Annotated in this window: 228 protein-coding genes, 1 tRNA gene and 4 pseudogenes (1 of these 233 cut by a window edge); 134 read left to right on the top strand and 99 right to left on the bottom strand. The window is 63.0% G+C overall.

Annotation, left to right across the window (positions count from 1 at the left end; all coding sequences use genetic code 11):
- The first annotated feature begins 322 nt into the window (after positions 1 to 322).
- The 3 genes from NKJ77_RS10610 (at position 323) to NKJ77_RS10600 (ending at position 3,252) form a co-directional block, all read left to right on the top strand.
- Positions 323 to 2,068, top strand: coding sequence for a sensor histidine kinase (locus tag NKJ77_RS10610; RefSeq protein ID WP_352535176.1), 1,746 nt, complete (start codon positions 323 to 325; stop codon positions 2,066 to 2,068).
- Complete coding sequence (locus NKJ77_RS10605; protein WP_352535145.1) at positions 2,043 to 2,831, top strand: peptidoglycan-binding domain-containing protein; 789 nt, start codon at positions 2,043 to 2,045, stop codon at positions 2,829 to 2,831. The genes NKJ77_RS10610 and NKJ77_RS10605 overlap by 26 nt, the downstream gene beginning before the upstream one ends.
- A gap of 73 nt (positions 2,832 to 2,904) precedes the next feature.
- Entirely contained in the window at positions 2,905 to 3,252 is a 348-nt protein-coding gene (locus NKJ77_RS10600; protein ID WP_352535143.1) for a DUF1491 family protein, read from the top strand.
- On the opposite strand, the gene NKJ77_RS10595 is transcribed toward NKJ77_RS10600, so the two are convergent.
- The 4 genes from NKJ77_RS10595 to NKJ77_RS10580 form a co-directional block, all read right to left on the bottom strand.
- Positions 3,239 to 4,249, bottom strand: coding sequence for a DUF2336 domain-containing protein (locus NKJ77_RS10595; RefSeq protein WP_023715679.1), 1,011 nt, complete (start codon positions 4,247 to 4,249; stop codon positions 3,239 to 3,241). The genes NKJ77_RS10600 and NKJ77_RS10595 overlap by 14 nt on opposite strands.
- A gap of 396 nt (positions 4,250 to 4,645) precedes the next feature.
- Positions 4,646 to 5,194, bottom strand: coding sequence for a DUF1254 domain-containing protein (locus NKJ77_RS10590; protein ID WP_023684541.1), 549 nt, complete (start codon positions 5,192 to 5,194; stop codon positions 4,646 to 4,648).
- Entirely contained in the window at positions 5,187 to 5,771 is a 585-nt protein-coding gene (locus NKJ77_RS10585) for a DUF1214 domain-containing protein (RefSeq protein ID WP_023670163.1), read from the bottom strand. Before NKJ77_RS10585 ends, NKJ77_RS10590 begins: the two co-directional genes overlap by 8 nt.
- 73 nt (positions 5,772 to 5,844) lie before the next feature.
- Positions 5,845 to 8,004 (bottom strand): transglycosylase domain-containing protein, encoded by a 2,160-nt coding sequence (locus NKJ77_RS10580; RefSeq protein WP_023687235.1) that lies wholly within the window; start codon positions 8,002 to 8,004, stop codon positions 5,845 to 5,847.
- Between the two features lie 127 nt (positions 8,005 to 8,131).
- Here NKJ77_RS10580 and NKJ77_RS10575 point away from each other — a divergent pair, with 127 nt between their 5' ends.
- Positions 8,132 to 8,437, top strand: coding sequence for a glycine cleavage T C-terminal barrel domain-containing protein (locus NKJ77_RS10575; RefSeq protein WP_023727644.1), 306 nt, complete (start codon positions 8,132 to 8,134; stop codon positions 8,435 to 8,437).
- Entirely contained in the window at positions 8,419 to 9,972 is a 1,554-nt protein-coding gene (locus NKJ77_RS10570) for a trimethylamine methyltransferase family protein (RefSeq protein WP_352535141.1), read from the top strand. Before NKJ77_RS10575 ends, NKJ77_RS10570 begins: the two co-directional genes overlap by 19 nt.
- A gap of 13 nt (positions 9,973 to 9,985) precedes the next feature.
- On the opposite strand, the gene NKJ77_RS10565 is transcribed toward NKJ77_RS10570, so the two are convergent.
- From NKJ77_RS10565 to NKJ77_RS10555, 3 genes are all read right to left on the bottom strand, one after another.
- Positions 9,986 to 10,150: a hypothetical protein gene (locus NKJ77_RS10565; RefSeq protein WP_352535139.1), complete on the bottom strand. Its 165-nt coding sequence runs from the start codon at positions 10,148 to 10,150 to the stop codon at positions 9,986 to 9,988.
- Positions 10,151 to 10,286: 136 nt separating this feature from the next.
- Positions 10,287 to 11,915, bottom strand: coding sequence for a chaperonin GroEL (groL, locus tag NKJ77_RS10560; RefSeq protein ID WP_023687238.1), 1,629 nt, complete (start codon positions 11,913 to 11,915; stop codon positions 10,287 to 10,289).
- Between the two features lie 64 nt (positions 11,916 to 11,979).
- Positions 11,980 to 12,342, bottom strand: a complete 363-nt coding sequence (locus NKJ77_RS10555; protein ID WP_352535137.1) for a co-chaperone GroES — start codon at positions 12,340 to 12,342, stop codon at positions 11,980 to 11,982.
- 247 nt (positions 12,343 to 12,589) lie between these two features.
- Here NKJ77_RS10555 and NKJ77_RS10550 point away from each other — a divergent pair, with 247 nt between their 5' ends.
- The gene (locus tag NKJ77_RS10550) at positions 12,590 to 12,853 is read left to right on the top strand and encodes a hypothetical protein (protein ID WP_023670169.1); all 264 of its coding nucleotides are present in this window, start codon (positions 12,590 to 12,592) and stop codon (positions 12,851 to 12,853) included.
- Positions 12,850 to 13,116 carry a DUF1488 family protein gene (locus NKJ77_RS10545; RefSeq protein WP_023670170.1) on the top strand — a complete coding sequence of 89 codons (267 nt, stop codon included), beginning with the start codon at positions 12,850 to 12,852 and terminating at the stop codon, positions 13,114 to 13,116. The genes NKJ77_RS10550 and NKJ77_RS10545 overlap by 4 nt, the downstream gene beginning before the upstream one ends.
- Before the next feature lie 43 nt (positions 13,117 to 13,159).
- Here NKJ77_RS10545 and NKJ77_RS10540 read toward each other — a convergent pair whose 3' ends face one another.
- Positions 13,160 to 13,327 carry a hypothetical protein gene (locus NKJ77_RS10540; protein WP_245261983.1) on the bottom strand — a complete coding sequence of 56 codons (168 nt, stop codon included), beginning with the start codon at positions 13,325 to 13,327 and terminating at the stop codon, positions 13,160 to 13,162.
- Positions 13,328 to 13,358: 31 nt separating this feature from the next.
- Positions 13,359 to 13,568, bottom strand: a complete 210-nt coding sequence (locus NKJ77_RS10535; protein ID WP_023702192.1) for a hypothetical protein — start codon at positions 13,566 to 13,568, stop codon at positions 13,359 to 13,361.
- 217 nt (positions 13,569 to 13,785) lie between these two features.
- Between NKJ77_RS10535 and NKJ77_RS10530 the strand changes: the two genes are divergently transcribed.
- A complete protein-coding gene (locus tag NKJ77_RS10530; protein ID WP_023670173.1) occupies positions 13,786 to 14,193 on the top strand; it encodes a DUF3168 domain-containing protein in 408 nt (135 codons plus the stop codon).
- A 69-nt stretch (positions 14,194 to 14,262) separates the two neighbouring features.
- Here NKJ77_RS10530 and NKJ77_RS10525 read toward each other — a convergent pair.
- Positions 14,263 to 14,537: pseudogene (locus tag NKJ77_RS10525) on the bottom strand (ester cyclase); the annotation flags it as partial.
- 328 nt (positions 14,538 to 14,865) lie between these two features.
- On the opposite strand from NKJ77_RS10525, the gene NKJ77_RS10520 reads away from it, so the two are divergent.
- The 8 genes from NKJ77_RS10520 (at position 14,866) to NKJ77_RS10485 (ending at position 22,032) form a co-directional block, all read left to right on the top strand.
- Positions 14,866 to 15,126: a hypothetical protein gene (locus NKJ77_RS10520; protein ID WP_352535135.1), complete on the top strand. Its 261-nt coding sequence runs from the start codon at positions 14,866 to 14,868 to the stop codon at positions 15,124 to 15,126.
- A gap of 81 nt (positions 15,127 to 15,207) precedes the next feature.
- The gene (locus NKJ77_RS10515) at positions 15,208 to 15,873 is read left to right on the top strand and encodes a response regulator transcription factor (protein WP_352535133.1); all 666 of its coding nucleotides are present in this window, start codon (positions 15,208 to 15,210) and stop codon (positions 15,871 to 15,873) included.
- Positions 15,857 to 17,275: an ATP-binding protein gene (locus tag NKJ77_RS10510; RefSeq protein ID WP_352535131.1), complete on the top strand. Its 1,419-nt coding sequence runs from the start codon at positions 15,857 to 15,859 to the stop codon at positions 17,273 to 17,275. The genes NKJ77_RS10515 and NKJ77_RS10510 overlap by 17 nt, the downstream gene beginning before the upstream one ends.
- A 174-nt stretch (positions 17,276 to 17,449) precedes the next feature.
- The gene (locus NKJ77_RS10505; protein WP_023687241.1) at positions 17,450 to 17,893 is read left to right on the top strand and encodes an RT0821/Lpp0805 family surface protein; all 444 of its coding nucleotides are present in this window, start codon (positions 17,450 to 17,452) and stop codon (positions 17,891 to 17,893) included.
- An 85-nt stretch (positions 17,894 to 17,978) separates the two neighbouring features.
- Positions 17,979 to 19,133 carry a c-type cytochrome biogenesis protein CcmI gene (gene ccmI / locus NKJ77_RS10500; RefSeq protein WP_352535129.1) on the top strand — a complete coding sequence of 385 codons (1,155 nt, stop codon included), beginning with the start codon at positions 17,979 to 17,981 and terminating at the stop codon, positions 19,131 to 19,133.
- A gap of 3 nt (positions 19,134 to 19,136) precedes the next feature.
- Positions 19,137 to 19,580, top strand: a complete 444-nt coding sequence (gene ccmE / locus NKJ77_RS10495; RefSeq protein ID WP_023670179.1) for a cytochrome c maturation protein CcmE — start codon at positions 19,137 to 19,139, stop codon at positions 19,578 to 19,580.
- Positions 19,580 to 21,571, top strand: a complete 1,992-nt coding sequence (locus NKJ77_RS10490) for a heme lyase CcmF/NrfE family subunit (RefSeq protein ID WP_023752742.1) — start codon at positions 19,580 to 19,582, stop codon at positions 21,569 to 21,571. Before ccmE ends, NKJ77_RS10490 begins: the two co-directional genes overlap by 1 nt.
- Complete coding sequence (locus tag NKJ77_RS10485; protein WP_023832445.1) at positions 21,568 to 22,032, top strand: cytochrome c-type biogenesis protein; 465 nt, start codon at positions 21,568 to 21,570, stop codon at positions 22,030 to 22,032. Before NKJ77_RS10490 ends, NKJ77_RS10485 begins: the two co-directional genes overlap by 4 nt.
- On the opposite strand, the pseudogene NKJ77_RS10480 reads toward NKJ77_RS10485, so the two are convergent.
- Together NKJ77_RS10480 and NKJ77_RS10475 are read right to left on the bottom strand one after the other, a co-directional pair.
- Positions 22,029 to 22,330: pseudogene (locus tag NKJ77_RS10480) on the bottom strand (type II toxin-antitoxin system RelE/ParE family toxin). The gene NKJ77_RS10485 and the pseudogene NKJ77_RS10480 overlap by 4 nt on opposite strands.
- A complete protein-coding gene (locus tag NKJ77_RS10475; RefSeq protein WP_023684527.1) occupies positions 22,327 to 22,596 on the bottom strand; it encodes a CopG family ribbon-helix-helix protein in 270 nt (89 codons plus the stop codon). Before NKJ77_RS10475 ends, NKJ77_RS10480 begins: the two are co-directional and overlap by 4 nt.
- A 191-nt stretch (positions 22,597 to 22,787) precedes the next feature.
- Between NKJ77_RS10475 and NKJ77_RS10470 the strand changes: the two genes are divergently transcribed.
- The 5 genes from NKJ77_RS10470 (at position 22,788) to NKJ77_RS10450 (ending at position 30,357) form a co-directional block, all read left to right on the top strand.
- Positions 22,788 to 24,341 (top strand): Do family serine endopeptidase, encoded by a 1,554-nt coding sequence (locus NKJ77_RS10470; RefSeq protein ID WP_023752740.1) that lies wholly within the window; start codon positions 22,788 to 22,790, stop codon positions 24,339 to 24,341.
- Between the two features lie 254 nt (positions 24,342 to 24,595).
- A complete protein-coding gene (locus tag NKJ77_RS10465; protein ID WP_023670185.1) occupies positions 24,596 to 25,270 on the top strand; it encodes a response regulator transcription factor in 675 nt (224 codons plus the stop codon).
- Positions 25,271 to 25,377: 107 nt separating this feature from the next.
- Positions 25,378 to 26,853 carry a sensor histidine kinase gene (locus NKJ77_RS10460; protein ID WP_023832446.1) on the top strand — a complete coding sequence of 492 codons (1,476 nt, stop codon included), beginning with the start codon at positions 25,378 to 25,380 and terminating at the stop codon, positions 26,851 to 26,853.
- A complete protein-coding gene (locus tag NKJ77_RS10455; RefSeq protein ID WP_031195752.1) occupies positions 26,853 to 29,819 on the top strand; it encodes a bifunctional [glutamine synthetase] adenylyltransferase/[glutamine synthetase]-adenylyl-L-tyrosine phosphorylase in 2,967 nt (988 codons plus the stop codon). The genes NKJ77_RS10460 and NKJ77_RS10455 overlap by 1 nt, the downstream gene beginning before the upstream one ends.
- Before the next feature lie 64 nt (positions 29,820 to 29,883).
- A complete protein-coding gene (locus NKJ77_RS10450; RefSeq protein ID WP_023702181.1) occupies positions 29,884 to 30,357 on the top strand; it encodes an EF-hand domain-containing protein in 474 nt (157 codons plus the stop codon).
- A gap of 104 nt (positions 30,358 to 30,461) precedes the next feature.
- Here NKJ77_RS10450 and NKJ77_RS10445 read toward each other — a convergent pair whose 3' ends face one another.
- Positions 30,462 to 32,783, bottom strand: coding sequence for a PAS domain-containing sensor histidine kinase (locus NKJ77_RS10445; RefSeq protein WP_023702180.1), 2,322 nt, complete (start codon positions 32,781 to 32,783; stop codon positions 30,462 to 30,464).
- Between the two features lie 310 nt (positions 32,784 to 33,093).
- Positions 33,094 to 35,733 carry an aminopeptidase N gene (gene pepN / locus NKJ77_RS10440; protein WP_023832448.1) on the bottom strand — a complete coding sequence of 880 codons (2,640 nt, stop codon included), beginning with the start codon at positions 35,731 to 35,733 and terminating at the stop codon, positions 33,094 to 33,096.
- 421 nt (positions 35,734 to 36,154) lie between these two features.
- Here pepN and NKJ77_RS10435 point away from each other — a divergent pair, with 421 nt between their 5' ends.
- Complete coding sequence (locus NKJ77_RS10435) at positions 36,155 to 37,057, top strand: DMT family transporter (protein ID WP_245266205.1); 903 nt, start codon at positions 36,155 to 36,157, stop codon at positions 37,055 to 37,057.
- Positions 37,058 to 37,076: 19 nt separating this feature from the next.
- Here NKJ77_RS10435 and NKJ77_RS10430 read toward each other — a convergent pair whose 3' ends face one another.
- The 3 genes from NKJ77_RS10430 to NKJ77_RS10420 all read right to left on the bottom strand — a co-directional run bounded on the left by NKJ77_RS10430 (position 37,077) and on the right by NKJ77_RS10420 (position 39,689).
- Positions 37,077 to 37,889: a helix-turn-helix domain-containing protein gene (locus NKJ77_RS10430; RefSeq protein ID WP_352535125.1), complete on the bottom strand. Its 813-nt coding sequence runs from the start codon at positions 37,887 to 37,889 to the stop codon at positions 37,077 to 37,079.
- A gap of 224 nt (positions 37,890 to 38,113) precedes the next feature.
- Positions 38,114 to 38,992 (bottom strand): uracil-DNA glycosylase, encoded by an 879-nt coding sequence (locus NKJ77_RS10425; RefSeq protein ID WP_352535123.1) that lies wholly within the window; start codon positions 38,990 to 38,992, stop codon positions 38,114 to 38,116.
- Between the two features lie 142 nt (positions 38,993 to 39,134).
- Positions 39,135 to 39,689, bottom strand: a complete 555-nt coding sequence (locus tag NKJ77_RS10420; RefSeq protein ID WP_023698594.1) for a hypothetical protein — start codon at positions 39,687 to 39,689, stop codon at positions 39,135 to 39,137.
- A gap of 302 nt (positions 39,690 to 39,991) precedes the next feature.
- On the opposite strand from NKJ77_RS10420, the gene NKJ77_RS10415 reads away from it, so the two are divergent.
- Together NKJ77_RS10415 and NKJ77_RS10410 are read left to right on the top strand one after the other, a co-directional pair.
- Positions 39,992 to 41,671: an electron transfer flavoprotein-ubiquinone oxidoreductase gene (locus NKJ77_RS10415; RefSeq protein ID WP_352535121.1), complete on the top strand. Its 1,680-nt coding sequence runs from the start codon at positions 39,992 to 39,994 to the stop codon at positions 41,669 to 41,671.
- On the top strand, positions 41,668 to 42,414 hold the full coding sequence (locus NKJ77_RS10410; RefSeq protein ID WP_348528043.1) for a DUF922 domain-containing protein: 747 nt from the start codon (positions 41,668 to 41,670) through the stop codon (positions 42,412 to 42,414). Before NKJ77_RS10415 ends, NKJ77_RS10410 begins: the two co-directional genes overlap by 4 nt.
- A 25-nt stretch (positions 42,415 to 42,439) precedes the next feature.
- Here the strand turns inward: NKJ77_RS10410 and NKJ77_RS10405 are convergent, their stop codons facing one another.
- The 3 genes from NKJ77_RS10405 to NKJ77_RS10395 form a co-directional block, all read right to left on the bottom strand.
- Positions 42,440 to 43,453 (bottom strand): endonuclease/exonuclease/phosphatase family protein, encoded by a 1,014-nt coding sequence (locus NKJ77_RS10405; protein ID WP_156932609.1) that lies wholly within the window; start codon positions 43,451 to 43,453, stop codon positions 42,440 to 42,442.
- Between the two features lie 140 nt (positions 43,454 to 43,593).
- Positions 43,594 to 45,054, bottom strand: coding sequence for an AMP nucleosidase (locus NKJ77_RS10400; protein ID WP_023731828.1), 1,461 nt, complete (start codon positions 45,052 to 45,054; stop codon positions 43,594 to 43,596).
- Positions 45,055 to 45,331: 277 nt separating this feature from the next.
- Positions 45,332 to 45,526: a hypothetical protein gene (locus tag NKJ77_RS10395; protein WP_023670200.1), complete on the bottom strand. Its 195-nt coding sequence runs from the start codon at positions 45,524 to 45,526 to the stop codon at positions 45,332 to 45,334.
- A 51-nt stretch (positions 45,527 to 45,577) separates the two neighbouring features.
- On the opposite strand from NKJ77_RS10395, the gene NKJ77_RS10390 reads away from it, so the two are divergent.
- Positions 45,578 to 45,808 carry a hypothetical protein gene (locus NKJ77_RS10390; RefSeq protein ID WP_156935551.1) on the top strand — a complete coding sequence of 77 codons (231 nt, stop codon included), beginning with the start codon at positions 45,578 to 45,580 and terminating at the stop codon, positions 45,806 to 45,808.
- Between the two features lie 136 nt (positions 45,809 to 45,944).
- Here NKJ77_RS10390 and NKJ77_RS10385 read toward each other — a convergent pair whose 3' ends face one another.
- Entirely contained in the window at positions 45,945 to 46,286 is a 342-nt protein-coding gene (locus NKJ77_RS10385; RefSeq protein WP_023687258.1) for a DUF2147 domain-containing protein, read from the bottom strand.
- Between the two features lie 436 nt (positions 46,287 to 46,722).
- Between NKJ77_RS10385 and NKJ77_RS10380 the strand changes: the two genes are divergently transcribed.
- Together NKJ77_RS10380 and NKJ77_RS10375 are read left to right on the top strand one after the other, a co-directional pair.
- Complete coding sequence (locus NKJ77_RS10380) at positions 46,723 to 46,989, top strand: SEL1-like repeat protein (protein WP_006199745.1); 267 nt, start codon at positions 46,723 to 46,725, stop codon at positions 46,987 to 46,989.
- A gap of 386 nt (positions 46,990 to 47,375) precedes the next feature.
- Positions 47,376 to 48,497, top strand: coding sequence for an ABC transporter substrate-binding protein (locus NKJ77_RS10375; RefSeq protein ID WP_023832455.1), 1,122 nt, complete (start codon positions 47,376 to 47,378; stop codon positions 48,495 to 48,497).
- A gap of 61 nt (positions 48,498 to 48,558) precedes the next feature.
- Here NKJ77_RS10375 and NKJ77_RS10370 read toward each other — a convergent pair whose 3' ends face one another.
- From NKJ77_RS10370 to NKJ77_RS10325, 10 genes are all read right to left on the bottom strand, one after another.
- Positions 48,559 to 50,520: an acetyl/propionyl/methylcrotonyl-CoA carboxylase subunit alpha gene (locus NKJ77_RS10370; RefSeq protein ID WP_352535118.1), complete on the bottom strand. Its 1,962-nt coding sequence runs from the start codon at positions 50,518 to 50,520 to the stop codon at positions 48,559 to 48,561.
- 49 nt (positions 50,521 to 50,569) lie between these two features.
- Complete coding sequence (locus tag NKJ77_RS10365; RefSeq protein ID WP_023684512.1) at positions 50,570 to 50,947, bottom strand: hypothetical protein; 378 nt, start codon at positions 50,945 to 50,947, stop codon at positions 50,570 to 50,572.
- A gap of 45 nt (positions 50,948 to 50,992) precedes the next feature.
- Positions 50,993 to 51,367 carry a hypothetical protein gene (locus NKJ77_RS10360; protein ID WP_023832457.1) on the bottom strand — a complete coding sequence of 125 codons (375 nt, stop codon included), beginning with the start codon at positions 51,365 to 51,367 and terminating at the stop codon, positions 50,993 to 50,995.
- 120 nt (positions 51,368 to 51,487) lie between these two features.
- Positions 51,488 to 52,018, bottom strand: a complete 531-nt coding sequence (locus NKJ77_RS10355) for an O-acetyl-ADP-ribose deacetylase (protein ID WP_023832458.1) — start codon at positions 52,016 to 52,018, stop codon at positions 51,488 to 51,490.
- Positions 52,019 to 52,020: 2 nt separating this feature from the next.
- Entirely contained in the window at positions 52,021 to 53,628 is a 1,608-nt protein-coding gene (locus NKJ77_RS10350; protein WP_023832459.1) for a carboxyl transferase domain-containing protein, read from the bottom strand.
- A gap of 8 nt (positions 53,629 to 53,636) precedes the next feature.
- Positions 53,637 to 54,461 (bottom strand): DUF1444 family protein, encoded by an 825-nt coding sequence (locus NKJ77_RS10345; protein WP_196815099.1) that lies wholly within the window; start codon positions 54,459 to 54,461, stop codon positions 53,637 to 53,639.
- Between the two features lie 107 nt (positions 54,462 to 54,568).
- Positions 54,569 to 55,732, bottom strand: a complete 1,164-nt coding sequence (locus NKJ77_RS10340) for an isovaleryl-CoA dehydrogenase (protein ID WP_023687268.1) — start codon at positions 55,730 to 55,732, stop codon at positions 54,569 to 54,571.
- Positions 55,701 to 56,345, bottom strand: a complete 645-nt coding sequence (locus NKJ77_RS10335) for a TetR/AcrR family transcriptional regulator (protein ID WP_023692832.1) — start codon at positions 56,343 to 56,345, stop codon at positions 55,701 to 55,703. The genes NKJ77_RS10340 and NKJ77_RS10335 overlap by 32 nt, the downstream gene beginning before the upstream one ends.
- Positions 56,346 to 56,414: 69 nt before the next feature.
- Positions 56,415 to 56,699 carry an acylphosphatase gene (locus tag NKJ77_RS10330; protein ID WP_023832461.1) on the bottom strand — a complete coding sequence of 95 codons (285 nt, stop codon included), beginning with the start codon at positions 56,697 to 56,699 and terminating at the stop codon, positions 56,415 to 56,417.
- A 156-nt stretch (positions 56,700 to 56,855) separates the two neighbouring features.
- Positions 56,856 to 57,968, bottom strand: a complete 1,113-nt coding sequence (locus tag NKJ77_RS10325) for a pyridoxal phosphate-dependent aminotransferase (RefSeq protein ID WP_023832462.1) — start codon at positions 57,966 to 57,968, stop codon at positions 56,856 to 56,858.
- On the opposite strand from NKJ77_RS10325, the gene NKJ77_RS10320 reads away from it, so the two are divergent.
- Entirely contained in the window at positions 57,967 to 58,149 is a 183-nt protein-coding gene (locus tag NKJ77_RS10320) for a hypothetical protein (protein WP_023832463.1), read from the top strand. The genes NKJ77_RS10325 and NKJ77_RS10320 overlap by 2 nt on opposite strands.
- Positions 58,150 to 58,225: 76 nt before the next feature.
- Here NKJ77_RS10320 and NKJ77_RS10315 read toward each other — a convergent pair whose 3' ends face one another.
- The 3 genes from NKJ77_RS10315 to NKJ77_RS10305 form a co-directional block, all read right to left on the bottom strand.
- Complete coding sequence (locus NKJ77_RS10315) at positions 58,226 to 59,398, bottom strand: porin (protein ID WP_352535113.1); 1,173 nt, start codon at positions 59,396 to 59,398, stop codon at positions 58,226 to 58,228.
- Positions 59,399 to 59,519: 121 nt separating this feature from the next.
- On the bottom strand, positions 59,520 to 59,762 hold the full coding sequence (locus NKJ77_RS10310) for a GIY-YIG nuclease family protein (RefSeq protein ID WP_023699414.1): 243 nt from the start codon (positions 59,760 to 59,762) through the stop codon (positions 59,520 to 59,522).
- Positions 59,763 to 60,195: 433 nt separating this feature from the next.
- Positions 60,196 to 60,286 (bottom strand) — tRNA-Ser (locus tag NKJ77_RS10305).
- 463 nt (positions 60,287 to 60,749) lie between these two features.
- On the opposite strand from NKJ77_RS10305, the gene NKJ77_RS10300 reads away from it, so the two are divergent.
- Both NKJ77_RS10300 and NKJ77_RS10295 read left to right on the top strand, forming a co-directional pair.
- On the top strand, positions 60,750 to 61,943 hold the full coding sequence (locus tag NKJ77_RS10300) for a porin (RefSeq protein WP_352499559.1): 1,194 nt from the start codon (positions 60,750 to 60,752) through the stop codon (positions 61,941 to 61,943).
- Positions 61,944 to 62,232: 289 nt separating this feature from the next.
- Positions 62,233 to 63,261, top strand: coding sequence for a tyrosine-type recombinase/integrase (locus NKJ77_RS10295; RefSeq protein ID WP_352535111.1), 1,029 nt, complete (start codon positions 62,233 to 62,235; stop codon positions 63,259 to 63,261).
- A 209-nt stretch (positions 63,262 to 63,470) separates the two neighbouring features.
- Here the strand turns inward: NKJ77_RS10295 and NKJ77_RS10290 are convergent, their stop codons facing one another.
- Positions 63,471 to 64,373 carry an alpha/beta fold hydrolase gene (locus NKJ77_RS10290; RefSeq protein ID WP_352535109.1) on the bottom strand — a complete coding sequence of 301 codons (903 nt, stop codon included), beginning with the start codon at positions 64,371 to 64,373 and terminating at the stop codon, positions 63,471 to 63,473.
- Positions 64,374 to 64,649: 276 nt separating this feature from the next.
- Positions 64,650 to 66,683, bottom strand: a complete 2,034-nt coding sequence (locus NKJ77_RS10285) for a lytic transglycosylase domain-containing protein (protein WP_352535107.1) — start codon at positions 66,681 to 66,683, stop codon at positions 64,650 to 64,652.
- Positions 66,684 to 66,960: 277 nt separating this feature from the next.
- Between NKJ77_RS10285 and dapA the strand changes: the two genes are divergently transcribed.
- The 3 genes from dapA (at position 66,961) to NKJ77_RS10270 (ending at position 69,127) form a co-directional block, all read left to right on the top strand.
- The gene (gene dapA / locus NKJ77_RS10280) at positions 66,961 to 67,842 is read left to right on the top strand and encodes a 4-hydroxy-tetrahydrodipicolinate synthase (protein WP_352535174.1); all 882 of its coding nucleotides are present in this window, start codon (positions 66,961 to 66,963) and stop codon (positions 67,840 to 67,842) included.
- 25 nt (positions 67,843 to 67,867) lie between these two features.
- Complete coding sequence (gene smpB, locus NKJ77_RS10275) at positions 67,868 to 68,347, top strand: SsrA-binding protein SmpB (protein WP_023687280.1); 480 nt, start codon at positions 67,868 to 67,870, stop codon at positions 68,345 to 68,347.
- A 72-nt stretch (positions 68,348 to 68,419) separates the two neighbouring features.
- Positions 68,420 to 69,127, top strand: coding sequence for a glycoside hydrolase family 25 protein (locus NKJ77_RS10270; RefSeq protein WP_352535105.1), 708 nt, complete (start codon positions 68,420 to 68,422; stop codon positions 69,125 to 69,127).
- A gap of 266 nt (positions 69,128 to 69,393) precedes the next feature.
- Here the strand turns inward: NKJ77_RS10270 and NKJ77_RS10265 are convergent, their stop codons facing one another.
- Positions 69,394 to 70,059 carry a uracil-DNA glycosylase gene (locus tag NKJ77_RS10265; RefSeq protein ID WP_352535103.1) on the bottom strand — a complete coding sequence of 222 codons (666 nt, stop codon included), beginning with the start codon at positions 70,057 to 70,059 and terminating at the stop codon, positions 69,394 to 69,396.
- Positions 70,056 to 70,637: a LabA-like NYN domain-containing protein gene (locus NKJ77_RS10260; RefSeq protein ID WP_023670234.1), complete on the bottom strand. Its 582-nt coding sequence runs from the start codon at positions 70,635 to 70,637 to the stop codon at positions 70,056 to 70,058. The genes NKJ77_RS10265 and NKJ77_RS10260 overlap by 4 nt, the downstream gene beginning before the upstream one ends.
- A 330-nt stretch (positions 70,638 to 70,967) precedes the next feature.
- Between NKJ77_RS10260 and rpoZ the strand changes: the two genes are divergently transcribed.
- From rpoZ to NKJ77_RS10200, 12 genes are all read left to right on the top strand, one after another.
- The gene (gene rpoZ, locus NKJ77_RS10255) at positions 70,968 to 71,369 is read left to right on the top strand and encodes a DNA-directed RNA polymerase subunit omega (RefSeq protein WP_023670235.1); all 402 of its coding nucleotides are present in this window, start codon (positions 70,968 to 70,970) and stop codon (positions 71,367 to 71,369) included.
- Between the two features lie 127 nt (positions 71,370 to 71,496).
- Positions 71,497 to 73,728, top strand: coding sequence for a RelA/SpoT family protein (locus NKJ77_RS10250; RefSeq protein WP_352535101.1), 2,232 nt, complete (start codon positions 71,497 to 71,499; stop codon positions 73,726 to 73,728).
- Between the two features lie 110 nt (positions 73,729 to 73,838).
- Positions 73,839 to 74,417: an orotate phosphoribosyltransferase gene (gene pyrE, locus NKJ77_RS10245; RefSeq protein WP_023670237.1), complete on the top strand. Its 579-nt coding sequence runs from the start codon at positions 73,839 to 73,841 to the stop codon at positions 74,415 to 74,417.
- Between the two features lie 11 nt (positions 74,418 to 74,428).
- Positions 74,429 to 74,809: a VOC family protein gene (locus NKJ77_RS10240; protein ID WP_023670238.1), complete on the top strand. Its 381-nt coding sequence runs from the start codon at positions 74,429 to 74,431 to the stop codon at positions 74,807 to 74,809.
- A gap of 289 nt (positions 74,810 to 75,098) precedes the next feature.
- Positions 75,099 to 75,683: a DUF2062 domain-containing protein gene (locus NKJ77_RS10235; protein ID WP_023670239.1), complete on the top strand. Its 585-nt coding sequence runs from the start codon at positions 75,099 to 75,101 to the stop codon at positions 75,681 to 75,683.
- Entirely contained in the window at positions 75,680 to 76,093 is a 414-nt protein-coding gene (acpS, locus tag NKJ77_RS10230; protein WP_023670240.1) for a holo-ACP synthase, read from the top strand. Before NKJ77_RS10235 ends, acpS begins: the two co-directional genes overlap by 4 nt.
- 90 nt (positions 76,094 to 76,183) lie before the next feature.
- Positions 76,184 to 76,933, top strand: a complete 750-nt coding sequence (lepB, locus tag NKJ77_RS10225; protein ID WP_023670241.1) for a signal peptidase I — start codon at positions 76,184 to 76,186, stop codon at positions 76,931 to 76,933.
- Positions 76,933 to 77,649 carry a ribonuclease III gene (gene rnc, locus NKJ77_RS10220; protein ID WP_023670242.1) on the top strand — a complete coding sequence of 239 codons (717 nt, stop codon included), beginning with the start codon at positions 76,933 to 76,935 and terminating at the stop codon, positions 77,647 to 77,649. The genes lepB and rnc overlap by 1 nt, the downstream gene beginning before the upstream one ends.
- On the top strand, positions 77,646 to 78,572 hold the full coding sequence (era, locus tag NKJ77_RS10215; RefSeq protein ID WP_023747463.1) for a GTPase Era: 927 nt from the start codon (positions 77,646 to 77,648) through the stop codon (positions 78,570 to 78,572). The genes rnc and era overlap by 4 nt, the downstream gene beginning before the upstream one ends.
- Before the next feature lie 44 nt (positions 78,573 to 78,616).
- Positions 78,617 to 79,510, top strand: a complete 894-nt coding sequence (locus tag NKJ77_RS10210) for an aminoglycoside phosphotransferase family protein (protein WP_023735514.1) — start codon at positions 78,617 to 78,619, stop codon at positions 79,508 to 79,510.
- Positions 79,511 to 79,612: 102 nt separating this feature from the next.
- A complete protein-coding gene (recO, locus tag NKJ77_RS10205; protein WP_352535099.1) occupies positions 79,613 to 80,389 on the top strand; it encodes a DNA repair protein RecO in 777 nt (258 codons plus the stop codon).
- 524 nt (positions 80,390 to 80,913) lie between these two features.
- Positions 80,914 to 81,870: a TIR domain-containing protein gene (locus NKJ77_RS10200; protein ID WP_081731663.1), complete on the top strand. Its 957-nt coding sequence runs from the start codon at positions 80,914 to 80,916 to the stop codon at positions 81,868 to 81,870.
- On the opposite strand, the gene NKJ77_RS10195 is transcribed toward NKJ77_RS10200, so the two are convergent.
- Entirely contained in the window at positions 81,841 to 82,323 is a 483-nt protein-coding gene (locus NKJ77_RS10195) for an NUDIX hydrolase (RefSeq protein WP_023827500.1), read from the bottom strand. The genes NKJ77_RS10200 and NKJ77_RS10195 overlap by 30 nt on opposite strands.
- 247 nt (positions 82,324 to 82,570) lie before the next feature.
- On the opposite strand from NKJ77_RS10195, the gene NKJ77_RS10190 reads away from it, so the two are divergent.
- The 8 genes from NKJ77_RS10190 (at position 82,571) to NKJ77_RS10155 (ending at position 90,581) form a co-directional block, all read left to right on the top strand.
- Positions 82,571 to 85,369, top strand: coding sequence for a DUF2339 domain-containing protein (locus NKJ77_RS10190; RefSeq protein WP_352535096.1), 2,799 nt, complete (start codon positions 82,571 to 82,573; stop codon positions 85,367 to 85,369).
- A gap of 47 nt (positions 85,370 to 85,416) precedes the next feature.
- Complete coding sequence (locus NKJ77_RS10185; RefSeq protein WP_352535094.1) at positions 85,417 to 85,659, top strand: type II toxin-antitoxin system VapB family antitoxin; 243 nt, start codon at positions 85,417 to 85,419, stop codon at positions 85,657 to 85,659.
- Entirely contained in the window at positions 85,659 to 86,075 is a 417-nt protein-coding gene (locus tag NKJ77_RS10180; protein WP_352535092.1) for a type II toxin-antitoxin system VapC family toxin, read from the top strand. Before NKJ77_RS10185 ends, NKJ77_RS10180 begins: the two co-directional genes overlap by 1 nt.
- 162 nt (positions 86,076 to 86,237) lie before the next feature.
- On the top strand, positions 86,238 to 86,756 hold the full coding sequence (locus tag NKJ77_RS10175; protein ID WP_023670250.1) for an RNA polymerase sigma factor: 519 nt from the start codon (positions 86,238 to 86,240) through the stop codon (positions 86,754 to 86,756).
- Positions 86,753 to 87,544: an anti-sigma factor family protein gene (locus NKJ77_RS10170; protein WP_352535090.1), complete on the top strand. Its 792-nt coding sequence runs from the start codon at positions 86,753 to 86,755 to the stop codon at positions 87,542 to 87,544. The genes NKJ77_RS10175 and NKJ77_RS10170 overlap by 4 nt, the downstream gene beginning before the upstream one ends.
- A gap of 159 nt (positions 87,545 to 87,703) precedes the next feature.
- Entirely contained in the window at positions 87,704 to 88,801 is a 1,098-nt protein-coding gene (locus NKJ77_RS10165; RefSeq protein ID WP_023692865.1) for a peptidase C39 family protein, read from the top strand.
- 5 nt (positions 88,802 to 88,806) lie between these two features.
- The gene (locus NKJ77_RS10160) at positions 88,807 to 90,270 is read left to right on the top strand and encodes a RimK family ATP-grasp domain-containing protein (protein WP_023692866.1); all 1,464 of its coding nucleotides are present in this window, start codon (positions 88,807 to 88,809) and stop codon (positions 90,268 to 90,270) included.
- Positions 90,271 to 90,308: 38 nt separating this feature from the next.
- Positions 90,309 to 90,581: a DUF3303 domain-containing protein gene (locus NKJ77_RS10155; protein ID WP_023670254.1), complete on the top strand. Its 273-nt coding sequence runs from the start codon at positions 90,309 to 90,311 to the stop codon at positions 90,579 to 90,581.
- Between the two features lie 13 nt (positions 90,582 to 90,594).
- Here NKJ77_RS10155 and NKJ77_RS10150 read toward each other — a convergent pair whose 3' ends face one another.
- Positions 90,595 to 91,494, bottom strand: coding sequence for a LysR substrate-binding domain-containing protein (locus NKJ77_RS10150; protein ID WP_352535088.1), 900 nt, complete (start codon positions 91,492 to 91,494; stop codon positions 90,595 to 90,597).
- 329 nt (positions 91,495 to 91,823) lie between these two features.
- Here NKJ77_RS10150 and NKJ77_RS10145 point away from each other — a divergent pair, with 329 nt between their 5' ends.
- Positions 91,824 to 92,498 carry a fatty acid desaturase gene (locus NKJ77_RS10145; RefSeq protein ID WP_352535086.1) on the top strand — a complete coding sequence of 225 codons (675 nt, stop codon included), beginning with the start codon at positions 91,824 to 91,826 and terminating at the stop codon, positions 92,496 to 92,498.
- A gap of 12 nt (positions 92,499 to 92,510) precedes the next feature.
- Here NKJ77_RS10145 and NKJ77_RS10140 read toward each other — a convergent pair whose 3' ends face one another.
- The gene (locus NKJ77_RS10140; protein WP_023735508.1) at positions 92,511 to 93,677 is read right to left on the bottom strand and encodes an amidohydrolase; all 1,167 of its coding nucleotides are present in this window, start codon (positions 93,675 to 93,677) and stop codon (positions 92,511 to 92,513) included.
- Positions 93,678 to 93,768: 91 nt separating this feature from the next.
- Here NKJ77_RS10140 and NKJ77_RS10135 point away from each other — a divergent pair, with 91 nt between their 5' ends.
- On the top strand, positions 93,769 to 94,617 hold the full coding sequence (locus tag NKJ77_RS10135; RefSeq protein WP_031194164.1) for an AraC family transcriptional regulator: 849 nt from the start codon (positions 93,769 to 93,771) through the stop codon (positions 94,615 to 94,617).
- On the opposite strand, the gene NKJ77_RS10130 is transcribed toward NKJ77_RS10135, so the two are convergent.
- The 3 genes from NKJ77_RS10130 to ygfZ form a co-directional block, all read right to left on the bottom strand.
- Entirely contained in the window at positions 94,586 to 96,718 is a 2,133-nt protein-coding gene (locus NKJ77_RS10130) for a putative bifunctional diguanylate cyclase/phosphodiesterase (RefSeq protein WP_352535084.1), read from the bottom strand. The genes NKJ77_RS10135 and NKJ77_RS10130 overlap by 32 nt on opposite strands.
- Positions 96,719 to 96,785: 67 nt before the next feature.
- Entirely contained in the window at positions 96,786 to 97,424 is a 639-nt protein-coding gene (locus NKJ77_RS10125) for an HD domain-containing protein (RefSeq protein WP_352535082.1), read from the bottom strand.
- On the bottom strand, positions 97,424 to 98,284 hold the full coding sequence (gene ygfZ / locus NKJ77_RS10120; RefSeq protein WP_023832482.1) for a CAF17-like 4Fe-4S cluster assembly/insertion protein YgfZ: 861 nt from the start codon (positions 98,282 to 98,284) through the stop codon (positions 97,424 to 97,426). The genes NKJ77_RS10125 and ygfZ overlap by 1 nt, the downstream gene beginning before the upstream one ends.
- Positions 98,285 to 98,366: 82 nt before the next feature.
- On the opposite strand from ygfZ, the gene NKJ77_RS10115 reads away from it, so the two are divergent.
- The 3 genes from NKJ77_RS10115 to NKJ77_RS10105 all read left to right on the top strand — a co-directional run bounded on the left by NKJ77_RS10115 (position 98,367) and on the right by NKJ77_RS10105 (position 100,771).
- A complete protein-coding gene (locus NKJ77_RS10115) occupies positions 98,367 to 99,698 on the top strand; it encodes a dihydroorotase (protein WP_023832483.1) in 1,332 nt (443 codons plus the stop codon).
- 54 nt (positions 99,699 to 99,752) lie between these two features.
- Complete coding sequence (locus NKJ77_RS10110) at positions 99,753 to 99,980, top strand: hypothetical protein (RefSeq protein ID WP_027049982.1); 228 nt, start codon at positions 99,753 to 99,755, stop codon at positions 99,978 to 99,980.
- 62 nt (positions 99,981 to 100,042) lie between these two features.
- Positions 100,043 to 100,771 carry a nucleotidyl transferase AbiEii/AbiGii toxin family protein gene (locus NKJ77_RS10105; protein WP_023684480.1) on the top strand — a complete coding sequence of 243 codons (729 nt, stop codon included), beginning with the start codon at positions 100,043 to 100,045 and terminating at the stop codon, positions 100,769 to 100,771.
- Positions 100,772 to 100,792: 21 nt separating this feature from the next.
- On the opposite strand, the gene NKJ77_RS10100 is transcribed toward NKJ77_RS10105, so the two are convergent.
- The 4 genes from NKJ77_RS10100 to NKJ77_RS10085 all read right to left on the bottom strand — a co-directional run bounded on the left by NKJ77_RS10100 (position 100,793) and on the right by NKJ77_RS10085 (position 103,138).
- Complete coding sequence (locus tag NKJ77_RS10100) at positions 100,793 to 101,596, bottom strand: hypothetical protein (RefSeq protein ID WP_023832484.1); 804 nt, start codon at positions 101,594 to 101,596, stop codon at positions 100,793 to 100,795.
- Between the two features lie 106 nt (positions 101,597 to 101,702).
- On the bottom strand, positions 101,703 to 101,960 hold the full coding sequence (locus NKJ77_RS10095) for a hypothetical protein (RefSeq protein WP_023673564.1): 258 nt from the start codon (positions 101,958 to 101,960) through the stop codon (positions 101,703 to 101,705).
- Positions 101,961 to 102,285: 325 nt separating this feature from the next.
- The gene (locus NKJ77_RS10090) at positions 102,286 to 102,663 is read right to left on the bottom strand and encodes a TIGR02301 family protein (RefSeq protein WP_023705383.1); all 378 of its coding nucleotides are present in this window, start codon (positions 102,661 to 102,663) and stop codon (positions 102,286 to 102,288) included.
- A gap of 67 nt (positions 102,664 to 102,730) precedes the next feature.
- The gene (locus NKJ77_RS10085; RefSeq protein ID WP_023698665.1) at positions 102,731 to 103,138 is read right to left on the bottom strand and encodes an NUDIX hydrolase; all 408 of its coding nucleotides are present in this window, start codon (positions 103,136 to 103,138) and stop codon (positions 102,731 to 102,733) included.
- 126 nt (positions 103,139 to 103,264) lie between these two features.
- On the opposite strand from NKJ77_RS10085, the gene NKJ77_RS10080 reads away from it, so the two are divergent.
- Positions 103,265 to 104,023, top strand: a complete 759-nt coding sequence (locus NKJ77_RS10080) for an SOS response-associated peptidase (protein ID WP_023832485.1) — start codon at positions 103,265 to 103,267, stop codon at positions 104,021 to 104,023.
- Positions 104,024 to 104,161: 138 nt separating this feature from the next.
- Here the strand turns inward: NKJ77_RS10080 and NKJ77_RS10075 are convergent, their stop codons facing one another.
- Positions 104,162 to 104,317 (bottom strand): hypothetical protein, encoded by a 156-nt coding sequence (locus tag NKJ77_RS10075; RefSeq protein WP_023673568.1) that lies wholly within the window; start codon positions 104,315 to 104,317, stop codon positions 104,162 to 104,164.
- Between the two features lie 390 nt (positions 104,318 to 104,707).
- Between NKJ77_RS10075 and cysS the strand changes: the two genes are divergently transcribed.
- From cysS to NKJ77_RS10030, 9 genes are all read left to right on the top strand, one after another.
- Positions 104,708 to 106,141, top strand: coding sequence for a cysteine--tRNA ligase (cysS, locus tag NKJ77_RS10070; RefSeq protein ID WP_023692877.1), 1,434 nt, complete (start codon positions 104,708 to 104,710; stop codon positions 106,139 to 106,141).
- 283 nt (positions 106,142 to 106,424) lie between these two features.
- Positions 106,425 to 106,829, top strand: coding sequence for an endonuclease domain-containing protein (locus NKJ77_RS10065; RefSeq protein ID WP_023832487.1), 405 nt, complete (start codon positions 106,425 to 106,427; stop codon positions 106,827 to 106,829).
- On the top strand, positions 106,826 to 107,212 hold the full coding sequence (locus NKJ77_RS10060; RefSeq protein ID WP_023692879.1) for a VOC family protein: 387 nt from the start codon (positions 106,826 to 106,828) through the stop codon (positions 107,210 to 107,212). Before NKJ77_RS10065 ends, NKJ77_RS10060 begins: the two co-directional genes overlap by 4 nt.
- Before the next feature lie 22 nt (positions 107,213 to 107,234).
- Positions 107,235 to 107,726: a GFA family protein gene (locus tag NKJ77_RS10055; RefSeq protein ID WP_023727579.1), complete on the top strand. Its 492-nt coding sequence runs from the start codon at positions 107,235 to 107,237 to the stop codon at positions 107,724 to 107,726.
- Positions 107,723 to 108,199: a GFA family protein gene (locus NKJ77_RS10050; protein ID WP_023684470.1), complete on the top strand. Its 477-nt coding sequence runs from the start codon at positions 107,723 to 107,725 to the stop codon at positions 108,197 to 108,199. Before NKJ77_RS10055 ends, NKJ77_RS10050 begins: the two co-directional genes overlap by 4 nt.
- Positions 108,200 to 108,207: 8 nt before the next feature.
- On the top strand, positions 108,208 to 109,164 hold the full coding sequence (gene pip / locus NKJ77_RS10045; RefSeq protein WP_023754764.1) for a prolyl aminopeptidase: 957 nt from the start codon (positions 108,208 to 108,210) through the stop codon (positions 109,162 to 109,164).
- Positions 109,165 to 109,351: 187 nt separating this feature from the next.
- The gene (cimA, locus tag NKJ77_RS10040) at positions 109,352 to 110,968 is read left to right on the top strand and encodes a citramalate synthase (RefSeq protein ID WP_023684468.1); all 1,617 of its coding nucleotides are present in this window, start codon (positions 109,352 to 109,354) and stop codon (positions 110,966 to 110,968) included.
- A gap of 140 nt (positions 110,969 to 111,108) precedes the next feature.
- The gene (gene rarD / locus NKJ77_RS10035; RefSeq protein ID WP_023673577.1) at positions 111,109 to 112,038 is read left to right on the top strand and encodes an EamA family transporter RarD; all 930 of its coding nucleotides are present in this window, start codon (positions 111,109 to 111,111) and stop codon (positions 112,036 to 112,038) included.
- 11 nt (positions 112,039 to 112,049) lie between these two features.
- The gene (locus NKJ77_RS10030) at positions 112,050 to 112,736 is read left to right on the top strand and encodes a glutathione S-transferase family protein (protein ID WP_023832489.1); all 687 of its coding nucleotides are present in this window, start codon (positions 112,050 to 112,052) and stop codon (positions 112,734 to 112,736) included.
- 31 nt (positions 112,737 to 112,767) lie between these two features.
- Here the strand turns inward: NKJ77_RS10030 and NKJ77_RS10025 are convergent, their stop codons facing one another.
- Positions 112,768 to 113,379: an LOG family protein gene (locus NKJ77_RS10025; protein WP_023673582.1), complete on the bottom strand. Its 612-nt coding sequence runs from the start codon at positions 113,377 to 113,379 to the stop codon at positions 112,768 to 112,770.
- Positions 113,380 to 113,504: 125 nt separating this feature from the next.
- Here NKJ77_RS10025 and NKJ77_RS10020 point away from each other — a divergent pair, with 125 nt between their 5' ends.
- The 4 genes from NKJ77_RS10020 (at position 113,505) to NKJ77_RS10005 (ending at position 118,272) form a co-directional block, all read left to right on the top strand.
- Positions 113,505 to 115,181 (top strand): LysM peptidoglycan-binding domain-containing protein, encoded by a 1,677-nt coding sequence (locus NKJ77_RS10020; protein WP_352535077.1) that lies wholly within the window; start codon positions 113,505 to 113,507, stop codon positions 115,179 to 115,181.
- Between the two features lie 230 nt (positions 115,182 to 115,411).
- A complete protein-coding gene (locus NKJ77_RS10015) occupies positions 115,412 to 115,747 on the top strand; it encodes an ArsR/SmtB family transcription factor (RefSeq protein WP_286460755.1) in 336 nt (111 codons plus the stop codon).
- A 24-nt stretch (positions 115,748 to 115,771) separates the two neighbouring features.
- Entirely contained in the window at positions 115,772 to 117,652 is a 1,881-nt protein-coding gene (locus NKJ77_RS10010; RefSeq protein WP_352535075.1) for an ABCB family ABC transporter ATP-binding protein/permease, read from the top strand.
- A 284-nt stretch (positions 117,653 to 117,936) separates the two neighbouring features.
- Positions 117,937 to 118,272 carry an antibiotic biosynthesis monooxygenase family protein gene (locus tag NKJ77_RS10005; RefSeq protein ID WP_023711966.1) on the top strand — a complete coding sequence of 112 codons (336 nt, stop codon included), beginning with the start codon at positions 117,937 to 117,939 and terminating at the stop codon, positions 118,270 to 118,272.
- Here NKJ77_RS10005 and NKJ77_RS10000 read toward each other — a convergent pair.
- Positions 118,251 to 119,141 (bottom strand): SMP-30/gluconolactonase/LRE family protein, encoded by an 891-nt coding sequence (locus NKJ77_RS10000; RefSeq protein WP_031195200.1) that lies wholly within the window; start codon positions 119,139 to 119,141, stop codon positions 118,251 to 118,253. The two genes, NKJ77_RS10005 and NKJ77_RS10000, sit on opposite strands and share 22 nt — an antisense overlap.
- Before the next feature lie 227 nt (positions 119,142 to 119,368).
- Here NKJ77_RS10000 and NKJ77_RS09995 point away from each other — a divergent pair, with 227 nt between their 5' ends.
- Positions 119,369 to 120,616: a DMP19 family protein gene (locus tag NKJ77_RS09995; protein ID WP_023831153.1), complete on the top strand. Its 1,248-nt coding sequence runs from the start codon at positions 119,369 to 119,371 to the stop codon at positions 120,614 to 120,616.
- Between the two features lie 11 nt (positions 120,617 to 120,627).
- On the opposite strand, the gene NKJ77_RS09990 is transcribed toward NKJ77_RS09995, so the two are convergent.
- Positions 120,628 to 121,305, bottom strand: a complete 678-nt coding sequence (locus tag NKJ77_RS09990; RefSeq protein WP_352535072.1) for a lysozyme inhibitor LprI family protein — start codon at positions 121,303 to 121,305, stop codon at positions 120,628 to 120,630.
- Between the two features lie 165 nt (positions 121,306 to 121,470).
- Here NKJ77_RS09990 and NKJ77_RS09985 point away from each other — a divergent pair, with 165 nt between their 5' ends.
- On the top strand, positions 121,471 to 122,268 hold the full coding sequence (locus NKJ77_RS09985) for a phosphatidylserine decarboxylase (RefSeq protein ID WP_348625633.1): 798 nt from the start codon (positions 121,471 to 121,473) through the stop codon (positions 122,266 to 122,268).
- Positions 122,269 to 122,271: 3 nt separating this feature from the next.
- Complete coding sequence (gene pssA / locus NKJ77_RS09980; protein WP_023831150.1) at positions 122,272 to 123,087, top strand: CDP-diacylglycerol--serine O-phosphatidyltransferase; 816 nt, start codon at positions 122,272 to 122,274, stop codon at positions 123,085 to 123,087.
- A 160-nt stretch (positions 123,088 to 123,247) separates the two neighbouring features.
- Here pssA and NKJ77_RS09975 read toward each other — a convergent pair whose 3' ends face one another.
- Both NKJ77_RS09975 and NKJ77_RS09970 read right to left on the bottom strand, forming a co-directional pair.
- Entirely contained in the window at positions 123,248 to 125,470 is a 2,223-nt protein-coding gene (locus NKJ77_RS09975) for an AMP-binding protein (RefSeq protein WP_023831149.1), read from the bottom strand.
- Between the two features lie 167 nt (positions 125,471 to 125,637).
- Positions 125,638 to 126,045: a tautomerase family protein gene (locus tag NKJ77_RS09970; protein ID WP_023831148.1), complete on the bottom strand. Its 408-nt coding sequence runs from the start codon at positions 126,043 to 126,045 to the stop codon at positions 125,638 to 125,640.
- Positions 126,046 to 126,157: 112 nt separating this feature from the next.
- On the opposite strand from NKJ77_RS09970, the gene NKJ77_RS09965 reads away from it, so the two are divergent.
- Positions 126,158 to 127,021: a LysR substrate-binding domain-containing protein gene (locus NKJ77_RS09965; protein WP_023831147.1), complete on the top strand. Its 864-nt coding sequence runs from the start codon at positions 126,158 to 126,160 to the stop codon at positions 127,019 to 127,021.
- Between the two features lie 134 nt (positions 127,022 to 127,155).
- Here the strand turns inward: NKJ77_RS09965 and NKJ77_RS09960 are convergent, their stop codons facing one another.
- From NKJ77_RS09960 to NKJ77_RS09950, 3 genes are all read right to left on the bottom strand, one after another.
- Complete coding sequence (locus NKJ77_RS09960) at positions 127,156 to 128,064, bottom strand: DMT family transporter (RefSeq protein ID WP_023689124.1); 909 nt, start codon at positions 128,062 to 128,064, stop codon at positions 127,156 to 127,158.
- Positions 128,065 to 128,115: 51 nt separating this feature from the next.
- The gene (locus tag NKJ77_RS09955) at positions 128,116 to 129,003 is read right to left on the bottom strand and encodes a DMT family transporter (RefSeq protein WP_023831146.1); all 888 of its coding nucleotides are present in this window, start codon (positions 129,001 to 129,003) and stop codon (positions 128,116 to 128,118) included.
- A gap of 149 nt (positions 129,004 to 129,152) precedes the next feature.
- Complete coding sequence (locus NKJ77_RS09950) at positions 129,153 to 130,658, bottom strand: S10 family peptidase (protein WP_023831145.1); 1,506 nt, start codon at positions 130,656 to 130,658, stop codon at positions 129,153 to 129,155.
- A 289-nt stretch (positions 130,659 to 130,947) separates the two neighbouring features.
- Here NKJ77_RS09950 and NKJ77_RS09945 point away from each other — a divergent pair, with 289 nt between their 5' ends.
- A complete protein-coding gene (locus NKJ77_RS09945; protein WP_352535068.1) occupies positions 130,948 to 131,454 on the top strand; it encodes an OsmC family protein in 507 nt (168 codons plus the stop codon).
- A 153-nt stretch (positions 131,455 to 131,607) separates the two neighbouring features.
- Here NKJ77_RS09945 and NKJ77_RS09940 read toward each other — a convergent pair whose 3' ends face one another.
- The 13 genes from NKJ77_RS09940 to NKJ77_RS09880 form a co-directional block, all read right to left on the bottom strand.
- Positions 131,608 to 131,829, bottom strand: a complete 222-nt coding sequence (locus tag NKJ77_RS09940) for a hypothetical protein (protein ID WP_023689120.1) — start codon at positions 131,827 to 131,829, stop codon at positions 131,608 to 131,610.
- Between the two features lie 135 nt (positions 131,830 to 131,964).
- Positions 131,965 to 132,594, bottom strand: coding sequence for a hypothetical protein (locus tag NKJ77_RS09935; RefSeq protein ID WP_023693974.1), 630 nt, complete (start codon positions 132,592 to 132,594; stop codon positions 131,965 to 131,967).
- Between the two features lie 77 nt (positions 132,595 to 132,671).
- The gene (locus NKJ77_RS09930) at positions 132,672 to 133,427 is read right to left on the bottom strand and encodes an SDR family NAD(P)-dependent oxidoreductase (protein ID WP_023693973.1); all 756 of its coding nucleotides are present in this window, start codon (positions 133,425 to 133,427) and stop codon (positions 132,672 to 132,674) included.
- A 30-nt stretch (positions 133,428 to 133,457) separates the two neighbouring features.
- Entirely contained in the window at positions 133,458 to 134,939 is a 1,482-nt protein-coding gene (gene purF / locus NKJ77_RS09925) for an amidophosphoribosyltransferase (RefSeq protein ID WP_023711952.1), read from the bottom strand.
- A gap of 131 nt (positions 134,940 to 135,070) precedes the next feature.
- Positions 135,071 to 135,736 (bottom strand): CvpA family protein, encoded by a 666-nt coding sequence (locus tag NKJ77_RS09920; RefSeq protein WP_023711951.1) that lies wholly within the window; start codon positions 135,734 to 135,736, stop codon positions 135,071 to 135,073.
- 48 nt (positions 135,737 to 135,784) lie between these two features.
- Positions 135,785 to 137,188 carry a DNA repair protein RadA gene (gene radA / locus NKJ77_RS09915; RefSeq protein ID WP_023831143.1) on the bottom strand — a complete coding sequence of 468 codons (1,404 nt, stop codon included), beginning with the start codon at positions 137,186 to 137,188 and terminating at the stop codon, positions 135,785 to 135,787.
- A gap of 234 nt (positions 137,189 to 137,422) precedes the next feature.
- Positions 137,423 to 138,916: a replicative DNA helicase gene (locus tag NKJ77_RS09910; protein ID WP_023672717.1), complete on the bottom strand. Its 1,494-nt coding sequence runs from the start codon at positions 138,914 to 138,916 to the stop codon at positions 137,423 to 137,425.
- 225 nt (positions 138,917 to 139,141) lie between these two features.
- Entirely contained in the window at positions 139,142 to 140,116 is a 975-nt protein-coding gene (locus tag NKJ77_RS09905) for a small ribosomal subunit Rsm22 family protein (RefSeq protein WP_023831142.1), read from the bottom strand.
- Positions 140,117 to 140,273: 157 nt separating this feature from the next.
- Entirely contained in the window at positions 140,274 to 141,623 is a 1,350-nt protein-coding gene (locus NKJ77_RS09900) for a cyclopropane fatty acid synthase (RefSeq protein WP_023672720.1), read from the bottom strand.
- A 186-nt stretch (positions 141,624 to 141,809) separates the two neighbouring features.
- Complete coding sequence (gene rplI, locus NKJ77_RS09895; RefSeq protein ID WP_023672721.1) at positions 141,810 to 142,397, bottom strand: 50S ribosomal protein L9; 588 nt, start codon at positions 142,395 to 142,397, stop codon at positions 141,810 to 141,812.
- 265 nt (positions 142,398 to 142,662) lie between these two features.
- Positions 142,663 to 142,911, bottom strand: coding sequence for a 30S ribosomal protein S18 (gene rpsR, locus NKJ77_RS09890; protein ID WP_006203718.1), 249 nt, complete (start codon positions 142,909 to 142,911; stop codon positions 142,663 to 142,665).
- Positions 142,911 to 143,411, bottom strand: a complete 501-nt coding sequence (rpsF, locus tag NKJ77_RS09885) for a 30S ribosomal protein S6 (RefSeq protein WP_023672722.1) — start codon at positions 143,409 to 143,411, stop codon at positions 142,911 to 142,913. The genes rpsR and rpsF overlap by 1 nt, the downstream gene beginning before the upstream one ends.
- Positions 143,412 to 143,721: 310 nt before the next feature.
- Positions 143,722 to 145,680, bottom strand: coding sequence for an LTA synthase family protein (locus tag NKJ77_RS09880; protein ID WP_502902096.1), 1,959 nt, complete (start codon positions 145,678 to 145,680; stop codon positions 143,722 to 143,724).
- 247 nt (positions 145,681 to 145,927) lie between these two features.
- Here NKJ77_RS09880 and fabD point away from each other — a divergent pair, with 247 nt between their 5' ends.
- From fabD to gmk, 7 genes are all read left to right on the top strand, one after another.
- On the top strand, positions 145,928 to 146,875 hold the full coding sequence (gene fabD, locus NKJ77_RS09875; protein ID WP_023805665.1) for an ACP S-malonyltransferase: 948 nt from the start codon (positions 145,928 to 145,930) through the stop codon (positions 146,873 to 146,875).
- Between the two features lie 60 nt (positions 146,876 to 146,935).
- Positions 146,936 to 147,673 carry a 3-oxoacyl-[acyl-carrier-protein] reductase gene (gene fabG / locus NKJ77_RS09870; protein WP_352497165.1) on the top strand — a complete coding sequence of 246 codons (738 nt, stop codon included), beginning with the start codon at positions 146,936 to 146,938 and terminating at the stop codon, positions 147,671 to 147,673.
- Between the two features lie 221 nt (positions 147,674 to 147,894).
- Complete coding sequence (locus tag NKJ77_RS09865) at positions 147,895 to 148,131, top strand: acyl carrier protein (protein WP_006203723.1); 237 nt, start codon at positions 147,895 to 147,897, stop codon at positions 148,129 to 148,131.
- Between the two features lie 34 nt (positions 148,132 to 148,165).
- Positions 148,166 to 149,428, top strand: coding sequence for a beta-ketoacyl-ACP synthase II (gene fabF / locus NKJ77_RS09860; protein ID WP_023685687.1), 1,263 nt, complete (start codon positions 148,166 to 148,168; stop codon positions 149,426 to 149,428).
- A gap of 201 nt (positions 149,429 to 149,629) precedes the next feature.
- Positions 149,630 to 150,865 (top strand): endolytic transglycosylase MltG, encoded by a 1,236-nt coding sequence (gene mltG / locus NKJ77_RS09855; protein ID WP_352535061.1) that lies wholly within the window; start codon positions 149,630 to 149,632, stop codon positions 150,863 to 150,865.
- Between the two features lie 262 nt (positions 150,866 to 151,127).
- A complete protein-coding gene (locus tag NKJ77_RS09850) occupies positions 151,128 to 152,018 on the top strand; it encodes a YicC/YloC family endoribonuclease (RefSeq protein ID WP_352535059.1) in 891 nt (296 codons plus the stop codon).
- A gap of 6 nt (positions 152,019 to 152,024) precedes the next feature.
- Positions 152,025 to 152,699, top strand: a complete 675-nt coding sequence (gene gmk / locus NKJ77_RS09845; RefSeq protein ID WP_023672729.1) for a guanylate kinase — start codon at positions 152,025 to 152,027, stop codon at positions 152,697 to 152,699.
- Between the two features lie 33 nt (positions 152,700 to 152,732).
- Here the strand turns inward: gmk and NKJ77_RS09840 are convergent.
- The 8 genes and pseudogenes from NKJ77_RS09840 to lptF all read right to left on the bottom strand — a co-directional run bounded on the left by NKJ77_RS09840 (position 152,733) and on the right by lptF (position 161,049).
- A pseudogene (locus NKJ77_RS09840) lies at positions 152,733 to 153,025 on the bottom strand (type II toxin-antitoxin system RelE/ParE family toxin).
- Positions 153,022 to 153,327 carry a type II toxin-antitoxin system RelB/DinJ family antitoxin gene (locus NKJ77_RS09835; protein ID WP_023672731.1) on the bottom strand — a complete coding sequence of 102 codons (306 nt, stop codon included), beginning with the start codon at positions 153,325 to 153,327 and terminating at the stop codon, positions 153,022 to 153,024. The pseudogene NKJ77_RS09840 and the gene NKJ77_RS09835 overlap by 4 nt, the downstream one beginning before the upstream one ends.
- A gap of 68 nt (positions 153,328 to 153,395) precedes the next feature.
- A complete protein-coding gene (gene rsmA, locus NKJ77_RS09830; protein ID WP_023814939.1) occupies positions 153,396 to 154,232 on the bottom strand; it encodes a 16S rRNA (adenine(1518)-N(6)/adenine(1519)-N(6))-dimethyltransferase RsmA in 837 nt (278 codons plus the stop codon).
- A 38-nt stretch (positions 154,233 to 154,270) separates the two neighbouring features.
- Positions 154,271 to 155,299, bottom strand: coding sequence for a 4-hydroxythreonine-4-phosphate dehydrogenase PdxA (gene pdxA / locus NKJ77_RS09825; RefSeq protein ID WP_031195193.1), 1,029 nt, complete (start codon positions 155,297 to 155,299; stop codon positions 154,271 to 154,273).
- Positions 155,300 to 155,311: 12 nt separating this feature from the next.
- Entirely contained in the window at positions 155,312 to 156,241 is a 930-nt protein-coding gene (locus NKJ77_RS09820; RefSeq protein ID WP_023738609.1) for a peptidylprolyl isomerase, read from the bottom strand.
- Between the two features lie 91 nt (positions 156,242 to 156,332).
- Positions 156,333 to 158,765: an LPS-assembly protein LptD gene (locus NKJ77_RS09815; RefSeq protein ID WP_023711931.1), complete on the bottom strand. Its 2,433-nt coding sequence runs from the start codon at positions 158,763 to 158,765 to the stop codon at positions 156,333 to 156,335.
- A complete protein-coding gene (gene lptG, locus NKJ77_RS09810) occupies positions 158,765 to 159,847 on the bottom strand; it encodes an LPS export ABC transporter permease LptG (RefSeq protein ID WP_023695591.1) in 1,083 nt (360 codons plus the stop codon). The genes NKJ77_RS09815 and lptG overlap by 1 nt, the downstream gene beginning before the upstream one ends.
- Positions 159,848 to 159,849: 2 nt before the next feature.
- On the bottom strand, positions 159,850 to 161,049 hold the full coding sequence (gene lptF, locus NKJ77_RS09805; protein WP_023733864.1) for an LPS export ABC transporter permease LptF: 1,200 nt from the start codon (positions 161,047 to 161,049) through the stop codon (positions 159,850 to 159,852).
- A 32-nt stretch (positions 161,050 to 161,081) separates the two neighbouring features.
- Between lptF and NKJ77_RS09800 the strand changes: the two genes are divergently transcribed.
- The 3 genes from NKJ77_RS09800 to NKJ77_RS09790 are packed head-to-tail and all read left to right on the top strand — an operon-like array spanning position 161,082 to position 163,373.
- On the top strand, positions 161,082 to 161,375 hold the full coding sequence (locus tag NKJ77_RS09800) for a hypothetical protein (RefSeq protein WP_155923279.1): 294 nt from the start codon (positions 161,082 to 161,084) through the stop codon (positions 161,373 to 161,375).
- Between the two features lie 49 nt (positions 161,376 to 161,424).
- On the top strand, positions 161,425 to 162,915 hold the full coding sequence (locus NKJ77_RS09795) for a leucyl aminopeptidase (RefSeq protein WP_023831137.1): 1,491 nt from the start codon (positions 161,425 to 161,427) through the stop codon (positions 162,913 to 162,915).
- Positions 162,916 to 162,923: 8 nt separating this feature from the next.
- The gene (locus NKJ77_RS09790) at positions 162,924 to 163,373 is read left to right on the top strand and encodes a DNA polymerase III subunit chi (protein WP_023831136.1); all 450 of its coding nucleotides are present in this window, start codon (positions 162,924 to 162,926) and stop codon (positions 163,371 to 163,373) included.
- Positions 163,374 to 163,379: 6 nt separating this feature from the next.
- On the opposite strand, the gene NKJ77_RS09785 is transcribed toward NKJ77_RS09790, so the two are convergent.
- On the bottom strand, positions 163,380 to 163,976 hold the full coding sequence (locus NKJ77_RS09785; protein ID WP_023685696.1) for a T6SS immunity protein Tdi1 domain-containing protein: 597 nt from the start codon (positions 163,974 to 163,976) through the stop codon (positions 163,380 to 163,382).
- A gap of 201 nt (positions 163,977 to 164,177) precedes the next feature.
- Between NKJ77_RS09785 and NKJ77_RS09780 the strand changes: the two genes are divergently transcribed.
- Genes NKJ77_RS09780 through NKJ77_RS09745 form a run of 8 tightly spaced genes read left to right on the top strand, consistent with a single transcriptional unit; the run spans position 164,178 to position 170,957 of the window.
- A complete protein-coding gene (locus NKJ77_RS09780; protein WP_245262699.1) occupies positions 164,178 to 165,116 on the top strand; it encodes a 3-oxoacyl-[acyl-carrier-protein] synthase III C-terminal domain-containing protein in 939 nt (312 codons plus the stop codon).
- Positions 165,113 to 166,117, top strand: a complete 1,005-nt coding sequence (locus tag NKJ77_RS09775) for an NAD-dependent epimerase/dehydratase family protein (protein WP_031195192.1) — start codon at positions 165,113 to 165,115, stop codon at positions 166,115 to 166,117. Before NKJ77_RS09780 ends, NKJ77_RS09775 begins: the two co-directional genes overlap by 4 nt.
- Positions 166,114 to 166,938 (top strand): MBL fold metallo-hydrolase, encoded by an 825-nt coding sequence (locus NKJ77_RS09770; RefSeq protein ID WP_023715074.1) that lies wholly within the window; start codon positions 166,114 to 166,116, stop codon positions 166,936 to 166,938. The genes NKJ77_RS09775 and NKJ77_RS09770 overlap by 4 nt, the downstream gene beginning before the upstream one ends.
- A complete protein-coding gene (locus NKJ77_RS09765; RefSeq protein ID WP_023715075.1) occupies positions 166,935 to 168,191 on the top strand; it encodes a F390 synthetase-related protein in 1,257 nt (418 codons plus the stop codon). Before NKJ77_RS09770 ends, NKJ77_RS09765 begins: the two co-directional genes overlap by 4 nt.
- Complete coding sequence (locus NKJ77_RS09760; protein WP_352535054.1) at positions 168,188 to 169,321, top strand: GNAT family N-acetyltransferase; 1,134 nt, start codon at positions 168,188 to 168,190, stop codon at positions 169,319 to 169,321. Before NKJ77_RS09765 ends, NKJ77_RS09760 begins: the two co-directional genes overlap by 4 nt.
- Positions 169,318 to 170,322: a Rieske 2Fe-2S domain-containing protein gene (locus NKJ77_RS09755; RefSeq protein WP_023715077.1), complete on the top strand. Its 1,005-nt coding sequence runs from the start codon at positions 169,318 to 169,320 to the stop codon at positions 170,320 to 170,322. The genes NKJ77_RS09760 and NKJ77_RS09755 overlap by 4 nt, the downstream gene beginning before the upstream one ends.
- 52 nt (positions 170,323 to 170,374) lie before the next feature.
- A complete protein-coding gene (locus NKJ77_RS09750) occupies positions 170,375 to 170,662 on the top strand; it encodes a type II toxin-antitoxin system RelE/ParE family toxin (RefSeq protein ID WP_023672746.1) in 288 nt (95 codons plus the stop codon).
- A gap of 1 nt (position 170,663) precedes the next feature.
- Positions 170,664 to 170,957 carry an addiction module antidote protein gene (locus tag NKJ77_RS09745; protein WP_023672747.1) on the top strand — a complete coding sequence of 98 codons (294 nt, stop codon included), beginning with the start codon at positions 170,664 to 170,666 and terminating at the stop codon, positions 170,955 to 170,957.
- A gap of 58 nt (positions 170,958 to 171,015) precedes the next feature.
- Here the strand turns inward: NKJ77_RS09745 and NKJ77_RS09740 are convergent, their stop codons facing one another.
- Positions 171,016 to 172,173 (bottom strand): ATP-grasp domain-containing protein, encoded by a 1,158-nt coding sequence (locus NKJ77_RS09740; protein ID WP_031195188.1) that lies wholly within the window; start codon positions 172,171 to 172,173, stop codon positions 171,016 to 171,018.
- Between the two features lie 182 nt (positions 172,174 to 172,355).
- On the opposite strand from NKJ77_RS09740, the gene NKJ77_RS09735 reads away from it, so the two are divergent.
- The 6 genes from NKJ77_RS09735 to NKJ77_RS09710 all read left to right on the top strand — a co-directional run bounded on the left by NKJ77_RS09735 (position 172,356) and on the right by NKJ77_RS09710 (position 175,628).
- Complete coding sequence (locus NKJ77_RS09735) at positions 172,356 to 172,970, top strand: hypothetical protein (RefSeq protein WP_023831133.1); 615 nt, start codon at positions 172,356 to 172,358, stop codon at positions 172,968 to 172,970.
- A gap of 7 nt (positions 172,971 to 172,977) precedes the next feature.
- Entirely contained in the window at positions 172,978 to 173,826 is an 849-nt protein-coding gene (locus tag NKJ77_RS09730; RefSeq protein WP_023831132.1) for a 23S rRNA (adenine(2030)-N(6))-methyltransferase RlmJ, read from the top strand.
- A gap of 239 nt (positions 173,827 to 174,065) precedes the next feature.
- Entirely contained in the window at positions 174,066 to 174,233 is a 168-nt protein-coding gene (locus NKJ77_RS09725) for a hypothetical protein (protein WP_023831131.1), read from the top strand.
- Positions 174,154 to 174,486: a MarR family transcriptional regulator gene (locus NKJ77_RS09720; protein ID WP_245266107.1), complete on the top strand. Its 333-nt coding sequence runs from the start codon at positions 174,154 to 174,156 to the stop codon at positions 174,484 to 174,486. The genes NKJ77_RS09725 and NKJ77_RS09720 overlap by 80 nt, the downstream gene beginning before the upstream one ends.
- Positions 174,487 to 174,556: 70 nt before the next feature.
- On the top strand, positions 174,557 to 174,979 hold the full coding sequence (locus NKJ77_RS09715) for a VOC family protein (protein WP_023689094.1): 423 nt from the start codon (positions 174,557 to 174,559) through the stop codon (positions 174,977 to 174,979).
- A gap of 202 nt (positions 174,980 to 175,181) precedes the next feature.
- On the top strand, positions 175,182 to 175,628 hold the full coding sequence (locus NKJ77_RS09710; protein WP_023673457.1) for a hypothetical protein: 447 nt from the start codon (positions 175,182 to 175,184) through the stop codon (positions 175,626 to 175,628).
- 97 nt (positions 175,629 to 175,725) lie between these two features.
- On the opposite strand, the gene NKJ77_RS09705 is transcribed toward NKJ77_RS09710, so the two are convergent.
- Positions 175,726 to 176,349: a TetR/AcrR family transcriptional regulator gene (locus tag NKJ77_RS09705; protein ID WP_031195184.1), complete on the bottom strand. Its 624-nt coding sequence runs from the start codon at positions 176,347 to 176,349 to the stop codon at positions 175,726 to 175,728.
- Between the two features lie 62 nt (positions 176,350 to 176,411).
- Between NKJ77_RS09705 and NKJ77_RS09700 the strand changes: the two genes are divergently transcribed.
- The 4 genes from NKJ77_RS09700 to NKJ77_RS09685 all read left to right on the top strand — a co-directional run bounded on the left by NKJ77_RS09700 (position 176,412) and on the right by NKJ77_RS09685 (position 178,846).
- Positions 176,412 to 176,762 (top strand): DinB family protein, encoded by a 351-nt coding sequence (locus NKJ77_RS09700; protein ID WP_348625632.1) that lies wholly within the window; start codon positions 176,412 to 176,414, stop codon positions 176,760 to 176,762.
- Positions 176,759 to 176,938 (top strand): DinB family protein, encoded by a 180-nt coding sequence (locus NKJ77_RS09695; RefSeq protein ID WP_348625631.1) that lies wholly within the window; start codon positions 176,759 to 176,761, stop codon positions 176,936 to 176,938. Before NKJ77_RS09700 ends, NKJ77_RS09695 begins: the two co-directional genes overlap by 4 nt.
- A 581-nt stretch (positions 176,939 to 177,519) precedes the next feature.
- Entirely contained in the window at positions 177,520 to 177,909 is a 390-nt protein-coding gene (locus tag NKJ77_RS09690; RefSeq protein ID WP_023673454.1) for a hypothetical protein, read from the top strand.
- A 340-nt stretch (positions 177,910 to 178,249) separates the two neighbouring features.
- A complete protein-coding gene (locus tag NKJ77_RS09685) occupies positions 178,250 to 178,846 on the top strand; it encodes a glutathione S-transferase family protein (protein WP_023689091.1) in 597 nt (198 codons plus the stop codon).
- A gap of 63 nt (positions 178,847 to 178,909) precedes the next feature.
- Here NKJ77_RS09685 and NKJ77_RS09680 read toward each other — a convergent pair whose 3' ends face one another.
- On the bottom strand, positions 178,910 to 179,560 hold the full coding sequence (locus NKJ77_RS09680) for an outer membrane protein (RefSeq protein ID WP_023684724.1): 651 nt from the start codon (positions 179,558 to 179,560) through the stop codon (positions 178,910 to 178,912).
- A gap of 410 nt (positions 179,561 to 179,970) precedes the next feature.
- Between NKJ77_RS09680 and NKJ77_RS09675 the strand changes: the two genes are divergently transcribed.
- The 6 genes from NKJ77_RS09675 (at position 179,971) to NKJ77_RS09650 (ending at position 185,148) form a co-directional block, all read left to right on the top strand.
- Positions 179,971 to 180,735 (top strand): SDR family oxidoreductase, encoded by a 765-nt coding sequence (locus tag NKJ77_RS09675; RefSeq protein ID WP_023701905.1) that lies wholly within the window; start codon positions 179,971 to 179,973, stop codon positions 180,733 to 180,735.
- Complete coding sequence (gene uvrC / locus NKJ77_RS09670; RefSeq protein WP_023831128.1) at positions 180,732 to 182,807, top strand: excinuclease ABC subunit UvrC; 2,076 nt, start codon at positions 180,732 to 180,734, stop codon at positions 182,805 to 182,807. The genes NKJ77_RS09675 and uvrC overlap by 4 nt, the downstream gene beginning before the upstream one ends.
- A 170-nt stretch (positions 182,808 to 182,977) precedes the next feature.
- Positions 182,978 to 183,574, top strand: a complete 597-nt coding sequence (gene pgsA / locus NKJ77_RS09665; RefSeq protein ID WP_023831127.1) for a CDP-diacylglycerol--glycerol-3-phosphate 3-phosphatidyltransferase — start codon at positions 182,978 to 182,980, stop codon at positions 183,572 to 183,574.
- A 1-nt stretch (position 183,575) separates the two neighbouring features.
- Positions 183,576 to 183,833: a molybdopterin converting factor subunit 1 gene (moaD, locus tag NKJ77_RS09660; protein WP_023831126.1), complete on the top strand. Its 258-nt coding sequence runs from the start codon at positions 183,576 to 183,578 to the stop codon at positions 183,831 to 183,833.
- Between the two features lie 4 nt (positions 183,834 to 183,837).
- Positions 183,838 to 184,311, top strand: a complete 474-nt coding sequence (locus tag NKJ77_RS09655; protein WP_023733882.1) for a molybdenum cofactor biosynthesis protein MoaE — start codon at positions 183,838 to 183,840, stop codon at positions 184,309 to 184,311.
- Positions 184,312 to 184,380: 69 nt separating this feature from the next.
- Positions 184,381 to 185,148, top strand: a complete 768-nt coding sequence (locus tag NKJ77_RS09650) for a YbaY family lipoprotein (protein WP_352535049.1) — start codon at positions 184,381 to 184,383, stop codon at positions 185,146 to 185,148.
- Between the two features lie 2 nt (positions 185,149 to 185,150).
- Here the strand turns inward: NKJ77_RS09650 and NKJ77_RS09645 are convergent, their stop codons facing one another.
- Positions 185,151 to 185,630, bottom strand: coding sequence for a cupin domain-containing protein (locus tag NKJ77_RS09645; protein WP_023733884.1), 480 nt, complete (start codon positions 185,628 to 185,630; stop codon positions 185,151 to 185,153).
- Between the two features lie 64 nt (positions 185,631 to 185,694).
- On the opposite strand from NKJ77_RS09645, the gene NKJ77_RS09640 reads away from it, so the two are divergent.
- Complete coding sequence (locus NKJ77_RS09640) at positions 185,695 to 186,150, top strand: MarR family winged helix-turn-helix transcriptional regulator (RefSeq protein ID WP_023673444.1); 456 nt, start codon at positions 185,695 to 185,697, stop codon at positions 186,148 to 186,150.
- An 86-nt stretch (positions 186,151 to 186,236) separates the two neighbouring features.
- On the opposite strand, the gene ndk is transcribed toward NKJ77_RS09640, so the two are convergent.
- A complete protein-coding gene (gene ndk / locus NKJ77_RS09635) occupies positions 186,237 to 186,659 on the bottom strand; it encodes a nucleoside-diphosphate kinase (RefSeq protein ID WP_023705335.1) in 423 nt (140 codons plus the stop codon).
- Between the two features lie 238 nt (positions 186,660 to 186,897).
- Here ndk and NKJ77_RS09630 point away from each other — a divergent pair, with 238 nt between their 5' ends.
- Positions 186,898 to 187,122 carry a hypothetical protein gene (locus tag NKJ77_RS09630; protein WP_023754715.1) on the top strand — a complete coding sequence of 75 codons (225 nt, stop codon included), beginning with the start codon at positions 186,898 to 186,900 and terminating at the stop codon, positions 187,120 to 187,122.
- 12 nt (positions 187,123 to 187,134) lie between these two features.
- On the opposite strand, the gene bluB is transcribed toward NKJ77_RS09630, so the two are convergent.
- A complete protein-coding gene (bluB, locus tag NKJ77_RS09625; RefSeq protein WP_023754714.1) occupies positions 187,135 to 187,770 on the bottom strand; it encodes a 5,6-dimethylbenzimidazole synthase in 636 nt (211 codons plus the stop codon).
- A 283-nt stretch (positions 187,771 to 188,053) separates the two neighbouring features.
- Here bluB and NKJ77_RS09620 point away from each other — a divergent pair, with 283 nt between their 5' ends.
- The 3 genes from NKJ77_RS09620 (at position 188,054) to NKJ77_RS09610 (ending at position 190,842) form a co-directional block, all read left to right on the top strand.
- Positions 188,054 to 188,566, top strand: a complete 513-nt coding sequence (locus tag NKJ77_RS09620) for a DinB family protein (RefSeq protein ID WP_023673440.1) — start codon at positions 188,054 to 188,056, stop codon at positions 188,564 to 188,566.
- Between the two features lie 446 nt (positions 188,567 to 189,012).
- Complete coding sequence (locus tag NKJ77_RS09615; RefSeq protein ID WP_023689083.1) at positions 189,013 to 189,663, top strand: hypothetical protein; 651 nt, start codon at positions 189,013 to 189,015, stop codon at positions 189,661 to 189,663.
- Positions 189,664 to 190,056: 393 nt separating this feature from the next.
- The gene (locus NKJ77_RS09610; protein WP_352462880.1) at positions 190,057 to 190,842 is read left to right on the top strand and encodes a GGDEF domain-containing protein; all 786 of its coding nucleotides are present in this window, start codon (positions 190,057 to 190,059) and stop codon (positions 190,840 to 190,842) included.
- Positions 190,843 to 191,000: 158 nt separating this feature from the next.
- Here the strand turns inward: NKJ77_RS09610 and NKJ77_RS09605 are convergent, their stop codons facing one another.
- The 4 genes from NKJ77_RS09605 to NKJ77_RS09590 form a co-directional block, all read right to left on the bottom strand.
- Positions 191,001 to 191,921: a class I SAM-dependent methyltransferase gene (locus tag NKJ77_RS09605; protein WP_352535046.1), complete on the bottom strand. Its 921-nt coding sequence runs from the start codon at positions 191,919 to 191,921 to the stop codon at positions 191,001 to 191,003.
- Positions 191,922 to 191,924: 3 nt separating this feature from the next.
- On the bottom strand, positions 191,925 to 193,076 hold the full coding sequence (locus tag NKJ77_RS09600) for an acyltransferase family protein (protein ID WP_352535044.1): 1,152 nt from the start codon (positions 193,074 to 193,076) through the stop codon (positions 191,925 to 191,927).
- Between the two features lie 64 nt (positions 193,077 to 193,140).
- On the bottom strand, positions 193,141 to 194,214 hold the full coding sequence (locus NKJ77_RS09595; protein ID WP_352535042.1) for a glycosyltransferase family 2 protein: 1,074 nt from the start codon (positions 194,212 to 194,214) through the stop codon (positions 193,141 to 193,143).
- Positions 194,211 to 196,421 carry a methyltransferase domain-containing protein gene (locus tag NKJ77_RS09590; RefSeq protein WP_352535040.1) on the bottom strand — a complete coding sequence of 737 codons (2,211 nt, stop codon included), beginning with the start codon at positions 196,419 to 196,421 and terminating at the stop codon, positions 194,211 to 194,213. The genes NKJ77_RS09595 and NKJ77_RS09590 overlap by 4 nt, the downstream gene beginning before the upstream one ends.
- Before the next feature lie 204 nt (positions 196,422 to 196,625).
- On the opposite strand from NKJ77_RS09590, the gene NKJ77_RS09585 reads away from it, so the two are divergent.
- On the top strand, positions 196,626 to 196,925 hold the full coding sequence (locus NKJ77_RS09585; protein ID WP_352535038.1) for a hypothetical protein: 300 nt from the start codon (positions 196,626 to 196,628) through the stop codon (positions 196,923 to 196,925).
- A 329-nt stretch (positions 196,926 to 197,254) separates the two neighbouring features.
- On the opposite strand, the gene NKJ77_RS09580 is transcribed toward NKJ77_RS09585, so the two are convergent.
- The 3 genes from NKJ77_RS09580 to NKJ77_RS09570 form a co-directional block, all read right to left on the bottom strand.
- A complete protein-coding gene (locus NKJ77_RS09580) occupies positions 197,255 to 197,557 on the bottom strand; it encodes a DUF982 domain-containing protein (protein ID WP_352535036.1) in 303 nt (100 codons plus the stop codon).
- A gap of 158 nt (positions 197,558 to 197,715) precedes the next feature.
- Positions 197,716 to 199,797, bottom strand: a complete 2,082-nt coding sequence (locus tag NKJ77_RS09575) for an ATP-dependent helicase (protein WP_352535034.1) — start codon at positions 199,795 to 199,797, stop codon at positions 197,716 to 197,718.
- 50 nt (positions 199,798 to 199,847) lie between these two features.
- Entirely contained in the window at positions 199,848 to 200,015 is a 168-nt protein-coding gene (locus NKJ77_RS09570; RefSeq protein ID WP_023670264.1) for a hypothetical protein, read from the bottom strand.
- 136 nt (positions 200,016 to 200,151) lie between these two features.
- Between NKJ77_RS09570 and NKJ77_RS09565 the strand changes: the two genes are divergently transcribed.
- Positions 200,152 to 200,304 (top strand): hypothetical protein, encoded by a 153-nt coding sequence (locus NKJ77_RS09565; protein ID WP_023693936.1) that lies wholly within the window; start codon positions 200,152 to 200,154, stop codon positions 200,302 to 200,304.
- 241 nt (positions 200,305 to 200,545) lie between these two features.
- On the opposite strand, the gene NKJ77_RS09560 is transcribed toward NKJ77_RS09565, so the two are convergent.
- On the bottom strand, positions 200,546 to 201,514 hold the full coding sequence (locus NKJ77_RS09560) for a LysR substrate-binding domain-containing protein (RefSeq protein WP_023735479.1): 969 nt from the start codon (positions 201,512 to 201,514) through the stop codon (positions 200,546 to 200,548).
- Positions 201,515 to 201,625: 111 nt separating this feature from the next.
- Here NKJ77_RS09560 and NKJ77_RS09555 point away from each other — a divergent pair, with 111 nt between their 5' ends.
- The 5 genes from NKJ77_RS09555 to NKJ77_RS09535 all read left to right on the top strand — a co-directional run bounded on the left by NKJ77_RS09555 (position 201,626) and on the right by NKJ77_RS09535 (position 208,560).
- Entirely contained in the window at positions 201,626 to 202,459 is an 834-nt protein-coding gene (locus NKJ77_RS09555; RefSeq protein WP_023689075.1) for a hypothetical protein, read from the top strand.
- Between the two features lie 25 nt (positions 202,460 to 202,484).
- Positions 202,485 to 203,441, top strand: a complete 957-nt coding sequence (locus NKJ77_RS09550) for a DMT family transporter (protein WP_245265458.1) — start codon at positions 202,485 to 202,487, stop codon at positions 203,439 to 203,441.
- Between the two features lie 392 nt (positions 203,442 to 203,833).
- A complete protein-coding gene (locus tag NKJ77_RS09545) occupies positions 203,834 to 204,280 on the top strand; it encodes a Ros/MucR family transcriptional regulator (protein WP_023670270.1) in 447 nt (148 codons plus the stop codon).
- 135 nt (positions 204,281 to 204,415) lie between these two features.
- A complete protein-coding gene (locus NKJ77_RS09540; RefSeq protein WP_352535031.1) occupies positions 204,416 to 206,293 on the top strand; it encodes an ABC-F family ATP-binding cassette domain-containing protein in 1,878 nt (625 codons plus the stop codon).
- Positions 206,294 to 206,451: 158 nt separating this feature from the next.
- Positions 206,452 to 208,560 (top strand): molybdopterin-containing oxidoreductase family protein, encoded by a 2,109-nt coding sequence (locus NKJ77_RS09535; RefSeq protein ID WP_023695559.1) that lies wholly within the window; start codon positions 206,452 to 206,454, stop codon positions 208,558 to 208,560.
- A 58-nt stretch (positions 208,561 to 208,618) separates the two neighbouring features.
- Here the strand turns inward: NKJ77_RS09535 and NKJ77_RS09530 are convergent, their stop codons facing one another.
- The gene (locus NKJ77_RS09530; protein WP_023684753.1) at positions 208,619 to 209,095 is read right to left on the bottom strand and encodes an Lrp/AsnC family transcriptional regulator; all 477 of its coding nucleotides are present in this window, start codon (positions 209,093 to 209,095) and stop codon (positions 208,619 to 208,621) included.
- A gap of 103 nt (positions 209,096 to 209,198) precedes the next feature.
- Here NKJ77_RS09530 and NKJ77_RS09525 point away from each other — a divergent pair, with 103 nt between their 5' ends.
- From NKJ77_RS09525 to NKJ77_RS09500, 6 genes are all read left to right on the top strand, one after another.
- Positions 209,199 to 210,401: a diaminopropionate ammonia-lyase gene (locus tag NKJ77_RS09525; protein ID WP_352535029.1), complete on the top strand. Its 1,203-nt coding sequence runs from the start codon at positions 209,199 to 209,201 to the stop codon at positions 210,399 to 210,401.
- Positions 210,402 to 210,403: 2 nt separating this feature from the next.
- Complete coding sequence (locus NKJ77_RS09520; RefSeq protein ID WP_352535027.1) at positions 210,404 to 211,630, top strand: Zn-dependent hydrolase; 1,227 nt, start codon at positions 210,404 to 210,406, stop codon at positions 211,628 to 211,630.
- Positions 211,631 to 211,642: 12 nt separating this feature from the next.
- Positions 211,643 to 212,815, top strand: coding sequence for an amidohydrolase (locus tag NKJ77_RS09515; RefSeq protein WP_352535025.1), 1,173 nt, complete (start codon positions 211,643 to 211,645; stop codon positions 212,813 to 212,815).
- Between the two features lie 96 nt (positions 212,816 to 212,911).
- Positions 212,912 to 213,715, top strand: a complete 804-nt coding sequence (gene speB / locus NKJ77_RS09510) for an agmatinase (RefSeq protein WP_352535023.1) — start codon at positions 212,912 to 212,914, stop codon at positions 213,713 to 213,715.
- A gap of 63 nt (positions 213,716 to 213,778) precedes the next feature.
- Positions 213,779 to 214,552 (top strand): 4-hydroxy-tetrahydrodipicolinate reductase, encoded by a 774-nt coding sequence (gene dapB, locus NKJ77_RS09505; protein WP_352535021.1) that lies wholly within the window; start codon positions 213,779 to 213,781, stop codon positions 214,550 to 214,552.
- 236 nt (positions 214,553 to 214,788) lie between these two features.
- Positions 214,789 to 215,022: a DUF680 domain-containing protein gene (locus NKJ77_RS09500; protein ID WP_023684758.1), complete on the top strand. Its 234-nt coding sequence runs from the start codon at positions 214,789 to 214,791 to the stop codon at positions 215,020 to 215,022.
- A gap of 192 nt (positions 215,023 to 215,214) precedes the next feature.
- Here NKJ77_RS09500 and NKJ77_RS09495 read toward each other — a convergent pair whose 3' ends face one another.
- The 3 genes from NKJ77_RS09495 to purM are packed head-to-tail and all read right to left on the bottom strand — an operon-like array spanning position 215,215 to position 217,530.
- Positions 215,215 to 215,739, bottom strand: a complete 525-nt coding sequence (locus NKJ77_RS09495; protein ID WP_023693925.1) for a SixA phosphatase family protein — start codon at positions 215,737 to 215,739, stop codon at positions 215,215 to 215,217.
- Positions 215,740 to 215,746: 7 nt separating this feature from the next.
- The gene (gene purN / locus NKJ77_RS09490; protein WP_023689060.1) at positions 215,747 to 216,454 is read right to left on the bottom strand and encodes a phosphoribosylglycinamide formyltransferase; all 708 of its coding nucleotides are present in this window, start codon (positions 216,452 to 216,454) and stop codon (positions 215,747 to 215,749) included.
- Positions 216,451 to 217,530 (bottom strand): phosphoribosylformylglycinamidine cyclo-ligase, encoded by a 1,080-nt coding sequence (gene purM / locus NKJ77_RS09485; RefSeq protein WP_023693923.1) that lies wholly within the window; start codon positions 217,528 to 217,530, stop codon positions 216,451 to 216,453. The genes purN and purM overlap by 4 nt, the downstream gene beginning before the upstream one ends.
- A gap of 187 nt (positions 217,531 to 217,717) precedes the next feature.
- On the opposite strand from purM, the pseudogene NKJ77_RS09480 reads away from it, so the two are divergent.
- From NKJ77_RS09480 to NKJ77_RS09460, 5 genes and pseudogenes are all read left to right on the top strand, one after another.
- Positions 217,718 to 218,274, top strand: a pseudogene (locus NKJ77_RS09480) (CDP-alcohol phosphatidyltransferase family protein).
- The gene (locus NKJ77_RS09475) at positions 218,246 to 219,439 is read left to right on the top strand and encodes an AI-2E family transporter (protein ID WP_023711891.1); all 1,194 of its coding nucleotides are present in this window, start codon (positions 218,246 to 218,248) and stop codon (positions 219,437 to 219,439) included. Before NKJ77_RS09480 ends, NKJ77_RS09475 begins: the two are co-directional and overlap by 29 nt.
- A gap of 2 nt (positions 219,440 to 219,441) precedes the next feature.
- A complete protein-coding gene (gene hdaA, locus NKJ77_RS09470; protein ID WP_023819148.1) occupies positions 219,442 to 220,146 on the top strand; it encodes a DnaA regulatory inactivator HdaA in 705 nt (234 codons plus the stop codon).
- Positions 220,147 to 220,466: 320 nt separating this feature from the next.
- Positions 220,467 to 220,724: a type II toxin-antitoxin system Phd/YefM family antitoxin gene (locus tag NKJ77_RS09465; RefSeq protein WP_023711889.1), complete on the top strand. Its 258-nt coding sequence runs from the start codon at positions 220,467 to 220,469 to the stop codon at positions 220,722 to 220,724.
- Positions 220,721 to 221,104 carry a type II toxin-antitoxin system VapC family toxin gene (locus NKJ77_RS09460; RefSeq protein ID WP_352535019.1) on the top strand — a complete coding sequence of 128 codons (384 nt, stop codon included), beginning with the start codon at positions 220,721 to 220,723 and terminating at the stop codon, positions 221,102 to 221,104. The genes NKJ77_RS09465 and NKJ77_RS09460 overlap by 4 nt, the downstream gene beginning before the upstream one ends.
- An 8-nt stretch (positions 221,105 to 221,112) precedes the next feature.
- Here NKJ77_RS09460 and NKJ77_RS09455 read toward each other — a convergent pair whose 3' ends face one another.
- Together NKJ77_RS09455 and NKJ77_RS09450 are read right to left on the bottom strand one after the other, a co-directional pair.
- Complete coding sequence (locus tag NKJ77_RS09455) at positions 221,113 to 221,373, bottom strand: hypothetical protein (RefSeq protein ID WP_023701878.1); 261 nt, start codon at positions 221,371 to 221,373, stop codon at positions 221,113 to 221,115.
- A gap of 391 nt (positions 221,374 to 221,764) precedes the next feature.
- A protein-coding gene (locus NKJ77_RS09450; RefSeq protein WP_023689055.1) for a hypothetical protein crosses the window boundary here: on the bottom strand, positions 221,765 to 221,815 show its final stretch. The gene runs 261 nt beyond the window's last position; 51 of the gene's 312 nt are visible here — the last part of the coding sequence; the start codon falls outside the window, past its right edge — the gene reads right to left on this strand; the stop codon is at positions 221,765 to 221,767.

Below are 221,815 nucleotides of genomic sequence, written 5' to 3'. Positions count from 1 at the left end.
GATTGTTGCGCATGGATATCTTCAGAAGAGCAGGCATGCCGGCTCAGGGTTTCGCAGCCACGGGCACGCCCTTTGCACATAACGCTCCGTTTACTATGGCTACAAATGGCGGTGCATTCCGGTGCCGGCGCTCCAATTTTTGCCGCAGCGCGCTCGTTGTTCCGGTCAGCCTTATTCATTCCTTAAACGCTGGATGCGAGTTTCAAACAAGCAAAAGCGACCTGCAACGCAGGGGCAGTCACGACCGGGTGCGAGTGCGTTGAGTTTGACAACTGCCAGATATATTGAACTGCCTGGCGCGCTGGCGGCCGGTTGCGAACGCATGGTCCATCCGGCCATCATCGGCCAGGGCGATCGCCTGCGCCAGCGCCGGTTCATCGGCATCATGCTTGCCGCTCCGTTCTTCGCCGCCGGTGCGGCGGTGACACTGGTCACCTCGGGCATGGGCGCCGCCGTCACCGTCGCAACCATTTTCGCCGCCTTCGGTCTTTGCTGGTTCGCCGCCTTGCTGGTGGCGGCGTCGGGCAAGATGACGCTGGCAGCCCAGGTTGCCCTTGCCGCCGGCGGTCTTGCGCTTGCCGGCGCCGTCGCGGCAGCAGGCGGCCTGGCGTCGCCGGTTGCGCTGCTGGCCCTGGCACTGCCATTCGAGGCCTGGTGGATCGGCGGTTCAAAGCGCGCGGCACTTTGGGGCGGCCTCTCGGCCTTGGCCGCAATGCTGCTGCAGCCCTTTGTCGCCTCTGTCGTCCCGCTCGGCGGGGCGCAAGTCGCGGCGTGGCACTGGCTGCTGCCGCTCGCCTGGGGCCTGACGCTGGTTCCCCGGCTCGCAGCCCTAGGCGATGCCGCACGCGCGCAGCCCGCGCTGCTTCCAAACGACCGCCTTGAAGACATGATCGACGCCGTTGTCCTGCATGTCGCCCGGCATGGCGAGGTCCTGGATGCCTCGGCCAAGGCGCGCACCATCCTGAAGCTGCCGCCGGAACTGCTTTTCGGCGCCGGGCTGTTCGACCGCATCCACCTGTCCGATCGCGTCGCTTATCTCAGCGCGCTTGCCGACATGCGCGATGGCGCCCTGGCGCGCCGGCTCGATCTTCGGGTAAGGCTGCCGCAGGACGGCAGCGCCTCGACGGCCGACAATTACCGGCCATTTCAGCTCGAACTGATGCGTGCCGAAGAGCAGCAGGAGACCTTCACTCTGCTGCTGCGCGAGAACGACGAGACTGCCGAATTGCGCGACGAGCTTGCTGCCGCCAATGAGGCCGCAGCGTCGGCCGAGGTGGCGAAGGGCCGCTTCCTGGCGGTCGTCAGCCACGAGCTTCGGACGCCGCTCAACGCCATCATCGGTTTTTCCGACATGCTGCTGCATGAGATGTTCGGCGGCTTCAAGGACCCGCGCCAGAAGGAGTATGTCGGGCTGGTGAAAGAGTCGGGTCAGCATCTGCTTGCCGTCGTCACCTCAATCCTTGATGTCTCGAGGATCGAGGCCGGCGCCTACGCGACCGAGCCCGAACCGTTCCGCTTCATCGAAGCGGTCGAGATGTGCCAGTCGATGATGCAGCTGCAGGCCAATGCCAAGAACATCGATCTCCAGGCGCAGATTGCGCCAGACGCCGGCGAGATCAATGCCGACCGCCGTGCCGTGCAGCAGATCCTGATCAACCTCGTCTCCAATGCGGTCAAGTTCACGCCCGATGGTGGCGATGTCGTCGTCGGCGCCAAGCGGATCGGCTCGCGGCTGCATTTCTGGGTCAGGGACACCGGCATCGGCATCGCCGAGGAAGATTTTGTCAATCTCGGCAAGCCGTTCATGCAAATCCAGAACGACTATACGCGCCGCTTCGAGGGCACCGGGCTCGGCCTGTCGCTGGTCAAGGGCCTGGTGGCGCTGCACGACGGCACGATGTCGATCGAAAGCATGCCGGGCGAGGGGACGACGGTCACGATCAGCCTGCCGGTGAACGGGCCGAAGAGGAGCGCGACCGACAGGAACGGCGTGCTGCCGATGCCCGCGACCAGGACGAAAGGCGACGCGAAAGGGGACAGGAATGGCTCGCTCCGCAAAACAGCCTAAGGCGGTCAAGCGCCGCAGCGGCGCGTTCGAGGCCGGCGCGATTGCGCTCGGCGGCGCGATCTCGCGCAATCCGGTCCTGGTCGGCGGGTCGACCGCCTTCCTGGTGACGCTGTTCTACGTTTCCGCCAACGCGCTGTGGTACCAGCCGTTTCCGCATGCCGGCGCCTTCTTCGCCACCCGCAGCATCGAGGGTTTTCCGCACCCCGGCGCGGACGAACCCGAAACCACCATCAACATCCTGCGGCCTGGCCCGGCACCGGTCAAAAGCGATCCGATCGTCGAGCAGGTCCAGGGCATCCTGAAGGATCTCGATTTCTACACGGGAACGGTCGACGGCATTTCCGGGCCGAATACCCAAAAGGCGATCCAGGCCTACCAGCAGAAGGTTGGCCTGCCGGCCTCCGGTGAGATCGACGCTGTGCTGCTCGACCAGCTCGGCGCCAAGCAGACCACGGCTGGCATCCCGCATCCTGTGCCGAGGCCCGTGAATATGGCCGCCGCTCGAGTTGCCGCGCCCGAGGCCGCGCCTGCGCCCATCCCGGTTTCCGCGCCGGTATCCGCCCAGGCGCCCGATGCCCGCATCGTCAAGATCCAGGCCGGCCTGAAGGCATTCGGCAATGACGACATGCAACTCGACGGCGTCGTCGGCGCCCGCACCAAGGCGGCGATCAAGGAATTCCAGTCGCTGTTCGGCCTGCCGGAAACGGGCGAGCCCGACGAGGTCGTCTACGTCAAGATGCGCGAGATCGGCCTGACCAATTGAGTGGTCAAGACGACCGCTCGCGGATAGCCGAAAATCCGGCTAAGACGCCGCGCATGTCCTCCGGAGCCTCGTCATGCGCGTAACCACCGAGTTTTGGGTGTCGGCCCTGCTGCGCCGTGTCTTCGGCGCAGGCGGCTTTGCGGCCGTCGTCAAGCGTGGCGCGACCGAGGCCGGCGCTGTCTTCGTGCTCTCGCGCGGCAGGCTGGGCGAGGTCTCCCTGTTCGGCCCGGCGCCGCAGACGAGCTACGATTCGGACAAACCGGATGATCGCTTTTTCACGCTGCTCGGCGCCGGCGACGATGCCGCCGTGCTTGACGCCAGGCTTGAGCGGGAGAAAAAATTCGATCCCGACATCTGGGTGGTCGAGATCGAGGCCGGAACGGTTTCTGTCGAGGAGCTTCTCTCCGTCAAGACGCCTTGAGGCTGGCCCCTAAGCTGGCTTTGTCGCCGCCCGGCGCTTGGTCGCCATTCGCGGCGACAGGGGTGTTGCCGCGCACCGCTCGCGACAATGTTTCGGCCTTCCAGCCGCGCACCTTGTCGAGCGCCGCCTCGTGGTGCAGCAGCCGGTAGCGGTCGAGGAAGATGCGGATCGCCTGCGGGTGCGGAAACTCCCGGGGGTAAACCGCGACCACGATCAGGAATGCCCTGTCCTCACTGAGGTCGAGCGCCCGCAGCGCGGCGAGCAGCGAGACATAGCTCGAATGCTCGGTCAGCGACCGCGCCGTCGAGAAGTCGATATCGAGCGCGTCGGCAAGCGCGGTCTGGAAGAAGGCGGCGTTGCCGGTCAGCGCCGTCTCGCGCAGCTTGCTGTAAGTTGCTGAGCCGGCGAAGGGATTGACCGATGTCGCCTCGCCCTCGGCGAGCATCATCGAGCGCAGGCGGCGCCTGGCGGTTTCGGCGGCGCTGCCGGGCAGTTTTGGTGCGCTGGGAGCGGCGGCAGCGGCTTCGGCGTCGGCGCCCGCCACGTCGGCGATCGGCTCGGGCTGCCGCACGCGCACCAGGGTCGGCTTTTCCAGCGCCTTGATCAACTGCGCGATGGTCGGGTTCAAATCCTTGCGGCGGGCAATGGCGCGCGCATGCGGCAGGCCGTGGCGGCCGATCAACGCGATCAGGTCGATGTCGCCCAGCGCCCGCGAACGGACGAGCAAGGGGGCGCAGACATCGACCGGCTCCTCGCAAAGCCGCCGCACCAGGGCGGCCGGCGCATATTCGCATTCGGACAGGGCGGCGGCGACATAGCGGCGCGATTCGACCGGCACGCTGTCGAACAGCGGCAGCGTCAGATCCTCGAGCTGGGCGATCTCGCGGCGCGACGGGCGGGTCAGCGAGCAGAACGCCGACACGGCGGCGCGAAACAGCCTTTCGGCTTTTCCCGATTCCGTCCGTATGGCGATTTGCCTGAAATCCGAAGCTGACACGGAAGATACGCCCGACACTCGACACAACCCGGGCCATGCTCAACCGCAACTGTGTCGGTTTCGCGCAAGGCCTGGAACAAACATCAAATTAGCCGCGATCCGTTAGCGCTCCGTTAACCCTCTGCCGGCCTTAATCACATTTGGAGGCGTTGCGTTGTGCTCCGGGGCAACCGAGAGGAATACGCGAACCATGGGCATGGTACTGTCTTTCGTGCCGCGATCGGCACCAGTCAATCGAGCAGTTCAGGACACCGGTACGCCGGCGGCGGTGATCATTTTTCCCGGCGTCCGCTACGAGCATCCGCCATTGGCAGGCCAAGCGCGGCCGGCGGACAAGCCGGGCACACCACGGACGCCTGTTCCGCACCACTGAGTTTGCTGGTCGTCGGGCTGAGGTCAGTAGTCCTGCAGTTCGCAGGAGCTCTGGTCCAGGAACTGCGACACTATCGGCTTCCAGCTGTCGTCAGGCACGAAGGCGCGGATGACGAAGATGCCTTCCTCGATCGGCGCCTCGACGAAGATCGCCCCTTGCAGGTCTTCGGGAAGCTCCCTGCGCACGTCGATCATCTGTGCCGGCGTCAGCACCACGGTGTCCAGCTTGCTGCCGGTCGCCGTGCGGTCGTTGAAGGAATAGAAATTGTGGCCGTTGCGGTCATAGACCGACACCGACCAGAACGGCACGCTGCCCGGCGCCTTGATCCGCACCATGCCTTCGGCAAGGTCGAAGCGGCAGGCGGCGGCGTAAAACAGCGGATCTACCGACTTCACCACCGGCGCGCCGCCCGCCTCGGCATCCAGCCTGGTCATCTTGTAGAGGTCGGACGCCATCGCCAGCCGTGACCAGGCATCGCGCTCGGTAAATTCCGGCACCAGCAAAAGCACCACGATGTGGACGATGCCGGCGCCGAGCAGGCCGAGCAGGATGGCGTGCAGCAACCTACGCATTGCAGCCAGCCTTGACGATCCGGGGCAGCGACACGTCGGAAAGGCCGGTGCTTGAGGCAATCGGCGTGTCGTAGAAGGTGAGCACGAAATACATCCGGCCAAAACCTTCGGTCAGAAGCCAATTGCCGGGGGCCGGACGGTTGCCGACGGCAATGATCACCGAATTGTCGGGCTGACGCAGCACCTGGTAGGATTGCAGCGCCGCCAGCCTTGGCTTGCCGGTGTCGACCACGCCGAGCGATTGATCCGCGGCATAGAGCGTCCAGAACCGGGCGGTGGGGAAACTGCCCTCGATCCTGTAGTCGCATTGCCGCTGAAGCTCATCGCCGGCCGCATCGCGTTCGGCGATGAAGGACAAGCCCTCGGCCTTGCCGAGCGCCAGCACGCCCTCGCGCGCCACGCGCGCCTTCGAATAGGGGTCGGCATCTTGCGTGCCGATCTCGGGGAAGGCGGTCCATTGGCCGATGCTGATCGCGCCGACGCCGCTCTGCGCCTGCAGCGCATACCAGACGCTGCCGCCGCCGAGGCCGATGGCTATGGCAAGCGAAAGCAGCGTGAAAAAGGCGGTCTTGAGCATGAAGAACCGGGACGAGAGAATTATCGTTCGGGGATATAGCGGGGCAGGCCACAGAGCAAGCAGCGCTGTGGAATCAAAGCGCCGACAGGGTCTCCGGTGTCTGCGGCGAGCCGAGCACGGGCGCTGTCTGGAACACCTTGGTCATCTCGCGCAGCGTCTGTGTCGTGCGGCTGGACAACACCGCCGGGCGCTCGGCCGCGGCATCGGCGGCTGCCTGATCGGCGTTTTTCTTCTCCGCTTCCTCGGCTTTGGCCGCGATCTCTTCGTCGACGAAGGGCTTGTCGAGGCCGGGGATCGGCTTCAGGTCGATATTCTGGTGCGCGTAGACCATCAGCCGCTGCCACACCATCGCCGGCAGCGTGCCGCCGGTCATGTTGCGGGTCGGCGTGAAGTCGTCATTGCCGAGCCAGACGGCAGCCGTGTAATTGCCGGTGAAGCCGACGAACCAGGCGTCGCGATAGGATTGCGTCGTCCCTGTCTTGCCGGCGACGACGATGTTGGGCAGCTGCGCGCGCCGCGCGGTGCCGATCGCCGGCACCGCAGCCAGCATGGTGTTCATGTATTTCAGAGCCTGTTCCGACAAAACGCGATGCGGCGCCGGCGCATCCTTGGCAAAGTCGTAGACGACATCGCCGGTGCGGGTGACGAGCTGGGTGATGCCGTGCCGCGAGCCGGCGAAGCCGTTCTGCGCGAACACGCTGTAGCCCGTCGCCTGGTCCATGACCGTCATGCCCGATGTGCCGAGCACCATGGTCTTGTGCGACTCCAGCGGCGATTCCACGCCGAATGATTCGGCCATCGCCTTGATCGGGCCGATGCCGAGATAGTCCTTGGCCAGCCGTACCGGCACGGTGTTGATCGATTTGGCGATCGCCGTGATCAGCGTCACGTTGCCGGCCGAGCCACCATTGTAATTGTGCGGTGACCAGCCGCCCCAGCTGATCGGCCCGCCTGAGACGACGGAGTCCGGGGTGAACCCGTGCTCCATGGCGGTGGCGTAGACGTAAGGTTTGAACGAGGAGCCGGTCTGGCGCAGCGCCTTGGTGGCGCGGTTGAACTGGCTTGCGCCATAGTCGCGGCCGCCGACAATGGCGCGCACCGCGCCATTGGTCTCGATCACCACAACGGCGCCCTCGGTGACGTTGTACTCCTTGCCGAACTGGCGCAGGTGAAATTCGACGGATTCTTCCGCCGCTTTCTGGATGTTGGCATCGAAAGTGGTGTGTGCGACCAGCGAATGCTGGCCGGGCTTGGCGATTTTCTTGACCTCATCGAAGGCCCAGTCGAGGTAATAATCCGGGCTCTTCTGCTCGCCGCGGTCGACGATCTCGGCTGGATGCAGCCTTGCCTGCAGCACCTGGCCTTCGGTCATGAAACCGGAATCGACGAGGTTCGACAGCACCACATTGGCGCGAGCGCGGGCAGCGGGCAGGTTGATGTGCGGGGCGTATTTGGTCGGCGCCTTGAACAGGCCGGCCAGCATCGCCGCCTCGGCGAGGTTCAGGTCCTTGACGCTCTTGCCGAAATAGAAATCCGCAGCCGCCTCGATGCCGAACGTGCCGCCGCCCATATAGGCGCGGTCGAGATAAAGCTGCAGGATCTCCTTCTTCGACAGATTGGCCTCCAGCCACAGCGACAGGAAGGCTTCCTTGATCTTGCGCTGGAAGGTACGCTCATTCGACAGGAACAGGTTCTTGGCCAGCTGCTGGGTGATGCTGGAGCCGCCCTGGACGACGGAATTAGCCCGCACATTCTCGAAGATGGCGCGCGACAGGCCGAGCACGTCGATGCCGTAGTGCTCGAAGAAGCGCCGGTCCTCGGTCGCCAGCACTGCTTTGATGACATGGTCCGGCATCTCGTCGACAGGCACGGAATCGCGCTGGATGATGCCGCGCTGGCCAATCTCGTTGCCGTAGCGGTCGAGGAAGGTGACGGCGAAATCGCCCTGACTGCGCCAGTCGCCAGTGGTGATCTGGAAGGCCGGCATCGCGAGTGCGAGCAGCACGACGACGCCGCCGGCGCCCATCGTAAAACCTTCGCTCAGCACCTCGATGATGCCGCGTCGCCAGCCGGTGACTCGGAAGCGCCGCGAAAAAATGGTCGCCGATTCCCAGAACTGGCCGGCCTTGAAGCCGATTTCGTAGAGCGAGGAATCGATCCACGCGTCCACCGCCAGCAGTGCGGCGGCGATCGGACCTCTTCGTCTTGGACGTCGTTCTAAAGGACTGGCCATTCCCGAAACTCACCCAACCCACCTGAGAACCGCAAGCGGGCAATTTCAGGGCGGGCATACCCGGCGAAGACTATTCTTCCATTTCAGCCCGGCTCACAAGGGCAGCCAGGCCACACCGCACGGTTTGTTGAGCGCCGCCCGGATCGTGACGCTGGAGGTCGACGCCGTCGATGCCGACGCCAGTGGCTTCGAGCCAGTCTGGCACAAGGGCCGGCGCGTCGGCTTCGTCGCCTCAGCCGGCTATGGCTACACAATAGGCAAAAGCGTCGCGCTGACGTTGCTGGGCGACGAATTCGCCGGGGAGGGGACCGCGCTTTGGGTGCACATTGTCGGCGTCGAGCGGCCGGCGCGAATTATTCCGGCCTCGCCATACGACCCCGAGGGCAGGCGATGCGGCAATGAGGAGTTTTGGCCATGGTCGATGACATTATAAGGGAGACCAGGCGCGAGCGCCGGCGCGGGCACACCGGTGAGGCCGGCAGCGGGTCAAGCCGCCACCCGAACTATCGCTCGCTCAAGAACCCGTTCCTGCCGCAGCCGGTGTTTTCGGACGACCGGGTCGCGGCCATCCACGACACGGCGTTGCGCGTGCTGGAAGAGCTCGGCATCAAGGTGCTGCTGCCGGAGGCACGGGCGATCTACGCCAAAGCCGGTGCGCTGGTCGACGAGGACAGCCGGATGGTGCGCATCGGCCGCGATATTGTCACCGCCGCACTGGCCTCGGCGCCGAAATCCATCCGGGCGCTGGCGGGCAACCGTAGCCGCGATCTCATGCTGGAGCTCGGCTCGATGACGTTCCTCGCCGGAGCCGGGGCGCCCAACGTCACCGATCTCGAACGCGGACGGCGTCCGGGCACGCTCGCCGCTTTCGAAGAACTGACCAAGCTTGTTCAGAATTTCGATGTGCTGCATATGCTCGGCCCCTGGATCGAGCCGCAGGATGTCGACAACCATTTGCGCCACTATGCCGTCAACCGTGCGCAGCTGACCCTGTCGGACAAGTTTCCCTTCGTCTTCGCCCGTGGCACGCCGCAGGTCGAGGACGGGTTCGAGATGATCCGGTTGGCGCGCGGCCTCTCGCAGGACGAGTTCCTTGCCGGCGTCCATTGCTATACCGTCATCAACACCAATTCGCCGCGCCAGCTCGATATCCCGATGGCGCAGGGCATCATCGACTTCGCCAAGGCCGGCCAGGTGTCCATCATCACGCCCTTCTGCCTGGCCGGCGCCATGGCGCCGATCACCGTCGCCGGCGCATTGACGCTGCAGCATGCCGAGGCGCTGGCTGGTCTCGCGCTGGCGCAGCTGGTGCGGCCGGGCGCACCGGTGGTTTACGGATCCTTCTCCTCCAATGTCGACATGAAGTCCGGCGCACCGGCCTTCGGCACGCCCGAGCACGTCAAGGCGACGCTGGGCGCCGGCCAGCTGGCGCGCTTCACCGGCCTGCCTTGGCGGTCCGGCGGCGGCAGTGCGGCCAACATTTCCGATGTGCAGGCGGCGCACGAGACGCAGTTCGCGCTGTGGGGCTCGGTGCTTGCCGGCGCCACCGTCTGCATCCATGCCGCGGGGTGGCTGGAGGGTGGCCTCAGCGTCTCCTACGAGAAGCTGATCACCGATATCGAGGCATTGCAGACGGTTGCCGAACTCTGTGCTACGACCCCCGGCGACAAGGATTCGATCGGCTTCGAGGCGATGGCCGAAGTCCAGCCGGGCGGGCATTTCTTCTCCGCCGGCCACACCATGACGCGCTACCGCACCGCCTTCTACGAGCCGCTGGTCGCCGACTGGTCGAATTTCGGCAGCTGGACGCAGTCCGGTTCGAAGTCGGCCACCGAGCGCGCCACCGGCATCTGGAAGCGGACGCTGGCCGAGTTCCAGCCGCCGGCGTCGGCCGTTGCCACATCCGATGTGCTCGACGAGTTCATTGCCCGCCGCACCGAAGAGGGCGGAGCGTTGCCGGTGTCCTGAGGGTTGGCAGCCGTCACATCGGCCGCTTGTCGCCGGTCTTCGACGGCTCGCGGCGAATCGGCCCGGCATCGGCCTGCCTGTGCTTGTCGGCGGCAATCCGGCGGATGCGATCGAAGCGGCTCTCCTCCGCCGGCTTGGTCGCGGATACAGCGTTTGACTTCGGGGCGAATGTGATCATCTGTCGATCTCCCTGTCGTTGATGACTGGTCTTGACTGACTGACGGAAATTCCTGGCTCGCCGGGGAAATGTCCCCGGCAGCCTGTTCTGATTTATGCCCGCCCAGATTCCCAGGCGGGCAATTTTCGGGCGATGGTCAGTAGCCGCCCATGCCGCCACCGCCGCCCGCAGGCGCCGCATCCTTGGCCGGAACGTCGGTGATCATCGCTTCGGCGGTGATTAGAAGGGCGGCGATCGAGCCGGCGTCCTGCAACGCGGTGCGCACCACTTTCGCCGGGTCGACGATGCCGGCCTTGATCATGTCGACATAGACCTCGTTCTGGGCATCAAAGCCCTGATTCTGGTCCTTGCTGTCGGACAGCTTGCCGACGACGATCGAGCCTTCGACGCCGGAATTCTCGGCGATCTGGCGGATCGGCGCTTCAAGCGCCCTGAGCACGATCGAAATGCCGGCGGTCACATCGTCATTGGCGCCGGTCAGGCCGGCCAGAGCCGATCTTGCGCGCAGAAGCGCCACGCCACCGCCGGGCACGATGCCTTCTTCCACCGCCGCGCGCGTCGCATTCAGCGCGTCGTCGATGCGGTCCTTCTTTTCCTTCACTTCAGACTCGGTGACGCCGCCGACGCGGATCACGGCGACGCCGCCGGCGAGCTTGGCCAGCCGCTCCTGCAGCTTCTCCTTGTCATAGTCGGACGTGGTTTCCTCGATCTGGCCCTTGATCTGCGCGATGCGCGCCTGGATGGTCGCCTTGGTGCCGGCGCCGTCGATGATCGTGGTGGTGTCCTTCTCGATCAGTACGCGCTTGGCGCGGCCAAGCATCTCGATGGTGACGTTTTCGAGCTTGATGCCGAGATCCTCGGAAATCATCTGGCCCGATGTCAGCACGGCGATGTCTTCCAGCATCGCCTTGCGGCGATCGCCGAAGCCCGGCGCCTTGACGGCCGCGACCTTGAGGCCGCCGCGCAGCTTATTGACGACCAGCGTCGCCAGTGCTTCGCCTTCGACGTCTTCCGAGATGATCAGCAACGGCCTGCCGCTCTGCACCACCGCCTCGAGGATCGGCAGCATCGCCTGCAGATTGCCGAGCTTCTTCTCGTGGATGAGCACGTAAGGCTCTTCCAGCTCGACGCGCATCTTGTCGGCATTGGTGACGAAATAGGGGCTGAGATAGCCGCGGTCGAACTGCATGCCTTCGACGACGTCGAGTTCGGTGTCGGCGGTCTTGGCCTCCTCGACGGTGATGACGCCGTCATTGCCGACCTTGTCCATCGCCTTGGCGATCATGGCGCCGACGCTGGCATCGCCATTGGCGGCGATGGTGCCGACCTGCGCGATCTCGGCCGACGACTTGACCTTCTTGGCCTTCGCCTTGATGTCCTTGACCACGGCGGCGACAGCCTGGTCGATGCCACGCTTGAGGTCCATCGGGTTCATGCCGGCGGCAACCAGCTTGGCGCCTTCGCGCAGGATCGATGCGGCCAGCACCGTGGCGGTGGTGGTGCCGTCACCGGCGAGGTCGTTGGTCTTCGAAGCCACTTCGCGCACCATCTGCGCGCCCATGTTCTCGAACTTGTCGGCAAGCTCGATTTCCTTGGCCACCGTCACACCGTCCTTGGTGATGCGCGGCGCGCCATAGGCCTTGTCGATGATGACGTTGCGGCCCTTGGGGCCGAGCGTGACCTTCACCGCATTGGTGAGGATCTCGACGCCGCGCAGCATGCGGTCGCGCGCGTCGGTGGCGAATTTGATTTCCTTGGCAGACATTTTTTTCAATCCCGTTGGTGTGGTGAAGCAAGCGGCTCGCCGGAGCCTGGCAAAGCCAGGCCGGTCAGGCGGCCTTCTTGGCTTTGACGCTTTTCTCGGTGACGACCGTCCCGCTCTTTCCGATATTGGCCGTCTCGCTCTTGTCGATGACGCCCATAATGTCGGCTTCCTTCATGATCAGCAGGTCCTCGCCGTCGATCTTGACCTCGGTGCCCGACCATTTGCCGAACAGGATGAAGTCGCCGGCCTTGACTTCGAGCGGAACAAGCGCGCCGTTTTCGTCGCGTGCGCCCGGCCCAACGGCGATGACTTCGCCTTCCTGCGGCTTTTCCTTGGCATTGTCGGGAATGATGATGCCACCCTTGGATTTGACATCGCCTTCGGCGCGCCGGATGACGACGCGGTCGTGGAGTGGCCGAAACTTCATGAGAACTTCTTTCTGGGGCCGGCATAGGCGACCGCGCCGTTCTTATAGGCGTGTTGGCACTCGATAGATAGGAGTGCCAAAAATTATTCGTGGTCAAAATTAAATATTAAAAAGTATTATGATGTCTGCCGGGTTCGAAACGTCGCGAGGCGCCTAGATATTTCGAAAAATTGAATTTCGAGGCCAAAGCGACTATTTATATCGTAAGTTCGATTTCACAATTTCAGGCACGAAGGAGATTTAGGCGATGGCCGAAGGCAATCAGAGCATCATGGAAAAAGCTGAAGCCCGCTTCATGGACAAGCAGAAGAAGACGGCCGAGCGCAACAAGGCAACCTCCGACTACATGTCCGAAGCGAGGGCCAGGGAGATCAAGACAGCAAGGCTCAGGGAATTGCGCCTGGCCAAGGAAGAGGCCGACCGCGTCGCGGAAGCCTTGAACCCGACACCGAAGAAGAAGCGGGCGACAGTCAAGAAAGCCGCCGCCGCGCCGAAGGGGGGCACGTCATGAGCCTGACATTCCCCAATCCAAGTCGCTTCTATGACGAGGCCGGCAAGCGCATCCGCTTTGTCGGCCACGACGGCATGTTCCAGATTTCCTTCTCTGTCGCAGCCGATGCCCTCTCGAAGGCACCATCAGGGACGGCGACCGCGGAAGCCACCTATCTGGCGGCTTTCGACACCGCGTCCAGCTCCATCCATGACATTGCCAGCAAGGCCTACGCCCGCACCCGCAAGAGCATATATGTGCTCACAGCCGCGGATTTCGGTTAGCGCGCGTTCGTCTTGCAATCAGAGCGGCTGAGATCAGCGTGCGTCAGGACTTGCGGTCGGCTTTTGCCCGCCGCTTGACGTCCCGGCTGTTCAGGCGGTCGGCCATCGCTTCCGCATCGCGCAAATTCATGGCCACCATTACCTGTTGCTTAAGCTCGACAGGCTGGCCGGTGAAGATGTCGAAGATAGTCCAGCTCTCGGGCTCGTCCATGCGCAACGCGTAGCGGTTTGTCATATCGGCATCAGGCCTTTGACATGAAAAATGCCGCCGCCAGGATCAGGATTGTCCAGGCCACCACCGACAGCTTTAAGGCCAGGCCGCCATGCATTGAAAGTATCTCGCGCATGCGCAGGGCCACGGTGCTCTTCGACAGGGCGGGTGCTGCCGCAATCGCGACCGGGGGCTTGACGCCGAGCTTTCCAAAAGCCGGCAGCAGCGGTGGCGTTCGCATGAAATGACCTCGAATTGCCGGAGAAAACAGGGCTCCTCATAACACCCTTCTTGAAACTCCCCGCATGCCAAATAGAACCCGGTCCGTGAAAGGGCCATGCCGCCCGATTCGCCGCCTTCCATCAGGCGGATCGTCATCTGGCGAAATCCGTGCAACGCGGTTAGGTTGCGCGCGAAACTGAGGTTGTTCAAAGCGTGACAGGCGAACGGAGACGACGATGACGGCGCCCGGCGATTTGCTGCAAGCCTTGTTCATGAGATTGAAGAGCGATGCCTCGCTGACGGCGCTGCTCGGCGGCGCCGGGTTGCGCGAGCAGGCGGCCGACAGTGCCGCCTTCCCTTATGTGACCTATGGCAGGACCAGCGCATTCGATCTGGACACCGGCGCCGACAATGATGATGACCAGCTCATCACGCTGCATGTCTGGTCGAAGGCGCAAGGCGAGGCCGAGACGCGTCTGATCATGGACAGCATCCGGGCGCGCCTTGACGGCGCCGCTTTCGCCACCGGCTCGCGCGACCAGACCCGCCTGTCCCTGGAGTTCGCCGAGGCCCGCTACGACGAGGACCTGGCGCTCTACCACGGGGTGCTGCGGATACGCGCTCTCACCGAGCAAAGTGATTGAAGCAACCTAGATTTGCGCCTGGATCTCGGCCTTGTCGATGACTGACCACACCTCGCGGATGCGACCCTCTCCGAATTCGTAGAAAACATTCTCAGCGAACGACACGCGCTGCCGTTCACCGGCAGGCCGAACAGCACGCCCTTGGGATGACAGTCGAAATGCAGGCGCGCCGCCACGCGCGGCGGCTGGCAGACCAGCAGTTCGATGTTGAAGCGGAGGTCGGGTATCGCCTCGAAATCGCCTTCGAGCATACGGCGATAACCCGACAGGCCGAGCATTTCGCCATTGTGCTGCACCTCGTCGCCGACAAAGTCTCCAAGTTTCGCCCAGTCCTGGTCATTCAGGCAAGCGATATAGCCCCGGTAAAGGTCGGCAAGGTCTTTATCCGTTATGGCGCACTCCGATGATTTGGCGTTTCCCGCGCTATTTAGGGCGGCCCTTCAGAATGGTCTCGCCTTGACCTGTTCCCAATCTGGCTGCGAATTGAGAGCCTGCGCGCAAAAACCATAGCCGCGCAGCCGGTTTTCCGGTTATGAATCCATTGCCCGGTCTGAGGGACTGGGCGGTAGGATCGCATTCATTCGTTGCGCGCGCAGGGGGTTTTGCGGGGATGGATTTTCACCCGTTCACCGTTCACTTCACGTTCAGCACAGTTGCGTTACAACGCCGACCATGAAAACGCTTCGCTCTCATGTCAGAACCGCGATACTGGCGCTCACAGCGGCCTGCCTGTTGGCGTCGCAAGCGACGCCGGCAGCCGCGGCGGATTGCTACGCGATCGGCCAGCAGGTTGCCGAGCAGAATGGCGGCACGCTGGCCAAGGCTTCGCAGACGACGCGTGGCGGCCAGGAGGTCTGCGTCATCGTCGTGCTTGTGCCGGGCAAGGACGGCCAGCGCCCGCGCCGCTCCGAGATCGTCGTCCCGGCGAACTGATCCAATCTTCCCCCTTGCAGGGTCGTTTCCCAGACCACCGGAATCGGCCTATAGCTGACCCATCAACAGGCCTGACCGATCATGCGCGTACTCATCGTCGAAGATGACAAGGATCTCAACCGGCAACTGGCCGACGCGCTGGTCGATGCCGGCTATGTCGTCGACCGCTCCTATGACGGCGAGGAGGGGCATTTCCTCGGCGACACCGAGCCCTACGATGCCGTCGTGCTCGACATAGGCCTGCCGCAGATGGACGGCATCAGCGTCGTCGAGCGCTGGCGCCGCAACGGCCGCAAGATGCCGGTGCTGATCCTGACAGCGCGCGACCGCTGGAGCGACAAGGTGTCGGGCATCGATGCCGGCGCCGACGACTATGTCACCAAGCCGTTCCACATCGAGGAGGTGCTGGCCAGGGTGAGGGCGCTGATCCGCCGCGCCGCCGGCCATGCCTCGTCCGAGCTCACTTGCGGGCCGCTGCGCCTCGACACCAAGGCCTCCAAGGCCGATGTCAACGGCGTGCCGCTGAAGCTGACCTCGCATGAGTTCCGCCTGCTGGCGTATCTGATGCACCATATGGGCGAGGTGGTGTCGCGCACCGAGCTGGTCGAGCATCTCTACGACCAGGATTTCGACCGCGATTCCAACACCATCGAGGTCTTTGTCGGCCGGCTGCGCAAGAAGATGGGCATCGACATGATCGAAACCGTGCGCGGCATGGGCTATCGCATGCGTGAGCCGGAGGCGTAAGGCGGAACCGCTCCCCATACCAGCAAGGAAGCCTTTTTCGGCGCGGCTCTGGCCGCGCTCCCTGGCCTTCCGCGTCATCGGCTTTTCCACGATCTGGGCGATCCTCACCCTCATCGTTATCTTCACCCTGATTACCACGCTCTACCGCCAGGCCAGCGAACGCGGCTTCGACAGCCTGCTGTCGGCGCATCTGTTCAATTTGATCGGCTCCGTCGGCGTTTCCGAAACCGGCCAGCTCACCGGCGCTCCCGACCTTGGCGACCTGCGCTTCTCGGAGCCGAATTCGGGCTGGTACTGGTCGGTGGAGCCGGCTTCCGAAGGCGTGCACGGCAACCTTCATTCGTCCTCGATGACCACGACGATCCCGTCGCCGACCGTTGCCGAGGTGCCTTTCAATTCCAGTTTCCAGCGCAGCTATTCCACCGACGGCATCGGTGACGAGGAACTGCAAGTGTTCGAAAGCGAATTCGTCCTCGATGCCAAGAACCGCGCCGCGCGCTTCCGCGTGATGGGCAACAAGACCGAGCTCGAGCACGAGATCGCCACCTTCCAGGGCCGCCTGTTGACCTATCTCAGCCTGTTCGGCGTCGGCATGATCGCCATCAATGCGATCGCCATCCTGCTCGGCCTGCAGCCCTTGCGCCGGGTTCGCAACGCGCTTGCCCAGGTGCGCGAAGGCACGGCGCAACGGCTCGACGGCCAGTTTCCCGCCGAGATCGAGCCGCTCGCCAACGAGACCAATGCGCTGATTGAAAACAACAAGCGCATCGTCGAGCGTTCACGCACGCAGGTCGGCAACCTCGCCCATTCGCTGAAGACGCCGCTCGCAGTTTTGATCAACGAGGGCCGGGCGCTCGGCGGCGCCAAGGGCCAGCTCATCGCCGACCAGGCCGCCTCGATGCAGAAGCAGGTCGACCATTATCTGCAGCGGGCTCGGGTCGCCGCGCAGCGCGACAGCGTCGTCTACCGCACGCCGGTGACCCCGCTGGTGCAGCGCATGGTGCGCGTGCTGCAAAAACTCAAGCCTGATGTCAGCCTGTCGCTTACGCTGCCGGCGGCCGACATCGTCTTTGCTGGCGAGCGCGAGGATTTGGAGGAACTGCTCGGCAACCTCCTCGACAATGCGATGAAATGGGCAAGGAGCACTGTTGCCGTATCCGTCACGCCGGCCGCAGCCGGCCTGTTCGAGCTATCGATCGAGGATGACGGTCCGGGCATCCCCGAGGACAAGGCCCGCGATGTCTTGAAACGCGGCCGGCGCCTCGACGAGACAAAGCCGGGAACCGGGCTCGGACTTGCCATCGTTGCCGACCTCGTCAACGAGTATGGCGGGGCGCTGGCGCTGGAACGCTCCACGATGGGCGGGCTGAAGGCGGTTGTGCGCTTGCGGAGCTTGCAATGATGTACTGCCCAGGGCCAATCGACACGGCCGAATGCCTGTGTTATGGCGGCCCCTCGATTGCACAAAAGCCGTTAAAAACGGCCAAATTTCCGACAAATGTCAATAGTATGACGTCCTGACGCCCCCGATGACGCGACCCCCAGCGCATCCCGTTCAAGAAAACCGGTTGTTGGCATGAAGATTCGCGTTGCGCTCGTTTCCGCACTGCTCGCTCTTTCCGGCTGCGGAACGCTGGGCAAGGGCAGTGGCCCGGATATTTCCATCACCAATCCGCCCGCGTCGCCTCCTTCAGGGGCCAAAGTCGCGACGACGATCATCTCGGCCATGGCCGGCGGGCTCGTCGGCGGATCGATCGGCAGCGGCCTGAACAGCACCGAGAAGCGCAAGGCGCTCGAGGCGGAATACAAGGCGCTCGAATATACGGCGAGCGGCCAGAAGGTGACGTGGAAGAGCGACAGTTCGGCTCATTCCGGCGAAGTCGTCGCGGCCCAGCCCTACCGCGTCGGCTCGCAGGATTGCCGCCAGTACACCCATACGGTGTTTACCGGCACGGCCGGCCAGACCGCGCGGGGCACCGCATGCCGCAACGCCGACGGCAGCTGGACGCCGCTGACCTGAACATTGGGCCGGGGTCGGAATCCCGTCAAAGCGTCGCAGCACCCTCATGTTGTGAGAGCAGGGCTCTCGCTCTATTGGAAGAACCATGCTGTTCTGGGTCATAGCCGCACTCCTCACGCTGGGCGCAAGCCTGGCGGTGCTGCTGCCGCTGACCAGCGGCGGCAAGGGCGCTCCGACCAGCAGCGACCATGATCTCGAAGTCTATCGCGACCAATTGGCCGAGCTTGAGCGTGACGCCGCGCGCGGCCTGATTCAGCCGGCCGAAGCCGAGGAGGCGCGCACTGAGATCGCCCGCCGCATCCTTCGCCTGGGAGATGTTGGTCAAGCCAATGTCGGTCAAGCCGATGCACCTGGCGCGCGGCAGCCGTCGAGGGCGGCCAGGTTGATGGCAACATCAGCGGTGCTGGTGGTCCCGCTGCTCAGCTGGGGCCTGTACAGCCAGCTCGGCTCGCCGGATCTGCCGTCGCAGCCGCTTGCCGAACGGCTGGCCAAGAATCCGGCCGATAGTTCGGTCGACGAGTTGGTGGCGCGCGCCGAGGCCCATCTTGCCGCCAACCCTGGCGATGGACGCGGCTGGGACGTGCTCGCCCCGATCTATCTGCGCCTGCAGCGCTTTCCCGATGCCGTGACCGCCTATCGCAATGCCATCCGCCTCGATGGCGACACGGCTGCCCGCGAGGCCGGTCTCGGCGAAGCGATCGCCAATGCGGCCGGCGGCATCGTTTCGGCCGATGCGCAATACGCTTTCGAACAGGCGCTAAAACTCGACCCGGGAAACGCGAAAGCCTCGTTCTATTTGGCGATGGCGCTGGCCCAGGAAGGCCGCATACCCGAGGCAACCACGGCTTGGCAGAAAATGCTCGATTCCCTGCCGCAGGATTCGCCATGGCGCGGAGCTGTCCAACAGGCACTGGCCGAGGCCGCCAACCGCAGCGTCGCGTCAGGAGAGCCCGCCAAAGGCCCCGACGCCGCAGCCGTCGATGCCGCCTCGTCGATGGCGCCGCAGGACAGGCAGGCCATGATCGAAACCATGGTCGGCGGCCTCGACGAAAAATTGCGGCAAAATCCGCGCGACACGGAAGGATGGATGCGGCTCATTCGTTCCTATGTTGTGCTGGGCAAGGCCGACCAGGCGCGCGACGCGCTGCATCGCGGTATTGCCGTGTTTGGCGCCGACAGTGAGGAAGCGAAGAAATTCACCGCCTTTGCCGCCTCGCTCGGCCTGACGGCGACGGAGTAGGACATGACGCGCAAGCAGAAGCGATTGTCGGTGATTGTGGGAGGTCTTGCCTTCCTCGGCGCCGCCACCGGGCTGACCTTCTATGCGTTGGGCCAGAAGGCCTCCTATTTCTATATGCCCGCCGATCTGACCACCGCCAGCTTGCAGCCGGGACAGCGCATCAGGCTCGGCGGCCTCGTCGAAAAGGGCACGGTCGTGCGCGGGCAGGGCGCGACGGTTGCGTTCTCGGTCACCGACACGCACAAATCGGTCAAGGTCAGCTATACCGGCATCCTGCCCGATCTGTTCCGCGAGGAGCAGGGCGTCATCACCGAAGGCAGCTTTGGCGCCGACGGCGTTTTCGTCGCCGACAGCGTGCTGGCCAAGCATGACGAGCGCTACATGCCCAAGGAAGTCGCTGACGGGCTGAAGGCCAAGGGCGTGTGGCAAGAGAGCAAGAGCCAGTAATGGTTGAGACCGGACACTTCGCGCTCGTCCTCGCCTTTGTGCTGTCGCTGGTGCAGACGCTGGTGCCGCTGATCGGCGCCCGTACCGGCAACCAGAGGCTGATGGCTGTCGGCGGTCCCGTCACGGTCACAGGCTTCGCGCTCACGGCGCTGTCGTTCGCAGCACTCGCCGGCGCCTATGCAAGTTCCGATTTCTCGGTGGCGAGCGTGTGGGAAAACTCGCATTCGCTGCAGCCGCTGATCTACAAGATCACCGGAACCTGGGGCAATCACGAAGGCTCGATGCTGCTCTGGGTGCTGATCCTGACCTTCTTCGGTGCGCTGGTCGCTGTCTTCGGCTCCAACCTTCCGGCGACGCTGCGCGCCAATGTGCTGGCCGTGCAGGGGGCTATCGGCGCCACCTTCTTCCTGTTCATCCTGACGACATCCAATCCGTTCACCCGGCTCAATCCGGCACCGATCGAGGGCCGCGATCTCAACCCGGTCCTGCAGGATCTCGGCCTCGCCATCCATCCGCCGCTGCTCTATCTCGGCTATGTCGGGTTTTCTATCTGCTTTTCCTTCTCGGTCGCCGCCCTCATCGAAGGCCGCATCGATGCCTCCTGGGCGCGCTGGGTGCGGCCGTGGACGCTGGTCGCCTGGATGTTCCTCACCGGCGGCATCGCGATGGGCTCCTACTGGGCCTATTACGAGCTCGGCTGGGGCGGCTTCTGGTTCTGGGATCCGGTCGAAAACGCCTCCTTTATGCCGTGGCTGGCCGGCACGGCTCTTCTGCATTCGGCGATCGTCATGGAGAAGCGTTCGGCGCTCAAGATCTGGACGCTGCTGCTTGCCATCCTCACCTTCTCGCTGTCGCTGCTCGGCACCTTCCTGGTGCGCTCCGGCGTGCTGACCTCGGTGCATGCTTTCGCCACCGATCCGACCCGCGGCATCTTCATCCTGTGCATTTTGACGCTGTTCATCGGCGGCTCGCTGGCCCTGTTTGCGCTGCGCGCCTCGCGGCTGACGGCCGGCGGCCTGTTCCACCCGATCTCGCGCGAAGGCGCACTCGTCCTCAACAATCTGTTCCTGACCACAGCCACGGCCACCGTGCTGGTCGGCACACTTTATCCGCTCGCGGTCGAGGCGCTTTCGGCCGGCAAGATCTCGGTCGGCGCCCCCTTCTTCAACCTGACATTCGGCCCACTGATGGTGCCGCTGCTGGTCGTGGTTCCTTTCGGACCATTGCTCGCCTGGAAGCGCGGTGACCTCTATGCCGTCGCCCAGCGCCTGATGGCGGCTTTCGGCGCCGCTCTCCTGGCGATGCTGGTCACCGGGCTGTTCATCGACGGCGCGTCGGTGTTCGCCGCCCTTGGTGTCGGCCTCGCCTGCTGGCTGGTCTGCGGCGCGCTCACCGACCTCGCCGTCAAGTCCGGCTTTGGCAATGTGTCGCCCGCCATCATGCTGCGCCGTTTCGCCGGCCTGCCGCGTTCGGTGTTCGGCACTGCACTTGCCCATCTCGGCCTCGGGCTGACGACGCTCGGCATTGTCGGCACGCTGTGCTTCGGCACCGAAAGGATACTGTCGATGCATGCCGGCGAGAGCGTCGAACTCTCCGGCCACACGCTGCGTTTCGACGGCCTCTTCCCGGCGCAGGGTCCGAACTACAGCGAGCAGCGCGGCCGCTTTTCCCTGATCGGCGCCGATGGCGGCGTTTCAGCCGAAATCACCTCGGCAAAGCGCTTCTTTCCGGTGCGGCAGACGACGACGACCGAATCCGGCATCGAGACGATCGGCTTCAGCCAGCTCTATCTGTCGCTGGGCGATGAAGGCACCGATGGATCCGTCGTGGTGCGCCTGTGGTGGAAGCCGCTGGTGACGCTGATCTGGGGCGGAGCTCTGGTGATGATGGCGGGAGCCGCAATGTCGCTGCTCGACCGTCGCCTGCGGGTTGGCGCACCCTCGCGCCGCCGCAAGCAGGCAGCCTCCATGCCGTCGGCAGGCGCGCCGTGAGCACCAGGTTCTCGTTGGCCTCGCTCACCCTGCTTCTGGCGCTGCTGTTTGCCGGCGCGGCGCAAGCGGTGAAACCGGACGAGGTTCTCACCGATCCGGCGCTCGAGGCGAGGGCGCGGCTACTGTCGGAAGGCCTGCGCTGCATGGTCTGCCAGAACCAGTCCATCGACGAATCCGATGCAGACCTCGCCCGCGACCTGCGCATCCTGGTGCGCCAGCGCCTGGTTGCCGGCGATACCGACCAGCAGGTGATGGACTATATCGTGTCGCGCTACGGCGAGTTCGTGCTGTTGAAGCCGCGCTTCAGCCCGCGCAACGCCTTGCTTTGGGGCACGCCGGTGCTTCTGCTTCTAGTCGGCGGCATTTTCATTGTGCTGACCACACGCTCCTGCCGCTCGTTGGCAACCAAGGCGCTGAGCGCCGAGGAACAGGCGGCGCTGGACAAGATGCTGAGCGACTAGCTCGGCCATTCCTCCAAAGGCCAGTCCCGCGACGTGTGGATGGCGCGCAGGATAACAATGCTCTGACGGCCGGCGATCAGGCGCAATTCATAGGCAATGATGTAGGGCAGGCGGCCGATGGGCTTCTCATAAGTGCCTGTTACCCGGCCAGGTCGGCCCGTCGCCATATCACCAAGGCCCCGGCCCGGATACGGTCCGCGAGGCGTCGGGCGGCGGCAGGATTGTCCTGAGCGATAAAGGCAACTTGCTGCGTGAGATCGTCCAGCGCTTCTCGCGACCAGGTGACGAACAGCTTCACGCCTTGCCTGCGCGCCTGGCTTTCGCTGCTTCGATCACCGCGTCGAGCTCCGCCATGGCGTCGTCGTGGGGCACGACACGGCCAGCCTCTGCGTCGGCCATGCCACGTTTTATGCCTTCGATGATATCCAGCTCGCGATCGACATAGGCTGAGACCGCCTCGGCGGCGAGGAACGATTTACTACGCCTGGTATCGGTAGCGATCTGCTCCAGCTTCAGCTTGGTCTCGGACGAGACTCGAATGGTCATGGTGGTGCTTGCTGTCATTGTGAAAGCCTTGTGCTGAGTTGTGTACGCCATAGGGCAGCAGGCGAGCGCAACCAAGCGATTTGTGCGACCGCCCAACATTACAAAACTTTCATGCACCGGAAATGGCGCCGTAATGTGCGCCTCTCTATTTCTCTTGTCCGAGGATGCTCTGCCTGAGCCGCATCCAGTGAAAAGAGGATACGAGACCCATGACTATCGCCCCCAACCCATATTCCCGCACCCGCAAGCGCCTGTTGGCCGCCGCCGCTTCGCTGGCCATTGCCGGCGGCATCGGTTTCGGCGCCGTTGCCACTGGTACAGCTCCCGTTCTGGCCGACGCCGTGCGGGTCGAAGCGCCCCAGGTGCCGGGCTTTGCCGATGTCGTCGAGCGCGTTTCGCCGGCCGTGGTCAGCGTCAAGGTCAAGGCCAAGATCGAGCCTGCCGCCGATGACGGCTCCGACCAGTCCGACGATCCGGACGGCATGAACAACCTGCCCGACAATCCGCAGCTGCGCCAGTTCTTCAAGCAATTCCGCGGCTTTGGTGATCAGAACGGCCATGACGGCGGCAATCGTCGCTTCAGCCACCGCGACCATAACAACGACCAGCCGCGTCCGGTGGCGCAGGGTTCTGGCTTCTTCATCTCCGATGACGGCTATCTCGTCACCAACAACCATGTCGTCGAGGAAGGCTCCGCCTTCACAGTGGTGATGAATGACGGCAAGGAGCTTGACGCCAAGCTGATCGGCACCGATCCGCGCACCGATCTGGCGGTGCTCAAGGTCGATGGCGTCGGCAAGTTCACCTATGTCGATTTCGCCGACGATTCCAAGGTTCGCGTCGGCGACTGGGTGGTGGCCGTCGGCAATCCGTTCGGCCTCGGCGGCACCGTCACCGCCGGCATCGTCTCGGCCCGTGGCCGTGATATCGGCGCCGGTCCCTATGATGACTTCATCCAGATCGACGCTTCGGTCAACCGCGGCAATTCGGGCGGACCGACCTTCAACCTTAACGGCCAGGTCGTCGGCATCAACACCGCGATCTTCTCGCCGTCGGGCGGAAGCGTCGGCATCGCCTTCGACATTCCGGCCTCGACCGCCAAGCAGGTGGTGCAGGATCTGATGAAGAGCGGCTCGGTGCAGCGTGGCTGGCTCGGCGTCGAAATCCAGCCGGTTACATCGGACATCGCCGAATCGCTGGGCCTGAAGTCGCAGAACGGGGCTCTGGTTTCGGGCGCCCAGGACGGTGGCCCCGGCAAGAAGGCCGGCATCACCGCCGGTGACGTGATCACCCAGGTCGAAGGCAAGGACGTCGCATCGCCGAAGGAACTGGCTCGTCTGATCGGCGCCTACCCACCCGGCAAGTCGGTCGACGTCACGGTGTGGCGCGACGGCAAGAGCCAGACCATCAAGGTCGATCTCGGCACGCTGCCGTCCACCGACAAGCAGGCCTCGGCCGACCCGCAGCAGCCCGCGGCACCGGCAAAGCCCGCCGCGCTGGCCGATCTCGGCCTCACCGTCACCAAGTCGGAAAACGGCAAGGGCCTGGTGGTGACCGATGTCGATCCAGACAGCGATGCCGCCGACCGCGGCATCCAGCCCGGCGATGTCATCACCTCGGTCAATTCGACGGAGGTGAACGGCACCGAAGACGTCGCCAAGGCGATGGCCGATGCGGTCAAGTCCGGCCGCAAGGCGGTGCTGATGCAGATCACCCGCGACGATTCAAACCGCTTCGTCGCGCTGCCAGTCGCCAAAGGCTGACATCACACAGTTTCCAGTGCGGCGGTTTCAACACCCCCGAGCCGCCGCACGGGAAGCAAGGGGCCGAACGCGTTAGTCAGTCATTGTGTTCTGCCCCGGGCGGCAGCGGGCCCCCATCGCCCGCTGCCGCTCTAACATCGAAGCATGTCGCCCAAAAGTGCACGGCGGTTTTGGCAAAACGACATGCTTGAACGAAAGCTTTTGCGCTCATGGCGGCCCCTCAATCTTCCGGCGAAATCGCGTATAACGGCTCTATGAAGATTCTCGTCATAGAAGACGATCGCGAGGCGGCCGACTATATGCAGAAGGCCTTTGCCGAGGCTGGGCACACCGCCCATGTCGCCGGCGACGGCGAAACCGGCTTTGCGCTGGCCGATGCCGGCGACTATGACGTGATGGTCGTCGACCGCATGATGCCACGCCGCGACGGGCTCTCCGTCATTGCCGGCCTGCGCTCGCGCGGCAACACCACGCCGGTGCTGATCCTGTCGGCGCTGGGCGAAGTCGATGACCGCGTCACCGGTCTGCGCGCCGGCGGGGACGACTATCTGACCAAGCCCTATGCCTTTTCCGAATTGCTCGCCCGCGTCGAGGTGCTGAACCGCCGCGCCAGCGCCAGGGAAGCCGAAACCGTCTACCGGGTCGGCGATCTCGAGCTTGACCGGCTGTCCCATTCGGTCAAGCGCGCGGCGCGCGAGATCACGCTGCAGCCGCGCGAATTCCGCCTGCTCGAATATCTGATGCGCCATGCCGGCCAGGTGGTGACGCGCACCATGCTGCTCGAAAATGTCTGGGACTATCATTTCGATCCGCAGACCAACGTGATCGACGTTCACGTCTCGCGCCTGCGTGGCAAGATCGAGAAGGGTTTCGACAAGCCGATCCTGCATACGGTTCGCGGCGCCGGCTATATGCTGAAGAGCGGCTAGAGCATGATCCCAAAAAGTAGGTACCGGTTTTTGGAGAAGATCATGCTCCAACAAAGGGGTAGGTCATGATGAGATTTCAGCCAAATCTCATCATGAGCTAGAACTCGATGGCCCTTTCCCTGCCGGCCATCATGAGGACGACGGCGGCGCGGCTTTCAGCGCTTTATTTCCTGCTTTTCGCGCTATGTGCCGTGTTGCTGGTCTTCTACATGACGTCGTTGTCGGCCCGCATGCTGACCGGCCAGACCCAGCAGACCATCAATGACGAGGTGCTCGGCCTCGCCCGTGCCTATCAGAGCGGCGGCCTGCCGCGGCTGGTGCGCGTCGTCGAGCAGCGCTCGCGCCAGCCCGGCGCCAACCTCTATCTCATTGCCGACGTCAACGGCCAGATCCTCACCGGCAACGTGCAGAGCCTGGCACCGGGGGTGCTCGAGAGCGATGGCTGGACGACCGAACCCTTCTCCTATCGCCGTTTCGGCGAAGGTGAGCTCGAACGGCAGCGCAACCAGGCTGCCGACCCGAACGGCGCGCAGCCCGGCGAGACCGAAATTCAGTCCGAGGGCGAGAAGGGCCACAACGCCATCGCACTGGTGCTGCGGCTGCCCAACCAGATGATCATGCTGGTAGGCCGCGATCTCGGCGAGCCCGAGCGCTTCCGCGCCGTCGTCCGCCGCGCCCTGATGCTGGCGCTGGGCATGATGGGCCTGGGCGGGCTGCTGATCTGGTTCTTTGTCGGCCGCGCCGCGCTGAAGCGCATCGACAGCGTCTCGGAGGCAAGCCGCCGCATCATGGGCGGCGATCTCACGGGACGGCTGCCGGTGACCGGCGCCGGCGATGAGTTCGACCGCCTGTCGGAAAACCTCAACACCATGCTGGCCAGGATCGCGACGCTGAACGAAGGGCTGAAGCAGGTCTCCGATAACATCGCCCATGATTTGAAGACGCCGCTGACCAGACTGCGCAACCGCGCCGAGGCGACACTTTCGGGCAAGCACAAGACCACCGACTACCGGCAGGCGCTGGAAGGCACCATCGCCGAATCCGACCAGCTGATAAAAACCTTCAACGCCATCCTGATGATCTCCAGGCTGGAGGCCGGCTATTCCTCGGAGAGCACCAGCAAGGTCGATCTCGCCGCCGCGGTGCATGACGTTGTCGAGCTTTATGAGCCGGTGGCGGAGGAGGCTGGCGTGGTGCTCGAAACTGCCGCGGACGGGAATTTTTCCGTCAATGGCAACCGCGAGCTGATCGGCCAGGCGCTGTCGAACATCGTCGACAACGCCATCAAATACTCGACCGATGCGACGGAAAAGCCTGCCGTGCGCGTAGCCCTGCAGCGCGTCGGTCACGAAATCCGCCTCTCCGTTTCCGACAATGGCCATGGCATCCCCGACGATGCCGACCGCGCCAGGGCGACCGAGCGCTTCGTGCGGCTGGAAAAGAGCCGCTCGCAGCCGGGATCCGGTCTTGGCCTCAGCCTCGCCAAGGCGATCATGACTTTTCACAATGGCCGGCTTGAACTTCTGCCTGCCAATCCCGGATTGTCCGTTATCATGAGCTTCCCGGGGCGGGAGGACCATTGATGGCGGTGCGGATGGCGCAGAAACGGATCGAGACCGAATGGCGCCTGCAACTGGCGGCGCAACTCGCGCCGCTGGATGAGGCCCGCGCCCTGCGTGAACTGTCGGAGATCGCTGGCGATGCCAAGGACGAGAACCTGCCGCGGCTGGCGAAATTCCTAGGAGGCAAGGGCGCGGCCCAGGAGTTTCTCGCTGCCGTCTTCGATCTCTCGCCTTTCCTCCGCGATGTCGCGCGCCGCCGGCCGCAAATCCTCGACGCGCTGTTCGATGGCAGTGTCGAGGCTCGGCTGCTCGCCATCGCCGAAGCGATCGGCAAGGCCGCCTTTTCCGAGACCGTTTCCGAATCCAGCCTGATGATGGAACTCAGGCAGTGGAAGGGTGAAGCTCACTTCCTGATCGCACTTGCAGACCTCTCCGGCGAGGCCGATACCGCGCTGACGGTAAGGCGCCTCAGCAATCTCGCCGATGCCTGCACCTGCGCGGCGGTCGACTTCCTGCTGCGCGAGGCGCACAGCCAAGGCAAGCTCAAATTGCCCGATCCCGAAAATCCGTCACGGCAATCCGGCTGGATCGTGCTCGGCATGGGCAAGCTTGGCGCGCATGAACTGAATTTCTCCTCCGACATCGACCTCGTCGTCTTCTTCGATCCGGATGCGCCGGCGATCGTCGATCCGCTCGAGGCCACAGAGCTGTTTGCGCGCCTGACCCGCAGGCTGGTCCGCATCCTGCAGGACCGCACCGGGCACGGCTATGTCTTCCGCACCGATTTGAGGCTTCGTCCCGATCCAGGCTCGACGCCGCTGGCGATCCCGGTCGAGGCAGCACTTCGCTACTATGAGGCGCGCGGCCAGAACTGGGAGCGCGCCGCCATGATCAAGGCGCGTCCCGTGGCCGGCGATCTCGATGCCGGGGATGCGTTCCTGCGGGAATTGCAGCCCTATGTCTGGCGCAAATACATGGACTATGCGGCGATCGCCGACGTTCATTCGATCAAGCGCCAGATCCATGCCCACAAGGGTCATGGCGAGATCGCGGTCAAAGGACACAACGTCAAGCTCGGCCGCGGCGGGATTCGCGAAATCGAATTCTTCGTCCAGACCCAGCAACTGATCGCCGGCGGCCGTTTTCCGGAGCTGCGCGGCCGCGAGACGGTGCCGATGCTGGGTGCGCTGGCGGCGCGCAACTGGATCACCGCCGATGCACGCGACGCGCTCACGCAGCAATATTGGTTTCTGCGCCGCGTCGAACACGCCATCCAGATGGTCGCCGACGAGCAGACGCATATTCTGCCCGACGATGATGAAGGGCTGGAACGCATCGCCCATATGCTGGGCTTTGCCGATGCCGCCAGATTTGCCGAAACCTTTCGCGCGGCTTTGCATGAGGTCGAGCGCCATTACGCCGCGCTGTTCGAGACCGCGCCTGAATTGTCGGCCGGCGTCGGCAATCTGGTCTTCACCGGCGATGTCGACGATCCCGACACGCTGCAGACCTTGCACGGCCTTGGCTTCCAGCGGCCAAGCGACATCTGCCGCGTGATTCGAGGCTGGCATTTCGGCCGCTACCGCGTCACCCAGTCTGCGGAAGCGCGCGAGCGGCTGACCGAACTGACGCCGGCGCTGCTCAAAGCCTTCGGCCAGACGCGCCGGGCCGACGAGGCGCTGGTTCGCTTCGACGAATTCCTCGCCGGCCTGCCCGCCGGCATCCAGCTGTTTTCGCTGCTGCAGTCGAATCCCGCTCTGCTGAAGCTTATGGCGACGATCATGGGCGCCGCGCCTCGGCTGGCGGCAATCATCACAAGGCGCCCGCATGTCTTCGACGGTCTGCTCGACCCGGCGCTGCTCACCGAACTGCCCAACCGCGCCTATCTCTCAGCGCGGTTGGCCGCTTTCATCGATGGCGACAGGCCCTACGAGGATGTGCTTGACCGGCTGCGCATCTTTGCCTCCGAGCAGAAATTCCTGATCGGTGTCAGGCTGCTCGCCGGCTCGATCGACCCGGCGCGCGCCGGCCGCGCCTTTTCCGATCTCGCCGACCTCACCATCGACGCCGCATTGCAGGCGGTGACCACCGAATTCGCGCTGCGCCACGGCGGTATCGCCGGCGGCACGGTTTCGCTGCTCGGCATGGGTAAGCTCGGCAGCCGCGAATTGACGGCGGGTTCGGACGTCGACCTTATCCTGCTTTACGATCACGACCCGGATGCCGACGAGTCCGACGGCGACAAGCCGCTCGCACCGTCGCACTACTACACCAGGATGACGCAGCGGCTGATCGCGGCTGTCTCGGCGCCGACCGCCGAGGGCGTTCTCTACGAACTCGATTTGCGCTTGCGGCCATCCGGCAACAAGGGGCCGGTGGCGACCCATATCGACGCCTTCAAGAAATACCAGCGCCAGGAGGCCTGGACCTGGGAGCACATGGCTTTGGCAAGGGCTCGCGCCATCGGCGGTGACGCTGCCCTTTGCGCCGAGGTCGAGGCCGAGGTGGCGGCACTTCTGGCCTTGCCGCGCGACGCCGCCAAGGTGAGGGCGGAGGCATCCGAGATGCGCGCGCTGATCGAGAAGGAAAAATCGCCGCGCGATCTCTGGGACATCAAGCTCATCTCCGGCGGCCTCATCGACCTCGAATTCATCGCGCAGGTGGCGGTTATAACCGGGCAGGTCGAAGCCGGCCGCAGGGTGACCGCGACCGGCGAAATCCTGGCGCATCTGTCGCCGGATTTCGCCGAGGCTGACGTCAGGCAGCAGCTTTGCGAAGCCTACCAACTCTATCTGGCGCTGACCCAGATGACGCGGCTTTGCCTCACCGGTGCATTCGAACGCGATGACGTTCCGCCGGGATTGTCGGATCTGCTTCTGGCGGTGACTGACCTGCCGGATTTCGGTGTGCTGGAAGCACATCTCAAGGAAACGTCGCAAAAGGTCAGAAAGGATTTCAACCTTTTGCTTCGTACGAAACGGTCGTGAGGGCGTGAAGCGTTGGCGGCTGTTTCGGATCGCATCGGGGGTGACGATGCAACAGGAGATACCCATGAGAAAGACAACCGGACTTGCCCTTGCCTTTGTCGCGCTTGCCGGCGCCGTTGGCACCACCGCCTATGCCGAGAACAATGCCAGCGCCAGAATGCGCGAGGGCGCGATGATGCGCCTCGACAAGGCGATGAAGGATTCCAACGGCACCATCAGCTTCGACCAGTTTTCCGACGCCATGAACGCGCGGCTGAAGAAGCTGGTCGCCGATAATGGCGGCAAGCTGACAGTCGCCCAGCTCGCTGACGCGCTGGAGAAGGCGCGGTTCGAGGAAATGGCCAAGCGCATAGTTGCCCGCTACGACAGCAAGGGCGACGGCACGCTGACCACGGACGACATCACCGGGCGCGAGAAGAAGGTGTTCGCCATGCTCGACCGCAACAATGACGGCAAGATCGAGCGCAACGAACTGCCAAAGAAAGGCCGCATGGGCCGCCACCACCAATGGGACGGCGGCGACGACAGCATGGAGTGAAATGGCGATATGTCTCCGGCGGCGAAAGCCGCCGGAGCCCTTACATGACCGGGGCTACTCAGTCCTTGAACGCGGCGGAGAGCACCGCTCGCATTGGCGGGCCGTCAGGCCGCCGCCTTCACCGCCAGCGCCGGCTTCTTCACCGGAATGCGCACCGACACGATCGTGCCGACGCCTTCGGTCGAGCGGATTTTCAGCGCGCCGCCCTGCAGCTCGGCCAGCGAGCGCGAGATGGCAAGGCCGAGGCCGGAGCCGGCGTGGTTCTTCGAAAACTGGTTCTGCACCTGTTCGAAGGGGCGGCCAAGCTTGCTCAGTGCCTCCTTCGGAATGCCGCAGCCATTGTCCTCGATGGTCAGCACCAGCGCGCCTGACGTGTTGCGGGCGCGCACCGAGATATGGCCGCCCTGACCGGTGAACTTCACCGCATTCGACAGCAGATTGATGGCGATCTGCTTGATCGCCCGGCGGTCGGCGAACAGCGTCATCGTATCGGCGATGCGGGTTTCGACCGTGATCGATTTCTCCGCCGCCTGCAGCGAGATCACCCGCACCGTCTCGCGGATCAGCGGGCAGAGATCGATTTCCTCGCGGTCCACCGAGAATTGGCCGGCTTCGATCTTCGACATATCGAGTATGTCGTTGATGACGCCGAGCAGATATTTGCCGCTGCCGTTGATGTCGTTGGCATATTCCTCGTAGCGCGGCGAACCGAGCGGCCCGAACAGGCCTTGTTCCATCAGTTCGGAGAACCCGATGATGGCGTTGAGCGGCGTGCGCAGCTCGTGCGACATGTTGGCTAGGAATTCGGATTTGGCCCGATTGGCGGCCTCGGCGCGCTCGGTTTCCTTCATATATTCGCGGTTGAGCTCGACCAGTTCCTTGGCGCGCTCTTCCTCGGCCCGGCGGGCGAGGCTGAGGTCGTGGATGGTCGCCATCAGCCGGCGCTCGCTGTCGACCAGCTTTTCCTGGTGCAGCTTGATCTGGGTGATGTCGGAGCCGACGGAGACCGTGCCGCCGTCCCGGGTCCTCAGTTCGTTGACCTGCAGCCAGCGGCCGTCGGAGAGCTGCCGCTCGAAGGTTGCGCCCCCTTGCGGCCCGTTGGTGTTGGCCAGCCGCCGTTCAGAGGCGAAGGCCAGCATGCGCTCTTCAAGCACGGCGCGCGCAGCGCCCGGCATGACGTCGCGGTCCGACAGGCCGTTGTCCTTCTGGTATTTGGAATTGCACATGATCAGGCGCTGGGCGGCATCCCACAGCACGAAGGATTCGTTGATGTTTTCGATCGCGGTCCGCAGGCGCAGGTCGGCCGCCTCCGAGCGCAGCGCCAGATGCCGCTGCTCGGTGACGTCGACGGCAATGCCGATCAGCTGGATCTCAGGCGCTTCCGGGTCGATCACCTGGGCCCTGGCGCGCATCCACACCCACTGGCCGTCGGCGTGACGCATCCGGAACACCTGGTCGATATGGTCGATCTCGCGCTCGACGATTTTGTTGGCCAGCTCGAACAGGTCGCCGTCCTCGGGGTGGATGATGTCGTCGACCTCGCCGAACGACAGCATCGAGTTGCAGGGCTCGTAGCCCAGCATGTCGTACATCGAGCGCGACCAGTACATCTTGCCGCGCACCATGTCCCAGTCCCACAGGCCGCAGCGACCGCGAACCAGCGCCATGTCGATGCGCTGATGGGCTTCGAGATAGATGCGGTCGGCTGTCTGGGCGCGCGATGCCTGGCCGAAATAGGCGTAGAGGATGATGATCAGCACGCCGGCTGTCAGCACAAACAGCGTGACGTTGAGCGAGACGGTCTTGCGCCAGTTGTCGAACGCCGCTTCCTGCGGCACCAGCACGGCGGCGGCGTACTTGCGGTCCCGGGTCAGGCTCACCGCCGCGTACCAGTCCTGGCCGCCGATGCTGACATCCATGACCCCGGCGCGGTCGCCGAACATGAACAGCGGCTGGCCGTCCAGCACCAGGCTGTCCAGCGATCGCCCTTGCCAGCCGGTCGACAGCGGCGACACGGCAATGATCTTGAAGGCGCTGTCGGTGATCACAAGCACATGGCTTCTGCCCATGGCGCCCTGGCGGCTCGTGCTTTCCAGAAGATCAATTGCACCGCTGGATGCCGCGGTCGGGTCGGCCGAGATTGCGTTCGCCATCTGGCCGGCGGCGAGACCTAGCACCGCCTTGCCGTCGCGCTCGGCCTCGTCGCGCTCGTTCATCAGCGACAGCACGCGCAGTGCGGCGATGACGATCAGGAAGATGATGATGAGAGCCGGTATCGAACGGCGCAGAAGGGGTTCGGCAGCCAGGAGCCGCCGGTAGGCTGGTTCAGCGATGAGCCGCGTATTGCCGGCGAGGCCGTCGCCTCGCGCCTTGCGCCGCTCAAAAGCCGTCCCTTCGGGCGCGCCCCACGCGTCCGCCTTGGCCATAAATGGCACTCCCCGAATTTCCGTACGCTTGACGATTCGGCAACACCGCACATCCGAATCGTCTGTAAAGAATCAAAGGTGATTCGCCTTGTCCAGAGGCGCGGCCGAAAAACATTAAAAATTGATTGAAATAACGCTGAAATCCCTCCCCTTGAGGGGAGGGTGGCCCGAAGGGCCGGGTGGGGTCCTCGGCGAAGCGCTCGACTCTCTCAATCACGGTCGAAGTTGGTCGAGGTCGCGCACTGCCGCAACGACCCCACCCGTCCATCCGCCTTCGGCGGCTGTCCACCGTCCCCTCAAGGGGGAGGGATCAGGCCAGCGTTCGCTCCACAATGTCCCGCAAATCCGCCGACAGGTTCTCGGCACCGGCGATGGCCAGCAGCGCTTCCCTGGCCTTGGCTTGCCTGCCCGGCTCCAGCGAGCGCCACGAGCGCAGCGCTGTCGCCAGCCTGGCCGCCACTTGCGGATTGCGTTTTTCAACCTCGAGTACGGTCTGGGTAAAAAACCGGTAGCCTTCGCCATCGGCGCGGTGGAAGCCGGTCTGGTTGGCGCTGGCGAATGTGCCGACCAGCGAGCGCACCCGGTTCGGATTGGCCATCGAGAAAGCTGCGTGACCAGTCAGCTCGCGTACCGTGTCGACTGTCCGGGGTCCCGGCACGCTGGCCTGGATCTGGAACCATTTGTCCATGACCAGCGGATCGGCGCCATAACGGGCCTCGAAATCGGCCAGCGCCTTGATCGCCTCCGGCGAACCGTCATGGCGGTGCGCAAGGACGGTCAGCGCTGCGGCGCGGTCGGTCATGTTCGTCGCGACCTCGAAATGCCGGGCGGCGAGCGCAGCCCCTTTCGGCAGCAGCGAGAGGTAGTCGAGCAGGATGTTGCGCAGCGCGCGGCGTCCCGCACTTGCCGCGTCGGGGCTGAACGGCCCGTCGTCGGCGAGGCGGCCGTATAGGTCGGTGAACGTTTGCTGATTGGCGCGCGCAATTGCCAGCGCCAGCGCCTCGCGGGCGGCGAAGATGGCGTCGGGGTCGATATTCCTGCCGATGTCGCGAGCAATGTCGGCCTCGCCCGGAAGCGAAAGCGCCAGTGCCCGGTAAGCGGGTTCCAGCGTCTCGTCGCCGGCGATCTTGCCGGCAAGTCCGGTCAGCCTGGCGGTGAAGGCCGGTTTTGCGCCGCCGAGGATCTGGCGGAAGGCCGCTATCAGCGCATCGGTCAAAAGCGTGTTGAACGCCTGCCAGCGCGCAAAGGCATCGCTGTCATGGCCGGCGAGGAAGAACTGGTCGTCGGCCTTCTGCTCGACCGAAAGCGTGATCGGCGCCGAAAAGCCGCGATTGAGCGACACCGCCGGCCGCTCGGCAACGCCTGAGAAGCGCACCATGTGACGGCGCTTGCGAATATGGATGACACCGTCCTCGACGGTGGCTCCCTCGACGCCATCATAGGCGACCGGCTCACCGCCCGCGCCGACCAGCCCGAAGGCGAGCGGAATGTGCATCAGGCGCTTGCGGCTCTCCGACGGTGTCGGCGGCACCGACTGCTCGATCTCGAGCGTAAACTCGCGCGTCGCCGGATTGTGCGTCGAACTGACGGTCAGGTTCGGCGTGCCCGCCTGGTGATACCAGAGCGCGAACTGAGACAGGTCGCGCCCGGAGACGTCCTCGAACACCTTCAGGAAGTCCTCGATCGTCGCGGCCTCGCCATCATGGCGCTCGAAATAGAGGTCCATGCCGGCGCGGAAAGCCTCGGCCCCGAGAATCGTGCGGATCATGCGCACGACTTCCGAGCCTTTTTCGTAGACCGTCGCCGTGTAGAAATTGTTTATCTCGCGGTAGCGGCGCGGCCGCACCGGATGCGCCAGCGGTCCCTGGTCCTCGGGGAACTGGTGCGCCCTCAGCGTGCGCACTTCGGCGATGCGCTTGACCGCGCGCGAGCGCTGGTCGGCTGAGAATTCATGGTCGCGAAAAACCGTCAGCCCTTCCTTAAGGCAGAGCTGGAACCAGTCGCGGCAGGTGATCCTGTTGCCGGTCCAGTTGTGGAAATACTCATGCGCGATGATCGCCTCGATATTGGCGAAATCGGCATCGGTGGCGGTTTCCCGGTCGGCCAGCACATACTTGTCGTTGAAGATATTGAGGCCCTTGTTCTCCATGGCCCCCATGTTGAAGTCGGAAACGGCGACGATGTTGAAGACGTCGAGGTCGTATTCGCGGCCGAACGCTTTCTCGTCCCATTGCATCGAGCGCTTGAGCGCGTCCATGGCGTAGCCGGCGAGCCCCTCCTTGCCTGGCTCGACATAGATGCCGAGTTCGACCTTGCGGCCGGACATGGTGACGAAACTGTCGGCGACCTGGCCAAGATTGCCGGCCACGAGCGCAAACAGATAGGACGGCTTGGGGAAGGGGTCGTCCCAGACTGCAAAGTGCCAGCCGTCGGCAAGCGCGCCGCTTTCGACCGGATTGCCGTTGGAAAGCAACAGCGGCGCTTCGTCCAGCCTCGCCTCGATACGCACGGTATAGACCGACAGGATGTCGGGGCGGTCGAGGAAATAGGTGATGCGGCGAAAGCCCTCGGCCTCGCATTGCGTGCAATAGACATTGCTGGAGCGGTAGAGGCCCATCAGCGCCTCATTGCTGGCCGGCGCGATCTCGGTCTCGAGCAGCAGCTGGAAACGGGCCGGCGGCCTCAAAATGGTCAGCTGGTCCGGCGTGGCGAGATACTCGGCCGGGGCAAGCTCGCGACCGTCGATGGCAATGCGCTTGAGCACCAGCCCGTCGCCGTCCAGCACCAGCGACGTCGAGGCGGCGGCGCCATCGCGGCGTTCGATCGTCAGCACTGCGGTGACACGCGTTGCGTCTGGCGAAAGGCGGAAGGTGAGGCCGGTTTGCGGGATGGAAAAGTCGTTGGGGCGGTAGTCTTCGAGCTTGAAGACCTGGCCGGTATCGGTTCGCATTCCCTTGGGTTTCCCTGTCGCTATCGGAGCCGCTGACGTGTCCTGGCCCATTAAATCTAAAGTTGCGCGCTCTTTACACGAAACGGTCACTCGACAAAACTGCGCCAATGCCTATTTCGGGGCGTTCCCCTTCCGCCATCATCGTGAGGCCTTGATGACCGTCGTCACATCGAAGTTCGGCATGGGCGCCCTGTGTACCGCGTTGTTCGACGCGCATCTCAGCGGAGATCCGGGAAGCAACAGAACAGTGAAAGCCGGGCCTGGAGACGAAGCGGGTGGGAAACTGTCCGATCATCCCGGCGCGCATCGGCCCAAAAATCGATGTCGATTTTTGGAAAGCACGATGCGCAGATTTAAAGTGTCAGAGCGTCCTTTGCGCGTCGAAGACGAGGCGCGGCGCTCTAATGTTCTCACCGGGATCATGCTCAAGGTCATGTCGATGGCAGTCTTTGTCGGCATGCAAACCTGCATCAAGGCCGCCGGCACTTTGCCGGCCGGCCAGATCGTCTTCTTCCGCTCCTTCTTCGCCATCTTCCCGATCATCGTCTTCCTGGCCTTCAAGAGAAAACTCGGTACGGCGTTCGCCACCAAACGCCCGCTGAACCACATTGCGCGCGGTGTCGTCGGCGTTTGCGCCATGGGGCTCGGCTTCTTCGCGCTGACCCGGCTGCCGCTGCCGGAAGCGATCACGCTGAACTATGCCCAGCCTTTGCTGGTGGTGGTGTTCTCTTCGCTGTTCCTCGGCGAAGCTATCCGCGTCTATCGCTGGAGCGCGGTTGCGGTCGGTCTGGTCGGCGTGCTGATCATCTCGTGGCCGGAGCTGACGCTGCTCACGTCGGGCGCCGCGCTCGGCGACCAGGAGGTGCTGGGCGTCATCGCTGCTCTTGTTTCTGCGGCAATCTCCGCCAATGCCATCCTGCTCGTGCGCAATCTTGTCCAGACTGAACGAACAGCGACCATCGTGTTGTGGTTCTCGGCGACGGCGAGTGTCATGGCGCTGCTTACGCTGCCCTTCGGCTGGCAGGCGCTGACACCGCCGCAGGCCGGTCTGCTGGTCGCAGCGGGGTTCTGTGGCGGGCTGGCGCAGATTTTGATGACGGCGGCGTACCGCCATGCCGAAGCTTCGGTGGTGGCGCCGTTCGAATACACCTCGATGATCCTCGGCGTCGTCGTCGGCTATTTCGCCTTTGGCGATATCGCCACCATCAACACGCTCGTCGGCGGTGTGATCGTCGTTGCCGCCGGCATCTTCATCATCTGGCGCGAGCGCCAACTCGGCCTGGAACGCACCCGAACGCGGAAGGCAGCGCCACCACAGGGGTGAGGAGGTCCGCGGGGTTGGCTCAGTTAGCTTCCGCACGTTCCTTCGCCAGCCGCACCAGCACCGCTCGCGTCTGCTCGTCGGCCGGGAAGAAAGACTCGATCGCCAGTTCCGACAGCGTCACGTCAAGCGGCGTGCCGAAGACGGTGATGGTGCTGATGAAGGACAGCACCTGGTCGCCATGCGCCAGCCGCAGCGGATGGACGATGCCGTTGGGCTCGACCGGCACCGGCCGCGCGCCCTTGAGCCCGGAGGGATAGGTTCGCAATTCGCGCTCCAGCTCGACCAGGACGGGATCGCCGGCGGCATCGTTCTGGTATTTAAGCCGCTCCAGCAGATGCGCTCGCCACTCCGCCAGATTAACGATACGCGGCGCAATGCCGTTCGGGTGCAGGCTGAGGCGCAGCACATTGACCGGCGGCTGGAGCAGCGACGGCTCGGCAACATCGGCCAGAAACGGGCCGATGGCGGCATTGGCGGAACTCAGGTTCCAGTGCCGGTCGACGGCGAGCGCGGGGAACGGTTCATGCCCCTTGAGCACGGTCTCGACCGCGGCAAGCGCCGGCGCCAGCGTCTTGTCTGTGAGTGGCCGCTCGCTGAAGCTCGGCGCAAAGCCGGCAGCCAGCAACAGCTGATTACGCTGCCGCAGCGGAATCTCAAGCTGCTCGGCCAGATGCAGCACCATCTCGCGCGAGGGCGCGGCGCGGCCGCTTTCGACGAAGGAGAGATGACGCTGGGAAATCTCAGCCTCCATTGCGAGATCAAGCTGGCTCATGCGCCGGCGCGTGCGCCATTCGCGGATCAGGCTGCCGGCGGAGGTTTGGACTGTTGTCATCGGGGATGAGTAGGCCGGGGAGAGGCGTATTTCAATTACCTGGGAGGTCATTGGCGCGGTTCTCCCTTCTCCCCCTGTGGGAGAAGGTGGCCGAGCGAAGCTCGGTCGGATGAGGGGTGTTCCAGGGAACGCCAACATCTCACTCCGCTGGAACACCCCTCATCCGTCTCGGCGCTGCGCGCCGATCCACCTTCCCCCACAAGGGTGGAAGGAAGAGGCGCGCTTCACCCCAGCTCCCGCAACTTCGCCTTCACCTCGAGAAAATCCCGCCACGCCAGTTTCTTGTGCGCCGGCGTCCGCAAGAGATAGGCCGGGTGCAGCGTCGGCATGGCCGGAATGGCGGTGCCCGACGCCGTCTTGTGCACCTGCCAATTGCCGCGCAGGCGCAGGATGCCCTCGGTCGTCTTGAGCAGGGTTTTGGCCGAAGGGCCGCCGAGATTGACCAGCACCTTCGGATTGACCAGCTCGATCTGCCGCTCGATGAAGGGGCGGCAGATTTCGGTCTCGTGCGGCGTCGGCGTGCGGTTGCCGGGCGGCCGCCAGGGAATGACGTTGGCGATATAGACCGAAGTCCGGTCAAGCCCGATCGCCGCCAGCATGCGGTCGAGCAGCCGGCCCGAGCGGCCGACGAAGGGCAGGCCCTCAATATCCTCGTCGCGGCCGGGCGCCTCGCCGACCAACATCACCGAACCTTCCGGATTGCCGTCGGCAAAGACCAGGTTCTTGGCGGTGAATTTGAGGTTGCAGCCATCGAACGACGCCATGTGCTGGCGCAGTTCGTCGAGCGTCGAGGCACTTGCCGCCATTTGCCGGGCCAGGGCCGCCTGTGCCTCGTCGGGCACCGTCGCCATGGCCGGAACGGAACGCGCCGGCGCGTCCGGCACCCGGCTTGCGTCCAGCCCGGGGCTGGCGGCGGCTTGTTCCGGAAACTTGTTTTCGCGAGGCGGCGCGGCAGGCGCCGTTGTGCGCTCGGGGCGCTTCGGTGCTGCCCCGGCAAACCGGTTCACCGGCGCGTCCTCCAACGCTTCGTCGACGCCGGCAGAGGCGTAGAAGGCGAGCAACTCGGCCAGGTCGGATCGGTTGTTGGGGGAGGCGGCAGTCATGCCGGGCACATTCGTCCGCCGAGAGACGATTTGCAAGGTTGGGCGGTTAGTAATCTCCCCCCTCGAGGAGGGAGATTACGCGCTCGTCGGCTTTCGCCAATCACGAAGGGCATTTCGTGGCGATTTTCACGGCGTCTGCCGCTTACCCCGTCGGTATCCGCGGATCCTGCACCAGATAGAACGTCCAGCGCGGCGTGTAGTCGGTGATCAGAAACTCGAAGCGTCCCCTCTTCAGCGGGTCGATCTGTCCACTCTTGAACAAGAGCCGGTCATAGGGTTCGAAATCGCGGTCGAAATCGGCGTACGCGCTCGACAGGATGTTGTCGGGCGTCTTGTTGCGCTGGTCGAAGGACAGGCCGTCGCCGAACACGCTCGGCTGGTTGAGTATCTCCTGCAGCTCGAACTGGAATTCGACCCAGGCCTGGCCGCTGTTGTTGAGAACCTCGATACGCATGTACAGGATGCCGTTGGCGAATTCGCCGTTGGTGCTGAACGGCTGGATCGGTTTGGTGGTGCGGATGGTGAGCGTCACCGGCGTTGACGAATTCAGCTCCTCGGAGATGACCAACGGATCTTCCTTGGTGCCGGTGCCCGAGGCGCCGGTGATGTGGAAACCGCCAAGCTCGTCGGAAAAGGAATAGGCGCCGGTCGCCCACACCTTCACCGGCTCGGCCTGAGCGCGAACCGGCGTAAGCATTGAAAGGGCGAGAAGGATCGCTCGGCAGGTCCGGCCGGGCGGAAGGGGGAAGCGCGTCAATGAATAGCCGGACGGCGTGCGCATGGAAATAAGTATGGCCGATAAGAGAGCCGTCGAACAATTAAAATATGGGACGCTGAGCGCGGCCGCGCGCAAAACGCTTGCGGCAGAGTTGTCATCCGCGACTTTTTGTCGAAATCGGCATTGTCACGTCAGCGCCGGTTTCCTGTCGCGGATTGATGCGCTATGCAGCGCAGGAGCCAGCAAAATGCCGGAAACGGTTGGCCAGAGCGGAGGGGTTGATGAGCGAGATCGAACGCGAGAGCATGGAATTCGACGTGGTCATCGTCGGGGCCGGCCCGGCGGGCCTTGCCGCAGCGATCCGTCTCAAGCAGGTCAATCCCGAGCTTTCCGTCGTGGTGTTGGAAAAGGGCGGCGAGGTTGGTGCCCACGTTCTGTCAGGCGCCGTCGTCGATCCCATAGGCGTCGACCGCCTGTTGCCGGGCTGGCGCGAGGAAGATGGCCACCCCTTCAAGACGCCGGTTACGGCCGACGATTTCCTGGTGCTCGGCCCCGCCGGCTCGTTCCGTCTGCCCAATATACTGATGCCGCCGCTGATGAACAATCACGGCAACTACATCGTCTCGCTCGGCAATGTCTGCCGCTGGCTGGCAACCAAGGCTGAAGCGCTAGGCGTCGAAATCTATCCGGGCTTTGCTGCCGCCAGCCTCGTCTACAACGATGCCGGCGCGGTCACGGGCGTCGTCACCGGCGACATGGGCGTCGAAAAAGACGGCACACATGGCCCGGGCTTTGCGCCGGGCATGGCGCTGATGGGCAAATACGTGCTGATCGGCGAGGGCGCGCGCGGTTCGCTGTCCAAGCAGCTGATCGCAAAATACAAACTGTCCGACGGCCGTGAGCCCGGCAAGTACGGCATCGGCCTCAAGGAGCTGTGGCAGGTCAAGCCCGAGAACCACCGGCCGGGCCTGGTGCAGCACTCCTTCGGCTGGCCGCTCGACCTGAAGACAGGCGGCGGCTCCTTCCTCTACCACCTCGAGGACAACCAGGTCGCGGTCGGCTTCGTCCTGCATCTCAACTACAAGAACCCCTGGCTGTCGCCCTTCGAGGAATTCCAACGGTTCAAGACGCATCCGGCGATATCGCGCACCTTCGAGGGCGCCAAGCGCATCGGCTATGGCGCGCGCGCCATTACCGAAGGCGGCTGGCAGTCGGTGCCGAAACTCTCCTTCCCCGGCGGCGTGCTGATGGGGTGTGCGGCGGGCTTCGTCAACGTGCCGCGCATTAAGGGTTCGCACAATGCGGTGCTGTCCGGCATGCTGGCGGCCGAGCATGTCGCGCAAGCGATCGGCGCCGGCCGTGCCAATGACGAGCTGTCTTCTTATGAGGACGCCTGGCGCGCGACCGATATCGGCAAGGATTTGAAGAAGGTCCGCAACGTCAAGCCGCTCTGGTCGCGCTTCGGCACCATTATCGGCGTCGGCCTCGGCGGTCTCGACATGTGGCTGAACACGCTGTTCGGCTTCTCGCCCTTCGGCACGCTGAAACATGGCAAGGCCGATTATGCCACGCTTGAGCCTGCGGCCAAGCACAAGAAGATCGCCTATCCCAAAGCGGACGGCGTGCTGACCTTCGACCGCCTGTCCTCGGTGTTCCTGTCCAACACCAATCACGAGGAAAACGAGCCGGTGCATCTCATCGTCGGCGACATGGAGTTGCAGAAGCGTTCCGAGCATGATGTCTTTGCCGGGCCTTCGACCCGCTATTGCCCGGCCGGTGTTTACGAATGGGTCGACAAGGACGGCAACGCCGCCGCCGATCCGTCTGACAAGGATGTGCGTTTCGTCATCAACGCGCAGAACTGCGTGCACTGCAAGACCTGCGACATCAAGGATCCCAACCAGAACATCAACTGGGTGCCGCCACAAGGCGGCGAAGGCCCGGTCTATCAGGGCATGTGAGCCTCACCGACCGGGGCCGTCTCAACCAGCAAAAATGGCGGCGATGGCCGGGTTTACCAAGGCATGTAAGGCGCTCGGCGCCAAAGATTGTTGAAACCGTCGTCTGCTTGTGGTCTCATTGCCGCGTCCATGGGGAAAATGGCATGCGCGTGTTGGTCTTGTTTTGCGTCGCCGTCGTAAGCGCGGCCTGCGGCGTCGTCGGGACGGCGTCGGCGGGGGTGAAAACCGTCGTCAAGACGCGAACCTATGACATCACCGGCACGACAGGTGCCGGTCTGGTTATCGCCATGAACCGCAGGGGCCCCAAGCACGGTTTCATGACCCACGCCATCGCGCAGACAAGCTACACCGCCGACTGGAGCCTGGACGTGGGTCAGGTCAACGGCGTCTGCCGCCTGCGCCAGGCCAATGGAACGCTCAACATCGCCTACACCTACCCGCGCGTCGCCTCGGCCATCACGCCGGCGCTGCGCAAACGCTGGAACCGGTTTTTCACAGGCGTTCTCGCTCATGAAGGAACCCATGGCCGTATCGCCGGGCAGATGATGCAGGCTGCCGAGCGGTCGGTTCGCGGCCTGAAATTTGCCAACGATCCGCAATGCAACAAAACGCGCGTCGAAGCCACGCGGCGCTTGCAAGCCACTTCCAAGCTCTATGAGGCAAAACAGATCGCGTTCGACGCGCGCGAGCACAGTGAAGGCGGCCATGTCGAGCGCATCATCGAGGCCTTGGTAGGCTTGTGAAACCGTAAGCCCCGTGGCGTACGATCTAGCCGCCCATGCTGGGCTGGATCAGCGACACAGTCGCGGTAGAATCCTCGTCGACCGGCTTGGTCTCGTCGCGCATCAATGAAAATTCCACCATCACCGGCAGATGATCGGAGCCGGTCTCTTCCATCTGCGTCGACGACAGGATGGTCACCCCGCCCTTCGAAAACACCTGGTCGATCGGCAGGCCCGCATAGCGCCGCAGGAAATCGGGCAGGGTCCGGTGGATCCAGGTCGGTCCGGCCGACGGCATCACGGTCAGTCCGCCGAGCGAGGCAACGCGCCGTACCGCGGCGCTCCACGGCACGGCGTTGCAGTCGCCGGCCATGATCGCCGTCTCGCCGAGCGAGGTGAGCGTCTCGGTCAACTCGCCGATCTGCCAGTATTGTTCCTTCGGCCACGGCCAGCTCAAATGGATCGCCGCGACATCGACCGGAGTGCCGCCGAAATCGATGGTGGCGGCCGCCATCGCGCCGCGCGGTTCGCAATGCGGCTCGGTGCCGGCCGCAAAAGGTCGCCGGGACAAAAGCGCCACGCCCCACACGCCGTCGGGATGGGCGCACAGGATGCGATAGGGATAGGCGTTCTGGATATAGCCGAGTTCGGTCGCCCACATGGCCGATACTTCGTCGAGCGTGATCACGTCTGGGTTGGTCCTGGCGATCAGCGAAAGAACCTTCTTGGGTGTCGGATTGTTGAAACGCAGGTTCATCTGCAGCAGCCGGTAGACCGGTTCGTTGCCGGGCGCGGCGTCATTGGCGGCCTGCACCGGCCACAGGCGCGGCAAGGCGCTCAACGTGCTGGCGAAGGCGGCCACGGCCAGCAGCAGGCCCACGCCCGCCTGCAGGCGAAACGAGGTGGCGAGCAGCGGCAGCGCAATCAGCCCCATCAGCACGGCAAAATGGATGCGGAAATGGGCGAAGGAATCGAAGGCCGGATGCAGTGCGCCAAAGAACCCGGCTACAAGCGCGGCCGAGAGGCCGAGCATTGCCAGGAACGCCATTGAAGCCATCATCTTTCGCACGCGTGCCATCAGACCGGGTTTTGCCCATAGACCGGGTAATACATTGCCGAGGTATCAGGCCTTTATCGGCTGAAATGCGGCCCAATCAAGATGACGAAACGCCTCGCGGCAAACATTTACGGCAAGCCGGTCTACTGAAAGGCCGTCTCCGAAAAGCTTCTCAGCTTGCGCGAATGCAACCGTTCCATCGGCATTTCCGCCAGCTTCTCCATCGCCTTGATGCCGATGGTCAGATGCTGCGCCACTTGCCGCTTGTAGAATTCGGTCGCCATGCCGGGCAGCTTCAACTCGCCATGCAGCGGCTTGTCGGAGACGCAAAGCAGCGTGCCGTAGGGCACGCGGAAGCGGAAGCCATTGGCGGCGATCGTGGCCGATTCCATATCGAGCGCGATGGCGCGCGACTGCGACAGCCGCTGCACCGGTCCGCGCTGGTCGCGCAGTTCCCAGTTGCGGTTGTCGATGGTGGCGACGGTGCCGGTGCGCATGATGCGCTTGAGATCATAGCCGGAAAGTCCGGTGACTTCGGCGACCGCCTCCTGCAGCGCCACCTGGATCTCGGCCAGCGGCGGTATCGGCACCCACACCGGCAGGTCATCGTCCAGCACATGGTCTTCCCGGACATAGGCATGCGCCAGCACATAGTCGCCCAGCGCCTGAGTGTTGCGCAGGCCGGCGCAATGGCCGAGCATCAGCCATGCATGTGGCCGCAGCACCGCGACATGGTCGGTGATCGTCTTGGCGTTGGACGGGCCGACGCCGATGTTGACCATGGTGATGCCGCCATGGTTCGGCTTCTTCAGATGATAGGCTGGCATCTGAGGCAGGCGCGGCGCCGCCACGCCTTCGCTGGGCGCGTTTTGCCCTGCCTTGGTGATGACATTGCCCGGTTCGACGAATTCGGTATAGCCGTGGCCGCCTTCAGCCATCTGGGCCCGCGCTCGGGCGACGAACTCGTCGATGTAGAACTGGTAGTTGGTGAACAGCACGAAGTTCTGGAAATGCTGCGGGCTGGTCGCCGTGTAGTGCGTCATGCGGTGCAGCGAATAGTCGATGCGCTGCGCCGTGAACGGCGCCAGCGGCCTTGGTTCGCCGAACGCGACCTCGAAGGTACCGTTGGCGATCTGGTCGTCGGTGCCGTCGAGATCCGGCACGTCGAACAGGTCGCGGATCGGCCGTTTGATGCGGTCGGCGGCGGCGCCATCGACATGGGTTCCTTCAAGGAACGCGAAATGCAGCGGGATCGGCGTGGTCGATTCCGAAACCGTTACCGGCACGCCGTGATTGCGCATGATCAGGCGAAGCTGCTCTACGAGATAGCGTTCGAACAGCACCGGCTGGGTGATGGTGGTCGAGAAATGCCCGGGGGTCGGCATGTGGCCGTAGGCCTGGCGCGAGTCGATCTGGGTGAACGAATTGGTGGTGACGCCGATCTCCGGGTAGAAGGCGCGGTAGCGCTTGCTTTCGTCGCCGCCGGCGGCAAGCGTGGCAAAGGAGTCGCGCAGAAACTTGGTGTTGCGGTCGTAGAGCACCTGCAAGGCGGCCACGGCCTTTTTGGCGTCGTCGAAGCTCTGCTTGCCGAAAGGCTCCGGCATGACGACCGATTCGATAGCTTGTGGGTAGATTCGCTTTTCCATGGCTCAATATAGAGACTTGAGGCCGCACTTGGGAGGGGAGGGTGGCCGCCAAGTGGTCGATTTATTCGTCCACGCCCAAGGTGTGCTGAGATTCAGGTAAGGCTGAGCCGGAGTCGAGGACGGGCGCGAAGCGACCAAACTGGTTGGCTTCGAGAACCGGAGCGGAGCGTACTCGAAGCATGTGAGCACCAAGGCCGCCACTTGCAGGCCGGCATCACCTTAATACCGGCACACCTTACCCGCGCTGCAGACTGACCAGCAAGACAAAGCCGACGCCATGCTTCTTCGTCGCCGGCGCGTCGATCGTCGTGTCGGCATTGGCCCGCATCATTGGCATGGCCAGGACCGGCGCCGACAGCACGACCAGGACGAGCGCCGCCCGCGGCAGGAGCCGAAGGGTCTGGAGGGCGTTGATGGCGATGCGGTTCATGGCTTTTGCTTTTCTGTTTGGATCTATGTCTTTGTCGTCTCAGGGGCGAAAATGGTTCATGCAATCGAATTGGCAGGAACTGGCTGCATCCCAGGAACGGGCCGGGCGGCCGGCTTCGGCCACGAGGATGGCGAAGAGCATCCCGAACAGGCTCATCAACAGGCAGACGATGGTGAAGCGGCGAGCGAGCATTTGCGTAGTGTCTCCTTGAACACGCCATCAAAATGCCCTGATGCGACTGAACCGGCGCTGATGCCGACGTTCATCTGCGGTTCAAAGTGATTGACGAGGTCTTAGAGAGAGCGTCGGTTCGGGTTTGCGCCGCCGCAAACGGCACGGTCGTCGCTATGGCGCGGACCGTCCTGCAAAAGAAAACGGGGCCTGTGAAGGCCCCGTTGGTCAACTCAAAGCAGCAAGATCAGAGCTTGTGCCAGGTCTGGCTCTTGCAGATCAGCCCGCCGAGCACGCAGCCGCTCATTTTGAGCGAGGTGCCCGACAGTGTTGCCTTGCCCGAATAGGTCTTGTCGTTTGCCGGATCGGTGATGTTGCCGGCATATTTGTTGGCCCCGGCCGCCTTGAGCGAACCGATGGTCTTCCCGGCATATTTGCCGGTCTTCAGGGTGATGGAGAATGAACCGCTGCCGCCGATAACTGCTGTGTCGCCGGCTTGTGTCTTCCAATTGCCTTCGATCGGATCGGCCCAAGCCGCACCAGCCATCATCACGGCGGCCGCCAGGGCCAAGCTCACTTTGCGAAACATATCTGTCCTCCCTGGTTTAGATGGGGCAGCCGCCTCTCTGCCCCTTACGCAAACGTAAGCTAATCCAGCTCCCGGCAAAACAAAAGCGTGCCGCGACGGAAGGTTTCGCAATTTTCATGCGGGGTCGGGAGAGTGCAGCCCGTGGAAATAAACGATCGAGGCGTTGGCTTTGGTTCGCGTGGTTAGCAGAGTGTTGATCGGCGCCTTGCAAATTTTCGTCAAATCGGTCGAGAAACGGCGGGATTGCTGACTTTGTATCCTTAACGAATTTCCGCGTTTACCTCTTGTTTTAGCTTTGTTTTCTCCAAATTAAGCACGCCATTTAACGACGGATTCAAGGCTCGGCCTCATTCTCGGAAGCATCGAAAGAGCGGCTCCCCAGGGAACACCGGGGGACAGAAGAGGCCCGCTCTCGGGAGCCAGACAGGGGACTAAAATGGCACGTTTTGAAATGCTTGAAGCCGGCTTCGGCGCCATGGGGGCAACTGCCCAGGCCGACATTCTTTTCGAACTGGGCATGATGTATGCGACCGGCCGCGATTGCGAGACCGATGTCGTTGCCGCCCACAAATGGTTCAACATCGCCGCCATCAAGGGCTCGGTCCGCGCCGCGGAACTGCGCTCGGAACTGTCGGCCGCAATGTCCAAGGTCGAGATCGCCAAGGCGCTGCGCGAAGCCCGCGAATGGATGACGATGCACTGAGATCGCGAGCAGATTATCGCAGGCAGATTATCGAAAACAGGGAAGCCCCGGGATCAAGACCGCAAAGACGGTCGGAACCGGTGAAACGACAAGGCCGCGACAAGACGGCCGACCATGAAAGAACAAGAACGCGGCAGGCCGGCACGGTCCAGTCGTGCACAATGGGGACGGCGGGCAGGTTTTCGTGGCGCGGGGGCGCATGGGGACTGCTACGAGCAAAAAGCCACGACCGGCCGGAACAGGCTGGCGTGGCTTTTTGCGTTGATGAGGCCCAATCGAGCGGCGCCGATGCGCCTAGACAGGCCCAATGAAGGATGAAATTGTCCCGCCTTCGGAAAGAAGCGCGGCCAGAGCGGCTGCGCGAGTGTGGGAGGAGTTCTATCACCATGAAAAAAACGGGTATTTTGAGCGCGGCCGTATTTGGCCTGATGATGAGCGCGCCGGTTGCCTTTGCCGATGACATCACCATTTCGGTGGTCGGCCCGATGACCGGACAGCTCGCCACGATCGGCGATCAGTTCAAGCAGGGCGCAACGGCAGCCGCCGATGCGATCAACGCCGCCGGCGGTGTCAACGGCTCCATGATCAAGCTCGACATCGAGGACGACCAGTGCGATCCCAAGCAGGCGGTTTCTGTGGCCAACCGGATCGTTGCCAACAGCGTCAAGTTTATTGACGGCCATGCCTGTTCAGGTTCGAGCATCCCGGCTTCCGCCGTCTACGCCGAGGCCGGCGCGCTGATGATGAGCCCGGCCTCTTCAAATCCCGAGCTGACCGATGCCGCCGCCAAGGCCGGCTGGCCGACGATCATGCGTCTCTATACGCGTGACGACGCGCAGGGCGCCTTCATTGGCCCCTGGATCGCCAAGAAATATGCCGGCAAGAATGTCGTTATCCTGCATGACAAGAGCGCCTACGGTCAGGGCGTTGCCGATGCCGTGAAGGCGACGATGAATGCCGGTGGCCTCAAGGAGATCGACTATGAAGGCATCAATGCCGGCGAGAAGGATTATTCGGCTCTCGTCACCAAGCTGAAGGACCTCAAGGCCGACGTTGTCTATTTCGGCGGCTATCACCCGGAAGCCGGGCTTATCCTGCGTCAGTCGGCCGAGCAGAGCGTCAAGTTCCAGCTGATCATGCCGGACTCGATCGCCTCGCCGGAATTCTGGCAGGTCGCCGGCCCCGCCGGTGAAGGCACCCTGTTCGTCTTCCCGTCGGACCCGCAGGCCAAGCCGGAAGCCAAGGAGGCCATCGCCAAGATCAAGGCGGGCGGCTTCGTGCCGGAAGGCTTTACGCTGTTCTCCTACGCCGTCGTTCAGGCGTTTGCAGAGGGCGTCAAGCGCGCCGGAACGGACGATCCGGTCAAGGTAGCCGAAGCGCTGAAGAACGGCACGCCTTTCAGCACCGTGGTCGGCGACGTGACCTTTGATGAGAAGGGCGATCTGAAGAACGCCAGCTACGACATCAACCAGTGGCATGACGGCAAATACGCGCCAATCCCGCAGTAATCGTCCGCGTACTCAAGGAAATGGCCGGGCTTGTCCCGGCCATTTTTCGTTCAAGCCTCGGCTATGCAGCCTCGTCAACGAAGCGCACCAGCACCGTTCCGTCGGTGACCTGCGCGCCCTCGGTGGCGATTTCCGCGATCACGCCGTCATGGCTGGCCGCGATCGTGTGCTCCATCTTCATCGCTTCCAGTATCAACAGCGGCTGGCCCTTGATCACCCTTTCGCCCTTTGCCGCGCGCACCAGCTTGACCACGCCTGGCATCGGCGCGCGCAGGCTGCCGGAAGCGGCGGCCGCCTCGTCGGTGCGCGCCAGCGGATCCGGGACGAGGAAACTGTAGCCGACCGCGCCTTCGAACACGGTGACGTGGCCTGGCCAGCGGGCAACGCGAGGGGCGGCGCGAAGATCATGCGAATTGACGCTGTCATAGGGCGCGTCCAGCGCCACCTCGAAGCGCCCGTCCGGCCGCACTGAAACACGCGCCAGTATATCGTCCTCGCCATGGCGCAGGCGCGTGCGGCGCGCAACGCTGTGGAAATGCGCATAGCCGGCAAGCGACGACCACGGATCGTTCGACGGCGGCAAGGCACCGGCGCCCGCCGCGGCAAGGGCCGCCGCGGCAACGATCTCGCTGCGCGGCGGGGCGACCGCGGTCAGCGCTTCCTGATGCCTGCCGATCAGGCCGGTATCGACATCACCGGCCGAAAAATCGGCGTCCGCGGCAAGTGCCGCGAGAAACGCGGTGTTGACGGTCGAGCCGGCAATCTCGGTCTGCGACAACGCAGTGCCGAGCGCATCGAGTGCCGCCTGCCTGTCCTTGGCGTGGACGACCAGCTTGGCGATCATCGGATCGTAGAAGGGCGAGATCGCATCGCCGGCCCGCACGCCGGTCTCGATGCGCATGCTGGCGCCTTCGGGCGCGTTGTCGGGAAACGCCAGGTGATGCAGCGTGCCGGTCGCCGGCAGAAACCCTTTCGCCGCGTCCTCGGCATAGATGCGCGCCTCGAAGGCGTGGCCGGAAAGCGTGATTTCGCTCTGCGTCTTCGGCAGCTTTTCGCTGGCGGCTACCCGCAACTGCCACTCGACCAGGTCGGTGCCGGTGACCATTTCGGTGACGGGATGCTCGACCTGCAGGCGGGTGTTCATTTCCATGAACCAGAAGCGGTCGGCCTTCAGCCCTTGCGAGGCATCGACGATGAATTCGATGGTGCCGGCGCCGGAATAGCTGATCGCCTTGGCGGCCTTGACCGCCGCTTCCGTCATCGCCTCGCGCAGCGCCAGCGTCATGCCGGGCGCCGGCGCTTCCTCGATCACCTTTTGGTGGCGGCGCTGCGCCGAGCAGTCGCGCTCGTAGAGATGCACGGCATTGCCAAAATTGTCGCCGAACACCTGGACCTCGATGTGGCGCGGCTTGTCGACGTATTTTTCGACCAGCACGCGATCGTCGCCGAACGCGGCCTTGGCCTCGCGCCGTGCGCCTGACAGCGCTTCCGAAAAATCTTCGGGATGTTCGACGCGGCGCATGCCCTTGCCGCCGCCGCCGGCGCGCGCCTTGATCAGCACGGGATAGCCGATCTCACGCGCCTTGGACGCCAGCAGCACGATCTCCTGCGCCTCGCCATGATAGCCCGGCACCACCGGCACGCCGGCCTTTTCCATCAGCCGCTTGGCCGCATCCTTCAGCCCCATGGCGCGGATCGAGGCGGCCGACGGGCCGATGAATGTGAGCCCCGCCGCCACCACCAGGTCGACGAAATCGGGGTTTTCCGAGAGGAAGCCGTACCCGGGGTGAATTGCTTCGGCGCCGGTCGCCAGCGCCGCCGCAACAATCTTGTCGCCGCGCAGATAGCTTTCGCCGACCGGCGAGGCACCGATACTCACTGCCTCGTCGGCCATTTTGACATGCAGGGCCTTGGCGTCCGCGTCGGAATAGACGGCAACGGTGCGCACTCCCATCTTCCTGGCCGTGCGTATCACCCGGCAGGCGATCTCGCCGCGATTGGCGATCAGGATCTTGGCGAACATGGAGCCTCCCGGGTTTGTCTCGGGCGGCGCCGGTCTGGCAGGAATGAGCCTATTTCGAAGCCGCGATTTTGCAGCCGCCGCTCGCGGTCTGAACCTTCCACTTTTTCAGGCCAACCTGACAGCTTCGCAACGCCAACTCTTCCGCGGCCTTCTGAGATGGCGCGTTCAGCCGCGCACCGCAGATGATGTAAAGATCGTCGACGCGCGAGTAGAATGTGGTCGCGTAGGCCGAGTGGCCACTCGCCGCGACATAGGCGTTGTACGACTTCGTGCAGGGCTCCTTTGGATTCAGTGACAACGGAGGCCAGAATCGGGTGTCTCCCTTGCTGCCCGCCAGCGATCCAGCCGCCCCGATACCGGGTGCCGTAAATACGAGCAGGCCGGCAAGCATCGATACAGTAATTCGTTTGATGCGTGTCGATTTCATCTTGCGCCGCCCATTTGAAAAATGCCCAAGCCGATGCTTGTCGGCCTACTTCGATGCCGCAACTTCGCAGCCAGCCCCTGTAATGACCTTGTAATGGCTGCGGGCGGACTTGCAGGATTTCATCGCCCGTTCTTCGGCAGCCTTCTGTGACGGTGCATTCAAGCCCGAGCCGCAGATGATGTACAACGAACGGATCCGGGCATAGGGCGTGGTCGCATAGGCCGAATGGCCGCCGGCGGCCACATAGGCGTTGTAAGCCATGGTGCACTGGTCTTTCGGGCTTTTCGGCAAATACGGATAGAAATGGATGTCGCCTTTGCTTCCCGCCAGCGATGCCGCGGCGCCAACGCCGGGTACCGCAAATATAAGCAAGACTGCAAGTACCCACGCAGTCGTTTTTCCCGAATATTTCGGCCTCATCTTTACCCCATCCCCGTTGCCCAATGCGGGATGAACAATAGCGTCTATTCTCCAGTGCCGCCAGCCTGCTCACCGAAAATTGCTTTTGCGTAGGTGGATGAACCATCTTATCCATGCAGACTAGCATCCTTCAATGGCAGCAACGGCTTGTCGGTATAGTTGAGCTGTTGGCTCGTCGAAGCAGCAGAAAATAACTGTTTCGGGCGTTGAGTTCTGTCCGACGAAGGTAGCTGCGATGCCAACGGCAATCTGCGTCGCCTCATTTTTCGGATAACGGTAGATGCCGGTGGAGATCGCCGGAAATGCCACGGTCCGGCAATCCCTGGCGGCGGCGATTTCGAGCGACCTGATATAGCAGGAGGCGAGCAGCCCGGCTTCGCCTTTTCCGCCGCCTTGCCAGACAGGTCCGACCGTGTGGATGATGTAACGTGCCGGCAGGTGATAGCCCTTGGTAAGCTTTGCTTCGCCGACCTTGCAGCCGTTCAGCATCCGGCATTCGAATTCGAGCTCCGGGCCTGCGGCGCGGTGAATGGCGCCGTCGACGCCGCCGCCGCCCAGCAGCGAGGAATTGGCGGCGTTGACGATGGCATCGACCGCAAGCCTGGTGATGTCGCCGGTGTGGACATGTATCCGTTGGCCGAGCTTGCTCATCACTACATCCTGAACACGCCGAACTTCGTTTCCTCGATGTCGGCGTTGAGCGCGGCCGACAGGCTGAGCGCCAGCACCTCGCGCGTTTTCGCCGGGTCGATGATGCCGTCGTCCCATAGCCGCGCCGAGGAGTAGAGCGGATGGCCCTCATGCTCGTATTTCATCAGGATCGGCTTTTTGAATTTCGCTTCCTCGTCCGCGCTCCATTCACCACCCTTGCGCTCGATTCCCTCGCGCTTGACCACCGCCAGCACGGTCGCCGCCTGTTCGCCGCCCATCACCGAAATGCGCGCATTCGGCCACATCCACAGGAACCGCGGCGAGTAGGCGCGTCCGCACATGCCGTAATTGCCGGCGCCGAACGACCCGCCGATGATCATCGTCACCTTCGGCACCTTGGCGGTGGCAACCGCCATCACCAGCTTGGCGCCGTCCTTGGCGATGCCGCCGGCCTCGTACTTTCGCCCGACCATGAAGCCGGTGATGTTCTGCAGGAAGATCAGCGGGATCTTGCGCTGGCAGCACAGCTCGATGAAATGCGCGCCCTTCACAGCACTTTCGGAAAACAGCACGCCATTGTTGGCGATGATGCCGACCGGCATGCCCTGAAGATGGGCAAAGCCGGTGACCAGCGTGGTGCCGTAATTCTGCTTGAACTCGTCGAACTCGGAGCCGTCGAAGACGCGCGCGATCACCTCGCGCACATCATAGGGCTGGCGCAAATCCGTCGGCACGATGCCATAGAGTTCACGCGGATCGTGAAGCGGCGGCGCGGGTTCCTGTAAGCTCAGGCTTACGGTCTTGCGCCGGTTGAGGTTCTTGACGATGCGCCGGCAGACGGCCAGCGCATGTTCGTCGTCCAGCGCATAGTGGTCGGCGACACCGGACAGCCTGGTGTGCACGTCGGCGCCGCCAAGCTCCTCGGCGCTGACATCTTCACCCGTAGCCGCCTTCACCAGAGGCGGGCCGCCGAGAAAAATGGTCGCCTGGTTGCGCACCATGATCGTCTCGTCCGACATTGCCGGCACATAGGCGCCGCCCGCAGTACATGAGCCCATGACGCAGGCGATCTGCGGAATGCCGGCCGCCGACATGTTGGCCTGGTTGTAGAAGATGCGGCCGAAATGCTCGCGATCGGGAAACACCTCGTCCTGATTAGGCAGGTTGGCGCCGCCGCTGTCGACCAGATAGACGCAAGGTAGATTGTTTTGCAGCGCGATCTCCTGTGCGCGCAAGTGCTTCTTCACCGTGAGCGGATAATAGGTGCCGCCCTTCACCGTGGCGTCGTTGACCACGACCATCACCTCGGTGCCTTCGACACGGCCGACGCCGGCGACGAGGCCGGCCGAGGAAATCTCCTCGCCATACATGGACCATGCCGCGAACTGGCCGATCTCGAGGAAAGGCGAGCCGGTGTCGAGCAACTGCGCCAGCCGCTCGCGCGGCAACAGCTTGCCGCGCGAAACATGACGCTCGCGCGCCTCCTCCGAGCCACCGCGCTCGACGCTTGCCGCCTTGTCCGCAATGTCGGAAACCAGAGCCCGCATGCGCTCGGTGTTGGCGCGAAAGGCTTCGGAGGAAGGGGAGATCTGGGTTTGAAGTACGGCCATATCGATCTCTACACCTGCGCTAGGAGTTTGCCGTTGCGGCGTTCGAAAATTTTATCGGATAGCAGATTGAAGCCATCCTTGAACGTGACGTCGATCATCTGTCTGGCCGCGCTTTGGGCCTTCGGATTGCTCGCATCGAAGATGAACAATTGATCCCGGCGCGGCAGCGCAAATAAAACATCGCCGGGAAACTGTGCTTTGATCGACAGCCAGAACTCGTCGAGCAGCACAAGGCTCGTGGAGAGCATCGTATTGCCGTCGACGTAATAGAGATAAAATGTGCCAATCTGGCCGTCGGAGACAATTTTCGGCAGCCATTTCTTCACATTGTCTAGTGCGACATCGCGCAAATCCGAAAGCGCCCGGCCGGGGAAGTCCTTCGGAGCAACAGGTGAGACTGAATCGGGAAGGTCGGCCATGTATACGACCGCAATTTCACCAACCAGCGGTTCGCACAATAAATCCAAACCCATCGATCTGAGGTGCTCGACATACTGCTGGGTCCGTATCACCGCGATCAGACTTTCTTCACTCGCCCTAGATCGTATTTCGGCGAGGCCTCGGACTAGCCTGCGTATGGCCGCATCGGCGTCTTCGTCGGGGTATGAGTTCAAGTGCCCGAACACGTTTGTGACGTCTGCCGTCACTTCTGCGCCATCGAGTTTTGCACCGATTTTTGCAGGATCCGATGGGTCTGCGACAGCGCTATCGACACCCGGCTGCCGCTTGAATTCGGCAATTACGAGCTCTCTGAATTCCGCCATATTAGAAAAGCGACGCTTCTGAGCCTTCGCGCGCCCGAGAAAGCCAGCGATTGTGGAAAACAAAGCCATCGCAAATATCCCCCGCCTTGTGACTGGATGCCCCGATGACGTAACCATCTATCGCCCTACTTGTCTCTCGATACCCGCAAAACTACAGCCTGCCATCTTGGCAGGCACTAAACCCCTTCCGCCATGATCTCGCGCCCGATCAGCCAGCGGCGGATTTCGCTGGTCCCGGCGCCGATCTCGTAGAGCTTGGCGTCGCGCAACAGCCGGCCGGTCGGATACTCGTTGGTATAGCCGTTGCCGCCAAGCAGCTGGATGGCGTCGAGCGCCATCAGCGTCGCTTTTTCGGCGGCAAACAGCACGCAGCCAGCGGCATCCTTGCGTGTCGTCAGGCCGCGATCGCAGGCAGCCGCGACAGCATAAACGTAAGCGCGCGCGGCGTTCATCGTCGAATACATGTCGGCAAGTTTGCCCTGCACGAGCTGGAACTCGCCGATCGGCTGGCCGAACTGCTTGCGCTCATGCACATAGGGGATCGCCACGTCGAGACAGGCCGCCATGAGCCCGAGCGGTCCGCCGGCGAGCACGGTGCGCTCGTAGTCGAGGCCCGACATCAGGACCTCGACGCCGCGGCCCTCCTCATGCAGCACATTGTCATAGGGCACCTCGACATTGTCGAACACCAGTTCGCCGGTGTTGGAGCCGCGCATGCCGAGCTTGTCGAGCTTTGGCGATGCCGAGAAGCCGGCCATCGTCTTTTCGACGATGAAGGCGGTGATGCCGTGCGATTTCCGCTCCGGATCGGTTTTGGCGTAGACCACCAGCGTTTCGGCGTCGGGGCCGTTGGTGATCCACATTTTCGAGCCGTTGAGCACATAGCGGTCGTTGCGCTTTTCGGCGCGCAGTTTGAGCGAGACGACGTCGGAGCCGGCGCCCGATTCCGACATGGCCAGCGCACCTGCCCTTTCGCCCGAGCACAATGCCGGCAGGAATTTCTCCTTCTGCGCCGGCGTCGCCCAGCGGTTGATTTGGTTGACGCAGAGGTTCGAATGGGCGCCGTAGGAGAGACCAACCGAGGCCGAGGCGCGCGAAATCTCTTCCACCGCAATGACGTGGGCAAGATAGCCCATGCCGCTGCCGCCGAAATCGGGATCGGCGGTGATGCCGAGAAGGCCGAGCGCGCCGAGCTCTTTCCACAGATGCGTGGGGAATTGATTGCTGCGGTCGATCTCGGCAGCGATCGGCGCTATTTTCTCCTGGGCAAAGCGGCGCACCAGATCGCGCAGCGCCTCGATGTCCTCGTCATGCCCGAAGCTGAGTGTGTTCGTGTACATGCCGTTCCTCCCCGATTTCGATCTTCGCGCCAACCAGGCGCATTGTCATTGAAAGATATGTCGCCGTGACTTCAGCCATCGACAGCCGCTCGCCCGGCCGGAACCAGACGATGACGCCGGTCATCATCTGGATCAGGGCCATGGCAGTGAGCCCGGTGTCATCGACACTGAAGGCGCCGGCCTCCGCGCCGTCGCGCAGGATGGCGCGCAACTCCTTCTCATAGGCGGTGCGCATGCGCAGTATCTGCGTCAGCCGGTCATGCGACAGGCTGCGCAATTCCATGTTCGAGACATGGGTGGAGTGGCGGCGCTCGATGTGGAAAGCGATGTGGTTTTCGACATAGGCGGCAAGCCGCGTTGCCGGATCGGCAGCGTCGGGGCGTGCGGCGTCCCACGCTTCGATCAGCCCTTCCATATGTTCGCGCATCAGCGTGAACAGCAGGTCTTCCTTGGTCGGAAAATAGCGGTAGAGCGCGGCGGCCTGGACGCCGACCTCGGCGGCAAGCTGCCGCATCGACATTGCCTCGTAGCCGAAGCGGGCGATCAGGCTGACCGCAGCCTCCCGGACGGCCGCTTCAGTTTTTTCGCCGTCGGATCCCGTTGTGCGTGCCATGAACGTCTTCCGATACCTAGTAATAAAACGAACGTTCAATTAATTCAAGCGGCAATAAAGTGGTTCCGTCTAGACGATGATCCGAAAGTCGATGGGCGCGTCGAGGAGTTCGAATTCCTCGGTCTCGACCTTCGAAACCGAAGCTCCCCTTGGCCCTTGCCGGAGCTGTTCGATCATTGTGGAAACCGCAGCATCGGCACCGGCAATCGAGGCCGTCACGGTGCCGTCTCGTTCATTGCGTACCCAACCTACGAGGCCAAGCCCTGTCGCTTCGCCTCGCGCCCACATCCGGTAGCCGACGCCTTGCACCTTACCATGCACGCTCGCCTGCACCGCCTTTTGCCGGTCATCCATCGTTGCCTCCCATGCACAGAAACTGGCGCGGAATCGGACGAAAGCAACAGGCTTGAGTGTCGGATTGCTGCTGGATCGACGGAGTCGGGGTCGCGGCTGATTCTGTTTTGGCCTTGGCGGCCTCGGCAGGCTCTGTTGCGATGGCAATCGGCGGGGCTAGTTTCCCCGCGCCGCGGCGAGTGCGCCGGGCAGTTCCTCGGCAAAGATGTCGAGTTCATGATCGAGGCCGACGCTGACCCGGATGCAACGTTCGAGCCTTGGCGCCATCGGCTTGCGGATGAAAACGTCGCGCGACAAAAGGTTTTGCAGCACTTTCAGCGCGAAGGCGCCGTCCTGGCCGCAGTCGATGGTGACGAAATTGGTCGCCGATGGCAGCGGCTTCAGCCCGTTCGTCTCCGCAATCCCGGCTATACGTGTGCGGCCGGCAGCAACTCGCGCCACCACGCTGTGCAGCCAGTCCTGGTCGGCCAGCGCCTCGACGCCGGCGATCTGCGCCATGCGGCTGACGCCGTAATGGTTGCGGATCTTCTCGAAATCGCGGATCACCTCGGCTTCCGCCACCGCATAGCCGCAGCGAATGCCGGCCAGCCCGTATGCCTTGGAGAAGGTGCGCATGCGGATGACGTTGGGCCGCGCGACATCGATCGGCGGCAGCGCCGAGGCCGGCCCCAATTCGCCATAGGCCTCGTCGAGCACCAGCATGGTGGTTTCCGGCAACGCTTCGACGAAGCGGGTGATATCTCCTGCTTCCCACCAGCTGCCCATCGGATTGTCCGGATTGGAGAGATAGACCAGCGGCGCCTTCTCCTTGATGACTGCCTTGAGCAGGCCGTCCAGGCTTTCCTTGTCGTTCTCGTAAGGCACCGTGACCAGCCGGCCGCCGACGCCGGCAATGTGGAAGTTGAAGGTCGGATAGGCGCCGAGCGAGGTGACCACTGCGTCGCCGGGCGCGACATACATGCGCGCCACCAGGCTGAGCAGCCCGTCTATGCCTTCGCCGACGACGACGTTTTCGGCGCCGACGCCGAGATGGCGGGCCGCAGCCTGCTTCAGATCGTAATTGTCGGGATCGCAATACATCCACTGGTCACGCGCGACGCGCTCCATACGGGCGATAACGCGCGGCGAAGGCCCGAAGCTGCTTTCATTGGCGCCGATGCGGGCGCGAAAAGCACGTCCGCGCTCGCGCTCCTGCGCTTCCGGTCCGACAAACGGCACCGTCGAGGGAAGCGCGCCGACAAGCGGCGTGAGGGCAGGGCGCTGGCGCATGGCAAAGGCTCACGAGAAGATGGGCCTTCTTGCTAGCGTGCCCAATAGGACGGCGCAAGTTCTGGCGCGGCTGGAAATAGTGGCCATGACGCCCGTGATGAAATCGGCGCGGGTGGCCACGCTCTACGACCTGACCGCCGGTAGGCGGCAGCCTTTTGAAGGCCAGCACTGCAGCCAATGACTATGGCGACGGATGCTTCAAAAAGAAAAACCCGGCGGTTGCCCGCCGGGTTCGATTTTCAGCCAGGCTCTGCCGGTTAGAACGAGCGCTGGAAGCGGAGGAGACCGCCAATGCTGCTCTTCTTGTCGGCGTTGGTGAAGTTGGAGAAGTTGGCGTCGTCGAACTTGCCTGCGTTGAGGTAGTCGACTTCGGCCGTGACCGTGAAGCCGGGAACAACGTCGTAGGCGATGTTCGCAGCGACGCCGAGGTTCTTCCATTCGTCATAGGAGACCTGAGCATTGAACGAGGTCTTCTCGTTGATGGTGTAGGTGCCACCACCCCAGAAAGCCCAGTTGCCGCCCCACTGCTTGTAGAAGCCGCGGCCGCCAGCGTCGATCGCATAGCTCGAGTCCGTCAAATTGTCGTCGGTGCCGTAGCCGCCCATGATGAACAGCGACAGGTTCTGCATCGGGGTGATGTCCAAACGCACCTTGCCGGCGACTTCTTCATAGTTGCTGTCGTACGCGACGACGCCGGTGATGGCGCCCCAGCCCTGCGTATACTTCAGACCGCCGACGACATGCGGAACGTAGCTGTCGATCGTGTCAAAGCCCGAGCCTTCTTCGAGAGAGATCACGGCCGAGAAGCCGTTGCCGGCGTCGAAGTAGTACTGGACGACGTTGGTGTCGAAATCGCCGTAGGGAACGAGCGTATCCTGAAGGACGTTGCCGGCGTAGCCGATGAACGTGTCGAAGGCCGATTCGTCCTTGCCGACGCGCAAGCCACCGAGCTGGATCCAGGCGAAGTTCAGCGAAACGTTCTTGTTGCCGGCAGGGTTGGAGTTGAACTCGTCTGCTTCGGTCGTCGGATCGTCTGCCGACGGGTAGCCGTTGCGGTTGCCGAAGTTGAAGCGGGTCTCGGTGTAGGTCTTCAAGGTGCCGAGTTCGGTTTCCTGGCCGGTCCAGGTCTTCAGCGTGAAACGGGCATTCTTGTAGAAGGTATCCTGCTCGTCGCCATCCTTATGGTCGAACGACCGCGCACCGTCGAACGAGCCGACGTCGCCGGCACCGATGTCGTAACGGACATAGCCGCCAATGCGCAGGCAGGTTTCGGTGCCGGGAATGTAGAAGTAGCCGGCGCCGTAGACGTCGCAGATCTTGACGTATTCAGCCGGTTCCGGCTCGGCGACGACGACGGCGTCGGCGGCGCGCGCACCGGAAACTGCGATCAAGGCCGCAGCGGAGCCGAGGAGAAGGCTCTTAATGTTCATTTTCTGACCTCCAGTCAGAATCGAACAAGACAGTGAAGCCGGCGACAGGCGTTTTCGCTGTAATCAGTTGTTATTGTTGAGGTTTATTGAAAAATGGACTTTGCTGCGGGTGATGCGGCCATCACCACAGGCGCTTGTTTGCGAAAGCATGCCCTGAACCGGATTTGAGATAGCGCTCGAATGAAGCTGCCTTGGCCTGGTTCGAAAAGGCCATATAGGTGACGATCCGCCACGGCAGAAACTTGGATGTATGGCTGGATTTCCCCGCATTGTGCTCGACAAGCCGTCGTTTCAGGTCCGTCGTTATGCCGATATAGCGTTCGCCTTCGGCAGCCGCACTCTCCAGAAGATACACATACCACATGAGCTGCTCTCCTTTGCCGGGTGTCGGAGGGCATCCTCTCCGCCATCCTGCTTCGCGCTGAGGTGGGCTTGTCCTGCGAAGCTCGAAGAGCGAAGCAGGACTGCCAATCGAATTTTGGAAGGGATTCTCTGGCTTACGCTGTGCGGCACGTAGCACACCACACGGTCCGGCCCTCCTACGCCAAGGCTTCGGAGGGCATCCTCTCCGCCTTCCTGCTTCGCGCTGAGGGTTGGGCTTGTCCTGCGAAGCTCGAAGAGCGAAGCAGGACTGCCAATCGAATTTTGCAAGGGGTTCTCTGGGCTTACGCTGCGCGGCAGGTAGCACACCACGCGGTCCGGCCCTCCTACGCCAAGGCCTCGGAGGGCATTCTCTCCGCCATCCTGCTTCGCGCTGAGGGGGGCTTGTCCTGCGAAGCTCGAAGAGCGAAGCAGGATGGCGGAGAGGATGGGATTCGAACCCACGAGAAGCTTTTGACCTCTACTCCCTTAGCAGGGGAGCGCCTTCGACCACTCGGCCACCTCTCCGTTGCGCCGCTGGATAAAGAAAAGCGCCGGCACAATCAACAAGCCGACGTCATTATCTCTGAAAATTCCGGATTCGGCCGCAGCGCCGCCTTTTCATGCGGCGATTCTGCGGCAGTTCCCTGGCTGGCGACTCGGCGACATGGCCGCAATCTCGGCCGTTCCTCGCCGGATTCGGCCGCATTCCGGCGCTGCGGCAAAGGCTTGCGGGCCCTTCGATAGTTAATGAGAGCTTTCTGACTGAGGCCAAATCGTGTCATTTGTGCAACAACGCATGGGGATAGCGCCCGCATAGCCCTTTCGCCGGTACGATCGTGGTTGAACGCCGCCGGCTCATGGGTAATGTCGATTTCGAAGGAGCGGCGCGGTGCGCATCTTTTTCGGTAGTGGGGATGGGGCAGGGAACGCTGTCCTTCAGCAAAGAATACCCAGACCCGTTTTTTAACTTTTGACTGGAGGTCAGAAAATGAACATTAAGAGCCTTCTTCTCGGCTCCGCTGCGGCCCTGATCGCAGTTTCCGGTGCGCGCGCCGCCGACGCCGTCGTCGTTGCCGAGCCGGAACCGGCTGAATACGTCAAGATCTGCGACGTTTACGGCTCGGGCTACTTCTACATCCCCGGCACCGAGACCTGCCTGCGCATCGGCGGCTATGTCCGTTACGACATCGGCGTCGGCGACGTCGGTTCGTTCGACGGTGCGACGTCCGCCGACGTTGAGGACGGCGGCAGCAACGACACCTACTACAAAAAGGCCCGCTTCTCGCTGAAGACCTGGACCGGCCAGGAAACCGAGCTCGGCACCTTGAAGACCTACACTGAGACCCGCTTCAACTTCCAGAACAACAACCGTGATGCGGGCGCGCTTGGTGACGTCAATCCTGCCGGCAACACCGGTGCTTCGCTGAACTTCGCCTGGATCCAGCTTGGTGGCCTGCGCGTCGGTAAGGACGAATCGGCCTTCAACACGTTCATCGGCTATGCCGGCAACGTCATCCAGGATACGCTCGTTCCCTACGGCGATTTCGACACCAACGTCATCCAGTACTACTTCGACGCGGGCAACGGCTTCTCGGCCGTGATCTCTCTCGAAGAAGGCTCGGGCGCGGGCGGCTCCACGGTCGGTTCCTACGGCGTCGGCACGATCGACAGCTACGTTCCGCATGTCGTCGGCGGCCTGAAGTACACGCAGGGCTGGGGCGCCATCACCGGCGTGCTCGCTTACGACAGCAACTATGAAGAAGTCGCTGGCAAGGTTCGTTTGGACATCACCCCGATGCAGAACCTGTCGCTCTTCATCATGGCCGGCTATGGCACCGACGACAATTACACGGACCCGCTCTATGCGTTCCCGGCCGGCGGTCGCGGCTTCTACAAGCAGTGGGACGGCAACTGGGCAGTCTGGGGTGGTGGCACCTACACCATCAACGAGAAGACCTCGTTCAACGCCCAGGTCTCGTATGACGAAGGTGAGAACCTCGGCATCGCCGCGAACATCGCCTACGACGTGGTTCCCGGCTTCACGGTCACGGCCGAAGTCGATTACGTCAATGCAGGCAAGATCGACGAGGTCGATACCCTTGGCTCGAACCACAACTGGACCGGTATTACTGATGGCGACGACGCCATCGGCGGCATGCTCCGCTTCCAGCGCTCGTTCTAAGGGCTGGCTTTAGACAGGTGAATACCAGCCCGGGCGCTTCAACGCCCGGGCTGTTTTTGTTTCGTGACTGGGTCAAGACAAGCAGAAGGAACAGGGGGAATCGGCAGCTGAACAGTCCGTAGGGTGAGTTCGTGGGATCCGCTAATGGGCGGATGAATTCACAACTGCGTGATTAAATCTCTTGAAAGGACGCTTCCAAGCGGGTAGGTCTGACTCTATCCACTCGGGGGTGTGGTAATTTATGACCATCGACGCGATACAAGAGGGCGAGCCCTCCGAACATTTCTCAATGTTCTCTTCTCAAAATGCGAAGATAAAATACAGCTACAACAAGATCAGAGAAGTAAAGTCGCACCGGGTCGGAGAGCTTTTTTCAGCGTACCGAGACATACTCTGGGATGATGGGCGACATAAATACAATGTCAGCTCCTTCATCGGCGAAATAGACGAGATTCTCCTCGGAGAACGGTTCAGCGCCTTCGACCAGAGCACCCTGGACAGTCTTATCGGCACCTTGCGCCAGCGCGGCAACAGCAACGCAACCATCAATCGAAAGATGGCTGCCCTCAGCAAACTGCTGCGCAAGGCTTACAAGATGGGAGATATCCACAGCCTGCCCGAGTTCCGCCGCCAGAAGGAGCGGGCGGGACGGATTCGTTTCCTCGAAAGGGACGAAGAAGCAAGGCTGTTCGCCGCCATCAGGACCCGCAGCGAAGATGCCTACCGTCTCTCGGTCTTTCTTGTCGACAGCGGCTGCCGCCTCGGCGAGGCGCTCGGACTGATCTGGAACGATATCCAGGAACATCGCGTCTCGTTCTGGATCACCAAATCCGGCCGCAGCCGCACCATCCCGATGACCGAGCGGGTCAAGGAGGTCATCAAACTGCCCCCGTCGGAGGGCCGCCGGCCCAAGGGCCCGTTCACCAAACTCAGCCAGGCGCAGTTTCGCGCCATCTGGAACGATGCCAAGGCTGAAGTCGGTCTCGGCGCCGACGACCAGGTGGTGCCGCACATCTTGCGCCATACCTGCGCGTCGCGTCTGGTCCAGGGCGGTATCGACATCCGCCGCGTGCAGATGTGGCTCGGCCATCAGACGCTTTCGATGACCATGCGCTATGCGCATCTGGCCACCAACGATCTCGACGGCTGCGTCGTCGTGCTGGAAACGCCCCGCGGCGAGGGGCTGGCTGGCGGCGCGCAAAGCTCGGCCTTCGCATCGCCGCTGACCACACCTTCAGCGCCGGCGCCCGCAAAAAAGGGCGAAACAACCGCAGCGAAAGCGGCCAAGGCGCCCCGGAAAAGCTCGAAAGCCAAATAGCTTGTCCCTTCTCCCCGTGAACGGGGAGAAGGTGCCGGTCCACCCTCCGCAGCTGCAGCCCAGTTGCTGCGGAGGACGGGGAGGCGGATGAGGGGCGGCGCCAACCTCGAAGATTGGTCGCTGCCAGTGTAGCTGGGAGTGAGAATTTTCTGCGTCGAAGCGAATCTATATTCTGCTGACAATCCCAAGGTCAGATTTGATCTTGGGGTTTACTTTATCCGACCCAAACTTTCCGCTCCATCCAGGAAAGCCGCGATAGCGCCCGGCAGATTGCCTGTCTCCAGGAAGGGCGCATGGCCCTGGCCCTCGACGGTGATCGCTTCCATGCCGGAATGACGCTTTTGCATCTCGTCGAGTGTGTCGGCCGACAGGAGTTTCGAGTTGGCGCCGCGAATGGCAAGCAAAGGTATGGCCGCCAGCGCCTCGAACTGCGGCCACAGATCCGGCAACGGCTTGCTGAGGTCGAGGCCCGCCACCGTCTCGACCAGCTGCGTGTCGAAATCCGGCAGCAGGAGGCCTTCGTCCGTCTCGCGGTAGAGGGCCGACACCATCCGCTCCCAATCCGCTGCGGTCAGAGCGGGAAAATCCGCGCCGTGAGCGACGCGTTGGGCATCGATCGCCTCAGCGCGGCTCTTCGGTTTCGGTGCCGGGTCGAGATAGGTTTGGATATAGGCGAGCCCCGCGGCCTCGATCACCGGTCCGATGTCGTTCAGCACGATGGCTTTCAGCGCGGCCGGCCGCAGCGCGCCGAGCACGTGGATGATCAGCCCGCCGCGCGAGGTGCCGATAAAGGCCGCTTCCTCGACGTTCAGAGCGGCCAGTCCGGCGAGGACATCGCCGGCTTCGATGCCGACATTGTAGTGGCAGATATCAGGATCGTAAGCGGACTGGCCGCGGCCACGGTAGTCGAAGGCGATGACCTTGCGCGGATTGTCGGTTCGCTGCGACAGATAAAGCGCCAGCTCATGGAAATCGCGCGCGTTGCGGGTCAGGCCGGGCAGGCAAACGACCTGCCAGTCTGCCGAATTGGTCTCGCCATAGACGCGGGCGTGAAGCTTGAGCCCGTCCGGCGCGGTGTAGAAAAAGTCGGAGAAGCCGTCGGTGCTCGACATATTAAAAGGACTCCCTGTCCGGATTGTCTCCGTCTGCTACAGGCGAGGGTGGGAGCGGTCAAATCGAGGGTTGTCGGCAAGCTGACACTCTTGGAAATGCCGGACATCTCCCCCACGAGGGGGGAGATTGGCGGTTCAGGCGCTACGCCCTTCCTTCGACGTTGGAGATCGGCGGAATCGGCAATGACAGCTGATCTCCCCACTCGTGGGGGAGATGGCCGGCAAGGGGGGCGCGAAGGATCGCCAACGTCTGCCCGTGGCGACAGCTCTGCGGCCTCAGCCTCTTCCGTTCACCAAATCCCCAACGATATCGTACTTCCCCGAAATGCGCATCTTGTAGACCTCGTAATTCTCCATCACGCGCTGCACGTAACTTCTTGTTTCGGTGTAGGGAATTCGCTCGATCCAGTCGACGACGGCGTCGATGCCCTTGCCGCGCGGGTCGCCGTACTTGGCTACCCATTGGCTGGCGCGGTTAGGGCCGGCATTGTAGCCGGCGAAGGTCAGCACATAGGAGCCGCCGAAGCGGTCGAGCTGCTCGCCAAGGAAGGCAGCCCCCAGCGTCGCATTGTAACCGGCATCGCTGGTCAGCCGATCCTGGGAAAAGCTCAGTCCTGCCTTCTTCGCCAATTGCTTGGCGGTGCCCGGCATCAGCTGCAGCAGGCCGCGCGCGCCGGCGCTGGAGACGGCGCCGACATTGAATTCGCTTTCCTGGCGGGCGATCGCATAGGCCAGCGCCTTGCCCGAGCCGGATATGTCGGCGGTGTCGGGAATGACGCCCAGCGGATGCGACAGCGCGCCGACATCGATGCCGCGCGCGCCGGCGATCTTGCCGATCTTCAGCGCCATGAAATGATTGCCCTGCTTTTCCGCCAGCACCGCAAGCAGCGCCAGCTCGCCGGGGCTGGTCAACTGCCCGGCGAGGTCGCGGTAAAGCGTCTCGGCATAGCGGTCGTAGCCCGCCTCCTGCAGCCGCTTGATGGCGCTGACGGCTTCGCGGCCGTCAAAGCTTTGGCGGTCGGCAGTGCTTGGCTCGGGATAGACGATGTTCAGCGTGCGCAAGCCAACCCGTTCCGCCGCCAACTGCCCGTAGAAAGTGGTGCCATAGGCTGCCGCCTTGGTGAAATAATCCTTCGCATTGCCGGGACCGCCGACTTCCGCCGCGCGGCCAAGCCAGTAATAGGCGCGTGACAGCGACATCGGTCCCTGCGCGAGATCGGCGATGCGGGCAAAATGGGTCGAGGCCGTCGCAGGATCGTTAAGGCCGCGCAACGCATACCAGCCGGCGTGGAATTCGGCCTCGGCGGCGCTGGCGGGGCTTTCGGCGGCATGCGCGGCAACGATCTTGTAGGCGGTCTTCCAGTCGCCCTGGTCGACCAGTGCGCGCGACAGCACGCGGCGCTCGACCCACCAGGCATCGGGATCGACCAGCGCGTCGCGGCTCGTTGGCGCTTTCATCATCACCGCGGCGGCGTCCGCAAACTTCCGCTGCTTGCGCAGATATTCGGCTTGCGCGAAGAAATAGCCGGCCGATTGCTGCGCGGCAGGCACCGCTTTCAACAGCTTGGCCGCGTTCTTGTCGCCACGCGAGGCGGCGGCCCAGGCATCGGCCAGCGATTGCGCGCCGGCAAGTGCTGCGACCCGCAGTGCCGAATTCTCCCGGTCGGCATAAAACATCCGTTCCATGCGGAAACGATGGTCGGCAACCGGAATGATGGCGCCAAACTCCTTGCTGACGGCCGCCTCGTCCCTGGCTTCCAGCTTCTCGGTGCGCCAGAATGGCGACAGCACGGAAAGCGCAGCCTTGGTGTTGCCAAGAGCTACATAAGAACGGGCAAGGATGACCACGCCTTGAAAGGTCAGCGGCTGGCTGCCGTCAAAGGCTTTCACCACGGTCTGCGGCGAGGGGTTTTCGCGACAAAGCGCGCGCTCGCTGTTCTTGCGCAGAGCGATGGTGCCCGGCCAATTCGGCAACATCTTTGCGGTATCGGCAATCTCGCTGCTCGGCACACGGTCGCCGCCATAGAGCGCGATCGCCCAGGCCAGGATATGGCGGTCCAGCGAACTGGCCGGCAATGTTTCGCGCACCGCTCGTGCCGCGGCGATATCGCCGGTCGCCAACGCGTCGAGACTGCCTTTCAACACGGCGATATTGGCGGAGGGCGCATCGGTCTGCGCTCTGTCTTGCATGTCAGGCATCGGGATCGATGAGGTCGTCTGCTCGTCGACGCTCTCGTTTGCCGCCGTCCCCACTATCAGCAGGGCAACGGCGCCAAGCAATATGAAGCGGAGTGGCCGACCGGCCGGCATGATCCTGATCTTTCCCTGTTGCGGCACTTTAGATGGCAAGCCCAGGTGCCCGAGAGCCTAGACTTAGGTCGTGAAGAGCCCGTAAACAAAGGGTTATCGAGGCCGTTCGAATTGCGCTTGCTGGCACCATCGGCATGCTTGCCGCGCAACAGTGTCGAGACTATGGTGCGCGGCTTCGCTTTCGGCTAGAAGGCGCCCGATGCAGTCGCCCAAAAGTGGGAACCGGTTTTGGGACGACGACATGCATAAACAAACAAGTTCCAAGGAGTTGGACGACATGCTGAGAGGCTCGCTTACTGCGCTCGTGACACCGTTCGAAAAGAGCGGGCGTTTCGACGAGAAAGCCTTTCGCGCCTTCGTCGAATGGCAACTTGGCGAGGGCACGACGGGCCTCGTCCCGGTCGGCACCACCGGCGAGTCGCCGACGCTGTCGCATGACGAGCATCGCCATGTCGTCAAGGTCTGCATCGAGGTGGCCAAGGGGCGCGCTCCGGTCGTGGCCGGCGCCGGCTCCAACAACACCGCGGAAGCGGTCGGTCTGGTGCAATATGCCGAGCAGGCGGGTGCCGACGCCGCTCTGGTCGTGACACCCTATTACAACAGGCCGACGCAGCGCGGCCTGTACGAGCATTTCGCCGCCGTCGCCAGGGCGACCAAGCTGCCGATCATCATCTACAACATCCCGCCGCGCTCGGTGATCGACATGATGCCGGAGACGATGGGCAAGCTGGCGCACGACTTCAAGAACATCGTCGGCGTCAAGGATGCCACCGGCAAGGTCGAGCGCGTGTCCGAACAGCGCGCTACCTGCGGCAAGGATTTCATCCAGCTTTCAGGGGAGGATGCCTCGGCGCTCGGCTTCAACGCCCATGGCGGCGTCGGCTGCATCTCGGTGACGTCGAATGTCGCGCCGCGGCTGTGCGCCGAATTCCAGGAAGCCACACTGTCCGGTGACAGCGCCAAGGCGCTGGAATTGCAGGACCGTCTGCTGCCGCTGCACAAGGCGATCTTCCTTGAGCCCGGCCTGTGCGGCGTCAAATACGCGCTGTCGAAGATTGGCAAGGTCGAGAACGTGGTGCGCTCGCCGCTGGTGACCATCGAGGCGTCGACCGCCGAGAAGATCGATGCGGCGATGAAGCACGCCGGCTTGATAAATTAAGGATGAGGCGCCACCTCTCCGCATCATGAACCAGGTCAGAAAAGCCGATCCCAACAACAAGACCGTTGCGGAAAACCGCAAGGCGCGGTTTTCCTATGAGGTGCTCGACACCGTCGAGGCCGGCCTGGTGCTGACCGGCACCGAGGTCAAATCGCTGCGCCAGGGCCAGGCCAACATCCAGGACAGCTACGCCTCGGTCGAGGGTGGCGAGATCTGGCTGATCAATTCCTATCTGCCGGAATATCTGCAGGCCAACCGCTTCAACCACGAGCCCAGGCGGCGCCGCAAGCTGCTGCTCAACAAGCGCGAGATGGCAAAACTCGCGCAGAGCATCGACCGCGAAGGCATGACGCTGGTGCCGCTGAAAATCTACTTCAACGACCAGGGCCGTGCCAAGCTGCTCCTCGCCGTCGGCCGCGGCAAGAAACTGCACGACAAGCGCGAGAGCGAAAAGCAGCGCGACTGGTCGCGCGAAAAGGGCCGGCTCATGAAGGAACGGGGCTAAGAACCTCGAGCCACAGCCCCAGAAAAGCCACATCGGCTTTCAAGTTTCCAGCGACATACGATGGGGAAAGGCTTGAAGAACCGGATCATTCTCTGGGGTGCGGCCAGTCTGGTCTTCGCCGGCATCGTCGCCGCAGGTGGCATCTTCTATTTCCGGACGTTCTCGCCGGATCGTGACAGCTATCCGGTCAGGGGTATCGACGTTTCCCATCATCAGGGTGAGATCGACTGGCGGCGCGTTGCCGCCGACGATGTCGCCTTCGCTGTCATCAAGGCGACCGAGGGCGGCGACCATGTCGACGATGCCTTCGCCAAAAACCTGCGCGAGGCGCGCGCGGCCGGACTTGCCGTCGGCGCCTATCACTTCTTCACCTTCTGCCGGCCGGGCGCCGACCAGGCGAAAAATTTCATCGCGGTGGTGCCGCACGACCAGCCGCTGCTGCCGCCGGTCGTCGACATCGAATTCGGCGGCAACTGCCCGCAACGCCCGTCGCCGGAGCAGCTGAGCGCGGAACTCCAGGCCTTCCTCGGACCGGTTGAAGCTGCGTTCGGCAAGCCGGCGATCATCTACCTGACCGACGAGGCCGAGGACGCCTATGCCGGGAAAATCGACGTTCGCCCGCTCTGGCGTCGCTCGTTGCTCCTGGAGCCAGGTCGCAACGACTGGATCTACTGGCAGTACCACAATATGGGCCGCGTCGACGGCATCGTCGGCGATGTCGATCTGAGTGTGCTGAAGGGCGGGCAGGAGAAGCTGGCTGAGTTGTTTGCCGCGCCTTGACCTGGCGTGCTCGACCGGCGCGAGATTGGAACCAAACATCGCGGCGCTGATCGGCCCTACCCAGCGTTCGGGCCAGTCTGCGCGCTAACGAAGGTCGGTTTCAGACCGAGCGCTTCCGGACCTTCATAATTGTCGCAATTCCGGGTTCCCGTCGCCGCTCAAGGCTTTGGAGAGCGCCTGTCTCGTCGTGCCTGCCTTTCGGCAAGCTTCGTCATCCGCGCCCGGGCAAGCCAAGGGCAAGATCGTGCTGGCGGGGTTCTGAAGGCTTAATTGCGCAGGAACTCGGCGATGTCGCTGAAAACCTTGACGAACATCGTCTCCGTCAAGACACCGGTGTTGGTGTTGTAGCGCGAGCAGTGATAGCTGGAAAACAGCGTGACGCCGCCGGCCGGCAACCGACCGCCGTGCTTGAACGGATAGGCAGCGCCGCGCTGGCCCAGCGCCCTGACGGTCGACTGGTGGGCGATCGAGCCCAGCGCCAGCACGGCGCGCAATCTGGGACAGCGTGCAATCGTCGGCACCAGAAAGCTGCGGCAAGTGGCGATCTCGGCGCCGACCGGCTTGTTCTCCGGCGGCACGCAGCGCACCGCATTGGTGATCGCGGTGCCGATCAGTTCGAGCCCGTCATCCGGCCGCGCCTTGAACTCGCCGCGGGCAAAACCGTGAGCGATCATCGTTGAGTAGAGCAGGTCGCCGGCATAGTCGCCGGTGAACGGTCGCCCGGTGCGGTTGGCGCCGCGCAGGCCGGGCGCCAGCCCGACGATCAGCAGCTCGACGGCGTCCTCGCCATCAGGCGGCAGGAAAGTCGGCACCGGCGCATTGAACCACGACGGCTCGCGCTGCCGCCAGTCTGCGATGAAATCATGCAGGCGCGGGCAGAGCGGGCAGTCGCGGTCGGGTTCGGGAGCGGCGTCCAAGGCCGCCGCCGTCAATAGTCTTCCTCTTCGACTTCGGCCGGCTCGGGCCTGCGCACCGGCCGTTCGGAGGGATCGCGGCCGACCTCGTTCTTCAGCGAGGTCAAATCGATGAAATGGTCGGCCTGGCGGCGCAGATCGTCCGAGATCATCGGTGGTTGCGAGGCCATGGTGGAGACGATCGAGACCTTGCGGCCGCGCCGCTGCAGCGCTTCGACCAGTGTGCGGAAGTCGCCGTCGCCGGAGAAGATGACATAGTGATCGACAACATCGGCAAGTTCGAGCGCATCGACGGTCAGTTCGATGTCCATATTGCCCTTGATCTTGCGGCGGCCGGTCGAGTCGGTGAATTCCTTGGCCGGCTTGGTCACCACCTTGAAGCCATTGTAGTCGAGCCAGTCGATCAAAGGGCGGATCGAAGAGTATTCCTGATCCTCGACCAGAGCGGTGTAGTAATAGGCGCGCAGCAAATAGCCGCGCTTCTGGAAGCTGGACAGCAGTTTGCGGTAGTCTATGTCGAAGCCGAGTGCGCGCGAGGTGGCGTAGAGATTGGCGCCGTCTATGAAAAGAGCGATTTTTTCACGGGGGTCGAACATGGCAATATTCCTTTTTCGAAATAGGTGGCGGACTAATCGAAATGGGTCGTTATATCGGTCGGCTCGTAAATAAACCGGCTGACCTTTCGTCAACCGAGATAGCGCCAGTTTTACGGCAATCCAAGGGTGCCGGGGCGCACTGCAAGCAATTGTGATCGGAGCCGTGTCGTCGCCGGTAGGCGGGCTTTGCCGGCAAGGCATTCACCGGCGCCAGAGACTGGCATTCGCCAGCCGATGGGGCCACGGCGCCATAATGCTTGTATTTTGGCGGCGTTCGGGTTATGGACCGCGCCTGTTTTCCATCAAATCCAGGCATGAAAGGGGCAATCAATGGCCCGCGTAACCGTTGAAGACTGCATCGACAAGGTCGACAACCGCTTCGAGCTCGTGCTGCTCGCCGGCCACCGTGCCCGCCAGATCAGCCAGGGCGCGCCGATCACCGTGCCCCGCGACAACGACAAGAACCCGGTCGTAGCGCTGCGCGAGATCGCCGACGAGACGCTGTCGCCCGACGACCTCAAGGAAGATCTGATCCACTCGCTGCAGAAGCATGTCGAGGTCGACGAGCCCGAGGCCGACGGCGAGGCGATCGCCGACCAGACCGGCAACGCAGTTGCAGCTACCGATGCCGACGACGCCGAAGAAAACGTCACCTTCGATCGCATGACCGAGGAAGACCTTTTGGCCGGCATCGAGGGCCTGGTTCCCCCGGAAAAGAGCGACGACTACTAATCGCTGCCCTGGACCTGCCGGGAATATGGTTCCGGCACTTCCGTCCCGTGAGTTTCGTGGCTATCTATGAGATGCGCCGTACATCAGTGCGGCGCATCAATCATTTCAGCACCGTGAGAACCCGCCCATGATGCGTCAGTATGAGCTTGTCGAGCGCGTTGCGCGCTACAAGCCTGACGTCAACGAGGCGTTGCTCAACAAGGCCTATGTCTACGCCATGCAGAAGCATGGCCACCAGAAGCGCGCTTCCGGCGATCCCTATTTCTCGCATCCGCTCGAAGTCGCCGCCATCCTCACCGAAATGCACATGGACGAGGCGACGATCGCCGTCGCCTTGCTGCATGACACGATCGAGGACACCACCGCGACGCGGGCCGAGATCGACGATCTGTTCGGCCCCGAAATGGGCAAGCTGGTCGAAGGCCTGACCAAGCTGAAGAAGCTCGATCTCGTCTCCAAGAAGGCCGAGCAGGCGGAAAACCTGCGCAAGCTGTTGCTGGCCATCTCGGAGGATGTCCGCGTTCTGCTGGTCAAGCTCGCCGACCGTCTGCACAACATGCGCACCCTCGACCACATGCCCGAGGCCAAGCGCCTGCGCATCGCCGAGGAGACGATGGACATCTATGCGCCGCTCGCCGGGCGCATGGGCATGCAAGGCATGCGCGAGGAACTGGAAGAGATCGCCTTCCGCTTCATCAATCCGGAAGCCTATCGCGCCGTCACCGCGCGGCTTGCCGAGATATTCGAGCGCAACAAGGGCGTGCTGACCGACATCGAAAAGGCGCTGTCGGCGCTGTTCGAAAAGCATGCCATCAACGCCGGCGTGAAGAGCCGGCAGAAGAAGCCTTGGTCGGTGTTCCGCAAAATGGAGGCCAAGGCGCTGTCCTTCGAGCAGCTCTCGGACATCTTCGGCTTCCGCGTCGTCGTCGACAGCGTCGAAGACTGTTACCGCGCGCTCGGCGCCATTCACACCACATGGTCGATGGTACCTGGCCGCTTCAAGGATTACATCTCGACGCCCAAGCAGAACGACTACCGTTCGATCCACACCACCATTGTCGGCCCATCACGCCAGCGCGTCGAACTGCAGATCCGCACCCGCGAGATGAACAAGATCGCCGAATATGGCGTCGCCGCCCATTCAATCTACAAGGACACCGGCGGCAAGACGAACGGTGCCGCCCATGCGATCTCGAAGGAGACCAACGCCTATGCCTGGCTGCGGCGCACCATCGAGCAACTGGCAGAAGGCGACAACCCGGAAGACTTCCTCGAAAATACCAAGCTGGAGCTGTTCCAGGACCAGGTGTTCTGCTTCACGCCGAAAGGCATGCTGATCGCTCTGCCGCGCGGCGCCACCCCCATCGACTTCGCCTATGCCGTGCACACCGACGTCGGCGATACCTGCGTCGGCGCCAAGGTCAACGGCCGCATCATGCCGCTAATGACCGAACTGAAAAACGGCGACGAGGTCGAGATCATCCGCTCCAAGGCGCAAGTGCCGCCAGCGGCTTGGGAGTCGGTGGTGGTCACCGGCAAGGCGCGTTCAGCCATCCGCCGCGCCACCAAGAACGCCATTCGCAAGCAATATTCAGGTCTTGGTGCCCGCATTCTCGAGCGCGCCTTCGAACGCGCCGGCAAGACCTTCACCAAGGAAAGCCTGAAGCCGGTGCTGCACCGGCTGGCGCGCAAGGACATCGAAGATGTGCTGGCCTCGGTCGGGCGCGGCGAACTTGCCTCGACCGACGTCATGAAGGCGGTCTTCCCAGACTACAAGGACGAGCGCGTCACCGTCAGCGCCCCCAAGCAGCGCGAGGAGGGCTGGTCGAAGATCCGCAACGCCGCCGGCATGCTGTTCCAGATGCCCGGCAGCCGAGCCGCGCGCAAGGACAAGGACCAGCCGCGCGATGGCGCGGTGCCGATCCGCGGCGTGCGCGGCGACCTGCCGGTGCGTTTCGCGCCGGAAGGGGCCGTGCCTGGCGACCGCATCGTCGGCATCGTCCAGCCGGGCACCGGCATCACCATCTATCCCATCCAGTCGCCGGCGCTGCAGGCCTTCGACGACCAGCCGGAGCGCTGGATCGACGTGCGCTGGGACATTGACGAGCAGACCAAGGAGCGCTTTCCGGCGCGCGTCTCGGTTACCGCCATCAACGCGCCGGGCTCGCTCGCCGACATCGCCCAGGTCGTTGCCTCCAACGACGCCAACATTCATACGCTGTCGATGGTGCGCACCGCGCCCGACTTCACCGAAATGCTGATCGATCTCGAAGTCTGGGATCTGAAGCACCTCAACCGGCTGCTGTCGCAGCTCAAGGATAATTCGAGCGTCAGCGATGCGCGGCGTGTGAATGGGTGAATAGTGAATAGTGAATAGTGAAAGAAGGCGCTCTCACTACCATTCACCATTCACCATTCACCATTCACCATTTCACCATTTCACCATTCACCATGGACATGGGGCGAGTTATGAATACCGACGAGGTGCTGGGCATTTTCCGCGAGGCGGGCGCTGTTCTGGAGGGGCATTTCATCCTGACGTCCGGCCTGCGCAGCCCGGTCTTCTTGCAGAAGGCGCGCGTCTTCATGCATGCCGACAAGACCGAGCGGCTTTGCAAGGCGCTGGCCGAAAAGATCCGCAAGGCGGTGCCGGGCAAGGTCGACTACGTCGTCGGCCCGGCGATCGGCGGCCTGATCCCGGCCTATGAGACGTCGCGCCATCTCGGTGTGCCAGCAATCTGGGTGGAGCGCGAAGGCGGCGAGTTCAGGCTGCGCCGCTTTGAGATCGCGCCGGGATCGCGCGTCGTCATCGTCGAGGACATCGTCACCACTGGTCTTTCGATCCGCGAAACCATCGACTGCCTGCGCGCGATTGGCGCCGAGGTCGTGGCGGCGGCCTGCATCATCGACCGCTCGGCCGGCAAGACCAATGTCGGCGTGCCGCTGATCGCGCTTGCCGAATATGAGGTGCCGGCCTATCCCGCCGACCGCCTGCCGCCGGAACTTGCCGCCATCCCGGCGATCAAGCCGGGTAGCCGCAACATTTAGGGGACATCACCATGATCGCCGGCATCGATCATTTCGTGCTGACGGTCCGCTCGGTGGAGGACAGCTGCGCCTTCTACCAGCGGGTGCTTGGCCTCAAGCGCCTCGACGAGCCGAACCGGCCGACGGCGTTGCTGTTCGGATCGCAGAAGATCAATCTGCATCAGGCAACGCACACTTTTGAACCGAAAGCCAAGACGCCGATGCCTGGGTCCGGCGATTTCTGCCTGATCGCCGCAAGGCCGCTTGCCGAGATTTGCGCCAGTCTGGAAGCCAATGGCGTTGCCATCGAAGTCGGCCCGGTCGAGCGCACCGGCGCCCGCGGTAAGATGATGTCGGTCTATTTCCGCGATCCGGACAGCAATTTGGTCGAAGTCAGCGAATATCGGGAATAGTCTATCCGCCTCGGCGTCGTCTTCGCGCGGACATTGCCGTCGTCAGGGAGCTTTCATCGATATTGTCCTCAGTTTCGCCCCAATGGCGCTCTTGTTACCCGCCTGCGGCAGACCATCGTTACCCGCCTGCGGCAGACCATCGCGGCGGCGTTTCATTGTTCCGCCGCAAGGCAGTCGCTATATCAAAGTCGTTGTTGCCTTTCTGCGCCCTCGAAGCGCAAGATGGAGCGACCGCGCCCGGCCAGGGATGGTTGCAATTTGGGCGTGATGAACCGGGAACTGGAACAGAGTGCTTTTTCGACGCCGAAAGCCTGATGGCATTCTGGAGCGGGTGCGTACCTATCTGTGGCCGCGCCGCTCGTTTTCGCGCTCGTTGCAATATTTCTCCAAGCGCATCCTGCGGCTGAAGGCGACACCGCATGCGGTCGCGGCCGGCGTCGCGGCCGGCGTTTTCGCCTCCTTCTTTCCGCTCGGCTTCCATTTCGCCGTCGCCGCCGTGCTCTGCTGGGTGGTCGCCGGCAATCTGGTGGCCGCCGCCCTCGGCGCGGTATTCTTCGGCAATCCGCTGACTTTCCCGCTGCTGTGGGGAGCGTCCTGGGAAGTCGGCAAGCTGATCCTGCATGAGCGCCTGCCCAAGAACGGACCGCCTGCGCATCTTGGTGAGATGATGCACACGCTGTCGTTTGCAAAGCTGTGGCACCCGGTGCTCGAGCCGATGCTGATCGGCGCTGTGCCGCTCGGCCTGATCTTCGGGCTGATCTTCTACGGCATTACCCGCTGGGGGATGACAGCCTTTCGCGAGCAGCGCAGGAAGCGCATGGCAGAGCGGGCGCATAAGGCCGGGCACCGCGGACGGGAAGTTCCGGCGGAATGATCATCGGCATCGGCAGCGACCTGATCGACATCAGACGCATCGAAAAGTCGCTGGAACGGCATGGTCAGCGCTTCATCCAGCGCATCTACACCGAGGTCGAACAGGTCCGCTCCGAAGGCCGCAAGGGCCGCGCCGCCTCCTATGCCAAGCGCTTCGCCGCCAAGGAGGCCTGCGCCAAGGCGCTTGGCACCGGCCTGGCGCAGGGCGTGTTCTGGCGCGACATGGGGGTCGCCAACCTGCCCAGCGGCGCGCCGACCATGGCGCTGACCGGGGGAGCGGCGGCACGGCTGGCCAAAATCCTGCCACAGGGGCACAGAGCGGCGATCCACCTCACAATCACCGATGATTTCCCGCTTGCTCAAGCCTTTGTGATCATCGAGGCGTTGCCCGCCGAACAAGCGCCACATTGATTGCATCAGACGACCGCTATCTAACGCCGACTTGACGTTGCCCAGCGCGCGCCGAGACTCTATACCATCCAACGCACAATCGAGGACGACATGAGCGTGGCTGAAAAATCCGAGAAGAAATCCGGCGGGCTTGGCGAAATCGTCAGCGTCATCATCCAGGCTTTGCTGCTGGCCATGGTCATCCGCACCTTGCTGTTCCAGCCCTTCTCGATCCCGTCCGGCTCTATGCGGCCGACCTTGCTCGAAGGCGACTATCTGTTCGTCACCAAATGGTCCTATGGCTTCTCGCGTTATTCGCTGCCATTCGGCCCCGACATCTTTTCCGGCCGCATCTGGGGTTCCGATCCGAAGCGCGGCGACGTGGTGGTCTTCAAGTTCCCGCCGGATCCGTCGCTCGACTACATCAAGCGCGTCGTCGGCCTGCCCGGCGACAAGATCCAGATGAAGGACGGCCAATTGTTCATCAACGGCCAGGGCGTGCCTCGTGTGAAAACCGGCCAGATCCAAAATCCTGATATCACGGAAGTGCCTGAGCCGGTCGACGTCTATCGCGAGACCCTGCCCAACGGCGTCAGCTACGACACGCTCGACCTGACACCGAATTCGATCACCGACAACACCCGCGAGTTCGTCGTGCCCCCCGGCAACTATTTCATGATGGGCGACAACCGCGACAACTCCTCCGACAGCCGCCTCAGCGTCGGCTACGTGCCGGCGGAGAACCTTGTCGGCCGCGCCAACATCGTCTTCTTCTCGATCGCCGGGAAGGCGAGCCCGCTCGAGATCTGGAAATGGCCGTCGCTGGTGCGCCTGTCGCGCCTGTTCCATTTCGTGAATTGATGGCTTTGAAGCGCCCGACGGGTGAAACTCTGGCCGATTTGGTGACAGCCAAAACCGGCCATTCCTTCCGGGATGTCCGTTTGCTCGAGACCGCGCTGACCCATTCCAGTGCGGTCAAGGCAAGCAGCAACAACCAGCGCCTCGAATTCCTTGGCGACCGCGTGCTCGGCCTGATCGTTGCCGACCTGCTTTTCGAAAAGTTTCCTGAAGCGCCGGAAGGTGAAATCGCCCCGCGCTTCAATGCCCTGGTCGATGCGCGGACATGCTCCGAGATCGGCATTGAAATGCAGCTCGAAGATCTGGTTCGGGCCGACGCTGCCTTGAAGGCGCGCTCGCGTGGCTCGGGCGGAAACTATCTGGCGGATGCGGTCGAGGCGCTGATCGCGGCGGTCTATATCGACGGCGGCCTCGATGCCGCAAGGCAATTCGTCCTGCGCTACTGGGAGCCGCGCTCGCAAAAGGTGGTGGCCAAGCCGCCCAATCCGAAATCCGACCTGCAGGAATGGCTCGCCAAGACCAGCGATGTCAGGCCAGAATACGCGATCGAGAAACGCGAGGGACCTGAACATCAACCGGTTTTCACGGTGTCCGTGAAGGTCGGCGGGTTTGCGCCGGCAAGCGGCACGGGCGGCTCTCGCCGCGCAGCCGAAGAAGCGGCGGCATCGGCGTTTCTTATGCGCGAGGGCATCTGGGCCAACCAAGGGAGTGCGGCATGACCGGCAGCGAAGATCTCCCTCCGGCAGCGGAGCCCACGCATTCCGGCTTCGTTGCCCTGATTGGGGCGCCCAATGCCGGCAAGTCGACGCTGGTCAACCAACTGGTCGGCGCCAAGGTGTCGATCGTCACCCACAAGGTGCAGACCACCCGCGCCATCGTGCGCGGCATCGCCACGCATGACAACGCGCAGATCGTCTTTGTCGATACGCCCGGCATCTTCAAGCCGAAGCGCCGGCTCGACACCGCGATGGTGACCACCGCCTGGGGTGGCGCCAAGGACGCCGATATCGTGCTGCTGCTGATCGATGCCGAGCGCGGCATCAGGGGTGACGCCGACGCCATCCTCGAGCGGCTGAAGGACGTCCGCCAGCCGATGGTGCTGATCCTCAACAAGGTCGACCGGGTCAAGCACGAGGCGCTGCTGGCCCTGGCTGCGGCAGCAAACGAAAAGGTGCCGTTCAAGCGCACCTTCATGGTCTCGGCGCTGACCGGCTCCGGCTGCAAGGATTTGCTCGACTATCTCGCGCAAGCTCTGCCGGTCGGCCCCTGGTACTATCCGGAAGACCAGATCTCGGACCTGCCGATGCGCCAGCTGGCCGCCGAGATCACCCGCGAGAAGCTGTATCTGCGGCTGCATCAGGAGTTGCCCTATTCCTCGCATATCGAGACCGAGAAATGGGAAGAGAAACCGGATGGCTCGGTGCGCATCGACCAGACCATCTATGTCGAGCGCGACAGCCAGAAGAAGATCGTGCTCGGCCACAAGGGCGAGACCATCCGTGCCATCGGCCAGTCGGCGCGCATGGAAATAGCTGGCATTCTCGAGCAGAAAGTGCACCTGTTCTTGTTCGTCAAAGTGCGTGAAAACTGGGGCGACGACCCCGAGCGCTACCGCGAGATGGGGCTTGAGTTTCCCCATTGAGCTTCATCGTCTGGAAATGCCGCCCGGCAGTTTGAGACGATGACATGCCTGATCCAAAACCGACCATCCATACCGATCTCGTGCGCCGGTTGATCGCCGCGCAATTTCCGCAATGGCGGCATCTGCCGGTGAGGCCGGTGGCGTTTGGCGGCTGGGACAACCGAACCTTCCACCTCGGCAATGATATGACTGTGCGGCTGCCGAGTGCCGCACCATATGCCTTGCAGGTCGAAAAAGAGCACCGCTGGCTGCCCAGGCTGGCGCCGCTTCTGCCGCTGCCGATCCCGGTTCCACTGGCGATGGGCGAGCCTGGGGAGGACTACCCCTGGCAATGGTCCGTCTACCGCTGGATCGACGGCGAAACAGCCAAGACCGCCGAAATCGCCGATCGCCGACAGTTCGCGGTCGATCTGGCCAAGTTCCTCATTGCGCTCCGGCGGATCGATCCGGCGGGCGGGCCGCCCGCGGGCCAGCACAATTTCTTCCGCGGCGGATCGCTGAGCGTGTATGACAACCAGACAAGGGAAGCACTCCAGGCGCTGGAGGGGCAGATCGACACCCAGGCGGCCACCGCTGTCTGGTATGCGGCCCTTGCCGCCACCTGGCAAGGGTCGCCCGTCTGGTTCCACGGAGACGTCGCTTGGGGCAACCTTCTGGTCCAAAACGGCCGTTTGAGCGCCGTCATCGACTTCGGCACCTCCGGGATCGGCGATCCCTCTTGCGACCTGGCGATCGCCTGGACGTTCTTCCAGGGCGAGAGCCGGGAGGCGTTCCGTGCCGCCATCGACGTCGATGAAGCGACCTGGGCGCGCGGCCGCGGCTGGACGCTGTGGAAGGCGCTGATCACCGTTGCCGGACACGACGCCAACCAAGCCGAAGCCGAGCGATCGCGCCGCGTCATCGACGACGTCCTGGCCGATCACCGGAAATTCGCGTGATCGGAGCCTTTCGACGATGTGCGGAGATCCAATGTCAGCACAGATCGCACGCGGTGCGCCAAAATCTTGATTTCGCCATGCAACCGGTGACAAGCTCCTGCCATGGAATGGCGCGACGAGGGAATCATACTCGGCACCCGGAAGCATGGCGAAACCAGCGCCATTCTCGAGGTAATGACGCGTGCGCATGGCCGCCATCTCGGCCTGGTGCGCGGCGGGCGCTCGCGCAAGCAGCAGCCGGTGCTGCAGCCCGGCAACCGGGTCGACCTTTTGTGGCGGGCACGCCTCGACGAGCATCTCGGCACCTTCCAGGCCGAGGCGATCGAGATGAATGCCGCCCGGTTGATGGACAGCGCAGTCGCCGTCTACGGCCTGCAGACCATGGCCGCGCATCTCAGACTCCTGCCCGAGCGCGACGCCCATGGCGGCCTGTATGAGACGCTTGCCGTGATGATCGCCCATCTGGACGATTCGGATGCCGCCGGCGAACTGGTGGCGCGCTTCGAACTGCTCATCCTCGACGAACTCGGCTTCGGCCTCGATCTCAGCCAGTGCGCGGCGACCGGCGCCAGGCAGGATCTGGCCTACGTCTCGCCGAAATCCGGCCGTGCGGTGTCGCGAGCCGCCGGTGCGCCGTGGCGCGACAAGATGCTGGCGCTGCCGGCCTTCCTGCAGCGCGGCTCCGGCTTGCGGGCGGACCACGCGGCACTCGAGGACGCCTTCCATCTGACCGGTTTCTTTTTCACCCGCCATGTCTACGAGCCGCGCGGCATCGAACAGCCAGACGCCCGCGCCGGCTTTCTCGCCGCCTTGCGCAAACATCATGCGCCAGGTAAGGCGATCGGCGCCAAAGCCTCCGCCAGAGGCATTGTCAGATAAGCGAAGCGGAAACTCCTACTCGGGCTCTCATCGTTCGGTCCGTATTGTTCCCTATATGTTCGAATCCCGAAATATGTTAAGCATTGGCAAATGGGGATTCGAACCTTGGAACAAAAAATAGCTCATCTTGGAATGATCCAAGGTATCATTGGCCGGATGGCATCTGACAGCCAGACCTTGAAGACCCTAGCCATAACGGTCGCTGCCGCAATCATAGCACTTGGCCAGACCCAGGTCGGAACGCCGCCCGGCTCGACGCCATCTTACCTTCCACTGATCGCGATTTTTCCGATTCTAATCTTCTGGGGACTGACAGCCAAACAGCTGCACGTGGAGCGGGCTTACAGGCGCCTATACGATGCAGTTCGACTAGATGAGGAAATCTCTCCATTTTCCATGAACTGGCGAGAGTTCCGACATCAGGTTGCAAGCCCTTTCAGACTGGCGTTTTCTTGGACTGTCGCGTTGCCCTACATAGGGGTCGTAATTATCTTAGTGGCTGTTTGGCGCTACGGAGGTCATCCATGACCGACGAAACCGGTGACTTGCTCAAGGCTATTGTCAACGCTCTTACAAGGAGCGACCCGCCACCTAACTCGGTTAGGGGGCTTGTTGCAGGTTCGACTCCTCGGCGTGATAACCCATCCAATAGCTTGTTGGGTTCGATATCTCCGGCGCCGGCACCTAATTCGCTTGAGAGCTCGCTTGGCGAATTACTTAGAGGTTTGGCACCTCGTCGCGAAAATCCGTTCAATAGCTTGCTCGGTTCGCTGGCTCCGCAGCCTCCAGAAAATCTGATGGGCCTGCTGAGTCTTGGCTTTAAGGGATTGGGGGCGCCGACGATTCCGAGACCTCCTCTACACGTCGAACCGAAGAAGCGTGGGATTTTCTTTTCTTTCCATTACGCAGACATTCATCGAGTGAACAACGTACGCAATGCGATGCAATTCCAGAAGGATGTTAAAGACGCCAGTTGCTTTATCGACAAGAGCGTTTGGGAAAAGGCGAAACTTACTGCCCCAGAATCTCTGAAGGGCATGATCCAGCGAGAAATGCAATTCAGTTCAGTGGTCTGCGTTCTATTTGGTTCTGAAACATGGGCTCGACGCTGGGTTCGCTATGAGATCGCACGGAGCGTCATTGAGAAGAAGGGCCTGATGGCTGCAAGCATCAATAGTTTGCCCCACATTCAGGACGGGGTCTCCCACACCACAGGTCCAAACCCGTTGGAATACATGGGGGTCGGAAAGATTGAAGACGGGACAGATCGCCTTTTCGAAGTAGGGGATGATGGTCGTTGGCGTCGCTATCGCGATTACCACTTGCCTGTATCTTTGCCGAAGTATCTTGCCACACCATCACCCGGACATCTTTCTCCGCTCAACAGAGGTGCAATGACCTACGACTTCCAGCAACAAAATGGTTGGAAGAACTTGGGCGAGTGGGCTGATCTAGCGGCCAAGTTGGCAGGACGCCTGTAGCCGCCTCTGCACGAAATCGTCGAGAATGACGCGCTGGCCTTTCAGTATTTTGAGGCTTGCCTCGGCGAAGGAAAACCAGCCGGCCCTGTCGATTTCGGGAAATTCCCTCGTCACGCCTGACCTGGGCGGCCATTCCATCGTGAACATGTTGCTTTTAACGGCATCGGGATCGAAATCGGCTTCGACACTCCAGGCGATGACGATCTTGCCGCCGGCTTGCCGATAGCTGCCGACAGGTTCGAAATCGCCATCGATGCTGACTCCGAGTTCTTCCCCAGCCTCGCGCCGGGCGGCGGCCAACTCATCTTCATTGTCCTCGACGAGGCCCTTGGGGATCGACCAAGCGCCTTCATCCTTCCTTGCCCAGAATGGGCCGCCGGGATGGACGAGCAGAAATTCGAGAATGCCGGCCCTTGTCCGGTGGATCAGCAGCCCTGCACTTCGTTTCGGCATTCGATTTCCCCACAGTTCATCCGAGGATAGCATGGCTCCTGGGCAAGTGGCGGCGGCATGCCATTCCTGGCTATCTCAGATGATGGGTGAGGATAAAGACCGTAGGCCGCTGGAATTTGCCGACGAAACATGCTCGATAACTTCTTTTCGGCCACCATTGCGGTGGCGTGACTTGAATAGCCGTCTGGGGTGGCCGTGTGGCCGCCGCAATTGTCAGTGAAAACTGGCCTGGTTTGGGGGAACCGCCATGTTTGAAAGCCTGATTGGCGCCGTCGTCGTTATCGTGCTTTTTGTCCTCGTCTTGCGCCAGCAGGGCCGCGTCAGTCTGATCGAGCGCGAGCTCGGAGCGCTGCGCAGCCTGGTTCTGTCCGGCGTGCATGCGACACCGCCCGTTGTCAAACCGGTCGAGCAGGTTGCAAGCGCACCGGCGGATGCCGCTCAGGCCACCGCACCAGTTGCCGACATAGCTTCGCCAACAACAGCCGACGCGGCACATGCCCAGGCACCGGCCGCCGAAGCCGATGCGGCCACCAGCGAGGCCGTGCCAGAACTGTCAGCCGCGGCCAAGGCGGCATTCACCGGATCCGCGCCTGCCGCCACGGCGAAGGCAGCCCGCCAGTCCGAGGTCGAAACCGCGCTCGGCACACGATGGGCGGTCTGGGTCGGCGGCGTCGCGCTGGCCCTGGGCGGCCTGTTCCTGATCCGCTACACCATCGAGGCCGGCATTTTCGGCCCTGAAGTGCGGCTGTCCCTGGCGGCGCTGCTCGGCCTGGTGCTGATCGGCGGCGGCGAGTTCATCCGCCGCACCGGCTTCAAGGTGCCGGTGCAAGGGGCTGCAGGCGCCTATATTCCGGCGATCCTGACGGCTGCCGGCGCCTTCATTCTGTTCGGTACGGTCTATGCCGCGCACGCCATTTACGGTTTCGTCGGCCCGGCCTTCGCTTTCGCCGTGCTCGGCGCCATCGGCGTAGCGACCATTGTCGCCGCTCTCGTCCACGGTCAGGCCCTGGCCGGCATCGGCCTTGTCGGCTCGATGGCGACGCCGGCGCTTGTGTCCTCGCAGGCGCCCAACCCATGGGCGCTGTTCGTCTACCTGGCGATCGTGCTTGCCGCCACAGCCGTGATCGCCCGCATTCGCGACTGGAAATTCCTGATTGCGGCCGCCTTCTTGGGCACCGGCGCCTGGACCATCGCCTACATGATGAGTACGCTCGTCGCCGACCTTGCCGTCATCCGGTTCGCCGACCTTGCCGTCGTCCTGTTCATCGACGCGGTGACGCTGGCGGTGCTTGCCTTTGTTTGGCTGGGCAGTCGTGGCGGCGAAGCGGAACCTGCAAAGGCGGGCTTCGACTGGCCCTCGATCGTGCCTGGCGTTTTCGTTGCGTTTTCAGCGCTAGGCCTGTCCGTCGACACGACGCTGGTCGCCGCCGGTGGCGCCTTGCCGGGCGCCTTCGTCCTCGTCGCCCTTGTCGCCACCGCACTCTACCGGCCGCGCGCGCTGCCGCTGCTGCATGCCGCCGGCGTGGTGAGCGTGATGATCCATCTCGGCATCATTCCGCCCACCACCATCGGCTCCGACATAACCCAGGGGAATATCGGCTTTGACGGCATGCCGGTGGCGGCCGGAAATCCGTTGACACTGCGCATCGGCATTGGCCTCGGCCTGGTCTTCATCGGCGCCGGCTTCTGGGCCGCACGCCGCTTCGCCGCCTCAGCACGGGTCCGCGCGGCATGCTGGGCGGCATGGGGCGTCGCTGCGCCGCTGCTTATTCTGCTGACGCTGTGGCTTGCCTACGGCAATCTCGACCGCGACCTTGTCTACGCAGCGATAGCTGCCCTTCTGGTTGTTGTCTTCGCTGCCGGTGGCGAATGGATCGCGCGCGCCGAACAGCCGCCGCTCAAGGGCGACATTGCCGTCTCCTTCGCGCTTTGCGGCTCGGCTCTGGCCGGCCTGCTGATGCTGCACATGGCCTTCGGATCCGGCTGGACGACCATTCTTGCCGGCGTTGCCGCCATCGTGCCGGCGCTGGCGACGCGTTGGCGTTCTTATCCCGTGCTGGGCTGGATTTCGGTCGGCGCGGTCGTCGCCGTGCTCGGCCGCGTCGCCTTCGATCCGACCATCGTCGGCGCCGAGTTCCTGACGACGACGCCGGTGTTCAACTGGCTGCTGCCGGGATACGGCGTGCCGGCGCTGGCCTTCGGCTTTGCCGCCTGGCAACTCGCGCGTACCACCCCCGCACTACCAACAACTGGCAATGGCCGGCCGCGCCTAGCGATGGAGGCGGGTGCAGCCCTGTTTGCGCTGCTCACCGTCGCCATGCTGGTGCGCCACGCCATGCATGGCGGCGTCATCGACACCGGCCCGGTGACGCTCGCCGAACAGGCGATCTATACGCTGATCGCCATCGGTGCCGGCGCGATACTGGTGGCCATCGACATGCGCTCGCCAAGCTCTGTGCTGCGCTACGGCTCGATGGCCGCCGGCGTGCTCTCGGTCGCCTTCATCGTCCTCCAGCATTTCCTGGTGCTCAATCCGCTGTTCACCGACGAATCGACCGGCCAGATCCCGGTGTTCAACCTCTTGTTCCTGGCTTACCTGTTGCCGGCCATAGCCGCCGGCGGGCTGGCGCTCTATGCCAGGGACAAGCGGCCGCCATGGTATGCGCAGATGCTGGCGGTAGTAGCGGCATTGCTTGTCTTCGCCTACGCCACACTGTCGGTCAGGCGCGTGTTCAAGGGCGAGTTCATCGGCCTGTGGAGCGGCCTCGGGCAGCTTGAGACCTACACCTATTCGGCGCTCTGGCTGATCATCGGCGTCGTGCTGCTGACCGCCGGCGTCTGGCTGAAGTCGCAGGTGCTGCGCATTGCCTCGGCGGCGCTGATCGCGATTGCCGTGGTAAAAGTCTTCCTGTTCGACATGTCGGAACTGGAAGGCGTGCTCAGGGCGCTGTCCTTCATCGGTCTTGGCGCCGTGCTGATCGGCATCGGCCTGTTCTACCAGCGGCTGCTGACGCGGGCGGCGAGGGAGGCCAACGCTGCAACTTGAAGTGATATACGAGATGGAATATATGAATATCCAACGGAGGATATTCGATGCCGCTCTATATCCGCGACGACGAAGTGGATGCGCTGGCCAGCAGATTGCAAAGCGAGACGAACGCTCCGAGCAAAACGGAGGCGGTGCGGGTCGCGCTCGTGCACGAACTTGAGCGCAATCGGGCGAAGGTGCCGCTGCGCGATCGGATCGCCAGTCTTCAGGACAGGGCCAGGAAGCTTGGCCTGCCCAATCCCGATTTCGATATGAAGAAGTTCACCGACGAGATGTGGGAAGACTGATGTTTGTCGACGCGTCGGTGATCGTCGCCATTCTCAACCAGGAACCTGGGTGGGAGGAATTGCTGAAGCAGCTATCCGGTTTTTCCGGGCAGGTCTGGGTTTCTCCGTTGGTTCACTTCGAAGCAACACAGGCATTGGTAAGGGCCGGCGCCGGCCCGCGCAGACCCAGCGCTGAAGCCCTTCTCCATGCCCGCGATCTGATCGATGAGTTCATTGTGGAGATCATGGGAGAGAGTCTGGCCATTGACGACAACATCGGCTCTCGGGCCATTGACGCGAGCGCCCGTTACGGCAAAGCCGTTGGCCACAAGGCGGATCTGAATCTCGGGGACTGTTTTGCTTACGCCTGCGCGAAAAGCCGCGATCTTCCACTGCTGTACAAAGGCCATGATTTCGCACTGACCGATTTAGGATAATTCGGCCCGTTTGTTGATTGCGGGGAATAATTTAGCCGATCAACTCGTTGTCTCACTGCTTGGGTGACCGGGGCGGCAGACCGCTTCGCGCTGGCCGCTTGCGCCGCGCCGGGAAGGCGCGTTCAATCGGGTTAAACAAGGGCGACCTCAGAACCAGCGGTCATGGACGAAAAGAAGGCAGCAATCCTTGGCGAAATACCGCGCCTGCGCCGCTACGCACGCTCGCTTCTGCGCGACCGCGAATCCGCTGACGATCTCGTCCAGGATTGCCTCGAACGAGCGCTCTTGCGGCTTGAAAGCTGGCAGACAGGAGAAAGCCCCCGGAGGTGGCTGTTTACGATCATGCATCATTTGTTCATCGATCAGATGCGCAAGGTGAACCGGCGCGGTGAGGCGGCGATCCTGCCGCTTGACGCAAACGAGGCGCAGGCAGTCCCCGCCGAGCAGGCCGAGAACGCCGCCTCGCGCGAGATCATCGACGCATTGCAGGCGATCAGCCCCGACCGCCGCGCCGCTCTCGTCATGGTCGCCATCGAAGGATTCTCCTATGCCGAAGCCGCCAACATTCTCGGCGTGCCCGCCGGCACGCTGATGTCGCGCATAGCGCGCGGACGCGAGGAGCTGCGCAGCCTGCTCGATGACACGGCGCGCCGCCGCTCGATAAGGATCGTCGAGAAATGACCCGCCGCGATTTTTCCGAACGCGATATCCACATGGCTCTCGACGGCGAGCTGCCGGGCGACGAGCGCGCCGCCTACGACGCCTGGATCGACGCCAATCCCGAAATGAAGGCGAAAAGCACCCGCTACACCGCCGACCGCGCCGCGTTGCGCGCCGCCTTTGCCGGTGTGCTCGACGAGCCCGTGCCGGTGCTGTTCAAGCAGATCGTTAGCGGTGAAGGCGCGACCAAAGCGGCGGCGCGGCAGTCGCGCTGGTGGCTTGCGGCCGCGGCGGCCGCAGTGCTCGTCATCGGCGGTCTTGGCGGCTATTTTGCCGGCATCGACGGCATCGGCAGGGAAGATGGCGCCGATGACCAACTGGCCGAAGAGGCGATCGCCGCCCATGTCATCTATGCCGCCGAACAGCGCCATGCGGTGGAAGTGCCGGCCAGCGACAAGGATCATCTGCAGACCTGGCTGTCCAACCGCGTCGGCCTGAAGCTGGTGGCGCCCGATCTGGTCGCGGAAGGCTTCCAGCTGGTTGGCGGCCGGCTGCTGCCCGCCGGCCAGGGCAAGGCAGCGATGCTGCTTTACGAGGACGCCAAGGGTCAGCGCATCTCCTTGTTCGTTACCGCTGATTCCTCAGCCAAGTCCAAGGGCACCTACATGGCCGAGGCCGACGGCCCCGAGGCGGTCTACTGGCTGGACAAGGGCTATGCCTGCGCCGTCGTCGGCTCGCTGCCGCGCGAGCAACTGGCTGCGGTCGCCAAGCGGGCCTACGGTCAGCTTCTGGCTGGTATCGCCAGTTAAGCGCATTCCGTTTCGGGAATGCGCCGGGGTAGAAAGTGTCACAATTCGGCCCTATTCGAAGTGCGATAGCGCTTGATGGATATCGGCGTTTCGGCTGATGTTTGCGACGTTTTTGACTGCGGTCTTTTCCTCCACCCAATCGAGGTTTTCCAAACCCGCATGCCTGCCGAGATTCGCAAGGCCCGCGCGTCCGACGTCGATGACCTCGCAGCCATCGAGAAGGCGGTCTTTTCCAGTGACCGCATTTCCCGGCGCTCCTTCCGCTTGTTGATCGAACGCGAGACAGCCGAGATGCTGGTCGCCGAAAGCGATGGTCGTGTCGCCGGCTACGCCATCGTGCTGTTTCGCAAGGGCAGCGGCGTCGCCCGGCTCTATTCGCTTGCCACCAGCCCGTTTTTCAGCGGCCGCGGCATTGGCCGCATGCTGCTTGCAGCGGCCGAAGAAGCTGCCTTCGAGCACGACCGCATGATGTTGCGTCTCGAAGTGCGCGAGGACAATCTTCGCGCCATCGGCATCTATGAGCAGAGCGGCTACCGCAAGATCGGTCGCGAGCCCCACTATTACGAGGATGGCGCCACCGCGCTGCGCTACGAAAAGACGTTGCGCGGCGATATTCCCGTCGCCACCAAAGTCCCGTTCTACCAGCAGACCTGCGAGTTCACCTGCGGTCCATGCTGCCTGATGATGGCGATGGCCAATTTCGATTCGGGCTTCGTGCCCGATCCGGTCATGGAAATCCGCCTATGGCGCGAGGCAACGACCGTGTTCATGATGTCCGGCCCAGGCGGCTGCGAGCCCTTCGGCCTTGCGGTTTCCGGCTACGAAAGCGGGCTTGCGGCGGAAATCTTCGTGTCCTTCTATGGCGCGCTGTTCTTGCAATCGGTGCGCAGCGACGACAAGCGCCGGGTGATGGAACTTGCCCAGGTGGACTTTCGCCGCCGCGCGGAACTTTACGGCATCCCGGTGAATTACCGTCCATTCACCATCGACGATATCCGCGGCGCCCTGGCTCAGGGAAAACTGGTGCTGGTGCTAATCAGCGGCTTCCTGATGTTCGGCAAGAAGGTGCCGCATTGGGTGCTGGCTATCGGCGACGATGGCGACCACATCCTGATCCACGATCCCTGGGTCGAGGACGAAAGACAGGAGACCATCCTCGATGCCGCCAACATTCCCGTGCCGCACGGCATCTTCATGAACATGGCGCAATTCGGCCGCGACGGACTGCGTGCTGCCATCACTCTTGGGAAACGCTGATAACAATGACCTGGGTCATCCTCACCGGCCGTCAGAACGATCTCGACCCGGCGGCGACGCCGCACAAGATCATCACCAACCGTGACTATCTTGCGCATCCGGCGCTGTTTCGCGGCCAGCAGCCGAAGGTCATCAACCTGTCGAACAATTACGCCTACCAGAGCCGCGGCTATTATGCCTCTCTGCTCGCCGGTTCGCGCGGCCACAAGGTCATCCCGACGGTCGAGACGATGATCGACCTGTCCGAGCGCAAGCTCTACGAGCACGCGCTGCCGGAACTGGAGCTGGCGCTCAACAAATGCCGCAAGGATCTCGGAGGCGTTTTCCCGCAAAAAATCTGCATCTTCTTCGGCATCGGACCGTCGAAGGTCTGGGACCGCTTCGCCAAGCTGTTGTTCGACTGGTTCCGCGCTCCGGCGCTTGAGGTTCACATCAAGGACAGCGCCGAATGGGCTTCGATCCGCAAGATCGGATTCCTGCCGCTGGCCAGGATGGCCGAGGAGGAAGAAGCCTTATTCGTGCAGGCGCTCGAGACGTACACCAACCGCGAGTGGCGCGACACCAAGGGCCGCACCCCGGCACGCTACACCTTCGCCACGCTGGTCGATCCGCATGAGGAACTGCCGCCGTCGGAGATTTCCTCGCTGCGTTACTGGGCCAAGATCGCCGAAAAGATGGGCGTCGAAATCGAGCCGATCACCAGGAAGGACTTGGCCAAGCTCGCCAATTACGACGCGCTGTTCATCCGCGAGACCACCTCGATCTCAAACCACACCTACCGCTTTGCGCGCCGCGCCCAGCAGGAAGGCATGCCGGTGATCGACGACCCGCTGTCGATGATCCGCTGCACCAACAAGGTCTATCTCAACGAACTGATGGCCTACAACAAGGTGCCGGTGCCGCCGACGGTGATGATAGCCGGCACCTCGGATCTCGAACTGGCGGCGCAGACGCTCGGCTTTCCGCTGGTGCTGAAGATCCCGGATTCATCGTTCTCGCGCGGCGTCAAGAAATGCGGCAACTTCGAAGAACTGAAGACGCTCGCCACCGAGTGGCTGGAGGATTCCGATCTCCTGATCGCGCAGAAATTCATCCCGACCGAATATGACTGGCGCGTCGGCGTGCTCGGCGGGCAGCCGCTGTTTGCCGTGCATTATCTGATGGCGAAAAAACACTGGCAGATCGTCAACCACAAGGCCAGCGGCAAGCCCGACCAGGGCGGTATCAAGACCTTCACGCTGAAAGAGACGCCGCCGCATGTCGTCGACACCGCGGTGAAGGCGGCGCGCTGCATCGGCGACGGGCTTTACGGCGTCGATCTCAAGGAAACCAAGGATGGCGTCTTCGTCATCGAGGTCAACGACAACCCGAACCTCGACCATGGCTGGGAGGATTCCGGCGAAAAGGACGAAGTCTGGGTGCGGCTGACGCAATGGTTCCTGGAGCGGCTGGACCGTCCCGGGCGTTAGTTTGCCGTCCCGGGCGGTAATTCAACCGAGGGGGAAAAATGCAGTTCATCGTCATCGAGGATTTCACCGGCTGCGACCGCAAGGAGATCTACCGCCGTTTCGGCGAGCGCGGCCGATTGAAGCCGGACGCGCTTGTCGTGCACCACTCCTGGATCGCGGCTGATATGAGCCGCTGCTTCCTTTTGGTCGAAGCCGATGACGTCACGCTGCTGCAGCGCTGGGTCATCGAATGGTCTGACCTGGTGGAGTTCGAGATCATTCCCGTGGCGACGAACAAGGACATGGTCGCCGCACTGGCCGGCCATCTCTGAGCAGTTCGGTCCATCAGCCGAGCACCGGCGAACCCACCGACCGCCGGCATTCCTCAGTCAGCCAATTGCGAAACGCCGCCACCAGGTCGCGCCTTGCACTGCGTTCCGGGATCGTCAGGCAATATGGCTGACGCAGCGCGATCGATAGGGCATTAGCCCGGACCAAACGGCCCTCTTCCAGCGCCCCGGCGCAATAAATGCCTTGCGCCAGCGCCACGCCCAGCCCTGAAATGGCAAGGTCGAGCGCTGCCCGCGACGAGTTCGCCGACAGGCCGCGCTGCACTGCGCGGCCGGGTTCTATGCCCGCCGCCTCGAACCAGGTGCGCCAAGACGGAAACGACGCGCCGGTCGGTCCCCAGTCGGTGTGAATCAGTGGCAGGCCGGCGAGGCTGTCGGTTTTGGCGGTGAGTTCTGGCGCGCAGACGGGGTAGACGGCGTCCCTGACAATGTCTTCGGTCGGGTGTTCACGATAGTGCGGGCCGAAGGACAGCCGGATGTCGATCAGTTCGCGGTCGAACGGCACCGGATCGTCATCGCCGCGCAGGGATATGTCGACGGCGCCGTGGCTGGCCACAAAGCCGGCGAGACGTTCGGAAAGCCAGCCCATCGCCATGGACGGCGGCACCGATACGACAAGCCGCGGGCGGAAGGCATCGCTGCCACGAGCGATGCTGCCGATCTCCCGAAAAGCCAGGGTCAGCCGGGGCAGCATCTCGACGCCGGCTTCCGTCAGCACCACGCGGCGGTTGACGCGATGGAACAGTTTTCGACCCATCTGCTCCTCGACGGTGCGAATGAGCTGGCTGACCGCAGCCGCCGAGATCGAGAGCTCATCCGCCGCTGCGGCGAAACTCCCCGAGCGCGCCGCCGCCTCGAAGGCTTGAAGTCCTCTCAGGGAAGGAAGCGCGGTCATTGGGTGATCCGATAGGTAAGGTCAGCTTATCTGTGTCGCAGAAATCCTCGTCTTTCGAAAGCTTTCTTATTCGAGTAGCTTGGCGCCATGACCGTATCGGCCCAGTTTGAACCCAGAGACCATCGCGACGTCATCGCGTTCCTGACCAATGAGCAGCGCAGCCGCCTGACCGGCAAGTCGGACGGGCCGGGTCTGGTCCAACTCGCCTTCCATCTCGGCGCGATTGTGGCTATCGGCGGGCTGATTGCGGCCAAGGTGCCGTACTGGCCGCTGTTGATGTTGCCGCAAGGCATTCTTATCGTCTTCCTGTTCACGCTGCTGCTGAGACGGTGCACAGGACGGCGTTCGAGACGCAGTGGCTCAACGATGCCGCCGCAAGGGTCTGCAGCCTGGCGATCGCGCTGCCCGCCGACTGGTTTCGCTATTTCCACTTCGCCCATCACCGTTTCACCCAGGATCCCGAGAACGATCCGGAACTCGCCTTCCCGAAACCGGAGACGATGCGGCAATACATCGTCCACATCTCGGGCCTGCCGGTGTGGTGGGGGCATTTGCAGACACTCTACACCAACGCGATTGGCGGCTGCCACGACAGCTACGTGCCGCCGAAAGGCCTGCCCAAGGTGCGCACTGAAGCCCGCGCCATGATCGCTTTCTATGTCGTGGTCGCCGCGCTAGCCCTGTGGTTCGAGGCAAGTGTACTGCTCTATGTCTGGATCGTGCCGGCGCTGCTCGGCCAGCCCTTCCTCAGGCTCTATCTGCTGGCCGAGCATGGCCGCTGCCCGCTTGTCGCCAACATGCTGGAAAACACCCGCACCACGCTGACCAACTGGCTGGTGCGCAAAGTCGCCTGGAACATGCCGTATCACGCCGAGCACCACGCCAATCCCGGCGTGCCCTTCCATCAGCTGCCGGCCTTCCACCAGCTGATCGAGCGCCATCTCAAAGTCGTCGAACCCGGCTACGTCAGCTTCCACGAGAAATACGTCGAGACCTTGCGCTGAGGCGCTCGGCCGTCAGCGTAGCGTCTGCTCAACGAGCGTGACGAAATAGCGGAGCACGGTGGGGACGATGGCGTCGTTGAAGACATAGCGATCGCCGTGCAGCCCTTCGCCCAGTCTGACCGCTCCTGCGCCGACCCAGGCATAGCAGCCGCCGGCTTCGCGGACCATGTAGGCAAAATCCTCGCAGCCGAGGCTCGGGTTGAATGCGGTCTCGACCTGCTCGCGGCCGGCAACCGCGGTTGCCGCCTGGACGGCCCGGTCAGTGGCAGCCGACGTGTTGACCAGCGGCGGGTAGCCTTTCTTGTAGGCGAGCTTGGCGGTGAGTGCATGCGCCGAGGCAATGCCTTGCGCGATGTCGCCGATCAGCCTTTCGCAATGGTCCGACAAAGTTGGCTCGAAGAAGCGGCAGGTTCCCTGCAGCCAGACCTTGCCCGGCACGATGTTGCCGACATTGCCGCCATGGATCTGGGTGATCGAAACGACCAGCGCCATTTGCGGGTCGACCGAACGGCTGACGATGCGCTGCACGGCTTGAACGAAGGCGCCGGCCGCGAGCACGGGATCGTCGCCTAGCTGCGGCATGGCGGCATGCGCGCCGGTCCCCTCAAAGTTCAGTTCGAAAGTGTCGACGGCCGCCATCATCGACCCGGCACGGGCCGCGATCTTTCCGAGCGGCAGCCCCGGCCAGTTGTGGACGGCGTAGACGGCTTCCACGGGGAAGCGCTCGAACAGTCCGTCCTCGATCATCCGCATGGCGCCGCCTTCATTTTCTTCCGCCGGCTGGAAGATGAAACAGACGGTGCCGTCGAAGGCTCTGTTGTCGGCGAGCAGCTTGGCGGCGCCGAGCAGCATCGCGATGTGCCCGTCGTGGCCGCAGGCATGCATCACGCCGTCTTTCTTCGACGCATATGGCAATCCTGTCTTCTCCAGCACGGGCAAGGCATCGAGTTCAGCCCGAAGCCCGATGGCGCGCACGCCTGGTCGTCCTCTGAGGACGCCAACCACGCCGGTGCCGCCTTTGCCTTCATGAACCTCGTCGAGCCCGAAGGTGCGCAGCTTGTCGGCGACGAAGCGCGCGGTCTCATACTCTTGGAAACCGAGTTCGGGGTTGGCGTGGATGTGACGCCGCCATTCCACCACCTGCGGGGTGAGGGCGGCGATGGGGTCGTTGTGCAGCATTGCGCTCTCCTTGCCGGCTATCGCAAATTCGGCCTTTTCGATGCCAGCACGTAAAGGATTTGCGCCGGCAGCGTCTTGAACAGGATTGACCGTGTCTGGAATTCAACAGCCTCAGGAGACGACGCAGTTCTGGCGTCATCCGCGCTTTCGCGATCTTGGCATGCTCAAGGCGCGCTTCACGCGGCATCGCTACCAGCTGCACACGCACCCGACCTATGTCGTCGCCCTGATCACGCAAGGGTGCGAGCGGGTCCGCATCGGCAACGAGACTGTCCTCGCGCGGTCGGGCACGGTTCTGCTCGTCAATCCGGAGATATGGCATGACGGCGAGGCGGGTGCCGACCAGGGTTGGGCTTACCGCACCTTCTATCCGTCGGCCTCGCTCATGGGTGCGATCGCGGACGAACTCGGGCAGGATCGCCCGCCGTTGTTTTCGCAAGCGATCGTCGATGATGCCGATCTCGTCCAGGCAGTAGGCGTCGCGCACTTGGCTTCGACATCGGGTGATGCCACGAGCGCCGAAACATCCATGCTGATCGCCTTGCGCAAGCTCATCCTGCGCCATGGCGATTGGGGCGGCCGGCGGCGCGAGGCGGTCGAAAGCTTCGGATCGAAAAGCCGGCTCCGGGTCTATGAACAGGTCATCGAAGACCATCTGAACTCGGACCTCGATTTGCAGCGGCTCGCTGAAGCCGCAGGCGTGACGCGCTTTCAAGTTATCCGCGATTTCAGGAAAGTGCTGGGTCTCACCCCTGCTGCCTTCATCCGTGACCGCAGGCTGCGCCGTGCCGATCTGCTGATCCGGCAAGGTTCAGATCTCGCCGGTGCCGCCTTTGCGGCCGGCTTCTCCGACCAAAGCCATCTCTCGCGCACCTTCCGCGCCGCGCATGGAATGACGCCGGGGATGTTCAGGCGCGCCGGGACGCTGCCCTCTTCTTGAGAAGTCGAGCCATGTCGGCGGCCTTTGACGGCATGCCGATCAGAAAGCCCTGCACCTCGACGCAGCCAGCCTTGCGCAATACGTCGAGCTGCGCTTCGGTCTCGACGCCTTCGGCGGTGACGGTGATGCCAAGTTCGGCACCAAGCCCGATGATCGTGCGCACGATCGCCGCCGTGTCCTTGTTGTCGATATCGTGGATGAAGGAGCGGTCGATCTTGATCTTGTCGACGGGAAAACGCCTGAGATAGCCGAGCGACGAATAGCCGGTGCCGAAATCGTCGAGCGCGATGCGGATACCGAGTTCGCGCAGCTGCCTCAGCGTCTTCAGCACCGTCTCGCTCTCATCCATCAGCACGGTCTCGGTGATTTCCAGTTCGAGCCGGCTGGCCGGCACGCCGGAAACGGCCAGCGCCGAAATCACGCTGCGGGCAAAGTCGGCGCTTCTGATCTGCACTGCCGAGACATTGACGGCGATGCGCATTCCAGGCGGCCAGCCGGCGGCCACGCTGCAGGCCTGTTTCAGCGCCCATTCGCCCAGCGGAACGATCAGCCCGCTGTCTTCGGCGGCTGCGATGAAATCGTCGGGCGCCACCAGGCCGCGCGTCGGTGAATTCCACCGCATCAACGCTTCGGCGCCGACGATCTTGCCCGACGCGATGTTGGTGATCGGCTGGAACTCCAGCACGAACTCCCGCCGCTTCAGTGCCGTCTCGAGATCGGTTTCGAGCGCCAGGCGCGCCCGCACCAAGGCATCCATGCCGGGCTCGAAAAAGCGGTAAACGTTGCGGCCTTCGCTCTTGCCGCTGTAAAGCGCCATGTCGGCGTTCTTCAAAAGCGTGTCGGCGTCCTTGCCGTCACCGGGATACAGCGCGATGCCAAGGCTGATGCCGACATGCATCTCGCGGCCCTTGTCGCGAAACGGCTGGCTGACGACAGCGACGATGCGTTTTGCCAGTTGTTCCGCATCGGTGGAGCCTTTGGGATTGAACTGCAGGATGGCGAACTCGTCGCCACCGAGGCGGGCGACCATATCGGTGTCGCTGCGCAGGCTGTGCCGCAACCGCTCAGCCACGCATTTCAGCAGCCAGTCGCCGGCAGGGTGTCCCCAGGTGTCGTTGACGGCCTTGAAACGATCGAGGTCGAGCGAGAAGATCGCCAGCGGTGTATCGCCGGCCATCGCCTGGTCGAGCCGTTCGCGAAACATCGAGCGGTTGGGCAGGTCGGTCAGCGTGTCGTAATGGGCAAGGTGGCTCATGCGCTCTTCGGCGCGCCGGCGCTCGGTGATGTCTTCGAAGGTCGCCACCCAGCCGCCACCGGCAAGCGGCCGGCGCGCAACCAGCAGCGTTCGGCCATCGGCAAGGCTGCGGTCTGTCGAACGCTCCTCACCGGCCTGCAGGCTGGCTCTGGTGTTGGCGATCTCGCCGTCAATGTCCATCGACGGATAGATGCGCAGTCGCACCATCTGTTCGAGCAGGGCGCGCTGGCTCATGCCGAGCGGGAAGTCGTCAGGCGTGACCTTGTAGAGGTCGAGGAAGCGCTGGTTGCGCACGATCAGCGTGCCTTCGGCGTCGTACATCAACAGGCCTTGCGACATGTTGGCGAGCGCCGCATCGAAGCGGCGGTGCTGCTCCTTCAGTTCCTGCTCGGCCCGCCTTTGCTCCGTAATGTCCTCATAGATCGACACCCAGCCGCCTGAGGCCAGCGGCCGGTGCGTGATGGAAACGATACGTCCGTCCGACAGTATTTCCTCGTAGGTCGAGGCTTGCGCGCGCTCGATATAGGGCTTGCGGATGGCATACAGGTCTTCGGCGCTCTGTGAGGCGACACCGATGTCGACGCTGTGCTTTAGAATGTCCAGGAACGCGATGCCGGGCCGCACGATCTTCGCGTCGAGGGAGAAGATGCTGATATAGTTGCCGTTGCAGATGATCATCCGCTCGTCGGCGTCGAACATGCACAGCCCATGCGACATATTCTCGACGGCCGCGGAAAAGCGCTCGTTCTGGTGGCGCAGTTCGTCGGCGATCTGCCGTGGCGCGGCCACGCCTCCGGCTCCCCGTCTGCGGACGGGCGAACCACCCTTGACGTGCGCAACGGACATGAGGCGTGCCTGCTGACCGTGATCGAAACCCGGTACTGTGGTTACCGCTGGTTAATTTAGCGTATGTTCACTGCGCCGAATGCACGGCAACCGTTGCCTGGCGTTGCTTTTCAAGCCTGGCGTAGCGTTTGAGGAAGGCAGCTTGCGCGGAGGTCACCGAGTGCGGCGTAAAGTCGAAGCGGTCGGCATTGAAGCCGCGCGGCCGGCCGAAGAACTCGGTTGCTTCTGCGGTCGAGAAACCGGCAAGCAGCGTCGCCTCGTAATAGGCGGCGATCTGGTCGGCGCGCTTGATCTCCTTGCGCAAGCCGACGCCGAGTTCGGGCGGCAGCGAAAAGCGCTGATGGATGGCGCGCTGGAGACGCAGCTCACACTCCTTGTAGGAGCCGCCCATTACCGATTTGAACGGCGAGATCATGTCGCCGATGACATATTCCGGCGCGTCATGCAGCAGTGCTGCCAACTGAGCGTTGGCCGAGGCGTCCGGCTGCAACTCGCTGAACAGCGCCTCGACCAGCAGCGAATGCTGGGCAACCGAAAAGGCGTGATCGCCGCGGGTCTGGCCGTTCCAGCGGGCGACGCGGGCAAGCCCGTGGGCGATGTCGGAGATTTCGATGTCGAGCGGCGAGGGGTCGAGCAGGTCGAGCCGCCGTCCCGACAGCATGCGCTGCCACGCGCGCGGTGGCGCTCCGACGCGATCGGCAGCCATCAGGCATCCTCCGCGCCGATGGCTTCCCTGGGAAAGCTGAACTGCGCCCAGGCCGGGATGGCGAGCGAGACGGTGACATCACCGGCCAGTACCGGCTGGCCAGCGTCGAGCGCCGCCTTGACCCGGTCGATGCGGGCAATGGTGAGGCCGGCCGTGCCCGCGGTCGAGCCGAGCGTGCCGACCGGCCGCCCCGCAACCGTCAGCTCCGAGCCCGGCGCGGGCAAGGCATGGTCGGCCGAAACGATCAGCACGCGCCGCCTGGCGGTGCCGCGATGCTGCATGCGCGAGACCACTTCCTGGCCGACATAGCAGCCTTTCTTGAAGCCGACGCCGCCGGTCTCGTCGAGCAGCACGTCGTGAGGGAAGGCATCGCCGAGCTGATAATCGGGACCGCTTTCGGCAATGCCGTTGGCGATGCGGAGCGTCTGCCATGCAGCCGGATCGCCACCTAGGGATGCGCCGCCATAGGAACGGCTCACAACCACATCGCGGAAGCGGGCATCGGCAAGTGTCGTTGAATCAGAAGGTGAGGCGCTTGAATCATCGCCCCACGCAACCGTCACAAGCACTTGATCCTGCTTCGCGATCTCGGCCTTGGCGCGCAGCTTGTAAAGCATCAGCCGGCGCAGGAAGTCGTCTGCGACGTCGGCACGGCAATCCAGCCGGAATCCGTCCTCGCCGCTACGCGAGATCAGGAAATCAAACAGGATCTTGCCTTGCGGCGAAAGCAGCGCACCGGGTTTTGCCGCACCGGCGCCCAGCGTGTCGAGGTCGGTGGTGAGGATGTTCTGCAAAAAATGCTCGGCATCCGGGCCTGACACAGAAATGAGAGCGCGGTCTTTGAGCAGGGCAAAAGGCATGGGCGGCAAAGAACCTGATCTTGCAAAACGGTCGGCCTTTACGTAAGCCGACGATACTCCCCCCGCAAGAGACCGAACGCCCATGGCCACCACCTACGACCTCATCCTGACAGGCGGCACGGTGGTCAACCATGATGGCGAGGGCGCGCGCGATGTCGGCGTCAAGGGTGGTCGCATCGTCGCAATGGGCGATCTTCGCCAAGCTTCGGCCGGCGAAGCGATCGACTGTCGCGGGCTGCACGTCCTGCCAGGCGTCGTCGACAGTCAGGTGCATTTTCGCGAGCCGGGGCTGGAGCACAAGGAAGATCTGGAGACGGGCTCGCGCGCGGCTGTGCTGGGCGGGGTCACCGCCGTCTTCGAAATGCCCAACACCAATCCGCTGACCACCAGCGAGGCGGCGCTTGCCGACAAGGTGCGCCGCGCCACCAGCCGGATGCATTGCGACTTCGCCTTCTGGGTTGGCGGCACGCGCGAGAATGCCGATGATGTCGGTGAGCTCGAGCGGCTGCCGGGTGCTGCCGGGATAAAGGTGTTCATGGGCTCGTCCACCGGCGACCTGCTGGTCGAGGACGACGAGGGTGTCGCATCGATCCTGCGCAACACCCGCCGCCGTGCCGCCTTTCACTCGGAGGACGAGTTCCGGCTGCGCGAGCGCCTGGGCCTGCGCGTCGAGGGCGACCCGTCATCGCATCCCGTCTGGCGCGACGAGATCGCGGCGCTTCGCTGTACCGAGCGGCTGGTGCGCATCGCGCGAAACACCCGCGCCCGCATCCATGTGCTGCATATCTCCACTGCCGAGGAAATCATCTTCCTCCAACAGCACAAGGATGTCGCCACCTGCGAGGCGACGCCGCACCATTTGACACTCGCCGCCGACGACTATGCGCGGCTGGGCACGCTGATCCAGATGAATCCCCCGGTTCGCGCGGCCCGCCATCGCGACGGCGTCTGGCACGGCATTGCGCAAGGCATCATTGACGTGCTCGGCTCCGATCACGCCCCGCACACGCCGGCCGAGAAGGCAAAGCCCTATCCGGCCTCGCCGTCTGGCATGACCGGGGTGCAGACGCTGGTGCCGATCATGCTCGACCATGTCAATTCAGGCCTGCTGACCCTGCAGCGCTTCGTCGACCTCTCCAGCCACGGCCCGCAGCGCATCTTCGGCATGGCCAGGAAAGGCCGCATCGCCGCCGGCTACGATGCCGATTTCACCATTGTCGACCTCCAGCGGCGCGAGACCATCACCAATGCGCAAGCCGGCTCCAGGGCCGGCTGGACGCCCTATGACGGCAAGGAAGTCACCGGCTGGCCGATCGGCACCATCGTGCGCGGCCGTCGCGTGATGTGGGAAGGCGAGATCGTCACGCCCGGGCAGGGCAGGCCGGTAGAGTTTTCCGAGGCGCTGCCGGCTTAGCGGTTTCTTGCTGCGTTGGATTTTTTAAGCGCTATCCACTACGTTAAGGGCATTATGAACGCAGATATCGCGCCCATGATCGTCCCTGCGGAGTTTCCGGAGCTCCAGGCGCTCGCCTGGAACCGCGATGCGGCACGCCCGATTCCGGCCGAAGAGGCATTTGCGCTGTATGAGCGTAATTGGCGGTTTGTCGATCAAAAGCGTCTTACTGTGCGTGAGAAGATGCTTATCCAAAGTTTGGCAGACAAATTCGGTCACGGCGTGCTCTTGACCGCCGGCTGATTTCCCTCACCTGATCGTTCCTCGCAGCCGGAATATCAACAGGACACACCGCGAGCGTCATGATGGAATTCAAGAGGCCCGAGCACCAGATCATTGCCGAAGCGCTCGGGTTGATGGATCGCCATTTCCTGACCGCAAACCAGTGCTGGTTCGGCGGTGGCACTGCGATCGTTATGAAATTCGGGGAATATCGCCGCTCACTGGATGTGGACTTCCTGTGTGCCGACAGTGATGGCTATCGCGAATTGCGGACCTCCGCAGCCGAACGTGGCGTCAGAGCGTTCTTTCCTGAGCCGGTCGAGGCTGTTCGGGACTTCCAGATCGATCAATATGGCTTGCGGACGATCGTGCGGTTGAAAGGCCAAACGATCAAGTTTGAAGTCATCCGCGAAGGCCGCATAAAACTGCGAGGCCATTTCGACGACGATCTGAATGTATCCGCCCTGGTCCCGGCGGATATGTTTGCCGAGAAGTTGCTGGCGAACGCGGATCGATGTCAGGACCGTGCAATTGCATATCGCGATGCCATCGATCTTGGAGTGCTGGTTGGCATCTATAAGGAAATCCCGAGCGACGCTGTTGGCAAGGCGAAGGCGGCCTATGGCGTGGATATCGAGCGCAAGGTGGCTTGGGTGGTAAACAGGCTGCGGGACAAGGAAGAATTGCGGCATGCCGCCGAGGTGCTGCAAATGGATCCCAACGCGGCGGTCGAAGCGATTTCGGCCCTTCGAAATGAAGGTATCCGCATATGGCCTGACACAGGCCTCGAGCTTTCTAGCCCTAGCCAGTAGCCATCCCAGGGGGATCGCCGTTCAATCCCCGGCGACGAAAAACGTCCACTGCCCGGTGGGCGTAATGCCGACGCGGTAGAAGATGTAGGCTCCGAACTGCTTCATGTCGTCATAGTCGCCGGCGGTGACGATCTTGAACAGTTCGACCCGCTGCCTGGCGTTGAGCTTGTCCAGCGGCAGGGCGAAGAAATATGGCCAGACATAGAGTTCCTGCGGTGTGCCGACGTCTACATGGACATAGCCGGCATTGAGCACCTCTTCCAGGATAGCGAGGATTTCCTGACCTTCCTTGTCGCCCGATAGCCCTTTCAGGAAGGCGATCGGGTCGCCCTCGATTTCGCCCAGCGACAATTGGGTCATGGTGTCGCCCTTGCCGATCAGCGGCCGCAGCTTCTCGATGTCGCCGCTGACGCAGGCCTCGACCATCAGATCGCGCATGCGCCTGACGGGCTCCGGCAATTTGGAAAGGTCGTAGACGACTTCAGGCACCGGCCCTTCGGGATCGGCACTTGGGTTGGCCACGCCGCCATCGTTGGCGGGGGCTTCCGGGTGGCTTTGTCCGGGCTCTGACGGCGATTTCGGCTGGCTGGCCGCCGGCGGCGTCCTGCCGGGCAGGTCGGGCATTGGCACTGAATTTTCAGACGGCGCCGTCTCACCATTGGCGGGTGGCCCGGCAGGAGCTGGAAGCTCCTCGCGCTTGATCTCGCTCAGCGCGCAGGCAGGGTTGCTGGTCAGGACAAGCGCCAGCGGAACCGCGGCGCAGGAAGCGGCAAGCCAGATGCTGAGGACCACGCCGCGAGGCCGGCCTGACATCGAAAAATTCACCGCTTGCCTCTCCTCGGGCCTAGGCTCTTCAGGCATGATGCCCAAACGACTCGCCGTCGTCAAAGAACCGGTAAGCTGGCAGTGCACCCTCTGAGACGCGCGACGCCTAGTGCCGAAACCGCTCCGGCTCGAATGCGCCGGCGATCACCTTTTCACGCATGCGATCGAGCAGGGCAAGGGCCGAGGTTTCGCCATTGGCTCGCAGCATCTCGCCGAACGCGGTTTCAAGCGCTGCCTCGGCGATGATTTCAGGTTCTATGCCGGCCGACAGACCTTCCGCCCAGGCCTCGCTATGGCTTTCCACCGCGGTCAGGCGCTTTTCTTCCCTGACCAGCGCGTCGATGTCGTTGACGCCATGTTCCATTTGCGATGTCCACCTTTCAAGCGGCGGTCCGACGGGTCGGATCCGGCTTGGCTGCCCCTATCTCACGCAGGCTAAGTAAGTGTCTGTAAATACGACATTTTTTTGATCGTCTTTACAAACTTCGTCGCCTGCGTTCGGTCCGATTCAAACTTAGCCGATTAGCCCGGTGAGCGGGATGAAAACCTTCAGTTTGAGTTAATTCCGCATTCGCGCGCTAACGTTTCGTTAATACTGTTGCGCAAGTGCAACACCAAGATTGCATCAACGTGCCGTGGATACAAGGCGGGTGCTCGAAAAGGCGTGGCTAAACGCCGTCTGGCGCTCGTCAGTTGCCGTAACGCGAGGCGATGTCGCGCGACAGCGTCTCGCCTTCCTTCATGTAGCGGCTGATGGCTTCGGTCGCTGACGGCGTGCATTGGGTATAGGTGCCGCCGAAGGAACGGTAGCCGCGGTTGAAGCTGGCGATGAAGCGGGCGCGCCGCTCGGGATCGGGATTTTCTGAATCGATCAGCTTTTCCATCTCGGTGCGCCACTGGTCGCCCTTTTCGCCGCACAGATTGCGCAGGAAATGCAGCGATCCCAGCACCTCGGCCAGTCGCATCAGCCCGGGCTCGAACGGCGACTCGGCGGCCAGCGCCGGCTGCACGGCAAAAGCCGTGGCGGCGGCGATGCATGCGGCAAGGAACAGCGAGGTGCGGGTCATAAGTCTATCTGGCGAAACATTTTGTCGCCTGCAAGGCGATTCTCGGAGCGGCAGATACCGGTCTGTTTCAGGCCAAGAGTTCTTCAGCCACCTCCATGACGTCACCCGCGAGCGGCAGCGTCGCCATTTCATCAAGACTATAGAAGGCGGCGGTCTCGGCATCGTCGCTGGCCGTCGCTTCGCCGCCGGCATAAACGGCGCCGAACACGGTCAGCAGATAGTCGACCGGGTGGTTCTCGCCGCTGCCGTCGATGTGGATGTCGCGAAGCGGACGATAGTCCTGCGCCCGCAGCCCGGTTTCCTCCAGCAACTCGCGCACTGCCGCTTCTTGCAGCGTCTCGCCGGGCTCGACCTTGCCGCCGGGAAAGGCATAAAGCCCCTGCGACGGCGGCCGCGCCCGTTTGACCAGCAGCACCGTCCTGCCGCGCACGACGGCGACCGAGACTGCGGGAAGTGTCTTGCGCTGCTCGTTCATCGATCTCGTTTTCGCCTATGTGAGGCCAAACCCTTGTGGACCGGCCGACGGCGAGCAGCTTTAGCGGTTGCGCAGCGCCGGTTCCATCGCCACGTTCGCGATCGGATCAATTCATCGAGCTTTCCCATGTGCGGACGCTTTGCCCTGACGGCCACGCCGGACCAGACCGCCGCCTTGCTCGGCCTGTCGGAGCTGGAGGATTTTCCGGCCCGCTACAACATCGCGCCGACGCAGCCGGTGCTGATGGCGCTGTCGGGGCCGCCGCGCATGCCGGGCTCGAATTTCCCGGATCGCCAGGCGATGCTGGTGCGCTGGGGGCTGATCCCCACCTGGGTCAAGGACACCAGGGAATTTCCGCTGCTCATCAACGCGCGTTCGGAAGGCGCTATTGAAAAAGCCTCGTTCAAAGCCGCCATGCGCCATCGCCGTGCCTTGGTTCCGGCCTCCGGCTTCTATGAGTGGCAGCAATCCGGCAGCGGCAAGAAGGGCCAGCCCTACTGGATGCGGCCGAGGCATGGCGGGTTGATCGCCTTTGCCGGGCTGATCGAAACCTATGCCGAGCCGGGCGGTTCGGAAATGGACACCGGCGCCATTCTTACCGTCAACGCCAATGCCGGCATCGCCCATATCCATGACCGGATGCCGGTGGTGATCGCGCCGGAAGATTTTGCCCGCTGGCTGGACTGCCGCACGCTCGAACCGCGCGATGTGGCCGACCTGCTCAAGCCCGCGCTGCCCGATTTCTTCGAGGCAATTCCGGTCTCCGACCTCGTCAACAAGGTCGCCAACACCGGGCCGGAGATACAGGACATGGGCATCGTCGAGCCCGGCAAGGTCAGGCGCCAGAAGCCCGGCGCGGACGACAGTCAGATGACGCTGTTTTAGAGCGCGCTCCCAAGAAGCCAGGTCCGGTCTTCGGGAAGAACCTGCTCAATAGGAAGAGCTGTTGTTTTCAGGCGCGCTATGGGCGCCTCAGCCTTCCGTTCCGGCGCACGCCTTGTCGGCGGCCGGCACGATGCCTGTTCAGGCAGCGCGGGGCGAAGTGATTTTCGGCGCCGGCTTTTTATTCTTCGCGGTATGGAGAAGGGCGGCGACGATCGCGGCCGGGCCGATCGCACGGTAGTGGTTGGCGAGCGCCGGTTGCTTGGCGCGGCTCGATTCCTGCTTGGTTCGTGACATCGATCTCTTCCCTGGTAACATTTCCGTGTCTGCGTTTGCCGGCCGAATCTGACCGAATCGTGACCTATGGTGGACTAGCCGGCGAATGTTTCATGACTGTGCCGACATGTTTAATAAAATGTTTCAGCGGCTCCTGACCTATGATCCAGCGACGCTTTTGCCGGAAGTTGCGACTTGACGGCAACACCGGCCAAGGCGATAAAGCCGCCGATGAAAACGTTTTCCGCCATTTGTGGCATTTGCATTATTGGCTAGCTTCGCGCTGGTCCGGACGTTTTCGCCTCATCTTTCCCCAGAGTGGACAAACGCCCCGGCCAGCAGGCTGGAGCCGATTTGTGCCTTGGCACAGGTTAGACTCCATCCAGAACTTAACGGGCCGGAAGGGCACGCATGTCTGACGCATCGAAGGGTCTCAGCCTCTACAACACGCTAACGCGGACGAAGGACGTGTTCCTCCCGCTCGACCCGTCGAATGTGCGCATGTATGTCTGCGGTCCGACCGTCTACGACTTTGCCCATATCGGCAATGCGCGTCCGGCGATCGTCTTCGACGTGCTGTTCCGTTTGCTGCGTCACCTCTACGGCGAGGCTGGTGTCACGTATGTGCGCAACATCACAGATGTCGACGACAAGATTAACGCCCGCGCGCTGCGCGATTTCGGCGCCGAGATCGCGTCGGGAAACCTGACGCTCAACGAGGCGATCCGCCGCGTCACCGAAAAAACCGCCGACCAGTACCACAAGGATGTCGCCGCACTCGGCTGCTTGCCGCCGACGGTCGAGCCACGCGCCACCGAGTTCGTCGCGCGCCGCGCCGACGGCAAGGTTGACATGATCACCCTCATCGAACGTTTGATCGAACGCGGCCACGCCTATGTCGCCGCCGGCGAAGTGCTGTTCGACACCGCCTCGATGCCGGATTATGGCGAGCTGTCGAAGCGCAATCTCGACGAACAGCAGGCCGGAGCGCGAATTGCGGTCGACGCTCACAAGAAGAACCCGGGCGATTTCGTGCTGTGGAAATTGTCGTCACCGGAAGAGCCCGGCTGGGACAGCCCATGGGGCAGGGGCCGGCCGGGCTGGCACATCGAATGCTCGGCCATGTCGGCCGCCTATCTCGGCGATGTCTTCGACATCCATGGCGGCGGCCTCGATTTGATCTTCCCGCACCATGAGAACGAGATCGCCCAGTCGCGTTGCGCCCACGGCACCGACGTCATGGCCAATGTCTGGATGCACAATGGCTTCCTGCAGGTCGAGGGCCAGAAAATGTCGAAGAGCGTCGGCAATTTCTACGCGATCGCCGAACTGCTGGAGACCGAAACTTTCGGCGGCCGCAAATGGCCGGGCGAGGTGCTGCGTCTGGCGATGCTGATGACGCATTACCGCGAGCCGATCGATTTCTCCGTGCGCAAGCTGGAGGAAGCCGAGAACACGCTGCGCAAATGGAAACGCGCAGCTGACCTGGCGCCGTCGGCAGGGCAAGTCCCGGCGGAGATTGTGGCGGCACTGTCGGACGACCTCGCCACCTATGCCGCCTTCCAGCAACTCACGCAGCTTGCCGGTGAGGCCGCGGAGGGCAACGAAGCGGCCGCATCTCTGAAGGCATCGCTGTTGTTCCTCGGCTTCGATATTGGCGCGGCCAAGGTCGACGAGGTTGCGGTCGCCAAGGCGATCGCCAAGCGCTTGGAACTGATCGCAGCGAAAAACTGGGCCGAAGCCGATCGCATCCGCGATGAGCTTCTGGCGCAGGGTGTGCAGCTGAAAGACGGCAAGGATCCTATCACTGGCGAACGCGTGACGACGTGGGAGGTAAAGCGGTGAGGGTGGCGCGAGACACCGTTGTAAGATTGGCGAAGGCCGGAGCGACAGCCAATCTCCCCCCTTGCGGGGGAGATGTCCGGCAGGACAGAGGGGGGTGTGAAGGAACGCCAGCGTTGCTTCTTGCCCACTTTCATTTCGGTCACTTTCTGAGAACGCAATGGCTGCCGGTTGAGACGCTGGCGGGACAGCACCCCCCTCTGTCCTGCCGGACATCTCCCCCGCAAGGGGGGAGATCAGCCCTCGCCTCGGTTTTCGCTAATCGCCAGCGCGGAGTGGCCTGAGCATGGGTCACGACCTCGTTCCATCGCGTCAGCGCAAGAATGCAAAGTCCATGCGTCGCGTCATGACCGATGCCGAGCTGAAACTGTGGAATGAGTTGCGGGCTCACCGGCTGATGGGGATGAGCTTTCGCCGACAGGTACCGATTGGGCCCTACATTGTCGACTTCGCCTGTTCGGCCCACCACCTCGTAGTCGAGGTTGATGGCAGTCAGCATGCCGACGTAGAAGATGCAGAACGCGACAAGGCACGCAGCGCTCAATTGAGTGCCAGTGGCTGGACCATCCTGCGCTTCTGGAACGACGACGTCATCCGCGATATCGACAATGTCTGCCAGCACATCGTCATCGAGGCCGGCTTGGCCGGCGCCGACGTGCCGGCGCCAGCAAGGGAGGAGCTTGTTTCATGATCGACCATCTCGGCATCAATGTCGCCGACTTCGACGCGTCGAAAGCCTTTTATGACCAGGCGATGGCACCGCTTGGCGCCTCGCTGATCTACATGGTGCCACTGGAATATACCGGCGGCGCCAAGGTCGGCGGTTATGGCCGCGACCGGCCGGTGTTCTGGCTGCAGGCCAGCGATGACAAGCCGAGGACCCATCAGCACGTCGCCTTCACCGCGCGCAGCCGCGCCGAGGTCGACGCCTTCCATGCCGCGGCGCTCGCCGCCGGCGGCAAGGACAATGGCGGGCCGGGGCTGCGCCCGCATTATCACCCGGACTATTACGGCGCCTTCGTCTTGGATCCCGACGGCAACAATGTCGAGGCCGTCTGCCATGCGCCCGAATGACTATGAAACGGAGTGAAACGCCATGAGCCTCGACAACCGGCCGATCTACACCGGCGGCTGCCAGTGCGGCGCGGTGCGCTTTCGCGTCGAGGGTGCGCTGGGTGACGCCTCGATCTGCCATTGCCGCATGTGCCAGAAGGCGTTCGGCTCATTTTACGCGCCCCTGGTCTCGGTGCGTGGCGCCAAACTCGACTGGACGCGCGGCGAACCGAAATATTTCGCCTCGTCCAGCCACGTCGATCGTGGCTTTTGCGGCAATTGCGGCACGCCGCTGACCTTTACCGCGCCCGACGGCGTCGGCCTTGCCATTGGCGCCTTCGACAATCCGGCCGAAATCGTGCCGCTGATCCAGTGGGGCACCGAGGCAAAACTGCCTTATGTCGACACCCTTCCGCAATTGCCGGGCGAGGACACGATGGCCGACATGTCGTCGGCGCCTTATCTTGCCGAGCTTGTCTCCTACCAGCATCCCGATCATGACACCGAACAATGGCCGCCAGAGGAAAAGTTATGACCGATGAAGTTCGAACCGGCGGCTGTCAGTGTGGCGCCGTCCGTTTCCGCATCAAGGGCAAGCTTGGCCGGGCGTCCATCTGCCATTGCCGCATGTGCCAGAAACAGTTCGGGTCGTTTTTCGGCGCCCTGGTGACAGTGCCCAAGGATGGCGTCGAATGGGTGCGCGAGGAGCCGACCTACTTCCAGTCGTCGGTCAACATCGATCGCGGCTTCTGTGCCCGCTGCGGTACACCGCTGACCTATCGCCAACCTGGCGCACTGGAGATCGCCATCGGCGCCTTCGACGACCGCTCCGATCTGGCGCCGCAGATCCAGGTCAACTACGCGGTCCGATTGCCTTGGGTGGAAACGATCTTTGACCAGCCCGTGCATCAGGATCCGGATTTCTACTCCCGCCAGGAGCAGATCATCTCCTTCCAGCATCCCGACCACGAAACCACGGACTGGCCCGCGCACGGCCTGAAGATATGAGCAATGAAATGAACAGTGAACTTCGTACTCTTTATCCAGAGATCGAGGCGTTCGAGTCCGGCATGCTCGATGTCGGCGACGGCCATCATATCTACTGGGAGCGCTCCGGAACCAGGGGCGCCAAGCCGGCCGTTTTCCTGCATGGCGGTCCCGGCGGCGGCTTCTCGCCAAAACATCGGCAATTGTTCGACCCGAAGCTTTACGACGTCATCCTGTTCGACCAGCGCGGCTGCGGGAAATCGACACCCAACGCCTCGCTCGAGGCCAACACCACCTGGCACCTGGTTGCCGACATCGAGCGGCTGCGTGAGATGTGCGGCTTCGAAAAATGGCTGGTGTTCGGCGGCTCGTGGGGCTCGACGCTGGCGCTGGCCTATGCCGAGACGCATCCTAATCGCGTCAGCGAGCTTGTCGTGCGCGGCATCTACACGCTGACCCGCGCCGAACTCGAATGGTACTATCAGTTCGGCGTCTCCGAGATGTTCCCCGACAAATGGGAGCGTTTCCTGGCGCCAATTCCTGAAGCCGAGCGCGGCGACATGATGGCCGCTTACCGCAGGCGGTTGGTCGGCGCCGATGGCAAGGCGCAGCTGGAAGCCGCCCTTGCCTGGAGCCTGTGGGAAGGTGAGACGATCACGCTGCTACCGGAGCCGGAGACCAGCGACAAGTTCGGCGAGGACGACTTCGCCATCGCCTTTGCCCGCATCGAGAACCACTATTTCGTCCACGCCGGCTGGCTGGAGGAGGGGCAGCTTCTGCGCGATGCCCATAAGCTCGCGGATATTCCCGGCACAATCGTCCACGGCCGCTACGACATGCCGTGCCCGGCGCGCTATGCCTGGGCCCTGCACAAGGCCTGGCCGAAGGCGGATTTCCACCTCATCGAAGGCGCCGGCCATGCCTATTCGGAGCCGGGGATTCTGGATCGGCTGATACGCGCGACGGATGGGTTTGCGGGGAAATGACAGCGCGCGGCACCCCCCTCTGTCCTGCCGGACATCTCCCCCTCAAGGGGGGAGATTGCCTGTCATCGGGCCTTTCGCAAATCTCCGTCGCTGCGGGAAAAGATCCGACGCTAAAGCTGCCGATCTCCCCCCTTGAGGGGGAGATGGCCGGCAGGCCAGAGGGGGGTGCTCGCGCGCCAACAGAACAATGACAAAGCAACGCCTCTATCTCTTCGACACAACCCTCCGCGATGGCCAGCAGACGCCGGGCATCGACTTTTCCGTCGAGGACAAGATCGCGATTGCCAAGCTGCTCGATGAGTTCGGCATGGACTATGTCGAAGGCGGCTATCCCGGCGCCAATCCGACCGACACCGCCTTCTTCCAGCAGAAGCGCACGGCGAAGGCAAAGTTCGTCGCCTTCGGCATGACCAAGCGGGCAGGCGTGTCGGCGTCCAACGACCCGGGCCTGGCAGCGCTCGTGCAGTCCAAGTCCGACGCCATCTGCTTCGTCGCCAAGAGCTGGGACTATCATGTCCGCGTCGCGCTCGGCTGCACCAATGAGGAAAACCTCGACTCGATCAACGCGTCGGTCGAAGCAGCTGTTGCCGCCGGCAAGGAAGCGATGGTCGATTGCGAGCATTTCTTCGACGGCTTCAAGGCCAATCCGGACTACGCACTGGCCTGCGCCAGGACCGCCTATGATGCCGGCGCGCGCTGGGTGGTGTTGTGCGACACCAATGGTGGCACGCAGCCCTCGGAAGTGCGCGCCATCGTCGACAAGGTCATTGTTTCAGGCATTCCGGGCGGCCATCTCGGCATCCATGCCCATGACGACACCGGCCAGGCGGTGGCCAATTCGCTCGCCGCCGTCGAGGCCGGCGTGCGCCAGATCCAAGGCACGCTGAACGGCATCGGCGAGCGCTGCGGCAACGCCAATCTGGTCTCGATCGTACCGACGCTGGCGCTGAAGCCGGCCTTCGCCGATCGGTTTGAAACCGGCATCTCGGCCGAGGCGCTGACCGGGATATCCCGGCTTTCCCGCGCCTTCGACGAATTGCTGAACCGTGCTCCGGAAGCGCAGGCGCCCTATGTTGGCGCCTCGGCCTTCGCCACCAAGGCCGGCATCCATGCCTCCGCACTGGCCAAGGAGCCGGCGACCTATGAACATGTGCCGCCCGAGGCGGTAGGCAACCGCCGCCGCGTTATGGTTTCGGACCAGGGCGGCAAGGCCAATTTCCTCGCCGAGCTGAAGCGGCGCGGCATCGATGTGCCCAGAGACGACCATCGTCTCGATGCGCTGATCTCGGTGGTCAAGGAGCGCGAGGCCGAGGGCTACGCCTATGAGGGCGCCGATGCCTCCTTCGAGCTGTTGGCGCGCAAAATGCTGCACGGCCTGCCGGAGTTCTTCAACGTCACTTCGTTCCGCTGCATGGTCGAGCGCCGCTTCGATGCCAACGGCCAGTTGAAGACGGTCTCCGAAGCCATCGTCAAGGTGATGGTCGAGGGCGAGGAGAAGATGTCGGTGGCCGAAGGCCACGGCCCGGTCAACGCGCTCGACATCGCGTTGCGCAAGGACCTCGGCAAATTCCAGAGCGAGATCGCCGACATGGAGCTCGCCGATTTCAAGGTGCGTATCCTCAATGGCGGCACCGAGGCGATCACTCGCGTCCTGATCGAATCGCATGACGGCACCGGCGCACGCTGGTGGACGGTCGGCGTGTCGGAAAACATAATCGACGCCTCCTTCCAGGCGCTGATGGATTCGATCGTCTACAAGCTGATGAAGAACCGCGACATGGCGGGATTGGTGGCGGCGGAGTAGGGTTGCAAGACGTGGGTTTCCTCGCCCCCCCGAAGTGGGGCGAGGAACTGGCGCCGCCCCTTGAGCCATCAGCGGAAGTCCATTGATCCATCATAATTTTGCGATGGTTTTGGATGGCCCACTGGGCCATAGCGTTTGCCATGGCCAGCGACACGATCCAGCCCGACGCCGACTCCAAAGCCCGCAGCGGCTTTCTCCTCGCGCTCGGCGCTTATCTGCTATGGGGCCTGTTGCCCTTCTACATGAAGGCGGTTGCGCATCTGCCGCTGATCGAGGTGATCGCCCACCGCATCGTCTGGTCGGTGCCGATTGCTGCTGCAGTGCTGGTCTGGGCCGGCCGCACAGCCGATTTCAAGGCGGCGATCCGCTCGCCGCGCAGCATCGCCATGGCGGCGCTGACGGCGACCCTGATCTCCGTCAACTGGGCCATCTATGTCTGGGCGATCTCGGTCGACCGCACCGTCGAGACCGCGCTCGGATACTACATCAACCCATTAGTTAGCATCGTCGTCGGCGCGTTGTTGCTCGGCGAGAAGCTCGACCGGCTGCAGATCGCGGCCGTGTTGCTGGCGGCGGTCGCAGTTGCCGTTCTGACCGTCGATGCCGGCAAATTGCCTTGGGTGTCGTTGGCGCTGGCGTTTTCCTTCGCTGCCTATGGGTTCTTCCGCAAGACGCTGCCGATCGGCCCGAGCCAGGGCTTTCTGCTCGAAGTGCTTTTGCTGTCGGTGCCGGCGCTTGCCTACATCGTCTTCCTGGTCGTCAACGGCCAGGACCATTTCATCTCCAGCAACGGCACCGATATGGCTTTGCTCATCGGCTGCGGCCCAGTCACCTCGGTGCCGCTGCTTCTGTTCGCCTTCGGCGCCAAGCTTCTGCGCCTCTCCACCATCGGCATCATGCAGTACATCGCACCGACCATGGTGTTCCTGATCGCCGTGCTGATTTTCGACGAGCCGTTCGGCACCACGCAAGCAATTGCCTTCGCGCTGATCTGGGCGGCATTGGCGATGTATTCCTGGTCGATGTTTCGTGGCCGTGAAATCCGCCCGGTGGCGTTGGCCCCGAAGTAGGGAGCCTTTCGATGTACGTGCTGCATATCGCCAACAAGAACTATTCGTCATGGTCGCTGCGGCCATGGGTGCTGATGCGCACCCTCGACATTCCGTTCGAGGAGCAATTGACGCCGTTTCCGACCGGGCCCAGTTTCGATCTCTACCGGGCGTTCTCGCCCAGCGGGCGCGTGCCTTGCCTGGTGGATGACGGCTGGGCTGTCTGGGATTCGCTGGCTATTGCCGAGTATCTCGCCGAGCGCCACCATGGTGTGTGGCCTGCTGAGGCCAAGGCGCGAGCCTGGGCGCGCTCGGCCGCCGCCGAAATGCATTCTGGTTTCACGGCCTTGCGCGGCGCATGCCCGATGAATTGCGGCTTGCGGGTGAAACCGTTGCCGATGTCGGACGCGCTGAAGCAGGATCTGTTCCGTTTGGGCGATCTCTGGAACGATGGCCTTGCCCTGTTCGGCGGGCCGTTCCTTGCCGGCGGCCATTTTACCGCCGTCGACGCCTTCTTTGCTCCGGTGGCGTTCCGTGTGCTATCCTATGGGCTGTCTTTCGAAGGGGCAGCTGCAGCCTATCCCCCGCAATTGCTTGGCCTGCCGGCCATGCAGGACTGGTATGCCGCGGGTCTCGCCGAGACCTGGCGGGAGCCGGACCATGAGGCGGAGGTCGCTGCCGCCGGCACCATCGTCGAGGATCTTCGCGCTACGGCGTGATGGGCAGCGCGGCCTCTCTCACTATTCACTATCACATCTTATCAATCACCGACTGCACGCCTTCCGTCGGCGCATCGACCGACGACCCCGCCACCATGATGGCGGCGACGATGGCCTCGGGGTCTTCGACCACCAGCGGCTTGACCCGTTGCGCGGTGTGGATGAAGCCTTCGCTGGCCATATGGTCGAGCAGCGCCAGCATCGGATCCCAGAATCCTTGAACGTTGGCGAAGACGATCGGCTTGCGGTGATGGCCGAGCTGGCCCCAGGTCATGATCTCGACGATTTCCTCGACCGTGCCGATGCCGCCGGGCAGCGCCACAAAGGCGTCGGATTTCTCGAACATCTTGTGCTTGCGCTCGTGCATGTTGTCGGTGATCAGCAACTCGTCGAGCCGGTCAAGCGCGGTTTCGGTCGCCTCCTTGTTGATGAGGAAGCGCGGAATGATTCCCGTTACCTTGCCGCCGGCCTTGAGCGCGCCTTCGGCGACTGCGCCCATAATGCCTTTGGTGCCGCCGCCATAGACCAGCCGCAGGCCGGCTTTGGCGAGCGAGCGGCCAAGCAGGTGCCCGGCCTTGGCATAGATTTCATCGCGGCCCGGAGACGAGCCGCAATAGACGCAGACGGATCGAATCGTGTTCATTCGTGATTGGTGATTGGGTCTGAATGCGGGGTCAAGCCCCAAGGGCTGACAAGCCCGGGCTTTTTCTTGTCGGTGCCGGCAAAACACGCTAGACCGGCTTCAGGTGGCTAAGGGGTAGGGGAAATATGGCTGGTAATCCATTGAAGGCGTTTCTGTTCGCGGCCGGTGGGACCGTCGCGGTCGTCGGAACCGCCTATGTATCGGGCGCACTCGACCCGTATCTGAATCCCACGCCGCCTGCGGCGATTGCATCGCTGACGCCGCCGGCTGAAAAGCTGGCCGATCCGGGGACCGAGGGAAGGCTGCCGCCGGCGCCCGCCGCGCCCACCGATGCCAAGGCTCCCGCAGCACCCGCGCCTGCCGACGCAACGGCTCCCGCGACCGAAGCTGCGGCTCCGGCGGCACCTGCCGCGCCCGCTGCTGCCCCAACAACCCCAGCGCCGGCCGCGGCCGGCCCGGTTGCGCCGAGCTTCGACGTCGTGCGCGTCGAAAGCAACGGCTCGATCGTCGTTGCCGGCAATGCTGCGCCCAATTCGAAGATCGAGATCCTCAACGGCTCCTCGGTGCTTGGCTCGACTGTCGCCGGTCCGGACGGCGCCTTCGTCATCGTTCTCGACGATCCGCTGAAGCCCGGCGACTATACGATTGCGTTGCGCGCGACGGCCGGCGATGTGGTTACCCCTTCCGTGCAGACCGCCGTCGTTTCGGTTCCCAAGGACGCCGCCGGCCAGGTGCTGGCGATGGTCGAGGAACCCGGCAAGCCGGCCGAGCTGCTTAGCGTCCCGGCGCCTGAGACCAAGCCCGCGGCACCGGCCGCCGGCGATCAGGCCGCTGCCCCAGCCGCTGAGGCGCCTGCTACGGCTGCGCCTGCCGTGGCCGCTGAAACAGCACCTGCTGCTCCGGCTGTGGAAGCCGCAACTGCGCCAGCAGTACCTGCAGCGCCGCCGGCGGCAGGCGTGGCTGCACCCAAGATCGTCGTCGAGGCGGTCGAGATCGACGGCAACAAGATCTTCGTCGCCGGTCTGGCTGACGCCGGCCGCAAGGTGCGCGCCTATGCCAACGATATCCTGCTTGGTGATGCGGTGACCTCGCCCGACGGTCATTTCCTGGTCGAGGCGACGCGCGACATCCCGGTCGGCAGCTACACCATCCATGTCGACGGTCTCGACGCCGACGGCGTGAAGGTCGTGGCCCGCGCCGCCGTGCCGTTCGAGCGCGAACCCGGCGAAGCGATCGCCGCCGTGGCGCCCGCGGAGGCCAAGCCCACCGAGACCAAGCCCGCCGAAGCAAAGCCTGCTGAGCCGGCCGCACCGGCTGCTGCCGAAGCACCGGCCGCTCCGAAGCCTGCGGCGCCAGCCACTATCGCGGCTGCCCCTGCGAAGCCCGCACCAGCTGCTGCCGCGTCCGCACCAGCCGCACCGGCGGCTGAAGCGCCGGCTCCGGCTGCCCCGGCGGTTGCCGGGGCACCTGCGGCACCGGCAGCGCCTGCCGCTGAGGTTCCAGCCGTCGTCGCGGCGGCAACGCCCGATGTGCCAGAGACGGTGGCGCCAAAGCTTGAACATGCCGACGGCGCGGTGATCATCCGCAGACACGACACCCTGTGGCGGATCTCGCGGCGCGTCTACGGTCACGGCGTGCGCTTCTCGACCATCTATCTCGCCAACCAGGACCAGATCAGCGATCCCGACCGCATCTGGCCCGGGCAGGTGTTCAAGGTTCCGGAAAAGTCCAAGGAAGGCGAAGCCGCCGACCTCAAGGCGATGGGCGAGCAGGTGACAACGGCGCCGGTGAAGACGCAGTAGCGGCCGAGCGCTTGATCTCCCCCCTTGAGGGGGAGATGGCCGGCAGGCCAGAGGGGGTCGCCGCGCATAGAACGCCGACCTTCTCTTTGCTGCAAACGACGTTGCGTCAGGACGTACCGACCCCCTCTGTCGCCTTCGGCGACATCTCCCCCTCGAGGGGGGAGATTAGGTCGCTCTACCCATCGGGTTAGCTTGCCACGCACCCGTTCATCGTCTATCGCCGATGAACGATGGCAGACTCGCTCGCTGAACCAGACCACGCAAACTTGGCACCGCCTGAAAGCCGCGCCGTTGCCGCCCGCTTCGCGGCACTCTCGCATCCGGCGCGCATCGAGATCCTTAGACATCTCTCGGCCAGCAATTCCTGCTGCTGCCGCGAGGTGGTCGATCATCTCGATCTGGCGCAGTCCACCGTGTCCCAGCATCTGAAGATCCTGGTCGAAGCCGGGCTGGTCCGCTTCCAATCCGACCGTCAGCGCTCGCGCTACGAAGTCGACCGCGCCGCGCTCGCCGACGTTTCCGCATCGCTGACCGCACTCGTCAATTCCTGCTGCTCCGGCCGCTGACCTCTCACCCCAAAGGAAAGACAAGTGGCAGAAAAAACCGTTTCCGATAGCTCGACCTTCGGCACCTTGCGCAATCTGTGGCCCTATATGTGGCCGGCCGACCGCCCCGATCTCAGGGCACGCGTCACCTGGGCGACGCTGCTTCTGGTCGTTGCCAAGCTGACGCTGGTTGCCGGGCCCTATTTCTTCAAATGGGCGACGGATGCCCTAGCCGGCGACGCCAAATCGCCGCCGCCGCTGCCATCTTTCCTGCTGGCGCCGGTGATGCTGGTCGTCGCCTACAATGTCGTGCGGCTGGTGCAGCTTGGCTTCAACCAGCTGCGCGACGCGCTGTTTGCCCGCGTTGGCCAATATGCGGTGCGCCAGCTCGCGTTCCGCACCTTCGTTCACATGCACCAGCTGTCGCTGCGCTTCCACCTCGAGCGCCGCACCGGCGGCCTGTCGCGCATCATCGAGCGCGGCACCAAGGGCATCGAGACGATCGTGCGCTTCATCATGCTGAACACGGCGCCGACCATCCTCGAATTCGCGCTGACCACCGGTATCTTAGCCTACACTTATGGCTGGAAATATGTGGTCGTGGTGGCAGCCACGGTGTGGCTCTACGTCTGGTTCACGGTTCGCGCCAGCGACTGGCGGATCTCGATCCGCCGCGACATGAACGACAGCGACACCGACGCCAACACCAAGGCGATCGACTCCCTGCTCAACTACGAGACGGTCAAATACTTCAACAACGAGGGTATGGAGGCTGAGCGCTTCGACCGCTCAATGGCACGCTATGAGATGGCGGCGACCAGAATATGGACCTCGCTCGGTTGGCTGAATTTCGGCCAGGGCATCATCTTCGGTCTCGGCACCGTCATCGTCATGTGCATGTCGGCGCTGGAGGTGCAGGCTGGCACGCAGACGGTCGGCGATTTCGTCTTCATCAACGCCATGCTGATGCAGCTTTCGGTGCCGCTCAATTTCATCGGCTTCATCTACCGCGAAATCCGCCAGGGGCTGACCGACATCGAGCAGATGTTCGACCTGCTCGATGTGCCGCAGGAAATCACCGACAAGCCCGATGCCAAGCCACTGGCTGTTACAGCCGGCAAGGTCGAGTTCCGCGACGTGCACTTCGCCTACGACCCCAGCCGCAAGATTCTGAAGGGCGTCTCCTTCGAGGTTCCGGCCGGCAAGACGGTGGCCATTGTCGGTCCGTCCGGCGCCGGCAAGTCGACGATTTCGCGGCTCTTGTTCCGCTTCTACGACGTCCAGGGCGGTCAGGTGCTGATCGACGGCCAGGATGTCCGTGATGTGACGCAGGCGAGTCTGCGCGGCGCCATCGGCATGGTGCCGCAGGACACCGTGCTGTTCAACGACACCATCGCCTACAACATCCGTTACGGCCGCATCGGCGCCAGCGAGGAAGACATGCAGAAAGCCGCCGAGCTTGCCCAGATCGGCCCGTTCATCGAACGACTGCCCGAAGGCTACCGCTCGATGGTTGGCGAGCGCGGGCTAAAACTGTCGGGCGGCGAAAAGCAGCGCGTGGCGATTGCCCGCACGATTTTGAAGGCGCCGCCGATCCTGATGCTCGACGAGGCGACCTCGGCGCTGGACAGCCACACCGAACAGGAAATCCAGGCCGCCCTCGACCTGGTCAGCAAGGGCCGCACCACCATCGTCATTGCCCACCGCCTGTCGACGGTGATCACCGCCGACGAGATCATCGTGCTCAAGGACGGCGAGATCGCCGAGCGCGGCACCCATGCCGAGCTGATGCAAAAGCATGGCCTCTACGCGTCGATGTGGGACCGCCAGCGCGAAGCGACAGAAGCCGAAGAGAGGCTTCGAGTTGCACGCGAGAGCGATGAGCTGGGTGTGGTTGTGCGCAGGCGGACTTCGGAGGTGAGCTAGGCGGCGGAGCGCCGATCTCCCCCCTTGAGGGGGAGATGTCGCCGAAGGCGACAGAGGGGGTCGCCGCGCGTGGAGCGCTAACCTTCATCGGTCGCAAGGGGGCGCATCCAGTCGAACCGACCCCCTCTGGCCTGCCGGCCATCTCCCCCTCAAGGGGGGAGATATGCAGCGTCGTCGCCATCATCACCACCGAAAGTTTCCCCTTGACCTCAACCTAAGTTGAGATCGCAAACCCGTTCCTGAGCCACCGAACCCAAGTCGTTCAAGAACGGAGACAGATTCAAATGGATAAACTTGCCGAGGCAGCCGTGTTCAGGGTCGACAAATTCGTCGTTCCTGCCGAGGCCCGTGAAGAAATCCTTCGCAAGGTCAGGGCGACTCATGAATTGCTGCGTCTGCAGCAAGGCTTCGTCCAGGATTTCGTGCTCGAGCAATTTTCGGGCCCGGGCGAGTTCAACCTGGTCACCATTGTCGAATGGGAAAACCAGGCGGCCGTCGACTATGTCGTGCCGATCGTCAAGGCAGCCCATGAGCGGGCGGGCTTCAACCCGCAGGAGACCATTGCCCGGCTGGGTGTGAAGGCCGATATCGCCAACTATCAGCGTCTACCCGAGATGTAAGACGGCCAGCCGACGCCATGTGCGGGCGCTTCGACGCTCAGCACCTGGCCAGTGCGGGCATCGCTGATCATGTTCTCGAAACCACGCCATTCGGCGGCGACGATGAACAGTGTCGTGCCATCCGGCCCGCCCAGCATGCAGGCAAAGCAGCCGCGATCGGCATCGACTGTCTGCAACACCTCGCCACCTTCGCGCACCCGCACGCAGCGCTTGTTGGGAACATCCGCGTACCAGGCAGCCCCTTCGGCATCGAGGCAGATGCCGTCGGGAAAGCCATCGAGATCGGCCCAGACCCGGCGGTTGGAAAGCCCGCCATCCTCCGCGATATCGAAGGCGGTCAGCCGGTTGGCATGCGACTCCGCCACGATCAGTGTCCTGTTGTCCGGCGTCACCGCCATGCCGTTGGCGAAAGCGATGTTCTCGGCCACTTGTCGAACCGAGCCGTCCGGCGTGATCAGCACGATGGTGCCGGGCCCGAAATGCTCGCCCGGTGCAGGCGCCGACCCGCCGCCATTGACATAGATGATGCCGCGCCCGTCGACGACGATCTCGTTCCACGGGCTGTTTGACAGTTCTCTCAAATCGGCATGGGTGGCGAGCGTGCCATCCGCCTCCTGTCGCAGCAACAAGCCATCCCGACCCGAGACGATCAGCAATCGGCCATCCGGCAACCAGTCGATCGAATAGGGCAGGATGGCCGGCACGGTGAGCATCACCTGGTTCCCGCCGTCCTCATCCACCGCGACGATCTCTCCGGTTCCCCAGTTGCAGAGCCACAGGCGTCCGTCGTGCCAGCGGGGAGACTCTCCGAAAGCGAGGCCTTCTGTAATGACCTTGGCGTTCAGGGCGACTGATTTCGAGGATGGCATCTCTGACCCTTGGTTTGTCGACTCGCCGCAATTCGGCTTTGTCGCGAAGCGCTTTCCTGCCAAGGACGTGTGAATCTATGGCGCCCCGACATGACCGTCGACTATTTCGGCAAACCATCGTGCGGATGCCTCTGGATCAGAGTGCCTTTAATCCTTGAGGGCAGCTGATATTGTCGCGTCGGAAATAACCCGTTCGCGCAAGTTTTGCGACCAAGAGAGTATTTTCGATGTTCGGTTTCTTTTCCCGCAAATCCAAGAAAACGCCCGAGAAGTCGGCATCAGATTCTGGAAAGCAGTTGGAATTCGGCCTGCCGTTGCCGGTCGTCGTACTGCGTTCGAACGTCGAGGATCCTGATGAAGAGCCGTTTTTTCTCGTCTTCGCTGTCATGCAATTCGTCACAGCGATGGTTTCCAAAGGACTCTATCGTTATCCCGAAATCGACACCAAGGCGATGCAGGTCCTTCATGCCGACTCGTACTCTTCGGAGGTAAAGAACGGCGGCCATAGTCAATTCATCCACAATGCCGGGCAGGAAATCGGCGCCATGATTGCCAACGCACGAGCTGGACTCACTGCTTGTGGCGCAAAGGGCCAGCTTGCGACTTTGGAAAAGATGTCCAGCTGGATTGCAGACCATCCCAACGAAGCCGCCCAGCAGACGGGCTTCGAGGGCGGGCGGGATGATTTTCTCGATACACTTGATCATGCGTTCTACGTTGCGGATGAGGCCGCGCCCATGGAAAACCTTTTGGCGCGCTGGATCGCGTCATGGCCTGATCTGCAAGTTGTCGATAGTGACGATTACGACGACGTCATACACCGGCTGGTGATGGCCAATCCGAAGCGCGAAGGCAGGCTTCTTCATAAGTCCGTTGGCAACTTGGCAGGCCAGATGATCTTGAGCTGGCGCGATGTCGGGGCCGGCCTTGCCTGCGCCAAGATCGCGCCGCCCGAGATCAAAATTGCGTTCGGCATGGCAAGGATGCTGAACATAGAAGGAGAGAAACAGCTTCAGACCAGCGCGAAGAAGACCCGACTATGCAGTGCGACGGAGACACACGTCACGGTCTACGAGTACATCGCTCCAGAAGACTTGCTTGTCATACCGCCAGGCGAGAGCCCGCTAGCGGCTAACGCCCCGAAAGTTGGCGCCAAGCTTGGCATTGCTGAAGAGCCCGAGATCACAGCGGTCATTGAGCTGGCGGAACAATACCATGCTCCCGCCGCCGTCGACCTCCTGCTCCGCAAGGCAGGCTTCGACCCGACGGATGCCATCGTTTCTGCGAATTCGGTGGTGCAGAAGGAGGAAGGAGCAATCGTGAATTGGGTGGTGCTGGCATCAGGCCAAGTCTTCCTTTTCCAATCGTTGCGGAACGGCGGTGTGCTCTTGCGCGGCAAGGATGATGAAAGCCTCGCTGAGGCCGCTATGGCCGAGCTCAATGCCCACTTTGATCGCTCCGCTGCGGCGGGTTAGCGACAGCAAGCCTACTTTTTCTCCGTCAGGAAGAACATGCCATCGGCATGGCCGTTGGCACCGCATGACAGGGGCTCCGATCTGCCATCCTTGCCGGCGCCGCTCTGCTCGACGACAAGCGCATCGCCGTCGCGGCGAAAGGTGAAGACAAAACCGGTTGGGTTGTCGTTGTCGTCGGTGTCGACCAGTCGCAGAGTGTTGCGCTTCTCGACCGTGCCGTCGATCTCGCATGACCCACTTCCCGAGACTGGATTGGAAACGACATCTTCCGAGATCTCGACCTTGCCTCCGCCAACAGCCTTGATGTCGACGCTACCGCGCACGCTGCTCCATGTGCCGATGAAGCCGCCATCGGCCGGCTTACGGATGCCGCCCAGGAAGGTCGCGCGGTCATGCAGGAATTCGCCGAGATCGAATGTCTGCTGGTCCTTGGGCGTGTTCTCGTTGAAACCGGCGATCTGATCGCGATAGGCGATGAAATCGCTTTGGTCGTCCCGCAGCGCCTTCCCGGCATGAGCATCGAGCCTCTTTAGCAGCGCGGTATAATTCTTCGCGACGTCGGCATCGGCTTGCGCCAGGACCGGATCGGCGCAAATGGCCTTTTCCGCCAAGCTGGCGGCCTTGGCGCAGTCGAAGGATGGCTTGCCTTGCGCAACTGCGTGGTCGCTCGCTGCCACAAGTACGGTCAAAACGGCACCCACGGCTGACGATCGTATGGCAACAAGATACGTTTTGCCTGAATTTGGCGCCATGGCAGTCGGCCTTTTCGCCGCGCGTTCAGCCGGCGTTGGCCCGAATTCTGGCGGCAAAGCAGCCGACAGGCAAGCACGTCACGTTCCTGCCGGCTGCGGACGATGCGGCCTTGCCCAATGTTGCGTTGCGGCAGCGGAGCCTTTCCGGTATTGAGGCCGGACCTGAAACAGGGACCGCCCCCATCCCATGAGCCCCATCCGATGAGCCTTGTCGATTCGATCAAGAATGCCTTCGTTCCGATCCATCGCGAGGGCTATCCGTTCATTGCCGCCTTTGGTGCGGGCACGCTGTTCCTCGGCTATTTCTCCTCGGTGCTGTTCTGGATCGGCCTGATCCTGACCGCCTGGTGCGTCTATTTCTTCCGTGACCCCGATCGTCTCACCCCGGTCGATGACAGGCTGGTGGTCAGTCCCGCCGACGGCGTCATCTCGGCGGTCGGCCCGGCCGTGCCGCCGCGCGAGCTTGGCCTCGGCAACACCGAGATGACCCGCATCTCGGTGTTCATGAACGTCTTTTCCTGCCATGTGAACCGCGCTCCGGTGCGCGGCCGCATCACCAAAATCGAGCACCGGCCGGGCAAGTTCCTCAATGCCGAACTCGACAAGGCAAGCTCGGAGAACGAGCGCAACGGGCTGGTCATAGACAGTCCCAACGGCATCGTTGTCGCCGTGCAGATTGCCGGCCTAGTGGCGCGCCGCATCGTCTGCTGGGCCGAGACCGGCGGCTCCATTGCCGTCGGCGAACGCTTTGGCCTGATCCGCTTCGGCTCGCGCGTCGATGTCTTCCTGCCGTCGACCGCGGTGCCGCGCGTCGCCGTCGGCCAGACGGCGGTCGGCGGCGAAACCGTGCTCGCCGAATTCGGCGGCGTCGCCGCAACCCCGCTCGTCAGGATTTCGTAAGCGGTGGGCGCGCCGTTCAAAAAGTTCGAGGCCCATGGCAGCGGCGGCCCGCGCATCCGCGAAATTCCGATGCGCATGGTGCTGCCTAATCTGGTCACCGTGCTTGCCATCTGCGCCGGCCTGTCCGGCATCCGCTTCGGCTTCGAGGGCCGTTTCGAGCCGGCCGTGGTGATGGTGCTGCTCGCCGCCTTCCTGGACGGCATAGACGGGCGCCTGGCGCGCATGTTGAAGGCGACATCCAAATTCGGCGCGCAGATGGATTCGCTGGCCGACATCGTCAATTTCGGCGTCGCGCCGGCACTGGTGCTCTACGCCTTCCTGCTCGACCGCGCCGGCTCCTTCGGCTGGATCGCAGCTCTTCTGTTCACCATCGCCTGTGGCCTGCGGCTGGCGCGCTTCAACGTGCTCGACGAAGACCATGACCGGCCGATCTGGCAGGGCGAATACTTCGTCGGCGTGCCGGCGCCGGCCGGCGCCGTGCTGGTTATGCTGCCGCTCTATCTGTCCTTCCTGCGGCTCGGTCTCGAGCCGGACCGCCTGACGGCATTCGTCGCCACCGGCTTCACTGTGCTGGTCGCTTTCCTGCTGGTCAGCCGGCTGCCGGTCTATTCCGGCAAAAGCCTGAAAGTGCCGGGCGACAAGGTGCTGCCGATCATCCTGGCGGTCGTTCTCTACGTCCTGCTGTTGATGACCTATTCCTGGTACACGCTGACCGCCTCTGTCGCAGGCTATCTCATCTTCCTGCCTTTCAGCGTGCGGGCGTATTCGAAGCGCGCCAAGCGCGAGGGCGAAAAAGTGCCGCCGTCGGATATTGGGTAGTTGTTATCTCCCCCCTTGAGGGGGAGATGTCGCCGAAGGCGACAGAGGGGGGCGGTACGCCCTGGACGCGACCTCGTTTGAGCGAAGAGGACGTCGGCGCTTCACGCGAGGCGACCCCCTCTGGCCTGCCGGCCATCTCCCCCTCAAGGAGGGAGATACGCTAAGCCGCCAGGCCCAGCCCCAGCTTCTCGATCGCCAGGTTCCGCGTCGAGACATAATCCGTCTTACCGGAACCCAGCACCGGGATCTCCTCGACCTTGACGATGTCGTTGGGCACCATCAGTTCGGCCGCACCTGCCTTCTTGCCGAAGGCGCGCAGTTCTTCCGGATCGGCGTCGTCGGCGGTGGTGACCAGCACGATGCGCTCGCCGCGCCTCTTGTCCGGCACCGCCACCGCGGCGTGGCGCTCTTCCGGCCACAGCGACTGCACCAGCATCTCGACGGCGCCCAACGACACCATCTCGCCAGCGATCTTGGCGAAGCGTTTTGCCCGGCCGCGAATGGTGATGAAGCCTTCGCGGTCGACCGAGACGATGTCGCCGGTGTCGTGCCAGCCGTCCAGCGGCTGCAATTCGCCGGGCCGGTCAGCGGTCATGTAGCCCATCATCAAATTCGGCCCGTCGAGCCACAGGCGGCCGGCACCCTCGATACCCTCGACCGGTTCGAGCTTCATGCGCATCGCCGGCAACAGCCGTCCGACCGTGCCGTCGCGACCATGGATGGCGGTGTTGACGGCGACGACGGGAGCGGCCTCCGTCAGCCCGAACCCCTCGATGATCGAGGCATCGAAGCGCTCGCGATAAACGCGCCGCGTCTCCGGCTTCACCGCTTCCGCGCCGGCGACGACGAAGCGCAGGCTGGAGAAATCGCCATCCTTGGCGGTGCGGGCATAGTTGGCAAGGAAAGTGTCGGTGCCGAACATGATGGTCGGCTTCACCTTGCGGGCGATCTCCGGGATGATCTTGTAGTGCAGCGGTGACGGGTAGAGGAACAGTTTCACCCCGGTCACCAGCGGCAGGATGGTACCGCCGGTCAGGCCGAAAGAGTGAAAAACCGGCAGCACGTTGAGCAGGATGTCGGACGGCGAAATGGTAATGCGCGCCTCGGCCTGCATGGCGTTGGCGTGGAGATTGCGGTGCGACAGCACCACGGCCTTGGGCGTGCCTTCCGAGCCTGAGGTGAACAGGATTGCGGCGGGCTTGGCCGCATCCTGCCGCTGCAGCGGGAACCGCCACAGCACCGCTGCTGCGAGCTTTTCCAGCGTCGTGACGCTTGCGCGCACATCCTCCAGCCACAGCATTTTGGCGCCGCCGGCCTCGATCGCGGCGATGATGTCGGCAAGCGCCGCCTTCTCGACGAACGCGCGCGAGGAAACCACCGTTCGGATGACTGCCGCGCGCACCGCGGCGGTTACGCTGGCCGGCCCTGCCGTGTAGTTGATCATCGCCGCTACCCGGCCGGCCGAGAGCAGGCCGACGAAGGACAGCACCACGCCATTGGCGTTGGGCAGCAAAACCCCGACCGCTTCGCCGGGCGCCGCCACCGCCTCGAAACGGCGGCCGAGCACGCGCGCGCCGATGAACATTTTTCGATAGCTGAGCGAGCCGCTGATCACATCCTCGATGATCGGATGCGAGGCGCCGGTGCGATCCGCGGCATCGCGCATGGCCAGGAACAGGCCGCGATCGAGGTTGCTGCCATAAAGCCGCGCCTCGGCGATGCGGTCGAACAACGCATTGGTGTTGGAAGCCTGGTCGGGGTTGCGCGCCACCAGTTCGGCAATCGTCATTGGCTCCAGCACGCTGATCGAGAGTTTTGGGAACCAGTGGCGCGGCGCCCGGTTCTTTGGCGTCAAGGAAACCGGCAGGTCGCGCGCGCCGGTGACGAAGATCGGCACGATGCGGGCGTCGGCCTGCATGGCGATGCGGGTGACGGCGCGGAACAGGCGAAACGTCTTCACATCGGGCTCGACGTCATCGGGCAGATAGACGGCAAGCCGGCCTTTACCCTTCAGCACCCTGACCAGCCGCCGGCTGACGAAGAGATGCTCGGCGTTGAAGGCGATGGTGCGGCCAAGCTCGCGCCAAGGCTCCATCCAGGGCGAGCGCGCCGAGGCCTCGTCGAGAATGTGCAGCGTGTCGTCGGGCAGCAGCGACAGCATCAGCGCCGGCTCGAAGCGTGACTGGTGCGAGACCACATAGATCACCGGCGTCGGCGCGTTGCGGGCAATGCGGATGCGCCGGTCCTCGATCCGGTAGGCGAGCTTGAACGGCACATAGAGCAGCGCCTGGGTAAAGCGCAGGTCGAGACGAAACGTCTCGATCGCGCCAATCAGCAGCCAGGCCAGCACGAGGCCTGCAAGCAGCGCCAGTGTCAGGATCATGCCGCGTCTCTCCCAACGGTCCGGTATGCGGCTCTTCGTCCGCTTGGAGAGCAGAGGGTAGCGCAATGGGGGGCAAGGTCAATGTAGAGCCTCTTCCTTCTCCCCGTTCACGGGGAGAAGGTGCCCCGAAGGGCGGATGAGGGGCGGCGCTGCGCTTTCACGTTGGCTCAAGCCGCCTTGATCCGCCCGCTGATGAACCGGAACTCCTGGCTCTTGCCGCCATAGCCATAAGCTGCGGCCGGAACCTCGTGCACGAAGGCATAGCTTTCCTCGTGCACACCACCCAGCAACTTACCAAAGGCCTCAAAGATCGCCTTCAGATAAGCCTCCAGTTCCAGCTTGGTGTTGGTGCCGTCGACCACCTTGATGTCGAGCCAGAAGGTGTTGGCGCCATGCTCCGCCAGCGATTTGCCGCCGGCGAACCAATGCTGCGGGTCGACATAGGTGACGGCGACGGCGGTGATCGTCGGGTCCTTGCGCAGATGGGTTGCGGTCAGGCCGGTGATTTCCTTGGCGATTGTGGCGGACAGCTTGGCGTCGGGTTTGCCGGTGACGCTGATGTTGATGATGGGCATTTTTCTCTCCTTCGTTTGAGCGGCGTCTGTTTGCCGTTGGAGAGACAGTGCCACCGTCTTTAAATCAAAAAAATCGAATTGTTTCGAACAAAAGGTTCTGTATTATCGAAGTATGCAAGCTCTCGATCCCGATCTGCTCAAGACCTTCCTTGCCTTTGTCGATGGCGGCTCGCTGGCTCAGGCTGCGTCTGTTGTCGGCCGCTCGCCCTCGGCGGTGACCGCGCAGATGCAGCGTCTGGAGGAGATCGTCGGCGAACCGCTGCTGGTGGCGCAGGGGCGCGGGCGCGGGCTGACGCCGGCCGGCGAGGATCTTGTCGGTCATGCCCGCCGCATTCTTGCCGTGCACAGCGAGGCCTGGCTGGCGCTCAAGGGCGCGCGTGCCGCTGGTCGCGTCGCCATCGGCACGACACAGGATTTCGCCGATAGCGGCCTGCCGGAGCTGCTGCGCGCCTTCGCGACCAGCCATCCGCGCGTCAGGGTCGAACTCCGCGTTGGCCGTTCGGCCGAGCTTGGCGAGGCGCTGCAGGCCGGGCAGCTCGATCTGGCCGTTGTCATGCGCAAGACGCCGGCCAATGACGAAGTCGGGCTGTTCAGTGAGCCGATGCTGTGGCTGTGCTCGCAAAAAGGGCTTGCCGTGCGGGAAGAGGAATTGCCGCTGGCGCTGCTCGACCCCTATTGCGGCTTTCGCGAAGCAGCACTCGCGGCCCTCGATGCTGCCGGCCGCCGCTACCGCATTGCCGCCGGCAGCGCCAGCCTTGCCGGCTTGCGCACGGCGGTCAATGCCGGCATCGCGCTGACCTTGCGCACCGCCCGCTTTGCCCATTCAGGCATTGCCGAAGCACCGCGCGAATTCGCCCTGCCGCCGGTGCCGACAGCGCAATTCGCGATAAAACTCGGCCAGGGCGCCGAGCGGCCGGCGCGCGATCTTGCCATCCTGCTCAGCGACAACCTCGCCTTGCCCGGCTTTGCCGTCTGATGTCCAAAGAAAAAGCCGACCTTTACGGTCGGCTTTGAGGAGGACGGGTCGAGGGGTTTGGGGGGACTTGGGGGGTGACCCGTCGCACATAAAACTGCCTGATCCGCATGATGGTTCCATGACTTGGAAAATAATTATTGGGTTGCCGCGCTTTTTCTCGCGGCCAGCCAGTCGCGCCCCGCATGGGCGAAAACCGCGCACAGTACTATGGCGCCGCCGATCAGGCTGGCGGCCGGCGCGATCTCGCCGAGGAACAGGAAGGCGAACAGGATCGCAAACGGCACTTCGGCGGCACCGAGAAGGCCGGACTCGGGCGCAGGGATCAGCCGCGAGCCTTCCGTCCACAGGATCGACGCCGCCGCAAACGATCCTCCGAAGGCGACGAGCAGCACGGCGTCGCGAGCAGAAATCGCCAGGGGGTCGGTGACGAACCAGCCGAGCACGAACAGCAGAAGCGCCGAGACTGCGCCCGCCCACACCACCGGCGTGTCGCGGAAGGCGCGCACCATGATCATGTAGAGCGCGCTGCCGGCGGTCATCAGCAGCGCGAGCCCATCGCCAAACAGATGACCGCTGCCGAAGCCGGAGCCGACCATCATCGCCACGCCGCACAGCGAAACGGCGGCGGCGGCAAGCGTCTGCGCCCGGAACGGCTCGCGCACCAGCACGAAGGCGAGCAGCGCGGTGATGAAGGGCGCGGTGGCGTAGATGACCGCGACATTGGCGACATAGGTGAATTTGAACGCCGAGATGAAGGCGATGCTGGCCGCGGCGCCCTCGAGGGCCAGCAACCAGCCGCGCCAGCCAAGCCGCAAGCTTTCCCGCCCGCCGGAGCGGCGCCGGCGCCACAGCACATAGAAGGTGATCAGGATCGCGCCGACAAAGCCGCGCCAGCAAGTGATGGTCAGCGGGTCGGCGTGGATCGATTTGGTCAGCACGCCGGTGAGGGCGAAGAAAGCCGCCGAGGCCGCCACCAGCATGATGCCGAGCGTACGCTCGGCAGCGGTATCTGTGGTGCCTGGGCCGTCGAGCGCTTCCGTCATCTCAGCAGCCTATCCGTCTTCTCCTGCCACCATGCTGTCAGCACGGGGTACTCATAGCCGCTTGCGGAAATGCTCGTTGCCGATGATCAGCAGGCCGGCGCCGACGATCAACGCCGCCCCCAGAAACACCTCGCGACGCGGCACGTCGCCCCAGATCGCAAAGCCGAGCCCGAAGGCCCAGACCAATGAGGTGTATTCGAACGGCGCCACGATCGACACCGGCGCCCGCTTCATGCCTTCGAACAGCATAAATTGCGCCACGCCGCCGAGCGCGCCGACGCTGATCAAAAGCAGCAACTGGCGCCAGTCCGGCATCTGCCAGACCAACAGCGCCGGCACCGTGGAAAACACCAGGAAGTAGAAATTGTTGAGCACAAGCTGGATCAGCGTGCGCTCGGCCAGCGCCGTCTTGCGCAACAGCACCACGGCAATGCCCCACAGCACTGCCGCAGCCAGTACCAAGAGCATCGGCACGGACAAGCCGAGACGAGTGGGATCACAGGCGATGAAGACGCCGACGAAGCCGATGAACACCGCCAGCCAGCGCAACAGCGGCACCTTTTCGCCAAGCATCACCACCGACAGCACGGTGACGATGATCGGGGCGGCGTAATAGATGGTGGTGAGTTCGGCCAGCTGCAGGGAGCGGGCCGCGTTGTAGTAGCAGAGCCAGGCGCCGAGCGTGAAGGCGCTGCGCACCAGCATCGGCCGCACGATGGGCGAGCGCATTGTGTCGGCAAAGACGCGCGGTCCGCCGATTGCAGCACAGCCGATAAGCACAGCGATCGAGCGGAAGAACATGATCTGCCAGACGCTGATGCCGACGACCAGAAGCTTGATCGCTGCGTCCTGGGTCGAAAACAGGAAATAGGCGCAGCCGGTGAACAGGATGCCGGCAAGCACCCTTTCGCGGGTTTCCAGAATGGCAATATCGGCCATGCGGCGTGTCCGGCGCTGTCAAGAGGACGAAGAAGAAGCCTGCCCCAATCAGGCTCCCATTGCAGGCTATACGGGCGAAAGCCTGCGGGGCGCTACGCCAGTGGCAAGCTTGCGTTGGCGCAGCCTGGCCGACAGCGTGGGCACGCCGTTCACTGTGTTGCCTGGTAGAGCTCCGAAGCGGCCTCCTTCAGGGCGCGCCGGCCGCCCGGCCTGAGATACATCATGTGGCCGCCTTCGACGACGTCGAGACGGATGGGTTTTGCCCCGCCCAGCGTCGGGATTTGGCTCACCAGATAGCGTGAGGCCAGATAGGGAGTGACCAGATCGGTGTCGCCGTTGACGATCACCACGCCGAGCCCCGGGTTGAGCGAGCGCGCCCGCTGCAGATCGTCCATCACCCCGGCATAGCCTTGCCGCGAGCCGCCATAGTCCCAGGCGTGGGTCACATCGCCATTGAGCAACCTGTAGCTGACATCGGTGCGAAAATTCAGCTCGTCGCGCGCATAACCGACAAAGGCCGAGGTCAGCGCCGGCACGCTGCGGTCGAGCACCGGATCCGGGCCGGCGCTGCGGGCGCTCTCCGGGGCGATGTCGCTGGTGGCGATGGTGCCGTCATACGGGCTGAGCACTTTGCCACTGGCGCGCTGGAATTCGCGCGCGAACAGGCCGGTCGGGATGCGGGCGAAATTGCGCTGCACGAGGTCGAGCGGCAGGCCGGTGATCTCGGCCACGCGCTGGCTGGCCAGCCGCCCGCCCTGTTCCAGCCCGCCGGTCAGAGCCGTGAGGTAGTCGCCCAGCGCATACTTTTCGACCTCGGCGAGCTTTTCGCGCAGTGCTTCGCCGCTGAAGCCTTCGCTGCGCAGGCGCACCGCCGCCAGCGAGGGCAGTTCCAGCGCCCAATGCAGTGGCTGGAATTCGTCGGGCAGCACCAGCGTGAACTCCAGTGCAGGCGAGATCAGTACGATGCCGTTGGGGCTCAGGCCGACATCTTCCTGCAGGGTCCTGGCGAGAAGTGCCGCGCGGAACCCGCCATAGCTTTCGCCGGCGAGGAAGAGCGGCGATCCGGTGCGGCCGTTCTGGGCGAGATAGAGCCGGATGAAAGCGCCGATCGAACTGGCGTCCTGGCTGACGCCCCAAAAATCTTTCGTGTCCTGGCCGGGGGCCTCGCGGCTGTAGCCGGTGCCGACCGGATCGACGAAGACGAGGTCGGTCATGTCGAGCCAACTGTCGGGATTGTCGATCAGCTTTTGCGGCGGCGGCAGGAATTGGCCATCGGCGCCGGTCGCGACGACACGCGGGCCGAGTGCGCCGAGATGCAGATAGGCGGATGCCGCGCCCGGGCCGCCATTGAAGACGAAGGTGATGGGGCGAGCCTTCTCCGCGCCCGCCAGTGGCGGCAGCGTGTAGGCGACATAGAAGATTTCCGCGGTGACCTCGCCCTTGCCGGATAGCAGCGACAGCGTGCCGGCCTTAGCCTGATAGTCCAGCTTGCGCCCGGCAATGGTGATTGAATGGCTGGTCGTCTGCGGTGCCGGCAGCAGCGACAGCACGCCGCCGGCAGGGGCGGGGCGCTCGGGCGTTTCGCCGAGGACTGGCTGCGCGAAGGCTGCAAGCACCAACAGGGTAAGCGAGATCAGTTTCAGCTTGAACGGCATGATGCCTCCGCGGGAATGACTCTGGTTAGGTATGGCTCGGGCGGTCGAAGTCAAAGTAACTCTTCGCGAGCTAGCGTCCTTCACGCCCCCCTCTGTCCTGCCGGACATCTCCCCCACAGGGGTGGAGATTGGATGTCGCGACCGCCTTCGCTAATCGCCGGCGAAGAAAGCGCCATTGGCGTTGCTGCCGATCTCGCCCGTGTGGGGAGATGGCCGGCAGGCAGAGGGGGGCGCTGTCCCGCCGGCATTTCGGTGCTATCAAAGCGCGAAGAACTCGAAAGGACAGACCATGGACGCCACCGAACTCAAAGCCATGCAGGCGCCGCTCAAGGAGGCCTATCGCGGCGATGCTACGCAGGCGCTGATCACGCTTCGCGCCAAAGGCTCCATCGACGACCAGTCGATTGCCTGCAAGGTCGAGACGGGCAGGGCGCTGGCGGTCGCCGGCCTGCATCCGGCGACCGCCGGTTCCGGGCTCGAATTGTGTTCGGGCGATATGCTTTTGGAGGCGCTGGTGGCGTGCGCCGGCGTGACGCTGAAGGCAGTGGCGACGGCGCTGGAATTCAGGCTTGGCGCAGCCACCGTCGAGGCCGAAGGCGATCTCGACTTTCGCGGCACGCTGGGCGTGGCCAAGGACGCCCCCGTGGGCTTTCGCGCCATCCGGCTGAATTTCAACCTCGACACGGATGAGCCGCAGGATCGCATCGACGCGCTGATCAAGCTGACGGAACGCTATTGCGTGGTCTTCCAGACCATCAACAGCAAGCCGGAGCTGACGGTGAAGGCGCGCGCCTGATCTCCCCCCTTGAGGGGGAGATGTCGCCGAAGGCGACAGAGGGGGTCGGGCCGACTGGACGCCACGCCCTTTGTGCGGAAGGAGGTTGGCACTCTACGCGAGGCGACCCCCTCTGGCCTGCCGGCCATCTCCCCCTCGAGGGGGGAGACTGCGCTACTGCGCCGCAGGCTCTTCCGCGTCGCCCTCATCGGTAAACGGGGAGGCGCTCGGCACGCAGTTGACCGCCCAGCCGGCCGGCGTCGGCTGCTTCTGATATTCGGTAATCGCGTTTGTGCACTGTTCGCGGGTGTCGAAGGTGCTGGGCAGCACCACCATGCCGCCTTGCGGGCCGGCGATCACCAGGTACCAGACCAATGCTACGCTGGGAGCAGCCATGGGAATTCCTCGCTTTGCTGGGTGTCGGAGTCGGGTCGACCCTAGCAACTCCCGGCTGATGGCGAAAGCAGGGCGATGGGGGAGGGACCTGCCGGACCATCACAGACCCGTGAACGAACCGCTCCCAGACGTCTCTCAGTTCGCGGCAAAGCAGTAGAACAGGCCGTCGCCGCCGGTGCCTTTCAGCGCCTCCTGGCTGCAGCCGCCGCGCGAGGCATGCGAGGAGTTCCAGGATTTCGCCGCCGCCGACTCATCAAGGCCGGTGCGGTCGTGATGGCCCATCATCGCCGCGCCCTCCGCCCCGCTCAAGGTCCAGTCGCCGCAGGTCTGGTCGGCGAGCTTGGTGCCGTCAGGCTTCGAGCCGGTCAATATGTCGTGCCGGTTCGGCTTATCGCCGCGGCCGTTGACCACCTCGCCCTTTTCGTTGAGCGCCGTCTGCTTGGTGATGGCGTTGGCGTCGCTATGCAGCGAGGCGACGTCATCGGCAATCTTCTCCCCCTTGGCGTTGACCCAGGGACCCTTGCCGATACGGTCGCGCGCATCGACATTGGCGCTCGAGAGATAGGCGTGCCATTCCTTGCCGGTAACCCCAGCCGCTTCCGCCAGCGAGGCGCAATGCGCGTCGGCACCCTTGAGACCGCCGAGATCGGCGCCCTTGCCGGAACCGACGCTGGTGACGAAGAAACTCATCTTGGCGTCTTGCGCCAGCGCCACGCCGGCTGTGGCGGCAATCGCGGCGGCGGCAACGAGAAGAAGTCTACGCATGTCGGTCCTCCGGTTTCGAATGTCCTACATTCGAAGAAACGTAACTGGAGGCCTGTTTAATCCCGCTACAACCCGGTTTATTCCGGCTGCCGGTAGGCGACGAAGCGGTTGTTCTTGACCTGGAAGATCAGCCCCGTCTCTTTCATCTCGGGGCTCGCCAGCGGCACGATGCGTTTTGCCACCTCTGACGGGTGCGGCAGCGTTTCCGGATCCTCGCCGGGCGCGGCCTGCGCACGCATGGCGGTGCGGGTGGCGCCGGGGTCGACCGCATTGATGCGGAGCGCCAGGCTCTGCGTCTCATGCGCCCAGGAACGCGTCATGGCTTCCACAGCCGCCTTCGACGCCGCATAGGGCGCCCAGAAGGCGCGCGCCGAATGCGCGGCCCCGGACGACATGAGAATGGCGCGGCCGGCGTCGGACAGCCTGAGCAGCGGGTCGACCGAGCGGATCAGCCGCCAGGTCGAGGTGACATTGATGGTCATAACCTTCTCGAAGGTTTTGGCCTCGACATGGCCGATCGGCGAGATGACGCCGAGCACACCGGCATTGGCCACCAGAATGTCGAGCTTGCCCCAGCGCTCGTGAATGGCGCCGCCCAGCCGGTCGATGCCGGCCATGTCTGAGAGGTCGAGAGGCACCAAAGTCGCTTCGCCCTTGCCGGTTTTCGCGCGCTCGGCCTTGATCTGGTCGTCGAGTTCTTCCAGCCCACCGACGGTCCGGGCAACCGCAATGACATGCGCGCCGGCGGCGGCAAGTTCCCTGGCGATGAAGTAGCCGATGCCGCGCGAGGCGCCGGTAACGACCGCGACGCGGCCGGAGAGGTCGAGGGTCATGCGAGCGCTTTCAAGGATAGCAGTTGGGCTTTACGCCCCGTTGTTCGCCAGCAGCGACAGCGTGCGCACATTGTCGTGGCCTTCGAAGTCGAGCAGGCGGGTCGGGTACTGGCCGGTGAAACAGGCGTCGCAGAATTGCGGCTGCTCATTGTCGCGGCTGGCTTCGCCGACGGCGCGGTAGAGCCCGTCAATGGTGAGGAAGCCGAGCGAATCGACACGGATGAACTCGGCCATTTCCTCGATCGACATGCGCGATGCCAAAAGCTTCGACTTCTCCGGCGTGTCGACGCCGTAGAAGCACGACGCGCTGGTCGGCGGCGAGGCGATTCGCATGTGCACTTCCTTGGCGCCGGCGTCGCGCACCATCTGCACGATCTTCTGGCTGGTGGTGCCGCGCACGATCGAATCGTCGACCAACACCACGCGCTTGCCCTCGATCATCCGGCGGTTGGCGTTGTGCTTGAGCTTGACGCCCATATGGCGGATCGAATCGCCGGGCTGGATGAAGGTTCGGCCGACATAGTGGTTGCGGATGATACCGAGTTCGAAGGGGATGCCTGCCGCCTGGGAAAAGCCGATTGCCGCCGGCGTGCCGGAATCCGGCACCGGCACGACGATATCGGCATCGACCGGGCTTTCCTGCGCCAATTCGGCGCCGATACGCTTGCGCACTTCGTAGACATTGCGGCCTTCGACCGAGGAGTCCGGGCGGGCGAAATAGACATATTCGAAGATGCAGAAGCGGGTCTTCTGCGGCTCGAAGGGGAACAGGCTCTCGATGCCCTTCGAGGTCACCACGACCATTTCGCCGGGCTTCAGGTCGCGCACGAAGCGGGCGCCGATAATGTCGAGCGCGCAGGTTTCGGAGGCCAGGATCCAGGCGCCGTCGAGGTCGCCGAGCACCAGCGGGCGGATGCCGAGCGGATCGCGGCAGCCGATCATCTTCTTGGAGGTCATCGCAACCAGCGAGAAAGCGCCTTCAACCTGACGCACGGCGTCGATGAAGCGCGAATTCAAATCGCGTTCCTTGCTGGTGGCAACGAGATGCAGCAGCGTCTCGGTGTCGGAGGTCGACGAGAAGATCGCGCCCTGTTTCTGCAGCGCGCGCTGCACGGTCATGGCGTTGGTGAGATTGCCGTTATGGGCGACGGCAAAGCCGCCATCGGCGAGTTCGGCGAAGAAGGGCTGGATGTTGCGCATGCCGGCGCCGCCCGTCGTGGCATAGCGCGTGTGGCCGATGGCACGGTTGCCTTGCAGGCTGTCGATGACGTGCTGCTTGGTGAAGGTGTCGCCGATCAGGCCGACATGGCGTTCGACATGGAACTGCGTGCCGTCATAGGAGACGATGCCGGCCGCTTCCTGGCCGCGATGCTGCAGCGCATGCAGGCCTAGTGTGACGATGGCCGCAGCGTCCTGCCGGCCGAAAATGCCGAACACCCCGCATTCATCGTGGAAATGATCGTCTGCTTCGGCGGAAAGGACGTCGTCCGCGTCTGCCTTCGAAACTGCCATGGGGCTCAAGCTCCGCTAAAATGGCCATATAGTGCGATAGCACCGCGAAAGCAACGCACGTCGTGCGCCGTTCACACCATAGTCAGGCCGGAACTGCCGGGATGGCGCCTGTCAGGCACCATCCGTCCGTATCAGTTTGCCGGCGCGGCTGGGGCCGGAGCCGGAGCAGCGGGTGCGTTATCGGCCGGAGCGTCGGTCTCGTCGTCGGGCGCCGGCGTATCGTCACCGGTTGCCGGAGCATCCGCCGCCGGTGCATCGGCCGCCGGAGGCGTCTCGGCTGCCGGCTGATTCGGATTGAGCTTCTTCAGGATGGCGTTTTCCGGATCTTCGGGCAGCAGGCTTTCCAGCTTGGCGCCGATGGTCTCGAGCAGCGGCTTCGACTTGGCGTTGGCGATCCAGGCAGGGGCCTTGGCGCCGGCCAGCCAGTTGAAGAACAGCAGCGCCACGGCGACGACGAGGACGCCGCGCGCGGCGCCATAGAGGAAGCCCAGCGTACGGTCGAGCGCGCCGATCCTGGAATCGATGATCCAGTCGGCTAGCTTCATGGTGATGACGGAAACGACGATCAGCGCGATGAGGAAGACGATGCCGGCGGATGCCGCCATGGCGATCTTGTCGCTTTCGACATAGGGCTGAACGTAAGGCAGCACCGGCTTGTAGAAGAAGAATGCCGCCGCGGCGGCAGCCGCCCAGGACACGACGGACAGGATTTCGCGTGACAGGCCGCGAACCATGGCGAGCATCGCCGAGACCAGGGTGAAGCCGACGAGAATTCCGTCCAGCAGCGTAATCGGCATGTCTTTCGCCCCACTCAGATTGTCTTTTCACGGCTCGGGCGAGCCGCGTCAATCTTCCACGTCGACACGGCTGCGCCGTGAGCCGGCTATGCGTGCGACGAGATCGGCAAGTTCGGTCGGCTGGAAAGCGCCGGCCCCGATCCCCCCGACAACCTCCTCGCTGCCCAAGGGCAGCACCGCACTTCCAAAACCCAGCTTTTCGGCCTCTTTAAGGCGCTGCTGCGCATGCGCAACCGGCCTCACTGCGCCCGACAGGCTGATTTCGCCGAAATAGACGCAATCGGCGGGAAGGGCAAGACCGGTGAGCGACGAAACCAGTGCAGCGGCAACCGCCAGATCGGCCGCCGGCTCGGAAATCCGGTAGCCGCCGGCGACGTTGAGGTAGACATCGTGGGTGCCGAAGCGCACGCCGCAATGGGCTTCGAGCACGGCAAGGATCATCGACAGCCGTGCGCCGTCCCAGCCGACGACGGCACGGCGCGGCGTGCCCAATGTGGACGGCGCCACCAGCGCCTGGATCTCGACCAGCACCGGACGTGTGCCTTCCATGCCGGCAAATACCGCGGCACCCGGCGATTTTGCGTGGCGTTCGCCGAGGAACAGCTCCGACGGATTGGCGACCTCGCGCAAGCCCTTGTCCGACATCTCGAAGACGCCGATCTCGTCGGTCGGCCCAAAACGGTTCTTCACCGTGCGCAGGATGCGGTAGTGATGGCCGCCTTCGCCTTCGAAATAGAGAACGGCGTCGACCATGTGCTCGACGACGCGCGGACCGGCGATCTGGCCTTCCTTGGTGACATGGCCGACCAGCACGATGGCAGCACCGGTGGATTTGGCGTAGCGGATCATCGCTTGCGCCGAGGCGCGCACCTGGGTGACGGTGCCGGGCGCCGAGTCGGCCATGTCGGTCCACAGCGTCTGGATGGAATCGAGGATGACGAGGTCCGGCCTTCTGCCGTCGGCTATTGTTGCCAGGATATCCTCGACATTGGTCTCGGCGGCAAGTTCGACCGGCGTGTCGGCGACGCCAAGCCGCTGCGCCCGCAGCCGGATCTGCGCGACAGCCTCTTCGCCCGAGACATAGACGATGCGGTGGCCTTTTGACGCCAATGCTGCTGCGGCCTGGGTAAGCAGCGTCGACTTGCCGATGCCGGGATCGCCGCCGACCAGCAGCGCCGAGCCGCGCACGAAACCGCCGCCGGTGGCGCGGTCGAGTTCGCCAATGCCGGAGATGATCCGCGGCGCATCCTCGATGTCACCGGACAGGCTGGTCAGCACCACGGCGCGGCCCTTGCGCGCATTGCGCGTGTTGGCCGGTCCCGAGCCGATGCCGCCGGCCGTGCCTTCCTCGACGAGTGTGTTCCACTCGCCGCAGGCATCGCATTTGCCGGCCCAGCGCTGATGCACCGACCCGCAATTCTGGCAGATGAACTGGACGCGCGATTTAGCCATCAGCAGTCACCTACGCGCAGTGCTGAAGCTAGAAAGGCTGGTGGGGCAGCACCCCCCTCTGGCCTGCCGGCCATCTCCCCCTCAAGGGGGGAGATCAGCAGCTTTGGTCTCGGTGCCCACCCTGCCACGTTGAAAATTGGCGAAAGCCGACATGACATCCAATCTCCCCCCTTGAGGGGGAGATGTCCGGCAGGACAGAGGGGGATGCGAAGGAATGAGGCCTTTCTCAACAGACTACTCGAACCTCTCCGCAATATGATGCTCTTCGGCGAGGTCGGAAAACCGTGTGAACTCGCCATGGAAGGCGAGGCTCACCGAACCTGTCGGGCCGTGGCGCTGCTTGGCGACGATGACTTCGGCCTTGCCGCGCATCTCGTTCATCTCGTGTTCCCACTTGATGTACTCGTCGGTGCCGGGCTTCGGCTCGCGGTTCTTCAGATAATATTCCTCGCGATAGACGAACATCACCACGTCGGCGTCCTGCTCGATCGAACCGGATTCGCGAAGATCGGACAGCTGCGGGCGCTTGTCTTCGCGGCTTTCGACCTGACGCGACAGCTGCGACAGCGCGATGATCGGAACGGAGAGTTCCTTGGCCAGCGCCTTGAGGCCGGTGGTGATCTCGGTGATTTCCTGCACCCGGTTCTGCGACGATTTCGCGCTCGACCCCTGCATCAGCTGGATATAGTCGATGACGATGAGGTCGAGGCCGCGCTGACGCTTCAGCCGCCGCGCCCGCGCCGACAGCTGCGCGATCGAGATACCGCCGGTCTGGTCGATGAACAGCGGGATCTTCTGCATGGTCTGCGAGCAGGCGACCAGCTTTTCGAAATCCATCTCTGAAATCTCGCCGCGGCGGATTTTTGACGACGAAATTTCCGTCTGTTCGGAAATGATGCGGGTGGCGAGCTGCTCGGACGACATTTCCAGTGAGAAGAAGCCGACGACGCCGCCATTGGCTGCCTTGAACGAGCCGTCGGCCTGTTGCGCCGGCTCATACATCTCGGCGATGTTGAAGGCGATGTTGGTGGCTAGCGATGTCTTGCCCATGCCCGGACGGCCGGCAATGATGATCAGATCCGACGCCTGCAGGCCACCCATGCGGCGGTCGAGATCGCGCATGCCGGTGGCGAGGCCCGACAAATGGCCGTCGCGCATATAGGCGGCGTTGGCCATGTCGACGGCGGTCTTGACCGCGTCGGTGAAGCTCTCGAAGCCGCCGTCGTAACGGCCGGTTTCGGCCAGTTCGAACAGCCGCCGCTCGGCATCCTCGATCTGTTCGGACGGCGCCATGTCGACCGGCGCGTCATAGGCGATGTTGACCATGTCCTCGCCGACGGTGATCAGCGCCCGGCGCGTGGCCAGATCGTAGATGGCGCGGCCATAGTCGGTGGCATTGACGACGGTGACGGCTTCGACCGCCAGACGAACCACATATTGCGCCACCGTCATGTCGCCGACCTTCTCGTCGGCCGGCAGGAAGGTTTTCAGCGTGATCGGCGTCGCCACCTTGCCCATGCGGATGAGCTCGGCCGCGACCTCGAAGATTTTCCGGTGCAGCGGCTCGTAGAAATGGCCGGCCTTGAGGAAGTCGGAGACGCGGTAGAAGGCATCGTTGTTGACGAGGATGGCGCCGAGCAGCGCCTGTTCGGCCTCGATGTTGTTCGGCGCTTCACGATAAAGCGGTTGCTGCTCCGCCACGCCGAATTTTCGCGCTGCCTCTGCCATGATGTCCCCGATTTTGATCCCGGCTTCTCGATATCAGAACGAGATAAATCGGTGCTGACCTTTCTGCATCACCGCACGACCAATCAACCTCGATGCCCCGTTTGTTCACAGGGGCGGCAAACCGTCCACAGAAGAGTGTTTCCGCGCCCCGATTCCGGTTGACTCAGAAAGGCGCTGACTTTTATCCGAGTCGTTGGAACAAAGCAAGAACAATCTCGGTGATTATCAGCTTCTTCCGTCCAATGTATCACCCCAGTCCAGCCGCCGCGCTGCCTTGAACAGCTCGCCTTCGCGCTTGGTGAAAAGTGTCTCGCCGACGCCGCCATCCGGCTGGCACAGTTTGAGCAGCACCTTGCCGGAGCCCGATTTCGGCGGCGCAATCACGCGCGGCTGACGTACAGGCGCGGGTTGCCGCGACGCCACGACGTAGATGAATTTCTCGTCCTCCCACGGCACGTCGGCGTCTTTGGCCAGGCGATGCAGGCGCGAGCGGGCGACGCGGCGCGAAAAATGGCACCAGTCGGGCGGCTCAAGTGGGCAGGGCGCCTCATGCGGACAAGGCGCCAGCACATGCGCCCCGGCCTCCAGCAATTGCCTGCGCACTGCCAGGATGCGCTGCCAGCCGGCCGGTGTGCCGGGCTCGACGATCAGCAGTGTGTCGCCGGTCAAATGCCAGAGCCGGCCGACAAGCTTCGGCAGCGATGCCGGCGCGATCTCGTCCAGCACATAGGCGCAGGTGACGAGGTCGGCAGGCTTAAGATCGGCAAGGTCGATGGTCACGTCGCCGGCGCGCCAGTCCATTCTGGTGGCGATGGTATCAAGGGCGAGCGACTGGCCAACCTTGCGCACCGCGGCGCTTGCTTCAACCAGAACCGCCTCTTCGAGGTCGGGCCACAGGTCTGTAGTGGCCCAAAGCACCGTGCCAGGACCGGCGCCGACATCGAGCAAGCTCGTTGGCTGGAAATCGGGCCGCGCATAGGCGAGTTCGTCGAGACCGGCCCGTACCGCCGCGTAGGTCGCCGGCAGCCGCGTCGCCAGATAGGCTTTTACCGCCATCTCTTCGGCCATGTGCAGGCGCCCGTCGCGCAATTCGGCGCGGTAGCGGTCAGACAGCGTCTTCGCCGCCTGGCGCAGCACCGCCAGCGGTATCGTTTCGAGCAGGCGCTCGACGCCTTGTCGCAGCGAGGCGGGGAGTTCCACGCTCAGGCTCCGCGTGCCGCGAGCACCGAGGCGCCGGCGAACTCGACAAGGGTGGTGGCGATGGTGGGCAGGCAGGTCATTAAAAAAGGTCTCGCGAGAACGAGACCTTTTTCAGTGTCAGAGCCGTCAATGGCAAGCGGCAATCGCAATCGAGGCGTTATTCGCGATCCGCCACCTTGCGACGGCGCGCTGGCTTGGCCGCAACGGACCTGACAGCAACGGACCTGGCAGGCACAGACCTGGCGACAGCAGGCTCGGCGGCCGCCGCCTCCTGACGATGCCCCATTTCGCGCATTTCGAGCGCCTTTTCACATTTGGCCATGTAGTCGCGCGTCATCGGCAGCGTGTCGTTCTTCTTGGCGATCTGGATCTGGAAGATCACCAGATCCTGCCAGCGGAAGGCGGCTTCCGAAGCCGCCAGATAGAACTCCCACATCCTGCAGAAGCGCTCGTCGTAGATGGCTTTGGCCTTGTCGCGGTTGGCGGCAAAGCGCTGGCCCCAATGCTTCAGCGTATCGGCATAGTGCAGCCGCAGAATCTCGATGTCGGTGACCACAAGCCCCGACTTCTCGATCGCCGGCATCACCTCCGACAGCGAGGGAATGTAGCCGCCCGGAAAAATGTACTTGCGGATAAAGGCGCTGGTCGCCCACGGCACGCCGGAGCGGCCGATCGTGTGCAAGAGCATGACGCCGTCGGGCTTCAACAGCGTCGCCGACTTGTCGAAGAAGGTGCGGAAGTGGTTGACGCCGACATGCTCGAACATGCCGACCGAGACGATGCGGTCGAAGCGTTCGTTGAGTTCGCGGTAGTCCTTGAGGTCGAAATGCACGCGGTCCTGCAAGCCTTGCGCATGCGCCCGGTCGGTGGCGACGCCGTGCTGCTCGGTCGACAGCGTCACGCCTTGCACGTCGACATCGAAAGCCTTGGCGAGATAGAGGCCGAGTCCACCCCAGCCGGAGCCGATATCGAGCACGGTCTGGCCGGCCTTCAGCCTGAGCTTGGCTGCGATATGGCGTTTCTTGGCCATCTGCGCCTCGTCGAGCGTCATGTCCGGCTGTTCGAAATAGGCGCAGGAATACTGCATGTCGTCGTCGAGGAAGAGCCGGTAGAGGTCACCCGACAAATCATAGTGGCGCTGCACGTTGCGGCGCGCCCGTGATGCGGTGTTGATCTGCTGCAGGCGGCGAAAGGCGTGGCGCAGACCCTCGATGGCCTTCGACCAGGTGGCGTCGATACCGCCGCTGCCCATGTTCTGGAAGGCGATGCGCATCATACCCAGTACGCCGCCCTCGATGATGTCGAGTTCGCCGTCCATATAGGCTTCCGGCACGGCCAGCATCGGATCGAAGGTAATGGCGCGCTCGGCATGCGCGGTCTTGATGTGCATATGAACCGGCTCGCCGCTGCCGTCGCCGAAAACCACTGTCGAGCCCTTCGGCCCGGTGACTTTCAGATTGCCCGTACGCACCAAGCGGTCGAGAACGCGTTTCAACAGAATATTCATCACCAAATGTCCCCTCACGGTCAGCCTGGCGGACCAATTCTGCAACAATATATAGGGGTTCGAAAAGTTCCATTTGGCACAAAAATGCCCGGGCGAGAGGCCCGGGCATTGGTCCAGAAAGGCTGGATGACGAGGAAGTGATTGGAGCGCTGCTCCCCTCGCTTCCCGATCAGGCCCCGTGCGGGATCAGGCGTTGTCTTCTTCGCCGCCTTCGAACTCGGTGTTCGGGTCGAAGAAGTTCTCCGGCCGTGCGTTGTCGTTGATGTCATCGCCATAGATGGCTTCGGCGGTGGTCAGCGTCTCGCCCTTGGCCTGGCGCTCGGCTTCGTCGGCCGTGCGGGCGATGTTGAGGCTGATGGTGACCTCGACTTCCGGATGCAGCGCAATCGCCACATTGGTGACGCCGATAGTCTTGATCGGCTGGTTGAGCTGGATCTGGTTGCGGTTGACCGAGAACCCTTCGGCGGTCAGCAGGTCGGCGATGTCGCGGGTCGACACCGAACCGTAGAGCTGGCCTGTCTCGCCGGCCGAACGTACGGCGATGAAGCTCTTCCCGTCGAGCTTTTCGGCAACCTGGCTGGCTTCCGATTTGCGCTCGAGGTTGCGGGCTTCGAGCTGCGCGCGCTGTCCTTCGAACTTCTTCTTATTGGCTTCGTTGGCGCGCAGCGCCTTGCCCTGCGGCAAGAGGAAGTTGCGGGCAAAGCCGTCCTTGACCTTGACGGTATCGCCCATCTGGCCGAGGCGGGAAACGCGTTCGAGAAGAATCACTTGCATGGTCTTGTTCCTTCGTCTGGCACCGACCGCGGGATCGGCGCCGAATTGAATGGAACAGGTCAGGAAGCTCTGAGCGCCTTGGCGCCGGTATCGCTGTCCTGCCTGTCGCGGCAGTTAGAGGCTTTTCAGCTCAACTCGGGATTTCAATGCATGTCGCCAAAAGTGGTCCCGGTTTTGGGACAACGACATGCATCATCAAATTACCCCTGCGGCGCCCGTCGCCGTGGGAGAAGGAAGCGGGCGGCGAACCGCCCGCCCGAAAGTCTTAGCGAACCACGTAGGGCAGCAGGCCGAGGAAGCGGGCGCGCTTGATCGCCTTGGCGAGTTCGCGCTGCTTCTTCTGGCTGACGGCGGTGATGCGCGACGGCACGATCTTGCCACGCTCGGAAATGTAGCGCTGCAGAAGACGCACGTCCTTGTAGTCGATCTTGGGCGCGTTGGCGCCGGAGAACGGGCAGGTCTTGCGGCGGCGATGGAACGGGCGCCGGGTCGGGATCTGATTGATGTCGACCATTATTCTGCACCTCCTTCAACGCCTTCGCGCGGACGGCGCGGACCACGATCACCACCGGCATCGCCAAATGAGCGCGGCGGACGATCGCCACGGTCGCCGCGATCACGGTCGCCGAACGAGCGCGGACCACGATCACCACGGTCGCGGTCGCCGAAGCCGCCGCGTTCCGAGCGCTCTTCGCGCTTCTGCATCATGGCCGACGGGCCTTCCTCATGCGCCTCGACCTTGACGGTCAGGAAACGCAGCACGTCCTCGGACAGGCCCATCTGGCGCTCCATCTCGTTGAGCGCTGCCGGCGGGCAGTTGAGGTCCATAAGCGTGTAGTAAGCCTTCCGGTTCTTGTTGACCCGGTAGGTGAGGGACTTCAGTCCCCAGTTCTCGACCCGGCCGACGGACCCGCCATTTGCGGAGATGACGCCCTTGTACTGTTCGACAAGCGCATCGACCTGCTGCTGCGAGAGGTCCTGCCGGGCAAGGAACACATGTTCGTATAGAGCCATAGTGGTTCAGTGCCTTTCTTCGTTTCTCTCCCGGATCCTCGCGGCAAAAGCCTCTGCAACTTCTCTGACCCGCTGGTCCCGAGGGGGCGAGGAAGAAAGGAGCATTTCGAGACGGTCGAGAGCGGAGACACGGGAGGCGGAAGCGCTTCTGGCTTCACACGAAGGTTTTGGATAAAACCTCCGGCCCTCCGTTCAGCCCCCAGCAAGGACCGGCAGATTGCGGGCGTCTATATAGCAATTTGGCTGGAAGGCAAGGGTAACGCATGCTCCGGACAGCGTCCTGGCGTCGCAGGGTTGGAAAGACCAGGCATCAACTCGTATGCGGGGTACGACCGTTGATCGTTTCGGGGAAGAAGTCCGGAGCCGCCTTACGCTTGCCGAACATCATATCGTATTGCAGCAGGCGGAAATCGTTGATCGCCGGATCGATGTCCTTCTGCCGCGCCCAGTCCGCCGTGGCCTCACCTGACGGTGTCAAAAGCAGATTGCGATCCACGACGCGATAGCGTTCGCGCAGCGCGCCTAAGAAGCCGGTATAGTAGGGGTGCGTGATCCCGGCCGTGGTAAGGATATGGTAGGGCAGGAAGGCCGGGCTCACCGCGCCCATATCCTGCGCCGGACCGGTGCGGTTAGACCAGATGACCAGCGGCGTCTGATGATGCTCCAGTGCCGCCTCCGGCGTCGGTTCCTTGCGCGGCGCGACATTGTCTTTCAGGTAACCGGTTTCGACATAGACGGGGCCGAGCGGCGGCAGATGGTCGCCGAAGAAGGCGATGACCGTCGGCCGCTCGCGCTTCTTCGCCCATTCGATCAATCGTTCGAGGCCACGGTCGGCATCGGCGGAGCCTTCGGCGTAGCTGAGCAGCGATTCCCGCGCCCATGTGCTGATCGGTGCCGCGACCTTGTGGGTCGGATTGTAATAGCGGTACGGCTCGTAGGGACCGTGGTTCTGCAGGCTGACGGCGAAAAAGAACACCGGCCGCTCGCTGGCGTCGGCCTCTGCGATGATCTCGTCGGTCATCGAGGCATCGGAAGCCAGCGGCCCGCGCTTTTCCAGTGGCGGCAGCGTCTCTTCCGAGCGGAAATCGTCGAAGCCGAAATCGGCATAGACGGCGCCCCTGTTCCAGAACCAGTTGGTGCCCGGATGGATGGCGCGCGCCCGGTATCCCTCGCTTTTCAGGAAGGTCGCCAGCGACGGCGTCGGCGTGCGCACATATTGCTGATAGGGGATCGAGCCCGCCGGCAGGAAGGCATTGGAAAAGCCGGTCAGCGCCTCGAATTCGATGTTGGCGGTCATGCCGCCGAATTCCGGCGAGAACATGTAGCCGGAACGCAGCGCCCGCACATTGGGGATCGGGTCAGGCGTGATTGTGACGCCGGGCAGCTTGGTCGGATCCCAGAAAGATTCGCTCATCACCACGATGATGTCGGGTTTCTCATCCGGTACCGAGGCCGTCACATCAGGCCTGTCGATCGCGTCGATCGCCTTGTCGGAATAGCCCGCCGGCGCCGAGACATGCGCCATCGGCACGTTGAGCGCGAAGGCCAGCGCAAACCCGTTGGAGGCGTAGTTCTCCTTCTGGTCCCACATGATCGGGATGATCTGCAGCCGGTCGCGGGTCCACGAGAAGGTGGCGTAGTCCATGATCGAGACGAAGAAGGCGAGCAGCGGCACTGCCAGCGTCAGCCGCGCCAGCCGCCCTTTGCGGCTGAGGATCGGAACCTTGCGGCGCCACAACCGCCAGCCATAGATCAGCAGCGACAGGCCGGCGACGATGCCGACCGCCATGGCGAGCGCCGTCCAGGGCCGCTCGCGCACCAGGAGCGGCATCAGTGCCATGATCTGGCGCGAATAAAGAAAATCGGTTGGGTAGAGCGGATCGCCGAGATAATGCGACTTCTGATGCCCGACAAAGGCCAGCGCCAGCGTCAGCGGCGCCACGATCATCAGGCTCTGGTGACTGCGGCCAAGCACGGCGTCCAGTCCCATCAGCACCAATGCAAAGACAATGATGGTGGTCCAGCCCGGCTTGAATGGCTGCAGGAAGAAGTCGACTGTGCCGAAGAAGTCGCCGCGCACGATCCATTCGATGGCGAACACCAGGATGGCGGAGGCAAGCAGCGTGACCAGACCGTAGCGGATGACCGGCCATCTGCGCCCCGGCAGGTAGCCGGTGGACGGATCGTCTTCCAAGAACTGTGGCGCGGGTACGGCCGCGCCCTTCCTGATCCTAGCCACGTCTCTTCCCCCGGCCCAAGCAACGCGCATTTCCACTCGCGCCACCGTTCTGTCATAGAACTGTCATGCAAAAGCTAGCGCCTGTGGCGAAAATAAGAAGAGCCAGCAAACGATTCGTGAGCGGTTTTCATCAGGTGTGATCGGCAAAAAGCCTTTGGGAACAGGGACTCGAGGTCAGCTCCGGTTCAAGCGAGCGCGGAAATGCCGCCTCCGGGCTTGACTTGACGGTCCGCCTTGCGTCACAGGCAGGAAAAATCAGCCGCTGGAGAGCGCCCAAATGGCCGTCGCATTCACCTTTCCGGGACAGGGCAGTCAGGCTGTCGGCATGGGCAAGGACCTCGCCGACGCCTTCCCCGAGGCACGCAGGGTGTTCGAGGAAGTCGATGATGCGTTGGGCGAAAAGCTGTCGAAACTGATCTGGGAAGGCCCGGAAGAGGCGCTGACCCTGACTGCCAATGCCCAGCCGGCGCTGATGGCGGTCTCGCTGGCGGGAATCCGCTCGCTGGAAGCGCGCGGCTTTTCGCTGAAGGACAAGGTTGCCTACGTTGCCGGTCATTCGCTCGGCGAATATTCCGCCCTTGCCGCGGCCGGTTTCGTTTCGGTCGCCGATGCTGCCCGGCTGCTGCGCATCCGCGGCAACGCCATGCAGGCGGCGGTGCCGGCCGGCGAGGGCGCCATGGCGGCGATCATCGGACTGGAACAGCCCGACGTCGAAGCCGCTTGCACCGAGGCCGCAACGGGATCCGGCCAGGTCTGCCAGATCGCCAACGACAATGGCGGCGGCCAGCTGGTGATCTCCGGCGCCAGGGCGGCGGTGGAACTCGCCGCGAAACTGTGCACCGAAAAGGGCGCCAAGCGGGCGCTGATGCTGCAGGTCTCCGCACCCTTCCATTCGGCGCTGATGGCGCCGGCGGCCGATGTCATGCGCGAGGCGCTGGCGGGCGTGACCAAGAATGCACCGGTCGTGCCCGTCGTCTCCAACGTCACTGTAGCCCCGACCCGCGACCCCGACGAGATCGCGCGCCGCCTGGTCGAGCAGATCACCGGCCGCGTGCGCTGGCGCGAAACGGTGGAGTGGTTCGGCGCCAATGGCGTCGCCACGCTCTTTGAGATCGGCGCCGGCAAGGTGCTTTCCGGCCTGGCGCGGCGGATCAGCCGCGACATCACCACATCGGCCGTCGGCACGCCGGCCGAAGTCGAGGCGGCGCTGGCCGCGCTTGCATAATCCACTGGCGATTCAACCTCTCCCGTGGGAAGGGTGTTCTCTTAAGATCAGGAGACGAAAATGTTCGAACTGACCGGCCGCAAGGCGCTCGTCACCGGCGCATCGGGCGGCATTGGCGAGGCGATTGTCCGGGTGCTGCATGCGCAAGGCGCCATTGTCGGCCTGCACGGCACCCGCATCGAGAAACTGGAGACCCTGGCCGGCGAACTCGGCGACCGGGTAAAGCTGTTCCCGGCCAATCTTGCCGACCGTGACGAGGTCAAGGCGCTTGGCCAGAAGGCCGAAGCCGAACTCGAAGGCGTCGACATACTGGTCAACAATGCCGGCATCACCAAGGACGGCCTGTTCGTGCGCATGGCGGACGCGGATTGGGACAGCGTGCTGGAGGTGAACCTCACCGCCGTGTTCCGGCTGACCCGCGAGCTGACCCATCCGATGATGCGCCGCCGCCATGGCCGCATCATCAACATCACCTCGGTGGTGGGCGTCACCGGCAATCCTGGCCAGACCAATTATTGCGCCTCCAAGGCCGGCATGATCGGCTTTTCCAAGTCGCTGGCGCAGGAGATCGCCACCCGCAACATCACTGTCAACTGCGTCGCCCCGGGCTTTATCGAATCGGCCATGACCGACAAGCTCAACGACAAGCAGAAAGACGCGGTAATGGCCGCGATCCCGACGCGCCGCATGGGCACGAGTGTTGAAGTGGCGTCGGCCGTCGCCTATCTCGCCTCCAACGAGGCAGCCTACGTCACCGGCCAGACCATCCATGTCAACGGCGGCATGGCCATGATCTGACGGGATATTGTCGGGTGATAAGAAGACATGGCCGGCTTGTGAAAAGAGACCATTTCGCCTTGGACCTCGGCCATTTTTCGTGTAATGCGGCCCGCAACCCGGCGGTTCGGGCAAAAACCGGTCCGGCATCGTTGCGTTTCCGGCAGGACCATCTTTCAGCTTGATTAGCGGCATTCTGCCCGCTAACGAAGACAGACAAACAAAAGACGAGGATGCCCCAAATGAGTGACACCGCAGAGCGCGTCAAGAAGATCGTCATCGAACATCTTGGCGTCGATGCCGACAAGGTGACCGAGCAGGCGAGCTTCATCGATGATCTGGGCGCGGACAGCCTCGACACGGTCGAACTCGTCATGGCGTTCGAAGAAGAGTTCGGCGTCGAGATTCCGGACGATGCGGCCGAGACCATCCTGACCGTCGGCGATGCCGTGAAGTACATCGACAAGGCTTCGGCCTGACACTATCCGCAGTCATCACCGGGGAGGACCTGCGATGAGGCGTGTCGTCGTCACGGGCCTTGGCCTGGTTTCGCCGTTCGGCATGGGCTTCGAGCACAGCTGGAAGGAACTTCTGACCGGCCGCAGCGCCGCCAAGCGCGTCACCGAGTTCGAAGTGGAAGATCTTGCCTGCAAGATCGCCCACGTCATTCCTCGCGGTGACGGCACCAACGGCACGCTCAATCCCGAAGCCGTGCTCGAGCCCAAGGAACTGCGCAAGATCGGCGACTTCATCCTTTACGGGATTGCGGCCGCCGACGAAGCGCTGAAGGATTCCGGCTGGGAGCCCAGCACCGAAGCCGAGCGCTGCGCCACCGGCGTCATGATCGGCTCCGGCATTGGCGGCCTCGAGGGCATCGCCGAGAACGCTATCATCCTGAAAGAGCGCGGACCGCGCCGTATCAGTCCATTCTTCATTCCCGGCAACATTATCAACCTGGTATCTGGCCAGGTATCGATCCGGCATGGGCTGAAAGGCCCCAACCACGCCGTCGTCACCGCCTGCTCGACCGGCGCGCACGCCATTGGCGATGCCGCCCGGCTGATCATCTTCGGCGATGCCGACGTGATGCTGGCCGGCGGCGCGGAATCGCCGGTGACCAGACTATCGCTTGCCGGCTTCGCTGCTTGCCGGGCACTGTCCACCGACCGCAACGACACGCCTGAGAAGGCCTCGCGTCCCTATGACCGCGACCGTGACGGCTTCGTCATGGGCGAGGGCGCCGGCGTCGTGGTGCTGGAAGAACTCGAACACGCCAAGGCGCGCGGCGCCAAGATCTATGCCGAGGTCACCGGCTACGGCCTGACCGGCGATGCCTATCACATCACCGCACCGGCCGAAGACGGCGACGGCGCCTTCCGCTGCATGACGGCGGCGCTGAACCGGGCCAAGCTGACGCCCGCCGACGTCGACTACATCAACGCGCACGGCACCTCGACCATGGCCGACACGATCGAACTCGGCGCCGTCGAGCGGCTGGTCGGCAACGCCGCCTCGAAAATCTCGATGTCGTCGACCAAGTCGTCGATCGGCCATCTCTTGGGTGCCGCGGGTGCCGCCGAGGCGATCTTTTCGATCCTCGCTATCAGAGACAACATCGCGCCAGCTACCATCAATCTTGACAACCCGGAACGCGAAACCGCGATCGATCTTGTTCCGAACACGCCACGGCATCGCCAGGTCGACGTGGCGCTGTCCAACTCCTTCGGCTTCGGCGGCACCAACGCTTCGCTGGTATTCCAGCGTTATACAGGCTGATTGCGGTATCGACCGGCGCGCCAGCGGTCTGTCGTCAATTTTGCCATATTCAAGCCTACTCTGCCGCTGGGGATTCGTCGCATCGGCCTGAAACCGAAGGCGCTTTTTTAAAAGCACGATGCGTAGGCTTGAAATGTTAGGGCACGCTGTGCGTCCAATCGGGCGCATGGTCGCTCTAAGAGATCAGATGGTAGGGCGCTAATGAACACCAATCCGGGCGGCAGCGGACAATTCGGACAAAACCAGCAGACCGGCCCGATCGTGCCGAAGACCGCGGCCGAAGCTTTGCGCCCGGAAGCCGGCACACCACCACCAAAGCGCTCGCGCGCCTCGCGCAGCCAAGTCGTCGTGTTCATGAACTTCGTCATCTCCGCGGTGATGTTGATGATCCTCGCCGCCGGCGTTTCGCTCTATTTCGGCAAGCAGGCATTCAACGAACCGGGCCCGTCGGTGGCCGGCGACACCTTCCTGGTCAAGCCGAGCACCGGCGTCCAGGATATTGCCGACCAGCTCGAACGGCGTGGGCTGATCAGCGATGCCCGCATCTTCCGCATCGCCGTGCGGGTCTATGGCAATGATTCAGCGCTGAAGGCAGGCGAATACGAGATAAAGCCGCGCGCCTCCATGCGCGACATCATGGAGCTTCTGAAGAGCGGCAAGTCGGTGATGTATTCGCTGACCATTCCCGAGGGCCTGACGGTCGAGCAGGCGCTGCAGCGCATCGCCGAGCAGGATGCGCTGACCGGCGACATGCCGGCCGCCAAGCCGGCTGAGGGCAGCCTCGCCACCGACACGCTGCGCTTTACCCGCGGCGCCACGCGCCAACAGATGGTCGACAAGCTGCTCGCCGACCAGAAGAAGCTGGTCGACGAGGTCTGGCAGCGGCGCGCGCCCGACCTGCCTCTGGCCAATGTCGACGACTTCGTCACCTTGGCCTCGATCGTCGAAAAGGAAACCGGCCGGGGCGACGAGCGCTCGCGCGTTGCCGCCGTCTTCCTCAACCGTCTGGCCAAGGGCATGCGGCTGCAATCCGATCCGACCATCATTTACGGCCTGTTCGGCGGCAAGGGCAAACCCGCCGACCGGCCGATTTATCAATCTGACATCCAGAAACAGACGCCTTACAACACCTATCTGATCAATGGCCTGCCGCCGACGCCGATCGCCAATCCCGGCCGCGCCGCGTTCGAAGCCGTCGCCAACCCGTCGAAGACCGATGATCTCTATTTCGTCGCCGACGGCACCGGCGGCCACGTCTTTGCCACCACGCTTGCCGAGCACAATGAGAACGTTGCCCGCTACCGGGCACTGCAGAAGAAGCAGGCTGAAGACGCCGCCAAGGGCGCCAAGACTCCGGGCCAGACCGATGCGCCGGCGGATGGCGACGACAACGGTGACGCAAGTGGCGATGCCGGCGATACGGGTGCCGCCCAGTAGCAGGCCGGCGCTTTCAGACGGATCGACCTTAAGCGACGCGGACAGAGGCGGACGCGCTGCTGCTTTGAACGAGTAGCGGGGTTCGAAGCGTTTTCGGTCTTGCTCGGGTGCCTCTGAATCTCGATTTCAGCCCTGCGAGATCGAAACGACAGCGGAAATCAACATCTTGCCGGTATTGCGATTCTGACATTCGCGCTGCCCGTGATATCGAACGCATGCGCAATTGTTAGAATCGGACCATCAGGGAGACACGAGCCGCATCATGAATTTGCAGAGCATGACCGGATTTGCACGCACTGTTGCCGAACATGACGGCGCCTCGATCGCCTGGGAGGTCAAGTCGGTCAACGGCAAGAGCGTCGAGGTCAGGTTGCGGCTGCCGCAAGGTTTCGAGCGGCTCGAACCGACTGTGCGGCAGACGCTGCAGAAGCGCTTTTCGCGTGGCAATTTCCAGGCGACGCTGGCCGTCGGCCGCGCCGCCGGCCAGCAGGCGCAGCCAGTGGTCAACGAAGCCTTCCTCAGGGATCTGGCGGGCTTGGCCAAGCGGCTGCAGGACCAGTTCGGTGTTGGTCCGGCAACTGCCGACGGTCTGCTTTCCCTGCGCGGCGTGCTCGATATCCCTGAAACCAGCGAAACCGAGGAGGTGCGGGCAGCACTCGACGCGTCAATCCTGTCGGCGCTGGAAACGGCGCTTACAGGCCTCGAGCAGGCACGCCAGAGCGAGGGCGAAGCGCTGCGTTCGCTGCTTTCCGGCCATATCGACGCCATCGAGGCGTTGACGCTTCAAGCCGAGGCCGACCCGTCGCGCGAGCCGGCGGCAATCCGCGAGCGGATCGCCGAACAGGTGCGGCTGCTGATGGATGCGTCGGCCAATCTCGATGCCGGCCGGCTGCACATGGAAGCGGCGTTCCTGGCTACCAAGGCCGATATCCGTGAAGAGATCGACCGGCTGAAGACGCATGTGGCGTCGGGCAGAGCGCTGCTGGCAAATGGCGGCGCTATCGGCCGCAAGCTCGATTTTCTGGCGCAGGAATTCAACCGCGAATCGAATACGCTGTGTTCCAAGTCGAACGCCGCCACTGTCACCGCCATCGGGCTGGAACTGAAGGCGGTGGTCGACCAGTTTCGCGAACAGGTCCAGAATCTGGAGTAAACCCGAATGGGTGGCAAGGAGCCGATGGTTGCCAGGGATCTCGGATCCCGCATTCGCCGCCGCGGGCTGATGCTGGTCCTGTCGTCGCCGTCGGGCGCCGGCAAGTCGACGATCGCGCGCAACCTGCTGGAAAGCGACGGCAGCCTGGAATTATCGGTCTCGGTCACCACCAGGCCACGCCGCGGCTCGGAGATCGAGGGCGTCCACTATCACTTCCGCACCACGCGCGAGTTCGAGCGGCTGCGCGATTCCGACGCGTTGCTCGAATGGGCCGAGGTGCACGGCAATTGCTACGCGACGCCGCGCGAGCCGGCCGAACTGGCGCTGGCGCAGGGCCGTGACATGCTCTTCGACATCGACTGGCAAGGCGCCCAGCAGCTCAAGGAGAAGATGCGCGCCGACATCGTCTCGATCTTCATCCTGCCGCCGTCGATGAAGGAATTGAAGTCGCGCCTCAAGCGCCGCGCCGAGGACCAGGAGCACGTGATCGAGACCAGGCTGAAGAACGCCCGCAACGAGATCGAGCACTGGAAGGAATATGACTTTGTCATCGTCAACGACGATCTCGACCGCGCCTTCGCCGAAGTGCGTGGCATCGTGACGGCGGAAAGGCTGCGGCGCGACCGCCGGCCCGGGCTGTTCGATTTCGTCTCGGGGTTGCTGGACGAGAAGACGGAATAGCTCGTCCACCGCTGGCAATCTAAATTAGCCGCATCAGCTGCCTGGCAGATCGTCCGGCCAACGCTGCGCTCCGTGAAGCACGCGCAGGATTCGAATCGTGCTGTTGGTCAGCTGATAGGCCGCGACATATGGCGTGCCGACGATGACGATCTCTCGTGTCCCTGCAAGCCTGCCGATCCGGCCGCTTTGGGGAAGGTCCCGAAGACGGTTGATTGCGGCGACGATCCGCTCATCGGTGGCGATCGCGGCCGCAGGATTGTCGGCCTCGATATGCGCGAAGATGCCGTCGCGATCTGAAGCGCGAATGGCGACCAGACGATCTTCAAGATTTAGGTTCACCCGAACGCCGCGCCGCGGCGCGTCTCTCGGCAAAATGCGCCTCGACTTGATCATCAGGAATGTCTTGTCGGGTGTCGTCGAGCGCTTCGCGAACCTTGGCGCGAAACCATAAATCATACGCCTCGTTGTTTGTGACGAGATCGATGGGCAGCGCACCCTCGTTGGCGGTTCGGGTGAGCAATATCCGCACCGCATCCGAGACCGTCAGCCCCATGCTTTCGAGCACCGCCGAAGCTCGATCCCGGATGTCGGCGTCGATACGCGTCTGGACCAGTGCATTTGCTGGCATGGCAATCTCCTTCGCCGTCAATGTAATGCGTTTGAATGACGATTGCTAGGCGGCGCTAGCGCCGCCGGTCAAACCGCGTTTGTCAGCCGCACGAATTCCTCGACGCTGAGCGTCTCCGCACGCCGGGTCGGATCGATGCCGGCGCGCGTCAGCAGTGCCTCGCCACCCAGGCTCTTCACGCTCTGCCGCAGCATTTTCCGGCGCTGGCCGAAAGCGGCTTCGGTGACGCGACCGAGTTTTTTCACGTCGGTTGACAAAGGGCTGGCGCGCGGCACCAGATGCACCACCGAGGACGTTACCTTGGGTGGCGGCGTGAACGCTTGCGGCGGCACGTCGAAGGCGATCCTCGCCTCGGTCCGCCAGCCCGCCAGCACGCCGAGCCGGCCATAAGCATCGCTGCCGGCACCGGCGACAATGCGCTCGGCCACCTCGCGCTGGAACATCAGCGTCATCGATTGATAGAAGGGTGGCCAGTCCGCCACGGTCAGCCAACGGATCAACAGCTCGGTGCCGATATTGTAGGGCAGGTTGGCGGCAATCCTCACCGGGCCGTCTTGTGACGCGGTCTTGGCAAGAGCGGCAAAATCCGTCTTCAGCGCATCGCCGCTGATCACCTCGAGCCGGCCCGGATAGTGGTTGGAGACCTCGGCCAAGGCCGCCAGGCAGCGTTCGTCGCGCTCGATGGCGACGACGCGGCCGGCACCGGCAGAGAGCAGCGCCCTGGTCAGCCCGCCGGGGCCGGGGCCGACCTCGATCACCGTGCTGTCGCTGAGGTCGCCGGCGACCCGCGCGATCTTGCCGGTCAAATTGAGGTCGAGCAGGAAATTCTGGCCAAGCGCCTTCTTTGCCTGCAGTCCATGGCGCTCGATCACCTCGCGCAGCGGCGGCAGCCCGTCAATGCTCATGAATTTTGGGCTCATGATTTGGGCTCATGATTTTGGGCTCATGCAGCTGCGGGCTTTGCGCCGGTATCGGCCAGCCGGCGGGCCAGCTTCAGCGCCGCGATCAGGCTGTCGGGACGTGCGATGCCCTTGCCGGCGATGTCGAAGGCTGTGCCGTGATCGGGCGAGGTGCGGATGAACGGCAGGCCAAGCGTGACGTTGACGGCCTCGTCGAAGGCCAGCGCCTTGGCCGGGATCAACGCCTGGTCATGATACATGCAGACCGCCACGTCGTAGCCGGCGCGAGCGCGCGCATGAAACATCGTATCGGCCGGCAGCGGTCCGAAGGCATCGATGCCTTGCGCCCGCAACATGTCGACCGCAGGACGAATGATGCGCTCGTCCTCTGTCCCCATGGCGCCGCTTTCGCCGGCATGCGGATTGAGGCCGGCAAGCGCGAGCCTCGGCCTGGCGATGCCGAAACGGCGTGCAAGATCGCCGGCGGTGATGCGCGCGATGGCAACGATCAGCTCCGTCGTCAGCGTCTTCGGCACCTCGGCCAGCGCGATGTGGATGGTGACCGGAACGGTGCGCAATTCGGGGCCGGCGAGCAGCATCACCGGCGTCACCGTGCCGCCGGTGTGGAGCGAGGCCAGATGCGCCAGATATTCGGTGTGACCGGGAAAGCCGAAGCCGGCATCGTAAAGCGGCTTCTTCGCGATCGGACAGGTGACGACCGCGGCCGCGTGACCGGCAAGGCAGTCGGCGACGGCGCGATCGATGGCCTCGATGATGCCGGCGGCATTGGCCGGGTCGGGCCGGCCGGGATCGTCGGTGAAGTGGGCCGCCAGCGGCACCACGGGCAAGGCGTGTTGAAAGACACCAGCTGCTTGGGCCGGCACCGTCTCGGCGATTGCCACCGCCGCGCCGAGCCGGCGCGCCCGCGCGGCAATCAGCGCCGGATCGGCGAGAAGATAGAAGGGCGCGGCACCGGAACCGCGGGCGCTCTGCCACGCGGCAATGGCGATTTCCGGACCGACGCCGGATGGATCGCCGACGCTCAGCGCCAGCGGAAGCTCTGTCTCACGCACGGCTGGGCCGGTTCAGCGCGTAACGATCTTGGCTTTCGCCTTCAGCTCTTCGACATATTTGGCCGAGAGCTCGTCGGCGTTCTTGTCGCCGCTGCCTTCGCTCTGGAACACCATCTGGGCCGCCTTGTCGTCGGAAACCTCGCGCGACGAGCAGATGCCGATGAATTCAATGCCGCGATCGGTCTCGCGCACGGCCGTGGCGCCGCCCAGCTTGGTGGCCTTGATCTGCTCGGCCCAGTCCGGCGGCAGTTGCGGCGCCAGCAATCGGGGGAGGTCGCGAACGGTGACGTCGATCAGGCCCTTGGCGAATTCACGCGTGGTGTTGCAGCCATTGAAGCGGGCGCGCATGGCTTCGGCCTCGCGCTTGCGTTTGGCGAGTGTGGCACTGCGCTCGGCCTTCGGCACCACGAAGATCACCTGCTGCAGCATGTACTCGGTGGCGCTTGGCTTGGCGCCGCCTTTTTCGAGCATGCGCTTGACCAGATCCTGTTCGCTCACCTGCCCGCCGCCGCCGCTGTAGCGTGCGCTCAGCGCCTGGTTCCACGCCATCTGGGAGCGGATGAATTCCTTGAAATGCTCCTTGGTCACGCCGGACTGCGCCATGACACCGTCGAGCTGCTTGAGCTGCATCTTGTTGCTCGAGGCAAAGCGCTGATAGGCAGCCTCTACCTGGGCGTCGGAGATGCGGATGCCGAGACGCCTGGCCTCCGCCATACGCAGCGTCTGGTCGATCATTTCCTGACCCGCGTCACCCTTCTTGCGCTGCAGTTTCAGGAAGGCAGCCCGGTGCGCGATGTCGCCGGTGGTGATCGGCATGTTGTTGACGACATACTTGATTTCACTGGCGAAGGCCGGCGGTACCATCATGGTGACAGAGACCGAGGTCGCCGCCAACAGGAGCGCGAATCCTGCCGAAAACAGGTATTTCCTCATCGAAAGCATCCCAATTCTAGCCCGGTTTTGGCCGATTCCAGCCCAATATTGGCGAAATCCGTGCCCGCTTTATGCGGCAAAACGATGTCGTCAGCCGGCTCTACTGGATGGAGTCGATCGAGCTTTGGGACGAGCCGAAATCGCCGAGCGTGCGGAACGACAGGTTGAAGCCGACATTCTGCGACACTTCCTTGGTGTTGATGTCGCGTGATTCCGAGTACGTCATCAGGTAGGTGAAGCAGGAATCATTGTAGGCAAAGCCGACGCCGTCCTTGACCAGCACGCTTTGTTGCAGGTCATAGGTGCCGGTGCCGAAGACGCGCCAGTTTTCGGCCAGGTGTGTCGAGGCGCCGAGCGTGACTTCGTGGCGGTCGGTGGTGAAACCATAGAGCGGCTGCGCCTGGATGAAGGCGTATTTGGCGCTCAGCGAAACCGGCAGCCCGGAATAGGCGGCCTTCACCTCGGCACGGCGAACTTCGAAGGTCTGCTCGTCGAAGCGGCCGCTGAGCGAACCGGAGAAGCCGCTCGGGCTGCTGAAGCCGACAAGGCCGACATAGTCGGAGGTCGAAGTCTCCAAGCCGGAATCGGCGCCCGCATTGACCAGATCCGGTGAATCGAACGAGTTGCGCCCGCCCAACTGGTAGGATTGGCCGAAGATCGCGTTGGTGCCCCAGCCATTGTCGTAGGCGCCGGAATAGCGGAACCCGACATTGGCGCGGCTGCCGCCTTCGACGCGGTCGTAGCCGGAGAACTTGTCGCGCTCGAACAGCGTCGTGGCGTCGAAGACGAAGCTCTGTGCATCCTCGTTGGGAACGGCGAGCCCGCCGACATACTGCTCGTTCGGGCGCATGAAGACCTGCGCCATCGGCTCGACGATATGGCTGGAGCCGGCCATCGAAAACAGCACCGGCCAGCGCATCTCAAGGCCGGCGGTCGCCATGTAACGGGCGAAGGAAGACCGCATGTCGTCGGCGGCACCGACATTCGTTGCCATCTGGTTTACCGCAGTCAGCGAAGCCGAAGAAGCGTTGAGATAGTCGACGTCGCCCTGCAGAGCCAGAAGGGGCGTCAACTGCAATCCGCCGTCCGTGGTGAAGGTACGCTTCCATTCGGCTTCGGCGGTGAGGCGACCGGATTCGCCCTCGATGCCGCGCACGCGCTGGACGCCTGAGCCCGGCACATAGGGGGTAAAATAGGCCTGATCGAGATCGTCGCGGCGAATGACTCGTGCATTGACGTTGAACGACAGCTGGCCGCCGGCCACCGACATGTCGGGGATGTAGGCATAGTCGAGCGACGGCAACACCCAGGGCTGCTTGTCGCTGCGCGATGCGACGTTGCCGTCCGGTGTGTTTTCCTGAACCTGGAAGCGCATGGCGCGCACGTCGAAATAATTGCGGTCGTTTAGGCCGGTCAGGTAGACCGACGATTGATGCACGGCGTCGTTGTAGCCTTCGATCGTGTAGGTACGCGAAAAATTCTTGTCGGTCTGAAGCAGGATATCCCAGCCGAAGTCCCAGCGCGGATTGATGGCGAACTGGCCTTTGGTGCCCATCATGCCGCGGAATTTGTTCGGATCGCCTGCTGGCCCCGAATTGACATTGTAGCCGCCGGGGAAAGCCGCGAAATCACGGAAAGCGCCAGGGTCCTGCTGGTTGATTCCGGCAAGCTTCAGCGTGTATTGGCCATTGTTGAAGCGCTGGCGCCACTCGGCCTCGCCGAGGAAACCCTGCTTGGTGTAGCCGCTGCCGGTAACGGTGAGGTCGTAGGTCGGCGACAAAGCGAAGTAGTAGGGGACTTTGACGCCGACGCCGAGACGATTGTTGTAGCCGATGCTGGGGATCAGGAAGCCACTTTTGCGCTTGACCGTCGGGTCGGCGATCTCGAACGCCGGCAGATAAGCCAGCGGGAAACCGAAGAATTCGAAATTCGCATTCTCGAAGCGAACCGTCTTCTTTTCGCCGTTCCAGATGATCTTCCTGGCTTTGATCCGCCAGGTCGGCGCCTTGTCCGGCTTGTCTTCGCAAGGCTCGCAGGCCGTATAGACGCCGTTGTGGAACGTTGTCAGCACCCCGCCCATGCGCTCGGCGCTTTCGGCGGCGAAATAGGCTTTTTCGGGCGTTTCGACGCGCAGCGCATTGACGAAACCGTCAGCGAAATCGTCGGTAATATCGATATGCTGCGAGTTGATCTTGGTGCCGTCGCTGTTGACGATCTCGACATTGCCGCTGGCAACCAGCCGCTTGGTGTTTCGATCATAGACGACGCGCTGGGCGACGAGCTTGTTGCCGCCATAGTCGATCTGGACGCCGCCGATGGCGGTGACCGTCTGGTTGTCGTTGTTATAGACGAGCGTGTCGGCCGCCAGCAGCATCTGGGAGCCGGAGGGAACCTTCGTTGCCACGTCGGTGACGTCCTGCGCCAGCGCAGGGGCCGTCAGCACGCCACAGGCGAGCAGGCATGCCAAGGCGCTCGCCGAATAGAGGCGCGCCAAACCGGCCTGCCTATGGCTGCGCAAAGCCGCCTCCCTCACTAGCCGTCTTCCTTGTATAGCAGGAATGTCACCCCAAAGAACATAGCCACGACAACCGGAACCCATGCAGCCACGGCTGTGGGCACGAATCCCGCCACGCCGAATGCCTTGACCAATACCGAAACGACATAAAGCAGAAAGCCGGCGAGGACGCCACCCAGAATCATCGTTGCCGACTGCCCCATCCTCGCAAATCGCATTGAAACTGTTGCCGCAATCAGCGTCATGGCCACAAGCAGGAACGGTAACGCCACCAGCGAATCGAACTGCATGGCGAAGGCATTTGCCTTGAGGCCGAAGGAGCGGGCAACCTCAATCTTGCCGGGAAGGTCGTAAAACGGGATGGTTTCGGGGCGCGCCAGCCGTTCCTGCACGAATTCCGGCTTGAGGTTGGTCGGCAACTGGTCGGTCGTTTCGGAACGGATGTTGCCGTCCTTGAACACCTTGACGTCCTGCAATTCCCAGTAGCCGTCGCGCAGAAAGGCCCGCGCGGCGTCCTTGCGCTCGACGATGTTGCCCTGCGGATCGAGGACGAAGAACACGGTGTCGGCCATTTCCAGGCCCTGGTTCAGGATGGCGCGGGCGCCGATGATGGTGTCGCCGGAGTTGGTTTTCTGGCGGATCCACGGCGTGGCATCGGCCGCCACCGCGTTCGAATTGCCGGATCGCAGCTGGTTTTCCATCTGCTCCGACCATGAGAAGCCATGCGCGGCGATCGGATTGAGCACGCCGACCGACAATATGCCGAATAACAGCGCACCGATGCAGCAGGGCAACAGAAACTGCCAGGCCGACACTCCGGCCGAGCGCGCAATCACCAGCTCGTATTTGCGGTTGAGCGAGACCAGCGTCGCCATCGCCGAGAACAGGCCGACGAACGGCACCGTCTGCAGCATGATCATTGGCATCCTCAGCGCCGAGATCGCGACCGCCGTGCCGTAGGTGAAGCCCGGCAGGCCGGTGATGCGGCCGGACAGCTCGGTGAAGTCGATCAGGAACACCAGCGCCAGAAGGCCGATGAAGAACCAGATCGTGATCGACACGTAGCGAAAGAAGAAGTAGCGGCCCAGGGTCCAGCCCATCGTCAGGCTCCCTGGCCGGATGTGTAGCGCCGATTGAGGCGCAGCTTGAGCGCCGTCCAGCCATGGCTGACGCGGCCGGCGAAATTCGTCATCCAGTCGGCCCAGCTGCCGGGCAGTTCCATGCTTCGCGAGGTGACGATGAACCAGATGGCGACCGCCGAGGCGATGACCGGCACGCCATAGACCATATAGGCGTATTGCGGGATCTTGTCGGCCTTGCCGGCGGCAAAGAAGCCCAGCCAGCGCACGAACAGCGCAATGGCGATGGCTGTGATCAGCGGGTGGATGCGCGCCTCGCGGTGTGAGCGCGCATCGCCTGCCACGGCCAGCGCGATCAGCGCGAACACCAGCGAATAAGACCATTCGGAAAAGCGCTGGTCGAGCTCGGCCTTGTAGGCGCCGGGCCTGCGCTGGAAGATCTTGTCGTTCGGATCCGGGTTGAGCAGGTATTGCGTCGTTCGGTCCTTGGGCAGGAGCATGATATCGTTCGCCGCCGACATGAAGGCGGAAAGGTCGAAGGCGTAGGACGTGAAGCGGATGACCGACAGGTCGCCGGTCAGCGTCTTGCGATGAATGACGCCGTCATTCATCATCAGCACCTTCTCGTCACCCTTTTCGACGACGCTGCCGCTCTTGGCATAATAGATCAGATTGGCGCCTTCCTCGCGCGAATCGGCCACGAAGATGCCGCCGAGCCGGTTGTCCGGCAGCCGCTCGCCTATCTGCAGGAACAGCCCGTCGTCGATCTTGCGGAACGTGCCTTCCTGGATGATCAGCGACAAGAGATCGGCGCGCGAGGATGCTATCAGCTGGCGGTTCTTCTGCCTGGCATAGGGTTCGACGCCATTGTCGACCGCGAAGGAAAAGACGCTGGCCGCCAGCGCGATCAGCAGGACCGGCCGCACAATCGTCCAGCGCGAGGCGCCGGCGGCGTTGATGACGGCCAATTCCGAATCGGAGTTCATGACGCTGAGCGTCTGGGCCACCGCCACCACCAGGGCGAATGGCACCACGATCGGGATGATGGTGGGGATGATGAGGCCCGCGACCTCGAAAAAAGTCAGCGCCGATTGGCCACTGTCGGTGACCAGGTCGATGCGGGCAAGCACCTGCGTCGTCCAGACAATGGCCAGCGTCCAGATCAGCGCAGCGAGAAACACCGCCAACGCGCGACGCATGATGTAGCGTTCAACGACCTTCATGTAAGGCTTTTCTCGATTTGCCGAACGGCATCATGCCCGCCGACAAGGTAGTCGTCCGGCTGCGGCTGTACAACTGGGTGCGTTTGGCCATTTCTTTCAGGCGGTTCGATCCGATTCTCCGTCCCACATCGCCCGTCCCGCAGGCCGGAGTGTCGGCGGCAATGGATAAGAAAGGGAGAACATCGATGGTTAACAACAGGTTGCGGCAGGAAAGCGGGGCCGTGCCGCGACGAATCGTTATCGATTCCGCTGCGCATATGAGCCCTGATTCCGGCAAAGTCTTGCCAAATCAAGGAAAACGACCAAATGTCGCGCATCTTCCCTGAGAATGCATTTTTCCTGAAAATCTGAGCCGTTTCCCGAAAGCAGGACCTGATGACTTTGAGACCATTGATCGCCTTCGCCAAATTTGCCGCACCCAAAAAGGGCAGCATCTTCGTGCTGGCGGCCGACGATGGTGGCCTTGGCGAACCGGCAAAGGCCTGCGACCCCTCAGGAACACTGGCGCGGGCGTTTCCGGTGGCGGAGTTTTCCGGAAAATTCGCCGGTGTCGTCGAAGTGCTGGCGCCGCAGGGAACATCGCTCGACCGACTGGTGGCGGTCGGCGCCGGCAAGGTCGCCGGCCTCGATGACTTTGCCTGGCTGAAGCTTGGCGGCACCATCGCCGCGTCCCTGCGCAAGGCAGCGGAGGTGGCCGTCATCCTCGATGTGCCGGGCGCAAAGATTGGCGGCAGGCAAGCGGCGAACCTTGCCGCTGGCATCATTCTGCGCAGCTACTCCTTCGACAAATACAAGACCAGGAAAGACAAGGACGATGCCGAGCCGAAGAAACCGGTCAAGGTGACCATCCACACCGCCGATCCTGCCGCGGCGAAAAAGGCCTTCGCCGACGAGGTTGCGGTCATCGACGGCGTGCTTCTGGCGCGCGACCTTGTCAACGAACCGGCCAATACGCTCGGCCCGATCGAATTCGCCGCCCGCGCCAAGGAACTGGAAGCGCTCGGCGTCGAGGTCGAGATCCTCACCGAGAAGGAAATGAAGAAGCTCGGCATGGGCTCGCTCCTCGGTGTCGCGCAAGGCTCGCCACGCGGCGCCCGGATGGCTGTCATGCAATGGAAGGGCGGCAAGGCCAAGGACGCACCGGTCGCCTTCGTCGGCAAGGGCGTCACCTTCGACACCGGCGGCAATTCGATGAAACCGGCTTCCGGCATGGAGGACATGAAGGGCGACATGGGCGGCGCCGCGGCCGTCATCGGGCTCATTCAGGCGCTAGCCGCGCGCAAGGCCAAGGCCAATGTCGTCGGCATCGTCGGGCTGGTGGAAAATGCCGTCGACGGCCATGCCCAGCGCCCCGGCGACATCGTCACCTCGATGTCGGGTCAGACCATCGAGGTGCTCAACACCGATGCCGAAGGACGCCTCGTTCTGGCCGACGCGCTGTGGTATTGCAACGACCGCTTCCAGCCGAAATTCATGGTCAATCTGGCGACGCTGACCGGCGCCATCATGGTCGCGCTCGGCCAGCATTATGCCGGCCTGTTCTCCAACAATGACGAACTTTCGGACAGGTTGACGGCGGCCGGCAAGGCGAGTCAGGAGCGGCTGTGGCGCATGCCGCTTGGGCCCGAATACGACAAGCTGATCGATTCCAAGAACGCCGACATGAAGAACATCGGCGGCCGCTATGGCGGCGCCATCATCGCCGCGCAGTTCCTGCAGCGCTTCGTCAAGGAAACGCCGTGGGCGCATCTCGACATCGCCGGCACCGCGATGGGCTCGCCGCCGAGCGAGATCAACCAGTCCTGGGGCTCGGGTTTCGGCGTCAGGCTGCTCGACCGGCTGGTCCGCGACAATTACGAGGGATAAGGCAGGGAATGGCCGATGTCCTGTTCTACCACCTGACCGAATCGACGCTGGAGGATGCTCTGCCGGGCCTGCTCGAGCGCAGCATCGATCGCGGCTGGCGAGCCGTGGTGCAGACCGGCACCGAAGAGCGGCGCGACGCGCTCGACCAGCATCTGTGGACGTTCAGGGACGATTCGTTCCTCCCGCACGCGACCGACCGTGAAGCCCATCCGGCCGAACAGCCAATCCTTCTCACCACAAGCGACGCCAACCCTAACCAGGCGCAGATACGCTTCCTCGTCGATGGCGCCGCACCCGCGGATCTCGCCGGCTATGAACGCGCCGTGTTCCTTTTCGACGGCCATGACGCGGCCCAGGTCGAAGGGGCGCGGACGCATTGGAAGGTGTTGAAAGAAGCGGGCCACGCTGTCACCTACTGGCAGCAGACGCCCGACCGTCGCTGGGAGCGCAAGGCGTAAGTCGCGTTATCGGTCGCTGATCGTAACCTTGTTTATCTTCGCGCCCTGCGGGAGATCTTTCACCTGCCGATGGATTTGGCCGGCGATATGCACCTTCACAACGAAAAACGTCGTTTCCATCTCTCGCAGACTCATTTCGCCGCCAAGCACCGGCGGCTTCTTGAAATCATAGCATTGGCCGGCTGCCGGAATCAGTCCGTTCTTTCGGGCGGCAACGACAAGGCCCGCCAGCAGCAACTCGTCGCGGCGCGCTTCATTCTGCAAGTCGGCCTGAAATTCCGCCCAATGACCCGCAATTCTGGTCAATTTCCCGTCGAGCATATCGAGATGACGAACCGACCCGTCGCCGGCACGGAAAAATATGTCGCCGAAAGCTGACACCGCAGCTGGTTCAAGGCCATCCAGTCCGATCCACTTCCAGCCGTCCAACGCTTCCGCGACTTCGTTCGCAGGTGGTTCGATAAAGAGGAACTGATAGTCATGGGGCCATTCGGCTCTGATCAAGCCCCCTGTATTGGCTCTGTTGGCCTCGGCTTTTCCTTCCTGTCTGGCGTCGGACGCGCCAAAAATTGAAGAAATAAAGCGGAAAAAAGATCTGGCCATAATCGCCCCCGTACGGGTCTTTATACTTGCGAGAGATTCTAGCCGCAATCCACTGAAGGCTCCATAGTTCCCACGCATTCGTCTTGATGATGGCCATCACATTGGATCCGTTTTATGGATTGACTGGATGCAGGCTCATTGGGCGGGCTGAGAATGCGGATCAGGATCATCGGAACCGGGCGAGCCGTGCCGGCTCGATGCGTGACCTCGCGCGCCCTCGACGCGCGGCTGGGGTTTGGCGACGGACATTTCGAGGCCGCGACCGGCGTCATCGAACGCTATGTCTGCGACGCCGAATCGCAGGTCGACCTTGCTTGTGCCGCAGCCCGTCTGGCGCTTGCCGATGCCGAACTTGAGGCAGGCAGTGTCGATCTGGTCATCGGCGGTTGCGGCGTGCCTTACCAGCCGTTGCCGTCGACGGCTCCGCTGGTCATGCAGCGCCTCGGCCTTGCCGATGGGTCGGCGGCCGCCTTCGACGTCAACAGCACCTGCCTCGGCTTCCTCACAGCGTTCGAGACCGCGTCGCGCCTGATCGAGGCCGGGCAATGCCGGACGGCGCTGGTGTTCTCGTCTGAAATCGCCTCGCGCGCCCTGCCGTGGCAGGACCAGCCGGAAATTGCGGCCCTCTTCGGCGATGGCGCGGCGGCCGCCGTGCTGCAACAGGCCCCAAGCGAGGGTCGGGTCGCGGCCAACCTGATGCGCACCTACCCTTCCGCCTATGCGGCCTGCAGCATCGGCTCCGGCGGCACCCGGTTCGACTTTCATCGTGAGCCCGAGGAATTCGCCCGCCACAGCCTGTTCCACATGGAGGGTAAGGAACTGTTTCGCGTTACGTCACGCCATTTCAACGGCTTTGTAGCGGAGTTGCTCGATCGCGCCGGCTGGCGGCACGACGATGTCGACCTCGTCGTGCCGCATCAGGCAAGCCCTTTCGCGCTCGCCCACATGGCGCGCCAGACGGGCTTCGCCAGGGAAAAGCTCGTCGACATCGCGGCGCGCTACGGCAATCAGATCGCCGCTTCCATCCCCTTTGCGCTCGACGTCGCGCGCCGCGAACAACGCATTGTGCCCGGCGCCAAAGTGCTGTTCCTCGGCACCTCGGCCGGCGTGTCGTTCGGCGGCATGGCGCTGGAAGCATGACCGTGGGACGCGTCCTCGTCACCGGCGCTAGCGGCTTCCTCGGCGCGCATGTCATGGCGCGGCTGGCTGCACTGGGCACACCGGCGCTGGGTCTTGGCAGGGACGCCAAACGCTGCGCGGCGCTCGAAGCCGCTGGTCATCGGGTCGTTCGGCTCGATTTGTCTCAACCATTCGATGCAGCTGCCGCGCGCGCTCTCGACGGCGTCGATGCGATCATCCACTGCGCGGCACTTTCCGCGCCCTTCGGCAGGTTGGCGGATTTCCAGACGGCAAATGTCACAGCTACCCGCAACCTCAGCGATTTCGCGCGCGGGCAAGGCGTGCGCCGCTTCGTCCATATCTCCAGCCCGACGGTCTGTTTCGCCTATCGCGACCAGCTCGGAGTTTCCGAGAATGCGGCCTTGCCCCCTCCGGTCAACCACTATGCCCGCACCAAGCGGCAGGCCGAGGAGATCGTGCTGGCGGCGCCTGAGATCAGCCCGGTGGTGCTGCGGCCGCGCGGCCTCTACGGTCCCGGCGACCGCACGCTGCTGCCGCGTCTGCTGCAGGTGGCACGGCAGCGCCCGCTGCCGCTGTTTCGCGACGGCAAGGCGCGCATCGATCTCACTTATATAGAGGATGTCGTCGATGCGGTGCTTGCCGCGCTGTCCGCCGGCAGCGCTGCCGAGGGACAGATATTCAACATCTCCGGCGGCGAAGTGGTGCCGGTCCGCCGCATTGCCGAGGCGGCCTGCGCCCGCGCCGGCGTGCAGCCGCGCTGGCGCAGAATGCCGCTCTGGCCCGCCATGCTGGCGGCCGGGATAGCGGAGACGGTAGCGAATATATTGCCCGGCCGCCCGGAACCGCCGGTGACGCGCTACGGTCTTGGCCTGTTCGCCTATGCGCAGAGCCTCGATCTTTCCAAGGCAGGCCGCATCCTCGGCTGGGCGCCCAAAGTGTCGTTCGAGGAAGGGCTCGATCGCACATTCGGCAAGGCGATGGAAAGCAGGGGGGCAGCGTGAAGATCGTCTTCGCCAACAGCGCCTCTGTCGGCGCAGCCGAGCGCCTGATCCTGCGCGGCGGCAGCTGGGCGAAGGTCAGGCTACGTGTCCGCTACGGCCTGATCATGCATCCGCGGGCCGGCCCCGTCCTGATCGACACCGGCTACACGCCGCATGTGACACAAGGCAGTGGGCGCAGCACGGCGCTGCGTCTTTACAGTGCGATCCTCCGGCCCCAGCTCAACGAAGCCGAGCAGCCGCTCGCGGTACTGGCGCGCTTCGGCCTGTCTTTGCAGGATGTGCGCACCGTCATCGTCACGCATTTCCATGCCGACCACATGTCGGGCCTGTCGCTGTTTCCCAACGCTCGGCTTATCGCCAATGACACCGCCTGGGCGCGGGCGAAGGCCAAGACTTCCCTGCAGAATCTGCGCCATGGCGTCTTCAAGGAACTGTTCCCGTCTGACTTCGAGGCCCGACTCGACGGGCTGTCGTCGAAGCGGCAGGTCGAGCCGCGTGGCGGCGTACCGGGCGGCGCCGATCTGTTCGGCGACGGCAGCGTCATCGCAGTCGGTCTGCCCGGCCATGCCGATGGCCAGTTCGGCCTTTCGTTCCCAAATCTGGAGCGGCCGCTGCTCTACGCCGTCGACGCGCAATGGTTGTTCGCGGCCCTTGTCGAAAACCGAACTCCCGGTCTGCCGGCAACCCTGCTGGCCGAGGATGCCGCCGCGATCGAGCCGACCAGCGTAATGTTGCGCCGGTTTCTGGCGACCGGCGGCGAGGTTGTTCTTTGTCATGATCCGGCGGTGACGGCCTACGATCTGGCCGGAGAGAGCGCATGAACGGGCCGACGGAAGCGGCCCGTTCGTTTGTGTTGACGCAATGGCTCTCGCGCAAGAGCCGTGAGAATTTCGAACGCTGGCAAGGTCATGCCTTGCGCCGCTTTCTCGACCGCGACCTGCCGCGCGCGCCGTTCTACGGCAAGACGCCGCGTCATCTCGGCGATCTGCCGGTGACCGACAAGGCGACGCTGATGGGCAATTTCGAGCGCTTCAACATTCATGGCGTCTCGGCCGCCGAGGCCTGGAAGGCGCAGGCCGGCGATAGCCGCATTGGCGAGCTGACTGTCGGCTCCAGCACCGGCACGTCGGGCAATCGTGGCCTGTTCGTCATTTCCGAGGCGGAAAAATACCGCTGGCTGGGCACCATCCTGGCCAAAGCCGTGCCCGATCTGCTCTGGCGCCGGCAGCGCGTTGCGGTGATCCTGCCGCAAAACACCGGGCTCTACGACAGCGCGCGCAAATCGCGGCGTATCGACCTGCGCTTCTTCGATCTGACGCGCGGTCCGGAGAGCTGGCGCGGCGCTCTCGAAGATTTCGCGCCGACGGTGATCATCGCGCCACCGAAGATACTGCGGCACTTCGCGGCCGAGGGCTTTCGGCTCAAGCCGCAGCGTGTCTTCAGCGCCGCCGAAACGCTCGACCCGGTTGACCGGCCGGTCATCGAGGCATTCTTTGGTGGTCAGGTCGACCAGATCTACATGGCGACCGAAGGGCTGTTCGCCGTCACCTGCCGCCAGGGCGGGCTGCATCTGGCCGAGGATTCGGTGTTCTTCGAGTTCGAACCGGCCGGCGACGGCCTGGTCATGCCGCTGATCACCGCCTTTCGCCGCCGGACCCAGATCATGGCGCGCTACCGGATGAACGACTTGCTGCGGCTGTCCGAAAAGCCATGCCGCTGCGGCTCGCCGCTGCGCACGCTGGACGAGATCGTCGGCCGCATGGACGACGCTTTCCGGCTCGCCTCGCCGCACGGGCAGCTCCTCGTCACGCCCGACATACTACGCAATGCGGTGCTCAAGGCCGACCGGCGCATCGACGATTTCCGCCTGGTCCAGACCGCTGAAGATGCAATCGAACTCAGCCTGGCCCCCGGGCTTGCCGACGAAGCCGCCACCGCCGCCCATCAGTCCGTGCGCAATTTGCTGGCGGCGCGCCAGGCGACAGCTTCGGTCAGCCTTGTTCGCAGGGACCTGCCGTTGGAGACCGGCCGCAAACTGCGTCGGGTCGAATGCCACCTGGGAGCGGCATCATGAACCGGCTCGCTATGTTGCCACTCGATCAGACGAACCGGGTAGAAAACAACCCGCGTGAGGTCGAAGCCTTCGTTCAGCTTTTCAACGAGGTGCCGGTGCGCGACCTCGTGCGCAATCTGACAGTGGCTGTCGAAACCTTCGAGATCGCCGGCCGCTCCTTTCCGCTGACGCTGAACGACAGAAGCGAAGCGCCGAACTGCTATATCTGCTGCCCGTCCAGCGCCTATATCGACTATGCCATCGACGAGACCCGCAATTTCGTCTCCTCGCCCTTGCTGCAAAAAACGATGCGGATGCTGATCGGCCTGTGCGCGCCGCTGGTCAGGATGAGCGGCCTTGACCGTCAGGTTCAGGTCAACAACTGGCTCTATTCGACCAATCCGGTGCCGCTGCTCGATCGCAACGCGGTCGCGGCGATGCGCGACGATCTCACCGCGCGTTTTCCAGATCGCGCTGTTTTCATCCGCTCCCTGAACGAGATCGCCGATCCCTCGACAATCGCAGCGCTGAAGGCGGAGGGTTTTCGAATGCTGGCGGCGCGGCAGATCTACATCTTCGCAGGCGACGGTTCGGCCATGACCAACGACATGAAGCGCGACCGCAAGCGGCTGCCCACGACGCCTTTCGAGCAGGTCGGCAATGGCGACTTCACCGAGGCCGACTATGCGCGCGCCGAAGCGCTCTACCGGATGCTCTATCTCGACAAATACACGCCGCTCAACCCGCACTACACGGCCCGCTATATCGGCGAGACGCACCGTCGCGGCATCCTGCAACTGGCAGGTCTGCGTCGTCCCGGCGGTGAACTGGTCGCCGTCGCCGCTTTGTCTCAGAACGGCAGGACACTGACGCAGCCCATCGTCGGCTACGACACCGGCCTCCCGGTGAGCGAAGGCCTTTACCGCATGATGATGGCGCTGGCGCAGGATCATGCGATGGCGCACAGCCTGTTCTTCAACATGAGCGCCGGTGCCGCCGCCTTCAAACGCTTGCGCGGCGCCGTGGCGACGGTGGAATACAACGCCGTCTATGCTGCCCATCTGCCGCGCCGCCAACGCATGGCGGTGCGGATCATGGAATTTGTGCTCGCGAAGATCGGCATTCCCCTGCTCAGGAGATTTGAACTTTGAGCGACACCCGACAGCAGAAAGACAAAGACTATTGGCAGGCGGTGATGCGGTCTGCCGACATCAAAGCCAAGCCGAAGCGCATCCTGTTCGACGGCGCGCCACTGGTGCTGTTCCGCTCGGCGAAAGGCATTGCCGCCCTCTTCGACCGCTGCGCTCACCGCCTGGTCGAACTCTCGACCGGCAAAGTCGTCGGTGGCGAGATCGAATGTCCCTATCATGGCTGGCGCTACAATGGGGAAGGGCGCTGCACCGCCATTCCCGGCCATGTCGGCGACGTCCCGCATTACCGTATCCGCCGCTACAGCGCGATCGAGCGCGACGGCGTCGTCTTCGTCTCGGCAGGCACGCCTGAGGGCGAGCCCTATCTCCATTGCATGCAAGGCAAGGATGTCGTCGTGAAGCGGGTGCGAAGCTCGGCGCGATCGACGGTGCTCGACGCCGCCGAGAACATTCTCGACGCCACTCACACCCACTTCACCCACAAGGGTGTGCTGCGCGGCCTGACCGCAAAGCGCCATCTCGTGCGCGTCGAGGTGACCGGCGGCAAGGGCTGGGTCGAAAGCTGCTACACCGGCGAGGACCGCCAACAGGGGCTGGTCAGCCGGCTGCTGGAAGGCAAGCGCGCCAAGACCATCGGCCGCTACCGCCATCCCGGCATCGTCGAACTCGAATATTGGGGCAAGGGCGGCTTGGCGCTGGCGACCACTTTCCATTTGCGTCAGGCGGACGAACGGACCGTCGAAGGCGTCGGCTGGCTGATCGGCCCGCGACAGGGCCTGTTCGGCGAACTCAAGGCGCTTGCTTTCCGGCCGCTCTTTGCCTTTGCCCTGCAGCAGGATCGCCGTGTGCTGAAATCGGCCAGCGACAACGCCCGTATATCGCCGCAGGTTCAGCCGGCGATCGGCCCGCTGGATTTCCTGCGCCGCGACATAGCGGCGATCATCGACGGCAAGATGCCACCGGCGGCGGCAGAGCCGCGGGTGCACCAAATCGAGTTGTAATCTAAAGTTCACGGCACTTGATTCCAGTTCTGCTGTAAATTATAGTTCACGGATGATCGAAGTTCGATCCACTGACGAATTCCGAAAATGGCTCAGAGGGCTCACGGACATTCGCGCCGTAAAGAAGATCACCCAACGGATTGTCCGCGTTCAGGCTGGGCTGTTGGGAGACGCCAAGTTCTTCGATGGCATAGGAGAATTGCGCGTAGATTACGGTCCGGGATACCGCGTGTACTTCGTCCGGCGCGGCAACACGGTCATTATCCTGCTCTGCGGCGGTGACAAAGGCTCGCAGGACAGGGACATCGGAAAAGCCAGGAAAATGGCAAAGGAAGTTTGATATGACCCTCAGAACCACACCATTCGACGCCGCCGAATATCTTGATGATGCTGAGTCTCAAGCCGAACTGCTCGCTGATGCGTTCGAGACCGGGGACGCGACTTATATTGCGCACGCCCTCGGCATTGTCGCGCGCGCCCGCGGCATGACAAGCATAGCGAAGGACGCCGGCGTGACCCGAGAGGCACTCTACAAGGCGCTGAGCGAAAAGGGCGATCCGCGCCTCAGTACATTGCTGGGCGTAACCAAGGCGCTTGGCCTGCAATTGTCCGCAAAGCCAGTTAATCCCGTTTAGGCAACCTTAGCAGGACTTACGCACTCAGCTGAAAACGGGAAGTTCCGCTTCAACTCGACTAGTCCTGCTCCGGCCCATTCCACTCGATATCGCGCGTCGACGCAGCCTGAAGGCTGATGCGCTGGCGCAGTGCTGTGCCGGCGATCTCGGCCAGCGTGCGCCACTGCGCCCGCTTCGGCGCGGGGTCGCCCGGCCAGTCGAGCAGCTCATCGGCATCGTGCATCGCCTGGCGAAAGCTGCCGAGACCACCGGAGCGCAGTGCCGCCGGCATCCCGTAGATCCACATCGCAAGCCTCACCGTCTGCGGCGCCGTCACGTCGGGCTTCACCTCGGCGCCATCCTCCAGGACCGCGTCGGCGAAGCGCCGCGGATCGCGAAAGAAGTGCAGGCCGCTCACGGCGCGCGGATTGCACTCCAGTGGCAGCACCCTGCCGTTGTTCTCGCGCATCAGGTCGAAGGAGATCTGGCCGGTCCAGCCGGCGCCGGCGACGAAGGTTTCGACGAAGCGCCGGGCAGCCGCATCCCCGACTGGCTCGAAACAGATGCCGGCGCCCATGCCGGCGCGATAGAGCGAACTGTAGAGCGCCAGCGCTTTGAGTTCACCCTCGACCGCCACCGCATAGGCGCTGATCTCTTCACCGGCGATGTAGCGCTGCGCCACCCAAGGAGCGGCGGGCGAGGGGCGGACGGCGTCGAGTTCGTCCGGCGATGGCCGCAGCAGTACGTCACGGGCAAAACGCGACCACACCGGTTTGAACACCAATTCGCGCGATTGGCCACGAACGCCGTCGAGATCGGCCTCGCTTTGCAGCAGTATCGTTTCCGGCACGTCGAGCCCAAGGCTCTGCGCCAGCCGGATGAAGGCATGCTTGTCGTGAACGCGGGCGAGCATCGCCATCTCGGGTGCGAAGAGGCGGGCCGGCATGGCGCGGTGCTGCCAGAGACGACCGAGATAAAAGACTTCCTCGCAGGTCGGGATAACGAGTTCGATGCCTTCCGCGCGGACAAGCGCTTCCACCGCCTTGGCATAGGCGTCGGCGGCAAAGCGCGGCGGCGGCAGGCGATGGTAGGCGGCGCAGGCCGTGCTCGCTGCGGCGATCGGCCGGGCCGGGCTGTCGGCCAGGATCACCCGGCGACCGGCGCCATGCAGCAGCCGCGCCAGGTGCAGCGCCACCGGCGCGCGGGCACCGGTGATCAGCACGGTGCTATTGGGCATGAGCCACCGGCATCGGTTGGAAAAGACGAGTCGATGCTTCTGCGGAAGGCTTCATTCGCCATAAGTGCCACATGGCTTGCGTGCCGCCAACGGACTCCACAAAGGTGGCTCCGCTGCGTCAGCCATCGCTTTTTGGCCTTCAGGGCGTTATTGGCAATCTGTCGAACACCCGGATCTCCTCAATGCGCTTTCTGTTTGTCCTGATACTGCTTGCCGGCACCGCCATTGGCTTCGTCTATCCCTGGGCCATGAGCAATTTCTCCGGCCACGAGATCGGCGCCTGGCGCGTCTACGACCAGGGACGGTTTAGGCCTGTGACGGTGACGCTGAAAGCTGGCGACGCGCCGGTCAGAGTGCTGGTCGACCTGACGGCAAAGGCCGAGCGCATTGTCTCGCAGCAGCGCACCGTGCTGACGCTGACTGCCGCCACAGCCGGGCGCACGGTGCTTGCCTCGACGCTGCAATTCAACCACGCCGACAATCCGCGCCAGGTCAGCCCGCAACTGCCCGACAAGATCTTTCGCGACGAGGCCGGCGTGATCGAAACCGTCAGTCCCGGCACCTATCTCTTCACCGCCGGCCCGGGCGACGCCGACGATATCCCGATACGCGCAGTGGATCTGATACTGCGCTCCGGCGCCGGTGAGATCGATCAACGCGCACGGCCGGTTGGCTATGGGCTGATGGCCGTCGGCCTGATCGGCTTCCTGCTTACTCTGGCTTTCGGCGGTCGCCGGCCGGAGAACCCGAACTCGAAGCCGCCACCGCCGCGTTGGGGCAGAGGCTCCTCGACATGAGCGCGGCATGAACTACCGTCACGCCTATCACGCCGGCAATTTCGCCGACGTCGTCAAGCATGTCGTGCTCAGCCTTCTGCTCGACTATCTGAAGCAGAAGGACAAGGCGTTCCGTGTCGTCGACACTCATGCCGGCATTGGCCGCTACGATCTTTCGTCGGCGGAAGCGCAAAAGACCGGCGAATGGCAAGGCGGCATCGGCCGCCTCATCCACGCCCCGATCGAAAAATCGGCGGCTGCGCTGCTTGCCCCCTATCTTGAAGCGGTGCGTTCGCTCAATCCCGATGGCGGGGTGAAGAAATATCCGGGCTCGCCATTGATCGCCAGGCACCTCATGCGAAAGCAGGACCGGTTGTCGGCGATCGAACTGCACGGCGCAGATGCCGCCAGGCTGAAGACGCTGTTTGCCGGCGATTTCCAGACAAGGGTGATCGAACTCGACGGCTGGCTGGCGCTTGGCGCGCATCTGCCGCCGAAGGAAAAGCGCGGCCTGGTTTTGATCGATCCGCCGTTCGAGGAAGTCGGCGAATTCGACCGCCTGGTCGATGGCATGCAGAAAGCGCACAGGCGCTGGCCGGGTGGCATCTACGCGCTGTGGTATCCAATCAAGGACCGCAAAGCGATCATCGCCTTCCGCAAGGCGCTCAAGCAATCCGGCGTTCCAAAACTGCTCGACATCGAGTTCGAGATCCGGCCGGCATCGCGTGAACCAAGCCTCGACGGCAGCGGCATGGTGGTGGTCAACCCGCCCTTCACGCTGGAGCGCGAACTGCGCATCGTGCTGCCGGTCCTGCACAGATTGCTGGCGGTCGAAAAGCCGGCGCACTGGTCGCTGGAATGGCTGGCCGGGGAGTAGCGACGCTTCGCAGCGGGCGACGCCCGCGGCAAAGACACAAAGTCGCTAGAAGTTTTGACGGTGGCGCCATCCGCGAATGCTCAGTTGTGTTGAACGAACCGAAACCATGGAGATGCACATCTAATCGGCTTGGCGTTGACGCTAATCCCAGAATCAGATAGATAGATATCTAATTATTAGATTTCGAATCGAAGCCAAGATCGACAAAAAAGGAACTGGTCAACGCGATAGGCTTCGCGATGTCGCGCTGGCAGGATGCCGTTGAAACGTTCGATGGGACCGTTGCCGAAATCTATGTGCTGAGCGCTGCCGAGCGCCGCTGGCGCGATCAGTCACGGCCCGCGGCCGGCAAACGTCGTAGCGAGGGAGACAAATCTCACGCCGGCGGCGGCTACGACGTTGATTGACCGGCTGGAAAAGCGCGGCTTCGTCAGCCGCCAGCCGGATCCCGGTGACAGGCGCAAGGTCATGGTCGCGGCGGGCAAGAAGACCGAGGAACTCGTCCGGCGCTGCTACCATCCGATCCTCGAGGCGGGCGCCGCATTGCTGGAGAATATTCGGCGGCCGAGATGCAGTTTTTGCTCGGCTTATCAAGAGGTCGAAGCGATGCAGGAGGCGCAGACCGAGAGGGTGCGCGGCAAAGCAAAACCGGTGCGTTGAGAGAAGGCATCGGAGGATGGTCCGGCGAAACGCCGGTCCGGTTTCAAGTGTGTACTGTCAAGGAGACCCTATGCCCCCCATGATCTTCGTCAACCTGCCCGTCGCCGATCTCGCTGCGTCGATGGCATTCTACAAAGCCCTCGGCTTCGACAACAACCCGCACTTCACCGACGACACCGCAGCCTGCATGGTGCTGAGCGAAACGATCAACGTCATGCTGCTCACCCACGCCAAATGGCGTCAGTTCACCGATCGCCCCATCCCGCCGGCCACCTCGAGCGAGGTCATGCTTGCCGTGTCCTGCGACAGCCGCGCGGCGGTCGATGCGATGAACGAGGCGGCGGCGAAAAATGGCGGCGCCGCCGACATCAACGCCCAACAGGATTATGGCTTCATGTACAATCGCAGCCTGGCCGATCCTGACGGCCACGTCTGGGAAGCGATGTGGATGGACCCGGCCGCCATACCGCAGGGCGACGCCAAGCAAGGCTGAACCGGGTTTCGGCGGCCCGCCGGCCATGGGCAGGCCGCTTTTCCTAATGGGCAAGGCGAGCTTTTTCGAAGGTCAGGACGTGGTTTCGCAGCTTCGCACCGGCAAAACCGGTTGCGGAGCGGGAAACCATCGTCAGGGCGACCGCTTGACCGCGCGCCGCCGAATCCGCAAAGTGGGCGCAGTCGACCTTTGAGAGGCTGCCATGACTCGCTTTGCCAAATCCGCTCTTGCTGCCCTGATTTCGCTTTGCACGCCGCTGGCCGCACCCCTCGGCCAGCCAGCGCAGGCCGCCGATCTTTCCGTCTATTCCGACGAGGACAGCGGCGTTTGCGGCGAGGCCTGGGTGCTAAGCAAAATCTCCAGCCGCTTCTCCTACCAGGTGCATCACGTGCCGCATCTGCCGGATGTTTCGATCACCGATTTCCAACGCATCCACCAGCATCGCTATCTCCCGGCCAGCGAAGAATGGCCGATCGGCCGCCGCTATTGCGGCGCCACCGTCAGCCTTTCCGATGGCCGCGCCCGCACCATCTGGTACTTGATCGAGGAAGGCCAGGGTTTTGCCTCGATCGGCGACAATGTCGAATTCTGCGTCTCGGGCTTCGACCGCTGGATGGTCTACAACGGCCGCTGCCGCGTCCTGCGCTAAGGTCGGATAAGAACCGCCGTTGAACCTGCTATCTCCCCGCAAGGGGGAGATCTGATGTCGCTCCGGTTTCGCCAATCTCCGAACTGCTGCCGCTGCCTCACATCGCCTTCCCACCAGATACGTAAGCGCAGATCAGCTCGACCAACTGCTTCTGCAGTTCCGGCAAGTCGAGCATGTCTCGCCGCGCGGCATTGTGGATGACGCCCTCGACCGCTGAGGACAGCACCCGGGCCACGGTCTCATTGTCCTTTCTGCGCCTGCGATATTGCGCCACCGCCGCCGTGTAGTGATCAAGATAGCGCGACTGGAACGAGGCATGGGCGGCGCGTGAGCCGCGATCGCCCGGCGCCTCGTCGAGCAGCACCTGATGCAGCGTCGGATAGATGCTGTGCGCATCGATCATGCCGCGCACCAGCTCCTGCGCGAATCGCTTGAGCGGCTTGTCGCCTTCTGCTGATTCGGCGATCACCGACAGCACCTGATCGAAATGTCGCCGGCGAATTGCTTCGACCAGCGACAGCTTGTCGGGAAAATATTGATAGAGCGAGCCGATGCTGACGCCGGCCGCATCGGCCACCTTGTTGGTGGTGAAGCCGGCCCAGCCGAGCGCGCTCAGAACATGAGCACCGGCTTCGATGAGCGCCTCGACCGTCGCTCTCGAACGCGCCTGGCGCGGCTGCTTGCGCATGCGTGAGCGCGGCTTTGCAATGCGAGTAGACATGTCTGCTCCAGCAGCCAAGAATATAGATAACATACTCACATTTTTTGGAAAGGATACAGACCATGGACGCGCTGGATTTGCTCCGCAGCCTCTACGTTTATCAAATCTGGGCGAATGGTGAATTGCTGGAGAAGCTTGCGGGCCTCGACCAGCAGGAGCATGTCGATCAGCGTCACACAGCGACCCGTCTCATCAACCACAACCTCGTCGTATCGAAGATATTCGCCGCGCATCTTTCCGGCACGCGTCATGGCTATGCGTCCGACAACACCGTGGACACACCGGCACTCGATGAATTGAGCGCTGATGTCGCTGCGATGGATCGTTGGTATCTCGACTATATCGGAGCCGTCTCGCCAAAGCTCATGTCAGAGCCTGTGCCTTTCACCTTCACGATGGCGACAGGGCGATGATGTCACGCCAGGAAATGCTGACCCATGTCGTCACGCATGGCGGCTATCACCGCGGCGAGATCGGGCGGATCCTGATGCAGATCGGCATTGCGCCGCCGTGGGATACGTTTGCCGTCCACCTCCACCAAGCCGAGCCTTCGCGCCGGCCGCAGGTGCGCGAGCGGGTTGGCGTTTAGGGCCTGCACCTCTTGGCTTCCAAGGGATCGCGGCTTCCCGGGAGGAGGATTCCCCTATCTTTCGTTTCCCATTTCCGTTGGGCATCTCTTGCGCCGAAGCTGGCGATCTCCCTTCTCGTCTGGGAGACGTCCGACACACAACAGGCTGTCCTTCAAGTGCTGTCTTTCCTGGCTTCCATCCAACCACTTTCGATATACGAGCAAAAAGCTCGTGTTTAGTTTAGTGCTGTTCCTGCAACCGTGGGGATGAAGCAAGATCAGCCTCTGCGGTGCGATGATTGTTGCCATCCGATAGGTCGCCGATGACCGCGTGAGATCGACGGCGTTGCAAGAGAATGTGAGCTTGACGAAAAGATCGTGTGAGTCTCGATATCAGAGATTTCTCTCGCAACAGTTCGCTGCGAAGCGGGAAGAGTCTTTGCCGATTTCTGTGCCGATGATTGCGATAATGCTCTCAGCGTAACCGAAACTTAATTTGCGAAATTCTATGTAATGCTTCGCTGGCTAGATACGCACGAGTCAGATATGCATTAGCTCGCCGGGTCACTCACGGCCATCGGCACAAACGCAAGGGGCATCGCATGGCAAAGACCACGACGAAGGCGCCGGCGGCGAAAGCGCCGGCAAAGAAAGCGGCACCGAAAGCTGCCGCGAAACCTGCAGCAGTAAAGAAGGCAGCACCGAAGGCAGCGGCAAAGCCGGCTGCCAAGGCAGCGGCAAAGCCGGCAGCTAAGGCAGTAGCAAAACCCGCCGCCAAGGCAGCAGCGAAACCCGCCGCCAAGAAGCCGGCCGCCAAGGCTGTGGCGAAGCCTGCTGCGAAGGCAGCAGCCAAGCCCGCCGCCAAGAAGCCGGCAGCCAAGGCAGCGGCAAAACCCGCCGCCAAGGCTCCGATGAAGGCCGCCGCCGCCAAGTCGACGGCCGCTGTGAAGAAGGCTGCACCGGCCAAAAAGCCAGCCGCCAAGAAGAAGTAACAGCGGTCCATCTCAAAGCTCCCGGGAACTTTGCCGACTGGCAGATTCCCGGGAGCTTTTTTGTTGTGATTTAGGTCTTGTTTTGATGCATGTCGTTCTCTCGAAATTGACGCCACTTCTGTGAGACATGCATGGCGATTTCATTGTCGGCGGATTGGCCGCCTGGTTTTGCCCTTCTGGCAGTTGCTCCCTCAGGGAAGATCGTCCAACACTAAGGCGGTCGCATTCGATGGGGTTCAGGCGACACGCTCTAGACCTTTGTTTTACGCGCGTCGTTCTCAAGACCGGAATCGCATTTTTGAGCGACATGCACTGGCCGTCCGAAAACAGGGAACCGATCATGCCGAAGCTGCTCTACGCGTCCTCATCCCCCTACAGTTCCAAGGTGCGCATGGCAGCACTCCATGCCGGCATTGCCGTCGAGCTCGTTCCGGTCAAGACCGAGGACAAGCCTGCTGAACTGATGTCAGCCAATCCTCTCGGCAAGATTCCGGTGCTGGTGCTCGACGACGGCCGCTCGATCCATGACAGCCGCGCGATCACTCAGCATCTCAACCGCGCTTCGAAGAGCCTGTTGTTGCCGCGCAATGCCGACAAGCGCCTCGAGGCCGAAGTGCTGGAGGCGCTGGCCGACGGCATATGCGACTGCGCGCTGTCGATGGTCTATGAGCGGCGCACGCGTCCGGAGGAGATGGTCTATCAACCCTGGCTCGATCGCCAGTGGACCAAGATCACCGCCGCACTCGATTTCCTCAACGCCAATCCGCCGAAGCTGCCGAAGAAGATCACGCTTGGCCAGCTGGCGTTGCGTGCATGCCTCGGCTACCTCTCCCTGCGCTTCGCCGGCAAATGGGAAAAGGGCCGCGGCCGCCTGACCCGCTGGGCAGCGCGTTTCGATGAGAAGTTTCCGGGGCTGAAGGTGGCTGTGCCGGCCTGACGGGCGAAACAAAAAAAGCCGGGCGCGAGGCCCGGCTTTCTTGTGTCGTGGCTTGAACGACAGTTAGAACTTCATACCGACGCCGAAGGTGACGCGGTTGTCGCTCTCTTTGACCTTGGTGCCGACACTGTCGAAGCTTTTGGAACCGAAGTCGGTGTAGCGGTACTCGACACGGCCGAACACATTGTCGGTGATCTTGATGTCGGTGCCGACGCCGGCCGTCCAGCCGAGCATGGTGTTGCTGTCGCTGTCGCCGGGGACCGAGACCTTCTGGTTCTTCAGGGCGCCGCCGCCGGTGCCGTAGAGCAGGATTTCCGGGGTCACGGCGTAACCCAGACGGGCGCGCAGCGAGCCTTCGAAGCCGCCCTTGGAATTGACGCCGCCGCTGTCACCCTTGACGCCATTGTAGCCGAGATCGGCTTCAGCACCGTACACGAAGTTTTCCTGCTGCCACTGGTAGCCGCCGAAAACGCCGCCGACAAAGCCCTTGGTCTTGATGTCCGGGCCGCCGTCATGGACTTTGGCATGACCGCTGAAGCCGTAGCCGGCGCTGAGACCGGCATACGGGCCGGCCCAGGAAGCGACGGGGAGCTCGGCGATCGGGGCCGGCGCCGGGGGCTCTTCCGAGACGACATCGGCAGCAAAAGCGGTACCGCTGAGGGCGAAGAGCCCGAGCGCAACCGCGAGCGGCGCGAATTTGAGATTGGTTTGCATTGTTGTTTACTCCTTAAGCCACAAGACACGTAGGCTTGTTTGTCCTGAGCGCCATCAACCCGTCCGGGGGTGAAACGGATCTGGCACTCAACGGTTCCGAATGTCGTGTCAAAATGCGGCGGCAGCGAACCTGAAAATGGGTCATTCCCCGGCACGAATGAGGCCGAAGCTTGACGTTGCATCTTCGCAACAGCGAAATGTCAGTACGCAGGCGATGCTGCACTGCACTCGGCTTGGTGCAACGGGTTCAGCGTCCTATATTGCGGTCCTGCCGACCCGAATCCGGGGCGGTGCCGGCGGCGAAAAAGCCGTTTCGCCACATTCCTGCCCCAGGTGGAAACGGCATTTAACCCCTGGACGCGTCACAATGTGCCGCTAGCCGAATTGAGGCGCAGATTGAGGATTGACAGATGATCGAAGCCGCCGGAACGGCGCTGGTGACGGGCGGGGGGAAGCGGATCGGCAAGGCGATCGTCGAGGATCTGGCCGCGCACGGTTTTGCCGTCGCCATCCACGCCAACCGCTCGACCGCCGAGGCCGACGCGCTGGCTGCGAGCATCAGGGACGGAGGCGGCCGCGCCGGCGTGGTAGCCGCCGATCTGACCGACATGGATGCGGTTGGCGATCTCGTCGGCCGCGCCGCGGCAGCGCTCGGCCCGGTCACGCTTCTTGTCAACAATGCGTCGCTGTTCGTCGACGATAGCGTCGAGGACTTCGACTGGGCGGCATGGGACCTTCACTTCGCCATCCATGTGAAGACGCCGGCGCTGTTGGCGCAAAACTTCGCCCGCGCCTTGCCGCAAGGGCAGGAGGGGCTGATCGTCAACATCATCGACCAGCGCGTCTGGCGGCCGACGCCGCGCTATTTCTCCTATGCGCTGTCGAAGTCGGCCCTGTGGACGCAGACCGAAATGCTGGCACAGGCGCTCGGTCCGCGCATCCGCGTCAACGCCATCGGTCCCGGTCCGGCGCTGAAGAATGCCCGCCAGGACGATGATGATTTCCAAAAGCAGGTCGATGGCCTGATTCTGAAGCGCGGCCCGCAATTGGCCGAATTCGGCGCCACCATCCGCTATCTCTGGGAGGCGCGCTCGGTGACCGGCCAGATGATCGCGCTCGACGGCGGCCAGCATCTTGCATGGCAGACGCCGGATGTGACAGGCATGGTGGAATGAGTCCCGCAGACCAGAAACACAAGACGCGCGCCGGCGCCGCCGACGCTATGCCGCCCGAGATCAACCTTGAGGATGAAGCGGTCGAGGAGATCGTCGAGCCCGAGGCCACCGGGCCCGATGTCGCCTTCACAGCGATAGACTGGGCGCCGCATGCCGGCGACGCCGACGGCATGGTCGGCGCCGAGGTCATCCAGACATTGGTCAAGCGGCTGCCCAATGCGCCCGGCGTCTACCGCATGATGAACGCCGCCGGCGACGTGCTTTATGTCGGCAAGGCGCGCAGCCTGAAGAAGCGGGTGACCAACTACGCGCAAGGCCGGTTCCACACCGCCCGCATCGGCCGCATGGTGCGCGAGACATCGACGATGGAGTTCGTCGTCACCCGCACCGAAATCGAAGCGCTGCTGCTCGAGGCCAATCTCATCAAGCGCTTGCGGCCGCGTTTCAATGTGCTGATGCGGGACGACAAGTCGTTCCCTTACATCCTGTTGACCGGCGATCACGTCTCGCCCGGCATCTACAAGCATCGCGGTGCGCGCTCGCGCAAGGGGGACTATTTCGGACCTTTTGCGTCGGCCGGCGCGGTCGGGCGCACCATCAATTCGCTGCAGCGCGCCTTCCTGCTCAGGAGCTGCACCAACTCCTTCTACGAAAACCGCACCCGGCCGTGCCTGCTCTACCAGATCAAGCGCTGTGCCGGTCCCTGCACCGGCGAAATCTCGCATGGCGACTATGCCGAGCTGGTCAGCGAGGCGAAGGATTTTCTGTCGGGCCGCAGCCAGAAGGTGAAGACTGAAATCTCTGCCGCCATGCAGCAGGCCTCGCAGGAGCTCGATTTCGAGCGCGCCGCCATTTATCGTGATCGGCTGGCAGCGCTGTCGCATGTGCAGAGCCATCAGGGCATCAACCCGGCCACCGTCGACGAGGCCGATGTCTTTGCCATCCATCAGGAGGGCGGCCAGGTCTGTATCCAGGTGTTTTTCTTCCGCACCGGCCAGAACTGGGGCAACCGCGCCTATTTCCCCAAGGCCGATCCGGCACTGGAGGGGGCGGAAGTGCTGGGCTCGTTCCTGGCGCAGTTCTATGACGACAAGCCGACGCCACGGAACATTCTGCTGTCGCGAGGCGTCCAGGATCAGGAACTGCTGGCCGAAGCGCTGTCCACCCGCGCCGGCCGTAAAGTGTCGATCTCGGTGCCGCAGCGCGGCGAGAAGAAGGATTTGACCGACAACGCGCTGCAGAATGCCCGCGAGGCGCTCGGCCGCCGGCTGGCCGAAACCTCCACGCAAGGCCGGCTGCTCGCCGGCTTTGCCGAGACCTTCGGCCTGCCGAAGCCGCCGGTGCGCATCGAGGTCTATGACAATTCGCATATTATGGGCACCAACGCCGTTGGCGCCATGGTCGTCGCCGGGCCGGAAGGGTTTGTGAAGAACCAGTACCGCAAATTCAACATCCGCTCGACCGAGATCACGCCCGGTGACGATTTCGGCATGATGCGCGAGGTGATGGAACGGCGCTTTTCGCGGCTGCTGAAGGAACATGGCGATGTCGTTCCCGACGACGCGGCAGCCGGTGGAGCAGGCGACGACATCGAAGAAGACATCTCCGGCAGCTTCCCGGCCTGGCCCGACGTCATCCTGATCGATGGCGGCCAGGGCCAGATGAGCGCGGTGCGCAAGATCCTCGCCGACCTCGGCATCGAGGATCGCGTGGCGGCCATCGGCATCGCCAAGGGCCAGGACCGCGATGCCGGCCGCGAGCGTTTCTTCGTCAGAGGCAGGGACTCGTTTTCGCTGCCCGTCCGCGATCCCGTGCTCTATTTCGTCCAGCGGCTGCGCGACGAGGTGCATCGCTTCGCCATCGGTTCGCACCGCGCGCGGCGCAAGAAGGAATTGGTCAAGAGCCCGCTCGACGAGATCGCCGGCATCGGTCCCGGTCGCAAGCGCGCGCTGCTGCTGGCCTTCGGCACTGCTAAGGCGGTCAGCCGCGCGGCAGTCGAGGATCTGGTCAAGGTCGACGGTATTTCAGAGCAGGTCGCCAAGCTCGTCTACAATCATTTCCATGAGAGCTGAGCGCCGGTGACGCCGCTGTCCCGATGAAATGGCAGCAGCCGTTCTTTTCTCGCAGGCCACTCGAATCCCGGCAATCGCGCGCTATTTTCGTCTGGCCAATCGAATCTCGCCTGTTGACCCCCTACATCCGGTTCTGATTTGAGTACGCAGGCAGAAAGAGTCCCTGAGATATGGCCAAGCGCGCGTTCAACCTGCCTAACATGCTTACCTATGCCCGCATCGTCGCGGTGCCGCTGGTGGTGCTGTGCTTTTTTCTCGAGGGGCATCTGAAATCGAGCGACTTCGCCCGCTGGTCGGCGTTGATCATCTTCCTGCTGGCTTCGATCACCGACTATCTCGACGGCTATCTGGCGCGCGCCTGGCAGCAGACGTCCAACATCGGCAAGATGCTGGACCCGATCGCCGATAAACTGCTGGTCGCCACCTGCCTGCTGCTGCTCGCCGCCGACACCGACCGCCATGCCGGCATCGCAGGCTGGTCGCTGTGGGCGGCAATCATCATCCTGTGCCGCGAAATCCTGGTTTCGGGGCTGCGCGAATATCTGGCGGCATTGAAAGTCTCGGTGCCGGTGACGCAGCTGGCCAAATGGAAGACCGCCATCCAGATGGTCGCCATCGCCTTCCTGCTGGCCGGGCCTGCCGGCGACAAGATCTTGCCGCTGACCACGCAGACCGGACTGGTGCTGCTGTGGATCGCAGCCCTCGTCACGCTCTACACCGGCTACGACTATTTCCGCGCCGGCCTCAAGCACATCATGGACGAGTGAGATGTCGACCAGGCTCATTTATTTCGCCTGGGTGCGCGAACGGATCGGCAAGCCGGAAGAGGATGTCGAACTGCCCGCCGGTATCGTGACGGTGGCCGACCTCCTGCGCTGGCTGAAATCGCGCGGCGAGGAATATGGGCACGCGCTGCAATATCCTGATGTAATCCGCGTCGCCATCAATCAGGAACATGTCGAGCATCGCGAAAAGATAGCCGGCGCGCGCGAGATCGCGCTGTTTCCGCCGATGACCGGGGGCTGACACCATGTCCGGCGCGCCGACGGTGCGCATCCAGCGCGACGATTTCGACGTTGCCGCCGAGATCGCGAAACTGACCGAGGGTCGCGCCGACATCGGCGCCGTGGTGTCCTTCTCAGGACTTTGCCGCGACGAGCAGGGCCAGCTGTCGGCCCTGGAACTCGAGCACTATCCCGGCATGGCCGAGGCCGAAATCACCCGCATCGCCCGCGAGGCACTTCAGCGCTGGCCGCTGCAAGGGCTGACCGTCATCCATCGCCACGGCAAGATCGCACCGGGCGAAAACATCGTGCTGGTGGTGGCAGCGTCCTCGCACCGGCAGGCGGCGTTCGAAGCGGCCAATTTCCTGATGGATTTCCTGAAATCGCGTGCACCCTTCTGGAAGAAGGAGCACCGCGTGGACGGCACCGATGGCGGCTGGGTCGAGGCCAAGGACGCCGACGACCAGGCTGCGGCGCGCTGGAAGGCGCGGCCCGAATAAATCTCGGCGCAGCCATGTATTGACTGCATTCCCTTGGCCAAATCGCATCGGCAAAAAGGGAGCAAGGGCATGCTGGACAGGATCGCCGAGTTCTTCATTTTCGGCTTTGTGCCGCTGGTTATCGGCGTTCTGGCCGTTCCCGAGCCTTCCGTCGCCGCCGAGAAAACCCTGAAGGGCGAGGTGATGTATCGCGAGCGCATCGCGCTGCCGCCCAACGCCGTGCTGTCGGTTCAACTTGCCGATGTATCGCTGGCCGATGCGCCGGCCGCCATTGTCGGCGAGCGCAAGGTAGCGCCGGCCGGCCAGGTGCCGATCAAGTTCGAGATCAGCTTCGATCCAACGGTGATCCGGCCCAACATGACCTATGCGCTACAGGCGCGCATCACCGCCGACGACAAGCTGCTGTTCGTTACGGACTCGCGCTATCAGGTCGATCCGCTCAGCGACGCGCCGCAGGCCATTGTGCTGAAAATGGTGGCGCCGAGCGACAAGCCGACCTCGGCCTCGCTGTTCGGCCAGAGCTGGCTGGTCGAGTATATCGACGGTATCGGCGTGATTTCGGAGCCGCAGGCGACGTTCCGGGTCAGCGAAGCCGGCAAGGCCGGCGGCAGCGGCCCGTGCAACGCCTATTTCGCCACCGCCAAGGTCGATGGCGAGACCATCGTCATCAGCGACATCGGCTCGACCTACAAGGCCTGCGCGCCGGAGGTGATGGCCGAGGAAAAGGCGCTGTTCGAGGCGCTCGCCAAGGCGGCGTCATACCGTGTCGATGGCGGCAAGCTGATCATCGCCGACAAGGACGGCCGTGACATTTTGCGATTTGACGCAGCGAGTTAAGATCAAGACTGCGGCGGCGGCGGGGGCGCCGGCGTCAGGCCGAACCGGCGCATCAGGTCCATCAGCCTGGTGCGGTCTGGCGGGCCGCCAGTGCTGAAGATGGCGAAGGCCTCGCGAAAATATTCCGGGCCGATCGCCGCCGGTGTCACCACGCACAGCACCTTGGCTGTCGCGGCGATGTCGTTGTCGAAGCGATGGACCGCGCCGCGCGGAATGCACAGCGCCTGGCCCGGCCCGATATCGTGCCGGTGTCCGTCGACGGTCAGCATCAGCACGCCTTCGATCCCGTACATCGTCTCTTCATAGTGATCGTGGCTGTGCGCCGGGGCGGGCAGGCGCTGCGAGCCGGCGACCGTCAGTTCGAAGGCGGCGATGCTGCCGTTCGACTGGTCGCCGGTAAGCAGGAAGCGCACGGCAAGGCCGCCATGGCTGATTGTCTCGTCGGCCGGATTGACGCTGATCTGGCTAGCTCTGTCTAGCATTTCATCCTCCCACGTGGTAAATTGAATTTACCGAAATGAGTAAACTCAATTTACCAGAGTGTCAATGCCATTATCCGCGGAAGCACCGCCAAAGAAGCCACCGCTGATCGGTGCGCTGCTGCGCGTTCCGGCCATGGCCATTCACCGCAAGCTGATCAGGGATCTCAGGGCGTCGGGTTTCGAGGACCTCAGCCCGCCGCATATGGCGGTGATCCAATATCCCGGCCCGGATGGCCTTCGGCCGAGCGCGCTCGCCGAGCGCGCCGCGATGAGCAAGCAGGCCATGAATCAACTGCTGAAGACGCTGGAAGCGATGGGTTATATCACTCGCTCGGCGGCACCCGATGAGAGCGGCGGGACCGTCGTCCACTTCACCGACCGCGGGCGCGCCGCATACCAGAAGATGGCCGACATCCTGCTCGACGTCGAACGGGAATGGGCCGAGGAACTGGGCGAGAAGCGTTTCACGGAGCTGAAAACGCTGCTCGGCGACCTCTGGGACACGCCGCTCATCCGTTGAAAGCGGCATGAAGCCGAAGCCGGGACCTGACCAAAGAAAAAGGCCGGCGAAGTGCCGGCCTCTTGCATACATTGGTTCGCGTCGGCTCAGCCGACGATCTCGGTGTCGGAGAACCAGTACTTGATCTCCTGCGCGGCGGTTTCCGGCGCGTCGGAGCCGTGCACGGAATTCTCGCCGATCGACAGCGCGTGGACCTTGCGGATGGTGCCTTCGGCGGCGTTGGCGGGGTTGGTCGCGCCCATAACTTCGCGGTTCCTGGCAATGGCGTTTTCGCCTTCCAGAACTTGCACGATGGTCGGCGCCGACGACATGAATTCCACCAGTTCGCCGAAGAACGGACGATCCTTGTGGACGGCGTAAAAGCCTTCGGCCTCGCGGCGGCTCATCCACACGCGACGTGAGGCGACGACGCGCAGGCCGGCCTCTTCCAGCATCTTGGTGATGGCGCCGGTAAGATTGCGCCGGGTCGCGTCCGGCTTGATCATGGAAAAGGTGCGTTCGAGCGCCATGGGGTCGTCCTTGTCTTGAGATGGAAAGTCTTGAGATCGGAATGTGGAGTGGCGGGCTCTATACAAGCCGCCCGGCCCATTGCCAAGGGGAGGCGCCCCGGCAGCGTTATTCGACCGCGACCGCCCGCATGGCCGTTCGCAACGCTGTGGTCAAAGGCAAGGCTTTGCGGGAAAATGGCGATTGCGCAGGCACGCACGGTTTCGAAGGGAAACCAGCGGAATGGAAAGACATCGGACCATGTTTGACGGGACGCGCTGGCCCTACCACCACCTCAGGCCGGGCGACATAAAAGGGAGCCTATTGATTATCGGCATTTTTGCTGCCGTGGGCCTTGTTATGCTGCTCTTTCCGGGACTCCGCACAGATACGAACTTCGGCTTCGGCCCCGAATGGCAATGCACGCTGATGCCGAAGGGCGACCCGATCTGCGTCAAGCTGGTCGGCAAAGAGGGCGCGAAGTGACTGTCAGTATCACTACCGCCTGATAACAACGGGCGGCCGCCGGCGCTCCCAGCCCTCGCGCTCCAGCGTCGGCATCTCATGCTCCTCGCTGGGATAGCCGAGGCAGAAATAGCCGATCAGCGTCCACTCAGGCGGGGTGTCCAGGATTGCGGCCATCTCGGCGGCGTCGAGGATCGACACCCAGCCCATGCCGATGCCTTCCGCCCGCGCCGCCAGCCACAGTGTGTGCACCGCCATGACGGCCGAATAGTCGATGGTCGCCGGCATGGTCATGCGGCCGAGCCCGTGGCCCTGTTGCGTCGTGCGGTCGGCGAAAACCGCGAACTGGCAGGGCGCTTCATTGAGACCGGCGAGCTTCAGCCGGGCATAGAGAGCGGCGCGCTCGCCCGAAAAGCATGCCAGCGCCTCGGCATTGCAGCACTCGAAACAGTCTCTCACCGCGCCCCGCCGCTCGGCGCTCTCGACCACCACGAAGCGCCACGGCTGGCTGAGACCGACGGACGGCGCGACGCTGGCAAGCTCCAGCAGCCGCTCCAGCGTATCCTCGGGCAAAGCCGTCCGCTCGAAGCGCCGCACATCCCGGCGCCAGCGCAGCAGCGTGACCAGCCCGGCGCGAAAATCATCGGTGAAATCGGGGGGTGGTGGCATGGCGATCAGGAGACTTGTGTGGGGAATAGGCAGTAGGCAGTAGGCAGCAGGCAGTAGGCAGCAGGCAGTAGGCAGTAGGCAGTAGGCAGTACAGCGCTCAGACCCTATTGCCTACTGCCTATTCCCTAAGCTGCTGCCGCCGCCTCCTTCCAGCAATGCCGGTTGAGCGGACGGGTCGCGTCGTGTCCGACGAGTTCATAGAACAGAATGGTCATTGGCGGCTGCGTCCTCGCGGTCTAATTAGGCGCCTGCGGCTGAAGCGGAACTCGTCGGCGGGAAAAAGATGAAACAGCATTTCATGATGTTCGCGGCCTACAATCAATGGGCCAATGGCCGCATCTACGATGCCGTCGCCGCACTTGACGAAGAAGAGTTCAACCGCGATGTCGGCGCATTTTTCGGCTCGATGATGGGCACGCTCAACCATCTGCTGGCCACCGACCGCATCTGGATGAAACGCTTCACCGGCGAGGGCGACGCGCCGGCAAAGCTCGACGCCATCCTGCACCGCGCATTGCCTGGTCTAAAGCTGGCGCGTGAGGCCGAGGACAGGCGGATCGTCGACTGGGTCGGCGGTTTGACCGAAAAGGCTTTGTCCGGCCGCTTCTCCTACATGACCGTTTCCGACATGCGCACCGTCTCGCAGCGGCTGGCGCCGGCGCTGGGACACGTCTTCAACCACCAGACCCATCACCGCGGCCAGGCGCATACCATCCTGACCATTCTCGGCCGGCCTTCGGTGCAGCTCGACCTGGCGTTTTTCCAACGCACCGACGAAGGCCGCGCCTACGCCTGATCTCCTGACCGCGCTTCCCGTTTAAACGCACGGGAGCGTTAACCGGTGCATTTGCGCGGCCGTCGATGCCCGGCACCAGCTCTGGATCCAAGCCGGGTTTGAGGACCCTGTCGGCACAACGCTGCCCGGTGACTGGGCCAGATGGCTGGGCTGTCAGTGGCCCGCCTTTTGTGGGCCTTCGGCTCCAGGCCGCCGCAGCCACAACCCGCTCCAACTCCGGTGGAATTTCTGTCGAGAGAATTAAACAAAGTTTAAATATTGAAGCAAAAACATATTTTTTTTTAGCAGACCAGTGCACGCCTTGAGAACTACAATCCTTATTCTTGGAAAAAATAAAGAAACTATAAGGAAGACTCGTGCGTAGCTGTGAGTGCATAAGCATATGTCTGCTTTGGTTTGCTGGCATGTTGCAATGCACAAAGCAGAACGGCAACAAGGAGAGTGTCATGGTTAATATCACTCAAAAAATCGCTAGAACACTGGCGGCGGGTGCAATTATCGTCATTTTTGCCGCTCCCGCGAATGCAGGCGGCGGAATTGGCGTCGGTGTCGGCGCATCTATCGGCGGTGCTGGCGGCATCAATGCCGGTGTTGGCGCTTCGATCGGCGGCAGCGGCGGGGTCAAGGCCGGTGCCGGCGCCTCGGTTGGCGGCAGCGGCGGTATCAAGGCGGGTGCTGGCGCAACGGTCGGCGGCAATAGCGGCGTTACAGCAGGCCTCGGCGCCTCAGTCGGCGGTAGCAGCGGCATTAAGGCTGGCGCTGGCGCGACGGTCGGCGGAGCCGGTGGCATCAATGCCGGTGTTGGGGCCACGGTCGGCGGCAGCGGAGGTATCAATGCCGGTGTCGGCGTCAACGTCGGCAGCGGCATCAACGTCGGTGTCGGCGTCGGCATTGGCGGAACGCCGGGCACGCCCGGTACCCCCGGCACTCCAGGAACTCCTGGAACACCAGGCACCCCTGGGACACCCGGTATCGTCGCTAGCATGTCGAACAGCCAGCTGACACGTATGAAGAAGCGCTGCGTCGATGTGCTCGCCAGCGAGGGCACCTACGACAGCGATCTGCGGCAGCTATGCCTTATGATCTCGCGTCGCTGAGACAGGTTTCCCCGGGAGTGTCGAGCCAGCCGTGAGGCTTTACGGCACTCTCCTACCGCATGGCCCAGACTTCCCGAGGGACATGCGCTGACGAGAAGCCTCCGGCCAGTCGGAAAGCCCGCCGCGCAAGTGGCGGGCTTTTTGTCGCCACTCACAAGGCAACCGATCGCGCCTTTCGACTGCCGGAGCGTTTTATCGTTTAACGGAAACGGTGAAACGCGCTATCCCTTTGTCTTGGTAATTCTCAGGGAAAGCGCCCACGCGCTTCTCCCGGGAAAGCTGCTCACACTTTCCTGGAATTGTTCTGGTTAACCACATTCGAATTGCAGGTAAGATTTTAGGGTTTCATTTGTGTTCCCGCTGCAAAATGGCGAACACAGTGGGAGAAATGGCATGCGGGTCGATCTTTCGCCCACGAGCTTGGGCAGGGTCATAGCAGTCACGGTTGTCGGCACGGCGATCTGTATCGCGGCGGCCTTCCTTGTCGATTCCTACAATTTTCCGTCGCTGTCGCCCGAAGCGTTGCGCTGGGCGCAGCTCACCGACCTGTTGCTGCCGCTCGTGCTGGGTGGATCGTTCTTCTCTTTCCTGATGTACAAGATGCGCCAGCTGGCGATCGCCCAGAAGAATCTGAGCATCGTCGCGGCGACCGACAGCCTGACCGCGGTGTTCAACCGCGGCGCGTTTTCGATGCTGGTAGAGGCCTATCTCGAACAGGCGCGCAGCCAGGCCGTCGTCGATGCCGGCGCCCTGCTGATCGTCGACGCCGATCATTTCAAGACCATCAACGATCGATTGGGCCACGATTGCGGCGATCAGGCGCTCAAGCTTATTGCGCAGACGATCAAGGCCCAGCTGCGCGGCGCCGACATCGTCGGACGCATCGGCGGCGAGGAGTTCGCCATCTTCCTGCCCGGCGCCGACCCGTCGCAGTCTTGGCTGGTTGCCGAGGGGATCCGGCGGCGCATCCGCGAGGTCGAGTTTGCCCCGGATGGGCGGCCCTGTCCGCTCTCGGTAAGCATAGGCGGCGTCGCCTTCAGCGGACCCACCACCTATGCCGACATGTTCCTGACGGCCGACCGGCACCTCTACAAGGCCAAGTCCAACGGCCGCGACCAGGTCAGTTTCGAAACGACCGGGCCGCGCGGCCTGCTGTCCGGCGACCCGACGCTGCATTGAGGGCTGGGACCGGTGCGCCGTTACCTTCCACGATGTCGAGTGCAGCAGCGCTTCGTTCCTTGCCGCACCGTCTGATTTGCTGCTGCCTTCACGCGAACGAGGCTTGATTTTAGGTGTCTCAGGTCCTGCATGAAACTCACCACCCCGCATGATGGACCTCAATGCGGGTAGTTAAGGTTGTAGAGGGGAGCCGGGTTGGCAGCCCAGTCAGCGCTTGCAGGTCCAATTTTCCTGGCAAGGCAAGCCGACAACAGGAATGTCGGATGCTCATCAAGGGACTGAAGCGGCCCGCTTTCCATGTTTGCCGGCACGATTGCCGCCTCTATGGCGTAGCCAGCGTCCAGCACCTCGAACCCGGTAAACGCATTGAAGATCGATGCCCACGACTCTTTGGAGAACCGGAAAAAATCCCAGGGCTCCTCATGCAGAGGCCATGCCGGATGCGACTGGATGAAGGCCAATCCTCCAACATTGAGAACCCGGTTGAGTGCGTGAGCGGCAACCCACGGCATCATTAGATGCTCGAAAACGGATACAGAAAAAGCAAAATCGAACGTTTTGGTGACCCCCTCTAGCGTATGGGCATCGGTAACTAGGTCAACGTTGGGGCCTGTGGAGACATCGACGCCGAAGTATTCGCAATCAGGGAACAAATGCCTATAGGTGTTGCCGGATCTTGCGCGCGAACCAATTTCTATCAGTGGTGCGCCGGGTTTGGCGGCCACCATCTTGCAGAATCTATCGATAATGCCGTGCGAACCCTCTGGACGTTTCGGTGAACGCCTGAGCCGGTTGCCGTTGTCGAAGCCCACCGAAACGTTCTCATTCGCAATCTGTCTATCGACCAAAGGCGCGGCGATACGGAAACCGTCATTGATCGCCGTTGCCGGGCTTGGGCGGGTAAAGCGCACGCAAATCTGATTGGGGACAAGCTTACCGTCGTAGAGGATCACCGGGTCTGCGCCCGTGGTCCATCCGGTGGCGATCAGTATACCGTCCAGCATGGAAAGCCGGTCGACGAAATCTTCGGTGAGCGGCCGCAAAGCGGGGGCAGGACGCGGTTTCAGAAACTGGAACATCCGTTACCTCCCTGGGGCGGGGCAATGTCGGGTAAAGCGGCTAGCCAATTTCATGCCGGGTCGTTCAATATAACGATAGCTCACGAGCGACAACGGGACCAAGACGACGAGGGTCGCGAGAAAACAAGCAAAGAACGGCAAGAAAGTGCCGGTGAGGGATGCATAGAGCCCACGGTAGATGCCCCATTGGTCCAAGACAAGGATAACAACAGAGTGCCAGAGATAAAGGCTGAGACTGGCGTTGCCGAGGAGTTTCGCAGCAGGATTGACGAACCATCTCGGTGGATGCAAACAAACCCCGACAACGGCTCCGGCCAAAGCCAGCGCCCAAACGACGTTCACGAGCGCTGCGACTGGCCAGAATGTGGTCCCAATAAATTCGCTAACCTGGTCATTGAAGCGGATAAGACCAAAAATACCAAGTACGCTTGCGGCGAAGACTGCGCTGCCGACCCGAGGTGAAGTTCGACCCAGCTTCTGCCATACGAAGTACCCCGTAATTCCCGCCGCAAAGTAGAAGAGGAACGTCATCAGCGAGAACTGCTCAAAGGTCGCCAAAACGGGACCAGCGCCCCGGAAAGCCAATTCCCAGTTCGCGGCCAGAAAGACACTGACAGCCAGAAACGCCAACGACCGCCATAAGCCGGTAAGAGCGAAGACCAGCAGTGGGAGGATGGCATAGAATGCCATCTCTACTCCGATCGACCAAGACGCCAGGACGAAGCCGGTGACATGCTGAGGGACAAAGTTGAAAATGAAAAGAACAGAGCTGAAAAACTGAGATAAAGAGAAGGTTATTCTCCACATAGACCAGTACAATATCGGCGTCGTAATGAATGTCATAAAATAGAACAGCGGTGCGATACGGAAAAATCGCCTTAGATAGAATTCTCTCAGATCCGCCCGCGTTTTAATATTTCCGCTATACCCGACGAAAAGGCCAAAAGCGCTTACGGCGTAGAATAGAGGAACACCGTAACCGAAATGCGTCAGAATGAAAGACAGCTGAGAGGGGATAGGAAGATTCGGTAGTGCGATAAGATGAACCAGAAAAATTGAAAGCGCGGCATAGCAACGCATGGCCAATAAGCCAGGCAGTTCGATACGTGCCGCATAGGCATCTACAGCTTGAGCTCTACTTATTGCGAGATTCATTCACTCGGCTGCGTGCCTGAGGCATCTTTCTGAATGACTGCCATGTCCGATTGCGCGAGCATGGCTAGCGTAGCCTGTGGGCGAGGAACCCGCGCAGGCCATGACCGGCTTGAGCCAACCTCACTGCCGCGACGATCATGATCTTGGAATTCGTGTTCACCACTAGGCGGAGGACGCTGACCTTCAATTTGAAGCGCCAGGGTATGGATTTGTTGCTCAGCACAACCCGCCCGTACCCGTTGAAGATGGAGACCATCTCGTCCTTGTGTTCAGAAAGGTGGTTGTCGTCATGGATGGCCCATCTGATCGCATCATGGACAAACTGCGAGTGAAATCGAGGGATTAGCAAGTCCCGCATGTAATAACGGACCATTTGTCGGTCATCAGGGAACATTCCCATGAGCTTCTTGAAGTACCGAAACCGGCTTCGAGACATCATGACGGTATATGATGTGCTATTGGGGCGTATACACCAGACCGTCACTGGCTGGTCGACGAAATAATTGCTGTATCCGCTTCTGAAAATACGCAGAAAGAGATCGTCGTCTTCATAGCCTATGAACTGAGGGTCGAAACCGCCGACGGCCTCATAAGCGGTGCGGGAAATCAGCGATGCCGACGGCAGGACATGCATGTCGAAGCCCACCATCTGCTCGATATCGCGCTTAGGGTGAGCGCTGTGGCGTTTGACGGTTGCTGTTCTCAGCACATTACCGGCGCCATCCGCTTCCATGAGGTCGCCATACACCCAGCCGAGATGCGGATCATCGGCTGGAATTGCCCGCACCAGGGCTTCGACATGGGTATCCCGATAGAAATCATCCTGATCGAGAAAGCTGATGTAGTTCGAGGTCGACGCACGAACGCCGGCATTTCTGGCCAATCCCTGGCCGCCATTGGGCTGGTTGATCACCTTGAAATGCAACCGCTTGGCAAGCTTGTGCAGAAACGCCGCTTCGGTAGCTGTCGAGCCGTCATTGACGACGATGAACTCGTCGGGTTGAAGCGTCTGGTTAAGGACGCTCTTGACCGACCTCTCAATGAATGCGGAGCCGTTGTAGTAGGGGATGATGACCACTACAGTGGGCGCTCTTTTCGACGAGAGCTTCGAAAGCTTGGGGGAAACGTGCATCATCATAGGAACACCGACCTGATGTAGCGTAAAGGGGCTGTCACCTTCCAGGAAGTCGACTGCAGTAATGCATCGGCCTTGACGCTGAGTAGCTGGATCCGCTGATTTGCGGCCTCGATCTGCAGGCTTGCGGCGTGCGCGTCACGCTCCAGGGCGTCGACCCTGTTTTTCATCTCCATCTCATGCCGGCTCACGAAAACAGTGCGAAGTTCCTGCTCCGCTTGCTTGAGCAGGTCGACGTCGGTTGCTTCCAGAACAGACGCGCTCTTGGAAAGAGTGATGTAGAACTCGTGTAAATTCGGTTGTCCTGCATCGATGGTATGAAATGCGAGTTCACCGGATTTAATGTAGCCGAGGGAGCGAAGTTTTTTGATCAGATATCGAAACGACGTAGGCGTGAATTGCCAACCATGAGCGTCGTGATATTCCGCGTCGGTTTGCGAACTTTCGAACAATTGTTTTGCTTCATCGGCCCCTTGCATTAGGGCGATGTCATCAAGGGTCGGTTCCACCCAGACGATCTGCTCGGCCTTGGTGCAGATATAGGAGACTTGGTCAAACAGAACTCCGGGAGAGTGGCGCTTGCGTTTTTCGAAATAGGCTTGCAATGCCTGCCCAACCGTGGACAGCGGCCGTAATGCGTCGAAGCAGAACCGTTTGTCAGGCACAGCCAGAACCAGCAGGCCATTCGGCTTCAGCAGCGTTTCGCAATCCTGGATGAAGCGGACGATATCGGTCACATGCTCTATGACATGCGACGCAAAAACGAAGTCGTAGCGTTTCTTCTTGCCAATGGTTTCGAGGATGCTGCGACCGTCCGAGACATAGTCGACCTCTTCAATCTGTGATGCGTTGTCCCGATATTTCTCGCGCAAGGTGGCGGCGTCGGCGTGATCGATCGTTTCGACATTGTAGCCTTGCGACTTTGGCAACAGTGGATTGTAGCTTGGCCCCACTTCCAGGCCGAATCCGCTCGCATCGAACATCGACAGCAGCATCTTGGTTCTGGCTGTCATCGGCCGTTCCGGTGGCGCTGCAGGTTTGGCTCGCTCCGTGGGCTCGCTCGTCGAGCACGCCGCTGTCGTTTCGCTGCCATGCGCGGGATAAGCTTGGCTATGTTTCATGGATTGGCTTCTTTGCATCGGCCAGGCGACAGCGCCATCCGGTAGGTCGAAGGTCTTGCGCGCCAGGACGAAAGAGGCCGCCATCCCGTCGAACAGGGGAAATGCATGCATGGTGCCTTCCCGGAAGGCTGGATGCACATGCATCTTTACAGGCGTGCACATCCCCACCTTGAGAATTTCAAAACCCATCTCAGGCGAAAACAGCACCTTCAGTCCTTCATCCGATGCACGCCAGAAATCGTTTGGCGTTTCATGAATTGGAAAGGCCTGCGGCAACGAATGCAGTGTCAGCCCGCCTACTTTAAGCAGTTTGTTGACCTGGGCGGCCAGCAGCCAGGGGCAGGCCAGATGCTCCATGACCGCGAACGACATAATTCCGTCGATGGACCCCGCTGTGAAATGGTCGCTCAGGAAATGCGCGTCGGCCACCACGTCGACCCCCGGCGCCGGGTGGATGTCGACCCCGATGAACTTGCATTCGGGTTGGAACTGGGAGGCTTGCAGAGAGGAGTCCGGCCCGACGACGCGCGCGCCGATTTCCACGACGGTGCCTTTCACCTTCTTCATCTCGTTGACGAAATAGGCCATCCCATTGTCCACCGGGGGCAGCGGGGCATTGACATGGTGGTCGGCGGGCAGGGCCGTGATGTCGAGTTCTGCTCGGCCTGCTGGGGTCTCGACCACCAGACTGACGGGTCTAAACGGGCTGCAAGCCAGATAGGCAGAAAACCCATACCTAGTCGATGGAAGATGCGGATAGAAATTTAGCAAATCCGGACGATCGTGAAATTCCGAGACCTGCATCCGAAAATCGCCGCTGCGCAGATACATCGCCTTGACGGGTAAGTCATGGGCGTGAGCCCAGCCCTTCACAAACACGCCATAAGCATCGCACCACAGCATATCGATCAGATGAACGATTTTTCCAGGCTCGAGTGTTCCGGCAGGCAATGTTTTGGGCTGCAATGGATTGGCCTTCTCCGCCGCACGTTCCTTCCCAAAAAACCTCTCAACACCGAGTCGTCTGGCTGCCGTGAGCAGAGAGCCAAGATTGACTCTATCCCAAGGCTGATCTGGTCGAAACGTCAATATACCTCGTGTATTCTGCAAGGTTCCACCCGTTTCTACGATGATATATTTTATAGTTTTTGTTTATTAGCGTGTTCGGCGCCCACATCGCTTGGTCGTCCTCCCCGTCACCCCAAGGCACGTTAGCCTTCAAAGCTTGACCGCACAATATGCTCTAGAGAGTTATGTACATCTTGGATTGATCTACGTGGGGCGCGAGTTTTCGTGAAGAAAAAAATTGAAAATGCGGCCCAATTTTGGTGCAGCACCGGCAAACATATTTGTTCCCCTGTTGCAGGTAAAACGATCGCTTCTGGGAGCGACTTCGCGATAGTCGCGATATTGCATGAAAGCGGCTGGAAATATCGCTTAAAAGTCGGAATCTCGATTTTATGGCGATCAGCAGCCGCCAGCCGTCAGCAATCCGTTTATTCCTTGGCGTTAATCTCTGGCGAGCTGATCTTCGGCCACAACGAGGGCAGGGTATCCAATCTCGTAGACCTCAAGGCGAGGTCGGACCGTTGAAATGGCTGCTGGCGTCACCGCGATTTCATCACTGGCATCATGCCAATGAGCGCGAAGCCTGGGACAAGAATTTCGCCGGGCAGCTGCCTTTGCTCGACATGCTGGGAGGCACATTGTTCATGCCCGACAGGGTGCCGCAGAATACGACACCGATGACCCGGTTCCCTCGCTCTATCATCAGCAGCTTGCCTATCCCTTTGTCGGCGATCAACTCTTTGTCGGCAACACCGAACAGACCGCCCCGCCGGCAAGGCTGGCAGAGGCCTCGCCGACGTCTGCCGGCAAGTCCGAGTGATCTTTTTTGCCGGGCAGGCCTGGTCCCGGCCGTCTCAGACGGCGTAACCGCCATAACCGTGTGCGACCGGCTTGACCGAGACGGCCGGCTGGACCGCGGGCCAGAGGATGCCTGCCGTGACTGCAAAGGTGATCAGGGCATCGCGTGCGGCCTCGGTCGAGATTTCTCCGGCGCGCGCCGCCTCGCAGGCCCTCACGGCCGCGCCATAGCTCAGGCGCCGGCGTGACGGCGGAAAATCGGTCAGGAAATCATGCATCTCGAACAGCGAGGCGAGCATGCGTTTGTGGCCGGCGCCAACGCTAACGGCAACCGGGGTGAAGAACATCGCATCGTGCATTCTGGCCTCTCTGGATGGGCGGAAAGGCGGCGGTCGCCGCTCTCCGATCGCGGGTTGGACGCCAGAAAACGCGGCTGACGGCCCGAAGTTCCCTGAGAGATGCCATGACAGGACGATTTGCTCTTGAGGTCGCTCCCTGCCGGCATTCGCGGTTGCGGCTATTTCCACATGCCGCGCATGCGGGCGCCGAGGTCGACGCGGACCTCAGGTCTGTGGCGCGGATCGTCCTTGGCGTGGACGCTCGCCCAAGAGGTCTGCTCGAAGGCGCCGAGGATCGAGGCCGGGATGAAACGGGTTCGCGAGGCATAGACGTGGCGGTCGCCGCGCGCTGCCTGGCCGTGAGTGAAGAAGCGCTGCGGCGTCACCAGATGCAGGCCGTCCTTGGCCCGCGTCATCGCGACGTATAGCAGCCGGCGCTCCTCCTCGATGTCTTCCTTGGTGCCGACGCCCAGATCGGCCGGGATGCAGCCATCGACGGTGTTGAGCACGAAGACGTTCTTCCATTCCTGGCCCTTGGCCGAATGAATGGTCGACAGGATCAGATAGTCCTCGTCGCGGTGCGGCGGCCCGGCCTGGTCGCTGGTCGCATCCGGTGGATCCAGCGTCAGCTCGGTCAGGAAGCGCTCGCGCGAAGCATAGCCTGAACCGATCTGCTCGAGCTGCATGAGGTCGGCCCGCCGCGTCGTCGCATCCTCGTGGATGCGCTCAAGATGCGGCTCGTACCACAGCCTGACCTGTTCGAGATCGGCCGGCCATTTCCCCGACCGGGCGCGCAGGCCGGAATAAAGCGCAACGAAGGCTGGCCAGTCCTCAGCCGCGCGTTGCGGCGGCCGGTAGCGGGCCAGCCCCATTTCCTCGTCGAGCGATGTCGCCATGGTCTCGACGATGGTGCTCGCCGCCGAAGGGCCGATGCCGGGCAGCAGCTGCAGCACGCGGAAGCCGGCGACGCGGTCGCGCGGGTTCTCGGCAAAACGCAGCACCGAAAGCACGTCCTTGACATGGGCGGCGTCGAGGAATTTGAGCCCGCCGAACTTGACGAAGGGGATGTTGCGGCGCGTCAGTTCGATCTCCAGCGGGCCGCTGTGGTGCGAGGCGCGAAACAGCACCGCCTGCGATTTCAGCACCGTGCCGGCCTCGCGCTCGGCAAGGATGGCCTGGCAGACATAGTTGGCCTGCTCCGCCTCGTCGCGCACGCTGACCAGTTTCGGTTTTTGCGAGGATTTGCGCTCCGACCAGAGGTTCTTGGTGAAGCGCTCCGATGCCTCCGAGATGACCGCATTGGCTGCCGCCAAAATGGTCTCGGTCGAGCGGTAGTTGCGCTCCAGCATGATGACATCGGCGGCTCGCGCGAATTGTTGCGGGAAATCGAGGATGTTGCGCACTTCCGCGGCGCGAAACGAATAGATCGACTGCGCGTCGTCGCCCACCACCGTCAGTCCGGCGCCATCCGGCTTCAGCGCCGAAAGGATCGAGGCCTGCAGCCGGTTGGTGTCCTGGTATTCGTCGACCAGCACATGGTCGAAGCGCGAGCCCAGATGCGCCGCGATCTCCGGCTCGGCGGCCATCTGCGCCCAGTAGAGCAGGAGGTCGTCGTAATCGAGCACGTTCTGCGCCTGCTTGGCCTCGACATATCGGGCGAACAGAACCTTCAGTTGTTCGGCCCAGCCGGCACACCACGGAAAGGCCGAACCCAGCACCTCGCCAAGCGGCGCCTGCGCGTTGACAGCGCGCGAATAGATCGCCAGGCAGGTGCCCTTCGTCGGAAACCGGCTTTCGGTCTTCGAGAATCCAAGTTCATGCCGGGCAAGATTCATCAGGTCGGCGGAATCCTCGCGGTCGTGAATGGTAAAGGCCGGGTCGAGGCCGATCGTCAGCGCATAGTCACGCAGCAGCCTGGCGCCGGTGCCGTGAAACGTGCCGGCCCAGGCCAGCGCGTCGGCGATGACGGACGCGTCTCGGCCCAGCACCTCGCCGGCGATGCGTTCGACCCGCCTGGCCATTTCGGTGGCGGCGCGGCGCGAGAATGTCATAAGCAGAATGCGTCTGGGATCAGCGCCCTTGACGATCAGATGCGCAACCCGGTGGGCGAGCGTGTTGGTCTTGCCGGAGCCGGCGCCGGCGATCACCAGCAGCGGCCCGGCGATCTGGCCGTCGCCATGTTCGACGGCGAGCCGCTGCTCGGCGTTGAGCTTCGCCAGATAGGCGGGCTGCAAGGACGAATCAATGATGGCGATGGTCATCGCCTATCAAGCATCGTTTCCGCTTTGTTCGCAACGGGCCGAAGTCGCCCTTATCGCCGTGGCGCGACACCCGTTGCCGCCGACTGGCGCCGCAAGGTGGCGCGTTCGTCGCCAGGCACCGGCAACGGATCGAAATTGTCGGGCACGTCCTTGATGATCTCCTTGGCGATGCGATAGGTCGCGTAAGCGAAAAGGCCGGTAATGAGCAGACGGATCATGGCGCGATCTCCTTTGGGCAACCAACCTCAGAGCCGCCGTTTGGTTCCAGCCGACGCGGCGTCGTTTGCGAGCGTGCAACCAAAGCCGAACCACCTCGTTGCCTTACGAAGGAGAGGGCAGACCTAGGAGGTCGCCATGAAGAGGCTTCTGATTCTGCTAGCCGCCAGCTTGGCGCTCGCCGCCTGCGACGGCGACATCCAGCCAACCAAAGCCCCGGTGCTCGATCAAACTCCGCAGACGGATTCGGCGCCAAAGCCGGCGGCCAGCGGCGATCAGCCGGCGCAATGATCGTTTTAGCGGGACGACAAGGCTGAAGGTAGCCTTCGGGAGAAGAAGGCCGGCGCCGCTTGGGAGGTGAGCTGATAGCGCCGGCCAGGCGGATATCAGGTCCGCCGCAACAACCGAAGATAGCTGAGTCTCTCGCCTGCGTCATGAGGTGGCAGTTTTCGTGCCGGTTCTGCTCGTGCCGTCTGCGCAAAACCAGCTGAAACGGCCGCAAATCCCGCAAGGCCGCGGAAAGAATCCGACCTCAGGCAATGGCCTTGCGCAGCACCGGGCCGCCGGCAATCCCGGCGTCCAGCTGGCACTGCGTTAGCGCCGCCTCGGCCATGATCCACTGCTTGAACAATTCCACCTTGCGCGTGTAGGGCGCGGTGACCGGGCAGACGAAATACCAGCCGGCGGTGTTGGGGTGATGCACGGCAAACGGCGCCACCAGCCGCTCTGCGCGGATCTCGCTCGCCATATAGGCGCGGTTGGCGACTGCAAAGCCCATGCCGGCATTGGCCGCCTCATAGGACATCATGCAGGAATCGAAATAGATGCTCTTGGTCTCGCCGAGCACGGAACTCGCGCCGGCAAAACCCAGCCACGACTGCCAGTTCTGCGTGCAGGTGTCGGAATGCAGCAGCGTGAAATGCCTGAGGTCGTCGGGCGTCACCTTTGACGGCGGCCTGTCGCCGAGAACCTCGTGGAACAGCTTCCTGCTGCACACCGGCGTCAAATCCTCCTTGAACAGCAGGTCCGCCTTGAGGTCGGGAAAGCTGCCGTCGCCATAGCGGATCTCGAGGTCGAACTCGGAGGTGGCGAACTCATTGGCGGCGTAGGAGGTCGAAACCCGCATTTCGATTTCGGGATATTGCCGCTGGAACAGCGGCAGGCGGGCAAACAGCCAGCGCGCCGCGAACGTCGGCAGCACCGAAATCTTCAGCACATGTGCCTGCGACTGTCCGGTCGCCTCCATGCTGGCCGCCACGATGCGCTCCAGCGCCTCGCGAACGCGCGACACATAGGTCTCGCCCTCGGGCGTCAGCGACACCGCATTGCCGCCGCGCTGGAAGATCTTGAAGCGCAGCTGTTCCTCGAGGCTTTTGACGCGCTGGCTGACGGCGGAAGCAGTAATAAACTGCTCTTCGCCGGCGCGCGTGAAGTTACGGTGCCGGGCGGCACTTTCGACAATCTTCAGCGAATTGAGGTTGACCTGACTGAGCAGACGCACGCGTTTCGACCTTAAGCTGGGCTTACACTAGCACCAGCATTCCTAATTTTACAGGGGTGGGGAAATTAATCGACAGTTTACCAAGTGATGCCCCCATCCTGGAGAAGTAGAATGAACGCCCATACCATACCTGAACTGCGCTACGCGATGAGCCGAGAAGCCATTATCGGTCATGAGACGGCCTGGAAAGTGTCGGGTTTCGGCGTTGCGCAGTATCTGCATGGCTACGACCCGGCGCTGCTGGCGGCGATCGAAGAGGCGGCGTTGAAGCTCAAGGCCAGCCACGCCGTGCACAAGCACCTCGATCTGACCTTCATCACCGGCGCCGACCGTTTCATCCCGGAGATCAAGGAACTGCTGCATGACAAGCTGCGCCTGGAACGTCTGTCCGACATGATGGGCACCAAGCTCGAGCCCTATCCGCTGTCGATCGTCGGCTCGACCGTCACTTTCATGAATCCCAAGGACGGCGCCGTCGATTGGCATTGCGACGGTGTCCCGGTCACCGAACTCATTCCGCTGTCGATCAGCAATCCGCTGGTCGGCGGCCATCTCGAAATCTACTGCGACGATTCCGAGACCGGCCGCGCCATCCTTGAATCCGGCCGCGAGATTCCGCGCAACCAGGTCATGCGCATCGACCACAAGATGAACTACGCCACGCTCGGCCAGTTTCTCGGCGTCCTGCACCGCACCGCGCCGATCCAGCTCGGCTCGCGCGTCACGCTGGTCCTCAACCAGCGCTCGGTGGCCAAGCCTTATGTCGACGACAATCGCATGTTCTATCTCGCAGCCGACAATGATCAAGATCGCGAATGGGTCAACGAGCTCGCCGAAGACGTCTGGACGAACCAGCTGCCGGCCTATCGCCGCTTCGAGGAAGAACGTCCGGTTACGGCGGCGGCCGATGCGCCGGTCCCGGGCGGATCAAGGGAATCATGGTAGCCAGAGCATAGAAGTGGACGCCTGTTTGGCCGTCGGTAACATCATGGTCGGCGATAAGGACAAGGCACCGTCTCGGCGATTCCGGGGTGGATCGGGCTCGCCGTCGGCCCTGGTCTTCGCCGCCGGCGCGGTCGCCCTGTGGTCGACCAACGCGCTGGTCGGCAAATCCCTGCTGGCCAGCCATCCGGTGTCGCTCGTGCAGTTGCTGCAGTTTTGTGGAGCGGCTCTGGTGTTCGCCGTCATCCATCTGGCGAGCCGGAAGGGGGACACGCAAGGCGCAGCCTTTGCCAAGGGTGCTGACGGCACCCTGGCGCCGGTCGCGGTCGGCTTTATTGGCCTGGTCGGCACCATGGTGCTGCAATACATCGCCTTTGCCTCCATGCCGGTGATCGAGGCCAATCTCGTCGCCTACACCTGGCCGCTGATGGTCGCGGCGGCGGTCATCGTGCTGGGCAAGCGGCAACGCCCCGTGCTGCTGGGTTTGACTGCCGTGTTCGGCTTTGTCGGCGTGGCGCTGGTGATCTCGGGTGGTCGCGGCCAGCCTTTTCTCCAGGGCAGCATCGTCGGCTATCTCGCTGCCTTCGGCTCGGCGCTGTGCATGGCCTTCTATTCGATTGCGGTCGCCCGCCTGGCCACACCGTCGGAGCGTTTGCTTTTGCCTTCGGCATTGGTCGGCGTCGGCCTGACCTTGCTGTGGTGTATTCACGACGGCGCAGCCTGGCCATCCAGTGAGCACCTCCTGCTTGGCCTCTATCTCGGTGCCGGTCCGATGGGGCTGGGATATTATTTCTGGTCGCGCGCCTTGAAGCTTGAAGGCGGCGGCAAGGTTGCGGTCATCGCCTATCTGACCCCGATCGCATCGACGCTGCTGCTGACACTTTCGGGCGAAAGGCTGACGCTGACCGCGATAGCCGGTGCGGTCCTCGTCATCGGCAGCTGTATTGCGGTGGGCATAGAACGCTCGGAGGCTGAACATGCTTGACGACGATGAACGCCTCGCCAGACAGGAAGCATTCTGGCTGCTCAAGGAGTTCGGCGCCGAGGCGCCGCTCTACGCCGCCATGAAGGCCGAAAAGCGATAGAGCAAAAAGATTTCGGCCGGTGCGCCCGCTGGAAGCGCATTCTGGACATACTGGCCGACTCTAAACCTGCGGCGTCCGTGCAGTTGAAATCTGCTGGCGCGAAGTCGGCCGTTTCCAAGTATTAGATTTTCTAATTTGCAACGTTGCAACCTGTTGTGGAAACATCCTCCTGTTCCGATTCTTGATCGTTTATTGAGACTTTAGCGACCCGTTGGGGGGTGCAGCTAGGTCGATACATCAAGAGAAGTCTTAAAAAAAGCCGGCAACTTCATGACCGGCGGGAGAAACAGAATTGCACACCATCGACAGCAAGACCGCTATTGAACTGACTGCTGACATCGTCTCGGCCTATGTCGGCAACAATCCGCTCCCTGCGTCCGGCCTGCCGGATCTGATCGCCAGCGTCAGCGCATCGGTGCGCAAGCTGGGCAGCATTGCCGCCGTGGAAAGCCCCGCGCTGAACCCGGCTGTCAATCCGAAGCGGTCGGTGTTTCCCGACCACATCGTCTGTCTTGAGGACGGCAAGAAATTCAAGTCGCTGAAGCGCCACTTGATGACCGACCATGGTCTCAGCCCGGAGGAATATCGTGGCAAATGGGGCTTGCCGTCGGACTATCCGATGGTGGCGCCGAACTACTCCGCGACCCGTTCGGCACTGGCCAAGTCTTCGGGCCTCGGCCGCAAGCCGGCCGTTCCGGCCGCCGCGGCCAAGGTGACGAAGCGCAAACCCAAAGCCTGAACCAGGCAGCCTCTGAAAAGTCAGTCTGCTGTTTGCAATGGACGGCGCGCTTAAGGCGCGCCGTTTTCATGCCTTATGCCCCCGCCGGCGCCCAGGCCCTTGCGAAGCGCCGCCCTCCCGTGCAAAAGCCCCGGCATGCTTATCATCAACGATCTTTCGCTCCGCATGGCCGGACGCTTGCTTCTCGATCATGCCTCGCTGACCTTGCCGGCCGGCACAAAGGCCGGCCTCGTCGGCCGCAACGGCACCGGCAAGACGACGCTGTTCAAGGCCGTCACCGGCGACTTTCCCTCCGAGACCGGCTCGATAAGCCTGCCCAAGAACACCCGCATCGGCCAGGTGGCGCAGGAAGCGCCCGGCACCGAGGAGCCGCTGATCGAAATCGTGCTCAAGGCCGACCTCGAGCGCACCGCATTGCTCCAGGAGGAAAAGACCGCCACCGACGCGCACCGCATTGCCGACATCCATATGCGGCTGGCGGATATCGATGCGCATTCGGCGGAATCTCGCGCGGCCACCATCCTCGCTGGCCTTGGCTTCGACGACGCCGCGCAGCGCCGCCCGGCCTCGTCCTTCTCCGGCGGCTGGCGCATGCGTGTGGCGCTCGCCGCGGTGCTGTTTGCCGAGCCCGACCTTCTGCTGCTCGACGAGCCGACCAACTATCTCGATCTCGAAGGCACGCTGTGGCTGGAAAACTATGTTTCGAAATACCCGCACACGGTGCTTCTGATTTCGCACGATCGCGACCTGCTCAACCGCGCCGTCAATTCCATCGTTCATCTCGACCAGAAGAAGCTGACCTTCTGGCGCGGCGGCTACGACCAGTTCGAGCGCCAGTACACCGAGCAGAAGGAGTTGCAGGAGAAGGGCCGTGTCAAGCAGGAAGCCGCGCGCAAACACATGGAGTCCTTCGTCGAACGCTTCCGCGCCAAGGCTTCGAAGGCGAGACAGGCGCAGTCGCGCATCAAGGCGCTGGAGAAGATGAAGCCGATCGCGGCGATCGTGAACGACACGGTGAGGCCGTTCTCTTTCCCGGAGCCGGTGAAAACGGTGGCGTCGCCGATCATTGCCTTGAACAACGTCAATGTCGGCTACACCGAGGGCCAGCCGATCCTCAAGAAGATGACGCTGCGCATCGATGCCGATGACCGCATCGCGCTGCTCGGCGCCAACGGCAACGGCAAGTCGACCTTCGCCAAGCTTCTGTCGGGCCGGTTGAAGCAGGAGAGCGGCACCATGACGGTGGCGCCGGGCCTGAAAGTGGCTATCTTCGCGCAGCATCAGCTCGACGATCTCAGGCCTGATGAAAACGCCTATGAGCATGTCCGCCGGCTGATGCCGGAGGCGCCGGAATCCAAGGTACGTGGCCGCGTCGCCCAGTTCGGTCTCACCACCGAGAAGATGAACACCGCCGCCAAGGACCTGTCCGGCGGCGAGAAGGCGCGCCTGCTGATGGGCCTGTCGGCCTTCGAAGGCCCGAACCTGTTCATCCTCGACGAACCGACCAACCATCTCGACATCGACAGCCGCGAATCCCTGATCCATGCGCTGAACGAGTTTCCCGGCGCCGTCATCCTGATCTCACATGACCGCCATCTGCTGGAAGCGACCGCCGACCGGCTGTGGCTGGTCAAGGACGGCGCGGTCAACCCGTATGATGGCGACCTTGAGGACTACAAGACGCTGGTCACCGGCGTGTCGGGTGACCGCCGCGGCAAGCGCGAGGCCGAGAAGGCATCGAAGGCCGATCGCCGCCGCGATGCCGCGGCGCGCCGCGCCGCCTTCGAGCCGCTGGCCAAGGAAATCCGCGCCACCGAAGCGCTGATGGACCGCATCCGCAAGCGCATCGACCTGATCGAGGATGAACTCGCCAATCCGGCGGTATACGAGAAGGATCCATCGACGGCGACCCGGCTGGCCAAGGAGCGCTCGCAACTGGCACAGCAGCTTGCCGGTCACGAGGAAAAGTGGCTGACCATGTCGGCCGAGTACGAGGAAGGCACGGCGGAGTGATTTACCCTCCCCCTTGTGGGGAGGGTCGATCCGCAAAGCCGAGCGGGGCGGGGGTCTGCGCCGCACCCCACCCCGGCGCTGCGCGCCGACCCTCCCCATCAAGGGGAGGGTAAGATCTGGCCCTACACGCCGCCTGCGAAACCCGCTAAAAACGCCGCATGAACCAGCACGCCAAGCTCAGAATCGGCCACTCCGCCTGTCCGCATGATTGCCCTTCGACCTGCGCGCTCGAGGTCGAGCTGCTCGATGGCAACCGCATCGGCCGTGTCCATGGCGCCAAGTCCAATACGTATACGGCTGGCGTCGTCTGCGCCAAGGTCGCGCGCTATGCCGATCGTGTCCATCATCCGGACCGACTGCTGAAGCCGCTGATGCGCGCCGGCGCCAAGGGCGACGGCGTCTGGAAGGAATCCAGCTGGGAAGCGGCACTCGACGTCGTCGCCGAGAACTTCATCGCGGCCGAGGAAAAATACGGCTCCGAGACCGTCTGGCCTTATTTCTATGCCGGCACGATGGGGCTGGTGCAGCGCGACGGCATCGACCGGCTGCGCCATGCGAAAAAATACTCCGGGTTCTTCGGCTCGATCTGCACCAATCTGGCCTGGACCGGCTGGATGATGGGAGCGGGCGCCTTGCGCGGTCCCGATCCGCGCGAGATGGCGAAGTCCGACTGCGTGGTGATCTGGGGCACCAATGCCGTGGTCACGCAGGTCAATGTCATGACCCACGCCATCAAGGCGCGGAAGGAGCGTGGCGCCAGGATCGTCGTCATCGATGTCTACGAGAACGCGACGATGAAGCAGGCCGATATAGGCCTTGTGCTGAAGCCCGGCACCGATGGCGCGCTGGCCTGCGCGGTCATGCATGTGCTGTTCAGGGAAGGCATGGCCGACCGCGCCTATCTCGAAAGATACACCGACGATCCGAAGGGGCTGGAAGCGCATCTGGAGACGCGCACGCCGGAATGGGCTTCCGCCATCACCGGTCTTGCCGTCACCGAGATCGAGGCTTTCGCCCGCCTCGTCGGCACGACGAGGAAAACCTATTTCCGCCTCGGCTATGGCTTTGGGCGTCAGCGCAATGGTTCGGTCAACATGCACGCGGCGTCCTGCATCGCCGCCGTCACCGGCGCCTGGCAATATGAGGGTGGCGGTGCCTTCCATTCCAATTCCGGCATCTTCAAGCTCAACCAGGATGTGCTGGAAGGCACCGCGATGCGCGATCCCAATATTCGCCATCTCGACCAGTCGCGCATCGGTCCGGTGCTGACCGGCGCAGCGGACGCGCTTTACGGTGGCCCGCCGGTGACGGCGATGCTGATCCAGAACACCAACCCGGTGAATGTCGCACCCGAGCAGCGGCTGGTGAAACATGGTTTTCTGCGTGATGACCTGTTCACCTGCGTGCACGAACAGTTCATGACCGACACGGCAAAGCTTGCCGATGTCGTTTTGCCGGCAACGATGTTTCTCGAGCATGACGACGTCTACAAGGGCGGTGGCAACCAGCACATCACGCTCGGTCCCAAGCTGATCGAACCGCCGGAAGGGCCGCGCACCAACCATTTCGTCATCGAGCAATTGGCGCAGCGTCTCGGCGTCGCCGACCGGCCGGGCTTTGGCCTGACCGAGCAGCAGCATATCGACATCATCCTCGGCAAGCGCGGGCTGGGCTCCTTCGCCAGCCTCAAGGAAGACAAATGGGTCGACCTGCAGCCGGATTTCGAGGCGGCGCATTTTATCGATGGTTTCGGCCATGCCGACAAGAAATTTCACTTCCGCGCCAACTGGAGCGGGCAGGCGGCGCCCAACCGGCCGCCGAAAAGCATGGGCCTGTTCGGGCCGGTGGCGGAACTCCCCGAATTCCCCGACCATGTCGACCTGATCGAGGTCGCGGATGCGGAGCATCCGTTCCGGCTGACGACATCACCGGCGCGCAACTTCCTCAATTCGACCTTCTCGGAAACGCCGGTGTCGAAGGCCAAGGAAGGCCGGCCGGAATTGTTGTTGCATCCGGACGACGCTGCCGCGCTTGGCTTGGGCGACGGCGACCGTATCGAGGTCGGCAACCGGCGCGGCGAGGTGGTGCTGCACGCAAAGCTGTTCGAAGGCCTCAAGCGCGGCGTGGTGATCGCCGAGGGCATCTGGCCAAACAGCGCCCATGAGCGTGGCGAAGGCATCAATGTGCTCACCGGCGCCGACGCACCAGCGCCCTATGGCGGTGCGGCCTTCCACGACAACAAGGTCTGGCTGCGGCCGGCTGGCTGAAGCAATTCCAGGAAAAGTGTGAGCGGTTTTCCGTCCGGAATTGCGTAAAAGTGACTGGCTATCCCGGCAGAGGCACCGTCAGCCCCACCTTGACACGGTCCATGGCAACGAAGGTGCGGAATTTTCGGACATTCTTGCTGTCGAAGAACAGTCTGCGCGTCAGGGCCTCATAGGCCCCCATGTCGGCCGCGGTGATGACTAGGATGAAGTCGGCCTCGCCGGTGACGTAGTAGCATTGCTGCACTTCGGGCTCTGCCGAGAATTGCCGCTTGGCCGCGTCGATCAGGTCCGAGCGTTCGCTCTCCAGTTCGACCTCGACGAAAATGGTGATGGGATGGCCGACCGCCGCCGGGTCGACCACGGCGACATTGCCCGCAATGACGCCGGACTGTTCCATGCGCTTGATGCGCCGCTGCACCGCCGGCGCCGACAGGTTGACGGCTTCGCCGATCAGCCGCTGCGGCATCGTGTTGTCCCGCTGCAGGATGGCAAGGATGGCGAGGTCGAAACTGTCGAGTGAAGGCGATCGAGGCAAAGCGCTATCCTGGCGAAACAAACTTGCATTTCGAAGCGCCAATAACAGCGCTATTTGCGCCTCGGCTGCAATATGATTTCGTCACACACAAAGGAGGCCACCCGTGTTCCTGCTCAACAGCAATGCCTTGCACCGTCGGCCGCTCGATCCGGTCGATGCCGAAACGCTGGGGAATGCCGGTGCCGATACGGTCGAGCGCTTTCTTGCCCATCGCGACAATCACCTGGCAACTCCGTTGCATGCATTGCCGACGCTGGCCGGCGAACTCGGCCTCGGCGCCGTCCACATCAAGGATGAAGGCTTTCGCCTCGGTCTCGGCAGCTTCAAGGCGCTCGGCGGCGCCTATGCCGTTTTTCGACTGGTGCTGGAGGAGGCGAGCCGATCGCTTAGTCGGCCCGTTGACGTGGCCGATCTCAACCGGTTCGACGTCCGGGCGGTCGCTGCCGGCATGACGGTTGCCTGCGCCACCGACGGCAATCATGGCCGCTCGGTCGCGCAAGGTGCACAGTTGGTTGGCGCGAAAGCGGCAATCTTCGTTCACGCCGGCGTCAGCGAGGCGCGCATTGCAGCAATAGCCCGCTATGGCGCCGAGATGATCCGCGTCGACGGCAATTATGACGACTCGGTCAGGCAGGCCGCCGAGGTTTCAGCTGAGCAAGGCTGGACCGTGGTGTCCGACACCTCCTGGCCGGGCTATGAGCGCATCCCGGGCCTGGTGATGCAGGGCTATACGGCGATCGTGCGCGAAGCGTTGGGCCAGTTGCCGCAGCCGCCGACCCATGTCTTCGTGCAGGCCGGTGTCGGCGGCATTGCCGCCGCGGTGGCCGGCCATCTCGCCATCGTGCTCGGTGACGCCAGGCCGACCTTCATCGTCGTCGAGCCGACCCGCGCCGCCTGCGTTGTCGCAGCCGCCCGGGCGGGCCACGTGGTCAAGGTCGCACACGATCAGCCGACGGTGATGGCGATGCTCGAATGCTACGAGGCCTCGCAAGTTGCCTGGCGCGTTCTGGCGCGGGTTGCCGATGCCTTCATGACGGTGGATGAGGAGGAGGCGGTCGCGGTGATGCGGCGGCTGGCACGGCCGGCTGGCAATGATCCAGTGATCGTCGCCGGCGAAAGCGGCGGCGTCGGTCTTGCCGGGCTGATCCGGGCGGTGGCCGACCACAAGGCCGCTCTCGGGCTCGACGACAAATCCCGCGTGCTTGTAATCAACACCGAAGGCGCCACAGACCCGCACCGCTATACCGAGCTGGTCGGGCAGAGCCCCGCCGATGTGCTGGCCGGCAAGCTGAAGGCCGAGGCATAGCCATGATCTGGATCGATGCACAGCGTCTGCTTGGCCGCATCCGGGAACTCGGCGCCGTTGGCCGCGACAGTGGGGATAGGCTGATCCGGCTCGCCGCCTCCGACACAGACAAACAGGGCCGTGACCTCTTTGTCGGCTGGCTCAGGCAGGCCAGGCTGGAAGTCGCCATCGACCGGGTCGGTAATATCTTCGGCATCTGGCAAAGCTCCGACAATGCCGGGCAGGCGCCGCTGCTCATCGGTTCGCATATCGACACCGTTATCGATGCCGGCATCTATGATGGCTGCTACGGCGTGCTGGCCGGGCTGGAGGTGATCGAGACGCTGCAGGCTTCGGGCTTTTCGCCGTCGCGCCCGGTCGCGGTCGCCGCTTTCACCAATGAGGAAGGCGTGCGCTACACGCCTGACATGATGGGCTCGCTATGCCATGCCGGTGGCGTCAGCGCCGAGGCCGTGCTGGCCGCCATCGGCACGGATGGCAGCGTGCTCGGCCAGGAGCTCGCCCGCATCGGCTATGCCGGCGACCGCGAACCCGGCTTCCTCAAGCCGCATGCCTATCTCGAACTTCATATCGAGCAGGGGCCGGTGCTGGAGCGTGAAGGCGTGCCGATCGGCGCGGTCGAGAATTTGCAAGGCATTTCCTGGCAGCGCATCACCATCGACGGCGCCGCCAACCATGCCGGCACCACGCCGATGTCGATGCGCAGCGACGCCGGCTACGCCGCCGCCCGCATCATCACCTTCCTGCACGATCGGGCCAGGGCTTCAAATGGGCCAACCGTGGCCACGGTCGGCACGATGCGCTTCGAACCCAACGCCATCAACGTCATTCCCGCGCGCGCCGTCTTCACCATCGACCTGCGCGATCCCGACGAACAGCGCTTGCAGGCGCATGAGGCGGCCCTTGCTGCCTATCTCGAGGAGCTTGAGGTTTTGGAGAACGTATCGATCTCGGTCGAGCGGCTCGCCCGCTTCGAACCGGTGCTATTCGACATCGGCATCGTCGAACTGATCGAGGCGGCCGCGAAGAACCGCGGTCTCGGCGTCAGGCGCATGACATCGGGCGCCGGCCATGACGCGCAGATGATGGCCCGCCTCGCGCCGGCGGCAATGATCTTCGTGCCGAGCGCCGGTGGCATCAGCCACAATCCGCGCGAACACACTGAAGATGCCGAGCTTGTCGCCGGCGCCAACATCCTGCTTGATGTCGCCAGTGAGCTTGCAAAATAGGTCGGGGAGAAAATGGCTGAGCTCGATCGTGATGTGCTGAAGCAGGAAATGACCGGCTGGCGGCGCGATTTGCACGCGCACCCCGAGTTCGGCTTTGAGGAAAAGCGCACCGCTGCCTTTGTCGCCGCGAAGCTGCGCGAATTCGGGCTGGACGATGTTGCAGAGGGGGTCGGCGGCACCGGCGTCGTTGGCACATTGAAGCGCGGCAGCGGCAACCGGGCGATTGCGCTCAGGGCCGACATGGATGCGCTGCGCATCACCGAGCAGTCCGCGACCACCCATCGCTCGCAGAACCCCGGCATCATGCATGCCTGCGGCCATGACGGCCACACCACCATGCTGCTCGGCGCGGCAAAGCTGCTGGCCGCCGAGGGCGGTTTCGACGGCACCGTGCGCTTCATCTTCCAGCCCGCCGAGGAATGGGGCAGGGGCGCGCTGGCGATGCTGGACGACGGGCTGCTGCAGCGCTTTCCCTTCGACGAGATTTTTGGCCTGCACAACATGCCTGGCCTGCCCGTCGGGCATTTCGAGACCCGTGCCGGCCCGTTCATGTCGGCGGAGGACAATTTCGAGATCGTGCTCAAGGGCATCGGCGGCCATGCGGCGCGGCCACATTCCGGGAACGAGACCTTGGTCGCCGCCTGCGCGCTGGTCACCAATCTGCAGACCATCGTCTCGCGCCGGCTGAGTCCCGCCGACATTTCGGTGGTTTCGGTGACCGAGCTGATCACCGACGGCACCCGCAACGCATTGCCCGGCCTCGCCTGCATCCTCGGTGACGCCCGCAGTTTTCGTCCCGAGGTCAGCGCCGAGATCGAGCGCCAGATGCGGGTCATCGCGGCAGGCACCGCCGCTGCCTACAATGTCACCGCCGACGTGACCTATAGCAGGGAATTCGTGCCGCTGCAGAACGATGCCGACCTGGTGGACGCGGCCTTTGTCGCCGCAAGGCGCGTGCTGGCCTATGGCGCCGCCAGCATCGCGGCGGAGCCGATGACCGCCTCGGAGGATTTCGCCCGCTTCCTCGATCACGTACCGGGCTGCTTCGTCTTTCTCGGCAATGGCGAGACCTCGCCGCCGCTGCACAATTCCAGCTACGACTTCAACGATGACGGGCTGTTGCACGGCACGAATTTCCACGCCGCGATCGTCAGGCAAAGGCTGGGCGGCGCGATCGTGAAGTGACGCCTGATCGCCTTCGCAACTGGCCCAAGCGGCACTGCTATCGCCAGCCAGTTGCCGGGTTTAGGGAGATGGCCTGTTGCCGGAGATCGCACGCCGATGGCCAGGGTTTCGCTTCTGGGAATACCGCATGACGAGAACTCGTCCTATCTCAAGGGCGCGGCCGCAGCGCCGGCCCTGATCCGGCGGGAACTCAAAAGCGACGCGCACAGCTCGTGGAGCGAAACCGGCTTCGATGTGGCGGACAGTTTCGTCGACCACGGCGACATCGACTTTTCAGGCGCCGGCGGTCCGTGGGAACGAATCGAGGCCGAGGTCGGCCGCGCGCTGGATGCCGGCCACCCGTTGATCAGCCTCGGCGGCGATCATGCCATCGCCTGGCCGGTGCTGCGTGCCGTGCGCCGCCGCCATGCCAGGCTAACGATCGTCCAGATCGACGCCCATCCCGACATCTACGATGCCTATCAGGGCAACAGGCGGTCCCACACCTCGTCCTTCGCGCGCATCCTGGAGGAGGGGCTGGCTGACCGGCTGATCCAGATCGGCCTGCGCACCCTCAATGATGAGCTTTGTGACCAGCTCAAGCGCTTCGGCGTCGAAATGATCGAGGCGCGGCATTTCAGCGAGGATCTGCAGCTCGATCTCAAGACGCCGGTCTATCTCTCGGTCGATCTCGACGGCCTCGACCCGGCTTGTGCGCCCGGCGTGTCGCACCGCGAACCCGGTGGTCTTACAACCCGGCAAGTGATCAACCTGATCCAGCGGATCGACCAGCCCATCGTCGGCGCCGATGTCGTCGAATACAATGCAAGCCAGGACGTCTCCAATCTCACCGCGCTGGTTGCCGCCAAGCTGGTCAAGGAGATCGCCGGCATGATGCTCAAGACGCATGGCGCCGGCTGAATCAATCTGGCAGGGCGGCATGGTAGATCATTGTTGCGACTCGCATTTCCAATGAAAGCCGCCATGCCGCATCCATTGAAAATAGCCATAGCCGGTGCGCTCGGCCGCATGGGCAGGGAGATGGCGCTGGCCGTCGAGACCGATCCCAGGCTGGCGCTCGTCGCCCGCTTTCACAGGCCGGGCAGCGCCGGCGAGGGGCTGGTCGAGCGCGACGAAGCACTGGCGCTTGCGGACGTCGTCATCGATTTCACCACGCCTTCGGCCTCCGTCGATCTTGCACAAGCTTGCGCGGCCCGCGGCGGCCCGGCGCTGGTCATCGGCTCGACCGGCTTCGAACCTGCCGATCTCGCCGCCATCGCTGCTGCTTCGAAGTCCGTCGCCATCGTTCGCTCAGGCAGCTACTCGCTGGGGCTCAACATGCTGGCTGGGCTGGTCGAACAGGCGGCGCGAGCACTTGGTCCCGCCACCGACATCGAGATCCTGGAAGCGCATCACCGCATGAAGGTCGACGCACCGTCGGGCACGGCGCTGATGCTGGGCGAGGCGGCCGCTCGCGGACATGGCGTCAGGCTGGACGATGTGGCGAAACGCATCCGCGACGGCGTTACAGGTCCACGCCCTGCCGGCGAGATCGGCTTTGCCGTGCTGCGCGGCGGCAGCATCGTCGGCGAGCACAGCGTGAGCTTGCTGGCCGAGGGCGAGACGCTCACGCTTTCCCATTCGGCGGGCCACCGCTCGATGTTCGCGCGCGGCGCCATTGCGGCAGCACGCTGGGTCGCCGTCCGGCCGCCCCGCGAATACGACATGCGCGACGTACTGGGCTTCACGACCTTTTGAGATGCAAGGGTAACGCAACGAGGGGCGTTGGAGGTCGGAGCCGCCTAGAGAATAGAATATAGCAACAACTACGCCATTTCGCGCCTTCCAACACCGAACCGAACGGTTCGGTTCGCACATTTTTGTGATTGGCAATGGCAGCAACGCACACCCATTTCGGGGTGGTCCGAGCGACGCGAATTCCTCCCAAGGCACGCCACTTGACGGACAGAACTGAAAAATCTGGATTACCTGAAATGACCAAGATCGCACTTACCGCTGCTGCCATCCTCCTTGCCACCGGCACCGCTTTCGCAGGCAGCGACCACTACGGCTCCGACGGCGTCAACCAGCCTGCTGTGACAGCGCCCGCCGGCAACATCGATCACAGTTATACCGCCTCGATCCGCAAGCCGGCCAGCCTCGGCGATTTCACGATCAAGGGCGACTCGAACCAGCCGGAATCCGGCCAGGGCATATGGGGTCGTTGATTTTCTGAGAAATCGACGACCACAAAGAGCGGTGGGCCTGGCCCACCGCTCTTGGTTTTATGCAATCGACTCGGGCCGCAAAGATCTTGAATCAATCCGCCAGCAGCGGGTCCTATCTCCTTGTTTGACCGTGGTCTTTTCAAAACACGGTTTGCGGCTGTCACCTGCGGCTAGCCCGTTAGGCAGCTTGGTCTAGCTTATATCCTTCGGCTTGATGCAATGCGTCAACCGGGCCGCGCCGAAGCCGAGATCCGCCCAATCGCCGTCGATGACAAAGCGGGCAAGGGCGCCGGTCGGGAGTTTCTCTTCAAGTTTCCTTAGAGCAGCCACACCCGATCGCGGACCGGCGAGCCGGCGGGCAAAGTCCTCCAGGCCGGGATTATGGCCGAGCACCAGGAGACAGCTAGCCGATGCGACTGCCTGCTGCACCTCGGCCAGAATGTCGCCAGCCGTGGCTTCGAAAAGCGCCTCGGCGAACTCCACCGTTACGCTCGCCGAAAGTTCCGCCGAGACCAGCCGCCATGTCTCGCGCGTGCGCAGCGCCGGCGACACCAGCGCCAGGTCAGGCAGCCAACTGCGCCGGGCCAGTTCGCGCCCCATCAGCGGCGCCGTCTTCAGCCCGCGCGGCCCGAGCGGCCGGTCGAAATCAGCAAGCGCCGGGTCGTCCCAGCTCGACTTGGCGTGGCGCAGCAGGAGCAATTGTCTCGGTGTCGCCAATGTCGGCCTACGGCGTGATCCGCGCCAGATGTTCGAGATCGCGTTCTTCGCGCAGCGGGTCGGGCGCCATCACCACGGAAGTTCCGTTTTCGGCATCGTCGGCGAAATGTGCCAGCACGGTGCGACCGCCTTCCATGTGCGCCTTGCCGTCAGCGACCAGCCCGAGCGCCAGCGCATAAAGCCGGTGCTCGGCCTTCAGCACTCTGGCGGCCAGCGTGTCTTCGTTGTCGCCGACCATCACCGGCACCGCTGCCTGCGCGATGATCGGGCCGTCATCCATCTCTGATGTGACGAAATGCACCGTGCAGCCATGAATGCGAATGCCGGCGCGCAGGGCGCGCGCATGCGTATCGAGCCCTTTGAAGGCCGGCAGCAGGGCAGGGTGGATGTTGAGCATGCGCCCTTGCCACTTCTCGACCAGGCCGCGGGAGAGAATGCGCAGATAGCCGGCCAGCGCCACGATCTCGGCGTTGAACGCAATCAGCGCGGCGTCGATCGCCGCATCATGGGCTTCCTTGCTGGCATGGTCGGCGCGCACGATGACCTTGGTCGGGATACCGCGCGCGGCCGCGATGCCGAGGCCGGCGGCGTTGGCCCGGTCGGAAATGACGCCAACGATCTCGGCGGGATAGGCCGGGTCGCTCGCCGCCGCGATCAGCGCCGTCATGTTCGAGCCGCGTCCCGAGATCAGAACAACCGTGCGTTTCCTGCTCATAGGCCGATCGAGCCCCGATAGATGACGCCGGCGTCGCGGCGCGGAACGATGCGGCCGATCGGCGTCACAGTCTCGCCGGCCTCCTGCAGCACGGCTGCGACCTGTGCCGCCTGGCCGGAGGCGACGACGAGGATCATGCCGATGCCGCAGTTGAAGGTGCGCATCATCTCCTCCGGCGCCACGCCGCCAGTCTTCGCCAGCCAGGAAAACACCGGCGGCACATCGATGGCATTGAGATCGAGTTCTGCGGAAAAGTCCTTGGGCAGGACGCGCGGAATGTTTTCGGGAAAGCCGCCGCCGGTGATATGGGCCAGTGCCTTGATGCCATGCGTGTTGCGGATGGCCTTGAGGACCGACTTCACATAGATGCGGGTCGGCTCGAGCAGCGCCTCGGCCAGCGTCGCTTCGTCGTTGAACGGCGCCGGATCGCTCCAGGCAAGCCCGCTGACGGCAACGATACGGCGCACCAGTGAAAAGCCATTCGAATGCAGGCCCGAGGAAGCCAGCCCAAGCAGCACGTCGCCTTCGACAATATCGTCGGTCGGCAGCAACTGGCCGCGTTCGGCCGCACCGACGGCGAAGCCGGCAAGGTCGTAATCCTTGTCGTTATACATGCCGGGCATTTCGGCGGTCTCGCCGCCGATCAGCGCGCAGCCGGCCTGTCGGCAGCCGATTGCTATGCCGCCGACGATTGCCGTCCCCTGGTCGGGGTCGAGCTTGCCGGTGGCGAAATAGTCGAGGAAGAACAGTGGCTCGGCGCCCTGCACGACGATGTCGTTGACGCACATGGCGACGAGGTCGATGCCGATCGTGTCGTGCTTGCCGGCATCGATGGCGATCTTCAGCTTGGTGCCGACGCCGTCATTGGCGGCAACCAGCACCGGATCCGTGAAACCCGCCGCCTTGAGGTCGAACAGGCCGCCAAAACCGCCGATCTCGCCATCGGCGCCCGGCCGGCGCGTCGCGCGCACCAGCGGCTTGATCTTCTCGACCATGAGGTTGCCGGCATCGATGTCGACGCCCGCCTCGGCATAGGTGAGCCCGTTCTTGCGCTTGGCCCGGTCGCCCTTGCTCATCGTCGGCGCATCCCTGTTTCCCTCGGCGGCTCTTCGCATGAATGGTTTCGGGGGGCAAGGATGACGACAGGATACCGGGCTTTTGCCCAAGATAAATACGTGGACAGTCGCCCCTTCACCGCTGGTCCTTGCAGCCACAATCCATCTCCATCATCTATCTGCAGAACAAGCATGGCGGGACATGCCTTTGACCATTCCCAACCTCATCACCATCCTGCGCTTCGTGCTGGTTCCGGCCGTCGTACTGGCGATGCTGAATATGCGCTGGGACTGGGCCTTTGCCGGCTTTCTCGTCGCCGGCATTTCCGGCGGCGTTGACGGCTTCATCGCCCGCCGTTTCAACCAGCATTCGAAACTCGGCGCCTATCTCGATCCAATGGCCGACAAGGTGCTTCTGGTCTCGGTGTTCGTGGTCATGGGCTTCATCGGGCAATTGCCGCTGTGGCTGGTGGTGACCATGGTGTCACGCGATGCGCTGATCATCTGCGCCGTGCTTTTGTCCACGGTCATAGCGCATCCGGTCGAGATGAAGCCGCTCTATGTGTCGAAGGCCAACACCGCCGCCCAGATCGTGCTGGCGCCGTGGTGCTGGGCGAACTTGCCCTTGGCCTCCACCTCGACCCGCTCAGGCCTGCGCTCATATTGCTGTCCGGGGTCTTGACCGTGGCTTCGGCCGCGGCCTATCTCGTGGCTTGGCTGAGGCATATGAGCGGCTATGGCGAAGGCTCCACCCAGGGTAGTTGACAAGAATGCCGCGACTGCCGCGTTAGCAGACGCGGCTGCGTCCCTGGCGTTTCGCCGCCAGATTTTCTTCTGGCTGGGCACGGCAATCTTCCTGGCGCTGTTCCTCTACATTTTTTCCAGCATCCTGTTGCCGTTCGTTGCCGGCATGGTGCTGGCCTATTTTCTCGACCCGGTCGCCGACCGGCTGCAACGCCTCGGCCTCTCCCGGCTGATGGCGACGGTGGTCATCCTGATTGCCTTCATCGTCCTTTTGGTGCTGGCCTTCGTCATCCTGGTTCCGGTACTGGCCACGCAGATGGCCGATTTCGCCAGCAAGCTGCCGGAATATCTGACCCGGCTGCAGTCGCTGATCACCAGCTTCGATCCGAAATGGCTGGAGCAGAAATTCGGCGTCAATGCCAATGGCCTGCGCGACGGGCTGAATTCGCTGCTCACTTCCGGTTTCGGCCTGCTGAGCACCGTCTTCACCTCGATCTGGAGTTCCGGCGTTGCTCTGGTGTCGGTGGTCAGCCTGTTCGTGGTCACTCCGGTTGTCGCTTTCTACATGCTGCTCGACTGGGATCGCATGGTGGCGGTCGTCGACAGCTGGGTGCCGCGCGATTATGTCGGGACGGTCAGGGCGATCTCCAGGGACATCAACACCGCGACCGCCGGCTTCGTGCGCGGCCAGGGCACGCTGTGCCTGGTGCTCGGCGGCATGTATGCCACCGGCCTGACGCTGACCGGGCTGAATTTCGCCATCCTCATCGGCCTCTTCGCCGGGCTGATCTCGTTCATCCCTTATGTCGGCTCGCTGACCGGACTGGTCCTGGCCGTCGGCGTCGCCTTCGTCCAGTTCTGGCCGGACTGGACCATGATCGTTGCTGTCGCCGTGGTGTTCTTCATCGGCCAGTTCATCGAAGGCAACATCCTGCAGCCCAGATTGGTCGGAAAAAGCGTCGGCCTGCACCCGGTCTGGCTGATGTTTGCGCTGTTCGCTTTCGGCGCCCTGTTCGGCTTCGTCGGCCTTTTGATCGCCGTTCCTGCTTCGGCGGCGGTTGCCGTGCTGGTGCGGTTTGCCATTGCCCGCTATCTCGAATCGCCGCTCTACAAGGGACACTCCACCGAGCCCGTCCCGCCGCTGCCCGCCGCTCGCGGCGGCGGCCACCGGTCGCCGCGCGGCTGAACGTGACGGATCATAAGACCGAACCGCCGCGCCAACTGCCGCTCGACCTTGGCCACGGCACCGGCTACTCGCGCGACGAACTGGTGGTGTCGGCCACCAACCGCGAGGCGGCAGCCCTTGTCGATCGCTGGCCGGACTGGCCGTCGCCGGTGATCGTGCTCGCCGGCCCGGCCGGTTCCGGCAAGACACATCTGGGTTCGATCTGGCAGGCGCGGACCAACGCTGTGGCGGTCGATGCCCAGCGCATCGGCAATGCCATCACCGGGCTTGGCGGCAGGCCGGCGCTGATCGACGATGTCGACAAGACAGCCATCGACGAGGCGGGCCTGTTCCATCTCATCAATGAAGTGCGCGGCGCCGGGGCCACCTTGCTGTTGACGGCGCGGCGCTTCCCCGCCGCCTGGAGGGTGAGGTTGCCCGATCTTGCCTCGCGGCTGAAGGCGGCGGCAACCGTCGAGATCCATGAGCCGGACGATTTGCTTCTGGCCGGTGTCATCACCAAACTCTTCGCCGACCGCCAGGTCGAGGTCGAGCCGCATGTCGTGCAATATCTGGTGCGCCGCATCGAGCGCTCGCTGGCCACCGCCATGCGCGTGGTCGAGCGCCTCGACCGCACCGCGCTCGAGCGCAAGACGCCGATCACCAGGGCGCTCGCCGCCGAGATCGTCAGCGCCATGGATGAAGGGCAGGGCGAGTTCGAGGTTTAGGCAGTGGAAGGAGAAGACTCCGCTCCTGTCCCATTTCGAGAAGAAACCTCTGGCATCCATCTTGCAACACTGCGTTTGCCGGCTGACCCCGGTCCTGATCGCGTTCCTGATCGGGTTGTAGGCTCGCCGGGAGTGATGATTGGGGTTCTCGCCCGGCGAGCTTACCTTCAGATAGAATCGCCGCAAGGCCTACGATTGCGCGCCAGCTGTCATTCAGACTTCACCAAGCCGCAAGATCTCATCGTCCTGCATTGAAATGGACCATTAGATGGTCTACTTTTTGGATATGGACCAGAGCATGGTCCATAAAGGAGCGGTCAATGCAGGTATCCGTTACAGACGCCAAGGGGCAGCTCACCGAACTGGTGCGTCGTGCCGAGGCTGGGGATGAAATTATCCTGACCCGCCATGGTCATGCAGCCGTGCGCCTTGTTCCCGTGAAGGCTGCCCCTGACAGGAAAGGCCGCCGGGCATTGCTGGAGGCAATGCGAGCATCCGGCGCTGCCAAGGCAAAGGCCGGGTCGGATGCCGCGCGGAGCCAGGATTTCCTCTATGGCGCTGATGGCCTGCCCGAATGATCGTGGTCGATACCTCGGCCCTGATGGCGATCGTTCTTGCCGAACCTCAATCCAGTGCCTGCATTGCGGCGCTGGAAGCCGAAGACGATATTTTGATCTCGGCTGGCACAGTGGCCGAGGCGCTGATCGTGGCGGATAGGCGCAATGTCGGTGAGGAAATGGCCGGCCTGATCGACGGGCTCGGCTTCGAGGTCACGGCGGTGACACCAGCCTCTGGCCGACGCATAGCCGAGGCGTATGGGCGATGGGGCAAGGGTATTCATCCGGCCGGGCTCAATTTCGGCGATTGCTTTGCCTATGAAGTGGCAAAGGATCGGGCCTGCCGCTTACTCTATATTGGCGACGATTTTTCGAAGACCGATATCGAGAGCGCTCTATAGAGCTACGTTTATGCCCACAACGCCGCCAGATACCGGACCAGCAGATAGACCACCGTATGCGCTGCCACGTAGCACGCGGCAACGACGACAAAGAACAGCACGCTGGCGGGCCACGAGCGGGGAGGGCCTTGCCTCTTGCTCGGCCGGTTGTTCCAGATCCACAGGGCCGCACAGATAATGGCCCAGACGACGACGAACGGAACCGTGATGCCGATGTAAGCGAAGTAGGCAGGGCCAATCAGCGAAAGCCATGCCTCGAGACCAAGCATCCAGAATCTCCCCTTGCCCGGAGTCTAATGCATGTCGCTCAAAAGTGGTCCCGGTTTTGAGAGAACGACATGCATCAAAACAAAAATCAAAGCGCGTCGCCTGGATACGTTTCAGCGCGACGCGCTTTTAGACCGGCGATAGAAGTGGAAGCGAGGGGATTATCCCTGCGTCGATTTTCAGCCAAACCCGCCGAAGGGATGCTGTTCGATGACACGGGCGCCTGATGCATGTCGCTCAAGTGGCCCCGGTTTTGAGAGAACCGCATGCATCAAACATGCATCAAACAAGACCTCAAGCGCGTCGCGTGAGTCCGTTCAAATGAGACGCGCTTTAGGTCAGATTGGTGCTCCGGTCGCCAAACTCGGCCGTAGCAGGTCTAAAGCGATCGGATCAGCCGCAGACCCTGACCTCTTCGACGACCCTGTGGTGATGGCGCCAGTG

The sequence above is a fragment of the Mesorhizobium sp. M0052 genome (assembly GCF_040323255.1).
Lineage (GTDB): Bacteria > Pseudomonadota > Alphaproteobacteria > Rhizobiales > Rhizobiaceae > Mesorhizobium.
Note: the sequence above shows the minus strand (reverse complement) of the source record. Positions and strands in the feature narration are given on the sequence as shown.

Coding starts and splice junctions, on each gene's coding strand:
- NKJ77_RS10610 (WP_352535176.1), top strand. CDS start 323: ATGGTCCATCCGGCCATCATCGGCCAGGGCGATCGCCTGCGCCAGCGC.
- NKJ77_RS10605 (WP_352535145.1), top strand. CDS start 2,043: ATGGCTCGCTCCGCAAAACAGCCTAAGGCGGTCAAGCGCCGCAGCGGC.
- NKJ77_RS10600 (WP_352535143.1), top strand. CDS start 2,905: ATGCGCGTAACCACCGAGTTTTGGGTGTCGGCCCTGCTGCGCCGTGTC.
- NKJ77_RS10590 (WP_023684541.1), bottom strand. CDS start 5,194: ATGCGTAGGTTGCTGCACGCCATCCTGCTCGGCCTGCTCGGCGCCGGC.
- NKJ77_RS10585 (WP_023670163.1), bottom strand. CDS start 5,771: ATGCTCAAGACCGCCTTTTTCACGCTGCTTTCGCTTGCCATAGCCATC.
- NKJ77_RS10580 (WP_023687235.1), bottom strand. CDS start 8,004: ATGGCCAGTCCTTTAGAACGACGTCCAAGACGAAGAGGTCCGATCGCC.
- NKJ77_RS10570 (WP_352535141.1), top strand. CDS start 8,419: ATGGTCGATGACATTATAAGGGAGACCAGGCGCGAGCGCCGGCGCGGG.
- NKJ77_RS10565 (WP_352535139.1), bottom strand. CDS start 10,150: ATGATCACATTCGCCCCGAAGTCAAACGCTGTATCCGCGACCAAGCCG.
- groL (WP_023687238.1), bottom strand. CDS start 11,915: ATGTCTGCCAAGGAAATCAAATTCGCCACCGACGCGCGCGACCGCATG.
- NKJ77_RS10555 (WP_352535137.1), bottom strand. CDS start 12,342: ATGAAGTTTCGGCCACTCCACGACCGCGTCGTCATCCGGCGCGCCGAA.
- NKJ77_RS10550 (WP_023670169.1), top strand. CDS start 12,590: ATGGCCGAAGGCAATCAGAGCATCATGGAAAAAGCTGAAGCCCGCTTC.
- NKJ77_RS10545 (WP_023670170.1), top strand. CDS start 12,850: ATGAGCCTGACATTCCCCAATCCAAGTCGCTTCTATGACGAGGCCGGC.
- NKJ77_RS10540 (WP_245261983.1), bottom strand. CDS start 13,327: ATGGACGAGCCCGAGAGCTGGACTATCTTCGACATCTTCACCGGCCAG.
- NKJ77_RS10535 (WP_023702192.1), bottom strand. CDS start 13,568: ATGCGAACGCCACCGCTGCTGCCGGCTTTTGGAAAGCTCGGCGTCAAG.
- NKJ77_RS10530 (WP_023670173.1), top strand. CDS start 13,786: ATGACGGCGCCCGGCGATTTGCTGCAAGCCTTGTTCATGAGATTGAAG.
- NKJ77_RS10520 (WP_352535135.1), top strand. CDS start 14,866: ATGAAAACGCTTCGCTCTCATGTCAGAACCGCGATACTGGCGCTCACA.
- NKJ77_RS10515 (WP_352535133.1), top strand. CDS start 15,208: ATGCGCGTACTCATCGTCGAAGATGACAAGGATCTCAACCGGCAACTG.
- NKJ77_RS10505 (WP_023687241.1), top strand. CDS start 17,450: ATGAAGATTCGCGTTGCGCTCGTTTCCGCACTGCTCGCTCTTTCCGGC.
- ccmI (WP_352535129.1), top strand. CDS start 17,979: ATGCTGTTCTGGGTCATAGCCGCACTCCTCACGCTGGGCGCAAGCCTG.
- ccmE (WP_023670179.1), top strand. CDS start 19,137: ATGACGCGCAAGCAGAAGCGATTGTCGGTGATTGTGGGAGGTCTTGCC.
- NKJ77_RS10490 (WP_023752742.1), top strand. CDS start 19,580: ATGGTTGAGACCGGACACTTCGCGCTCGTCCTCGCCTTTGTGCTGTCG.
- NKJ77_RS10475 (WP_023684527.1), bottom strand. CDS start 22,596: ATGACAGCAAGCACCACCATGACCATTCGAGTCTCGTCCGAGACCAAG.
- NKJ77_RS10470 (WP_023752740.1), top strand. CDS start 22,788: ATGACTATCGCCCCCAACCCATATTCCCGCACCCGCAAGCGCCTGTTG.
- NKJ77_RS10465 (WP_023670185.1), top strand. CDS start 24,596: ATGAAGATTCTCGTCATAGAAGACGATCGCGAGGCGGCCGACTATATG.
- NKJ77_RS10460 (WP_023832446.1), top strand. CDS start 25,378: ATGGCCCTTTCCCTGCCGGCCATCATGAGGACGACGGCGGCGCGGCTT.
- NKJ77_RS10455 (WP_031195752.1), top strand. CDS start 26,853: ATGGCGGTGCGGATGGCGCAGAAACGGATCGAGACCGAATGGCGCCTG.
- NKJ77_RS10450 (WP_023702181.1), top strand. CDS start 29,884: ATGAGAAAGACAACCGGACTTGCCCTTGCCTTTGTCGCGCTTGCCGGC.
- NKJ77_RS10445 (WP_023702180.1), bottom strand. CDS start 32,783: ATGGCCAAGGCGGACGCGTGGGGCGCGCCCGAAGGGACGGCTTTTGAG.
- pepN (WP_023832448.1), bottom strand. CDS start 35,733: ATGCGAACCGATACCGGCCAGGTCTTCAAGCTCGAAGACTACCGCCCC.
- NKJ77_RS10435 (WP_245266205.1), top strand. CDS start 36,155: ATGCTCAAGGTCATGTCGATGGCAGTCTTTGTCGGCATGCAAACCTGC.
- NKJ77_RS10430 (WP_352535125.1), bottom strand. CDS start 37,889: ATGACAACAGTCCAAACCTCCGCCGGCAGCCTGATCCGCGAATGGCGC.
- NKJ77_RS10425 (WP_352535123.1), bottom strand. CDS start 38,992: ATGACTGCCGCCTCCCCCAACAACCGATCCGACCTGGCCGAGTTGCTC.
- NKJ77_RS10420 (WP_023698594.1), bottom strand. CDS start 39,689: ATGCTTACGCCGGTTCGCGCTCAGGCCGAGCCGGTGAAGGTGTGGGCG.
- NKJ77_RS10415 (WP_352535121.1), top strand. CDS start 39,992: ATGAGCGAGATCGAACGCGAGAGCATGGAATTCGACGTGGTCATCGTC.
- NKJ77_RS10405 (WP_156932609.1), bottom strand. CDS start 43,453: ATGATGGCTTCAATGGCGTTCCTGGCAATGCTCGGCCTCTCGGCCGCG.
- NKJ77_RS10400 (WP_023731828.1), bottom strand. CDS start 45,054: ATGCCGGAGCCTTTCGGCAAGCAGAGCTTCGACGACGCCAAAAAGGCC.
- NKJ77_RS10395 (WP_023670200.1), bottom strand. CDS start 45,526: ATGAACCGCATCGCCATCAACGCCCTCCAGACCCTTCGGCTCCTGCCG.
- NKJ77_RS10390 (WP_156935551.1), top strand. CDS start 45,578: ATGGTTCATGCAATCGAATTGGCAGGAACTGGCTGCATCCCAGGAACG.
- NKJ77_RS10385 (WP_023687258.1), bottom strand. CDS start 46,286: ATGTTTCGCAAAGTGAGCTTGGCCCTGGCGGCCGCCGTGATGATGGCT.
- NKJ77_RS10380 (WP_006199745.1), top strand. CDS start 46,723: ATGGCACGTTTTGAAATGCTTGAAGCCGGCTTCGGCGCCATGGGGGCA.
- NKJ77_RS10375 (WP_023832455.1), top strand. CDS start 47,376: ATGAAAAAAACGGGTATTTTGAGCGCGGCCGTATTTGGCCTGATGATG.
- NKJ77_RS10370 (WP_352535118.1), bottom strand. CDS start 50,520: ATGTTCGCCAAGATCCTGATCGCCAATCGCGGCGAGATCGCCTGCCGG.
- NKJ77_RS10365 (WP_023684512.1), bottom strand. CDS start 50,947: ATGAAATCGACACGCATCAAACGAATTACTGTATCGATGCTTGCCGGC.
- NKJ77_RS10360 (WP_023832457.1), bottom strand. CDS start 51,367: ATGAGGCCGAAATATTCGGGAAAAACGACTGCGTGGGTACTTGCAGTC.
- NKJ77_RS10355 (WP_023832458.1), bottom strand. CDS start 52,018: ATGAGCAAGCTCGGCCAACGGATACATGTCCACACCGGCGACATCACC.
- NKJ77_RS10350 (WP_023832459.1), bottom strand. CDS start 53,628: ATGGCCGTACTTCAAACCCAGATCTCCCCTTCCTCCGAAGCCTTTCGC.
- NKJ77_RS10345 (WP_196815099.1), bottom strand. CDS start 54,461: ATGGCTTTGTTTTCCACAATCGCTGGCTTTCTCGGGCGCGCGAAGGCT.
- NKJ77_RS10340 (WP_023687268.1), bottom strand. CDS start 55,732: ATGTACACGAACACACTCAGCTTCGGGCATGACGAGGACATCGAGGCG.
- NKJ77_RS10335 (WP_023692832.1), bottom strand. CDS start 56,345: ATGGCACGCACAACGGGATCCGACGGCGAAAAAACTGAAGCGGCCGTC.
- NKJ77_RS10330 (WP_023832461.1), bottom strand. CDS start 56,699: ATGGATGACCGGCAAAAGGCGGTGCAGGCGAGCGTGCATGGTAAGGTG.
- NKJ77_RS10320 (WP_023832463.1), top strand. CDS start 57,967: ATGGCAAAGGCTCACGAGAAGATGGGCCTTCTTGCTAGCGTGCCCAAT.
- NKJ77_RS10325 (WP_023832462.1), bottom strand. CDS start 57,968: ATGCGCCAGCGCCCTGCCCTCACGCCGCTTGTCGGCGCGCTTCCCTCG.
- NKJ77_RS10315 (WP_352535113.1), bottom strand. CDS start 59,398: ATGAACATTAAGAGCCTTCTCCTCGGCTCCGCTGCGGCCTTGATCGCA.
- NKJ77_RS10310 (WP_023699414.1), bottom strand. CDS start 59,762: ATGTGGTATGTGTATCTTCTGGAGAGTGCGGCTGCCGAAGGCGAACGC.
- NKJ77_RS10300 (WP_352499559.1), top strand. CDS start 60,750: ATGAACATTAAGAGCCTTCTTCTCGGCTCCGCTGCGGCCCTGATCGCA.
- NKJ77_RS10295 (WP_352535111.1), top strand. CDS start 62,233: ATGTTCTCTTCTCAAAATGCGAAGATAAAATACAGCTACAACAAGATC.
- NKJ77_RS10290 (WP_352535109.1), bottom strand. CDS start 64,373: ATGTCGAGCACCGACGGCTTCTCCGACTTTTTCTACACCGCGCCGGAC.
- NKJ77_RS10285 (WP_352535107.1), bottom strand. CDS start 66,683: ATGCCGGCCGGTCGGCCACTCCGCTTCATATTGCTTGGCGCCGTTGCC.
- dapA (WP_352535174.1), top strand. CDS start 66,961: ATGCTGAGAGGCTCGCTTACTGCGCTCGTGACACCGTTCGAAAAGAGC.
- smpB (WP_023687280.1), top strand. CDS start 67,868: ATGAACCAGGTCAGAAAAGCCGATCCCAACAACAAGACCGTTGCGGAA.
- NKJ77_RS10260 (WP_023670234.1), bottom strand. CDS start 70,637: ATGTTCGACCCCCGTGAAAAAATCGCTCTTTTCATAGACGGCGCCAAT.
- rpoZ (WP_023670235.1), top strand. CDS start 70,968: ATGGCCCGCGTAACCGTTGAAGACTGCATCGACAAGGTCGACAACCGC.
- NKJ77_RS10250 (WP_352535101.1), top strand. CDS start 71,497: ATGATGCGTCAGTATGAGCTTGTCGAGCGCGTTGCGCGCTACAAGCCT.
- pyrE (WP_023670237.1), top strand. CDS start 73,839: ATGAATACCGACGAGGTGCTGGGCATTTTCCGCGAGGCGGGCGCTGTT.
- NKJ77_RS10240 (WP_023670238.1), top strand. CDS start 74,429: ATGATCGCCGGCATCGATCATTTCGTGCTGACGGTCCGCTCGGTGGAG.
- acpS (WP_023670240.1), top strand. CDS start 75,680: ATGATCATCGGCATCGGCAGCGACCTGATCGACATCAGACGCATCGAA.
- lepB (WP_023670241.1), top strand. CDS start 76,184: ATGAGCGTGGCTGAAAAATCCGAGAAGAAATCCGGCGGGCTTGGCGAA.
- rnc (WP_023670242.1), top strand. CDS start 76,933: ATGGCTTTGAAGCGCCCGACGGGTGAAACTCTGGCCGATTTGGTGACA.
- era (WP_023747463.1), top strand. CDS start 77,646: ATGACCGGCAGCGAAGATCTCCCTCCGGCAGCGGAGCCCACGCATTCC.
- NKJ77_RS10210 (WP_023735514.1), top strand. CDS start 78,617: ATGCCTGATCCAAAACCGACCATCCATACCGATCTCGTGCGCCGGTTG.
- recO (WP_352535099.1), top strand. CDS start 79,613: ATGGAATGGCGCGACGAGGGAATCATACTCGGCACCCGGAAGCATGGC.
- NKJ77_RS10200 (WP_081731663.1), top strand. CDS start 80,914: ATGACCGACGAAACCGGTGACTTGCTCAAGGCTATTGTCAACGCTCTT.
- NKJ77_RS10195 (WP_023827500.1), bottom strand. CDS start 82,323: ATGCCGAAACGAAGTGCAGGGCTGCTGATCCACCGGACAAGGGCCGGC.
- NKJ77_RS10190 (WP_352535096.1), top strand. CDS start 82,571: ATGTTTGAAAGCCTGATTGGCGCCGTCGTCGTTATCGTGCTTTTTGTC.
- NKJ77_RS10185 (WP_352535094.1), top strand. CDS start 85,417: ATGCCGCTCTATATCCGCGACGACGAAGTGGATGCGCTGGCCAGCAGA.
- NKJ77_RS10180 (WP_352535092.1), top strand. CDS start 85,659: ATGTTTGTCGACGCGTCGGTGATCGTCGCCATTCTCAACCAGGAACCT.
- NKJ77_RS10175 (WP_023670250.1), top strand. CDS start 86,238: ATGGACGAAAAGAAGGCAGCAATCCTTGGCGAAATACCGCGCCTGCGC.
- NKJ77_RS10170 (WP_352535090.1), top strand. CDS start 86,753: ATGACCCGCCGCGATTTTTCCGAACGCGATATCCACATGGCTCTCGAC.
- NKJ77_RS10165 (WP_023692865.1), top strand. CDS start 87,704: ATGCCTGCCGAGATTCGCAAGGCCCGCGCGTCCGACGTCGATGACCTC.
- NKJ77_RS10160 (WP_023692866.1), top strand. CDS start 88,807: ATGACCTGGGTCATCCTCACCGGCCGTCAGAACGATCTCGACCCGGCG.
- NKJ77_RS10155 (WP_023670254.1), top strand. CDS start 90,309: ATGCAGTTCATCGTCATCGAGGATTTCACCGGCTGCGACCGCAAGGAG.
- NKJ77_RS10150 (WP_352535088.1), bottom strand. CDS start 91,494: ATGACCGCGCTTCCTTCCCTGAGAGGACTTCAAGCCTTCGAGGCGGCG.
- NKJ77_RS10140 (WP_023735508.1), bottom strand. CDS start 93,677: ATGCTGCACAACGACCCCATCGCCGCCCTCACCCCGCAGGTGGTGGAA.
- NKJ77_RS10130 (WP_352535084.1), bottom strand. CDS start 96,718: ATGTCCGTTGCGCACGTCAAGGGTGGTTCGCCCGTCCGCAGACGGGGA.
- NKJ77_RS10125 (WP_352535082.1), bottom strand. CDS start 97,424: ATGGCTGCCGATCGCGTCGGAGCGCCACCGCGCGCGTGGCAGCGCATG.
- ygfZ (WP_023832482.1), bottom strand. CDS start 98,284: ATGCCTTTTGCCCTGCTCAAAGACCGCGCTCTCATTTCTGTGTCAGGC.
- NKJ77_RS10115 (WP_023832483.1), top strand. CDS start 98,367: ATGGCCACCACCTACGACCTCATCCTGACAGGCGGCACGGTGGTCAAC.
- NKJ77_RS10110 (WP_027049982.1), top strand. CDS start 99,753: ATGAACGCAGATATCGCGCCCATGATCGTCCCTGCGGAGTTTCCGGAG.
- NKJ77_RS10105 (WP_023684480.1), top strand. CDS start 100,043: ATGGAATTCAAGAGGCCCGAGCACCAGATCATTGCCGAAGCGCTCGGG.
- NKJ77_RS10095 (WP_023673564.1), bottom strand. CDS start 101,960: ATGGAACATGGCGTCAACGACATCGACGCGCTGGTCAGGGAAGAAAAG.
- NKJ77_RS10090 (WP_023705383.1), bottom strand. CDS start 102,663: ATGACCCGCACCTCGCTGTTCCTTGCCGCATGCATCGCCGCCGCCACG.
- NKJ77_RS10085 (WP_023698665.1), bottom strand. CDS start 103,138: ATGAACGAGCAGCGCAAGACACTTCCCGCAGTCTCGGTCGCCGTCGTG.
- NKJ77_RS10080 (WP_023832485.1), top strand. CDS start 103,265: ATGTGCGGACGCTTTGCCCTGACGGCCACGCCGGACCAGACCGCCGCC.
- NKJ77_RS10075 (WP_023673568.1), bottom strand. CDS start 104,317: ATGTCACGAACCAAGCAGGAATCGAGCCGCGCCAAGCAACCGGCGCTC.
- cysS (WP_023692877.1), top strand. CDS start 104,708: ATGTCTGACGCATCGAAGGGTCTCAGCCTCTACAACACGCTAACGCGG.
- NKJ77_RS10065 (WP_023832487.1), top strand. CDS start 106,425: ATGGGTCACGACCTCGTTCCATCGCGTCAGCGCAAGAATGCAAAGTCC.
- NKJ77_RS10060 (WP_023692879.1), top strand. CDS start 106,826: ATGATCGACCATCTCGGCATCAATGTCGCCGACTTCGACGCGTCGAAA.
- NKJ77_RS10055 (WP_023727579.1), top strand. CDS start 107,235: ATGAGCCTCGACAACCGGCCGATCTACACCGGCGGCTGCCAGTGCGGC.
- NKJ77_RS10050 (WP_023684470.1), top strand. CDS start 107,723: ATGACCGATGAAGTTCGAACCGGCGGCTGTCAGTGTGGCGCCGTCCGT.
- pip (WP_023754764.1), top strand. CDS start 108,208: ATGAACAGTGAACTTCGTACTCTTTATCCAGAGATCGAGGCGTTCGAG.
- cimA (WP_023684468.1), top strand. CDS start 109,352: ATGACAAAGCAACGCCTCTATCTCTTCGACACAACCCTCCGCGATGGC.
- rarD (WP_023673577.1), top strand. CDS start 111,109: ATGGCCAGCGACACGATCCAGCCCGACGCCGACTCCAAAGCCCGCAGC.
- NKJ77_RS10030 (WP_023832489.1), top strand. CDS start 112,050: ATGTACGTGCTGCATATCGCCAACAAGAACTATTCGTCATGGTCGCTG.
- NKJ77_RS10025 (WP_023673582.1), bottom strand. CDS start 113,379: ATGAACACGATTCGATCCGTCTGCGTCTATTGCGGCTCGTCTCCGGGC.
- NKJ77_RS10020 (WP_352535077.1), top strand. CDS start 113,505: ATGGCTGGTAATCCATTGAAGGCGTTTCTGTTCGCGGCCGGTGGGACC.
- NKJ77_RS10015 (WP_286460755.1), top strand. CDS start 115,412: ATGGCAGACTCGCTCGCTGAACCAGACCACGCAAACTTGGCACCGCCT.
- NKJ77_RS10005 (WP_023711966.1), top strand. CDS start 117,937: ATGGATAAACTTGCCGAGGCAGCCGTGTTCAGGGTCGACAAATTCGTC.
- NKJ77_RS10000 (WP_031195200.1), bottom strand. CDS start 119,141: ATGCCATCCTCGAAATCAGTCGCCCTGAACGCCAAGGTCATTACAGAA.
- NKJ77_RS09995 (WP_023831153.1), top strand. CDS start 119,369: ATGTTCGGTTTCTTTTCCCGCAAATCCAAGAAAACGCCCGAGAAGTCG.
- NKJ77_RS09985 (WP_348625633.1), top strand. CDS start 121,471: ATGCGGCCTTGCCCAATGTTGCGTTGCGGCAGCGGAGCCTTTCCGGTA.
- NKJ77_RS09975 (WP_023831149.1), bottom strand. CDS start 125,470: ATGATCCTGACACTGGCGCTGCTTGCAGGCCTCGTGCTGGCCTGGCTG.
- NKJ77_RS09970 (WP_023831148.1), bottom strand. CDS start 126,045: ATGCCCATCATCAACATCAGCGTCACCGGCAAACCCGACGCCAAGCTG.
- NKJ77_RS09965 (WP_023831147.1), top strand. CDS start 126,158: ATGCAAGCTCTCGATCCCGATCTGCTCAAGACCTTCCTTGCCTTTGTC.
- NKJ77_RS09960 (WP_023689124.1), bottom strand. CDS start 128,064: ATGACGGAAGCGCTCGACGGCCCAGGCACCACAGATACCGCTGCCGAG.
- NKJ77_RS09955 (WP_023831146.1), bottom strand. CDS start 129,003: ATGGCCGATATTGCCATTCTGGAAACCCGCGAAAGGGTGCTTGCCGGC.
- NKJ77_RS09950 (WP_023831145.1), bottom strand. CDS start 130,658: ATGCCGTTCAAGCTGAAACTGATCTCGCTTACCCTGTTGGTGCTTGCA.
- NKJ77_RS09945 (WP_352535068.1), top strand. CDS start 130,948: ATGGACGCCACCGAACTCAAAGCCATGCAGGCGCCGCTCAAGGAGGCC.
- NKJ77_RS09940 (WP_023689120.1), bottom strand. CDS start 131,829: ATGGCTGCTCCCAGCGTAGCATTGGTCTGGTACCTGGTGATCGCCGGC.
- NKJ77_RS09935 (WP_023693974.1), bottom strand. CDS start 132,594: ATGCGTAGACTTCTTCTCGTTGCCGCCGCCGCGATTGCCGCCACAGCC.
- NKJ77_RS09930 (WP_023693973.1), bottom strand. CDS start 133,427: ATGACCCTCGACCTCTCCGGCCGCGTCGCGGTCGTTACCGGCGCCTCG.
- purF (WP_023711952.1), bottom strand. CDS start 134,939: ATGGCAGTTTCGAAGGCAGACGCGGACGACGTCCTTTCCGCCGAAGCA.
- NKJ77_RS09920 (WP_023711951.1), bottom strand. CDS start 135,736: ATGCCGATTACGCTGCTGGACGGAATTCTCGTCGGCTTCACCCTGGTC.
- radA (WP_023831143.1), bottom strand. CDS start 137,188: ATGGCTAAATCGCGCGTCCAGTTCATCTGCCAGAATTGCGGGTCGGTG.
- NKJ77_RS09910 (WP_023672717.1), bottom strand. CDS start 138,916: ATGGCAGAGGCAGCGCGAAAATTCGGCGTGGCGGAGCAGCAACCGCTT.
- NKJ77_RS09900 (WP_023672720.1), bottom strand. CDS start 141,623: ATGAATATTCTGTTGAAACGCGTTCTCGACCGCTTGGTGCGTACGGGC.
- rplI (WP_023672721.1), bottom strand. CDS start 142,397: ATGCAAGTGATTCTTCTCGAACGCGTTTCCCGCCTCGGCCAGATGGGC.
- rpsR (WP_006203718.1), bottom strand. CDS start 142,911: ATGGTCGACATCAATCAGATCCCGACCCGGCGCCCGTTCCATCGCCGC.
- rpsF (WP_023672722.1), bottom strand. CDS start 143,411: ATGGCTCTATACGAACATGTGTTCCTTGCCCGGCAGGACCTCTCGCAG.
- NKJ77_RS09880 (WP_502902096.1), bottom strand. CDS start 145,680: ATGCGCGTTGCTTGGGCCGGGGGAAGAGACGTGGCTAGGATCAGGAAG.
- fabD (WP_023805665.1), top strand. CDS start 145,928: ATGGCCGTCGCATTCACCTTTCCGGGACAGGGCAGTCAGGCTGTCGGC.
- fabG (WP_352497165.1), top strand. CDS start 146,936: ATGTTCGAACTGACCGGCCGCAAGGCGCTCGTCACCGGCGCATCGGGC.
- NKJ77_RS09865 (WP_006203723.1), top strand. CDS start 147,895: ATGAGTGACACCGCAGAGCGCGTCAAGAAGATCGTCATCGAACATCTT.
- fabF (WP_023685687.1), top strand. CDS start 148,166: ATGAGGCGTGTCGTCGTCACGGGCCTTGGCCTGGTTTCGCCGTTCGGC.
- mltG (WP_352535061.1), top strand. CDS start 149,630: ATGAACACCAATCCGGGCGGCAGCGGACAATTCGGACAAAACCAGCAG.
- NKJ77_RS09850 (WP_352535059.1), top strand. CDS start 151,128: ATGAATTTGCAGAGCATGACCGGATTTGCACGCACTGTTGCCGAACAT.
- gmk (WP_023672729.1), top strand. CDS start 152,025: ATGGGTGGCAAGGAGCCGATGGTTGCCAGGGATCTCGGATCCCGCATT.
- NKJ77_RS09835 (WP_023672731.1), bottom strand. CDS start 153,327: ATGCCAGCAAATGCACTGGTCCAGACGCGTATCGACGCCGACATCCGG.
- rsmA (WP_023814939.1), bottom strand. CDS start 154,232: ATGAGCATTGACGGGCTGCCGCCGCTGCGCGAGGTGATCGAGCGCCAT.
- NKJ77_RS09820 (WP_023738609.1), bottom strand. CDS start 156,241: ATGCTTTCGATGAGGAAATACCTGTTTTCGGCAGGATTCGCGCTCCTG.
- lptG (WP_023695591.1), bottom strand. CDS start 159,847: ATGGGCTGGACCCTGGGCCGCTACTTCTTCTTTCGCTACGTGTCGATC.
- lptF (WP_023733864.1), bottom strand. CDS start 161,049: ATGAAGGTCGTTGAACGCTACATCATGCGTCGCGCGTTGGCGGTGTTT.
- NKJ77_RS09800 (WP_155923279.1), top strand. CDS start 161,082: ATGCCCGCCGACAAGGTAGTCGTCCGGCTGCGGCTGTACAACTGGGTG.
- NKJ77_RS09795 (WP_023831137.1), top strand. CDS start 161,425: ATGACTTTGAGACCATTGATCGCCTTCGCCAAATTTGCCGCACCCAAA.
- NKJ77_RS09790 (WP_023831136.1), top strand. CDS start 162,924: ATGGCCGATGTCCTGTTCTACCACCTGACCGAATCGACGCTGGAGGAT.
- NKJ77_RS09785 (WP_023685696.1), bottom strand. CDS start 163,976: ATGGCCAGATCTTTTTTCCGCTTTATTTCTTCAATTTTTGGCGCGTCC.
- NKJ77_RS09775 (WP_031195192.1), top strand. CDS start 165,113: ATGACCGTGGGACGCGTCCTCGTCACCGGCGCTAGCGGCTTCCTCGGC.
- NKJ77_RS09765 (WP_023715075.1), top strand. CDS start 166,935: ATGAACGGGCCGACGGAAGCGGCCCGTTCGTTTGTGTTGACGCAATGG.
- NKJ77_RS09760 (WP_352535054.1), top strand. CDS start 168,188: ATGAACCGGCTCGCTATGTTGCCACTCGATCAGACGAACCGGGTAGAA.
- NKJ77_RS09750 (WP_023672746.1), top strand. CDS start 170,375: ATGATCGAAGTTCGATCCACTGACGAATTCCGAAAATGGCTCAGAGGG.
- NKJ77_RS09745 (WP_023672747.1), top strand. CDS start 170,664: ATGACCCTCAGAACCACACCATTCGACGCCGCCGAATATCTTGATGAT.
- NKJ77_RS09740 (WP_031195188.1), bottom strand. CDS start 172,173: ATGCCCAATAGCACCGTGCTGATCACCGGTGCCCGCGCGCCGGTGGCG.
- NKJ77_RS09735 (WP_023831133.1), top strand. CDS start 172,356: ATGCGCTTTCTGTTTGTCCTGATACTGCTTGCCGGCACCGCCATTGGC.
- NKJ77_RS09730 (WP_023831132.1), top strand. CDS start 172,978: ATGAACTACCGTCACGCCTATCACGCCGGCAATTTCGCCGACGTCGTC.
- NKJ77_RS09725 (WP_023831131.1), top strand. CDS start 174,066: ATGTCGCGCTGGCAGGATGCCGTTGAAACGTTCGATGGGACCGTTGCC.
- NKJ77_RS09715 (WP_023689094.1), top strand. CDS start 174,557: ATGCCCCCCATGATCTTCGTCAACCTGCCCGTCGCCGATCTCGCTGCG.
- NKJ77_RS09710 (WP_023673457.1), top strand. CDS start 175,182: ATGACTCGCTTTGCCAAATCCGCTCTTGCTGCCCTGATTTCGCTTTGC.
- NKJ77_RS09705 (WP_031195184.1), bottom strand. CDS start 176,349: ATGTCTACTCGCATTGCAAAGCCGCGCTCACGCATGCGCAAGCAGCCG.
- NKJ77_RS09700 (WP_348625632.1), top strand. CDS start 176,412: ATGGACGCGCTGGATTTGCTCCGCAGCCTCTACGTTTATCAAATCTGG.
- NKJ77_RS09695 (WP_348625631.1), top strand. CDS start 176,759: ATGATGTCACGCCAGGAAATGCTGACCCATGTCGTCACGCATGGCGGC.
- NKJ77_RS09690 (WP_023673454.1), top strand. CDS start 177,520: ATGGCAAAGACCACGACGAAGGCGCCGGCGGCGAAAGCGCCGGCAAAG.
- NKJ77_RS09685 (WP_023689091.1), top strand. CDS start 178,250: ATGCCGAAGCTGCTCTACGCGTCCTCATCCCCCTACAGTTCCAAGGTG.
- NKJ77_RS09680 (WP_023684724.1), bottom strand. CDS start 179,560: ATGCAAACCAATCTCAAATTCGCGCCGCTCGCGGTTGCGCTCGGGCTC.
- NKJ77_RS09675 (WP_023701905.1), top strand. CDS start 179,971: ATGATCGAAGCCGCCGGAACGGCGCTGGTGACGGGCGGGGGGAAGCGG.
- uvrC (WP_023831128.1), top strand. CDS start 180,732: ATGAGTCCCGCAGACCAGAAACACAAGACGCGCGCCGGCGCCGCCGAC.
- pgsA (WP_023831127.1), top strand. CDS start 182,978: ATGGCCAAGCGCGCGTTCAACCTGCCTAACATGCTTACCTATGCCCGC.
- moaD (WP_023831126.1), top strand. CDS start 183,576: ATGTCGACCAGGCTCATTTATTTCGCCTGGGTGCGCGAACGGATCGGC.
- NKJ77_RS09655 (WP_023733882.1), top strand. CDS start 183,838: ATGTCCGGCGCGCCGACGGTGCGCATCCAGCGCGACGATTTCGACGTT.
- NKJ77_RS09650 (WP_352535049.1), top strand. CDS start 184,381: ATGCTGGACAGGATCGCCGAGTTCTTCATTTTCGGCTTTGTGCCGCTG.
- NKJ77_RS09645 (WP_023733884.1), bottom strand. CDS start 185,630: ATGCTAGACAGAGCTAGCCAGATCAGCGTCAATCCGGCCGACGAGACA.
- NKJ77_RS09640 (WP_023673444.1), top strand. CDS start 185,695: ATGCCATTATCCGCGGAAGCACCGCCAAAGAAGCCACCGCTGATCGGT.
- ndk (WP_023705335.1), bottom strand. CDS start 186,659: ATGGCGCTCGAACGCACCTTTTCCATGATCAAGCCGGACGCGACCCGG.
- NKJ77_RS09630 (WP_023754715.1), top strand. CDS start 186,898: ATGTTTGACGGGACGCGCTGGCCCTACCACCACCTCAGGCCGGGCGAC.
- bluB (WP_023754714.1), bottom strand. CDS start 187,770: ATGCCACCACCCCCCGATTTCACCGATGATTTTCGCGCCGGGCTGGTC.
- NKJ77_RS09620 (WP_023673440.1), top strand. CDS start 188,054: ATGAAACAGCATTTCATGATGTTCGCGGCCTACAATCAATGGGCCAAT.
- NKJ77_RS09615 (WP_023689083.1), top strand. CDS start 189,013: ATGGTTAATATCACTCAAAAAATCGCTAGAACACTGGCGGCGGGTGCA.
- NKJ77_RS09610 (WP_352462880.1), top strand. CDS start 190,057: ATGCGGGTCGATCTTTCGCCCACGAGCTTGGGCAGGGTCATAGCAGTC.
- NKJ77_RS09605 (WP_352535046.1), bottom strand. CDS start 191,921: ATGTTCCAGTTTCTGAAACCGCGTCCTGCCCCCGCTTTGCGGCCGCTC.
- NKJ77_RS09600 (WP_352535044.1), bottom strand. CDS start 193,076: ATGAATCTCGCAATAAGTAGAGCTCAAGCTGTAGATGCCTATGCGGCA.
- NKJ77_RS09595 (WP_352535042.1), bottom strand. CDS start 194,214: ATGATGATGCACGTTTCCCCCAAGCTTTCGAAGCTCTCGTCGAAAAGA.
- NKJ77_RS09580 (WP_352535036.1), bottom strand. CDS start 197,557: ATGCACGATGCGATGTTCTTCACCCCGGTTGCCGTTAGCGTTGGCGCC.
- NKJ77_RS09575 (WP_352535034.1), bottom strand. CDS start 199,797: ATGACCATCGCCATCATTGATTCGTCCTTGCAGCCCGCCTATCTGGCG.
- NKJ77_RS09570 (WP_023670264.1), bottom strand. CDS start 200,015: ATGATCCGTCTGCTCATTACCGGCCTTTTCGCTTACGCGACCTATCGC.
- NKJ77_RS09565 (WP_023693936.1), top strand. CDS start 200,152: ATGAAGAGGCTTCTGATTCTGCTAGCCGCCAGCTTGGCGCTCGCCGCC.
- NKJ77_RS09555 (WP_023689075.1), top strand. CDS start 201,626: ATGAACGCCCATACCATACCTGAACTGCGCTACGCGATGAGCCGAGAA.
- NKJ77_RS09540 (WP_352535031.1), top strand. CDS start 204,416: ATGCTTATCATCAACGATCTTTCGCTCCGCATGGCCGGACGCTTGCTT.
- NKJ77_RS09535 (WP_023695559.1), top strand. CDS start 206,452: ATGAACCAGCACGCCAAGCTCAGAATCGGCCACTCCGCCTGTCCGCAT.
- NKJ77_RS09520 (WP_352535027.1), top strand. CDS start 210,404: ATGATCTGGATCGATGCACAGCGTCTGCTTGGCCGCATCCGGGAACTC.
- NKJ77_RS09515 (WP_352535025.1), top strand. CDS start 211,643: ATGGCTGAGCTCGATCGTGATGTGCTGAAGCAGGAAATGACCGGCTGG.
- speB (WP_352535023.1), top strand. CDS start 212,912: ATGGCCAGGGTTTCGCTTCTGGGAATACCGCATGACGAGAACTCGTCC.
- dapB (WP_352535021.1), top strand. CDS start 213,779: ATGCCGCATCCATTGAAAATAGCCATAGCCGGTGCGCTCGGCCGCATG.
- NKJ77_RS09500 (WP_023684758.1), top strand. CDS start 214,789: ATGACCAAGATCGCACTTACCGCTGCTGCCATCCTCCTTGCCACCGGC.
- purN (WP_023689060.1), bottom strand. CDS start 216,454: ATGAGCAGGAAACGCACGGTTGTTCTGATCTCGGGACGCGGCTCGAAC.
- purM (WP_023693923.1), bottom strand. CDS start 217,530: ATGAGCAAGGGCGACCGGGCCAAGCGCAAGAACGGGCTCACCTATGCC.
- NKJ77_RS09475 (WP_023711891.1), top strand. CDS start 218,246: ATGGCGAAGGCTCCACCCAGGGTAGTTGACAAGAATGCCGCGACTGCC.
- NKJ77_RS09465 (WP_023711889.1), top strand. CDS start 220,467: ATGCAGGTATCCGTTACAGACGCCAAGGGGCAGCTCACCGAACTGGTG.
- NKJ77_RS09460 (WP_352535019.1), top strand. CDS start 220,721: ATGATCGTGGTCGATACCTCGGCCCTGATGGCGATCGTTCTTGCCGAA.
- NKJ77_RS09455 (WP_023701878.1), bottom strand. CDS start 221,373: ATGCTTGGTCTCGAGGCATGGCTTTCGCTGATTGGCCCTGCCTACTTC.